This is a genomic window from Pseudoalteromonas sp. H103 (assembly GCF_001469205.1).
Lineage (GTDB): Bacteria > Pseudomonadota > Gammaproteobacteria > Enterobacterales > Alteromonadaceae > Pseudoalteromonas > Pseudoalteromonas carrageenovora.
This window is the reverse complement of sequence record NZ_LOFG01000016.1, coordinates 115,343-346,028: the sequence shown is the minus strand read 5'-3', so window position 1 is coordinate 346,028 and position 230,686 is coordinate 115,343. Positions and strand designations below refer to the sequence as shown.

Genomic DNA, 230,686 nt, shown 5'->3' with positions numbered 1-230,686 from the left:
TCGTTGATATAAATTAAACATAGAGCTGAGTAAGCCATTTACCGACTCCATGCCATGATTAACTTGAGCTGATACATTAGCAAAATCGGCTTCGCGTTTTTCTACCGCTCGCTCAAGCTTTATATTGTATAAATGCAGGCACAGTAAAAAAGCGACAATTAATGGCACTAACAGCGCAATAAATAATGAGCGGTAATAGTATTTTAGAGGTAAAAAATTCAACGTGTTGCCTGTAATTTGGCTCGAAAATCAACAGTTAGACTAACGAGCCAATTTGTTAAGCGCAAGCTATAAATTTTCTTCCGCAAAAGAGGCTAAACGGCTGCGTACTACACCATTTAAATTAATCGTTGCGCTGCCTTCAAAATCTTTAAAACGCTCAACTATATACGTTAAGCCAGAAGTAACAGGGGTTAGGTAATTACTGTCTATTTGCGCTAAGTTACCGCTACAAATAAGCTTTGTGCCTTCTCCGCAACGTGTAATAATTGTTTTTAGCTGAGAAGCCGTTAAATTTTGGCTTTCATCTAAAATTACCACCGCATTTTGAATGCTGCGCCCACGCATAAAGTTAACCGACTTAAATTGTATATTGGCTTTTTCCATAATGTAGTTACGGCTAGAAATTGGGTTTTCATCGCCTTTGTGTAATACCTCAAGCGTATCGGTAATGGCAGCTAACCACGGCGCCATTTTCTCCTCCTCAGTGCCAGGTAAAAAACCAATAGACTCAGCAATTTCTGGAGTGTTACGCGTTACAATTACCTTATCGTAAATACCTTTTTCAATAACCATTTCAAGTGCACTGGCAAGCGCTAGCAATGTTTTACCGCACCCTGCAGGCCCGGTTAAAATAACAAGTTCAATACTTGGATCTAGCAACGCATCAAGCGCCATACCCTGATAAATATTTTTAGGTTTAACACCCCACGCGTGTTGATGCATTAGTCGCTCAACGCTTATGTCTTTTAATGTAATATGTTCATCGTCGTACGATTTTACCCGCGCTGCAAAGTGCTCACCGCCATCGAGCAAATACTCGTTACAAAACACATCCGGTATTAAATTTTTAGAAACATGATGATAGGTATCACGACCGCTTTGCTCGGTATTGCATTGCCCCACATGCTGCCAAAAATCCCCTTCTATTTTTTTATAGCCACTAGTTAGTAATGTAATATCGTCAATTAGTTGGTCGGTTCTATAATCTTCAACATATTTAAGGCCAGCCCCTTTAGCTTTAAGGCGCATATTGATGTCTTTTGTTACTAATACAATTTTTGAATCGCTGTGCTGCTTTTGTAAATGTACGGCGCAGTTAATAATACGGTGGTCGTTTTCGTTACCCGGTAGGCCAGAGATTGAATCGGCAAATAAATGATCATTTACAATTATAAGGGTGCCTGTTGAGCTTTCTTTGGCCTTTTTGTTACTTGGTAATGCTACGCCTTGCAGCATTTGTTCGGGAGTTGCGTTTTTTAATACCTCATCTAAGCCTCTAATAGCTACACGTGCATCGCGGCTTACGTCGTGTTTTCTGTCTTTAATGTGGTCGAGCTCTTCAAGTACCGTCATGGGAATTACAACGTTATGTTCTTGAAATGACAAATAAGCGAGGGGTTCGTGCAACAGTACATTGGTGTCTAGCACATACATTTTACTTTCAAGGTTCGAAGCTTTTTCCATAGCACTTTCCTTACGTTTTATGATTTTTATGCTATACCAAAATAACTAAGTAAAACGGGCCAAAACTCAAACCTGCAATACTTAATTGCTAAGGCATAATGTAAGTTTAGTCTATTTGTCATAAAAGTCCGTTTTATTACAAACTAGATATAGTTTTTATTTACCTAAAAAAGAGCCACAAACAAGCGGTTTTAATAGTAATAATTAACACTTACAAAATTAATTAAAAGTGAGCCAAATAGCGCCTTGCAGTGGTGTTATGTAACAGGTAACATAGCCGCCTTTTTCTTCATAGACGAGACATACATGAATTTTTCCTTAGGTCAGCGTTGGATCAGTGATACAGAGTCAGATTTAGGATTAGGCACCGTAGTTGCCATTGAAGGCCGTCAGGTCAGCATATTATTTCCAGCCAGTGGTGAAAACCGTGTTTATTCTAGTGCAGAAGCACCTGTTACCCGTGTGGCATTTAATCCTGGCGATGTGATCAAAAGCGTTGAAGAATGGGAATTAGAAGTAGAGTCTATTGAAGTTCAGGGGGAACTACTTTGTTACGTAGGGTCGCGTGTTGATACCGGCGAAGAAGCAAAGTTAAAAGAAACCTTTTTAGATCATTTTATTAAGTTTAATAAACCACAAGATCGTTTATTTGCAGGCCAAATAGATCGCTTTGATCGTTATACACTTCGCTACCAAACTTGGCAGCACCAGTTTGAACGCCAGCAATCACCTATTAAGGGCTTAATTGGCCAACGTGCTAACCTTATTCCGCATCAGCTTTATATTGCACAAGAAGTAGGTAAACGTTTCGCACCACGCGTATTACTGTCTGATGAAGTAGGCCTAGGTAAAACGATTGAAGCAGGCATGATTTTACACCAACAAATCATTAGTGGCCGTGCAAGCCGCGTACTTATTGTTGTGCCTGAAAACCTACAGCACCAATGGTTAGTAGAAATGCTACGTCGCTTTAACTTACGTTTTTCTATTTTTGATGAAGAGCGGTGTGACGAAGCCTTTGCCGATTCGCCAAACGTATTTGATACAGAGCAGCTAGTGCTTACAAGCCTTGAGTTTTTAACTAAGAAAAAACGCTGGTTTGAACAAGCAACACTTGCTGACTGGGACTTATTAGTTGTTGATGAAGCGCACCACTTAAGCATTAATAACGGAAAACCAAGTACTGAATATCAACGAATGGCTGAACTTAGCCAAGATATTCCAGGCCTTATTTTACTTACCGCTACACCTGATCAACTAGGTCATAGCAGTCACTTTGCGCGCTTACAACTACTCGACCCAGACCGTTTTTACGACTACGACGTATTTAAAGAAGAAGAAGCAAATTATAAAGACGTAGCGCAAGCGGCAAATCAGTTATTGCAAGAGCAAGCACTAGACGATACAGCTAAAGCGACACTTATCGAGCTATTAAAAGAAACGGACATTACCGATATTCTTGCAAAAGCACAGCAAGGTGATTTACCAGCACGTAAAGAAATACTCAACATGCTGCTCGATCGTCACGGTACTGGCCGTATATTATTCAGAAACAGCCGTAGTGGCATTGATGGCTACCCTAGCCGTAAACTGCACGCCTACCCAATGGCATTACCAAAGCAGTACAAAACAGCTATGTCGGTACTAGGTAACATGGGTGGTATTCAAAACGCTGAACTAAGTGCACATCGCGCTCTTTTCCCAGAAAAAATATTTCAAGAATTTGAAGGCGAAAGTGCAAGCTGGGGATTATTTGACCCACGTGTAGATTGGTTAATCGAAACACTTAAAACGCTTAAACACGAAAAAGTACTCCTTATTTGTGCCAAAGCCGAAACCGCCATTAGCCTTGAGCAAATACTTCGTGAACGCGAAGCGATTAAAGCCTCGGTTTTCCACGAAGGTATGTCGATTATAGAGCGTGACCGCGCGGCTGCATTTTTTGCCGACGAATACGACAATGCACAAATACTATTGTGTTCAGAAATTGGCTCAGAAGGTCGTAACTTCCAGTTCTCGCATCATTTAGTGTTATTTGATTTACCACTAAACCCTGATTTACTTGAGCAACGTATTGGCCGACTTGACCGCATAGGTCAAACACAAGACGTGAATATTCACGTGCCATATTTTGAAAACACAGCTCAAGAAGTATTACTGCGTTGGTACAACGAAGGCCTAGATGCCTTTGAAACTACATCAACCACAGGTCAGTTATTATATAAAGAGTTTCGCGAAGATTTACTTGAATACATTTCAGCGCATAACTGTGATGAAGACGAGCTAGATCCAATGCTAGAACAAGTAGCGCAACAAAATGCCGTGCTACGTAAAAAAATGGAAAGTGGACGAGACCGTTTATTAGAGCTGCATTCTTCTGGCCAAGGTGCTGCTGACTCTCTGGTTACCGACATTGAAAAGCTCGACAATCAGTTTGAGCTTCCAAGTTACATGATCAACGTATTCGACACCTTCGGCGTAAGCCAAGAAGACAAAGGCGAAAACACGATTATATTAAAGCCAACAGAGCATATGCTAAACGCCTCGTTCCCAAGCTTAAAAGAAGACGGTATGACAGTCACATTCGACCGTGACACTGCACTTTCACAAGAAGATGTACATTTTATTAGCTGGGATCACCCAATGGTGCAAGGCACTATGGACATGATTTGTGACGACGACTTTGGTAGCGCATCGGTTGCACTGCTTAAAAACAAAAAATTACCACCGGGTACCTTTTTTGTTGAGTTGATATTTGTTGCCGAAGCAATGGCCCCAAAAGTATTGCAAGTTGGTCGCTTTTTACCGCCAACACCTATTCGTATATTACTTGATAAAGCAGGTAATAACTTAGGTGAAAACGTAGCGTTTGATGGCTTTAACCAACAACTTTCAGCCGTGGGTCGCCAAACAGCAAGTAAACTTGCTGGTGCACTGCAAAGTGCTATTCACCCAATGATCAACAATGCAAAAGACATGGCGCAAGAAAAACTAGAAGTGATTCGTGAAGCCTCTTTAACTAAAATGCAAAGTACGCTAGGTGAAGAGCAATCTCGTTTAGAAGCCCTTAAACAAATTAACCCGAATATTCGCCAAGAGGAAATTACTTTCTTCGATAAGCAGCGCAGCGAGCTGAGCACGCATATTGAAAAAGCGCAGTTACAACTTGATGCAATTCGCTTAATTGTGGTTTCGCACTAAGGTTTTTTGAGCTTTAAGTTTATAGCTGTCAGTCGTTAGTAAAAAATTAAAAATGACAGCTTAATAAGGCGCGGTATTTATACCGCGCTTTTTTATGCATCAGAAAACTGCATATAAGTTAGGAGCCTTTGTACAGGCTGTGAATGTTTTCCTTGAGCCTTTTCCTTCGCTCCCCTAAAATAGCGCCCTGCAAAATTACTGAGGTCGGCCGTGTTAGTTAATTACAATCCCCCAATGAGTCCGTATTTAACCATACTCTATCAAGATGACGACTTGCTCATTGTTAATAAGCCAAGTGAGTTATTAACGGTTCCGGGTAAAGATCCAAAACATGCCGATAGTTTAATTAACCGCGTTAATCGCGTTTTTCCAACAGCTAAAATAGTTCATCGTTTAGATATGGCTACCTCAGGTATATTGTGTTTGGCAATGAATAAGGCGGCGCATAGGCATTTAAGTATGCAGTTTCAAGAACGCGAAACCGCAAAACGTTATATTGCACGCGTCTACGGACTGCTTGAACACCCTAACGGTTCAGTAGATTTACCGCTTATTTGCGACTGGCCTAATCGCCCTAAACAAATGGTTGACCATGAAAGAGGTAAACCTTCGCTTACACATTATAAAATACTTGATCGCGAAGCTAATGCTACCCGCGTAGAGCTCACTCCAATAACAGGGCGTTCGCATCAATTGCGTGTGCATATGTTAAGCCTTGGCCATCCTATTTTAGGTGATAGGTTATACGCCCATAAAGATGCACTCGCTGCTGCACCTCGCTTACAATTGCATGCACAAATGCTTACATTAAAGCACCCAGTTACTGAGCAAGTACTTACTTTTGAAGTTGAGCCTGAATTTTAACCGGCGCAAATACTTCGTAAATTATTAAACTTTTAGTTAACTAGGCCGATACTTAACTAATGACTATTAGTTGAGTGTGTTATGGTTTTTTTGCAATTATTTAAAAAGATTTTGTGTTGCTTAGCGTTTAGCTACTCAGTTTTTTTAGCTCTACCTGCAACTGCGGTTGAGCATATTGCTCCTCCTGCACTTTCAAGTATTGAAAACAGCGATATCGAACGCCTACTCCCCAACGCTGAAATAAAACCAATTCTTGCTGGCGATACCGAATTTTTGAGCCTTTATAGCGAATATATGAGCAGCAATTTTAGAGGGGTTGTTTTACTTATTCCGGATTGGCATTCAGTCCCTACGAATAACTCAGGTATGAGCTTTCTTCGTAAAGAGCTTAACAACTTAGGTTACACAACCTACGCTATGACTGTGCCAGATATAGATTGGCAAGCAGAAAAAATGAAACCTGTTACGCCAACTGACGCTGTAGAAACCCCAACCAGCGATGAGTCTAAAAGTGATGCTAATGAACCTGAGAAACAAAGCGCAGAGCCACACTATGTTAATGCAATTGAGCCTGTAAATAATGATGTGCTTGAAGACTACAAAACTAATTTAATACTACGCTACGAAGCGCTCTATCAAACAGCGATGGCTGAGCCCAGTAATATTGTTGTAATAGCCCAAGGAGCGAGTGCAGGCATGTTACTTGAGTATTATGCAGATTTCCCAGAGTCTAAAATTAATGCTTTTGTTAGTTTAAGCAGCTACTTACCGAATGCTCAACGCAATGAAGAGTTAAGCCAAGCAACATCGTTAGTAGCCCCTGCGTTACTTGATATTTACTACACAAACGACAGTACTGACATTTTGCTTAGCCTTAAAAACCGCAAGCGCTGGGTTAACCGAAACGCTAAGTTTGATTACCGTCAGCGCCAGCTTTTTGGTATGCGAAACGCCCCACAGCAGCACGCACGTTTAAGCAAAGAAATAGACGGATTTTTACGCCGCCTTTTTTAAGTACTCGTAAGCTGCCTGTATGTCTTGGCTTTTTTTAACCGCAACTTCCATCATGTGCTTTGGTAACCCTTGCGACACAAGTTTATCAGGATGATGCTGCGCCATTAATTTTCGATATGCGACTTTAATATCTCGCGCAGTAGCGTCGCTATTTAACCCTAGTAACGCAAGTGCTTGTGAGCGGTTCATACTATTATCTGGCGGTACGTGATGCCCTGAACCTTCACGGTAACTACTACTTTGACCTTGTTGCTGTTGCTTGTAACGCTGCTGTTGCTGCCTAAAATTAAACTCAGCTTGGTAACGTTTTAAAACAAATGCAAAATGAGGTTTAGAAATACCTAACTGCTTACTTACCTGTGCTAATAACTGTTTTTCTTGCTCAGCTAATACACCATCAGAAAACGCCATTTGAATTTGTATCTCTAAAAACAGCTGCAATAAATCGTGGCGAGTGGTAAAGCGCTCCTTAAAATCGCTTACGGTTTCTTTTAAAGAGAAATCACTTTCTTTACCCGCTTGAAATGCATGTTGAGCTTCGCGACGTTCATCGCCTTTTAAGCCCATTTCATCCATAAATAAATTAGCTGCTTTTATATGTACTTCGCTTACACGGCCATTCGATTTTGCAATGTGCCCCATAACCGCAAAGCAACTTGAGAAAAATAATGCTTGGCGTTCATGTACATCATCACCTTTAAATAAGCTTGAAAAGCCACCGGCTTTGTCAAAATCGTTTTTAAGGCTTTTATCAAATAAATGACCTAGGTATAAACCTAATATGGCACCAAAAATTTTGCCAAACATAAAGCCAAAACAAAAACCGAGAATTTTTCCCCACATTTATAATACTGCCTTTTTAAAATTAATATTTACTGCGCTTTTAAACGTTTGTTTAATTCATCCAAACGCGCTGGCGTGCCAATGTCATCCCATTGTCCAATATAGAGCTCAGTAGAGACTAAATGTTCATTTAACTTTTCTCGTAATATTGGCCCTAAAGGCCGAACTCCTTGGGCTAACCCTTTAAAAAAGTCAGCGTGGTATCTACTGATCCCTGAAAACGTATATTTTTGGCTCTCATCCGATAAATGACTTAATGTAAAATCGCCATCAAGATTATGTGGCGGGTTTTCTATTAGTACTATATGCGCTTCGCCTGATTGTAAATGTAGCTGCATAAGCGCACTTACATCGTAATCAGTATATACATCGCCATTTATAACAATGAACGAATCACCTAACAGCGGTAACGCTTCAATAATACCGCCAGCAGTTTCAAGGCCGCCCTTAACCTCTTGGCTATAATTGATAGATACGCCAAATTGGCTACCATCTTTAAAATAATCTTTTATTTTATCACCTTGCCACGCGAGGTTTATTACAATATCAGTAATGCCCGCCGCCTTTAGATTATTTATATGATGCTCAATAAGTGGTTTTTCAGCCACTTTTAACATTGGCTTTGGCATATTTTGCGTAAGTGGCATCATTCGCTTGCCGCGCCCTGCAGCTAAAATCATTGCTTTCATGTACGCTCCACAGCAAGTTGCTTTGTAACTTTTGGCACAATTGTATTCTTTATCCACTCACTTAAATCACTAAGCTCTGAGTAATGTGCGGCTACTTCAACAATGTAATCGAGTGTTGGTAGAATATTATCTAAATAACCTGTTTTTGAATCCCGCAAATATAGCCGACAAAATATGCCCGCGGCTTTTAAATGGCGCTGAATACCGGTTAAATCAAACCAATATTTAAATTCACTAAAAGAGGTATTTTTTACTAACCCTTGAGCGATAAATTCTTTATAAGCAAAATCAAGTAAGCTTGATAACTCACTTTCAGGTAGTTTGTAGTAGCAATCGCGCAATAGCGATACTAGATCATAGCAAAGTGGGCCTTGTACGGCGTCTTGATAATCAATAATGGCCCACTGGCCGTTGCTATACATAATATTGCGACTGTGATAATCGCGGTGAACTGTCACGGTTGGCTGTAAAAGCATAGCATTTGTAAGTAACTCGCAGCTTGAGTGCCACATTGCTACTTGCTCAGTAGTGAGTGATTCACTTATAAAATCACTCACTAACCATTGGCTAAATATGCCTAGCTCAAGTTGGATGAAATCTTTGCTATAAGCTTGCATGGCTGAAGCTGATGGCGTTTTTGCCCACTGCGCATTTAAGCTGATTAATGCCTTATAATGCTCTATTTTATTTTTGTCATCGAGCATATCGGCTAAGTGAGTAGACCCTAAATCGCTTAATATAAAAAAGCCTTGTTGCTCATCGCTTGCAATTATTGAAGGAAGCAAAAAGCCTTGCTCTGTAAACACCTTATTTAACGAAATATACGGCTCGTTATTTACTTTTTTTGGATCTGAGTCCATCACTATTAAATGCTTATTATCGTGATTTAGACGGTAATAACGACGAAAGCTCGCATCACCCGTAATGGCATTTAGAGTGTGCGATTTGGCATTAAGCTGTACGTTTATAAATTGTTGTAAATTCTCAAAGCGTGTCATTTTATAGTGATATCTATTTTTATAGGTCAATTACTGTATTTGCCATTATTTTCCTTTATTATGTGTAGATTATATTTAATCACACAGCATTAAGGTCAATAAATGAGCAAAACCTGGGGCATATTGATGCTAAGCGTAGTTAGCGCACCATCGCTTGCCGAAACTGAACTTGCACACAACTTGTGTGGCATTTCAATGCAAACCAGAGCTTGGCAACCACTTGAAGGCCTTAACCTCGGTGAAGTTGACATTCAAGCTGATGATGTCGAGCTACTTGGCACCCAAAGCGCTGAATTTACCGGCAATGTTGATATTAACACCCTTAAGATGAGTTTGTCCGCACAAACTGCGTTGATAGACAAACAGCGTGGGTTACTAAATGCAACAGGGCCAATTACTTATCAAGATTATGTTAGTAAGGTAAATAGCACCGGTTTAAACGCCGATTTAAATAATTCAGAAGTAAGTTTGTTAGGCGCCGATTACAGCCTGAGCGAACAACAAGGCAAAGGCGGCGCTGAAAAACTTACTGTTAATCAGTCTGGCTTATTGCTAATGAATGCAAGCTTTACTACCTGCCCAAGTGATACGCCAGTATGGGAAATAGAAGCCGATGAAATTAACCTCTCACGAGAAGAAGGTTGGGGCGAAACCTACAACGCAGTTTTACGTATTTTAGATACACCTGTTTTATATTTACCATATTTCACATTCCCATTAGATGAGCGCCGTAAATCGGGCTTACTTACACCTACTATTTCAAGTTCTGATAAATACGGCGTAGAAACCGTTACACCGTATTATTTAAATATTGCGCCTAACTTTGATGCCACCATCACCCCTCGCTATATGTCTAATAAAGGGCTGCAATTACAAACTGAGTTTAGATACCTAACTGAACAACATGAAGGTTTAGTGGGTGTTGAATATTTAGATAGCGATGACTCAGAGCCTGATTTAGAAGAGCGCTACATATTTCATTGGCAGCAGCAAAGTTACTTAGGTGAAAACTGGCGAGCGAACGTTGATGTAACTAACGTAAGTGATGATAACTACATAACTGACTTAGGTTCAAGTTACGCCAGTAAAACCGATACTCAGCTTTATCGTACAGGCTCGCTTACTCACTTAGGTGAGACATGGCGCACCGATATAAAAGTACAAAATTTCGAAGTACTCGGCGATCACTTAGAATCATACACGGCGGTACCGCAAATTAACTTTACTCAAACTGCTCCGTGGCGTTTTGACAACTTTGACTTTACGCTATCAGGCGAGATTAGCCATTTTACTAATGGCTCTTCAGAGGTAGATATAGATAGTGCAACACGTGTGCACATTGAGCCTAAAGCTCGCTATAACTATGCAACTCATGCGTGGTCTTTTTTATCTGAAGTGAGCTTATTACAAACAAACTACAAGCAAAATGGTAATTTAACCGGTACGCAATATAGCGATACAGTTTCTCGTACAATTCCTAAAGTACGCTTGTATTCTCAGCTTAATTTTGAGCGTGACGCGTCTTACTTTTTTGAAGACGGTATACAAACACTTGAACCACAAATTCAGTATTTATATACCCCAAATAAAGATCAATCAGACATAGGCTTATTTGATACCACCAAATTACAAGACGATTATTACGGCTTATTCAGAGACGTGCGTTTTTCAGGTGTTGACCGAATAGCGGCAGCTAATCAATTTACCTTAGGTGCAACAACTCGCTTGTTTGATAAAAAACAAGAAGAAGTGTTTAACTTCAGTGCAGGGCAAATCTTTTATTTAAGTGACGATGCAAAACCTACAGAGCAAGGCTTAAACTCCGATACTAATTATAATGCACTATTTGCAGCACAAACCATGTTACATTGGCATCGCCGCTGGTATCTTGCTGGTGGCATTCAGTACGATACAGATGGCAAGCAAATGGTACAGTCTAATGTCACTCTTGATTACAAAGGTGATAATAATCAGCTAGTACAATTGAACCATCGCTATGCAAATGATGTCTCAGGAAATACAATCGAGCAAGCAGGTGTATTTACAAGTGTTCCTATTAGTGACGAATGGCAATTTATTGCAAGTTATCACCGAGACCTTGAAAATAATCGAAGCATCGAAGTATTGAGCGGATTTCAGTATGAATCATGCTGTTGGGCAATCCAAATTACTGGCCATCGCCAAATAGAAACTGATTTAAATCAGTTAATAGGGCAAGAACAAGCAACTTTTGATTCAGGTATTAGTTTGAATTTTGTATTAAAAGGACTTGGCAGTAAAAGCCGTTATGATGCACAAAAATTATTACAACAAGGTATTTTTGGCTATCGTAGACCGTATTTTCTTAATAACTAGTATCACAACAGTACTATTAGCAAGAGTAGTAAAAAGAATATGAATTTAAAAAAATTATTAACATCAGCAGTTTTAAGTGTCAGTCTTTGTCAAAGTGCAATGGCTGCACCAGTAGAAATAGATAAAGTTATAGGCGTTGTAAACCAAGGCGTAATTTTAAAAAGCGAAGTAGACACCATTATTGATCGTGTTAAAAAGCAAGCAGCAGAGCAAGGTCAACAACTTCCAAAAGACGAAACGCTTCGTGTACAAGCTGTAGAACGTTTAGTTAACCAAGCGCTTATGATGCAAATGGCTGAGCGAATGGGTCTACAAATTTCAGACAGCCAACTGGATCAAACACTTGCCAATATGGCTAAAGAGCAAGGCGGTACTATTGCTGATTTACGTCGTACTATTGAAGGTGCTGGTGAAAGTTTTCAAAGCTACCGCGAAGAAATTCGTAAAGAAATAACCACGCAACAAGTAACGCGAGCCAACGTTGATCGCCGTATTTATATCAGCGAGCAAGAAGTTGATAACCTTTTAAAAATTATGGAAACCCAAGGTCAAAATGCTGAAGAGTACGACATTGGTCATATTTTAATTGATATCCCTAACGATGCTACCGCTGAAGAGATTACGAGTGCTAAAACACGTGCAGATAAAGTTATTGAGTTATTAAACGACGGCCAAGAATTTAAACGTATTGCTATTTCATCATCAAGTGGCTCTCAAGCACTTGAAGGTGGTCAGCTTGGTTATATGGGTATTAATGAAATGCCATCGCTTTTTGCTGAAGCAGTAAAGGGGAAGAAAAAAGGCGCTATCGTTGGTCCTCTTCGCTCAGGCGCTGGTTTTCATATAATCAAAGTACAAGACGTACGTGGCCTACAAGTAGTAGAAACTACAGAGGTTCGTTCTCGTCACATTCTTATTAAGCCATCTATTATTTTAAGCGAAGAAAAAGCACGCTCTATGCTTGCAGGTTTTGCAAAAGACTTACGAGCTGGTAAAGCTGATTTTGCAGAGCTTGCTAAAGAATACTCTGAAGATCCAGGCTCAGCACTTAAAGGTGGTGAATACGACTGGACTGATCCTACGACCTACGTACCCGCGTTTAAAGATACACTACTTTCTCTTAAGCAAGATGAAATAAGCGAACCGTTCAGAACGCAATTTGGTTGGCACATTGTTCAGCTACTAGGAAAACGCGTAGCTGATAAAACAGAGCTTGCTAAACGTAACCGTGCTCACGGTATGTTATTTAACCGTAAATTTAAGGAAGAAAGTTTCAACTGGCAGCAAGAAATGCGCGAGCAAGCTCACGTTGAAATTTTCCCAACAGAACAATAAATATGACCTTACGAATTGCTATTACCCCGGGTGAACCTGCCGGTATTGGCCCAGATTTGCTTCTCACGCTTGCTCAGCAAGCGTGGGACGCTCAACTAGTAGCCATTGCTGATGGCAAACTATTAAAAGAGCGTGCAGAGCATTTAGGCTTAACAATAAACTTAATTGAATTTGATGAAGAAGCGCCAGCAATGGTAGCGCCTGCGGGCAGTTTATACATTCATCAAGTTGATTTAGGTGTAGATGTAGAGCTTGGCGTACTTGATGATGGTAACGGCCAATACGTACTAGATACCTTGCGCATAGCAAGCGAGAAAAACATGGACGGTAGCTTCGACGCTGTTGTTACAGGTCCTGTTCACAAAGGTATTATAAATAAAGCGGGTATTTCGTTCAGTGGCCACACTGAATATTTTGCGCAGCAATCAAATACCGCCGATGTAGTAATGATGCTAGCAACTGAAGGCTTACGTGTTGCCCTTGTAACTACTCATATTCCACTTGCCTATGTATCTCGCGCTATTACACCAGAGCGTTTAACTAAAGTAGCAGGTATTTTAAACCACGACTTACAAACTAAGTTTGGTATAGAAAAACCACGTATTTTAGTGTGTGGTTTAAACCCACACGCAGGTGAAGATGGACATTTAGGCACTGAGGAAATAGAAACAATTACCCCAACGCTTGAACTGCTCAATAGCCAAGGCATGAACTTAATTGGCCCACTTCCAGCCGATACCCTATTTCAAGATAAATATCTATCTGAAGCCGATGCTGTGCTTGCTATGTATCACGATCAGGGATTACCTGTGCTAAAATACAAGGGATTTGGTAAATCGGTAAATATTACCTTAGGCTTACCATTTATCCGCACCTCAGTTGACCACGGTACTGCGTTAGATTTAGCAGGCACTGGAACCGCTGATGTTGGCAGTTTTGAATTAGCGATCCGCGAAGCAATTAAGCTCGCCCAAGAAAAAGCACAGAATCAATGACCGATAAAGTACATTTAGGACACCGCGCCCGTAAACGTTTTGGACAAAACTTTTTATTTGATGAATCTATCATCGATAAAATAGTCACTGCGATAGATCCTAAACCAGAAGACAACTTAGTAGAAATAGGCCCAGGCCTTGGCGCTATTACTGAGCCTGTGGCTGATTTAAGCGGCCATTTAACGGTTGTTGAACTAGACAAAGATTTAGCACAACGTTTAATTGAGCACCCATTTTTAGGTCCTAAGTTAACGGTAAACCAAGGCGATGCAATGAAGTTTGACTTTGCAAGCCTGGTACGTGATGACAAAAAATTAAAAGTGTTTGGTAACTTACCTTACAACATTTCTACGCCTTTGCTATTTCACCTTTTTGAATTTGCTGATCATATTGAGCACATGCACTTTATGCTTCAAAAAGAAGTCGTTAAGCGTATGGTAGCTGGCCCTGGCAGTAAAACATTTGGCCGCTTAAGTGTTATGACGCAGTATTACTGTAATGCAATGCCTGTAGTTGAAGTACCGCCAGAGTGCTTTAAACCTGCTCCAAAGGTTGATTCGGCAGTTATTCGCTTAATCCCTAAAAAAGCAGAGCAACGTACAGCTAAAAGCGTGAAAATTTTAAACACAGTATGCTTAGAAGCATTTAACCAACGTCGTAAAACATTACGAAATAGTTTAGGTAATTTACTAACAGCTGATGAGCTTACAAGCATTGGTATAGATATTACTCTTCGTGCTGAAAGCCTATCGTTACAACAATTTATTGATATAGCTAACTGGATTTATGACAACAAGCAGTAATATAGGATCGCCTGTAAAGGTATCTGTAGAAACATTTTACGTAGAAGGTCAATCTCAACCTGAGCTTGAAAAATATGTATTTGCTTACTCAGTAACAATTAAAAATCATAGTCTTTGTAGTGCTAAGCTACTAAGTCGTTATTGGTTAATCACTGATGCAAACGGCAAAGAAGTCGAAGTTGAAGGTGAAGGTGTTGTAGGCGAAATGCCAGACATTGGCCCTGGCGAAAGCTATAAATACACCAGTGGTGCAATTTTAGATACGCCAGTGGGTACAATGCAGGGTCATTACACATTACGTAATGAGTTTGGCTCTGAGTTTCAGGCACCTATTAATGTGTTTCGTTTGGCTTGCCCTAACATTTTGCATTAAGTACTAACCACTGATGGCAGATTATGCAATAGGTGATTTACAAGGGTGTTTTAGTGAATTTAACACCCTTTTACAACGCGTTAATTTTAACCCAAGCCAAGATCACTTATATTTAGTTGGCGATGTTGTAGCCCGAGGGCCAGACTCTCTTGCTTGCATAGATCACATTTACAAACACCAGGATAGTATGACTATCACTTTAGGTAATCACGACCTTCACATGGTTGCCTGTTATTACCTTAACAAATCAATTAATCCTAAAGACAAATTAGGCCCTATATTTGAAAGCCCTCACCTAGCTCGCTACATTTCTTTTTTACAAACTCAGCCATTAGCAATAGAGCTAAAACAATATAATTGTTTTATTTCTCATGCAGGGTTAAACCCTAATTGGACAATAAACAATGCGCTAAGGTACGCCGAATTTGCAAATAGCTGTTACCAATCAAGTAATGCTAAACTATTTTTTGAGCGTATGTATCAGCCTCATCCTGGTAAATTTTCAAGCGAACTTGATGATTTTGAAAAGTTTAGATACATAGTCAATTATTTTACTCGCATGCGTTTTTTAACTGCTAATAATCAATTAGAGCTTAATGCAAAAGGTGCAATAACTGATAATCGCGAGCTAACGCCATGGTTTAAACACCCAAATATAGTAAATGCGACGCACGATATTATTTTTGGCCACTGGGCTGCCCTGGAAGGTAAAACAGCAAACCCATGTATTCATGCCTTAGATACTGGCTGTGTGTGGGGGGGCAGTATGACCCTTATGGAGCTGAGTAATAAAAAATTAATTGTAGAAAAATCCCACCTTTTGTCTAAATAAACTGAAATAAGCTAATACATCTGTTAGATTTATCAATTAAAAGTTAAAATTAGTTAAAGTAATTGATTTTAATTGCTTAACTTATTGGTACAAACGCCGATAAGATTTAATTGAAGTATTTTTGAGTGGAAAATTTATGAACCTAACAGTAAGCCAACGTATTTGGGGTGGTTTTATATTTATTACCCTTTTATTACTAATAATTGGTGGTAACTCCTTAATAAAAATAGCAAACATCGATCGCTCTACTCAAAAAGTGAATCAACTATCACTTCCAGCATTAAATAAAAGCTCTGAGTTACAAGCTGAGTTTATTTTAATGAGTAAAGCCGCTCAAGCTAGCTTTTACACTTCATCAGCTAAAGAATTAGAACCAATAAAAAAACAAGTTAATGAACAAAAGCAGCTATTTAATACACTACATCGCGAACTTCAAGAAGTAGTTAAAAACGATACCGCACTTAATCAAAGTAGCCAAAACGTAGAAAAAACTTACTTAAGCTTTTTAAATACAGTAGAAAACTTACTAACAGATAAAAGCAAACAGCTTGCACTAAATAAAGCCTTAACCGCCCAACTTGAAAATATAGAGCTAAGTGCAGAAGACGCTAACTCAGTCGTATTAGATATTATTGATATTGATGGATTTGAGCAAAACCACCCCCGTGCTTATCAAGCTGCAAACAATTTAGAAAACAATTTTATGTCGGTAGTAAGTAACAGCACCGATATGCTAACTGTAAAAACACTCAGTACGCTCGATATTGTTAAAAATGAGCAAACTTATTACCTTGATGAAGTTACCCGCACACTTGCTCTTATTAAACCAGCAATAGAACAAACACATAGTGACTTGTACATAAGCCTTAAAGAGTATGTAGATACGTTAGAGAGCAACATAAAAGGTAACAGCGGGTTAGCTGCTAATAAAAAGCGCTTAATTGATGCGATTACACTGACCGAAGCCGAGCTTGCTCAATCAGAACAAGCAACAAAAATGGCACTTAATCAAATTGATGAGCTTGTAAAACAAGCCAGTGATGTTGCGTTTAAATTACAGCAAGGCGTTCGTAGCGACGTTGACTCAGCTAATTTATGGACATGGGTAGGTATGATAATAGCTACATTAATTGCTATTGCCATAGCTATTATTACAGTAAGCCGCATTACTAAACCACTCGCTGAAGTTAACCGTATTTTAGACATTGTAGCTAGCGGCGATATGACCCAACGCTTAGACGATAGTGCTAAAGATGAGTTTGGCGAACTATCTAAAAGCTGTAATACCTTAATAGACAGCCTACGTAGCTTAATTAAAGGTATTATTTCTCGCTCTACCCAACTTGCTGCGGCATCAGAGCAAACTTCTGCAATTACTGCCGAATCAAGCCAAGCAATTCGCAACCAGCAGGCACAAGTAGAACAAGCAGCCACAGCAACAACTGAAATGAGCAGTACTTCACAAACAGTAAGTGGCAGTGCTCAACAAGCGCTAAGCGAAATTAAAAATGCCGATAAAGAAGCCGAACGCGTTAAAGGTATTTCAAACCAAAATAAAGCAACTATTGAGCAACTAGCTCGCGAAGTAGATGATGCCTCGCAAGTTATAAATAAACTACACCAAGATAGCGCATCAATTGGTAGTATTTTAGATGTTATACGCGGTATTGCTGACCAAACTAACTTACTTGCACTTAATGCCGCTATTGAAGCTGCACGTGCGGGTGAATACGGCCGAGGCTTTGCGGTTGTAGCAGACGAAGTGCGCTCTTTAGCGAGTAAAACACAAGAGTCGACCCAAGAGATACAATCGATGATTGAATCGCTACAAACAGGCGCAGAGGCTGCTGTAACAGCAATGGGTAAAGGTAAGCAACGTGCGGTATCGTGTGTTGAACAAACAGACCTAGCAAGTAGCGCGCTTGACTCAATTACTTTTGCGGTATCACAAGCGCATGATGTAAGTGAAGAAATATCAACAGCAGCACTAGAGCAACAACAAGTGGCTCAAGAGATTAGCGAACGTTTAGAGTCAATTGTAGCGATTGCAGAGCAAACTGCTGAAGGCGCAAACCAAACGAACATTTCAAGCTCTGAAGTTGCAAAACTTGCTGAAGAGCTACGTTTATCAGTAGATGAATTTAAAGTTTAATATCAATTCACTTAATTAAACGATCTATTTTGAGGCTGGAAAAGCGTGTTGATAGCTAGGCAAAAAATTTGCTATTTAGTGGCTCTCAGCAATTGCTCCTGCATTGCTCTACCTTCTGCATCCGTGCAGTCGTAAATGAGAATTTTTTAATACAGGTAGCAGCACGTTTAGCCCCGAAAAATGATTAAGTATTATTGCGGATTGGTATAAAACGCTTTATAGATAATAAAAACCCCGTTAGCACTATGTGTTAACGGGGTTTTCTTAAGAGCATTAAAAAGTAAAAGTAGTTACTTTTGGCAATTTGAACAAAAAACGGTACTACGCTGCCCCAGCCTTATTTCTTCTAACTCATTATCACACGTTAAACAGGGCTTTCCTTTTCGGCCATACACTAATAACTCTTGTGCAAAATAGCCCGGCTTACCATCACTTTGTGCAAAATCTTTAAGGGTTGTACCACCTTGAGTTATAGCAGCCGCAAGCGTGTCTTTTATTATTGGGATAAGCACTTGATAGCGTTTAAGAGAAACCTTCCCAGCTTCGCGTTTTGGATGTATCCCTGCTTTAAACAATGACTCGTTAGCGTAAATATTTCCTACACCAACAACCACTGCGTTATCCATAATAAACTGTTTAACAGGTACTTTTTTATTGCGTGACTGATCGTACACACGCTTTGCAAAAAAATCATCAGTAAGAGGCTCAGGCCCAAGCTTTGAAAGCAACTTATGTATTTCGCCAGGTTCTTGCCATAAGCAGCAGCCAAAACGGCGTGGATCGTTCAAGCGCAGCGCCTTATTATTTCCAAATACAAACTCTACATGGTCGTGCTTTTTTAGAGGCTCGCTTTTATCTACAACCCGTAAGTTGCCCGACATACCTAAATGTAAAATAGTGCTACCAAGCTCACAATGCAGTAATAAATATTTTGCACGGCGCTCAATACTAGTAACAGTTAACCCTTCTAGCTGGTAAACATCATCAGGTACAGGCCAGCGCATACTGGCATTATAAATATTGACCTTAGTTACAACCTGGTTTTTTATATGGGGGGTGATCCCCATACGGCTTACTTCTACCTCTGGTAATTCAGGCATTAATTAGACTCACTTTGTGAAAAATCAAAACTTGGAAACAACTGCTGTGCAGTACTTAAATCAAGAGCGAGTATTCGCTGGCTATTTTTTTCTAGCAAATAATATTGCCCAGCTCCTTTATAAAGCAAGTAAACCCAAGGAAGGCTCTCGCCCGCAAGCTCAAAAGTGGCAACATATAAAGGTGAATTAGGATTAAAAACTACTGATTCATTTACACCCATTAGCTGCGCGTTTTGCCAATAGCTAACTAAATCTTTAAGTTGCTGCTCAGTTGCCTGCCAAATAAGCGGCGCATCTTTTTGTAGTGGTGTTGTACGCCAGCTAGTACCTATACGTTCAATTTTTTGATCGACAAACTTAAGTGTTAATACAAAACTTTGCTCAGGAAGCACTGATTGTAATGCTGGTTTATCCTCCCCTCCCAAAAATTGCTTATGCCAGCCATTTAAAAAGAAGATCATAATCAACATTGAAAAAATTATAACGTTGTTCCAACCTTTACGGCCCAGTCGCATATTTATACACCTAGTAAATTCAAGATTTTAAAGTGTAACTAAAACTTAATTGCACTGTCTATATGTTAAAGAGCGCAGACTTTGTTAGAATATCGGCAAATTTAAAGGAGTTCCGTCAATGTCTATGTATGTAGTGGGCCATAAAATCCCAGATTCAGATTCTATTTGTGGTGCAATTGCACTGGCTTATTTAAAAAACCAAATCGATGAGCCGGCAATACCAACTCGTCTTGGTGAAGTTTCACCAGAAACTCAATTTATCCTTGATAAATTTGGTTTCGAAGCACCTGAGCTTAAATTAAGCTACGCGGGCGAAGATGTGTATATTGTGGATCACACAGAAAAAACACAAGCACCTGATGATATCGACCAAGCCCGTGTTGTTGGCGTGGTAGATCACCATAAATTAGGTGACTTAACATCATCAACTCCGCTTGAATGTTGGATCCGTCCTGTTGGCTGTTCAAACACCATTATTAAAATGATGTACGATTTTTACAGCGTAGAAATCCCTAAAGACATCGCTGGTATTATGATGTGTGCAATTTTAAGCGACACCGTAATATTTAAATCGCCTACATGTACAACTGCCGATATTAAATGTGTTGAAGCACTTGCTGAAATTGCGGGTGTTGAAGACTTTAAAGAACTAGGCATGGATATGTTCCGCGTCAAGTCTGCAGTAGAAGATACACCTGCACGTGACTTAGTTATGCGTGACTTTAAAGATTTCAACATGAACGGTAACCTAGTAGGTATTGGCCAACTAGAAGTAATCGACCTTGCTGTGTTTGACGATATTAAAGCTGACCTTGAAGCTGATATTGCAAAACTTAAAACTGAAGGTAATCGTCACTCTGTATTTTTACTGCTTACCGATATCATGAAAGAAGGCTCAGAGATGCTAATTGTATCTGACGATGCAAACCTAGTTGAGCAGGCTTACGGCGTTAAACCAGAAAATGATAAAGTATGGTTAGATGGTGTATTAAGCCGTAAAAAGCAAGTAGTACCACCACTACAAGATGCGTTTGCTAAAGCCTAATAGCTTTAATAAATAACACTAAAAAGCCGATAGTGCATATGCATTATCGGCTTTTTTGTTTTTAGAGCTATGCAATCTAAGAACCTTGGCAACAATTCTCTACTAGATACAACTACGAATCTCTCGCTAACAGTAAAAAAACTTACACGTAAACTACATAGGACGACATTAAAACTATAATAATAATTGTATATGAGTAATAATCTCTATAATAAAGTATACAATTATGGGGCGCTCATTATGCTAAGTTTTTGGTACAAAGAGTTTCCACAGTACCCTAAAGATCACAAGGACTTTTGGCGCACTCGCTTAATAGCCCACTCCTTGCTAATAACTACATGTTACTTTTTAGTTTTAACCCTGCTCAATCTTTTTTATTTTGCAAGCTACGACATAGCACTTATTGATGCTTTTGGCCTTTTTATATCGTTCGGTATTTGTATTTGGTTTAATAAAACAGCTAATGTAAATATAGCCTCTTGGGCCGTTACATTGATGATTGTTAGTTTAATTTTAATGTTTGTGATTTCAGTTGGTGGCCATGCCCACTCTTTATTTTGGGCCACGCTTATTCCGCCATTCACATTTTTTTTAGTTGGCAGAAATTGGGGGAGTATATTTAGTGCAGTCGCTTTTGCTATTTGTGCGTATCTGGTGTACTTACAACAACAGCAAACCATAACAATTGGCTTAGGCTCTTTATTTAATCTTATTGAAGTAGGTCTTGCTCATATTTTGATTTTTAGATTTTACGAAAAAACACGGTTTTCGGCATACACCCGACTATCTATCCGTAACCTAGAAATTCAACACTTAGCAGAAACCGATAAGTTAACTGGGCTTTATAACAGGCAAAAATTTGATTTTGAATTATCACAATTAATTGCTAAAGACGACGTCTTTAAAACCCCGCATTGCTTACTTATTTGCGATATAGACCACTTTAAAAATATAAACGATACCTACGGGCATTTAGTTGGCGATAACGTACTCACTGAATTTGCAAAAATATTAAAAAAACGAATGCGAAATGACGCACTTATTGCGCGATGGGGTGGAGAAGAGTTCACTATTATTTTGTCGAACACCTCTTTAAATGATGGTGCGAAACAAGCTGATGACCTGAGAAAATATATTGCCGAAAATACAATTACAAATATAGCATTTACTATAAGCATTGGCTTAGCAACGATACAAAAAGACGATACAGTGCTAAAACTATTAGAGCGGGCTGATACAGCGCTATATAGGGCTAAAAATAATGGACGAAATAACGTATGTGTTAGCGATAAGGATTCAACCGTTATCGCTCAATCAACTTACTTAAATGGCTCTATAGCCTAAACTTAGGCGTACTGCCCACAAGCGAATCCACAGCTCCAAGCATACTGGAAGTTGTAGCCACCAAGCCAGCCCGTTACATCGGTTACTTCACCTATAAAATATAAGCCTTTAGCTTTTTTAGCTTCAAAGGTTTTAGAGCTCAACTCGTCGGTATCTACACCGCCCAATGTTACTTCCGCTGTTCTATAGCCTTCAGTGCCATTGGGTTTAATTTGCCAAGCGTGAATGTAATTTACTAACTCATCTATTTGAGCATGTGTAAGCTGATTAATATTACAATCTGGTATCGCTTTGCTTTCGTGTAGTATTTCAATAAAGCGCTTTGGTAAAATAGTTGCAAGGCTGTTTTTTAGCGACTTTTGGGCTTGCGCTTCTCGCCAATCGGCAAGTTGCTGCCTTAAATCAATTTCAGGTAATAAGTTTATAGTAACAGCCTGCCCTGCTCGCCAAAATGAGCTTATTTGCAATATTGCAGGGCCCGATAACCCTCGGTGAGTAAACAAAATATTCTCTTTAAATACTGTGCCGTCTTCGCTTGAAACTTCACAAGGAATACTAATTCCCGAGAGCCCTTCAAAACGCTCTTTATCGTGCTGATGCAAAGTAAACGGTACAAGTGCAGCCATAGTTGGTAATACACTTAATCCAAACTGCTCTGCAATTTTATAGCCTATGGGTGAAGCGCCAAGCTTGGGCATTGTTAAACCGCCCGATGCAATAACTAACGACTCGCATGTTAAGGTTTCTTGCTCTGTGGTAACGCTATAGCCGATTTCGGTTTTTGATACGCTGATCACTTCGTTGCGTAGCTTTATATTTACCCCGGCCCACTCACATTCGGTCAGTAAAATATCAACAATGTCTTGTGCATTGTTATCGCAAAAAAGCTGTCCTAGTGTTTTATGGTGATACGCCAAGCCATGCCTGTCTACCAGCTCAATAAAGTCATGCTGTGTATAACGACTTAAGCATGATTTAACAAAATGAGGGTTGCCGCATAGGTAGTTTTCGGGGCTAGCATTTTCGTTTGTAAAATTACAACGCCCTCCACCACTTATTAAAATTTTTCGGCCTGGTTTTTTACCCATATCAAGCACTGTAACGCTTCGGCCTCGGTAGCCTGCTTGTGCAGCACTCATTAACCCGGCTGCACCTGCGCCAATAACAATTACATCTACTTGATTCATTACTTTACCCTACTAAAAAATTTTTCCGATTATAGCAAATATTGACTAAACACCTTGAATAGAATTTATTGTTAGAAATATAGCAACAAATGTAATCGTGGTTAGTTATGTCTTTTCGATAAAAGGACAAATTAACTAATACTAAAAACGTATTTTGTTATTTAGTCACAAATACTAAAAGACGTTAAAAGCACGGGTACACTAAGTTATAACCAAATGAAATAGGTACATAAGTAATTGGTATTTTAAAGTTATTAACAGATCATTTACCTTTGTTTCTGTTTCGTAATCACTGATTACGAATTTACTAATAACAACTAGGGATAATTATGACAACAAGTAATAACTTCAAAAAATGTGCTATTGCACTAACGGTAAGTACACTTTTTGCTGCTAGCTCAAGCATGGCTCAATCTGTCTCAACCTCAATGGCAGAAACATCTGCAAAACTACAAACCCAAACCGGTTTTGAGACTCAGTTTATTATTAAATACAAAAACAATAATAATGAAATGGCGAGTATTTCTAGTACAGACGCGAGCCCTTCAAATATGAAGAAGCGTGCACAGAGCTTTGTAAAAAACTTCGCATCTAAAAAAGGAAAAGTAAAAGCGAAGTATATCCGTGCTATGGCACTTAATAACCATCACGTTATGCGTGCAGACAAAAAACTAAGCGCTGAAGAAGCACAAGAATTTATGCAAGAAATGGTGGCTTCTGGCAATGTTGAATACATTGAAGTGGATCAAATGTTAAAGCCGTTCGCAACGCCTAACGATCCTCGCTATGGCGATCAATGGCACTACTACGAACAAGCAGGTGGTTTAAATTTACCGACCGCTTGGGATACAGCAACAGGTAGCGGCGTAGTGGTTGCGGTACTTGATACTGGTTACCGACCGCATGCAGACTTAAACGCTAACATTTTACCTGGTTACGATATGATCTCTAACCTGTCGGTAGCAAATGATGGCGGCGGTCGCGATAGTGATGCACGCGATCCAGGCGATGCCGTTGCGGCAAACGAATGTGGTAGTAATGCAGCCCAAGGCTCTAGTTGGCATGGGACTCACGTTGCAGGTACGGTTGCTGCAGTTACTAATAATGGCGAAGGTGTAGCCGGTGTTGCTTACGACGCAAAAGTTGTTCCGGTACGAGTACTGGGTAAATGTGGTGGTTTAACATCAGACATTGCTGATGGCATTATTTGGGCTTCTGGTGGAAGTGTGTCTGGCATTCCGGCAAACTCAAACCCTGCTGACGTAATTAACATGAGTTTAGGTGGCAGCGGCTCGTGTAGCTCTACTACTCAAAATGCGATTAACACAGCACGTAGTAATGGTACTGTGGTTGTTATTGCTGCAGGTAACGATAACGATAACTCAGCAAACTACAACCCTGGTAACTGTAGCGGTGTAGTAAACGTGGCATCGGTAGGCCGTAACGGCGGACGTGCATATTACTCAAACTACGGTAGCAATATTGATGTTGCTGCACCGGGTGGCGCGCAAAGCTTTGCGAATGACTCTGAAGGTGTTCTTTCGACTTATAATTCAGGTTCTTCTACACCGTCAAGCGATAGCTATGCCTTCTCTCAAGGTACATCAATGGCAGCCCCTCATGTTGCCGGTGTAGCAGCTCTTATAAAACAAGCTAAACCTAATGCGACTCCTGATGAAATTGAAAGTATTCTAAAATCAACTACTCGTTCATTCTCAGCAACATGTACTAGTTGTGGTACAGGTATTGTTGATGCAGCAGCAGCAGTTGCAGCTGCCAGTGGCACCACTACTCCACCAACTGGCGGAGATAATGAACTTGTTGATGGCGAAGCTAAAACAGGGTTAAGCGGCGCAGCAAATGCACAAGCATACTACACAATGACCGTACCAAGTGGTGCTACTAACGTAACGTTCACTATGAGTGGTGGCACGGGCGATGCTGACTTATATGTACGTGCTGGAAGCCAACCAACCACAACTAGTTATGATTGTCGCCCATATGAAGGCGGTAATAGCGAAGAGTGTTCAATCGATAGCCCTGCAGCAGGTACATACCATGTAATGCTTCGTGGCTACTCGGCATACTCAGGCGTAAGCTTAGTGGGTAATATTACAGGTGGCTCTACAGGTGGCGGTTCAAGCACGCCTGAAGCCGGTGGTGGTACAGTAAGCGATGTTAGTGCGACTACTGGTAACTGGAAACATTATACTTTAGATGTGCCAGCAGGTATGAGTACATTTACTGTAACAACCTCTGGTGGTAGTGGTGATGCCGACTTATTTGTTAAGTTTGGCAGCCAGCCTACAGCTTCTAGCTTCGATTGTCGTCCGTATAAAAATGGAAATGCTGAAACATGTACGTTTAGCAATCCACAAGCGGGAACTTGGCACTTAAGCGTAAATGCTTACAGCACCTTTTCTGGTTTGACGCTTAGCGGACAATACCAACCATAATATTCCCTTCCCCTGGGAGAAAAGGCCGAGCTAGTTAGCTCGGCCTTTTTATTTGTACTTAAATTACAAAAACAAAAAACCCAGCATAAGCTGGGTTTTTACATTCTGAAAGAAAACTAAAATTACTTGATTTTAGCTTCTTTGAAAATCACATGTTTACGAGCCTTAGGATCGAACTTTTTGATTTCCATTTTTTCAGGCATGTTACGCTTGTTTTTGTCGGTAGTGTAGAAGAAACCAGTACCAGCAGTTGAAACTAAACGGATTTTATCGCGCATAATTCAATACCTTAAACTTTTTCGCCGCGAGCACGGATTTCTGTAAGAACCGCGTCGATGCCTTTTTTATCGATAATACGCATACCTTTAGTAGTAGTGCGTAATGTTACAAAACGTTTTTCACTTTCAACCCAAAAACGGTGTGTTTGTAGGTTAGGTAGGAAACGACGTCTAGTCGCGTTTCTCGCGTGTGAACGGTGATTACCAACCGCTGGACGCTTACCTGTAACTTGACATACTTTAGACATGTCTATATATCTCCAATAACTTCGCTCGAGCTTAATTTAACCTAAGGCCATGTATTTGTGCCCTAGATAAATCGAAGGGCGCTCTTTATACAGCTTTTACAGGCAAAGATCAAATACTGATCTATCCAACCAGCTCATATGTAAATTTGATAGCGGCTAATTATAAAGATCGAATGCCCTTAGGGAAAGTAAAAACTGCATTTAAATTAAACTAATTTGCTAAAACGCCCCAAACCGCTCATTTTTAACACACTTCTTCACCAAGCAACATTAAATAAGCCCTCTTTGCGCGAACGAAACACAGGTTTCGCCGCCAACAATGATGTGATCAAGCACACTTATGTCAACTAATTGCAGTGCTTGTTGCAATTTATTAGTAATAAGTTTGTCTGCTTGGCTTGGCTCTGCAATTCCACTTGGGTGATTATGTGCAAAAATAACCGCGGCTGCATTATTTTTAAGCGCAGCTTTAACTACTTCTCTTGGGTAAACACTGGCCGAATTAATTGTCCCATAAAAAAGCACCTCGTCTTTGAGTAGTCTATTTTGACTATCGAGGTGTAACACCATAAAAACTTCCTGCTGCAAACCACGCATTTGAATTGTTAGGTAATCGTATACTGAATCTGGAGAATTAAATACAGCCCCACGCTGACAGCGCTCTTGCATATAACGCTGACTTAGCTCAAGAACCGCTTGTAATTGTACATATTTGGCAGTACCAAGACCTTTTTGAGCGCAAAACTCTTCTTGGCTGGCATTAAATAAATTATGTAACGTTTGATTTTCGTTAAGCAGATGCTGAGCAAGTTCTATCACGTTCATTCCTGGCAGACCTGTGCGTAAAAATATAGCAAGTAACTCGGCATCACTTAGCGCTTTAGCCCCTTTTGCAATGAGTTTTTCGCGTGGGCGCAGTGAATTTGGTAGCGATGTTAATTGCATTATTCATCCTTGAGGAGCCAAAGTGTCTTATAACTGTAATGCAAATTTTAAAATTCGCCTGATTATTTCAAATTAAAAACTTAGCTGTACGGGTCAAGATTTGTTATTTTAGCCACAATATTAAATAAGACTGATGAACCACCATGATTAACTTAACAAACAAAAAAATTGTACTTGGCATTAGCGGCGGTATTGCAGCTTACAAATGTGCAGAGCTAGTTAGGCGCTTAAAAGACGCAGGTTGTGAAGTAAAAGTAGTCATGAGCGAATCAGCTAAACATTTTATAACGCCACTGACCATGCAAGCAGTAAGTGGAGAAATAGTGTCTGATTCATTACTTGATCCATCAGCAGAGGCTGCAATGGGGCATATTGAATTTGCAAAGTGGGCAGACCTTATTTTGGTGGCACCTGCGACAAGCAATATTATTGCTAAAATGGCGGCAGGTATTGCAGATGACTTACTGACCACACTACTACTTGCCACCCCTGCAAAAGTAGCCGTAGCACCTGCAATGAACCAACAAATGTACGCACACCCAGCTACACAAGCAAATTTAGCCACCTTAAAAGCCCGTAACGTGCTTATTTGGGGGCCAGGTAAAGGCGAACAAGCGTGTGGCGATGTAGGCGCAGGGCGCATGCTAGAGCCTCACGAGTTAGTTGCACTTTGTACAGCTAAAGAACAGCCACAAATACTCGCAGGTAAAACAATAACAATTACTGCAGGCCCAACACGAGAGCCTCTTGATCCAGTTCGTTTTATATCAAACCATAGTTCAGGGAAAATGGGTTACGCTCTAGCACAAGCGGCTCTAGAGCTAGGTGCGCAGGTTAATTTAATTTCAGGGCCGGTAACAATTAAAGCGCCAGCTGGTGTAAATTTAATAAATATTGAAAGTGCTGAGCAACTATTAAACGAAGCATTAAACTATGCACCGCAGTCAGATGTATTTATTGGCTGTGCAGCAGTTGCCGACTACAGAGCCGCAAATGTTGCAGATCAAAAAATGAAAAAACAAGGTGATGAGCTCACCCTTACCCTTGTTAAAAACCCCGATATAATTGCCGCTGTTGCTGCTATTAAAAACAACCGACCTTACACTGTAGGCTTTGCAGCCGAAACTCAAAACGTTGAAAGCTACGCTAAAGGTAAGCTTAAAAATAAAAACTTAGATATGATTTGCGCGAATGACGTATCAAAAAGTGCCCTAGGATTTAACTCTGATCATAATGCTTTAACATTATACTGGCACAATGAAAGCGTAGAATTACCAGCAGCGAGTAAAACACAAATCGCACATCAAGTGATCGAACAGCTCGCTAAACATCTATAAAAATGCTGGAAACAAACTGAATAAAACATTAACATAAGCGACTCATTTGAACAAAAAATGACTGGCCCCAGCTAAGAATAACTAATAAAAAAGGAAGGTTCATGCCTGCGACAAAAAGAAGTAATCGCAAAGAGCAGATACTGCAAGCACTCGCACAAATGTTAGAAACCAGCCCAGGACAACGAATTACCACAGCAAAGCTTGCTGCTGAAGTAGGCGTTTCTGAAGCAGCGCTTTACCGTCATTTTCCTAGTAAAGCACGTATGTTTGAAGGCCTAATTGAGTTTATTGAAGACACACTTTTGTCGCGCATTAACCTTATTTTAGAAAACGAAAAAGAAAGCCAGACACGTATTTACAACATTTTATTATTACTCCTCACCTTTGCTGAAAAAAATCCGGGGATTACTCGCATATTGACCGGCGATGCATTACAAGGTGAACAAGAGCGCCTACGTGAACGTGTACAAGGTTTGTTTGAAAAACTAGAAACTCAGTTTAAACAAGTACTACGCGAGCGAAAACTGCGCGAAGGCAAAACCTTCCAAAGCGATGAGCTTACGCTTGCTAACTTTTTGCTTGCGTACGTTGAGGGCAAAATGAATCAATTTGTACGAAGCGACTTTAAAGCAAAGCCTAGTGTACAATTTGAAAAACAATGGCCCGAATTACAAAAAATCTGGCTTTAGTTTTACTCAATTAAACACAAAAAAACGACCTTCGGGTCGTTTTGTCGTATTGAGCTGCCATTTATCTGATCCGCTCGAATTGTGAGCCAAACTCGTTACAATGAAATAATGTCACAATACGAGAACCTATAATGAAAAAAAAGCTCACTTTACTAAGTTCAGCACTTGTTGCTAGCTTAGCCAGCACTGGTATTTACGCAAAAGAATCACTGCAATTTAAAGATGTATTTGATTTTAAATCGGCTAAAAACACGCAGCTATCTGACGATGGCCGTGTACTTACTTTTAGTGCAACGCCATATAGAGGTAATGCTACCGGCGAAGTTTATTCACTTCAAAAAAATAAACTTATTGCACAAATAGAACGCGGCACAAAGCCCTACATCAATAAGGCAGCAAACTGGGTAGCCTTTACTCAAGTACCTACACTCCTTGAAAAAGAAACCACTAAGAAAAAAGAAACGCTAAAAAATAACTTAATACTCGTTAATACTCAAACAGCTGAGCAGCAAAATTTTGATGATATAAAAGATTATAAATTATCTGATGACGGCACTTGGCTTGCCTATCGCTTAAATAAAAAAGACGATGAGCCAAAGGTAGAGCAAAGCGATAATGAAGATAAAAGTGCTATAACGCCTGATCAAAAAGATAAAACTTATCCGCTCGTTATTGTTAATTTAGCCGATAAACGAAGCCACACTATAGATAACGTATTCAGCTACGCCATTAACTCTATGGGTAATCAACTACTCGTTAGCCAAAGCTACAGCGACGGTAATGATAACCAAGTTACACTCGTTGAGTTAAATAACTTTACTATCAGCACACTAATTGATGAGCCCGGTGTTATTGCTAATACCATAGCGTGGCACCCTACAAAAAATATTGTTGCATTTACATTGGGCAATTATGTAAATGATGATACTCGCCGTCGAAATTATAGCTTGCAGCTATATAAAAATGAGCAGCTATCAACAATAGATTCACCAAATAAAGAATGGGTTATAGGTAAAACGGCATCGCTAGTGTGGTCAGAAAACGGCGAACGCTTATATTTTGAAAACCACCCTAAGCTTGCAGTTAAAGTAAAAGCTAAAGAATACACAGATGAAGCCTCACTTTACGACTTTGACACGATTCGTGAGTATAAAGGGCTGAATGTTTGGCATAATAACGATGCACAAATAAAGCCACGCGAAGAGCAGCAGTGGAATGCAGTTAATAAAAACCGCCATTACAGTGGCGTGTATCATGTTAACTCGCAAAAAGTTGTGCAGCTTAGTAACGAAACAATGCCAGAGCTTGCACTTAATCCTGAGCGAAGTGAATCGCTACTGGGCTCATCTAATATTCCTTACTTAAAAAAAATAATGTACGGAGGCTTCTTTGCTGATTACTTTGCTGTAAATATAAGTACAGGTAAACAAACACCTATTATTAGCAACTCTCCTTTTAGGCCAAGCCTTGCACCTAGCGGTGAATTTGCAGCTTACTTTAGTGATAGCCAAATACAGCTAAAAGATTTAAAAAATAACAAAGTAACCGCGCTTACCAAAGCCATTCAGGCAACTTTTGCCGATGATAAACACGACTACCCTTCTACACAACCTGGGTATGGTTTTGCAGGTTGGATGAACGACAGCAGTAAAGTGCTCGCTTATAGCAAATATGATATTTGGGCATTTGATGTGGACACTCAACAGGCTGAGCGTTTAACCAATGGCAAGCAAAGTAATACTCAATACCGAGTTATTAAACTTGATAAAAACCAAGTCGGCTTTGAACAAAACGATACATTACTCGTATCCGCTATTAATTTACAAACAAAGCAAAGTGAAGTTGCTAAACTCGATTTAGGCTCAAATACAATTACCAACGTTCTTAATGGCCAGAAGCGCTTTGATATTGTAAAAAAAGCAAAACATGCCAATAAATATGTATTTACTGAGCAAAGCTACCAACAATACCCTGATTACTATCAAACTGATTTTAGCTTTTCAGCGCCTAAAAAGGTGACTAACTTAAACCCACAAACAGCTGATTTTGCCTGGGGCGAAAAGCCAGAGCTAATAAGCTATAAAGGCTTTGATGGCGAAGATTTACAAGGCGTGTTAATCAAACCTGCTGGCTATAAAAAAGGCGATAAAGTACCGGTTGTTGTGTACTTTTATCGCTACATGAGCCAGCGTATGTATGATTTTCCTAAAATGGAGCTAAACCATCGCCCTAATTTCCCTATGTTTACCTCAAACGGCTACGCTGTATTTTTACCTGATATTCGCTTTGAAATAGGCCACCCGGGTAAATCTTCAACGCAAACCATGATTAACGCCACCCAAAAATTAATAGATTTAGGTATAGCCGACCCTGATAAAATAGGCCTACAAGGGCATTCATGGGCGGGTTATCAAAGTGCATTTATGATCACTCAAACAGATATGTTTAAAGCGGTTGTATCCGGTGCGCCAGTATCAAATATGACCAGTGCCTACAGTGGCATACGTTTAAAGTCGGGCCTTGCGCGTCAATTTCAATATGAAACAGGGCAAAGCCGTATAGGTAAAAACTTATTTGAAGCACCCGAGCTGTACATAGAAAACTCACCAGTATTTTTTGCTGATAAAGTAAATACTCCTATTTTAATTATGTTTGGCGATAAAGACGATGCAGTGCCTTGGCACGAAGGCGTACAGTACTACTTAGCACTAAGAAGAGCAGGTAAAGACGCTACGTTTTTACAGTATGAAGGTGAACCACATCACCTGAAAAAATTTCCTAATCAGGTCGATTTTTCAGTACGTATGATGCAGTACTTTGATCATTACTTAAAAGGCAAACCAGCTGCAAAGTGGATGAAAGAAGGCGAACCATTCATTGAAGAGTAAATAATAGCAATCTGCAATAAGACTTAATCAATTTGAGAGATTAAATCTGTCGCTAACTACGTTAAAAATTTCTCATTGACGACTGCATGGATGCAGAAGGTAGAGCGATGCAGGAGTAATTGCCGAGAACAACTAAATAACGAAATTTTTGCCTTGTTACCGACACGATTTTCTTACCTAAAATAGATCACTTAATTAAGCTGACTGGTAAAAACCACACTAAAAAGCCGATATTGCATGAGCAATATCGGCTTTTAATATTTTGGCAATAAAAAACCGCGTACTAAACACGGCTTTTAAAAATAGTTTATTAAAGTCCTGCGCGGTCTTTAATTACAGCTATAAGGGGTGAACCAGCGTGATTGCCTTCAGCCCATGAGATGTCTGCACCATCAGAAAGCGAGCTCTTAGATAGGTTTTTAACTATATACTCACCAGTATCAACTGCGTTACTAGCAACAGCATGGCGAAGCAAGTTATTACCATTACACTGTACTGCATCATAAATGTTACGAATTTTTACGCGAGAGCTTTTAAGCTTACTACGTAATCGGTTTTTATCATCTGCAGCAATGTACTCACAAATAGATACCGCTAATTGATCTTCAGCGTTTACAGGTGCTGTATACGAAAACGAACTTACAGCTACAACAGCAGTAAGTACAGCTAGCTTTGGTAATTTAAACATGACAAACCCTTTATGGTACTTTTTTCTTATATCGACTGTTTAATATTGTACCAACTCACCAAAATTTACGCAATAATGTTAACGTTTTTTGTATAAAGTTACGAATTTATAACTAGATTTATTCTTCTCATCAGGAAGATTTTTCACTTCTTCTTCGATATGCCAATTAGCTATTTTATTATAATCAGGAAACTGAGTATCCCCTTTTACATCCAAATCTATAAAGGTTAAATATAGGCGATCAGCTTTTTCTAAAAACTGTTGATAAATATTTCCGCCGCCGATAATCATTACTTCTTCAACGTCACTAACCAGTTTTAATGCAGCCTCTGGCGTAGTTACTGTTTCAATGCCTGGTGCGCTATATTCGTTATTACGCGTAATAATAATATTTCGACGACCGGGTAAAGGACGCCCAATTGACTCAAACGTTTTACGCCCCATGATCACAGGTTTTCCCGTTGTCACTCTTTTAAAGTGCTGTAAATCAGCAGGCAAATGCCATGGCATTTTATTATCGAGGCCAATTACACGATTGTTTGCCATTGCAGCGATCATAGAAATTATCATATTAAATACCTAGTACTTTATTCTTAAACAAAGAAAAAGGAGCATAAGCTCCTTTTTAATAAATTCAGTTTTATTAGCGCTCGTAGACAACTTCTACGTCGTAATCATCTTCATCCCAGTCGTCCCAATCATCATTGCCTTTACCTTTGGTGGCTTTTTCATGATAGGTATCCCACTTAAATTCAACTTCTTCATCTTCAACCTGTACAAACTTTTCTTTAGGCATACTATCTAGAAGTGTCATGATGTCGTGAATTAATGGCTGAGTGTGTAGCTTATTAATTGCTGAAATATTATAAATATTTTCAGTTTCGCCTAGCTCTTCTGCAATAGCTGTACATAACGCTTGTGCTTCGTCTTCTGGTAATAAGTCAATTTTATTGAATACTAACCAGCGCGGCTTCTCTGCGAGTTTAGGGCTGTATTGGTGTAACTCATTAATAATGGCAAATGCATTATCTACAGGGTTGGAACCGTCCACTGGCATTACATCAATAATATGCAATAGCACGCGACAACGCTCTAAATGCTTTAAGAAACGAATACCTAAGCCAGCACCATCAGATGCACCTTCAATTAATCCAGGTATATCTGCTATAACAAATGACTTGTTAGCTTCTGGACGCACAACACCTAAATTAGGAATAAGCGTCGTAAATGGATAATCAGCTACTTTAGGGCGTGCTGCAGATACACTACGAATAAACGTAGATTTACCGGCATTTGGCAAGCCAAGTAGGCCTACATCGGCTAATAGTAGTAACTCTAGTTTTAAGTTACGTACTTCACCCGGTGTACCTAATGTTTTTTGACGAGGAGCACGATTAGTACTTGATTTAAAACGTGCATTCCCCAAGCCGTGGAAACCACCTTTTGCAACCAATATTCTTTGACCATGTTGAGTTAAATCACCTAGTCCCTCTTGGGTGTCAACATCCATGATTCGTGTACCAACCGGTACCATAACAAATAAATCGTCGGCTTTTTTACCTGTACAGTTACGGCTTCGACCATTTGTGCCACGTTCAGCTCTATGAAAACGCTCAAATTGATAATCAATTAGGGTATTTAAGTTTTCATCAGCTTGTAGATAAACACTACCACCGTCTCCACCGTCACCGCCATCAGGTCCACCATCTGGTACATATTTTTCACGACGGAAAGACACAATGCCGCTGCCACCGTCTCCAGCTTCTGCGCGGATTTCTACTTCATCTACAAACTTCATGATTACTCACTTTAGGGATTGGCTTGTTTAATAACTCTATTATATACCCAAGCCAACGCAAATGCAGGCTTGGGTATATATTTGACTGGACTACAAAACAAAAAACCCCGCAAAGGCGGGGTTTTTAACTACCTTACTGATTACTCAGCTACGATAGTTACGTATTTACGGTTTAAAGGACCTTTTTGTTCAAATTGAACTTTACCATCTGCTTTTGCGAAGATAGTGTGGTCTTTACCGATACCTACGTTTGCGCCAGGGTGGAAACGAGTTCCACGTTGACGAACAATGATGCTACCCGCTAGAACTGATTCGCCACCAAAACGCTTAACACCTAGGCGTTTGCTTTCTGAATCGCGACCGTTACGAGTACTACCAGCTGCTTTTTTATGTGCCATTTCTAAGTACCTCTAATTAAGCGCTAATGCCAGTGATTTTAACTTCAGTGAACCATTGACGATGGCCCATTTGCTTACGAGAATGCTTACGGCGTCTAAATTTAACAACCTTAATCTTCTCACCGCGACCATGTGAAACAACCTCAGCTGTTACTTTACCACCGTTTACGAACGGTACACCGATCTCGATTTTCTCACCATCAGCAACTAAAAGTACTGAATCAAATTCTACTGCCGCACCAGTTTCAACGTCTAATTTTTCAAGACGAATCGTTTGACCTTCAGTCACACGATGCTGTTTACCACCACTTTGGAAAACCGCGTACATAATTAACTCCGTCTGTGCGCCCTCAAATCGACGCAACTAAAATATTCTTCGATAGGGCGCGAAGTTTACGCTAACGCGAAATAACTAGCAAGCCTATTTTGTAATTAAAATGAATAAAAAGTAGCTGCATTGAGAGCAATTCAATATTTCCCCCATTTTATATTAATTAGGCCTTTTGCCAAGCGCTTTTTAGCCCTTGCTTAAAATTATTTTATGTAGGCAAACAACCCGTCAACAGTACAATAACTAATCGTAACTGACACTGCGATTTGGTTATCAATTAAACAGTTATCTTGGCTAATTCAGTCTAAATTAAGTACTTTAATAGTGTTTTTTCAATCAATCGTCACAAAATATCGAGCTAGTGCATTTTTTGTTGTACAATCTGCGCCGTTCACACATAAAAATTGGCTCGGAGATCAATGGATATAAAAGCTATCCAGGCGTTAATCGAAAGCGATATGAATGACGTCAATCAACTTATACATGCGCAAATGCGCTCAGATGTGGCGTTAGTTAACCAACTAGGTTTATACATTGTAAACAGCGGTGGTAAGCGCGTGCGTCCAATGCTGGCTATATTAGCTGCCAGAGCTTTAGGCTATCAGGGCAAAGATCATATTACGCTTGCAACAATTGTTGAGTTTATTCATACCGCAACGCTATTACACGATGACGTTGTAGATGAGTCTAACTTACGCCGAGGCACACCTACAGCAAATGCTGAATTTGGTAATGCAGCTAGCGTGCTTGTGGGTGACTTTATTTATACTCGCTCTTTTCAGCTAATGGTTGGCCTTGGTAAAATGCAGGTTATGCAGGTCCTAGCGGATGCAACTAACATTATAGCTGAGGGCGAAGTACTGCAATTAATGAATTGTAACGATCCCGATACTACCGAAGCTAGCTACATGCAGGTTATTTATTCTAAAACAGCTAAATTATTTGAGGCTGCTACAGGCCTAGCTGCAATTATTACCGAGCAAGATCAATCAACACTTGAAGCACTTAATTTATACGGTATGCATTTAGGTACTGCTTTTCAGCTTGTTGATGACGTACTTGATTACAATGCAGATGCTGATCAATTAGGTAAAAATATAGGTGATGATTTAGCCGAAGGTAAGCCAACTTTGCCACTTATATATGCAATGCAACATGGCAATACACATCAAACACAATTAATTCGTAATGCTATTGAACACAGTAATGGTATGGAGCATTTAGAAGAGATTTTATCTACGCTCAAACAAACCAATGCGCTTGAGTTTACAATGCAAAAAGCAGAGCTTGAAGCCGATAAAGCGATTGCTTGCTTAGACTTTTTACCTGAATCTAAATACAAACAAGCATTAGTCAGCTTAGCCCGTATAGCCGTTGACCGGGATCACTAACCTTAGTATGCATCTTAATTTTGATTAAGAGTAAACAAATCTCGAGCAACAAAAAAGCCTGCAAATGCAGGCTTTTTTATACTCAATTGGCTATTACGCCATGAAATCAACACCTTCTTTGATGTCTTTTTTCAGTGTTTCAAGCATATCGTTTTTAGCTTTTTCTTCAAATGCGCTTAGCTCGCCGTAAGAAAGAATTTCTTCTACGCCGTTTTTACCTAAACGTACTGGGTGAGCAAAGTACTCTGCATCGCCATTTTCAACAGCAACATATGCGTAATCTACTACGTCTTCACCTTGTAGGCCTTTAACTAAAGACATACAAAAACGCGCAGCAGCAGCACCCATAGATAATGTAGCAGAACCACCACCCGCTTTAGCATTTACAACTTCAGTACCTGCGTTTTGGATACGTGGAGTAAGTGCAGCTACTTCTTCATCAGTAAAGCTTACGCCTTCAACTTGAGAAAGTAGAGGAAGAATAGTTGTGCCTGAGTGACCGCCAATTACTGGTACTTTAACAGTTGCTACGTCTACGCCTTTAAGTTCAGCAACAAAAGCTTCTGAACGAATCACGTCAAGTGTAGTAATACCAAATACGCGTTTAGCGTCGTAAGTACCTGCTTTTTTAAATACTTCAGCAACAATTGGCACAGTGCCATTTACTGGGTTTGTAATAATACCTACAAACGCTTTAGGACAGCTTGCAACAATGCCTTCAGCTAATGTTTTGATGATGCCGGCATTTACGTTGAATAAATCCGCACGATCCATACCTGGCTTACGTGGCATACCCGCTGGGATAAGTACGATATCAGAACCTTCAAGCGCTTTATTTAAATCGTCTGCGCCAAAGCCTGCAACTTTAACATCTGTTGGGATGTGAGAAAGATCAACAGCAACACCTGGTACTACTGGTGCAACATCGTAAAGTGATAATTCAGAGCCAGCTGGTAAGCCTGTTTTTAATAATAAAGACAACGCTTGACCGATACCGCCTGCAGCACCTAATACAGCAACTTTCATTGGAATTCTCCGTAATTTGAGGTAGGAAATATTTGTGGCTCTTAAGATAATGAAATTAGCGACTAAAAACAAATTTATCCTGCTTATTTCAGGTATATTTTCGACCATAGTTGTAAACTTTGCTCGTTTATCGCATCAAACTGGCAAGTTAACTAAACAACTGCTGCATAATTATTCATTTTTGTGTAGAATTTGCATTATAAATAATAAAAATGAATAAAGACTATGCAACCACAAGATAAACAAGAAGCGTTAGTTAAAGCGTTTAAATCCCTTTTAAAAGAAGAAAACTTTGGCTCTCAAGGCGAAATAGTCGATGCTCTAAAAGAACAAGGCTTTGACAATATAAGCCAAAGTAAAGTGTCGCGTATGTTAAGCAAGTTTGGTGCTGTACGTACACGTAACGCAAAGCAAGAAATGGTTTACTGCTTACCGGCCGAAATGGGTGTACCAACAGCTAAAAGCCCGCTGCGTCAGCTTGTAATTGATATTATGCATAATGAAATGATGATTATCATCACGACAAGCCCTGGGGCTGCACAATTAATTGCACGTTTACTGGACTCATTAGGTAAAGCGGATGGTGTTTTAGGAACTATTGCAGGTGATGACACCATATTTATTGCTCCAGCAAAAATATCAGAAATAGACATTACGCTGGAGCGCGTTCGTATTTTATTTGATACGGTTTAAAGCTGCTTTAAAAAACCAATTGAGGGTGCAAAAAACGCAGACCCCATATCGGCTTGAGTAAAATCAAGCCAATGGTCATAACACTCCCCTGTCCCTAAGCGACTCGTAAGTACCTTTTCAAACGCACCACCCGATGCAGAGCAAGTAATACTTAGCATTCCTTGCTCATAAACATCGCCATAAGGCATGCTTTGATTGAGTAATAACGCATGACCATTTTCATCTTTTAATTCACTTCGCGATGCATGACTAGTGCTAATAGCTGGCTCAATGAGTGTATTATCTAAACGCGTACGCCCCATAATTTGCTCTTGCTCGCTCAGTGATAAGTGCTGCCATACAGTTAGGTCGTGTTTAAAACGCTGCACATGAATATAACTGCCCTGATCTTCAAAACTATTTGGCTTATTAACTAAAGCAGTTGCACGCTTTTGCCTGCCATGTGGCGTGTTGCCTCCATAAATAAAACCATTAAAGTCACGACCATCTAAAAAGCGAAAGTTACGAATTTGCTCCACCAACTCAACATCAGGGGCAAATAACTTTAAAATTTGTAGCGCAAATAAATGGTTAACGTCTTCTCGGTCTGAGCGTATTTGAATAAATAAATCACATGGCTGGGCACTCATAACAAAATCGCTATGGTTTATATTAGGAAAGCTTTGTAGTTCGCTAGGGATATATTCAGGCAAAATATGCGGCCAATACTGGGCGCCAATAGCAACCATGCACGAAAGCATAGACTCCGAGAACTGATCGCTAAACTCCTCCTCAATAGCGCTAACTCGTTTGAGTTTTGCACGCAACGATTCGTCCTGAGCGTCAAATACATTAAAAAATAGGTGCAAACCATGTAAGTTTGCTTCAGCACAAATCCCAGACTGCGCTTGCGCCATTGTTATTCCTTAGCTTTTTATATAACACAGCGAATAACACATTGATTATGATTCGAAAAAATTCACCGTGTGGGGTTTTATTTTTATAATAACCTGTTCATTTTTCTCAAATGACTGGCCATATTGTGCAGCAACTTCAATCTCTTGCTCTGCAATTACAACACTATAAACATAAGCAGAGCCAATAAATCGACGACTTAAAATAGTAATAGCTTGACCATTTTCATCGCAATTTTTACACGCTAACTCTATTTGATGAGGGCGAATATATAATTGCCCATTTTTAGTTTTGTGCGTATGCGCAACTTGCGATTTAACGACACCAAACGCCGTATTATATTCAGTTGCTGTTAATGCTTGTGCGTCTAAGTATATGCCCTGACCCAGAAACTCTGCAACCTCCTTTGACTTTGGCATAGCAAAAAGCGCTTCTGGTGAGCCCTGCTGAGCTATTTTACCTCTATGCATAATGGCAAGCGTGTCTGAAAAAGCAAAGGCCTCTTCTTTTGAGTGCGTAACGAATACAGCTGACACTTGCTGCGTTTTAATAATGCGACGGATATCAGCAATAAGCTCAAAACGCACTTGCGTATCAATATTAGAAAAGGGCTCATCGAGCAATAATAAACTAGGTTTATAAGCCAGTGCCCGCGCTATAGCTACACGTTGCTGCTGCCCACCAGAGAGCTGATGTGGAAAACGTTTTGCACAGCCGGTTAAGTGCACCAACTTAAGCATTTCCTCAACACGCGCGCGCTTTTGCTCTTTATTTGTTTTGTTTAGCCCAAACGCAATATTATCGGCCACTGTAAGGTGCGGAAACAACGCATAATCTTGAAACATCATTCCTATATTACGATGCTCTGGTGAGACAAACGATTGCTCGTCACTTACAAGCTTACCATCTATAAATATACTACCTTGATTAGTCTCTATTAACCCTGCAATTGCTTTTAATGTTGTTGTTTTGCCACAACCACTGGCACCAAGTAAGCAAACTATTTCGTCCTTACCAACCGTTAAATCTAAATTATGTAACACTTGCGTGGCACTGTAGTGATAGCTCACGCCTTGTAAAATTAAACTACTCATTTAACTGCGCTGCTCCATAGAACGGTTAATAAAATACAAAGGTATAAACCCAACAATAACAATAAATAATGCAGATATAGACGCAAGCTCTAATTGCTCATCACTCACGTACTGAAAAACATGTGTCGCTAAACTTTCAAAGTTAAAAGGTCGCAACAGCAAAGCTGCTGGCAGTTCTTTCATGCATTCAATAAACACTAATAACGCAGCGGTCAGTAACCCTCTTCGTAGTAAAGGTAAATGCACTAAACGCAGTGTTTGCCCTAAGCTTTTACCCATAGATTGGCTGGCCATATCGAGCGAGGGGCTGATCCGTACAAAGCTTGACTCTATTGCACCATGAGCAATGGCATAAAAACGCACAACATAAGCGAGTATGATGGTTAAAATACTGCCTGTAAGTAATAAACCTATATCTAAGTTATAGGGCTCTAGCGCTGTATTAATAGAGTTTTCTAGTAAAGTAAGCGGCAGTAACACCGCAATTGCAAGCACAGTACCTGGTAGCGCATAACCTGTACTTGCTAACCGACCTGGTATTAAAGGATATGTTTGTTTTGCTACGCGTTGATAAAACACCACAAAGATACTCAATACAATAGTTGCAACACTCACTATTGCTGCCACTTTTAAGCTTTGCCACGCGTAGCTAAAAAATGCGGCATTCCATGCCTTATCAAAGTAAGTAATTGCATAACTCAAAAGCACAGTAATAGGAATAATAAACGCAAGGATTAAAATAGCACTACAAAATAATGTAGCTAACCATGCTGACTTACCTTTTAGAATATATAACGACTCACTATTAACACCTGATTGGCGCTCAAACACGGCTTGCTTGCGGCGACTAAAGCGTTCGGCCATTAATGCTAAAAATAGAAGTAGCAGCATGACACCCGATATTTTGGCAGCCGCTGTTAATGAGTAATAACCAAACCACGTATCGTAAACTGCAGTCGTTAATGTACTTACGGCAAAATAACTAACGGTTGCAAAGTCAGCCATGGTTTCCATACTAATCAGTGCAAGTGCCGCGACTATAGCCCCACGCGAAAGCACTAAACTCACCCTAAAAAAGCTCTGCCAAGGAGACAAGCCCATTAGTTGGCTGGCTTGCACTAACTTAAATGACTGTTCACGAAGAGCCGTTTTAAAGATTAAAAACAAATATGGGTAAAGCACTAAGGCAATCATGACTATTGCACCAGGTAAAGTGCGTATATCAAAAAACCAATAATCGTTAGGGGATTGCCAGCCAAACCACTCTCTGAGGGCTATTTGAACAGGGCCTGCGTAATCAAGTAAGTCGGTATAAACATAAGCAATTATGTAGGTCGGCATAGCAAGTGGCAGCATAAGTGCCCATTCAAATTGCTTTTTACCAGGAAAGTGACAATACGCAGTGAGCCAGCCAAGCGGTAACGCAATAACGCAGCTAAGCACAGACACACCAACAACAAGCAGTACCGTATTTAAAATATAATCCCACAGCACTGTATTCCAAAGGTGAGAAAACACCTCAGAGTCGCCTTGTAAGGATTCAAGTAATAGAAAAAACACCGGGGCCGACAGTATTAAGCCTGTTGCCCACGAAAATAGCTGCCATTTCGACAGCTTAAATTGAGAATTCATTAAAGATCGAATTTCACCTCATCAATTAACTTAAGTGCTAACGGACGATATTTACTAATTTCATCAAGTGGTAAACTGTCTTCTTTGAAGCTTCCCCAAGAGGCAACCAAACTTGATATCTCAACACCTAGTTTAACCGGATATTCCATATTAACCGAAGCGTACATATTTTGTGCTTTATCATCGGTCATGTATTCTATGAGTTTTAAAGCGTTTTTAGGGTTTTTAGCATACTTAGTAATAACCGCACCCGACACATTAATATGTGAACCTCGGTTAGTTTGGTTAGGAAAGTTAATACTAACAGACTCAGCCCATGCTTTTTGTAAATCATCTTCCAACATTTTACCAAGGTAGTAACTGTTACCCAGCGCTAAATTACACAAGCCTTCTTTAACCGCCTTTACTTGCGCTCTATCGTTACCTTGTGGCTTACGAGCTAAGTTAGCCTTAACACCTTCTAGCCATGATTTTGTGTTTTCTTCACCATGGTGTGCAATCATCGAAGCCACTAAACCCAAATTATACGGATGCTTACCAGAGCGTGTACAAATTTGTCCTTGGTATTTAGGGTCTGCTAAATCTTCGTAAGTGAGCTCAGGTAATGCTCCAAGTCGCTCTTTAGATGAATATACATTACGCACACGCTTGGTAAGTGCAACCCATTGGCCATCGCCATCACGAAACGCCGCTGGTACATTTGTATTAATGCGGTCACTTTTAATCGTTTGCGTTAGCTTTAAATCCTCAAGCTGAATAAGCGCACTAAAGTTAGATGTTAAAACTAAATCGGCTTTACTATGCTTTCCCTCACGCTTTACACGTTCAATTAGCCCTTTTTTAGCAAAAACAACATTGGTTTTAATACCTGTTTGCTTTGTAAAATCGTCTAAAATTGGCTGGATTAAAAATGGCTGACGAAAAGAATAAATATTAACCACATCGCTTGCCAAGGCTGGCATAGACGTAACTAACCCCAAACACAGTGCTAAAGCTTTCTTCATTACTTCACCTAAATAGTAATTATTATCAAAGAATTCTACCGTGATCAGCTAAAAAGTGCACACTTTAAATAAATGTAAATATGTAAATAACGCCCAAAAAGGAAATTGCGCGTAAGACATATCTCACGGATATGGCAGCTAATGAGTAAAAAACGTTATAAAAAAACAGTAGTTAAAGCTTAACGCTTTGTTTTAAATGTATTTTTAAAAACTTACAATTGTATTAAAGGAAGTTTAATGTAGTTTATATCCTACTTTACTTAGGGTTAGCCATTATAATTACTACATCAACCAAGCAGTGATGCTTATCGAGTAAAAGGAAATGGACTGCTTACTCGAACAACCAATGATTAGGTTACTACGGACAACACGGAAATTAGGACAGGCTCAGGATGAGTATCGCAATGGATTGTTGCACAAAGGATAGTATCAGGATGGTACGTAAAGGAAGCAACTGAGGATTAAGTTGTTTAACAGGATGTAGGAATAAATGGACAGGCCTTTTAGGTAACACAACGGATTGATTAACACATGGAAGCACAAGTAAGTGCAAAGAAGGACCGGTAATAGTTTTTACCATACAGGATGTTTTAGGATTTAAAGGATACAGGCCCGGATAGCCTAAATTACATAGAACTAAAAAGTAATATAGTAATAAACATGGATTAGTGAAAATTGGAGTTGATTAAGTTCAATTGCAGGATGCAAAAAAATTAGAAGATTCCGCAAGCGCGCCTAGAGATAGAGCGCGCTTTTCTTTGCCCAAAATTCAGTAATTATACCAATTAGCTTAATTATACCAATTAGCTTAATTAAGTGATCTACTTTGAGACTGGAAAAACGTGTTGATAGCTAGGCAAAAAATTCGTTATTTAGTTGTTCTCGGCAATTGCTCCTGCATTGCTCTACTTTCTGCATCCATGCAATCGTAAATGAGGATTTTTTATTGCAGGTAGCGATACCTTTAGCCCTGCAAAATGATTAAGTATTATTGCGTATTGGTATTATACTGCTGGCCTGCCTTTATTTCGCTTACCTAATAAGTATGCATCGCGAAACTTTATAAAGTGATTTTCTAATTTTTTAGATGCTTCAGCTTCACCAGCCAGAGCAAGCACCATAATGCCTACTTCAGCAGTACCAAGTTGATGCGCATGAGGCGCTACACGTAAGCGATAATCAGATAGTTTATCAGCAGTAACAGACAATACAGGCAAGTTATCTAGATAAGGGCTTTTACGGATCATTTTTTTAGCTTCGCGCCACGTACCATCTAAAAATATAAAAAGTGGCTTTTTACCTGATTCAATATTCACTTCAGTAATCGCTCTACCTTCTTCTACGTCTTCAGCAGGAAACACGACCATCGGTTGATATTGAGGATCGTTTATTAAAGCTAAAAAAGCAGAATCGGGATCTGTTCTATCCCATCTAAATGCATAGTTATCAGGAACAATCTCAGCAATTAATCGTCCTGTATTAGACGGCTTAAAACTTTCGTTATGGTACATTAGTAAACATACAGCAGCACCGCACTGAGCGTACTCAACACCTTTACAAATACAGTAATGTTTGGCTATTAGGCACTGCTCACAGCGATCTAATTTACCGCCTCGCGCATTGAATTCACGGCGAGACTCACTTATTTGCTGAGCGCGTAATGCCAGAACTGAGTTTTTAAAAGAGTTGGCCACAGTGATTAATTACCTTAAATTTGATCGGCGCGTATTGTAGCTAAAATTAAAGGGAATAGATATCAGCTATCAGCTATCAGCTATCAGCTATCAGCTATCAGCTATCAGCTATCAGCTATCAGCTATCAGCTATCAGCTATCAGCTATCAGCTATCAGCTATCAGCTATCAGCTATCAGCTATCAGCTATCAGCTATCAGCTATCAGCTATCAGCTCAAAATAAAAAACGATACCAACAAAAGCTAGTTTTGTTTTATTTATTTTTAATTGGCGGCTATAAAAACAAAAACCCAGCAAAAGCTGGGTTTTTAAAAACTAAATTAAAAAGTTAAATTACTTCTTCTTTTTAACCGCTTTTTTGTTTGGTAAATCAGTGATTGAACCTTCAAAAATTTCAGCTGCAAGGCCAATAGACTCGTTCAATGTTGGGTGAGCATGAATAGTAAGTGCTAAATCTTCACCGTCTGCGCCCATTTCAACTGCTAAGCCGATTTCGCCAAGCATTTCGCCTGCGTTAATACCCACCATAGCACCACCGATTACACGGCCACTGTCTTTATCAAAGATAAGCTTAGTAGAACCTTCAGTACGAGCAGATGCAATTGCGCGACCTGATGCTGCCCACGGGAATACTGCAGTTTCAATGCTTAAGCCTTGCTCTTTTGCTTCTTTCTCAGTAACACCTACCCACGCGATTTCTGGGTCAGTGTACGCAATTGAAGGAATACATTTAGGATCGAAGAAATGCTTCTGACCAGAAATAACTTCAGCAGCAACATGGCCTTCATGTACCGCTTTATGCGCAAGCATAGGCTGGCCAACTAAGTCACCAATCGCAAAAATGTGGTCTACGTTTGTTTTAAGTTGCTTATCAACATTAATAAAGCCACGCTCATCTACATTAACACCTGCCTTATCAGCATCAAGCAAGTTACCGTTAGGCGTACGGCCTACTGCAACAAGTACTTTGTCGTAACGTACTGGTTCAGCTGGTGCATTTTTACCTTCAAAAGTAACGTATAAGCCATCGTCTTTCGCTTCAACGCCAACAACTTTAGTTGAAAGCATAACATTGAATTTTTTGCTTACGTATTTTTGGTAAATCTTGATGATATCTTTATCCGCAGCCGGAACTAACTGGTCTGCAAACTCAACAACATCAATGTCAGAACCCAATGCGCGGTAAACAGTACCCATTTCAAGACCGATAATACCACCGCCTAAAACAAGTAGCTTCTCTGGAATGTCTTTAAGCTCTAATGCGCCCGTTGAATCAATTACACGGTCATCTTCTGGGATGAACGGTAAGCTTACAGGTTTAGAACCCGCAGCAATAATTGCATTATCAAATGTAATAGTTGTTGTGCCGTCAGCACCTTCAACGTCTAAAGTGTTGCTGCCAGTAAACTTACCGTAACCTGGTACAACTTTAACTTTACGCATCTTAGCCATGCCGTCTAAGCCACCAGTAAGCTGGCCAACAACCGACTCTTTCCAAGAGCGAATTTTGTCTAAATCAATTTGCGGAGCGCCAAAAGTAACACCGTGAGATGACATTTCTGCAGCGTCATCAATCACTTTAGCTACGTGTAAAAGTGCTTTTGAAGGAATACAACCAACATTAAGACATACACCACCTAATGTTTCACGAGATTCTACTAATGTAACTTCTAAGCCCAAGTCAGCAGCACGGAAAGCCGCAGAGTAACCACCAGGACCACCGCCTAGTACAACAACTTGAGTTTTTAATTCGTTGCTCATGCTATTACCTTAATTGTTTGAACGGGACACAGCCCTAAAATTTAACTGCCATGTTTCTGCATGGGCAGAAAATCAGAGCAATTCACAAATAGTGCAAAGATTGTATCATTGCATATAGTAAAAATCCCAGCTAAAAACAACTGGCTGGGATTTGATTTTGTTCATATTGTAGCGATTACATCACTAATTGACGTATGTCGCTCATGTAGCTAGCAAGCGTTGCTGTAAAGCGTGCAGCTAGTGCACCGTCAATCACACGGTGATCGTACGACATAGATAGCGGAACCATTAGTTTAGGTTCAAAGTCTTTACCATTCCACTTAGGTTTCATTTCAGATTTAGATACACCTAAAATAGCCACCTCTGGTGCATTAACAATCGGCGTAAATGCCGTACCGCCAATACCGCCTAAGCTTGAAATAGTAAAACAGCCGCCCTGCATATCAGATGACGTTAGCTTACCTTCACGTGCCTTTTTAGAAATATCCATTAGCTCGCGAGATAATTCCATAATGCCTTTTTTGTCCACGTCTTTAAATACCGGAACAACTAAGCCATTAGGCGTATCTACTGCAACACCTACGTTTATGTACTTCTTAAGAATTAAGCTTTCGCCATCTTCAGAAAGTGATGCATTAAACGTTGGGAATTCAGCAAGTACTTTAGCTACCGCTTTCATCACAAATACAAGAGGAGTGATTTTAACGCCAAGCTTTTTCTTCTCGCTTAACACGTTTTGCTCTTTACGGAATACTTCAAGGCTTGTGATATCAGCTTCGTCAAACTGTGTAACATGCGGGATTTGTACCCAGTTACGGTGTAAGTTTTTACCTGATAGCTTTTGAATGCGAGATAGTTTCTTCTCTTCAATTTCGCCAAACTTAGCAAAATCTACTTTAGGCCACGGAATTAAACCAAGCTCACTACCGCCCGCATTGCCTTTACCTGCTGGTAATTGGCCTGATTCAACTTGCTTAACTAAGTTTTTAACATAGTTTTGCACGTCTTCTTTTACTACACGGTTTTTACGACCTGAGCCTTTAACGTTTGCTAGGTTAATACCAAACTCACGCGCTAAACGGCGAACAACTGGCGATGCATGGGCATATGCGCTGTTGTTTTCAAAACCTTCATCGCTTGCTTTAGCCGCAGGTGCAGCTTGAGCTGGCGCAGACTCGGTTTTTGCAGGTGCTGCAGCTGGCTTTTGCTCTGCAGGTGCAGAAGCTTTTGCAGGTGCACTGCCGGCAACTTCAAATACAAAAATAAGCGAACCTGTTTTTACTTTATCGCCCGCTGCAATTTTAATTTCTTTAACTGTGCCTGCAAATGGTGCTGGTACTTCCATTGCTGCTTTGTCGCCTTCAACGTTTAAGATAGATTGCTCTTCTTCTACGCTATCGCCAACAGCAACCATGATTTCAGTTACTTCAACTTCATCATCGCCAATATCAGGTACATTTACTTCTTTTGTGCTTGGCTGTGCACTTTGAGCAGTTTCTGCTGGTGCAGACTCTTGCTTAGGTGCATCTGATGCGGGTCCACTTGAACCGGCAACTTCAAAAACAAACACTAAAGAGCCTGTTTTTACTTTGTCGCCTTCGGTTACTTTAATCTCTTTTACAGTACCAGCAAATGGTGCTGGTACTTCCATTGCGGCTTTATCGCCTTCAACGTTTAAAATAGATTGTTCTTCTTCAACAGTATCGCCAACGGCAACCATGATTTCTGTTACTTCAACTTCGTCGTCACCAATATCTGGTACCGTGACTTCTTTAGTTGAAGAACCTGAAGCCTCTGCAGGTGCAGCAGCTTCAGTTTTAGTCGGCGCTTCTGGCTCGCTTTGTGAACCAGTCTCTTCGCCTTCAAAAATCATAATTAGCGTGCCTGTTGTAACAGTGTCGCCTTCGCTTACTTTAATTTCTTTAACTGTACCTGCTTGTGCAGCAGGTACTTCCATTGAGGCTTTGTCGCCTTCAACGGTTAGTAGCGATTGATCAACATCTACTTTGTCGCCAACACTTACTAAGATTTCGGTTACTTCAACTTCATCGCCACCGATATCTGGTACATTAATTTCAATACTCATTGCAAACCTCTTATGCGTACAGTGGGTTTAGTTTATTTGTGTCAATGTCGAACTTTTTAATCGCTTCAACAACCACTGACTTTTCAACTTCACCGCGTTTAGCAAGTTCAGATAACGTAGCAACAACAACGTAGCTTGCGTTAACTTCAAAGTGACGACGTAAGTTTTCACGGCTATCAGAACGTCCGTAACCATCTGTACCAAGCACCTTATAGTTGCTGCTTGGAATAAATGAACGTGCTTGTTCTGCGTAGTTTTTCATGTAATCAGTTGCGGCTACAGTTACTGAGTCGTTTAATACGCTCGTAATGTAAGCTGTTTTTTGCTCGCTTTCTGGGTTAAGCATGTTGAAACGTTCAACATCTTGACCATCACGCGTAAGCTCATTGAATGACGTTACAGAGTAAACGTCTGATGCAATGCCGTAATCATCACTTAAAATTGCAGCAGCTTTACGCACTTCAGTCATGATAGTACCTGAGCTTAATAGCTGTACGTTGGCTTTTTTACCTTCGTAGCTTTCAAGTTTGTAGATACCTTTACGAATACCTTCTTCAGCGCCTTCTGGCATAGCTGGCTGATGGTAGTTTTCGTTCATAAGCGTTAGGTAGTAGTAAATGTTTTCTTGGTCGTCACCGTACATACGACGAATACCATCTTGTACAATTACTGCTACTTCAAATGCGTAAGTAGGATCGTAAGAAATACAGTTAGGAACCGTGTTTGCAAGAATATGGCTGTGACCATCTTCGTGCTGTAGACCTTCACCATTTAGCGTTGTACGACCCGCAGTAGCACCTAATAAGAAACCACGTGCTTGTTGATCCCCCGCCATCCATGCCATGTCGCCAACACGTTGGAAACCAAACATAGAATAGTAAATGTAGAACGGGATCATTGGTAAATCGTTAGTGCTGTATGATGTTGCAGCAGCTACCCATGACGACATTGCACCTAGCTCGTTAATACCTTCTTGAAGTACTTGCCCTGATGTAGCTTCTTTGTAGTAAGAAACAATATCACGGTCTTGAGGGGTGTAGTTTTGGCCATGTGGGTTGTAAATACCGATTTGGCGGAATAAACCTTCCATACCAAACGTACGCGCCTCATCTGCAATAATTGGTACGATGTTTTTACCAATGCCTTTATCTTTTAATAAGATATTAAGTGCACGAACAAAGCCCATTGTTGTAGAAATATCACGCTTTTGCTCTTCAAGTAGCGGCTTAAATGCATCTACTTCTGGCAATTGTAATTTTTCGCTAAAGCGAGGAATACGAGTAGGTGTGTAACCTTTAAGCTCATCACGACGTGCGTGTAAGTACTTGTATTCTTCTGAACCTTCTTCAAGTGTTAAGTATGGAAGATCTTTAATTTGCTCTTCAGATACTAAATCTTGCAGGCCTAAACGGTCACGTAAGTGTTCAACATGGCTCATGTCCATCTTTTTCACTTGGTGCGCAATGTTTTTACCTTCTGCTGCTTCACCCATGCCGTAACCTTTAACAGTTTTAGCAAGAATTACAGTAGGACGGTCGTTAGTTTGCTCGGCCTTTTTAAATGCAGCATAAAGTTTTGATGGCTCATGACCACCACGCTTAAGTGCAAAAATTTCGTCATCCGTCATATCTGCAACAAGTGCTGCTGTTTCTGGGTAACGACCAAAGAAATGCTCACGTACATACGCGCCATCTTTAGCTTTATATGTTTGGTAATCGCCATCAATTGTTTCGTTCATCAATTGTAGTAATTTACCTGTTGTATCTTTAGCAAGAAGGATATCCCAACCGCTACCCCATACAACTTTAATTACGTTCCAACCAGCGCCTTTAAATAGGCCTTCTAGTTCTTGAATAATTTTACCATTACCCATTACTGGGCCATCTAGACGCTGTAAGTTACAGTTAATTAAGTAACATAGGTTGTCTAGCTTTTCACGTGCAGCAAACGAGATTGCGCCACGTGATTCTGGCTCATCCATTTCACCGTCACCTAAAAACGCATATACACGTTGGTTTTTAGTTTCTTTTAAGCCACGTCCGTCTAAGTATTTTAAGAAACGCGCTTGGTAAATAGACGCGATAGGACCTAAGCCCATTGATACTGTAGGGAACTGCCAAAATTCAGGCATTAATTTAGGGTGAGGGTATGAAGGTAAGCCTTTACCATCTACTTCTTGACGGAAATTATCTAGTTGAGCTGCGCTTAAACGCCCTTCAACAAACGCACGCGCGTAAATACCAGGAGAAATATGGCCTTGGTAATAAACTAAGTCACCACCGTCTACCTCGTTTGGCGCTTTAAAAAAGTGGTTAAAACACACTTCATAAAACGCAGCAGATGATTGGTAAGACGCCATATGGCCGCCTAAGTCGAGATCTTTTTTCGATGCACGTAGAACGATCATAATCGCGTTCCAACGTATGATCGAACGAATACGGCGCTCTAGGTTAACATCACCTGGGTAAGCCGGTTCTTGATCTACTGGAATAGTATTAACGTAGTTCGTGGTAATACCCGTTGGCATATCAACGCCGTCTAAACGGGCTTGCTCTAACACTTGCTCAAGTAAATACTGAGCTCGTTCAACACCTTCTTCGCGCACAACTGATTCAAGAGCTTGTAACCACTCTTGTGTTTCTAGCGCGTCTACGTCAATTTTATTGACTTCAGACATATGGAGGTTTCCTTATGTTTAAAATACGAATGTTGTTAATTTAATACAACGTATACTTAATTTTGTGTGTTCTAAGTACAGCGTATTAGCTTAATTTTGTTTTGTGCGTCTTAAACTACGTTCAATTCGCGAATGCTCTTTACCTGCTTCAAGTAATGCTTCTTCAATAAACGCTAAGTGCGCGTTACTTGCTAAGCGGGCTTGTTCTGGATTGCCATCAATAACGGCATCCATTAATAAACGCCTGTGTTGGGCTAACTGACTGCTTATATCTGATTTTTTTAATAAAACAGTTAAATTTTGCAGTACATTTTGCTCAAGCAGCGCTTGCATACCTCTAACCAAATGCAATAAAACAACATTGTGCGAAGCTTCTGCAACGCTAAAATGAAAGGCATTTATTGCTTTTGCTTTTTGCTGTAAATCGTCATTAACTAAAGCAATTTTATCAAAGCTTTGTTTTACTTTGGTAAAGTCGGTGCTGGTTCCGCGCAGTGCTGCATAGTAAGCAGCAATGCCTTCGAGTGCATGACGAAATTCTAGTAAATCAAATTGCGATTCAGGATGTTTACTGATCAGTTCAAATAACGGATCGGTTAGCCCTTCTTCAAGCTGATTTTTTACAAACGTACCGCCACCTTGGCGACGCGTAACTAAACCTTTAGCTTCAAGTTTTTGGATTGCCTCACGCAATGACGGACGAGACACTTCAAACTGCTTTGCTAGTTCACGCTCTGGTGGCAACTTTTCACCTGGTGCTAAAGAGCCTTCAAGAATCATGTTCTCGAGTTGCTGTAAAATAACATCAGATAATTTTGCTGCTTTAATCTTTAAAGACATGAATCAACGTCCGCGTTGTATAAATACCAAAAGCCCTAAAAACATGGCGTAGAGTTGGATGACTTGCCCAAAAGGTAAATTGGTCATACCAAAAATTTTCAATAAGGTATCAAAAACCCTAATAGCTGTCAATTTACAGCCAGCTTGAGCAATTAAAGTAGCGTAACGCATTTTGAACGAAGATCAAACAATGCACAATTGAGGCAACGTCCCTAAAAGTTAATAAGATGAAAACAAATGGTCTGACCAGAAAGAGTAGAGTTTTAGCTCTAGTTGAATTTATTAAAGAAATTAGTAGCAGGATGAAGTAACGAGGAGGCTGCAGTTATTTATACACACCTGATTATCTAAGAGTAAAGCAGCATGCGCGATATAATAGATGCGGGTTTACCCCGCATCTAATTATTTAAGATAGGCCGCCAAATAATGTAAGCAGTGCAATAAGTACTAAATAAAAGAGCACGTTACGCTTAACGAGCTTGATCATGCAGGTTGCCTCGTAAGTGCAACCGTAATAACGTTTTTCAACTTGTTCTGCAGCGAGGGCTGTACACGTTACAACTTCACGATTTGGTGATTTAAAGTTAAGTACATAACGTAGCCAGCAACTGGTACCTTTATTAAAATTACCAATGACTAAATAACCAAAGCTTGTAACTCTTGCCGGTAACCAATCAAGCCAAAATAATAATTTATGAATAAGCTTAAAGCGATTTGCAAAGATAACCTTGTGGTCTTCTCGTACTAAGTCGGCAAATGTTCGTACTAATGCATAAAGTACAGCACCTGGTGCACCTAATAATACAAACCAAAAAATTACCGCGCAGTAAAATCTAAAGTTTACCCACGCAAGTGTTTGCCCAAAAGTTTCGCCGCCCTCTTCATCCTCTAAATGTTTTTGCCCTATTTGTAATGCATACAATGAAGCCGCTGCTTGGTCATCACGTGTTAATGCATTTAAATACGACTTATATAAAGCACGCTGTTTAGCACAGCCAAAACAAACTAGTAATACCGCTATATTTACAGCCAATTGCCACAACACAAAATCAGATAGTAAATAAATAAGCCCGATGGCTATAACCGGTAAAAATAACCACACTAAAAAACCAGTGGCTGAACCAAATAAACCTTTTTCATCAAGTAGCTTAGTAGAACGTTTTAAATAACCATTGGCGTAATAACTTATTTGCCAATAGTTAGACCGTGCACCTAAGCGCTCGAGTATTAGTGCAATTATTATTGAAACTAAAATCATGGAAATAACTCTCTTAACTTGGTTGCTCAAGCATATTTAAAAACAATTGCCAGTTAAAACTCTCGCCAGGGTCGGTTTTGCGCCCAGGTGCAATATCGCAATGCCCTACAATTCGCGAAGGCGTAATTTTTGGGTAGCGCTGCATTATAGCTTTACTAATAAGCGCCAATGCCTTGTACTGAGCACAAGTATATGGCGTTGTATCGGTGCCCTCAAGCTCAATACCAATACTAAAATTATTACATGCCGTAATACCATCAAATTCAGATTGCCCCGCATGCCAAGCACGCTTTGCAAAGGGTACGTATTGTATAATTTCGCCGGTGCGTTTAATAAAACAATGCGCCGACACGCGAAGCCCTTTTAAATCAATAAAACTCGCATGAGCATCACAACTAATAACCCCCATAAAAAGATCATCAACATAGGGGGTACCAAACTGCCCTGCGGGCAGTGAAATATTATGAATAACCAACAAAGAAATATCGGCTTCATCAAGGCGCTCATCAAAGTGTGTACAAGGGCGCTGCGCTATAGAAGTAACAACACCGTTTAAATCTATTCTCATAATACGCTTGTTAGTTAAATCCCAAAATATATAAGGTTGATGCTAAAGGAATTATATAAATAATGATAGCGCACTGCGCTTTGCGTAAATAAGCTAACTTAGCGCACTCATCCATCTAAATTTTATTAGTCATATTAAATAAGCAGCTTAATAAAAAACCTTCTCAGCTAAAAGCACTTCTATTAGTTATTTAAACATAGTAAAATTTGCTTAATTTATTAACACTTATGAGCCTTCATATGTCTATTTCGCACACGCTTATTACCCAACTTGTTTCTCTCGCCTTAGATGAAGATTTAAATTACCAAACTGCGCAAGATGGCGATATTACCGCTCAGCTGATCCCACAAAATGAGCAAGCAAACGCCAAAGTAATAACTCGCGAAGATTGTGTTTTTTGCGGCAAAGACATCATTATTGAAGTTTTTAAACAAGTAGACCCAAGTGTTGAAGTGAACGTGCTTATAAATGATGGCGATACTGTTACAGCTAATAGCACTTTATTTACTGCCAAAGGTTCTGCTCGTGCAATATTAACAGCAGAACGTACCGCTCTTAACTTTGTACAAACCTTATCGGGCACAGCCACTACAACCGCTCATTATGTAAAAGAGCTAAGCGGCACCACTACACAATTACTCGATACCCGCAAGACAATACCCGGCCTTAGAGCACTTCAAAAATACGCAGTAAAATGTGGTGGCGGCGCAAATCATCGTATTGGCCTGTTCGATGCGTTTTTAATTAAAGAAAACCACATAGCAGCGTGCGGCGGTATTGATAAAGCAGTGGCTCAAGCTAAACAAAACCACCCAAACAAACCGGTAGAAGTAGAAGTAGAGTCACTCCCAGAACTTAAACAAGCGATTGAAGCCGGCGCCGATATAATTATGCTCGATAATTTTAGCGTAGAACAAATTAAACAAGCTGTAGTTTTAACCAATAAACGCGCCAAATTAGAAGTTTCAGGCAACATGACCCTAGAAACCCTAAAAACTTACTCGCAAGCGGGTGTAGATTTTATATCAAGCGGAGCATTAACAAAAAACTTACAATCGATCGATTTATCTATGCGTTTTGAGCAATTTTAAAGCTATATTTAAACTTTAATAATGCTAATTAATTGACAAGCTAAGCAAAAAGACATTTAATAACCCAAAAGGCTTACTTTGTAACATTTTGTTAAATAAAATAGCTTTTTTAGGAAAAGTAACGTGCTAATTCCTAAAATAAAATGATACACTAATCCTGTTGTAGTATTTTATTAAAAAAAACAACCATAAATAATTAGATTTAAAATCTGCCTAAATTTTTAAAAAAAGAATTAAAAACTTAAGCAACTAAACTATTTTATTTATGTCTATACTGATTGTTGCTGCAACTGGCAACAAATTTAGTAATGTTTATGTAATTAGTACTAAACATAATGAATTCACACCTAGCTTTTGTGTTTCATACCCTAAAGCTAAAGTGCAATAAAAATTTATTTTAAGTAAAACTGTAAAGTAAATCAGATAAATTAAGTTTGGTTGTTTTAACCACTTAAGTGATTTAACTTACAAAAATCTATCCTTTAGGAGAGGAAACATGAAAACAATGACTCAAAAACAACAGGGTTTCACCCTAATTGAATTAATGATTGTTATCGCAATCATCGGTATTTTAGCCGCTGTAGCTTTACCTGCTTATCAAGATTATACAGCTAGAGCAAAAGGGACTGAGATAATGCTTGCAGCTAGTACAGCAAGAACTTGTGCTAGTGAGAAGGCTCAAGTTGGTCAATCTCCGGATGATTGTGATACAGGTTTCGTTGCAACAAAATATGTAAGTGGTATGACAGTGTCTGATGCTGGTGTTATTGAAGCTACAGGTCAGAGCGACATGGCAGGCTTAAAAATAATTTTAACTCCTCAGAATGGTGCCGCGGCAGCAACTGCTGCAAATTTCACATCGGGGTTTACTATCAGTGAGTGGGTTTGTACAGGCTCTGTATCAGGAGATGCAAAAGCAAGCTGGTTACCAAGCTCTTGTACCGTTCCAGCAGCTGCTCCTTAATAGCTTTTTAATTTCTTTGAATTTAAGGTAGCTCATTTAGCTACCTTTTTTATTTAAAAACAAAGAGTCAAATGGATGTCTAAAGAAGCAAAAAAAAAATTAGATACTTTTCAATGGGTTGGTGTTAGCGCCCGCGGAAAAAGACTTGAGGGTGAACTTACAGGTAATAGCATTGCACTTGTTAAAGCACAACTACGAAAACAAGGTATTACACCTTCAAAAGTAAAGCGTAAACCAAAACCCCTCTTTGGCATTCAAAGCGTTCAAAAAATCACCCCTAAAGACATAGCTTTACTCACACGACAAATAGCAACTATGTTGATGGCAGGTGTACCACTCATTCAAGCGATTGAAATGATAGGTTCGGGTTCTACTAACAAAAGCGTTGCCAAGTTAGTGGAGACCATTGGCGATGAAGTTAAAGCTGGCCAACCGCTATCTGCAGCGCTTAGAAAACACCCCCGTTATTTTGATGATTTATATTGCGATTTAGTCGCATCAGGCGAGCAATCAGGTGCGCTTGATAAAATATTTGACCGTGTTGCTCTTTATAAAGAGAAGTCTGAAGCGCTAAAATCAAAAATAAAAAAAGCGATGTTTTACCCGATTGCCGTTTTAGTTGTTGCGCTTATTGTAACTTCAATCCTGCTTATCTTTGTTGTACCTCAATTCCAGGATATCTTTAATGGCTTTGGTGCAGAGCTCCCAGCTTTCACGCTATTAGTCATTAGTATATCTGAATTTATGCAAGAATATTGGTGGATAATTTTAATTGCTATCGTTGGCTTTGGTTACGTGTTTAAAGAAGCCAAGCTCAGAAGTTTAAAACTTAGAGATGCAACAGATAGAGCCATATTAAAACTGCCAGTAATTGGTATGATTTTAAATAAAGCGGCAGTTGCTCGTTATGCTCGGACACTTTCGACCACCTTTGCTGCCGGTGTACCACTGGTTGATGCGCTAGACTCTGCTGCAGGTGCATCCGGGAATGCTGTTTACCGTTATGCAATACTAGATATTAAAGCTGAGGTTAGCTCTGGTAACCAAATGAACTGGGCAATGCGAAACTCTAAAATATTTCCTGATATGGTAATACAAATGGTCGCTATTGGCGAGGAGTCAGGTTCATTAGATGGCATGCTAGCTAAAGTAGCTACAATCTATGAGCAAGAGGTTGATGATGCGGTTGATGGCCTTTCAAGCTTATTAGAGCCGCTTATTATGGCAGTACTTGGTGTGCTTGTAGGTGGGTTAATTATTGCTATGTACTTGCCGATTTTCCAGTTAGGATCTGTAATTTAATTAATAAAAATTTACAGGAATTAAAGAGAGCCTTATTTTATGGGGTTGGCGGCTAATGTCTTCCCATTTACTCTCTTTAACTTCTCTTTGTGATAATTATTTCACTTAATTTTTTAGACTCTTAATTTTTAGAATAATTTTCAGGTAAATAAATGCAAAGTATTATTGAAGTAATGCAAAGCCAACTGTGGTTTTATTTAACTACTGTTGGCTTAGTCAGTTTATGTGTAGGCAGTTTTTTAAATGTGGTTATTTACCGCTTACCACTTATGATGCAACGAGAGTGGCAAAGTGAATGTAGATTATTATTAGAAGATGAACTTACAGCCAATCAGTCTAAGCAAATTAACACCAACGAGCCTTTTAACTTAGTAAAACCTAACTCTACCTGCCCAAAATGTAAAACAGCCATTAAACCTTGGCAGAACATTCCTATTATTAGTTGGCTCGCACTTAAAGGTAAATGTGCAAGTTGCAGTAACCCTATTTCTGCTCGTTACCCTGCTGTTGAGGCAATTACAGCCATACTAAGTCTTATTATTGCTTATAGCTTTGGTGCTACAGAGCAAGCCCTTTTATATATTTTTATAACATGGATTTTAGTAGCACTAACCTTTATCGATATAGACCACATGCTGCTACCCGATCAGCTAACTTTACCGCTTGTTTGGCTAGCACTTATTGCCGCTGTTGCCGGAATTACAATTACGCCAAGTGATGCAATTATGGGTGCCGCTTTTGGTTATTTAAGCTTATGGAGTGTGTTTTGGTTATTTAAGTTACTAACCGGCAAAGAAGGCATGGGCTATGGCGACTTTAAATTACTAGCCGTGTTTGGCGCACTTCTTGGTTGGCAATCACTTTTAACTATTATTCTGCTTTCGAGCGTAGTGGGTGCAATTATAGGTATTGCCCTTTTAAGCATTCAAGGTAAAGACAAAGCAACGCCAATCCCTTTTGGCCCTTATTTAGCAATAGCGGGTTGGATAACACTATTGTGGGGCAGTCAAATTCAAAATATGTATTTTAATTTAATTGGCTATTAATATGGGTGAGCAAACAGCTAAAATAAATAACTGGGTGCTAGGCTTAACGGGCGGTATTGGCTGTGGTAAAACAGCCGTTAGCAATATGTTTGAAGAGTTAGGCATTACAGTTGTTGATGCCGATATAATTGCTCGTGAAGTAGTAGAGCCAAATAGTGAAGGGCTAAACGCTATTACAACGCACTTTGGTAAAGATATTTTACTGCCCGATGGCACATTAAATAGGACAGCACTGCGCACTAAAATTTTTACAAACGATGCTGAAAAAGAATGGCTAAACGCACTGCTTCACCCCCTTATACGGATAAAAATATTGGCCGATTTAAATGGTGCAACTAGCCCTTATGTTGTACTGGTAGCGCCTTTATTGTTTGAGAATAATCTTGATAAGTACTGCGACCATACCTTACTTATTGACGTACCAACCTCTGTTCAAATAACGCGTACAGCTAAACGTGATAACACAACTATTGAGCAAGTAAAAAGTATTATTGCTACGCAAATGTCTCGTGAAAATAAACAACAAAAAGCGGATGATATTTTAAATAATGACCGCAATTTAAGCTTAGTCCATACAGAGGTTGTTGATCTTCATAAAAGTTACCTACAATATGCTTTACATAGTAAAACTAAATCCCATTAATAGGGTCATAACTCACATAAACTTATATTTTAGTTAGTAAAATCGCAGCAAAGAACGAAAGATAATGTAATCCCCTTCTTGTTTCTGATAAATTGCTTACTATTGAAGGAATAAAACAGGTGCGCAATGAATATTAACTCACCGTTATTGAGAAAATTTATTACCCTTGGCCGTATTGATGCCGACACGGTTAAAGCAAAACAAAACGAATTTGCCTCAACTGCTGAGCTTATTTCTAAATGCGGAAAAATCGATAGTCTAGATTTAGCTGAGCAATGTATAGATTTGTTTCGAGTACCCTATTTTGATTTAAAAGACTTTGACCCTGCATCTATTCCAGCTGATCTTGTAAAAGAAAAGCTGATCCGTAAGCACCATATTTTACCACTCGTTCAAAAAGAAAGAAAAGTATACATTGCCGCCTCAGATCCTACTGATTACGGTGCCTTTGAAAACTTTGAATTTAGCACGGGTTTATCGTGTGAAGTGGTAGTGGTTGATTACATTCAACTCGACAATAAAATAGAGCAGCTATTAGATGCCACTGGTAGCTTAAATTTAAGTGATGATGAGTTTAAAGAGTTTGCCGACTTAGATACTGAAGGCCCTAAAGAAACCACACCTAAAGATGATGATAAAGACGATGCGCCAATCATTGTTTATATCAATAAAATTTTAATGGATGCCATTAAAAAAGGGGCGTCAGATTTACACTTTGAACCGTATGAGCATAAATACCGCATTCGCTTTCGTATAGACGGAATTTTGCACGAAGTAGCCAGTCCACCTAATACGCTTTCTACTAAGCTTTCTGCACGTATAAAAGTAATGTCGAGGCTCGATATTGCTGAAAAACGTAAGCCACAAGATGGCCGAATTAAATTAAAGATTACTGAACGCAAAAGTATCGATTTTCGTGTAAGTACTATGCCGACCCTTTGGGGCGAAAAAATAGTAATGCGTATTTTAGACTCATCAAGCGCTATGCTAGGCATTGATGTACTTGGCTATGAAGAAGAGCAGAAAAAGCTCTATATGGATGCTCTAGCTCAGCCACAAGGCATGATACTCGTTACAGGTCCTACAGGTTCTGGTAAAACAGTATCACTTTATACGGGCTTAAATATTTTAAACCAGCCAGAGCGAAATATTAGTACCGCAGAGGATCCCGTAGAAATAAACCTCGAAGGGGTTAACCAAGTACAAATAAACCCTAAAGCCGAGATGACTTTTGCAAACGCACTGCGTGCATTTTTACGTCAAGATCCTGATGTAGTAATGGTAGGTGAAATACGTGACCTTGAAACCGCTGAAATATCAATTAAGGCGGCGCAAACGGGTCACTTAGTGTTATCAACACTGCATACAAACTCTGCTCCCGAAACCATTACACGTTTATTAAATATGGGCGTACCCGCTTATAATGTGGCAAGCTCTATTAGCTTAATTATAGCCCAGCGATTAGCGCGCCGATTATGTCCTAAGTGTAAAACGCCAGAGCAACTTCCTAGTGAAGAACTAGCTCGCCAAGGTTTTACAGCTAAGCAAATTGAAGATATGACACTCTACGCACCTAAAGGCTGTGATAGTTGTACCGATGGCTATAAAGGCCGTGTAGGTATTTATGAAGTAATGCAAATTACGCCAGAAATTGCACAAATTATTATGCGTGGTGGTAACTCACTAGAAATAGCAGAGGTATCCCTTAAAGCTGGGTTTAATAATTTACGCCTATCGGGTTTACGAAAAGCCGCCGATGGTTTAACGTCTCTGGCTGAAATAAACCGCGTAACTAATATGTAAGTGTATAGCTCTAAGGGTTGCCTTTAGAGCTATAAATAAAAAATTTAGAGAGTAAAGTATGCCAACTATTGTTAACTGTCCAACGTGTAAAAACAAAGTTGAATGGTCTGAGCAAAGCCCACACCGCCCTTTTTGTTCAAAACGTTGCCAACTTATTGATTTAGGTGAATGGTCGTTTGAAAATAACAAAATTTCAGCGCCAATCACTTCGGCTGAACAGTTTAGCCAAGACATGATTGAAGATATTGAAGCCATGATGGCAAAAAATGAAGACGAGTTTTTTAAATAAGTTTAAGTGATTATATAAATATAAAAAGCCAGCATTAAGCTGGCTTTTTAGTGTTTAATCTATAATTAAACGATTAGTCTCTTTGCTTACGGTGCTTTTTGCCCATACGTTTTTGCATTTTAGCAAATTTTTCTTTTTGCTCTGCGTTGAGTACTTGCAGTACTTGGTGCTGAGTTTTTAGCTTAATTAAGCCAAACTGTTCGCCCTTATCGTGACGAGCATTTAACAGCTCTTTTGCTGCATTTTCATCAAAGGTTGCCGCTGAAAGTAGCGCATCCATTTTAGCTTTATGTGCTTCGCGCTCGGCTTTACGTGCTTCTTTATCGTCGCCTCGCAATGCTTTCATTTGCGTTTTTTGCGCTTCAAATATAGCTTCGAGCTTAGTTTGCTGCTCATCGGTTAAATCAAGCTTTTCGGCACCGCGCTCAGAAAGTAAAAAACGCGCTGGAGAATGGCCTTGCTTGTCATGCATGCCGCCTTTAGCTAATACGCTGCCTGCGCCAAGTGTAGCCGTTGCTAGACCACAAATAAGTACTAATTTTGAAAGTGTATTTACTTTAGTCATAATCATCACCTTAATATTGGATGGATTGAATTTGGTTGTAACTGCTAAGCCAGTGAGTTAACTATACATAACTCAACGCAAAGTAACGCAAAGCAGTGTAAAGGTTGTGTAAAGATTCACTTTTGCACAATTTTAGAAGTAAAATAACAATATGAGAATTGCCTAAGGGTTTGAAATGAAACTATTAATGATTGACGACGACACTGGTCTTTGTGAGCTTTTAAGTGAGTACTTGACTGCGCAAGGCTTTGAAATTCAAAGCGTACACGACGGTGCTCAAGGTCTAAAGTTAGCTCAAACAAACGACTACGCACTTATATTATTAGATGTAATGCTACCTACACTTGATGGTTTTGAAGTACTTAAACAACTTAGGCAAACAAAGCTTACACCGGTCATAATGCTTACCGCTAAAGGCGAAGACTTCGACCGCATTTTTGGCTTAGAGCTTGGTGCAGACGATTATATACCTAAACCTTTTAACCATCGTGAGCTACTAGCCCGTGTTAAAGCAATAACCCGCCGTATAGAGCATATTAATAGCTTAAGCGTACCCACTACCAATAATAAGCTGCTTGTTAATGGGATTACCGTAAACCTTGCTGCGCGCGAAGCTTCAATTAATAACTCCACACTGACTCTTACTGGCACCGAGTACGAAATTTTAGCGCTATTATGTAAAAACGCTGGCGAAGTTGTGAGTAAAGAACAAATAAGTGAGGAAGTTTTAGGCCGGCGCCTAGCCTCTTTCGACCGCTCTATTGATATGCATGTAAGTAATATACGTAAAAAAATAGCAGAGCATATACAAGCCGAGCGAATTAAAACCATGCGAGGTACGGGCTATGTCTTTATCCAAGGCGAATAATAACGTGTATTTTGCTTGGCTAAAACACCCTAGGCATTACTTATTTTTTAAAATATTTTTTTGGTTTTGGCTAACTATAATTGGCACTGTAGCGGCTCTTGTATTTTTGAGTAACATAACCGCAATTAATGCTGTAACCAACGAGCCACTATCTGGCCCGATGAAAAAAAACCTTATATACACAGCCAAAAGTGTAGAGCGATCAGTAATAAAGCATAAACGCAGCTTAAACGAAATATTAGTACATCCAAGACTAACAAAGCGTAAGCTTTTATATTTAAGCGCTGCGCAAGGCGAAGATGCCCGCAGCAATAAAGAGGTACCGGAAGATATAGACCTTAGTTTATTAAACTTTACTCAAAATATGTCTCCACAAGTTATTTTTACCGAAAAATACCAGGCGTTCGGGCCTGTAAATATAAATGTGCCGGAAGGAAGTTTTTATCTATACGAAATAGATATAAACCATCAACCACCGCTACTTTTACGCTTTAAACTAATGCCTAATTGGATGAAGATATTTATTGCAATTGCGGCCTCACTGGTTTTGAGCTTTGTATTTAGCCGTAACTTAATCGCTCCTATAAATAGCCTAAAAAAAGCCGCTATAAAATTATCTGCCGGCGACTTAACCGCCAGGGCCGATATTCCATTAAACCGTAAAGATGAACTAGGTGTTCTTGGACGCGACTTTAACAGTATGGCTAATCAATTAGAGCTACTTATTAGCTCACAAAAGCGTTTACTTGCCGATATATCGCATGAACTTCGCTCACCTCTAACACGTTTAAAAATGGCTACAGGGCTTGCACAAATGCAGGCTAACGAACCCAGCCAATCGTATTTATTACGTATAGAAAAAGAAGCAAACCAGCTTGATAAAATGATAGCCGACGTATTACAGGTTTCTCGTTTAGAGGCAAAAAGCCAAGCGCTTTCGCTACAAAAGCAATCACTGCAAGTTATTGTGGATCACGTAATTAATGATGCTCAATTTGAAGCTAAACAAAACAATAAGCAACTAAAAATTACAGGCAGTGTGGCTGTAAATATTAATTGCGATGAAACACTTATAGCTAGTGCGCTTGAAAACTTACTTCGTAATGCTATTAAATATGCTCAGCACACCATTAGCATAACGCTAAAGCATTCAGATGCCATTTATATAGAAATATGTGACGACGGCTCAGGCGTGCCTAATGAGCAGCTAAGTAAGCTTTGTGAGCCCTTTTTTAGACAATCAGATGCTCGTGACCGCGTAAGTGGCGGCACTGGCTTAGGGCTTGCTATTGCTAAAAATGCCATTACCGCACATGGCGGAAATTTAGTCTTATCGAATAAAGAACAAGGTGGCTTGTGTGCTAATATAACCTTGCCATTAATCAAAGAGTAAAACATGTTTTATAGTTCAGAAGCCCAGCTTGAGAGCAATCAAGAGGCCATTAATGTTTTTTATACTTCAAATTTAACTAAAAGCTACTTAGATACGCCGTCAGGAAAGCTATTTTACGCATACGCAATTCCTACAAATGCTACAACCGCAATAGTAGTAAGTACAGGGCGTATTGAAGGCCTAGAAAAATATAAAGAACTGTTATGGGAGCTATATTGTAATAATTTTGCTGTGTTTATTATGGATCATCAAGGTCAGGGGCGATCTTACAGGCATCTTAAAAATAAGCATAAAGGCTTTGTAAAACATTATAATAACTACAGCAGTGACCTAAATAACTTTGATCAGCAAATAGTTTCAAAGCATTGGCAGGGTAAAAAAGTCATGCTGGCTCATTCTATGGGTGGCGCGATTGCTATTGATTATTTAGCAAAATTTGAAAATAACTATAAAGGCGTGTTTTTGTCTGCGCCTATGTTTGATATTTTTACAAAAGACGTACCAAAAATACCTACGCAGTTTATTGTTAAGTTAGCCACTTTACTTGGTTTACACTCTTGCTATGCATTTGGACAAGGCAATTACAACCCGATCCCATTTACCGAAAACGTCCTTACTAGCAGCAAGGAGCGTTACACCTACTTTAGGCAAACTTATAAATTAGAACCTAACATACAATTAGGTGGCGTTACCTTTGGCTGGCTAGCAGCTACAATAGCGTTTTTAAAGTCTATAGATACTCTAAACGTACCAATTCCTTTGTTTATAGCAAGTGCAGCTAGCGATACAGTGGTTAATAATGAAGCACAGTACAGCCTTGCAAAAAGACATGCTCATGCAACAATCGAGAGTTTTGAAAGTGCAAAACACGAACTACTTTTTGAACGTGACGAGATTCGAAAGCCGCTATTAACTAACTTTTATCAGTTTTGTGAGTCTGTTACTTCTTGATCAGTACTAGGGTTTACTAAAACAGAAAGCGGGTCGAGGTGGATGAGTATATCTACCTCAGATTCAAATCGTGCACTTATCATCGCTTCCACTTCATCAGCCACATTATGAGCACGTATTAAACTTAAGTTATCATCCAGCTCTAAATGCATTTGGATGAACTTAATTTTACCGCCTTGGCGAGTTCGAATACCGTGTACACCATGTACATCGGCATGTTCTTTAGCTATATCGAATATGCTTTGCTTTTCATCGTCTGGTAATTCTTTATCCATTAAATGATCGGCACTATCACGCGCTATATCCCAACTGTTATAAAGTAAGTAGCCCGCCACCCCAATTGCAAAAAGAGGGTCGGCGTAAAGTACGCCATAATAAGCGAGTAAAATAGCCAATAGCACGGCCGCATTTAATATTAAATCGCCTTTGTAATGTACTGAATCGGCTTTTATAGCAATAGAATCGGTATACTTAACTACTTTATTTTGTACAAATACAATCACCAGCGTACACACAATTGCAAAAATACTTACCCATACGCCCAATAAAGAATGCGTTAACTGTATTGGGTTAAATAAGCGCTCAATACCATGAAACGCAAGTAAACACCCTGAGCCTGCAATAAATGCAGCCTGCCCTAACCCTGCAAGCGCCTCAGCTTTACCATGCCCAAAACGATGATCGTCATCGGCAGGGCGCAGTGCGTAACCTAACACCAAAAAACTCATGGCTGTGGCGGTAATATCCATTAACGAATCAGTCAACGAGCCAAGCATTGAAGCTGAGCCTGAAGCAAGCCAAGCCCATGTTTTTGCGCCAATCATTAAGCTCACCATAACCATGGTGACAATACTTGAGGTTTTAACCCAAAATTCGTAGCTGCGGTTGTGCACGCGTATATCCGTTAATCACTGTATTCAATGCATTGAGTATATCATTTTTTTAAAAGGTTTCGTGTATACTGCTGCGCTCAACCGATTACTAAAAAGGCTCATTATGCTGGATATTGTTTTATACCAACCTGAAATTCCACCTAATACAGGTAATATTATTCGCCTATGTGCAAATACAGGCTATGCACTGCATTTAATTGAGCCTTTAGGGTTTGAGTGGGACGACAAGCGTGTAAAACGTGCAGGCCTTGATTACCACGAATTTAGCCACGTACAGCGTCATGCATCATTTGAAGCCTACCTAGAAAAGTGCCAGCCAAAAAAAGTGTATGCATGTACAACTAAAGGCAGCCAGTTTCATCATGAAGCTAGCTACGAAGCGGGAGACTGTTTAGTCTTTGGCCCTGAAACACGTGGCCTGCCTGATGAAATGATTCAAGCATTGCCAAACGATCAACGCGTACGCATTCCTATGCAGCCAAACAGCCGCAGCATGAACTTATCTAACGCGGTCGCCGTATTTGTGTATGAATCTTGGCGCCAGTTGGGCTTTCCTAACGCGCAATAAACACCTTGTACCAAACAACAAAAAACCGACATAACGTCGGTTTTTTAGTTTAAGTATACTTTGTATAGATTTATTCAGAACGCTGCTCTCGGCCTAATAGCGCCATTGCGGCTTCTTTCATGTCTTTATTTTCATAAAGTACTTTATAAATTTGCTCAGTGATTGGCATTTCTACGCCAGCACGCTGCGCTAATAAATACACTTCTTTGGTATTTCTAAAGCCTTCGACTACTTGGCCAATAGACTCAATTGCTGCCTCTACACTTTCACCTTTACCAAGTGCTAAACCAAATCGACGGTTACGTGATTGATTATCTGTACAGGTTAAAATTAAATCGCCAAGGCCTGCCATACCCATAAAGGTTTCTGGCTTTGCACCTAAAGCGCAACCTAAGCGAGTTAACTCTGCAAGCCCACGAGTAATAAGAGCGGTTCGCGCATTTGCACCAAAGCCCACACCGTCCGAAATACCGGCACCAATAGCAATTACATTTTTAACCGCACCACCTAACTGTATACCAATAAAGTCGTCATTGTTATACACACGAAATGAGCGACCACAATGAAGTAAATCAGCTAATTGCTGAGCAAACTCAGGCGACGTAGACGAAACAGAAATAGCGGTAGGCAAACCCATTGCCATTTCTTTAGCAAATGTAGGACCTGAAAGCACGGCAAGCGCAACTTCGTCACCTAACTCTTGTAAAGCTACTTCTTGCAGTAAGCGCCCTGTATTTGGCTCAAGGCCTTTAGTTGCCCACGCAATCTCAGCACCCTCTTGTAATGCAGGTTTAATTTGTTGAAGTGTGTCGCCAAATGCATGGCTTGGTACCACAACAAGTACAATTTTGCTGCTAGCAACGGCTTGATGTAAGTCGGCTTCAAGAGTAAGAGTGTCTGGGAAAGGAGCATTAGGTAAGTAACGTTGATTTTTCCGCTCAGCTGCAAGCGTGGCAACGTCGTCGCTATTTCTACCCCAAAGAGTCACATTATGACCATTTCGGGCTAAGCAAATAGCAAGGGCGGTGCCGTAAGACCCCGCCCCTAATACAGTAACAGCTGTAGTTGCTGTACTCATAGGTTATGCGTCTGCTGTAACCTGGTCTGTTTGCGCAGTACGTTGTTGCATGTATTGTGCAAACAATGCGTCAAAATTAACTGGCGCAAGGTTAAGCTGTGGGAAAGTACCACGATTAACTAAATTTGATACTGCTTCACGAGCATACGGGAATAACACGTTAGGACAAAATGCACCTAGCATGTGTGCAAGTTGCACTTCTTCAACTTCAGCAATAGTAAAAATACCTGCTTGTTGAATTTCACATAAAAACGCAGTTTCTTCGCCAATAGATGCGGTTACAGTTAACGCTAGAACAACTTCAAACACGCCTTCATCTAACTTATTAGAGCGAGTATCTAGGTCTAGCTTAACTTCTGGCGTCCATTCTTTTTGAAAAATAGCTGGTGAGTTTGGCGTCTCAAACGATACATCTTTAGTGTAAATGCGTTGAATAGTAAATTGTGCGCCTTCTTGTGCAGCTGCTGCGTTTTGAGTTTCTTCGTTCATTGTTTTTCCTAACTTGTTCGTTATTATAATTTAAGTTTAAGCGTTTAGCTTAGCGTCAAGTTTACCTTGCGCTTCTATTGCCATCATGTCGTCGCAGCCACCGATATGTTCATCATTAATAAAAATTTGCGGTACTGTGCTTGCGCCGCCTGCTTTGGCGATCATTTCATCGCGAAGTTCAGGCTGTACACCAATATCAATATTTGTATATTCCACGCCTTTGCTATTTAAAAGCGAAAGAGCGCGCTGACAAAATGGACAATACGCTTTGGTGTATAAAACAACATTACTCATAATAAATCCTCTATCGGTCTAGCTAAACTGATTAGCGACCTGTTGTAGTTGGTAGGCTCGCTGATTGCCACGCACCCATACCGCTTGCCAATACATAAACCTCTTCAAAACCAGCTTTATGCATCGCAGTTGCAGTACCTTGGGCAGTCATACCTGTGGTACATACCAATATAATGGGTTTGCTCTTGTACTTTTCAAGGCTTGAAAAGTCAGATTGTTTCGCTTTTTCAGGGCTCAAGTGCACAGAGTTAGCAATATGGCCTGCCGAAAACTCTTTTTGAGCGCGAATATCAACAACTTTACCGTCTTCACGATTAATTAAAAGCGTAAGTTGTTGAGGGTTAATTTGACGGATTGCTGAAAATTTACTTTTAATCAAACCGCTTACAATAAGAAAAACAAGACCAACCCAAGCAAGGCTTAAAATGGGATGATTTGTAATAAATTCAATATATTGATCCATTCTACTTCCACTATGAAATTATGTTCTAAACCTAGGGCGTGTTGACCTTTGTGGATTGAAATTTGTTCAATCTAGGGGCGATTAAATCGCGGCGCGAGGTTTGTAACCTAGTGGGCTAAGTAAAAACCGAGCAACAAAGAGGTAATAGTCCCTAGAAAAAACCCAACGGGCAGCGCATGTTCGGGATTTATGCTACGTTATCGCCTATTTATGGGGAGTAACCACACTTCATAGGCTCTGCATTGCCTAAAAACCAAACACACTGCTGCAAATTCAGCCACCAAAGTGCAACACGCCCTAATATTTTAGGTATTTTGTACTTTAGCCCCGCAAGTATACCCAAACCAAGTTAAAATGCGAGTTTGACACAGTTTAAAAAACGATAAAGCACCCCATATATGAAAGTAAGTAAAAAATTTAATATCTTGTTTTCAGTGCTGATCCTATCGCTAAAACGCGGTATGCTAAAACGAACCAGATAACCCTTTCGGTACACAGTACCCATCAACAGGTGCTAATTTTCAGGAGCTATTATGACAGAGCATAAAAAACCACTGGTATTAATGATTTTAGACGGTTGGGGACACCGCGAAGATGAGCAAAGTAACGCTATTCTTGCAGCTAACACACCGGTATTAGACGAATTATGGGCAACCCGCCCACACACATTAATATCAGCTTCGGGTTTAGATGTTGGCCTTCCTGACGGGCAAATGGGTAATTCAGAGGTTGGCCACGTGAACTTAGGCGCCGGGCGAATCGTTTATCAAGATTTCACTCGCATTACCAAAGCAATTAACGATGGTGAGTTTGACTCAACACCCGCATTAGTTGAAAACATAGATAAAGCAGTAAACGCAGGTAAAGCGGTTCATATTATGGGCTTATTGAGCCCAGGTGGCGTACATAGCCATGAAGATCACATTGTTGCCAGTATCAAACTTGCAGCAAAACGTGGCGCTAAAGAAGTATATTTTCATGGCTTTTTAGATGGTCGTGATACACCACCGCGCAGCGCTAAAGCCTCAATAGAGCGCATCGAAGCGTTATTTGCAGAGCTAAAATGTGGCCGTTTAGCCTCACTTGTAGGGCGTTATTATGCAATGGACAGAGACAACCGCTGGAACCGAGTAGAAAAAGCATATGACGTAATGACCCTAGCAAAAGGTGATTTTAATTTTGATAACGGTGTAGACGCACTCAATGCCGCATACGAGCGCGACGAAAACGATGAATTTGTAGCCGCTACAACAATTACTCCAGCGGGTTTTGAGCCTGCGGCAATTAACGATGGCGATACTGTTATTTTTGCTAACTTTAGAGCCGACAGAGCCCGTGAAATAACTCGCGCATTTGTTGAGCCTGAATTTGACGGCTTCACCAAGAAAAAATCTCCAAAACTTAGCGCATTTGTAATGATGACAGAATACGCAGCCGATATTGATGCACCTGTTGCTTTTGGCTCGTCAGCACTTGTAAATGTGTTAGGAGAATGGCTAGAAAAAAATGACAAAACGCAGCTACGTATTTCTGAAACAGAAAAATATGCACACGTTACGTTTTTCTTTAGTGGTGGGCGCGAAGACGAATTTAAAGGTGAAACACGCGAGTTAATTCCTTCACCACAGGTAGCAACTTACGATCTACAACCTGAAATGAATTCAGAAATGCTTACAGATAAACTCGTAGAAGCAATTAAAAGTGGAAAATACGACGCTATTATTTGTAACTACCCTAATGGCGACATGGTAGGTCACTCTGGTGTGTTTGAAGCTGCCGTTAAAGCCTGCGAAGCTGTAGATACGTGTATTGGTCGTGTTGTTGATGCATTAGAGGAGTTTGGTGGTGAAGCATTAATTACTGCCGATCATGGTAATGCAGAGCAAATGGCTAACCTTAAAACAGGTCAAGCCCATACAGCTCATACTAGCGAGCCAGTTCCATTTATTTACGTAGGTCGCGACGCTGAGCCTATGCAAGGTAAAGCACTAAGCGATGTAGCACCAACAATGCTTCATTTAATGGGTATGGAGCAGCCTAACGAAATGACTGGCACACCTATCATGATGTTGAAATAACATATGAATAGATGTATTAACCGGTTAATACAGTGCGGATTAATACTTACTTCATTAGTAACTGCTTATGCAGTTGCTAATGAAGATCGCACTAAAAAAGACTTATCAGAAGTACAAAATGCACTTGAGCAAAGCCAAGCTGAATATAACGCACAAAGAAAAAAAATAGCCTCATTACAAAAAAAACTCAAAAGCCATGAACTTGATATAGCTAAAAATGCAAAAGCACTCAACATGGCTGAAAAATCTGTAAAAGAAACCAAAACACAACAAAAGCAATTACAAAATAAAGCTGATGAACTCGACGAACAACATGCAGAGTTTCAAAAGGTATTAGCCGCACAATTAAAAAGTGCTTATATGGCCGGTGGCGATGACTACTCTAAAATGTTGCTAAACCAAGAAGACACCGCTAAATTTGAGCGTACACTTAGTTATTATAATTATTTGAATAAAGCCCGTATTGAACAAATTGAAGAGCTAAAGCAGCTTCAACAGCAAATAGCACAAAACCAACAAGAGCTTGTTAAAACACAACAAAAATTAGAGCTTTTATATGAAGAACAAAAAAGACGTCAAACCGCATTAGTAAATGCTCAAAGCGAGCGACAAACCAATCTAAAAAACCTACAAGCCCAACTAACAGGTACAAAAAACTCTATTAACTATTTAAAAGAGAACCAGCAAACGCTGATCACAACGATTGAAGAGTTAGAGCAAGAAAAAAATCAAAAAATAGAGCTTATCGGGCTTAACAAAAGCAAAGGTAAATTACCTTGGCCAAGTAAGGGTAAATTAGAGCACACGTTTGGACAGCGCAAACATGGTGGTATTGATTGGAAAGGCGTACTAATTGGCGCAAAAGAAGGCACAAACGTAAATAGCATTCAAAACGGTCAAGTTGTGTTTGCTGATTGGTTAAAAGGTTTTGGCTGGGTGATTGTGGTTGACCATGGAGAAGGCTTTATGAGCCTATACGGCCATGCTCAAACGCTATTACGAGATGTTGGCGACATGGTTCGCGAAGGCGAAACACTTGCATTAGTAGGCCAAAGCGGCGGACAAGCAAATTCTGGTCTATACTTTGAAATACGCCACAAAGGACGCGCAGTAAATCCTGTAAAATGGTGCAGACGCATTTAATTGAATAAACCGCTGCACCGCATTAGGAGCAGCTGATGACAACCAAAAAAAACGCATCAAATACAGTCATTAAAAAAAATACAGGCTTTTTTATAAGCCTGTATTTGGTTATATTACTTACCTTATTAGCTTTTAATACACACGTATATGCAAGCTCTGTAAAAGAACTTAAAAGCCAACAAATAGATGAAATCCTCTTTAATATTCATGCCTACTACGTAGAAGATTTAGCATTACAAAATAGCGACCATATCAATTATAACAACAAACAATTTGAGCGTTTGTATTCAAAGCTCGACCCCTACTCTAAATATTTAGACGAGCATGAGCTTACGTCGTTATTTGATAATACAAACGGGCGTTATACAGGTATTGGGATTGAAGTTAAAAACGTTGATGAAAAAATGACTATTATTGACGTAGTAAATAACTCGCCGGCTAAAATAGCGGGAGTTTTACCTGGCGATAAAATAATAAGCGTAAATAATAACAGCGCGAATAATCGTACAATCGACGAAGTGGCAACACTCATACGCGAAAGTAAATTTGCAAATATAGATCTAACTGTAAAGCGCGATAACACTAAAGAGTTAATCACTTTTCATGTTGCTCGCCGTCAAATAAACCTTGAAAGCGCAAGCAGCGAGCTTTTAGACTCTGGTACTGGCTATTTAGCTATTAATAACTTTTCTAATCATACTTTACATGAAGTGGCCTTGCAGGTTGCAGCTTTACAAAGCCATTTTGGCTACCCACTTAAAGGTTTAGTAATTGATTTACGCGATAATCCAGGCGGTACATTACAAAGCGCGGTAGCAGTATCTGACCTATTTTTACAAAGCGGGACTATTGTTACTACCAAAGGGCGCTTTTATGACGCTAACCAAGCCTTTTACGCTAAGCGAGGTGATATTTTAAAAGGTGCGCCTATTGTTGTACTTATAAATGAAAACTCAGCCTCTGCCGCCGAAATACTAGCTGCTGCACTAAAAGACAATAAAAGAGCAACAATTGTAGGCAGCCAGTCATTTGGTAAAGGTTCTGTCCAATCGTTAATCCCCCTAGGTGATGGCAACACAGCACTTAAACTCACTACAGCTAAATACTATACTCCCCTTGGCCAATCTATTGATGGCATAGGGATAACCCCTGATGTGGCGATTAATCAAACAAGTCTTTCACAAACTAATAAAGCCGTTATAATAAAAAATGAGCAAACTAACAGTAACGCGCAATTACTCACGGGTAACTTAGCCGATCAGCAATTAGTTAAAGCAAAACAATTACTCAGCATGCAATAAAACAGCTTTATTTAAAGCAACCTACTGAGATTAAAAAAAGATAATAAAAACTATAAACGTGAAAATAATAAAATGGTTAATACTGTTTATTTTCTTAGCCTGCACAAGTGTTAGTGCCAAGCAAATAGCAATAGTAATAGATGATATAGGTTATCATCAACGGGACTTAGAATTCCTTTCCTTACCAGGGCAATTGACGTATTCAATTTTGCCTCACACACCTTATTCTCAAATTTTTGCAACGCTTGCGAGCCAGTCAAATAAAGAACTGTTGTTACACGTTCCTATGCAGGCACTTAACGGCAAAGAGCTTGGCCCAGGCGCATTAACTTTAAATATGAATAAAGAACAATTACAACAAACTTTAGGAACTGCTCTAGCCAGCTTACCCCAAGTCAAAGGCGTTAATAATCACATGGGCTCAGCGCTCACACAAAAAAGCCAAGCCATGAAGTGGACTATGGAAGTACTAAAAAAGCGTCACTTATACTTTTTAGATAGTCGCACCACTGATTTAAGCCAAGCACAAAATGCAGCAAACTTTTTAGGTGTAGAGAATATTGGCCGTCACGTATTTTTAGACAACATAACTACGCCCGCGCAATTGCAATTTAGGCTCGATGAATTAAAACACAAAGCTGAAAAACATAACTTTGCAATTGCAATTGCCCACCCCTACCCAGAAACAATTAAGTTTTTACGCCATGCTTTACCACAACTGACTGAGCAAGGGTTTGAGCTCGTGCCCGTTTCGCAATTAGTAGAAAGAAAATATATACAGTTAGCGCAAGCTGAGAATAAAGGAATAAGTGCTCGATAATATGCACTTTAATAATGCAGTCGTTCATATGCCAAGCAAAAAGCTAATTTATATAATCCTTTAATAACCTCTGTGCAGTGGCGCTGGCTAAATAAACTATCAGTTTACCTGCATTAAGGACATTTACAGGTATTCTCAATTACCTAGGTAAGTAGATTTAATTATCTAACTTTATCAGCGAGTAGTTTTAAACTTCCGCTATAAAGCAAAAAGCCCCACATTTTCATGCAGGGCTTCTAAATTTTACAGCTTGAGCAGTATTAGCTCATAGCGCTTTGCAGCTTTTTCATTGCTGTTTTTTCTAGCTGGCGAACACGCTCAGCCGATACGCTGTATTTTTCAGCAAGCTCTTGTAATGTTGCTTTGTCGTCAGATAACCAACGAGCACTTACAATGTCTTGCGAACGCTCATCTAGCGTTTTAAGTGCGCTAAATAAACGAGTATGAGACTGCTCTTGCCACTGCTGCTGCTCCACGTCATCAGCTAAATCGGCAGAACCATCTGTTAAATATTGTACTGGAGAGTAAGTACTTGTAGGCGCGTCATCATTATCGTCACCAGTTAGGTCAAAGCCCATGTCTTGGCCGCTCATGCGCGATTCCATTTCACGTACTTCTTTTTCACTCACACCTAGCTCACTAGCAACAGTGCTAACCTCAGCTTGATTGAACCAACCTAAACGCTTTTTGTTTTTACGAAGATTAAAAAACAATTTACGTTGCGCCTTTGTGGTTGCAACTTTAACTATGCGCCAGTTTTTTAAAACAAACTCATGGATTTCGGCTTTAATCCAATGCACTGCGAACGACACTAAACGTACACCTACTGTAGGGTCAAAACGTTTAACCGCTTTCATCAGGCCTATATTACCTTCTTGAATAAGGTCAGCTTGTGGTAAGCCGTATCCCGAGTAGCTTTTAGCAATATGTGCTACAAAGCGTAAATGCGACATAATGAGTTGCTTAGCAGCGCCAAGATCGCCTTCTTCCTGAAGCTTTTTAGCAAGCTCTTGCTCTTGCTCAACTTTAAGCATAGGAATAGTGCTTACCGCTTGAAGGTAACCGTCCATGCTTGCGCTTTGTTGTCCGACTGTAAGTGCCATTGCGTATAAATCTTTACTCATTTTTCACCTCGGTGATAAACATTTGAAACCATCTTAGCACTCTTTCTCTAAGAGTGCTAACCCCAATTTAAAACTTTTTTAAAGTATAAATCAAGTAGTTTTTTGGTATGTATTTATTCTACTACAAGCGACTGAATAAGTGATGAATTAAGGGTTTGCAAGCAATTAGCTCTGTCGCAACACGCTATTTACAACTCATTACTTTTAAGGAGGATAGTACACAAATATGACAGTTTTAATAAACTAAGGATGTATCCAACTTGATACTCTACGCGTATCAAGTTGAATTGGTTCACTTATACCTTATCGGGTTCTATTTCTTTAATATAGCGATTTACAGATAGGTACGAGCCAATAAAGCCCAAGCTCGTAGCAAGTAATACTAAAAAGCCGAGCTCGCTAAGCGATAACCCAATAAGCGAAAAACTTGTTTGATACACGCCTGCAACACTGCTTACTGCGCTCGAAAGCCACCACATCATTAACCCAACACATATAAAAGCAAATAAACCACCTATTACGCCGTACCATATACCTGTCCATAAAAATGGCGCATGTATAAATGTATTCGTTGCTCCTACAAGTTTCATTACTTGGATTTCTTCTTTTTTGTCCATAATAGACAACCGAATAGTATTACCAATTATAAGTGTCACAGAGGTAAGTAATAATAGTGCGATAGTTATTACACTTTCTTTAAGTAAATCAAGTAGTGCATTTAAGCGCTCTAACCATGCTATATCAAGCTTGCCAAAGTCAACTTCACGTTCACTCTCAAGCTTTGTCAAAAGTACCTTAGCGGCATTTGGCTGCCTGTTACGTTTTGTTGGCGTAACCAGTACTACGTCTGGTAGTGGGTTCCTGTCTAGGTATTCTAAAGCCTGACCAAATCCAGATACGTCCTTAAACTCAGTAAGTGCTTTTTGCTTTGAAATAAACTCAACGCTTTCAACCTCTGGATATAACGCTAAGCGCTTTACTAAAGTTTGCGTTTCTTGGGCACTCATACTTTCTTTTACAAATAATGAGATTTCACTGGCTTCTTCAAAGCCGCTACTGACTTGCTGTACGTTTTTAACAACTAAGTAAAGTGTAGCTGGCAAAGTTAGGCTCAATCCAAGTACTGCAATGGTCATCATTGAAGCAAGTGGTGTACGCCACATTTCACCTAAACTATGTACGCCTTGGCGAAATATATTAAGTATAAAAAAATATCCACCCGCTAATATCGATTTTTGTTGCTTATCGTTACTATTTTGACGACCTTTAAAAAGTAAACTCATAATGCTCCCTCAGCAAGCGGATCTTCAAGCATACGACCGTCTTTTAAAGTTAGGCTTCGGTACTTCATACGCGCCACTAAACCAAGATCATGTGTGGCAATAAGCACTGTTGTACCGTGCTTATTAAAGTCTTCAAACAACTTTAATATTTCCATTGAAAGTTCAGGGTCGAGGTTACCAGTAGGTTCATCAGCTAATAATATTGGCGGGGAGTTTACAATGGCTCTGGCAATACCTACTCGCTGCTGTTCACCACCAGAGAGCATAGAAGGATGACATTTTATTTTATCTATCAAGCCCACTTTATCAAGCGCGCCATGCACTCGTTTTGCTATTTGCTTATGGTGAGTGCCCTCAATAATTAAAGGTAATGCTACATTATCAAAAACGGTATAGCGCTCTAACAAACGGTGGTTTTGAAAAATAATACCAATATCACGACGAGCATAAGGAATTTGACGCGAGTTAACTTTATTTAAATCAACTCCATTAATAAACACGTTACCTGCAGATGGACGCTCCATTAAACTAATTAGCTTAAGTAACGTACTTTTACCGGCGCCACTGTGGCCCGTTAAAAAAGCGAGTTCGCCAGGCTTAATATGAAAATTAACCTTTTCAAGTGCACGATGCCCACCAGGGTAAGTTTTACTTACTTGCTGAAAATTTATCATCTTTTTATTATGCCAACGCCATTAGCTTATTAATAACGCTGGTAATCCTCGCAATTAAAAAGGGAGCAAGCTCCCTCTTTTGGTAAATTAAACGTCGTCCTCATCTTGGCTAAATAACGCATCAATAAAGTCATCGCTTTTAAAAGCGCGTAAATCATCAATACCTTCACCAACACCAATGTAACGAATTGGAATATTAAACTTATCGGCAACCGCAAAAATAACACCGCCTTTTGCAGTACCATCAAGTTTTGAAAGTGTAATACCAGTTAAACCAACACATTGATTAAATAAGTTTACTTGGCTAATAGCGTTTTGACCTGTACCAGCATCAATAGTAAGCATTACTTCATGAGGTGCATCTGGGTCAATTTTTTTCATTACACGGGCTATTTTTTCAAGCTCTTGCATTAAATTATCTTTATTTTGCAAGCGCCCAGCTGTATCGGCAATTAATACATCAACATTACGTGCTTTCGCGGCTTGAAATGCATCAAATACTACCGACGCGCTATCTGCACCTGTGTGCTGTGCAATAACCGGAATACTGTTCCGCTCACCCCAAACCTGTAATTGTTCTACAGCTGCGGCTCTAAACGTATCTCCCGCGGCAAGCATGACCGACTTACCTTCGTTTTGAAATTGCTTAGCTAACTTACCAATCGTGGTTGTTTTACCAACTCCGTTCACACCTACCATTAAAATAACAAACGGCTTTTTATCTTTATTAATAACCAAAGGCTGCTCAGCAGTTTTTAGCATCGCTGCCATTTCTTGCTTCATTAGCTCATATAGGGCATCACCATCTTTAAGCTGCTTTCGGTTTGCTGCATCAGTTAAGCTATCGATTAACTTCATGGTGGTATCAACGCCTAGATCAGCGGTGAGCAGCTGTGTTTCAAGATCTTCAAATAACTCATCATCAATTTTTTTACCACTAAAAATAGAAGCAAAGCCAGAACCTATATTTACACGAGTTTTTAATAAGCCCTTTTTAAGACGAGAGAAAAACCCTTCTTTTTTTGGTTTTTCTGCTTGTTTTGCTTCATCTATTACAAGTTCAGCTGCAAGTCGTTCTTGCTCTAAACGCTCATTCTCGGCTTCTTCAGCGGCAATGCGTTCTTGCTCTAAACGTTCACTCTCGGCTTTTTCAGCTGCAATGCGTTCTTGCTCTAAACGTTCACTCTCGGCTTTTTCAGCGGCAATGCGTTCTTGCTCTAAACGTTCACTCTCGGCTTTTTCAGCCGCAATGCGCTCTTGCACTAAGCGTTCATTCTCAACTTTTTCAGCTGCAAGTCGTTCTTGTTCGAAACGCTCATTCTCTGCTTTAGCAGCGGCGATTCGTTCTTGCTCTAATCGTTCATTCTGGGCTTTTTCGGCGGCTATGCGCTCTTGCTCTAAGCGCTCATTCTCAACTTTTTCAGCGGCTATGCGTTCTTGCTCTAAGCGTTCATTCTCAACTTTTTCAGCGGCTATACGTTCTTGCTCTAAACGCATTTGAGCTTCTTGCTCAGCTAGGCGCTGCTCTCGTTCCTGTCGTTGTATTTCAGCATCAGCCTGCTCTTTTGCAAGCAATTGTGCATTTGCTTTATCTATTGCAAGCTTTTCTGCATTTGCAGCTTCTTGCTCTTGGAGACGAACTCGTTCTAATCGCTCCGACTCTGCTTTGTCAGCTGCAATGCGCTCCTGTTCTAAGCGCATTTGTGTTTCTTGCTCAGCTAGCCGTTTAGCTTGTTCTTGCTTTTGCGCTGCTGCATCTGCATCTTGCTTTGCTAATAATTCGGCATTAGCTTGCTCTATCGCTCGCTTTTCGGCTTGTTCTGCTTCATATAGGCGTTCTTGCTCAAGCTTTTGCGCTTGCTCTTGAGCTAGCTTTTCTTGAGCTAAACGTTCAGCTTCAGCCTGCTCACTAGCTATACGCTCTTGCTCTAAACGCTTAGTCTCTGCTTCTGCTTGTAAACGCTCAGCCTCAGCCTGCTCTGCAGCTATACGTTCTTGCTCAGCTTTTTCGGCTTGCTCTTGCGCTAATGCTTGTTGTTTATCAGCTTCTGCTTTTTGCTCTGCTTCTTTTTTATCTGACTTGCCAAAACCGAGCCACGACATGAATTTACTTTTTTTTGCCATACTTGCTAATAACCACTTATAAAAATCTGATAAACTAAAATTTGAAATAGCTTGGCGATGCCTAGCAATCGATGCTAGTAAAACAACCATTCAAAACGTAAGTGTTCAATAGTAACACTTTTAATACGGTTGAAAAATGAAGCTACACGTAATCTGCTGCAATATTATCTGAGCTAGATACCATATACCATTTTTTAGTGAGCTAAATGAGAAATAAAACGACACAAAATAAAGCTATTAGCAAATCCAGCGATGGTTTTATTAGAGTTATAAGCGGCCAATTTAGAGGCCGTAAATTGCCAGTAAAAAACGTAGAAGGTTTACGCCCGACCACCGATAGAATTAAAGAAACGGTGTTTAACTGGTTAATGCAAGATACCCGCGACGCTCATGTACTTGATTGTTTTGCGGGTTCTGGCGGGCTCGGTTTTGAAGCGCTCTCTCGTTTTGCAAAAAGCACCATCTTTATTGAGTTAGATAAATTTGCGGCCAAACAATTAGAACAAAATATCAGCACCTTAAAGCTTGAAAATGCACAGGTAAAACACACTAATTCTTTGAGTTATTTAGAACAAAAAAATAAAAGTGAGGCATTTAATTTAGTATTTGTTGACCCGCCGTTCCGCAAAGATTTAGCACAAACAACATGCGATTTATTAGAAAAAAACCAATGGCTAAGCAGCGAAGCACTCATTTATGTGGAAGTAGAAACCGAGTTAAGCACGTTTCAACAACCCGATAACTGGCTGTTAATAAAGGAAAAAAAGGCGGGGCAAGTGTTCTGCAGGCTATATCAACGTCAATCAAATTAATACTATTTTAGATGATGCGTTTCTGTTAATATTATCCTTTACATGTGGTGTTGCTTCGGATTACAATACCGCACCATTTTTGAACCACTTGATCAATGTTTGATCAACTTGAGCAACGCTCATAATTTAGGTAGGTGAATTTTTAATGCCAGTAATTAAAGTAAGAGAGAACGAACCGTTTGACGTAGCACTTCGTCGCTTCAAGCGTTCATGTGAAAAAGCAGGTATCCTTTCAGAAGTTCGTCGTCGCGAGCACTATGAAAAGCCAACAGCTGAGCGTAAGCGTAAAAAAGCTGCTGCAGTTAAACGTCACATGAAAAAACTTTCTCGTGATAACGCACGTCGCGTTAAATTATACTAATATATTAGGTCTTGTATAAATGAGCCTTTTAATAACGCTAAAAGATGCGCAAAAAGATGCGATGCGAGCTAAAGACAAACAACGTCTTAACCCTATTCGTATGGTACTTGCTGCAATCAAGCAACGTGAAATTGACGAGCAAATTACACTAGACGACGCGGGTATTACCTCAGTTATAGTGAAGCTTGTTAAACAACGTCGTGACTCTTACACTCAGTACAAAGATGCTGGGCGTGATGATTTAGCTGATATTGAAGCCAATGAAATAGTAGCACTTGAAACTTTTTTACCTCAACAATTGAGTGAAGAAGAAATAATTGCTCTCATTGATGCGGCTATTGCTGATACTAACGCAGCAGGTATGCAAGACATGGGTAAAGTAATGGGTATAATCAAAAGCAAAGCTGAAGGTCGCGCCGATATGGGCAAAATCTCTGGTTTAATTAAGCAACGATTAACTGCCTAATATACGCCCACATACATTAAAGTATGATTGAAGCAAACCGAGCCTAGCGCTCGGTTTCTTTGTTTTTAGCTTTAATTAACCTAACAACAAGCTAATTAGATACGCTTACATGCTTCAATTTAACTATTGAAATTTATGTGTACTGCCCTATTTATTTACAGTATGTTTTGGTAAGTTAAATAGGCTTTATTTGGCACTAAACGTACATTTCGTTTTCGTTATTCTTCTTATTATCTCAGGACCTTATTTTACTAATGGCTGGAAAGATCCCACGTAATTTTATAGACGATTTACTTGCCAGAACCGACATTGTCGAACTCATCGACTCTAAAGTTGGCCTTAAAAAAGCCGGTAAAGATTACCAAGCCTGCTGTCCATTTCATAACGAAAAATCGCCCTCATTTACCGTATCGCAAGACAAGCAGTTTTATCATTGTTTTGGCTGTGGTGCGAATGGCAATGCAATATCGTTTGTTATGGAATACGACAAACTAGAGTTTGTTGATGCCATTGAAGAACTTGCCAGTTTATTAAACTTAGATGTACCACGAGAACAAGGCAGCAACTCAGCTCCAGAGCGCACAGCAGCCCAAAAACGCTCAGACTACGATTTAATGCTGCACACTGCGCGCTTTTATCAACACCAATTAAAGCACCATAGTAACTCAGCAGCTGTAATTGAGTATGTTAAAGGACGTGGTTTAAGCGGTGAAACTGTTAAAAAGTTTATGATTGGTTACGCCCCAAGTGAGTGGGATGGATTATGTTTACAGCTTGGCCGTAACAAAGAACAAAAAGAGCAATTAGTAGAGCTAAAGCTTGCCTCTGAAAAAACACCTGGTAGACAGTTTGATTTTTTCCGCGACCGCTTAATGTTTCCTATACGCGATAAACGTGGGCGCGTTATTGCCTTTGGCGGACGTGTAATGCAAGCCGACCAAGGCCCAAAATACCTAAACTCGCCAGAGACCCGAATTTTTCATAAAGGCTTTGAGCTGTATGGGCTATATGAAGCAAAGCAAGCTCATAAAAAACTTGACCATGTAATGATTGTAGAAGGTTATATGGATGTAGTCGCGCTTGCCGAGCAAGGGATTGAATATGCTGTTGCCGCACTAGGCACCGCAACTACAAGCGAGCACATGCACACTTTGTTTAGAACCACAGACAAGGTAATTTGTTGTTATGATGGCGACAGAGCAGGCCGTGATGCTGCATGGCGAGCTCTTGAAAACGCACTTCCCTATTTAAACGACGGTAAAGCATTACAGTTTGCATTTTTACCTGACGGTGAAGACCCTGACTCGCTAGTACAAAAAGAGGGGAAAGAGCAATTTGAACAACGCCTTAGTCAAGCAGATGACTTTACCAAGGTACTGTTTAATAAACTTAGCCAAGAAGTTGATTTAACGCTCGACTCAGGTAAAGCTAAATTACTAAGTGCTGCGCTACCTCTTATTGAAAAAATTCCGAGTGAATTTTATCAAGAAAATATTTTGGAACAATTAGGGCGCTTGATTGGTCGAACTCGAGAGCAACTTAATAGCCGCTTAAAAACACCAAAGCAGCAACACTCTATTGAACGAAAATTTAAAATAACGCCTATGCGCCAAGCAATTGGTATATTAATTCAGCACCCTGATTTAGCCAAAAGTGTGCCGTACTTACCCGAGCTTGCGCAAATGAATATTGCTGGCATTGGTTTGTTATTACGATTGCAAGAGCAAGCTTTACAAAAAGAAGAAGTAACTACAGCTCAGTTATTAGAGTTCTTTAGAGATACAGATGATTACGAGCCATTAATTAAGCTTGCAACATGGCAACATCAAATAAATGAAGAGCGTTTAGAGACTGTTTTTAAAAATACTTTTAAATTTATTGAAGATCAGTGTTTAAATTATCGACTCGAGACCCTATTAATAAAGGATAAGACACAAGGCCTTAATAGCGACGAAAGACTTGAATGTCATTTGCTAATGACAGCGTTAAAAGCCACTAACAGCTAGTCAGATTTGATTTAAACTGTTATACTGTGCTATTCACTGCGTCACATTATTCTAGTTGGCTTTAATGCAAACTACATGATGGCGCCTGTTGTATCAACTTATCAGAGTGGAAGAAACAATCTCTATGGATCCAACTCCTCAGTCACAATTAAAACTTCTGATTCAAAAAGGTAAAGAGCAAGGCTACTTAACTTTTGCAGAAGTAAATGATCACCTTCCACAAGACATTATAGACTCAGATCAAGTAGAAGATATCATTAGCATGATTAATGACATGGGTATCAAGGTTAGCGAAAACGCGCCTGATGCCGATGAATTAATGATGCAAGAAACAACGACAGACGAAGACGCAGCAGAAGCTGCCGCTGCAGCACTTGCAACTGTAGAAAAAGAAATCGGCCGCACAACGGATCCGGTTCGCATGTACATGCGTGAAATGGGTACTGTTGAACTTCTAACACGTGAAGGCGAAATTGTAATCGCTAAGCGTATTGAAGAAGGTATCAACCAAGTACAGATTTCTGTTGCAGAGTACCCTGAAGCAATTACTTACCTACTAGAACAGTGGGATAAATTTGAAGCTGAAGAAATGCGCTTAAGCGATATTATCGTTGGATTTATTGATCCTAACGAAGATGATGCGCCAATATCAGCGACTAACATCGGTTCAGAGTTAAGTGAAAAACAACTTGATGACGACGATGAAGACGATGACAAAGACAGCGACGATGATGAAGACGAAGAAGAAGTAGATACCGGCCCAGATCCTGAAGAGGCACGTGTACACTTTGAAAACTTACGTGATTTATATAATAAAGCACGTGATACGTTTGACTCTAAAGGTCGTTCGCACCCTGAGTCTCAAGCCGCTATTTTTGAAATTGGCGAGCTGTTCAGAACATTCAAATTAGTACCTAAACAGTTTGATCGCATGGTTAATAACATGCGTGAAATGATGGACAGAGTTCGTATTCAAGAACGTCTAATCATGAAACAAGCGGTACAAATTGCTAAGTTACCTAAGAAGACCTTCATTAAGCATTTTGCTAATAATGAAACTGATGCTTCTTGGATTGACGTAGAAATCAGTGCTAACGAAAAGCATTCGGCTAAACTTGAAGAAGTTAAGCCAGAGATCATTCGTAGCATCAATAAACTATCTGTTATTGAACAAACAACAGGTTTAAGCATAGAGCGTATTAAAGACATTAACCGTCGAATGAGCATTGGTGAAGCGAAAGCCCGCCGTGCGAAAAAAGAAATGGTTGAAGCTAACTTACGTCTTGTAATCTCAATTGCTAAAAAATACACAAACCGTGGCTTACAGTTCTTGGATTTAATCCAAGAAGGTAACATTGGCTTAATGAAAGCGGTAGATAAGTTTGAATATCGCCGTGGTTATAAGTTCTCTACTTATGCTACATGGTGGATACGCCAAGCAATTACTCGCTCAATTGCTGACCAAGCAAGAACAATCCGTATTCCGGTGCATATGATAGAAACGATTAATAAACTTAACCGTATTTCTCGTCAAATGTTACAAGAAATGGGTCGTGAGCCAAATCCAGAAGAATTAGCAGAACGCATGATGATGCCTGAGGATAAAATCCGTAAGGTACTTAAAATTGCAAAAGAGCCAATTTCAATGGAAACACCAATCGGTGATGATGAAGATTCGCACTTAGGTGACTTTATCGAAGATACCACTATTGATTCGCCAATTGACTCGGCAACAATGGAATCTCTTCGTGGCGCAACTAACGATGTACTAGCAGGCTTAACAGCGCGTGAAGCTAAAGTACTACGTATGCGTTTTGGTATTGATATGAATACCGACCACACCTTAGAAGAAGTAGGTAAGCAATTTGACGTAACACGTGAGCGTATTCGTCAAATAGAAGCGAAAGCGCTGCGTAAATTACGCCACCCTTCTCGCTCAGATTTACTGAAAAGCTTTTTAGACGCTAAATAATTTAGCGCTTCATATAAACTAAAAAGGCCGCTGTAGCGGCCTTTTTTCTATTTCAAGGAAACAATCATGGCTTGGATCCAAATCCGTATCAATGCCAATGCTGCAACCGCAGATGCTGTAAGTGACTTACTAATGGAAGCAGGCAGTGCGTCTGTTACTTTTATAGACGCTAAAGACACCCCTATTTACGAGCCTAAAATTGGCACCGTTGTGTTTTGGGCTGATACTACCGTAATTGGTTTATTTGAAGCTAATCACGATATGAACGCTGTAATTGCCTTATTAAAGCGCCACGATGAAATTAAAGACTCGCTAGTATATAAAATTGAGCAACTAGAAGATAAAGACTGGGAGCGTGAATGGATGGATAACTTCCACCCTATCCAGTTTGGTGAAAAGCTATGGATTTGTCCTAGCTGGCGCGACATCCCAGATCCTGATGCTGTTAATGTATTACTTGATCCAGGCCTTGCGTTTGGCACAGGCACGCATGCAACAACAGCACTTTGTTTAAAATGGCTAGAAAGCCAAGACCTAACTGGTAAAACCGTAGTGGACTTTGGGTGTGGCTCAGGCATCTTAGGGATTGCTGCTATAAAGCTTGGCGCTGAGCGCATGATTGGGATTGATATTGATCCGCAAGCACTTGAAGCAAGCTTAGATAACGCTAATCGTAACGGCGTTGCCGATAAGCTAGAAGTGTACTTACCAGAAAACCAGCCAGAGTTTACGGCCGATATAGTTGTGGCTAATATTTTAGCGCAACCACTGAGAGAGCTACACAATGTAATTTTAGGTTTGCTAAAGCCAGGTGGCAAAATTGCCATGTCAGGTATTTTAGAAGAACAAGCTCAGTCAGTAGCTGATATTTATGCACCCTTTATTGAGCTCGATGATATTGCCGTTGAAGGTGATTGGACGCGAGTTAGCGGCACTAAAAAAGCCTAACAACTAATAAGAGCAAATTTAGAGTATTAACTCAAAACTCGCATGTAAAGCCTGTATTTAACAGGCTTTACTATTTTTTTACATATTATTTTTTTTCTAATTATTGTTTAAAAAATAAAACCTGTATAAATTTCAAACAAATCAACCTACTTGTCATGCGGTTATCAAATGTCAATACGAAAAGGGCAAAAAAAAGTCACTTTTGTTCAATTTATAGCCTTTGATTTTTCCTAAAAAAACCGTAAACTTAGCGCCCCTTGAAAAGAGGCCTATTGAATACAGTGCGTATCGGTTCATACCAACTTGAGAATAATGTAATAGTCGCGCCAATGGCAGGTATTACAGACAGACCATTTAGACAACTTTGTCGCCGCTTAGGTGCGGGGCTAGCTGTGTCTGAAATGCTATCGTCAAACCCTAAGGTTTGGAAAACTGAAAAGTCGATGAACCGTATGGATCACAGCGGTGAATCGGGTATACGCGCGGTGCAAATTGCAGGAGCAGATCCTGAGCTTATGGCGCAGGCCGCACAATTCAATGTTGCAAACGGTGCACAGATCATAGATATCAATATGGGGTGCCCAGCAAAAAAAGTGAACAAGAAACTCGCAGGCTCTGCCTTATTACAGTTTCCTGAACTTGTGGAAGAGATAGTTGATGCAGTCGTTAATGCTGTTGATATCCCGGTCACACTTAAAATCCGAACTGGATGGGATCAGGATAACCGTAATGGTGTAGAGATTGCGAGAATAGCTGAGCGTTATGGCATAGCGTCACTTGCCGTACATGGGCGTACACGCGCATGTATGTATAAAGGTGAAGCAGAATATGACACGATTAGGGATATAAAACGCTCAGTGTCGATACCTGTTGTTGCAAATGGCGATATTACATCACCAGAAAAAGCAAAGCAGGTTTTGGACTATACGGGTGCAGATGCCATTATGATTGGCCGAGCCGCCCAAGGTCGCCCTTGGATATTTAGGGAGATAGACCACTATTTGCGAACTGGAGAACACTTACAGCCGCCTGCTATTTCAGAGGTACGCAGTATTTTAATGGAGCATTTAGAAAACCTCCATGCGTTTTACGGTGAGCCAATGGGAGCGCGAATTGCTCGCAAACATGTATCTTGGTATTTGCAAACCCATGACAGTGATGGTCAGTTTAGGCGAGTATTTAATGCGCTCGACAACCCACAGGCACAGGTTGACGCATTAAAGCAATACTTTAAAACACTAGCAGCTAACTAAGAAAGAAAGAGATTAAATAATGTTCGAACAAAACGTGACTTCTCCATTTATCACAAACCCTCATGTTCAGTCACACGAGAAACCGCAGCCATTGCGTGATGCAGTAAAAAAAGCTGTTCACCACTATTTAAAGCAGCTTAACGGTCAAGATGTGCAAGACGTTTACGACCTTGTTCTTTCAGAGCTAGAAGCGCCATTACTTGAAGAAGTAATGACATATACACGTGGCAATCAAACTCGTGCGGCAATTTTACTAGGTATCAACCGTGGTACTTTACGTAAAAAGCTTAAAAAATACGGCATGAACTAATACCAATTATATTGAAAGCGTAAGCATTCTAACGCGCTAAACAAGCCCATAACGGCGTTAAAAATTTCTTATGTAGAATAACTACACTGTAAAATTTTTGCCTTGTTATAGACTTGTTTTTCTATCGTTATAACTGCTTACTAATCCAATACAATTGGTATAATGCAAAAAAAGCACCTTAGGGTGCTTTTTTTATGCGTACAATTTAGTAGAGATGTTGCAAAATGCTCACGCTTATTGGCGCTTTATAAGTCGTTTTTTGAGTAGTAATCAGTTAAAATGCCCGCTTCTAAGCTAGCTCATTAACTGAGGAAATCAAACTACAATGGATACTCATCGTCCCATTCGTCGCGCACTTTTAAGTGTGTCTGATAAAACCGGTATTGTTGAATTTGCCCGCGCACTAGAAGCGCAAGGTGTAGATATTTTATCAACTGGCGGTACATGTAAACTCCTTGCTGATAACGGCATAAAAGTGACTGAAGTTTCAGATCACACAGGTCATCCTGAAATCATGGATGGTCGTGTTAAAACCCTTCATCCTAAAGTTCACGGCGGCATTTTAGCTCGTCGCGGACAAGATGAAAGCGTAATGGCAGATAACAACATTTCTGCTATCGACATAGTTGTAGTTAACTTATACCCCTTTGCGAATACTGTCGCTCAAGAAAACTGCAGCCTTGAAGATGCCATTGAGAACATTGATATTGGCGGCCCTACAATGGTTCGCGCAGCCGCTAAAAACCATAAAGATGTAACGATTGTGGTAAACGCGGGCGACTACAACCGTGTTATTAGCGAAATGCAAAACAACAATGGCTCAACAACGTATAAAACACGTTTTGATTTAGCCATTGCCGCCTATGAGCACACTGCTCAATACGATGGCATGATTGCTAATTACTTTGGCAAAATGGTTCCTGATTACACTGAAGAAGCCGCCACCGATACTAAATTCCCACGTACTATCAATATGCAGTTCACTAAAAAGCAAGATATGCGTTACGGTGAAAACTCACACCAAGATGCTGCTTTTTACGTTGAAAACGATGTAAGCGAAGCGTCAGTTGCAACAGCTACTCAGCTACAAGGTAAAGCGCTTTCGTTTAATAACATTGCAGATACCGATGCTGCACTTGAGTGTGTTAAAGAATTTGATGTACCTGCGTGTGTGATTGTTAAACACGCAAACCCGTGTGGTGTTTCAATTGGTGATGACATCCTACAAGCATACGAGCGTGCATTTAAAACAGACCCAACATCAGCGTTTGGCGGCATTATTGCCTTTAACCGCGAGCTTGATGCAGCAACAGCACAAGCCATTGTTGATCGCCAATTTGTTGAAGTGATTATTGCCCCTAGCATTTCAAGCGAAGCAGCAAAAATTGTTGAAGCTAAAAAGAACGTACGCTTATTAGAGTGCGGACAATGGAGCGGCAAAGCATCTGGCCACGATATTAAACGCGTAAACGGCGGTGTTTTAGTACAAGATCGTGATTTAGGCATGGTAACCCAAGGCGACTTAAAAGTAGTGTCTAAGCGCCAGCCTTCTGAGCAAGAACTTAAAGATTTACTATTTTGCTGGAAAGTCGCTAAATTTGTTAAATCAAATGCGATTGTTTATGCCCGCGACGGTATGACTATCGGCGTAGGCGCAGGCCAAATGAGCCGTGTTTACTCAGCTAAAATAGCGGGGATTAAAGCCGCCGATGAAAACCTAGAAGTACCGGGTTCAGTTATGGCGTCGGATGCGTTTTTCCCATTCCGTGATGGTATTGATGCAGCAGCAGAAGCTGGTATTACCGCTGTAATTCAACCTGGTGGCTCAATGCGCGATGAAGAAGTTATCGCCGCAGCTGACGAAGCAGGCATGGCTATGGTGTTTACTGGCATGCGTCATTTCCGCCACTAATCACACAAAGGGTTAAACACAGCGTTTAACCCTTTTTGTTTGCAATCAATTCACGTATTCTGGTTAATCTAACACCTAATTTTTATGTTAAGGAACAAACGATGAAATTTGCACTAAAGTCACTACTTGTTGCCTCGCTTACGCTTACATCAACTATGGCGCTTAGCCATAACCATGAGTCGAGTCTGAGCCATGCAGTTCAATCAAGCGAACGTAGCGCTAAAAATAGCGCCCGTGATGAATATCGTCACCCTGAGCAAACATTGGCATTTTTTGGTTTTAAACCAACAATGACCGTTGTTGAAATTGCGCCAGGTGGTGGTTGGTACAGTGAAATTTTAGCTCCAGCCCTTAAAGAGCAAGGCTTATATTACGCTGCGCACTTTCCTAGTGATTCATCTGTAGGTTACTACCAACGTTCTCTAGCTGCCTTTAAACAAAAAGTGGCTAAAGATGAGCGCTTTAGTAAAGTAGAAATTTCTGAATTTGCCCCTTTAACACACACTGATATAGCCCCTGCGGGTACAGCCGATATGGTATTAACCTTTCGCAATGTACATAACTGGTACATGGGTAAAGACACTGAAGGCGCATTAAGTGCATTTAAGTCTTTTTACACAGCGCTAAAACCAGGTGGCACATTAGGTGTCGTTGAACATCGCTTAGATGAAAGCCGTGCTGATGAGGATCAAAAATCAACAGGCTACATGAAGCAAAGCTACGTAGTCGACTTAGCTAAAAAAGCTGGGTTTGAACTGGTTGCAACAAGTGAGATTAACGCGAATCCAAAAGATACAGCTGATCACCCTAAGGGCGTGTGGACGCTACCACCTAGCTTACGACTTGGCGAAAAAGACGCTGATAAATACAAAGCTATTGGTGAAAGCGACCGTATGACGCTGAAATTTAAAAAACCGCTTTAAATAGGAATAGTACGCCATGAATGTATTAGTCATTGGCAGCGGCGGCCGCGAACACGCACTTGCGTTTAAGGCCGCTCAAAACAGTAAAGTTAACACCGTGTTTGTAGCGCCAGGTAATGCAGGTACTGCACTTGAGCCAAAACTAAAAAACGTAGCAATTAACGTTGAAGACCTAGATGGCTTATTAAGCTTTGCACAGCAAAACAATGTGGAACTCACCATTGTTGGTCCTGAAATACCGCTAGTTTTAGGTGTTGTAGATAAGTTTCGTGAACATAACATGGCTATATTTGGCCCAACAGCGGGCGCAGCTCAGCTTGAAGGCTCTAAGTCGTTCACTAAAGACTTTTTAGCACGTCATGATATACCAACCGCCGATTACCAAACGTTTGAACAAATTGACCCTGCCCTTGCTTATTTAAAAGAAAAAGGCGCGCCAATTGTAATTAAAGCTGACGGTTTAGCCGCAGGTAAAGGCGTTATCGTCGCAATGACAGAGCGCGAAGCTGAAGACGCTATTCGCGATATGCTTGCCGGTAATGCCTTTGGTGATGCAGGCAGCCGCGTAGTAATTGAAGAGTTTTTAGATGGCGAAGAAGCATCTTTTATCGTTATGGTTGATGGCAAAAACGTTTTACCGTTTGCAACTAGCCAAGATCATAAACGTGCTTACAATGGCGATGCCGGTCCAAATACAGGTGGCATGGGTGCTTACTCTCCTGCGCCAGTTGTTACCGACGAAATCCACCAGCGTATTATGGACGAAGTGATCACCCCAACGGTAGAAGGTATGGCAAGTGAAGGCCACCCTTACACTGGCTTTTTATATGCAGGTTTAATGATTGACGAAACGGGTACGCCTAAAGTTATTGAATACAACTGTCGTTTTGGCGACCCTGAAACACAACCTATGATGTTACGCCTTCAATCTGATTTAGTAGAACTAATTGAAGCGGCTAACCGTGTAGAGCTTGATAAAACCACTATCGAATTTGACTCACGTGCGGCAGTAGGTGTTGTACTTGCAGCAAAAGGCTACCCAGGTGATTACCCTAAAGGTGATGCTATTTCGGGCCTTAAAGTTAATTACCCTGCTGATGAAAAAGTATTTCATGCGGGTACTAAGCAAGATGGCGAAAACGTTGTTACCGCAGGCGGACGCGTATTATGCGCAACAGCACTTGGTAATACCGTAACTGAGGCTCAGCAGCGTGCATACGAGCTGGTAAAACAAATTAGCTGGGAAGGTATGGAATATCGTACTGATATTGCCTACCGCGCTATTGCTCGCGAGCAGTAACCTCGTACCAATTTATTGGTATAACCAGTTAATTTAACTACAAAAGCGCAGTTTATCTGCGCTTTTTTAGTGCTACACTAATGTAAATAGTTTTTACAAGTGCACAGCGTTGGAATTAAAAACATTACGTTATCATGCAGTTGCTGTCGCTATTCTGATTTTAATTTTTTATATTATCAGTACATTAGCGTCAAACCTTGTGGTGCCTACACGTTACACCATAGATAAAACTGCGCCTGTATACTTAGATTACGCTTATTACCTAGACGACACTAAATCGCTTACTTTTGACGATGTTATTTCCCAGCCCGAATTACTCACCCATCAACCTCTAACTGATATACCGTGGAGCTTTACTCAACAAAATTATTGGCTGTTTGTTGATTTAGAGAATAAAAGCTTACACAAGCAAAATATAGTGGCCCATTTTGATAACCCAATGGTTGATCACCTGAGTATTTATCGCCTCACTAAAAATAATAAATTAATAGATACCTATAAATTAGGCGACAAAGAAGAAGCACTCACTTTATTTCAGTACAGCGTACCGCATATACGCTTTTCACTTGCTAGCAAATCATCTGAGCGCTTAGTCCTTAAAATAGATACCTTGGGAATAAGTAAAACCCCCGTAAGCCTCTACCGCGATAAAGAATTTATCGACCTAATGCGTTCGCAAACAGGAATTTGGGGAATATTTGCAGGCGTTTTGCTTATGGCTGCACTTTATAATTTAGTACTTTATTTTGGAATTAAAGACCGTGTTTACCTTATTTATATAGGTTACATACTCAGCGCACTTACCCTGATGGGCACGGTACTTGGATTTGGCTTTTATTTATGGCCAATGCAATGGCAGTTGTATTTTCATGAGCAGGTCGTATTTAGTAACTATGCCATAGCATTTTTTACTCTTGCTTTTTGTACTATGTTTTTGCGTTACCATAAAGATAATTGCTGGCGATACAAAATGAGCGTTTGGCTACTTACGTTTATGTTTGTAATGGCTATAGCCAGCTTATTTATACCTGAATATATAGCCGCGCCAATGTTTTTTTGTGTCATGGCGCTTTTGTATATCGTTTGCGTTATTTTAATTTATAACAAATTACGCAGTGGTTTTAGATGGGCAAAGTTTTACGTGTTCTCGTGGGTGCCACTGATATTTGGCGCGGCTATACAGCCAATGGAGCTTACAGGCTTTTTACCGTATAGCTTTACTACACGCCACGCCCTGCTAATGGCCATATTGTGTGAAGTTATTTTAATGGCTATGGCCCTTGCCGATAGGGTGCGCTTTCAGCGAGAACGCTCGCTTTATCATGCAACTCACACACAGCAAACCAAATTGCTCAACAGCGCTAAATTAAAACAAGCGTTTATGGCTTTACAAACTCAAGAGCGCTCAACTACTTTGTGCTTAATTAAAATTCGCCACTTTAACTCATTAAATACAATTATTACCCCCTCTCAAGGCTATGCCCTTATAAAGCACATAGCTAAAGAGCTAGAGCTTGAATTAAGTCACGAGCGTGAGTTTGCTAACTTAGATGTAGATTTAAACACTAGCCCTCGTATTGCCGACTTAAGCAGTGGTGTATTTGCTTTTATATCTACAAAAACTCAGCCTCAAAACATGCTTGAAGAGCTTTTAAAAAATATAATTAGTAGCCTTCCAAAACAATACGAAATTAAAGGGTTAAACCTTCAGCTAAATTACAGTATAGGTATTAGCAACGCCGGACAAAGTAACGATTTTGAGTACTGGCTTAAGCGTGGTTATTTAGCACTTAAACAAGCTAAAAGTAGCCTTGATAACGTCAGCTCCGCCTCTAATGGTAATAAATTAATGATGGATGTCGCTTTAGCAGCTAAATTACAAAAAGCGATAAAAACAAATAGCATAGCTCTTTATTATCAACCTCAAATTAATTTATTAGACAATCAAGTCAGTGGCGCAGAGGCATTATTACGCTGGCCCGATCCTGAATTTTGCCATTTGTCTATTGAAGAACTGATCATACTTGCAGAGCACACCGGCATAATTAACGAGCTGACTCTATGGGTTGTTGAGCAAGCCTGTAAAGACATCATCGCATTTACGCAAAACGGGCACCCTAATCACACCATTAGCGTAAACCTCAGCGCTAAAAATTTAACGATTAATAACCTAGCCGAAAAAGTAGAAAACCTACTTATAAAATATCAGGTACCCGCTCACCTATTAAAATTTGAGTTAACCGAATCAGCATTTGTAGATAGCCAAGAAGCACTAATACAGCTTGTTGATGAGTTAAGTGCACTGGGAATCAAAGTTGTATTAGATGACTTTGGTACAGGCTACGCATCTCTTAATTACCTAGTTAACTATCACTTTAGTGAGCTCAAAATAGACAAGTCTTTTGTGTTTGATTTACCTAATAACGCCACCCATCAAGTTATTGTGCAAACAGCCATTGATATGTCACATAACCTAGGCTTATCAATCACTATTGAAGGAGTAGAAACCCAAGAAATCCACCAGCTCCTTAAAACAATGAACGCAGATAGAGCTCAAGGCTATTTATACGCAAAAGCACTCCCATACACCGACTATTTACACTTCTTAAAAAGCCAATATAGCTTAAAAATGTTAGACTCCTCTTTTTAACATCTTTAGGGGCCAAGTAAAGATGCAAGGCACTTTGCGTAAATTAAAATCGAGCTTAACAGAGCCGGTTCAGTATCACCTTCCGGTTGGCGACGAGCTGGTTGATTTAAATGCATACATAGGTAAAGAACTCACGCTTACTTTTAGCGGTACTATTTTATGCTCTAACTGCGGTAAAAAAACTAAAAAGAGTTATTCACAAGGTCATTGCTTTGTATGTATGCGTAAGCTTGCTAGCTGCGACATGTGTATTATGAAGCCAGAAACCTGCCACTACGATCAAGGTACATGCCGAGAGCCACAGTGGGGCGAAGCAAATTGTATGATCCCACATTACGTCTACTTAGCTAATACCTCGGGATTAAAAGTAGGCATTACGCGCCATACACAAATACCTACACGTTGGGTTGACCAAGGTGCTACTCAGGCTTTACCTATTTTTAAAGTACAAACACGTTTGCAGTCGGGCTTGGTAGAGGTTGCATTAGCAGAGTTTATTGCCGATAAAACTAATTGGCGCAATATGCTAAAAGGCCAAAACGAAGCAATAGACTTGAAAGCTGCCGCCGCGGAGCTTATTCCACAAATCAGCGATAAACTAAACGAATTAAGTGAATTATTTGGGGCAACAGCTATAGAGCAACTTGATGAAGACGTGGTTGACCTAAACTTTCCGGTTACAGAGTATCCTACTAAAATCAGCTCGTTTAACTTTGATAAAAACCCTGTTGTAAGTGGTGTTTTACAAGGCATTAAAGGCCAATATTTAATTTTTGATAATGGCGTTATTAATATCCGTAAATTTACCTCGTACGAAGTAACCGTAGGCTAACACGCTATGCTAAACAGCTTCCCACAGTTATTGGTTATTTATAATGAGCTTGAGATAGCGCATAACCAACAAGAGCAACAAGAGTGCTTACACAGTGTTACGCAAAGTGAGCTAAACGACGTACGCGTACTTAATAAACAAGGCGACTTCGTTGATTTACAAGGTACTGCTTGCCCTGCCCCATCTGGGGAGCAACTAGCACAGCTGGTAACTACCTATTTATTAAATGAAGGGCAATGTTGCTTAGGCAAAATTAAAACGCTAAGCACTACGCAGGCGTTTGATTTACTAGGGTTATAAATTTTCTCTTTATTTAAAGCTCAGTGAGTACTTTAATATGCGCTACAGCACTTCTTCCTAAAGCTGATAGCGCATAACCGCCTTCAAGGTATGATATAACCCCCCTGCAACCACTGTCTTTAACAGCGTTACACAACTGCTGTGTTAGCCAAATATAGTCATCTTCTACAAACTTTAAACTTGCCATATCATCTTCTAAGTGTGCATCAAACCCTGCACTTATAAATAACAGCTCAGGTTTAAATGCTTTCAATTTGGGTAACCACTGAGTATTAAATAACTCTTTTAAGTCGTCGCCATTACTGGCTATTGGTAAAGGCGAATTAACAATATGATTATTATTTTTTACCGCTGTATTTGGGTAAAACGGGTATTGAAATAACGAGCAAAGTAATACGTTTTCATCGTCAATAAAAATGTCTTGCGTGCCATTGCCATGGTGCACATCAAAATCGGCAATCGCAATACGTTTAATCCCTTTGCTTTGCGCGTACTTAACAGCAATGGCTAAGTTATTAAATACACAAAACCCAGATGATGAGTTTTTGTTTGCGTGATGACCAGGCGGGCGAACAGAACAAAAAGCAGCATCTAGCTTATCTGCAAGTATTTCATCTACAGCTAACAGCCCAGCGCCTACAGCGCGCTCAATTGCTTTTAATGAATCAGGGCATAGCCATGTGTCGCCATCGAGGTTATTTAATCCCTCTTGTGGAATTAAGCGCTCCACAAGATTAACTAATGACTCATCATGCGCTAATAGGTAATCCTCGCGCTTTGCTTTAGGTGCTTGTAAATGAGTAAGCCCTACATCTACACCACTGGCGAGTAGTCGGTCGGTAATAGCATCTAAGCGCTCTGGACACTCGGGATGGTCGTCAATCATTTTATGTTTACGGCAATGAGGGTGTGAAATAACTGCAGTACGCATAAAATGCTCCTAAGCAAACTAGTATGAGCGTTTAATATAACAAAGCCACCTAGTGGTGGCTTTGCGACTTTGGTGTATAGCAAGATTAAATTACTATTTAGCTTTTAAATTTAGGTTTCTAAAATCAAAGCTAAAGTCGGTAACCGCTGTTGATACCGCGTGCATTTTGGCGCTATTCACACGATTTTGTGAGCTCATTTCAAAACGAATAAACGCATCGGCTTCTAGTAGCTTTTCATCCCACTTAACAATAAATGTATTACCCGTGTAATGCTCAAGGGTGCCTTTTAAGCGTTTGGTATGTGTAAAATCAATGCGTAATTTGCCATCTAACTGCTCAACAATTACATCACCGTACCAATCATCATGTAAGGTGCCGGTGTAATTGATATTAGGTAACTGTGGCTGGTAGTCTGCTGGCGCATCGGGCTTAGCATTCGCATAAGCTTTTTGTTTACCGGCAAAATGCTTATCAGCTAAATCTTCTACCCAGTCTTTATCTTCAAGTTCTAGAGCATCTTCAAGCACTTCATGAGTAACCGCCGAAAGCGCACTAAATGCTTGCTGATTAGATAAAATGACAATACCAAGCTTTTTCTCTGGTAGTAACGTGACTTGCGATACCATACCTAAAATACCACCACCGTGACCTAGCTTTTTAAAGCCGTGGTAATCTTCAATGCTCCAACCTAGCCCATATCCTCTAAATTGCTGATGATACGCTTCAAATGCACTTTTAGAGGCCATAGAGGTAATATGCGGATGCCACATTTGCGCTTGTTGCTTTTCGCTAAATAGCTGCTCGCCGTTTGGCATTTTACCACCCGCTAATTGCGTGCGTAGCCATTGACTCATATCGCTTACGCTAGATGCAATAGCACCTGCACCTCTAAAATCTTCTAAGTAATTAACAAAAAATGGGTTGAGCTTGCCATCCATCGGAATATGACCAATTGCCCAATTTTTATTACTTTTAGGAATACGCGAAAAGCCCGCACGAGAGTTATCCATATGTAGCGGCTTTAATATATTTTTTTCGATGTAATCGTTCCAGCTTATACCCGACACACGCGCAACAACTTCACCTGCGGTAACAAACATTAAATTGTTATAAGCATATTGGCTGCGAAAGCTGCTTGCAGGTTTTAAATACTTTAACCCAGCTAAAATATCTTCTATAGATTTATCGGTGCTTGGCCAAATCATTAAATCGCCTTGCCCAAGGCCTAATCCACTGCGGTGACTTAATAAATCACGAATACGCATTTCACGGGTTACATATGAGTCATATAATCTAAATTCAGGTAAGTGATCGATTACTCTGTCATCCCAACTCAACTTACCTTCATCAACTAATTTAGCCAGTGCGGCGCTGGTAAATGCCTTTGTGTTTGAAGCAATACCAAATAGCGTGTCTTTGTTTACTTGTGCGTTAGTATTTAAGTTACTAACACCAAAACCTTTAGCAAATACTACTTGATCGTCTTGCACTACCGCTACAGCCATACCGGGTACGTCAAAGCGTGCCATTGAGGTTTTAATTACCTCTTCTAAATTATTGGTATTTATTTGTGCCCAACTGCTAAAGGTGGCACTTGCAAGCAAGGCAAAGCTGGCTAATTTAGTTAATGTCATGGTTATCCTTATTATTTTTGATGAACTGCAAATTCAATATCGGCACGCTCTTTATTAGTATCGCTTTTATGCGGCCGGTTAAGTATTGCATCACTGTATTCTTTTGGTACGCCCGCCTCAAGTGCTCCGCGATGAACGTGCTGAATATACCAATCGTATGGCAGTACATCGTTATCGTACGTATTGGCTATATAACAATGCGCCTCTATTTGCTCGCCATCTAAAAGTGTTGGCTTAATTGCAACGCAATCGTATCCTGGGCCTTCAATAGTATCTAAAACTGCTTTTTCTGCTTCATTAACTTCATAAACAACGCCATACACTAACGCGTTTTTATCATCGCTTTTTTGAATACTGCATTTACCCGACCCATCTTTAAATAACATATTAAAGGTAAGTTCGTAGCCTTTTAATACCGCTGTACCAACACGTTTAGCTTGCGGTAAACGTGCAAGTAAGCGGTTGGACGACATATTTGATCCAAACGAAAAGTTATAAATAGGCATGTTTACTCCTGCTCTTATTAATTTAAATTACAACGCGAATAGCTAACGCTATTAAAATAACGCCAATACCGCGGTCAAACCAATAACCACTTTTTTGAAAAAAGCCCCGAACACCCGGCTTTGAAAGCACTAAAGAAAGCATTGAAAACCACACCCAGGTGGCCAATGCCATATAAACGCCATACGCTATTTGCACGCTAGTAGGTGTCGTTACACTAATTACTAAGGTAAATAACGACATAAAAAAGAGGGTTGCTTTAGGGTTTAGCGCATTAGTTAAAAAGCCACGCCTAAAAGCAAGCCACACGCTTTCTTCAAGCACGGTTTTGTTTTCTATAGCATCGCTCGTATTTTCAGGCGGTTTTGCAGCTCTTAACGCTTGCACACCTAAATATGCCAAATAAGCACCTGCGAGGTATTTAAGCGCTATAAATAAATTAGGTGATTGCGTTAAAATAAGTGCAACGCCTAATACGCAATAGCCAACGTGCAGCAAAATGGCTACCCCAACGCCGGCACTGGTCCATAAAGCATTACGCCTACCTTGCTGTACACTTTGTTTAAGTACCACAGCAAAGTCCGGTCCTGGGCTCGCTACTGCAAAAAAGTGTGCAATAGCAATAAGCAAAAATTCATCTAAGTAATTCACAAGTATCCAATTTAATTTGGTGCATAGGCGAGTAATAACGGATTAGCTGAGTTGTCTACTAAGGCTTTAATTTCTTTCTGAGCCTTTTTAAATTGGCTTCGTAAATGCGGCTTTAAATGTTTTTTAGACTCTTTATCGTTTTTAAAGTAGCTAATTAACGCGTGCATAAATACGGTATGGGCTTCGCTTAATTTAGCCTCGCGGTTAGCATAAGGGTTATAGCACGAGCCACATCCACCTTTAAATTGATACACTGTATTGCTCATCATTACACCAAAACCTAAAAAGCATGCCACTGCATCAGCTGCTTGTGGCAGGTAGTCTTTACCACCTGGCGGTAGCACCGCAACATGGTGTATGAGTATGGTAGCTAACGTACCTGCAAAGCTTGCTACTAAATCTTGTGGCTGATTTATTTGATTAGGATTAAACGAGACATTAATCGCATGGCTTGGCGGTACTATAAGCTGGCTTGTATCACCTCGTAGTTGTTCACTAAATTCAAAATGAGGAAATACTTGTGGCTGCAATTGCTGTGGTGCTACTAGCTGTATTGGCCATTTGCTCATACCAGCGTAATCGCGCACACGGGTAAATACGTTGGTGGCCATTTCTTCTATACTCGACACCGAGTCAGGGAAGTATTTAGCCGTTGGCAATATTATTTGAGTATGCTTTGTAAAAAAACTGGCATCAAAGTTTTCTACCGCCCAAATAAAAGTATCAATTAACCACTGCTGCTCTGCCTGCTCAAGCAGTGGCTTTGTTTTAAATAACGCTAACATAATCTGCTCTTATTCTTGTTCAAGCGCCCAATCCCACGCTTGGGTATTGTAAAGCGGTACTGTTGATAGTGCATGATGATGACTACCACTGGATTCTTTTGTTGAGTACGATAAGTACAGCAACGTACGGTTTTGTGCATCGTAAATACGGCGTACTTTTAGTGATTTAAATAAAATACTTTTAGATGATTTAAATACCACCTCACCCGACTTACTGCGATCTATAGCTTGTAATTGATCGCCCGTAATCGGCCCCGTTTGACGACACGCTATAGACATATCGGAAGGATCGGAAAAATCTAAATCTGCCTCAATATGGCTAATATGACATGTAACACCTTTTACTAGCGGGTCTTGCTGCGAATTTACCACCACATCTTTAGTAGTAAATAGACCTAAGCTCACCGATGCAACATCGTCAGAGCAAGCACTTAATGTAACAACTGCACTTAGTAGCACAGCTAAGCGTTTAAAATTTTGCGGTAATTTCATATTAATCCTTAATTTTGCTTTATAAGCTAAGCGAAGGTTCACGTGTCTGTTTTTATACTACCATCAAAAATAATTACTTTAGAGTAAAGATTTTCAATACCTCAGGGGTTAGCGCACTACGCTGTATTTGCTACAATTGCGCCCACACCCATGCAGTAACTTACAATAGGAAATGCTTAATGCCGCATATTATTATTGAACACTCAGAAGACCTTCCTGTTCTCCCTCAAGTACTTGTAGAAAAAGTACATAATGCAACTTTTCAAAGTGGCTTATTCGATTTAGAAACGATAAAAACCCGTGCCATTGCTTACCAACAATATCAACTAGGTGCGGGTAAAGAAGGATTTATTCATATTGCGGCACATATAATGTCAGGGCGTTCTATTGAGCAAAAGCAAATGCTTAGTGAAAGCCTGCTAGAGTGTTTAAAAACCTACTGTCGCGACTCAGACAGCCTAAGCGTTAATATTTACGATATTCAACACGAGATCTACCGTAAAAATTAAACAAAAAAAGCGCGTTATAACTGAGTTACAACGCGCTTTATAGTTTAAAGCTTTAACTTTTTATAATGTAAATTTACCAAGCAACTCTTTTAATATATTCGACTCCTTATTCAAGCCATTACATAATTGCTCTGAATTTTTCATATTTTGCTTTGTTTGCTCTGCCGAGTCAGAAATCATCACCACATTTTGACTTATTTCAGACGTAGCTAACGTTTGCTCACGTGTTGCTGTAGCAACCGAGCTGTTTAGCTCACTTAAAGTCACTATTTCCTGCGATATACCAGTTAATGTACTGCCTGTAACTTTTAATCGCTCTGCGTTTTCAAGGGTATTTTTACTGCCAAGTTCAATGGCTGATACCGTGCTAGAAGCTTTAGTATTTAATGAATCAATCATTTCGTTTATTTGCTCTGTAGACTCAGCAGTACGCATAGCCAGCGTACGTACTTCATCAGCAACTACAGCAAAGCCTCGGCCATGCTCTCCAGCTCGCGCAGCTTCTATGGCAGCATTAAGCGCTAATAAATTGGTTTGCTCAGATATAGCCTTAATTACATCAAGCACTTGCGTAATAGATTTTATTTCACTAGAGAGCTCAGTAACGGAAGCAACCGAGGTCGCCATGGCAGTTTCTAGTTGCTCCATGTGTTTTATGGTGCCATTAACAAATTCAACCCCTTTGTGAGTGGTTTCCTCTGTAGTAGTTGCTATATCAGATGCATTACTAGCGCTGTTTGAAATATCTTGTACGGTTACTTCCATTTCATTCACCGCAGCTGCAACCGTTTGTGTGCTTGATGATTGCACTTCAGCCAAATTAGCAGCCCCCTGGACTTGCACTAGCACACTTTCAGAGATACTTTTTACATGATTAGCAGAGTCAGACACTTGCTTAAACATACTATGCAATTGCTCTAAAAATAAATTAAAGTTTGCTGCCAGCTCAGATATTTCATTGTTGTCGTCTGTAGGTAACCTAGCAGTTAAATCACCATCTTTTTTAGTTAACGAATTAACCGCTGCAGTTATGTTTTCAATAGGTTTAAAAATTTGCGCAACTAATACCCTAGCCAGTACAAAGCCGATAATGGCAATAATAACGCCAAATAATAAATTACTATTAATAGCACTATTAATAGGCCCATAGAGTTGATTCTCTGGTATTTCGGCCACTAAATGCCAACCTAATGATTCTATAGGTGTGCTTGAAACAACATAATCTTCATCGCCAATTTGTTTATTTACAATGGCACCGTTTTTAATCTCATTAATATTAATTTTTTGACCCATTAGATCTCTATCACTGTGAAGCATCACCTCGCCATCATCAGAGACCAAATAAACTACACCGGCTTCACCAATGCGGTATTCATTAATTAAATTGATCATAGAATCGAGCGAGCGGCCAACACCAGTAATTGCTGTACGTTCACCGCCTATTTCTAATGCGTAATTAATAAATACCACCATAGTATTTGTGGTTTTATCAATATCCAGTGCTATCTCGAAGGGTTTATTTGATGATAAAAATTGATCAAACCAAAGGTCTTCGCTTCTGTCTATTTTTCTCGAAATGCCAGTATCTGTGTAATAGTTATTGGTGTTTTTTGAAATAATATAAGCCATAACGGCTTTGTTATCTTTTTTAATACTTGCTAAATAGTTAATGTAATCGGCTTGTGTTTGCTCAGACTCGCCATTACTTAGCCACTGTTTAACAAACAAATTTTGTGCTATTTCTTTAGCAACAATAATGGGGGTAGACAGCTCAAGCTCAATTTTGCTTTTCACTTCGCTAAGTGCTGTAGGTAAGTCTACTTTTGCGAGTTTATCGCCTATATGGCTTTGGATACTATTTGAAAATAAAAATGTAGAAACAGCTAAAGGAACAACAATAGCTAAAATAAGACTTATATAAACTTTTTGCTTAAGTAACATACGATACCTATAAAATGAACAAAGGATTGAACTCACACTCGCTTACAGTAAATATAGGATCAGCTGCGCAATAAGCCCAATAATTAGAAAAATAGAATGTTAAAAGAGGAATGTGCATTTTAAATAAATACGAGGAGCGTATAAAACATCAAAAATACGCGTATTAAAGTTTATAGCGATTCTGGCCACTCTTTAGCATCAATAATACCCTTAGCTATTAGCTGATCTCTTAATTCATTAATTGTGTGTTTTAACTCATCGCGAATTAACCTAACAGCAGGGGTAATAAGCTGCCTACTAGGGAGTACTAGCCACATTTCGGTAAGCGGCACTTTGTAGTCACTCATTAGCCTTTGAAGCCTTCCGCTTAATAAATCTTGAGCGACATCAATTGCTGATTTTTTGGCAATACCGGTTCCATCCATACACCAACGCCTTACAATATCGCCATCGTTAACTGCGCGGTCACTATTCATTTTAATTTTGAATTTTTGATCGTCGTTATAAAGCTCCCAACCATCGTGAACTACTTCATATAACTTATATAAAAGAGCATTATGATTAAGTAAATCTTCGGGTGTTAACGGCTCACCGTGCTTGGCAATATAACTTGGCGATGCGCACAACACGTGAGGAATATCACAAATTTTAAAACCATATAAATTGAGCTCTTTTACTGCATCTTTAGTGATTGCCCTCAGAGCAACATCAACTCCATCACGGTAAAAGTCGGCACGGCTATCACTAGCTTGTAATCGCAAAGTTACTTCGCTGTATTTATCCATGATATTATTAAGTAAAACACGCATTAAATTACGGCCCATTTCTGAGGAAACCGCCATGCGCACTTCACCACTTATCGACTGCTGCTCTTCGTGAATAAGTACTTGGCCTTGCTGCAGTAATTCGAGTGCTTGCTGGCATAACGGTAAATAACGCTCCCCCTCAGACGTAAGACGTATTTGCCTTGTGGTACGTACAAAAATCTGAGCGTTAAGTGCTTTTTCAATACGTTTTATAGATACGCTTGCAGCCGATGAACTCATATCTAATTGGTTTGCAGCCGCCGTAATAGATTGCAGCTCTGCCACTTTAAGCAATACTTGTAAGTCAGCAATTTTCATCAAAACCTCTTACTGTTTAGCTACGTGATTAAATATTAACTATAAAGCTATTATCCACGTTTTTGCGAAAGTGTATTGAACATTTGCCCGTTTATTGGGTGAATTTTAAACCGTACTATACACGCATACCAACTTAACGGAGCATACCTATGAAACTATTATTAAACGCATCAACACTTGCACTTGTAGCAACACTTAGCTCATCGCCTGCTTTTGCTCAGCAAAACGCATCAAAAGTAGTTGCTGCTAGCAATATTGATTGGGGTTACCTAAACCCACTTCGTGGCGATAAAAGCCCTGGCGCAGCCGATCTTTGGGGTAACCGTACAACAGATGATGCAACAGGTATGCTAGTTCGCTTTAAAAAAGGATTTGAATCTCCACCACATATTCATAACATTACCTATCGCGGTATTGTTATTGAAGGGCAAATGCATAATGACGACCCAGCCGCTGAAAAAATGTGGATGCCAGCAGGCTCATTTTGGACACAGCCAGCAGGTGAAAACCACACCACTGCTGCCAATGGCAAAACTAACTTAATATACCTCGAAATAGACTCAGGCCCATATTTAGTAAAGCCTACAAAAGATCAGTTTGATAATGGCGAGCGCCCATTAAATCTACATAAAGACAATATCGTATGGTTAAGCGATAGCGACTTAAACGATATTAGCGTAGACGGTGTGCAATCTACTTATGTATGGGGGAGTAAAGCCAATTTGAATGGCTCAATGATTAAACTTCCTGCTGGCTTTAAAGGTGAAATAAGCACTGAGGCTAGTGAGTTTCGCGCTGTGGTTATTGGCGGTGCAGTTAATTACAACTCAAACGAGCAAAATAAAGTCCAAAACCTAAGCGCAGGCAGCTATGTAGGATCAAATGGTCGCTTTACTCACTCGCTTGAAAATAACAGCGATAAACCTGCAACTATCTATATTCGTACTAACAGTAAGTACCAAGTTAATTAAATACTTAACGCCTCTAGCTTTAGCTTTAGCTTTAGCTTTAGCTTTAGCTTTTCGTAAGAAAACTCAAAATAGAAAAGTAACGAACATAAAAAAGCGCACTGATTAGTGCGCTCAAATACAATTAATGTATTACTACTTAAAAGCTGTATCGAGCCGTTAAGCTAACCAAATCTAGCTCATCAATTGTCGTGTAATTAGCACCAATAGAAAAGTTCTTATTCATGTAATAAAGCGCACCCAAAGTGATCGATGTTTCACTCTCATCTTCAATATCGATGTAGCCTAAACGACCATCTAGTTCAATGCTATCGCTCAGCATTGATCGAACGCCTATAGATAGGCCATAGCCATTTTCATCTTCTGAAGCACTGTTTCCACGATACGATGCCTCAGCTTCTACGTTTTCGTATGTTAATAAACCATAAAAGTCAGTGCTCGCGCTAATAGCAGTTCGGTAACCTACTCCAGCACTAAGCCAGTTTAAGTCTACGTCTAAACCATCATCTGAATTACCAACAGTCTGATATTGACCAGATAGAAAAAAATTCTCGCCTAGTAGCGTGCTACCATCAAAAGTCCAACCATCAGCATCATCGCCATCAATATCCCCATTAAGGTAACCAGCAGAAACATAGTTAAAGTTTGGAGATTCGGCCAATACAGCGGGGCTCGCAACAGCAGCAGTAAACAGTAAGATTGCAATTTTATTCGTTTTCATAATACTTCCTTATAAATTTATTTGAACAACCCTAAATTGTCCCCAGGAAAGTACACAACTATATTATTGATTGCAAATAATAAATAATTTTAAAGTAGCGTTCTGACGGTTTCTATTAATTACAAGATTGAGAATAAAAACCAAATGGCCGAAACAAATAATTTAAGCGAGAAACTACATAGACGAATGTGCTATTAAACTAAAATAAGATGAGCTAATTTGTACTAAGATATATGAAAACAGAACGCTTTGAAAAGTGGTGGCCCCTCCCAGACTCGAACTGGGGACCTAACGATTATGAGTCGTGTGCTCTAACCAACTGAGCTAAGGGGCCAACTTTATATAACTGCAAGGCAGTTAATTTTTGAAGCGTTTAGCCACAGAGCGACTAAAGCGGGTTGCAGTATAAAAACTTTTTAAGGGCTTGTCACTAGCAAAAACCTTTATTTTAACAATCAGTAAGCTAACTGCTTAAATAGTAATCTTTTAAGTGGGTAATAATATAAAAATAGGGGGATTTAAAGCAGGGAAGGTATGTAAGCCGTTTAGAAAGTCGGCTTACATTACATAAAGTGCAGCATTACTTTTTGGCAATTATATAAATTGCGTGTATTAAACCCGGGAAGTAACCCAGTAGTGTTAGTAAAATATTTAGCCAAAAGTGCATACCTAAACCAACTTGTAAAAACACGCCCAGTGGTGGCAATAAAATCGACAAAATAATACGAATAATATCCATGGTGTAACTCCTTTAAAATGACAAAGTAAAAAGCCCAGCAGTGCTGGGCTTTTAGTATAGTGTATTATTCAGCAACGATAGTTAATTCATCAACTACGTCACGAACATCTTCAGCGTTTTTAGCAATTTTGATTGCTAACTGCTTTTCAGCTTCAGATTCAACAGAACCTTTTAGCTTCACTACGCCGTTGTCGGTATCAACATCAATATCCGTACCGTCAACTTCTGAGTCAAATAAGAAGCGAGTTGTAATTACCGTGGTGATTTTAGCGTCAGTTAAGTCGTTGTCATCAGTGTCCATATCGGTATCTGTAGTTTTAGCATCCATATCTTTAACAACGGTTAAGTTGTTATCTACATCCATTACGCCATCTAGGCTAAGTACAAGTTCTTCAGCTAACTCTTTATCTAGGTCGCTGTTTACTTTACCTGTAAGTACTACCTTGCCATTTTTTACATCAGTGTTAATGTCAAAGTTGTTTAGATTAGTGTTCATAAGAAGCACTGTTTCTGCCTTACCATCAATCCAAGCATCTTTACTTTCGTTTTCCCAGCTGCTTGCCTGTGCACCCATTGCTGTAGTACCAAGAACTAACGCTGCAATCATAGATTTGTTGAATGTTTTCATAATCTTTCTCCTTTTGATTAAAGACGAATTAGTTAATGCGAGCTTTAGGCCAACTTTATTTTTATTTAAAAATCATAAACTTAAACCATAACCAACATTTGTGGTACACAAGCTTTGAGTAAAGTTTTACAGACTTATCGGTAAAACTTTCTTAAGTAGTGAAAATAGCTAGATAATTGCACTTTTGGTTAATCTATCGTTAATATAACAAACAGCAAAGCACTATAATAAAATTAAACCACTGATAATTAAAGGTATTAATATTGGTACGTTGATTGCTTTTTAGTTTGTACTCGCTTAATAAAAGGATTGCTCCTAATGTCTGTAAAAATTGAAGACCGCCCAATAGAACACGTTCGTGAACAAGTGATTGACCAGCTGATTTATAATTACAGTCACGGGGTTATTTCTGTAGAGGCATTTGAACGACGTTTAGATGAAGCTATGGATGCAAGCTCAAACGAAGTATTAATGAACTTAGTGGAAGATTTAACACTTAACACTGATCAGCAATATAAAGCGCAAAAACACACGCAATTTTCTCCAAATTATAGTGCACAACAAAATAGCGATGACGATTTTACACTGCGCAGTATATTAGGCTCAAATGAGCGAAGCGGTCAGTGGGTTGTGCCAAAAAATATTTACTTAAGCAACTATATGGGCTCAGTGGTACTTGATTTTACTGACGCTATATTTGCACATCAAAATGTAACCATTCACGTTAATTGCATATTTGGTAGTGATGAAATATACGTACCAGATCATGTAAATGTAGTATCTAAGATGTTTTGTACATTAAGCAGCTTTGAAAACAAATCGGTATCGCTTAATAAACGCCAAGGACCGACTATTTATATTGAGGGTAAAGCCATATTAGGCTCGGTAGAAGTAAAAGTTAAGCGCACAATTAAAGAGAAGTTTATGAGTTTTGCCAATGAGCTAAAAACTCAACTTGGTGCTGGTAGTAGTAATCGATAATAAAAATTTATCTAAGCACCGTGCCTTACGGTGCTTAGGGGATGACTATAAATCGTTATTTCGCTCACTTGGTATATCGCTTAAATATTCTACAAACTCTATTTCAAAGCCTGCGGGGTCAATAAAATACACATTTTTTCTAAATGGATTGGTGCTACCTTTTTTACTTACTTTAAAACCCGCTTTATTTAAACGCGTTACCACTGCATTTAAATTATTCGTAACATATGCAAAATGAGCAAAGCCAACTTGATGCCCCGACAAGTACCTATTTTCTCCCTCTCCATGGTCGCTTATAGCTATGTAGTGGGTATCATCACCAAAATGGACCCAGCGCCTTGGTTTACCATACCAATCGCCTTGTCCTTCACTTCTAATTGACCAATATGGAAACGCCGCTTGATAAAACGCTAGCATTGGATCGATATCACTTGCGACTAAGTTTACATGTTCTAAATACATAACTTTCCTTATTTGTTTAAGTTGAGGTCACGATAAAACCTCAAGTTAACTTTAGGTAAAGTATTATTTAAAATTAATTTATTTAAATGCAGATAATTATGTTTTAAAAAAGTATGCACTTTCAGGGCTGTACAAAAAACACCCGCATTTATTTGGGGTTTATTGTTTACTTTATGTCAAAAGTCGCTAAAATACGCCGGCTGAAATATACAAACGTTCTTTTACAACCCAAAGGTAACACCATGCATCCAATGTTAAACATTGCGGTTCGCGCTGCGCGTAACGCAGGCAAAATTTTACTTCGCGCTGGCGAAGATTTATCAAAAGTTGAAGTGCAACAAAAAGGCGCTAACGACTTAGTAACTAACATTGATAAAGAAGCCGAAGCCGTAATTCGCGACACAATTTTACAGTCTTACCCTACTCACTCAATTGTTGGTGAAGAACTAGGTGAGCACAAAGGCAAGGATGCAGATTACCAATGGATTGTAGATCCTATCGATGGAACAACTAACTTCATCAAAGGTATCCCTCATTACGCAATCTCTATTGCACTTAAAGTTAAAGGTCGTTTAGACCAAGCCGTTATTTATGATCCAATTCGTGGTGAGCTTTTCACGGCTTCTAAAGGTCAAGGCGCACAACTTAACAGCAAACGTCTTCGTGTAAGCAAAACAACTGTACTTGCGGGTACTGTACTTGCTACTGGTTTCCCTTTCAAAAACAAACACCATATGGATGCATACACTGAAGCATTTAAAGCATTGTTTGTGCATACAGCTGATATTCGCCGTGCAGGTTGTTCTGCTTTAGATATGGCATACGTTGCTGCGGGTCGTGTAGATGGATTTTTTGAAATTGGTTTAAAACCTTGGCACTCTGCTGCAGGCGAGCTTATGGTTAAAGAAGCGGGCGGCATGGTAGTCGATTTTGCTGGTGGTAATAACTATAACCACAGTGGCAATATCATTTGTGGCGCGCCAAAATTGACTCAAGCTATTATTCGTGAAATTCGTCCAGTGTTATCTGAGTCGTTACTTCGCTAATAAACAGCTTATATCAACTACATTGGTATAACTAAAAAAGGAGCTTCGGCTCCTTTTTTTGCACCTAAAAATAAGGATTATCGAGTTTAATTTCGACCGTTTTCCCTTTTGTATAAGGCAGTTTATTTAAATCATCTGCAAAATATTCGTTAAATAAGGCATCAAACTCACCGTTTTCTTGCATCAGCTTTAAACCTTTCTCAATCGCTATAGCTAACTCAGGCTTACTTTTTGTCACAAAATAATAAATACCCGTTGGGTAGCTTATGTATAGGTTGGGCACGACAACAAGGTTACTTTGCTTGTTTTCAATAAGTTCGGAATTAACCTCAATAAATGAGCGAGGAAAATAATCTATTCGCCCACGGCTTGTTAAAGTAAACATGGCTTGGTAATTGGTGAGTGGCCTTACATGTAGCCCGTTGTACGACATGATTCTTGTATCTGGCCAGTTGTGACCTTGCACCGCTGAAAACTCTCCTAGCTGCTCAAGAGTTTTTACGTTTTTAAAACGTGCTACATTTTGTCTATTAGTGAGTAAAGCCCGCTTTCCTATGTAGCCTTTAAATAACGGTATTTTAATAGCTAAAGCAAGCGCTTCTCGTTCTGGGCTGCTCATACTCCAATACATATCAAGGTCACTGCTTTGCAGGTTTATGAGCTTACGCTTTTGATGTTCTGATATTGGAGTCATCCTAATAACCCCGGGGTAATTTGCGCTTTCGAGTGCTCGAGCTAGTAACTCACTTAAGTACTCTTCTCGGGCATTTTGAGTATCTTGTTTTTGGGCAACACTTATTATCTGATCTTGCGCGATGAGCGCAAAACTCGTAAACAAACTTAATACGCAAACTAAAAACTTTATTGGCAACATAACAATTACCTATTTTTATTTAAATTACCTGCTTATTACTTGCTAGACGCACTACTGCGGGTGCAGGCCCTTTGCGTTTGCAAATAAACAAATAACTATGACGATAACGTTTGGCTTCTTTTTTAGCATCAGTTGCAAGTGCTGCAACTTGGTGGCTGTTTTTACATTGCTGTAAATCAGGCTCAACTAAGCCAATCGATAACGTTAGTAAAGGCACAAATTGCTTTTCTCCTTCACGGTTTGTAGCCCAATACCCTTCGCTCTTTATGTGCTCAGGTGTAAAAAATATACGAGATTGGTGTTCAAACTGTTCAATAATGGTATTGCATATATCAACCGCGTTGTGCTGATCAAACACCACCATAAAGTCATCGCCACCTATATGCCCTACAAAGTTAGCACTATTTTTACACGCTTGCACTGTTACATCAGCTAATAGTTTAATTACACTGTCGCCGCTAGCGTAACCGTATAAGTCATTAAATTGCTTAAAATGATTTAAGTCTATATACGCGAGTGAAAAAGGATTACTACCTTTTAATCGCTGCTCTATAGCTTCATTAATTGCTACATTACCAGGGAGCATAGTCAGTGGATTAGCATGCTGTGCATGGCGTATTTTTTCTTCGGTTATGTGTTTTAAAATATCGCGAAGCGGCGCTAATCCTAAATAAGCGCTTTCTCTGGTGATTACTATATGGCGGCGAATATCAAAGTCTTGCTCAGTTATTTGCTTACTTACGGTATCGAGTAATTGGTTTTCATCAACGACTAAGGGCTGCTTATCCATAAGTGCAGTAACGGGGCGTTTATCATAAAGAGCATGCCCGTAGGGCGCTGCAAAAACCTCTGTTAATTGATCTCTGTGAAGTAACCCTACGGGCTTGTTCTCATTACTTAACACTGCAATGCTTATGAGTGACTTATCTTGCTCAAAGCGTTTATGCGCATCTTTACAGCGAGTGTCGCTGCTTATTGCAGGTTGTGTAATAGATAGGCGGCCTATGGCCATCGATTGATCAAATAATGTATTTGATTGCGTAAATGAAAGAGCTTGTAGTTGCTCTGAGCTAAAGTCTTCACTTGGCTTTATGCTTGGCTTTTCAAGTAAAAACCCTTGTACGTTACTAATGCCTAAGTTTTCTACGAACGTGAGCTCTTCTGGGCGCTCTATCCCTTCGGCAATAACCTGAGTATTAGTGGCTCTGGCCAAAATTGTAATAGATTTCAAAAACTCTTTTTTAACTTCGCTTTGATCACAATGATCAATAAAATAGCGGTCGATTTTTACAAAATCGGGGCATAATTCAGACCATTGTTTTAAGCCTGAATACCCAGCGCCTAAATCATCTATTGCTATAGTAAAGCCAAGTTCTCGGTAATGAGCTATCGTTTTTAATAGCAAAAAACCATCATCTACTTTTTCTTGCTCAGTAACCTCTATAACTACACGATTAGCCGCTAAGTCAAATTGCTCTATTAGGTGCAATGTTTCCCCTTTAGGATGGCAAGGATCAAGTAGTGTTTTAGGGCTTACATTTAAAAATAATTTACCTTGTAGGTTAAGCCTTACAAAGTTTTCAATCGCTTTAGAGCGACATAGTAATTCAAGTTCCGAAATTAAGCCTTGCTCATGGGCTACTTTAAATAATGTATTAGGCATTTCTAGCGGGCTATCTTTAGGCCCTCGACTAAGTGCTTCGTAACCTACAATAACTTGATTGCTAATATCAAAAATAGGCTGAAACAGCGTCGTTATTTCACCGCTTTTTAAAATGTACTCTAATACTTTGCGCTGAATCGTCACGTATTTGCCTTACAACTATTTTGATTGGAGCAACAAAGTACCAAGTGTGTATGACACTTTTATTGCGCCTAAAAAAATGCACTCATAAAAAAACCGCTCATAAGAGCGGTTTTTATTAAGTACAAACCTAGTTACGGCATAGCGTCTTGGTCAGCACCTTCTTTTTCTATCACTTCAGGTATTAAATCTTCTTTGCTTACGCCCATTGCTATAGCAACCGAACTTGCAACATAAACAGAAGAATAAGTACCAATAAACACACCAAACAGTAATGCAGTTGCAAAACCATGAATGGTTTGCCCGCCCCATGCAAACAAGGCAATCAACACTAAAATTGTAGTGATTGATGTTACAAGTGTACGATTAAGTGTTTGCGTTAAAGACAAGTCAATAATTTCGATAGTGTCGTCAATGCGTACCTTACGGAAGTTTTCACGGATACGGTCAGATACAACAATAGTATCGTTGAGCGAGTAACCTATTACCGCAAGTATTGCCGCTAATATTGTTAAATCAAACTCTAACCCTAATACCGAAAACAAACCAACTGTAATAATAACGTCGTGTAGTAACGCACCTACCGCACCTACTGCAAAACGCCACTCAAAACGAAATGCAACATAGATTAAGATACAAATAAGCGCAGTTAACATGGCAAGGCCACCCTGCTCTTTTAAGTCTTCACCTACGCTTGGACCAACAAACTCAATACGACGCATTACTACGCTGTCGTCTGCTTGTTTTAATGCTGCAATTACTTGGTTACCAATTACTTCTGCTTTAACATCGCTTCCACGAGGCGCTAGGCGTACTAAAATTTCTTGGCTTGAACCAAATAACTGTACGGAAGCATCAGCAAAGCCATTTTCGGCTAGTACATTACGTACCTTTTTTAGATCTGCAGGCTGTGAAAAGCCCACCTCTACTGCAGTACCGCCGGTAAAATCTAAGCCAAAATTTAAGCCTTTAACAAAAATTGACGCAAGCGACGCTATTATCAATAACGTCGAAAAGCCCATAGCCACTTTACGAAGAGACATGAAACGAAGGGTTCTGCTACCCAAACTTAAAATCTGCATGTCTACTCCTTAAATTGAAAGTTTATCAACACGTTTACCGCCAATAATAAAGTTGATTACCGCGCGGGTACCAACAATAGCTGTAAACATTGAAGTTAAAATACCAATTGCTAATGTAACCGCAAAGCCTGCAATTGGGCCTGTACCCACGGCAAATAATATAATGGCAGCAATTAGGGTGGTGATATTGGCATCAAATATAGTGCTAAAAGCGCTGTCATAACCAAAATGAACGGCTTGTTGAGGGCTACGGCCATCGGCCAGCTCTTCACGAATACGTTCAAAAATAAGTACGTTAGCATCTACTGCCATACCTACGGTTAATACAATACCGGCAATACCTGGCAAGGTTAATGTAGCGCCAGGAATAAGCGACATAATACCCACAATAAGCACTAAGTTAGCCGCGAGCGCCAAGTTAGCTACTAAGCCAAAGCCTTTGTAGTAAATAAGCATAAAGGCAAGTACAAACGCAAAACCAAGTGCAACAGCTGTCATACCTGCTTCAATGTTTTCTTGTCCTAGGCTTGGCCCTACTGTGCGCTCTTCTACTATTTGAATTGGAGCAACAAGTGCACCCGCTCTAAGTAATAAGCTTAAGTTATGCGCTTCAGCTGGGTTATCAATACCTGTAATGCGGAATGAGCGATCAAGGCGAGCCTGAATAGTCGCAACGTTAATAACTTCTTCTACCTTAATTGGTGGAAGCGCCTTACCGTTTTCATCCTTTTTACCCGATGGCTTGTATTCAATAAATACTGTGGCCATACGTTTACCAATAGCACGTTTGGTAAAGGCATTCATTTTTGCCCCACCTTTGCTATCTAAGGTAATACTTACTTGTGGTCGTTGATATTCGTCACTACCTGATTGCGCGCCAGTAATATGGCTACCTTCAAGAATAATACGTTTTTTAAGTACTACAGGGTAACCGTCGCGGCTCATGATCATTTCAGTACCCGCTGGGATACGACCTTGAGCAGCTGCGCTTGGATCGGCGTTTTCGTCTACTTCACGAAACTCAAGCGTTGCTGTAGCGCCTAAAATTTCTTTAGCGCGAGCGGTATCTTGAACACCTGGTAATTGCACAATAATACGCTCAGCACCTTGGCGCTGTACGTTTGGCTCTGCAACACCAATTTGGTTGATACGATTACGAATAATCGTTTCATTTTGCTTAATTGCGTAGTCACGAATTTCTTTAAGCTTTTGCTCACTCATGGTGGCAAAAAATGCTTTATCGTTGCTGCTATCATCAATGTAAACATTTAATGGGTAACGAGATTCTAATAAACGCTCTGCAGCGTCTTTATCATCTTCGGTACGCATTTCTACACGCATACGCTCAGAGCCAGCTACACGGCGAACACTACGGTAACGTAGTTTTTCTTCGCGTAAATCGCTTCTAAAGTCTTGTTCCATTTGCTCAAGCTGGTTATCAACCGCAGTTGCCATGTCGATTTCCATGGTGAAATGTACGCCACCACTTAAATCAAGACCTAGCTTCATTGGGTTACCACCGAGTGATTTTAACCAAGTAGGTTGAGCCGGAGCCATATTAATAGCAGAAACGTAATCGTCACTTAATGAATCACGCAGTAAGTCTTGCGCTTTAAGTTGCTCTTCAACATTTTTGAAACGAACAAGTATTTGTCCATCTTCAAGCTTAGTTGATTTAACAGTTACGTTATGTTTTTTGAGGGTTGCGTTTACTTTGTCTACAACAGCGAGGTCTACATCGGCACCTTTAGCACCCGAAACTTGAATGGCCGGATCGCGACCATACAAGTTTGGAGAAGCATATAAAACGCCAATAGCTACCACAGCTAAAACAAGTAAATACTTCCAAACTGGAAACTTGTTTAACACGGGGTCGTCCTTATTATTTTTATAGCGACTTCATTGTGCCTTTTGGCAATACTGCAGATACTGCAGATTTTTGTACTGTTACTTCAGCTTGCTCGTTTAATGAGATAACGATGAAATCTTTATCTTCAGTAATCTTCACAATTTTACCTACTAAACCACCTTGGGTAAGTACTTCATCACCTTTAGCCATCGCGCTCATTAAGCTTTTGTGTTCTTTAACGCGCTTAGCTTGTGGGCGGTAGATTAAAAAGTAAAAAACTAAACCAAAAATTGCTAACATTATTAGCATTTCCCAGCCACCACCGGCTGCAGGTTGACCAGCTGCTGCGTGTGCATTTGAAATAAATAAACTCATGATACTTCCTCTTTAATTTTAAAGTTTAATTTGTTGTCTCTACAAGCTCTGGCACTTCTTGGCCTCGGCGAGCATAAAAATCTTGTACAAATTCTTCTAATTTACCTTCGCTAATTGCATTACGTAAACCTTCCATAACACGTTGATAGTAACGTAAGTTATGAATAGTGTTTAGTCGCGCACCTAAAATTTCATTACATTTATCAAGGTGATGCAAGTATGCACGCGAGTAATTAGTGCAGGTATGGCAATCACACTCAGGATCAAGTGGGCCTGTATCTGTTTTGTGCACTGCGTTACGGATTTTAACAATACCAGTGGTAATAAATAAGTGACCATTACGCGCATTACGCGTAGGCATTACACAGTCAAACATATCAATACCACGGCGAACCGACTCAACTAAGTCCTCTGGTTTGCCTACACCCATAAGGTAGCGTGGTTTGTCTTCAGGCATTTTGTACGCACAATGATCAAGAATATTCATCATTTCGTTTTTAGGTTCACCTACTGATAAACCACCTAACGCGTAACCATCAAAACCAATTTCTTCTAAACCTGCTTGTGATTGTGCACGTAATTCTGGGTACATACCACCTTGAATAATACCAAATAACGCAGATGGATTATCACCATGACCTTCTTTTGAGCGCTTAGCCCAGCGAAGAGATAGTTCCATTGAGTCTTTTGCTTCTTTTTCAGTAGCAGGGTATGGCGTACATTCGTCAAAAATCATTACGATATCTGAGCCTAAATCGCGCTGTACCTCCATCGATTTTTCTGGTGACATCATAATTTCATCACCATTTACAGGCGACTGAAATAAAACACCTTCTTCGGTAATTTTACGCATTGCGCCAAGGCTGAATACTTGGAAGCCGCCAGAGTCGGTTAGAATAGGGAAATCCCAGTTCATAAAATCATGTAAATCACCGTGTTGTTTGATGATTTCAGTACCTGGGCGAAGCATTAAATGAAAGGTATTACCTAAACAAATTTGTGCGCCAGTGGCTTTAACTTCATCTGGAGTCATACCTTTTACAGTACCGTATGTACCAACAGGCATAAATGCAGGTGTTTCTATTACACCACGGTCAAAAATCAAGCGGCCGCGGCGCGCTTTTCCGTCAGTACGGTCTAATTCAAATTTCATATCATCCTCAATGTCGGAAAAACAGTCCAACAAGCTATAATTTAACCGCTCGATTCTACCCTTTTTACCTCGCTAATACTATTAGCTGCGGTAAATTCAGTTATGCCAATTACCATAAACAAAAACCCCAGCAACTAAGCTGGGGTTTTTGACATATTCGACTGAGTATTAAACAACAATTTGTTACTTGCGTGTTAAAAACATCGCATCACCATAACTAAAAAAGCGGTACTGCTGTTCTATTGCCGTATTGTAAGCACCCATAATATTGTCTTGGCCGCTAAATGCACTCACTAGCATTATTAGCGTTGACTCAGGCAAGTGAAAATTAGTAACCATGGCATCAACAACATTAAACTGATAACCCGGAAAAATGAAAATATCTGTATCACCAAAGTAACTATCTAATTTGCCACCATGAATTTTAGCCGCCGATTCTAATGAACGCACTGAGGTTGTACCAACTGCAATTACACGCCCGCCATTTGCCTTAGTTTGCGCAACTGCTTGTACTACGTCGTCAGGTACTTCTATGTACTCAGAGTGCATTACATGCTCATCAACACTATCTACACGTACTGGCTGAAATGTACCAGCACCTACGTGTAACGTAACAAAGGCCATATTTACGCCTTTATTTTTAAGCGCAGCCATAAGCTTATCGTCAAAGTGCAAACCCGCTGTGGGTGCTGCTACTGCGCCTGGCTTTTCGCCATATACGGTTTGGTAGCGTTCTCTATCGGCTTCGGTATCTGGGCGGTCAATGTATGGCGGTAATGGCATGTGGCCAATGTCGTTTAATATATCCAGCACATTTTGATTGCGATCAAATTCAAGCTCAAACAAGGTATCGTGTCGTGCGATCATTGTTGCTTTTGCTTTGCCTTCTAAAATAACTTCGTTACCAGGCTTTAGTGATTTACTAGCACGCACATGAGCAAGTACTCGGTGCTCATCAACAACACGCTCTACAAGTACTTCTACTTTACCGCCTGACGCTTTTTGACCAAACATACGCGCCGGAATAACTCGGGTATTATTAAATACCAGTAAGTCACCTTCGTTTACTAAATCAAGCACGTCACTAAATACTTTATGCTCAACCTGGCCTGTTGGGCCATCTAGAGTAAGTAAGCGGCTGCTAGTTCTATCCGCTTTTGGAAAACGTGCAATTAATTCATCGGGTAATTCAAAGCTAAAGTCAGCCACGCGCATAATTTAGTAATCCACATCATTTAAAATCGCGCCAAGTTTATATGTATCGGATGTTAAGCTCAAGAAATCAGCCAAACTTATAGTACCTTAGTCGCATTTTAGTGGTTAAATTTCCTTGTTCTTATGATTAAATATCATTATTCTTGTTTGGTTAAATTATTGTTATTTATATTTGAGGGTTCAAAACGTGGCAAACCAGCTAAAATTGCTTATATTAAACGCAAGTAGTGCTGAACGCCATGCGATTAGAGCCACCCTTGAAAGCTTACATGTATTTACTTTTATAGATGCACAAGACAGCCAACAAGCTTTAAGACTATTAAAACAACAACCTGTCGATATTATAATTACAGGTCTTAATGTTGGTAAAATTGATGGTTGGCGCTTTTCAAGAATGATCCGCTCAGGATTATTAAAAACCCCAAAAAATACTCCTATTTTACTTATTCCACCTATTTATTGTGAACGCATAGCAGAAACCACAGCAAGAAGTTACGGCATAGATGCGGTATTACCGTTTGAGCATAAAGACATGTTGCCGCAAGTACTCGCTAATGTACTTTCTACCCATTTAGAAAAAAGTAGCAGGCTAAATTTATTACTTTTAGAGCCAATTCAAGAAACCGCAGACACTATTAGCGAGCAACTAAAGCTAAACTTTGCCATTACACATGTTACAACGGCCAAAGCCGCTCTTAATGCATACAATCAGCAGCAGTTTTCAATTGTGCTGCTTGATGCAACCTCTTCTAGCGCTCAAAGCTCAAGCTTATTAGTTGAAGAAATACTTCAACATAATTCTAAACAAGCCATTGTAACAATTATAGAAAGTGATGATGCCGATTACGCAGAACAGCTTTTACTCTCAGGCGTTACCGACTTTATTAGAGCACCGTACGACCCTTCATTTTTAAATAAAGTGTGTGATCATGCTGCTCGCCGTGAAGACTTTATGGTCAGCTACGCAGAGTTTGCTCATAAAGTAGAGCAGTTAAGTGTTAGTGAAGTGCGTTATAAAGAGCTGTTTTCGGCGCATCAGCGTATTTTGTTACATCTAAACACCGTAGTGCTAGAGCTTGATCAACAAGAGTTGATCCGCTTTATTAATCCCGCATGGGAAGCATTAAGTGGCTTTGGTGTAAAATCAACACTGCAAAAGTCACTTAGTGATTACTGTAGTTTGGATGATCAACAAAAGCTTACCCATACGATTAACGATATTTTAAATGGTGGCCAGCAGCAACAACAAATAGAAGTGAAGCTAAGCCATAAAAATGGCAACCTGATTTGGGTTGAGTGTCGACTTCAGTTAATTAAAAATAGCCGAAATAACGCAACGATAACGGCCACTATCGATAATATACATGAGCGAAAACAAGCAGAACTTCAGCTTCGTCATTTAGCACACCACGACCCACTAACAGGCTTACATAATCGCTATTACTTTGACCAGCAACTCAACAAAATATGCCAAGATAAGTACACTTACGAAGGTGTAGAACATGCTGTTATATATATTGACTTGGACCACTTTAAAATAATTAATGACAGCAAAGGGCACCATCAGGGCGATATTGTACTAAAAGAAGTGGCGCAGCTATTTAAAGCGAATATTGGCGATGATCACCTAGTATGTCGAATTGGCGGGGACGAGTTTGCGGTGATCCTCACAGATATAAACTTACTTGACGCTCACCTTATTGCCGAAGGTGTGTGTAGCGCCATAGAAAAGCATTCATTTAAATCAGAAGATCAAATATACACAATTAGCTGCTCTATTGGTTTGACTCAAATAACGCCACAAAATTGCGACCCTAATGAATGCTTAAAACAAGCTGATATTGCGCTATATATTGCTAAAAACTTAGGGCGAAATTTAGTACATTGCTACTCAAAAGAGGATGCACAAAACAACACTTTGCAATCTGGGCTCGAGTGGGGGCACGAAATTAGACAAGCCCTAAAACAAGACCAAATAGAACTACACTACCAACCTATTTGGGACTTTAAAGAAAACAAAGTAGCCTACTTTGAAGCATTACTTCGTTTAAAACATAATGGTGAGCTGATTTACCCTAATCAATTTATCCCCTCATTAGAAATGCTAAACGATACATTTATGATGGACCAATGTGTTGTACGTAATGCTATTGCTTGCGTTGCAAAACATCCTGAGCTTAATCAAGTTGCAATTAACCTATCGGCACAATCATTTTTAGATGAGCGCTTATTACCTTTAATCGAATCAAACCTAGAGAAATACCAAGTACCACCAACACGCATAATTTTTGAGATCACCGAGTCAGCGAGTATCAATAATTTAAAAGCAACCCGCAAAATGATAGAAAAGCTCAATAAACTTGGCTGTCACTTCTCTATTGATGATTTTGGTACAGGCTTTAGCACTTTTAACTATTTAAAACAGTTACCAGCTCAGCACGTAAAAATTGACGGCTCGTTTGTAAGTGACATGCTTAACGACCCTATAGATTTGGCACTCGTTAAGGCTATAAACGATATAAGCCGCTCCTTAGACAAACGCTCTGTTGCTGAATATGTTGAAAATAAAGAGATATTTTTTGCCCTAAAAGAGATAGGCGTAGATTATGGCCAGGGTTACTTTATTGCCCGCCCAATACCTGTTGAAAAAATTAAAGGTGAGCTTGAAAAAATCTCAAAAAATAAAACGTTTTACCAACAATAAGCTAGCTACTAATAAACAAAATTGAACAATTTTAAGCATTTTATTACTATCAATTTTACCTTTCTTGCCTATACTTTCAGTATCACACAAATGATGTCGTGTTATTTTATGCATTTCACTTTAAAAACATGACATTACCTTTTGATGACGTAGTACTGTCGTTTATAGTGGCTTTTAAAGCGATTTAGCTTTTAAGGAGAAAGGTATGACACAGCTAGTTATATTATTACTGATTATACACTTTGCAATTGCGTATCAATGTTATCGATACGCACATATCAAAGGCTACCCCGTTAAAGTATTTACAACATTAGGCTGCGTGCCCTACTTTAACTTAGTGGTTTGGATTTATTTATTATTTTTACCAGAGCTTGAACCTTTCGAAAGCCATGTGCAAAATCAAAAGCAGCCATTATAGGCTGCTTTTTGCATTATTTTAGCTCTAAATAATCTAAGCTACATTGGCGCTTTAAAAACACCTCTAGCTGTTGGCTAAATAGCCTAAAGTCGCGAATTCGACCCGTGGTTTTGCGCCATAGAATACCAATATCTCGATAGGCATCGCTTGGCGATGGCGTTGCAACCATATCTTTATTTTCAAGTATTCCTGCATTAATTGCCATTTGAGGTAAAAATGTCACGCCGAGTTGATGCTCAACCATACTGAGTAATGTATGTAAGCTTGCAGCTTCAAAAGGGTTAATACAGCTTGAGCGGTTTAAGTGGCACGCACTTAGCGCATGCCCCGTCATACAATGCTCTCGCTCTAATAAAAACACACTTGCATCAGGCAATAAATTAAAATCCTCTACGCCTTTTGCTTGAGTGTAATCTTTGTGGTGCACTAAGCTAAAATGGTCTTTAGCCAAAATTTGAGTATGGAATTTTTCAGTTTGATACGGCAATGCAAGTAATGCTAAATCAATATGTCCATGCTCTAGCTTATCGAGTAGTTTGTCGCTGGTATCTTCAACGAGTACTAGCTCTAAATCACAAAAGGTTTGCTTGCAAAAATGATACAAAGGCGCAGCTATAAAACTTGCGATAGTAGGTATAACACCCACTGTTAACTTACCACTAAGTGGTGTTAAAAAGCTTTTTGTCAGCTCTTTTAAGCTAATAGTATCGTTTATTATTTTACGAGAGCGCTCAACAACCTCTTCACCAATACTGGTAAACATTAAGCTTCGGCTTTCGCGCTCAATTAGCTGGCAACCTAGTGTTTCTTCAAGGTTTTGAATTGCACTACTTAATGTAGATTGGCCAATAAAGCAAGCGCTGGCAGCTCTGCCAAAGTGTTGATGTTGATGAACAGCTAATAAATATTGCAGCTGCTTAATACTTGGAAGATTAGTCATTTTTTCTTTCCACAAATAAAAAGACCCCAACACCTAGGGCGTTGAGATCTTTTCAAGCTAAAAGTCTTTGAGTACTTTTTTATTAAACCCCAAACGCGGTTCTTAGTACGTAGAAAATAACAATAGCAAGGGCAGCGCCAACTGGCAACGTAATTACCCAAGAAACTACAATGTTTCTGATAACGCCCATGTTAAGTGCACCAATACCACGTGCCATACCTACACCTAACACAGCACCAACTAAGGTTTGTGTAGTAGAAATTGGCATACCAGTACCCGATGCAATAACAACGGTAGAGGCAGCAGCTAATTCAGCAGCAAAACCACGGCTCGGTGTTAAATGTGTAATGCCTTCACCAATCGTTTTAATTACTTTTTTGCCTAAAATAGCAAGACCCGCAACAATACCAAAACCACCAAGAGGTAGAATCCACCATGCAATAGCGGCTTTCTTAGCTATTTCACCATTGTTTTCAACAATATTTACAACTGCAGCTAATGGACCGATTGCATTAGCTACATCGTTAGATCCATGCGCAAACGCCATACAACACGCCGTTAATACCATTAATACCGCAAATACTTTTTCAACGTTATTAAACTGCATTTGCTTATCAGCTTTAGGATCAATATTTAATCGCGCAATAGCAATTTTACCAATAATAGCCACTATTACTGCTACAGCAATTGCAAGGGCGTAACCCTCTACTGAACCAATATTAATACCTACATGCTTTAAACCTTTTTTAATGGTTACTAGCGCCATAATAAAGCCCGCTAAGCCCATATAAAGTGGTACATAGCGTTTAGCATTTTTAAGTGGTGCATCGGTATCAAAAATTAGTTTTTGTGCACTCATAAATATTAAGTATGCAATAAAGCCCGATATAGCTGGCGTTATAATCCAACTACCAACAATACCACCTACTTTATTCCATTGAATTGCCTCTGTACCAACTGCAACTAACGCAAAACCAATGATAGCACCAATGATTGAGTGGGTAGTTGATACCGGCCAGCCTAAAAATGAGGCAATTAATAGCCAAGTACCCGCTGCAAATAACGCAGAGATCATACCTAAAACCATTAAATCAGGGAGTGCAGCAAATGGAGCAGCATCAATAATTCCTTTACGAATCGTTGATGTAACCTCTCCACCGGCTAAATAAGCCCCTGCAAATTCAAAAACCATCGCAATAAAAATTGCTTGTTTGATTGTAAGTGCTTTCGAACCTACAGAAGTACCCATCGCATTAGCAACGTCGTTCGCGCCAATACCATAAGCCATAAAAAAGCCAACTGCTGCGGCAATTAAAATTAATACCGTGCCGTAAGATGCAATGATATCCATTGTGTAACCTTAATCTTTCGTGTTTGAACTGATTTTAAATTAACGAGCTAACATCAGCTCAAGACGTGATCCTACGCGCTCTGCAATATCTGCAAGCTCGCCAACCCATTCAATAATTTTGTATAAAAACATTACATCAATTGGGTTTAGCTCACCTTCTACATCACGTAGTTGGCGGCGTACTTTTATTTGCATATCATCCGTGTCTTGTTCTATTGCATCCAATTCTACGAGCATTTTTTCTACTAAGGTCACTTCACGACCTTTAAAGCCCGTTTCTAGTAATTCTTCTAACTCATTTATTGCTTTAGAGGCTTGTTTAGTAGCATCTACACAGCGAGTTAAATAAGCTAAAAAGTCTGCTTGCATTACTTTAGGAATAGTCATTTCACGACCAATCACTCGTCCTGCAATATCTTTTGCTTTATTGGCAATTTTATCTTGTTGAGTTACTAATTCGAGCAGATCTGTACGTTCTACCGGCATAAATAAACCGCGCGGTAACTGTAAACGTATATCTCTTTTCATATCATCAGCTTCACGCTCTAAATTACGAATAGTGATGCGAAGCTCTTCTGCTTGTTCCCACTCTTCTTTAAATACGTGATTAAAAAAAGGTATCAAAGCTTTACTAGCTTGATGCACTTTATTGATGTGTTCTTCCATTGGTTTGATAGGAGATTTTGCAAATACTCCTAAAAACGCGTTTGTAGGCATAACTGACCCTTTAATCAAATTGATATGCTTTGCAGCATGAATTTTACAGTATTAACCACGATTGTGAACGCTTTTTATTATTTCACCATGGCTAACAATGCATAAAGCGGCACCAAGCCGCTTTAGTAAAAAAGAATGATAGATAAAATCTTATAAAGATTTTTCTATATCTTCTTGAGATGTATGACGAATATCTTTACCGTTAACAAAATAAATGATGTATTCAGCAATGTTTTGGCAACGGTCACCAATACGCTCTAACGAACGCACAGACCACACTAAATCCATAATTTTAGGAATTGAGCGTGGGTCTTCCATCATATAAGTCATTATTTGACGTGTTATCGCTTCGTATTCACGGTCAACTTTTGCATCTTCTTTGTGTACTTCAAAGGCGCGCTGTACATCCATACGCGCAAATGCATCAAGTACGTCGTGTAGCATTTTTAAAACTTGGCGACCCATGTTTTCAATATTTACTAATAAGTCTTGTTGATCTTTAGTAAATGAATCAAGTGCAACTTTAGCAATTCGCTCAGCTTCATCGCCAATACGCTCTAAATCTGCAATCGTTTTTGCAATAGCTATAACTAAGCGCAAATCGCTCGCAGCAGGTTGGCGACGCGCAATAATACGCGTACATTCTTCATCAATGCTTACTTCCATCGCATTAACTTTATAATCGTTTTGGCGCACCTTTTGTGCAAGCTCAGCATCGTTACGGCTTACAGCGTCAAGTGCACTGTTAAGTTGTTGCTCAACTAATCCACCCATGTTTAAAACATGGTTACGTACATTTTCTAGCTCTTGGTTAAAGCGACCAGAAATATGTTTATTAATATTATGTTCCATAATTACCTTCTCTTAAATTCATCAACAACACTAAAACAATCACTAGCCGTAACGGCCTGTAATGTAGTCTTCTGTTTTCTTTTTGCTAGGCGTTGTAAATAAGGTATTTGTGTCTGAGTATTCAATCAGCTCACCCATGTACATAAAAGCGGTTTGATCAGATACACGCGCTGCTTGTTGCATGTTATGTGTAACAATAACAACGGTAAACTTGTTCTTTAAGTCGTTAATTAGCTCTTCAATAACCAAAGTAGAAATTGGATCAAGTGCTGATGTTGGTTCATCTAACAGCAGTACTTCTGGCTCAATAGCAATAGAGCGAGCAATAACTAAACGTTGTTGCTGACCACCCGATAGCCCAAATGCACTATCGTGTAATCTGTCTTTTACTTCATCCCATAAAGCAGCACCGCGTAGTGATTGCTCTACCACTTCATCTAATTTACGTTTTTCTTTGATGCCTTGTAAGCGTAGGCCATAAACCACATTTTCATAAATTGATTTAGGAAATGGGTTAGGGCGTTGAAACACCATCCCCACGTTACGACGAAGCGCTGCAACATCTACACTTTTATCGTAAATGTTTTGGCCATGCAGTAATATTTCACCTTCAATACGACAAATATCAACTAAATCATTCATACGGTTAATACAACGAAGTAATGTTGATTTACCACAGCCCGATGGCCCGATAAACGCAGTTACCTGCCCTTTTGGGATGTTCATATTAACGTTACTTAATGCTTGCTTATCACCATAGTAAAGATCAAGGTTTTTAATCTCTAACGCTTTTTGGTCGTCAGTTAAGTTTTCTAGGTCTAATTTTTGACCTATATTAGCTTGGTTTACTTGTGGAGCGACTGTAATCATGTTTGTTACCTATAAAATCTTTACTAATTAGTGTTCAAGCGATCTAAATTTTTCACGTAAGTGATTACGTATACCAATCGCAGTTATGTTGAGGGTAATAATCACCGACACTAATAAAAAGGCCGTTGCATATACCAGCGGACGCGCCGCTTCAACATTAGGGCTTTGAAAGCCTACATCGTAAATATGAAAGCCTAAGTGCATGAACTTTCTATCTAAGTGAAAATAAGGGAAGTTGCCATCAAGTGGTAACGTAGGGGCCATTTTTACCACACCTACAAGCATAAGTGGTGCAACTTCACCGGCCGCTCGAGCAACTGCAAGTATTAAACCTGTCATTATTGCTGGGCTTGCCATAGGAATAATTATACGCCATAAGGTTTCAACTTTAGTTGCACCAAGCGCTAACGAACCATCACGTACTGTACTTGGAATACGCGATAAACCTTCCTCGGTTGATACAATAACAACCGGTAGAGTAAGAATAGCTAATGTAAGCGCAGACCACATAACACCTGGCGTACCAAATACTGGTGTAGGTGATGCCTCAGGGTAGAACAACTGATCTAAGCTGCCACCTAGCATATATACAAAAAAGCCCAGTCCAAATACACCGTAAACAATAGAAGGTACACCCGCTAAATTAATTACCGCGATACGGATCATCTTAGTCACTGCGTTTTTAGCGGCGTACTCGTGTAAGTATATTGCTGCTACCACACCAAAAGGCGTTACGATTACAGCCATTAACATAACCATAAATACAGTACCAAATATAGCAGGGAATACACCGCCTTCGGTATTTGCTTCACGTGGGTCGTCTGATACAAACTTACCTAGTTGCACAAAGTAATGACCAAGCTTTGCAAAAAAGCCCATATCGTTTGGAAACCAAACATCAAGTACTTGATACATCGGAATAGTAACTACTTCACCGCGCATATCTTTTACAGTTACATGGTCTCGTTTGGCTTGCTTGCGTAGTGCAAATAAATCTTTTTCAAGCACTGCATATTCTGCACGTAAATCCGCTCGTGCTTGAGCAAGATCAGCTACCCGTTCATCTGTTAATGCGTCATCAAGCAGGTAACCTTTTTCTTTTAAACGAAGACGCTCAAGCTCATAGTTTATATGGCCAATGTCACCATTTTGTAAATCAAGAGCTTCATCGTTTAAGTCTACGGCACGCTCTACAAGTTCATGCAGGGCTTCAATTTTATCGCCTTCAACAGGTTTACCATCTTTAATTACACTTTCAACGTAACCATAAAAGTTACCATTTTTACTACGCTCGAATACAGCAAGCGTTGCCGGCGTTGTTTTATTTGTAATGTCGGTTTCTAGTATCCAACGAAAATCTAAATCTACGTATTCACGGTTACCCGTTTTGATAAGTAGGCGCTCTACTTCGTCTTTTTTGAACCCACTTACATCAATACCTGTTGCCGCTAAGCGTGCTTTTGGTACTAATTCACGGTCGTAAATTTCGCCTATTACGGTTTGTTTTGAAATAGACCCTTCAAGCTCAAATTGTACAACCTCAGAAGGCCAGAAAAAACTTAACCCTTTCCAGGCTATCATTGCTAATAAACCTAAAACCGAAATCAAGCTAATGCTTACTGCACCACCTGTCATCCAAATCCAAGGAGAACCAGACTTAAACCACTGCTTTACCATGTCGTGTCTCTCCACTTACATTGAGCTGTATTTTTCACGCAGTTGCTGACGAACAAACTCAGCCACTGTGTTGAAAATAAAGGTGAATATGAATAATACAAAGGCCGCTAAGAACAATATTCTATAGTGCGAGCTGCCAACTTCTGACTCTGGCATTTCTACTGCAATGTTTGCTGCAAGCGTACGCATACCTTGGAAAATACTCCAATCCATAATAGGTGTGTTACCTGTAGCCATTAATACAATCATGGTTTCACCTACTGCACGGCCAAGCCCCATCATTACAGCAGAGAAAATACCAGGGCTTGCTGTAAGAAGTACCACACGTACAAGCGTTTGCCACTGCGTTGCACCTAGAGCAAGCGAGCCATTCGATAAGTGTTTAGGTACACTAAATACGGCATCTTCAGCAATCGAAAATATAGTAGGAATAACGGCAAATCCCATCGCAATACCAACAACTAATGAATTACGTTGGTCAAACGTCATACCAAGCTCATTTGTTAAGTATTGACGTACATTGCCATCAAACATCCAAAGCTCTACTGTTTCGCTCATCGCGAACGAGAACCAACCAATTAATAGAACAACTGGAATCAATAGTATTGAATGTGAACCTTCAGGGATTTTATGGCGAATACTCGACGGTAGCTTAGTCCAACCCAATGCGGTAGCTAAAATACCAAGCGGCAACAATACCAGCAGCCCGACAATAGCCGGCAAGTGCTCTTCAATTAATGGAGCTAACCAAAGACCCGCTAAAAAGCCTAAAATAACCGTAGGAAGAGCTTCCATTATTTCAACTGTAGGCTTAACTACTTTACGTAACTCGCTCGACATAAAGTAAGCCGTATAAATAGCGGCAGAAAGCGCAATAGGTACTGCAAACAACATCGCGTAAAGCGCTGCTTTTAACGTACCAAACGAAATTGGTACTAATGAAAATTTAGATTCAAAGTCATCACTTGCAGAAGTTGACTGCCAAATATAACCCGGCTCAGGATAACCTTCGTACCATACTTCTTGCCATAAAGCAGACCAAGTCACTTCTGGGTGCTCATTATGAATTTCAAGTACAGTTAATTTGTTATCAGCAAGTATGAGCGCTGCGTTTGAACGCGGTGCAATTGCAAAATTTTCTATAGCGCCTTCACTTACCTTCCCTTGCCAAAGTTTTGCTTCGCTGGTTGTATAATAAACACCTAGCTCACCATTACTGCTCGTAGTAAAGAAAGTACGACGATAAAACTCAGTAAATACATTGAGTTTGCTTTGCTTAGTTGTTTCAAACGAACGTATTTTTTGATATTCACGTCCCGCATCTGTATTTACTTCAAACCACTGCGACACTTCACCGTTATCATTTGCAAGCATTAACGAGTTTGCACCCGCAAGAAGCTGTGCTGATACTATATTTGCGTTTTCTTCATTCGCTGAAAGTAACTGTATCTGCTCTACGTCATCTGGGTAGCGCGTATCATAAACATAAATTTGATTAGCTGAACGAACAAAAGTCCGTGTTGTATCCGGCGAAATTAATAGCTCATCAACACGGCCTTCAATATTTAGCTCGGTACGCTCTACAACCCATTCAACTTCACCGGTAAACATGTTTTCTTCAGCAACAAAGCTGCTAAACAATATGCGCTTGTCTTCGGTAAGTGCTACAACGGCTGTTTTGTCTTCGTAATGGCTAAATGCAAAACGCTTAATAGCTGCACCTTGCTCATCAACTTCAAGTGCCATTTTTCCAAGCGGAAAATCTAAACGAGGTGTTAGTTTGCGCTCGTTATTTGGAAAGGTAACCAAAAATTTAGGTGCAACAACCATTACGCTGCCGTTTTCTAAACCATACGCATAATGCCCCTGAAAAGGAGCGCTGGTTGCAAAACTAGTAGCATCGCTTGGTAATTGCGCATCAAGTGCTTTGAGCTTTTTACCAAAACTGCCTGAGTCAACACTGTAAAAATCAACTTGCCCTTGCTTACTTAGTAAGTAGGCAACTTCAGTTTGTTCTTCAACACCTAAACCTGCAATTTGCTGCGAGTTAGTTACATTGAAGCTGTCGCGCTTTTCTACTTTTGCTGATTCAAAAATTGGCTGAACTACATAAAGAAGGTAGAAAAATATCAATAGCAGCGCTATTAATACCATTACCCCACCTGCGGTTATGCCAAACTTGGCAAACCGATCTTTAAATAGACGGCTTCGATCCGTATTAAAAGTCGGTTTATTCGGATTTGAAGTCATCAAAACACCCTTTAATCTTAACGTTGGCGAAATTATATTTCATCAAGATGACAGTAATGTTACAGCGGTAACATTTAAGCTCTCAAATTAGGGTATCTAGTTATAAACTAACCAAATGGTCAGTTTATTTAAAATTTAAACCTTACAGAGTGAACTAAATTGTAAAATAATTGGACAAAGTATTTATCGGGGTCAATACTTAAAACGCACCTAATAAATAGAAATTGCAATGGGTTGGGCACTTTTAAGCTGTTTAAAACAAGTAGGCAAGTTTAAACTTTACACCTTTTGTAATAGCAAATAATATATTTCTAAATCACACTTTTAATATCACACTTAATGCCTACGCATTTACTTTTTGGGGCTTAAATAAGAGAATTATTTATGAAGCAGTTGGTTATAACGATTTTGGGGCAAGACCGCCCGGGTTTAGTAGAGAGCATCTCATCAGTCGTATTAGAAAATCATGGTAACTGGCTTAGTAGTAATTTAAGTCATTTACTCGGGCATTTTGCTGGCATTATACAACTAGAAGTTGCTGAGGAGCACTTCCAGTCATTGCAAAATGCACTTAATACACTACCAAAATTAGATGTAAGAATAGAAACAGGTAATACCGAGGTAGAGCCAAGCGCACTTGAGCAACTTAACTTAGTTATTACGGGTAACGACCGACCTGGTATTGTGCAGGAGCTCGCAAGTGTAATTCGCCATAAAGGCGCTAACATTACCCATTTAAATTCAAGGCAACAAAGCGCCCCTAATTGGGGAGTACCAATATTTAGTGCCGTTGCAACCGTAACTTTACCAAGTGGAATGGATAAAGATGAAGTAATTTACGCACTCGAAGCCATTACCAGTGACCTAATTGTTGACGTAGAGGAACCATAATTCACCTGTGCGTGTCACAAATGTGACACGCATGTCATGTTAATGTCATCAATCTGCACTATATTTTATTTTGTATCTAACTATGGAATAAAGTATGAACGCCCATACCGAACAAACTCAAGCCGTCGAGTACTTTGCTAAAGAGCTAAGTTGGCTGTCGTTTAACGAACGCGTATTACAAGAAGCAAAAGATAAGAATAACCCCATTATTGAACGCATGCGTTTTTTAGGCATTTTTTCTAATAACCTCGATGAGTTTTTCAGAGTTAGGGTTGCCGATGTTAAGCGTCGTATTTTATTGAATAAGCTTCCCGATGCTAATTTTGAAGAAGACGAAGTACTTCTAAGCCAAATACAAAAAAAGGTATTACAGCTTGGCAAAAAGTTTAATCAAATTCATCAACAAATTTTAAACGACCTAACCATCCACAACATCCATGTAGATCGTCCCGAAAAGTTGACTGAGTTTCACCTAAATTGGTTAAAAAACTATTTTCACGACAACGTATTACAGCATATATCCCCTATTCTACTCGACGAAAATAAAGACTACTCAGATTACATAAATGACACTATGACCTATCTGTTCGTAGAAATGAGTGATGAGAAAAGTCACTTTGCTATGCTTGAAGTACCTACAGATCGGGTTCCTCGCTTTATAATATTACCGCCTGAAAAAACACGTCGTCGTAAAACAATAGTGATGCTAGATGACGTGATTTCATATTTTTTAAATGACGTATTTAGTAATTTTTTTAACTTTGAAACTATTCAAGGGCACGCAATAAAACTAACTCGTGATGCCGAATATAATCTTGATGATGAGCTAGAAGAAGGCTTGCTTGATAAAATGTCTAAGGGACTAAAGCAGCGTATTTATGCAGAGCCAGTTCGTCTTGTATACGATGAAGCGATGCCTGAAAGCATGTTAAAAGTTATGAAAAAGCGTTTAAATGTTACGCATCACGATGCACTTATTCCCGCAGGGCGCTATCGTAACTTTAGAGACTTTATAGCCTTTCCAAATGTGGGCCGCCAATACCTTGAAAACAAGCCTCTACCAGCACTACAAAGTACTGCTTTTAACAAGCACACGAGCGTATTTGACGCCATAACTGAGCAAGATATATTACTTTATTACCCCTATCATACTTTTAATCATTTACTAGAGTTTGTACGCCAGGCTGCATTTGACCCAGTAGTGACGCAAATTAAAGTAAATATTTACCGCGTTGCCAGTAAATCACGGCTTATCTCTTCATTAATCAATGCGGCAAAAAATGGCAAAAAAGTAACTGTAATGGTTGAACTTAAAGCCCGTTTTGATGAGCAAAATAATATTGAGTGGGCAAAAGTGCTAAGCAGTGCTGGCATAAAAGTGATTTTTGGTATTCCTGCGCTAAAAGTACACAGTAAGCTGTGTATTATTCATCGCAAAGAGAAAAATAAAATAGTGAAATACGCGCACATAGGCACTGGGAATTTTCACGAGAAAACAGCAAAAATTTACACTGACTTTAGCCTTTTCACTAAGCACTCCGGTATTTGTGAGGAATGCGATAGTGTATTTAAATTTATAGAAAGCAGCTATAAGCCATTTAATTTTGAATATCTCATGCTTTCTCCTATTAATGCGCGCGATATGCTGTTGGATTTAATAGATAAAGAAATTCAGCATGTAGAAAACGGCAATCCCGGTAAAATCACTGTAAAAATAAATAATTTAGTTGATAAGCAGCTTGTTGATAAGCTTTATTACGCAGGGCGCAGAGGCGTTAAAATACGTATTATCGTTCGTGGTATGTGCTCATTAATACCTGGCCTTGCTAAGTTTAGCGACAATATAAGAGTAATAAGTATTGTTGATCGTTTTTTAGAGCACCCTAGAGTCATGGCATTTGGTAATAACGGTGACGACAAAGTATATATTTCGTCTGCCGATTGGATGACTCGTAATCTAGATCACCGTGTTGAGGTGGGCGTACCAATCTTAGATGCTAAATTAAAACAGCTCATTATTGATATTTTAGAGCTACAATTTAAAGACCGTACTAAAGCGCGGCTAATCGATAGCGAGCAAAAAAATACGTATGTAAGACGCGGAAACAGAAAAAAAATACGCTCGCAGATTGCAATTTATGACCATCTAAAAAAATGGGAACACAATTATAATAATGAATGATCACCCCTCAATAGCAGCCGTCGATTTAGGCTCAAATAGCTTTCATTTAGTGGTTGCTCGCGAAGTTGATGGCACACTACAAATTCTGCATAAAGAAAAGCAGCGTGTATATTTAGCAGACGGACTAGATGATAAATTTAGGCTCAGCCAGCAAGCAATTGATCGTGCCTTAATTGTGCTTAAGCAGTTTGCAAAAACGCTACAAGACTTCCCTGCCTGCAACGTAAAAGTAGCTGCGACTTATACTTTTCGCAGAGCTAAAAATATTCATGCCTTTTTAACGCAGGCCAATAAAGTATTCCCTTTTCATATTGATGTAATTGCAGGGCAAGAAGAAGCACGGCTCATTTATCAAGGGGTTGCTCATTATGTACATAACGAAGATAACCGTCTTGTTATTGATATAGGGGGCGGTAGTACAGAGCTTATAGTTGGTAGGCATTTTAAACATAAACTACTTACAAGCCGTAATATGGGATGCGTTAGTTACACCAATCAATTTTTTAGTGACGGCATAATAAATGGTAAGCGCTTTAATAAAGCTGAAATAAAAGCAGAACAAGAAATAGAAGCTATTTTTGCCAATTATATATCAGAGGGCTGGAAAAGCGTTATTGGTACCTCAGGAACTATTAAATCGATATTGGCTATGGTGAGTGCTCAAAACCTTCATCAGCCTTGTATAACTTACGACGATTTATTAACCCTGAAACAACAATTTATAAAAGCAAAAAAAATTGATAATTTAGAAATTGAAGGACTAACACCAGAACGTCAGCAAAGTATGTGTGGCGGACTTGCTATTTTAATTGCAATTTTTAGGGAGTTTGCAATCACCGAGCTAACTTACAGTGATTTTTCACTGCGTGAGGGGTTGCTTCATGAAATGCAGCAAAAGTTAGCTGACAAAGACATACGCAGTAACACAATAAATAACGTTAGCGACAGATACACCGTAGATAAAGCTCACGCGACACGGGTTTCAGATACCGCTATTTGGCTTTATGAGCGCTTAAAATCCCCTTGGCAGCTTAACAATAAAGACGATGTTGCTTTACTAATTTGGGCAGCAAAACTACACGAAATTGGTCTCTCTATTAACTCATCAGGTATTAATAAGCACAGTGCTTATATTGTTGCTAATAGCCAGTTACCTGGCTTTACACAGCAAGAGCAGCTAATACTCAGCTCACTTATTCGTTTTTATCGTAAAAAAATTAAACTCGATGAGCTTTCTGAATTTATAACTATTTCTCAGCAGCAAGTTCTTAAGCTTATTACTATTTTACGTTTAGCGATTTTATTTAATCAAAAACGACAAGTTAGCCAAAAACCAAATATGGAAATTAGCGCAAATAGTACCGGGCTATTTATAAAGTTTTGCGATAACTACCTTCAGGAGCATACCCTACTGCAAGCCGATTTAGAGCTAGAACAGCGCTATTTGAAAAAGGTCGGAATAGCGCTTAACTGCTCATAAGCCAACAAAAGTAGGGTGAGTCACCCTGCTTTTGTTGCTACATATCCATATGGCGGTTTGTGCTTTGCATCATTTGCTTTAAGCCTTGCTCTTCAAGCTCTAATATTTGCCCAAGCTTTTCTTGACCGTTATCTGTTTCGGCGCGCTCTAATAAATATTTATAAAGCTCAATCACCTTTTGATGCTGGCTCGATAAGTAGTTTTGAATTACTTTTTCATCAAACTGCTGCTCTTTACTAATATCTTCAAATGTGATCAGATCAGGGTTTTCTGCAAAGTATTCATAACTATAAGTATCTAAAGTATTAATTTCGGTAATTGCTTTAAAGCCCACTAAATCCTCAGCAAGCTTTTTTTCATAACTTAGGTAATAGTCCACCAGCATCGCGTTATGTTCATCAAGTATATCTTTTACGCTATAAAAATTTGCCGCCATTTGTGTGTGAAATAAAACGGTCCAATCGTACACTTCTTTAATTGTTTTAACTTGCATGTGCGTTCCTTACTAAGTTGACTGTACTACTTTGTTGCGTAAAACATGCCAACAAAAAAAACACTTAAAAACAAAAACTTAAACTTATGATAAATAATAATGAATCATTTAATAGAACAACTTACAAATTATAGGTAATTTTTATAGAGCAATGCTTTAGTAACCTGAGCCTAGTTGCTAGGCGCAGATCAGGTTTAAAAATAATACATTGCTCTATTACTTCGTTATTTAAGCCCTTGCTTGCGCCATAATAAGTAAACGGCAGGAATAACAACCAAGGTAAGGGCAATTGCGCTTATCATGCCGCCAACCATAGGCGCTGCAATTCGGCTCATTACTTCGCTGCCAGTACCTGTACCATAAAGCACTGGTAGCAAGCCAATAATAATAGTCGCTACCGTCATCATTACTGGGCGCACCCGCAGCCCTGCGCCTTCAATAATTGCTTGTTGTAACTGTATTAAACTAAGCGGCTTACCTATTTGCTCAGCTTCTAAGGATTTTTCTTGGTAGGCCTGATTTAGATACACCAACATAATTACGCCAATTTCAACGGCAACACCGGCTAAGGCAATAAAGCCCACTCCTACTGCTACTGAAAAATTAAATCCCTCTAAATACATTAACCATACGCCACCAATCATCGCTAGTGGCAACGTAGCCATAATAATAGTCACTTCAGCAAAGCTTCTAAAATTAAGGTAAAGCAATACAATAATAATCGCTAAAGTAAGCGGTAATACGTAAGTAAGCTTGTCTTTGGCTCGCTGCATGTATTCGTACTGTCCAGCCCATGCAATAGAATAACCAGCAGGCAATACCAAGTGCTTATTTAATACTTGCTGAGCATTTTGTACGTAAGTGCCAATATCAACACCGTCAATATCAATAAGCGCCCAACCATTTACACGTGCATTTTCGCTTTTTATACCAGGCGGACCATCTTCAATAAATACATCTGCTACATCAGCAAGTGCTATACGCTGCCCAGAAGGAGTTACAATAGGTAACAACATTAGTTCTTCTGGCGAGTCTCTGTATGCTTGCGGATAACGCAAATTAACAGGGTAGCGCTCTTGCCCCTCTACGGTTTGCGTTACGTTTGTACCACCTATTGCAGTCGATATAACTTGCTGTACGTCGCTAATGTTTAAGCTATAACGCGCGGCTTTTTCACGATTTATATCTACTTTTATGTAACGTCCACCGGCTACGCGCTCTGAGTAAACCGATGCGGTGCCTTGCACATCTTTTAAAAGCACTTCTATTTGTTGACCAATTTTTTGAATTTCGCTCAACTGTGGTCCCGCAACTTTAATACCTACTGGGGTTTTAATGCCCGTTGCAAGCATATCAATACGTGTTTTAATTGGCATTACCCACGCATTCGTCAGCCCCGGAAACTTAACCAAACCGTCGAGTTCTTTTTTAAGCTTTTCAAGGGTCATACCCTCGCGCCATTCGTCTTTTGGTTTTAGCTGAATAAACGTCTCTATCATTGTAAGAGGCGCAGGATCTGTTGCAGTTTCTGCTCGCCCAACTTTACCAAATACCGTTTTAACTTCGGGTACTGTGGCAATTAACTTATCGGTTTGCTGCAAAATTTCACGGGCTTTACCTATCGATAAACCAGGGTAAGTAGTGGGCATATACATTAAATCGCCCTCGTCAAGCGGCGGTATAAATTCACTCCCCATTTTATCTAGCGGATAAAAGCCTATAACAGCAATCACGCAGGCAAACAGCAAAGTTACTTTAGGAAACTTAAGCACTTTATTTAGTAGCGGCTTATACGCCGTAACTAATAAACGATTTACTGGGTTCCTTTTCTCCTCCAACACCTTTCCACGTATAAAGTAGCCCATTAAAACTGGCACAAGTGTAATTGCAAGCCCCGCAGAGGCGGCCATTGCATAGGTTTTAGTGTAAGCCAAAGGTGCAAACATACGCCCTTCTTGCGCTTCTAAAATAAATACCGGCATAAAGCTTACGGTTATAATAAGTAAACTAAAAAACAATGCAGGGCCGACTTCACTAGTCGCTTTAACAACTACCTCCCAGCGGTTTTCGTTAGTTAATGGCGTTTTTTCCATATGCTTATGCATATTTTCAATCATGACTATCGCGCCGTCGGTCATAGCACCAATGGCAATGGCAATGCCCCCTAACGACATTATATTGGCGTTAATACCTTGCCAATACATAATGATAAACGCAGTTAAAATACCTAGTGGCAAGGTAATAATTGCCACCAAAGATGAGCGCACATGAAACAAAAACACCACACATACCAAAGCAACTACAATCAGCTCTTCAATTAATTTATTGGTTAGGTTATCAACCGCGTTACTTATTAAGTTGGAGCGATCGTACACAGGGATTATTTCAACGCCCTCTGGTAATCCTCTTTTGAGTGATTCTAATTTTGCTTTTACCAATTCAATTGTTTTTTGTGCATTTTCGCCATAGCGCATAATAACTATGCCGCCAGTTACTTCGCCTTCTCCATTTAGCTCGGCTATACCGCGCCGCATTTGCGGCCCTAACCGTATGTCGGCTACATCTCGCAATTGCAGCGCAGTTCCATTAGCGTTTACACCAAGGGGAATAGCCTCTAAATCGGCTACACTTTTTATATAGCCGGTGCTTGTTACCATGTATTCAGCCTCAGCCATTTCTACCACAGAGGCGCCCATTTCTTGATTGCCTTGCTTTATAGCCGTTTGAATCAGGCTAAGCGGAATACCATATGCGCGTAACTTATCAGGCTCTACATTTACTTGATATTGCTTAACCATGCCACCTACGGCTGCAACTTCTGATACCCCCGGCACTGTTTGTAATTCAAACTTTAAAAACCAATCTTGCAAACTTCTTAATTGGCTAATGTCATGCTTATTTGTTTTATCAACCAGTGCATATAAGTAAATCCAACCAACACCCGTTGCATCGGGGCCAAGCTCTGCATTAGCCGTTTCCGGAAGGCGTTTTGCTACTTGCCCTAAATATTCTTGCACGCGGCTTCGCGCCCAATACAAATCGGTTTTTTCATCAAAAATAACGTAAACATATGAGTCGCCAAAAAACGAAAAACCTCTTACTGTTTGCGCTCTTGGCACAGAAAGCATCGCTGAAGTAAGCGGAAATGTGACTTGGTCTTGCACAACTTGAGGGGCTTGCCCGGGATACGAGGTTTTAATAATCACCTGCACATCAGATAAATCAGGCAGCGCATCAACAGGGGTATTTTTTACTGCATATAACCCTCCCCCCATGAGTATTAATGTAAGCAACAACACAAAAAAGCGATTGCTAACAGACCAGCGAATAATGGCAGTTATCATAATGGCTCCTAGTGAGAACTATGTTGCATAGTAGAGTGGCTATTTGGCTTTGCGACTTTTATATCTGTAATCACAAATTCATCGTTAATAATGCTAAACGTAAAATTAATATACTGAGCATGTTTTAGCAGGCTAATATCTACCTCTGCCGATAATATAAAATCCATTGTGGCAGGCTCTCGACTCCATTTTGGTATGGCCTCACGGCTAATATTAATGACACGATTTTGTAAGTTTATTGCATTAATAGTACCGTTAACTGTAGCTGTTTGTGGCTGCATAGTTGCCTTCATATCCATGTTCATATTCGAGTGTGGTCTAGCGTCTAAATTAGGCATGTCCATTCGCTTAAAGTCAGAGCTTTTACTCGACTCAGAATCAATTAAAAACTGCGCCGAGGTAACAACCGTATCGCCCTCTAAAACGCCCGATAAAATAACGGCTTCGCTACTATTAATATGCCCAACATCTACTTGCACCGATTTATATCTCCCCTCACCTTTTGCGATAACAACTCGGTTTTGATGCTGAGTCCGAATAACAGCTTCTTTAGGAACAGTGAGGTGAGCTTCACTCGCGCTTGAATGAATGCTTACTTGTGCAAACATATTAGGTTTTAAACGGTGATCTTTATTATTAAATCTGAGTCTTACACGCAAAGTCCGATTTTTAGCATCAAGCGCGGGGTAAATATAATCTACTTTGCCTTGCCACTTTTCTCCCTTTAAATAATCAAGGGTCATAGTAACGTGTAAGCCAACACTCACTTGCTCGGCTTGTCGCTCAAATACCTCCGCCTCTACCCAAACTTCATCTAACTGAGCAATACTCATCATTGATGTGCCTGGTTTTACAAAAAAACCTTCTCGTACATTTAGCTCATCAACCACGCCACTTTCACGGGCGTAAAATGTAATGTTTTGCATTACTTTTTTATTATTTTGAAGACGCTGTATAAACCCATCAGACACATTTAACGATTCTAAACGTGCTTTTGCTGCCCTTATTAGCACCGTATTATTACGGTTTACTGCTAGTAAAAACTCTTCTTGAGCGTTCACTAATTGAGGGGAATATAAGGTATACAAAGGCTCACCCGCTTTAACTTGTGCGCCTTGTGCTTTTACAAATAAAGTTTCTAACCACCCTTCTACTCGTGGATGAATATGAATTAACTGATCTTGGTTGTACTGTACATATCCCACCGTATTAATATCGCTTTGTAGGGTTTTTAGCTGCACCTTACTAGTTCTTACGCCCAAGTTATTAACGACCTCTGGTGAAATAGTTACCGTACCTGGACTACTATTAGCATCATCTTTATAAACAGGGACTAAATCCATCCCCATAGGCGAAAGGCCCGGCTCATCGCGTTTATAATTACTATCCATTGGCGCAACCCAATAAAGTGGTTCTTTTAAGGCATGTTGCTGCTCACCAGCTGCTGAGCTATCTCTTAAAAACTGCTGTGTTATCGCCAAAACACCCGCCCCCACAGCGCCCGCTATAAGTAGTTTTAAATTAGTATTCATTGGTATCTCCTACTTGCTCGGCCATTACTTGGGTATCTAAACTACTTGCATAGTAATTAAGGCGGGCAGTAATAATTTGCTGATCTACGGTAATATTTAATGCATCTATTTTGGCGTTTAGCTCACTAATACGCGCACGCATTACCTCAGAAAAATCACCATCATCGCGGGTATAAGCATTTAGCGTAGCTTGGGCTTGCTCTGCTACTTGAGGTAATAAGGTGTTTTTATAAAGCAACTCACGTTTTTTTAGCCGTGCTAACTGGCTGTACTCTTTAAAGTACATCCCCTTTAGTTTTTGAAGAGCAACCAGCTTTTGTGTTTTAGTTGCCTCTGCGGTTGCAATAGCAGCTTTAACTTGCTGATCTTGTCTGTTATCGGTAAATAGTGGCAAGTCGATACTCAACCCGACTGAAAGTAAGTCAGCTCGCGATTCTCCCACAGGCGTATCATCTCGATAACCATAACCCACATTAACGCCCACTTGAGGTTTGTAACTTTGCTTAGCAAGAGTAACTTCTGTTTGTTTAGCCGTGACTGTTTTTTCTATAGCAACAATTGCAGGGTGAGCCATTAAAAGCGGTATTAACTGGTTAAATTCTAACTGTGAAAAGTCAGTTAAGGGGGTCGTTTTAATAAAATCACTATTAAGCGGCTGCATTAACATTTGAATAGGTAGCCACTGCGCAAGGCGACTTTTAGCACCTTCAAATTGCTGCTCAAGCGAAATTAGTTTATCTTCAAGGCGGGTAAGCTCTAGTTGTGCACGAATAATATCTTGCTGACGGGTTTTACCTAAAGTACTTGCGTAACTTGCCTCTGTTATTTCTATTAGCTGAGTAAACAAGCCTTTGTCTTGCTCAATTAGGTCAATACTTCGTTGTGCCCGATAAGCATTTAACCATGTCTCAGTTATAATTGCTTTAACTTGAGCCAGCCTATCGGCGCGTTGCCAAGGATACTGCTGCGCTAATTGAGTTAGCGCTTTTTTTTGTAAGGCTCGGCTATCACCACGACTAAATTTTTGACTTAAATCTACTTTTAGCTGCGTCATCCCTTCTTGATCAAACGCATAACCATTCGTTGGTAAATTTAATAACCCAACAGTTAAAACGGGATCGGGTAGGCTGCCCGCTGCAATACTTTTTGACACAGTAGCCGCTTGCATTTCGCTGCTTACTTTAAGCCATGGCTCATTGGTAAGTGCATAATTTAGCGCCTTGGCTAAACTAAGCGTTTGGACTGAACTGGGGGTGTTTTGCGCTTGTAAGTTCAAGGTACTTTGCGCTTTAGCTACCGTACTCAAAAGCACAGTACTACATAATATTATTTTAAAGTTTATAGCGAGGTTCATTACCTACTCCGGCCAAAATAAAGAAAACAAAAGTCTTATTTCAAGGCAGAAAAGGTGATTAGCGGTTTTTGAAGCTTAAAATCTAAATTTTAAATACACCTATCCTGCAATTAAGCAAACATAGGAGGTCGGTAAAGTGAGCGGGGTATCGTAATTTGTGTAGAAGGTACGCTTATACTCACCTTCTCAGAGCCAAGTAAGGTAACACTAAATAGGCTTTCAACATTAAGCATTGAATTAGCAGCGCAGCCGCTCATAGGGCATTTACATTCCTTTTTAGGGGTGCTTTCGTTGTCACAACAATCCATTGCTATCATCTTATGAGACATGTTCTCATGTATTTGGGAATCACTTTGCGGCATATCCATTTTAACGTGTGCGAATGTTTTAGCGCCCTCATGCGGCATTTCACAAAACATAGCTACAGACGCAACAGCTTGACCCACAAAAGTGAGTAACAAGGTGATGATAAGTAAGCTTGAATAAAAACGCTGCAATGTTGTGCCTTTAAAATAAATGTCGGTTGCAATTATATGGCAACTCAGTTGCTGCCACAAATTTTAAGTCGTTATTTTGAAACTGTAATCGGTGTTTTTATTAAGTTACTCGCTAAAATTGCAAAAATACAATATGCACAAAAATACCAAAAACCTTCGCCAAATTGAGCATTCATAATAAGTAACTCACCACTTTTCCCGTGTGCGTTTCCAGCAAGGTAGGTCACTATTAATGCAATAACAAATACATCAACCATACTCCATTTACTCAGTGCACATATAACCAAACCGAGTTTTTGCTTAACGCCACCCGCAGGTAGGCAACAATACAGTAGTTGCATAAGTAGCTTTAAGCTTGGAATAACAATAGAAAACAACGCCACTAAAGCAGCTACAAATAAGTTGTTGTTATTGGCCAGCTCTTTAACCGTGCCCAAAATACTTTGTGTTTTGCTATAAGCGCTTATTTCGCCCTCTAACTTATCGAGCCCTAACATGTTCGAGAACATCATTAACATACTTCGCGTACGGCCATCACCTTCTTCGGCAAGCATTTCAATACCAGCTTGTGCTAATTTTGATTTGTCAATATTACCTTCAATGCTTAACACTGGTTTTGTAATACCAGGAAAAAGTAAGCCTAATGCAATTACTACACTTATAACCGATAACCAATTTCGCATATTTATTCTGCTATAGCCTCAATAATGTCGTCACTGTATAAGACAGCATCTAATAAAAAATTAAATATATGGCCAATATGTAGCTCTGGGTCTATTTTGGCTAATTGAATCATCGCTTCATCTGTATTATCTAATTCAAATTCTTTTATAAGCGATAAACAACTCCCTAAGACACCGCTCTCTAGGAGTAATGCATCTGATATAGCTGCATCTAAGGTGAACTCGTTAACTATGTCTTTTAAATCAGCATCTAAAATAGCATCTAGCACAGAGAACAAACCAACAAGATAACCCTGCTCGGTTAAGTCCTTATTATTTTGCTCCAATATAAGCGACATAAACTGCGCACGAGTTAGGGCTAGTTTGGTCAGCTCTGTTGGTTTTTCAACTCCTAACTCACTAATTGCTAAAACACGTACAAATTGCCTTATAGTGTCTTCGCCTAAATAAATAACGGCTTGTGAAATAGAGGTGATTTTTAAGTTTGCTTTTCCTGAGCGCGCATTTGCTAACTTTAATACCCTAGCGGTAATGGCTACATCTCTTGCTACTCGCTGATGGACCTCTTTAAAGCAAAGCGTTTTTTTAGCGGTAAAGCGCAATAAGTCAAATACCGTTAACTTCGATGGCTCTACGCCCTTATAGGTAATCATTTCTGGACGAGAAAAAAAGAACCCCTGAAATAAATCACACCCAGCTTCTTTTAGCACATTAAATTGCTCATGCGTTTCTATTCTTTCTACAATTATTTTTGCATGAGGATTAGCGCGTTTGATTTTTTTTATGCGCATGTTGGTTTTAATAACCGGTTCGTCTATTTCTATTTTTATATAATCAACATGTGCTAATAAAGGCTCCCATTTAGAGTCCCCATCGTAATCATCTAATGCAAAAATATACCCTTCTTTTTTTAACTCTTGCACACGTTTTGCCACCGCAGGGATATTGCCTGTGCGCTCCACAATTTCAATTACGCTGTTCTCTGGTAATAAGAGTTTAGGAAAGTTATCTAAAATAGTTTCTGATGATAAATTTATAAACGCTAAGTGATGTGCTGTTAGCCTATCAAGCCCTAATAGCATTAACGCATTGAAAAACAGCCGACTGGTAGCATGCGTATCAGAAGTACCTGCAGGAAACGCATTATTAGCCGAATCTCGATAAAGAAGCTCATACGAAAACACATTTTGATTAATATCAAAAATGGGTTGCCTTGCAACAAACTGCGTTATTTTTTGTGCTTCGTCAGAGATATTTTGTAATTTCACTTAACTCTAAACCTATAAATAAATGATGACTAAATAGCCAATAATACGTGTACTTTAATGTAAGTTGTACTAGATAAATATAGCAATCATTGCAAAACAGCCAAAACTACATAACACTTATATAAATTTTAATTATAAAGGGTGAGAATTTGTCTAACTTAATTCGCTTATTAGTACTGAGCCCTTTGCTATTTGTATTTTGTATCTATGCCAGTATTAACTCTACTCCCCTCAAATATAATATTAGCGCGTCAGGTAGTCATTATCCATATTATACAAATGATCCTAAAAAGCCTGGAGTATTACCCGAAATTATTGAAAAAGTACTCGATGACGCAAATATTACAGCTTCTCATATAAATCTACCCACAAAGCGGATTACCAAATACTTACAAGATGAAATAATCGATTTTGATGTTATTTCATTAGAATGGCTCCCTAAGAATGAGAGAAATGACTCTCGTTATGTTTTTTCAGAGCCGCTTATTTATGCCACTGAAATGATTGTAACCCTGCCTAAAAATGCCCATAACTGGCAAAGCACTAACAGTTTAAGGGGTAAAAATATCGGAACGGTACTAGGTTACTATTACTATGATGACAACACCTTTGAACGTGTTGACTTTCCATCTGAGAAAGAACTTATGACAGCCCTATCAAGAAATCGTGTGGAGGCTGCACTAGTTGGCAAGCTAACAGCTCTTTATTGGGCCAAACAGCTAGGCATGCGTATAGCCTTTGGGGCGCAGCACTCTCATGGTTTTTTAAGTATTCGATTATTAAGTAAACACAAAAACCTTTTACCTAAAATAAACCAAGCAATTAAAAATCTTCATAGCCAAGGCTACATAAAAAACATTGAAGATAAGTACTTACTTAATACCCCTGCGCTTAATTAAGTGCTCCTTTTTAAGTAGGGAAATCTGGTTAGTGGCAAAACAAAAACCTCGTTATTTAGTTATTCTTTAGTTGCTCCAGCCTTATTCTAACTTCTTTAACCATGCAGTCTACGATGAGAAAACTGTAACGCAACTAACATCGAGTTTGGCACCTCAAAATGACACCGTATTATTGCGAATTGGTATACCCACACAAAGTTAAGGGATTAATAGCGCAGAGCTCGTACTTTGGAGTATAATAGCAGCAATTGTTAACTCGACCAGAACCGAAAAGAGCCCCATGAGTATTGAAAAAGCCTTAATTGAACGTAGTAGTAATCAATGTGAATTATGCGGTGCAACCGAAAACTTATCTGTTTACGAAGTACCGCCTGTTACTGAAACCCATTCAGACAAATGCATTTACATATGCCAAACATGTAAAGACCAAATCGAGAATAACAGCGAACTAACACCCACACATTGGCACTGTTTAAACGACAGCATGTGGAGCCAAACACCTGCAGTACAAGTTGTGGCTTACAGAATGTTATCGCGCTTAGCGCCTGATAATGGCTGGGCACAAGACGCTCTAGACATGATTTATCTTGAAGAAGATACATTAGCGTGGGCTAAAAAAGCATTGGCTGAAGATGACGATGTTAAACACGTAGATAGTAACGGTGTTATTTTACAAGCAGGCGACACTGTTACACTTATTAAAGACTTAGACGTTAAAGGCAGTAGCCTGACAGCTAAACGTGGTACAGCAGTGCGTAATATAGGCTTAACAAGTAACCCTGAACATATTGAAGGGCGAGTTGATGGCCAACGTATTGTTATTTTAACTAAATTCGTTAAAAAATAATCGTTTGATTTTAATTATTAAAGGCGCTGATGCGCCTTTTTTTGTGTCTAAAACTAACCTGAACTCTGAGTAATTAAGCAATTATTAAGCAGCGAAGCACTACACTGTGCAAATAATATTGAGTAAGGATAACTAACATGACAAAGCATCAGGCTGTATTTTCACGTAAAAAAACATTAACAGGCTTAAGTATATTGGCACTCAGCGCTTTTGCATTAACAGGCTGCGACCAACAAACTACGCATACCAAAAAAGCCGAGCAAGCCGAGAGTGTATCGAGTTTAACTACACTCGTTACATATAAAGATCGCAGTATGCTTCGCCCTGATTCACAGTTAATAGTCACGCTTTCTGATGTTTCTAAAATGGATGTTAAAGCCGACATAATCGCACAAGAAGTAATAGATATAACTCAAGCGCCCCCTTTTACCGTTGAGATGGTATATGACGCTGACAAAATTAATGACCAACACAGTTATAACTTAACAGCCAGAATTATTAATAAAGACAACGTACTTTATAAAAGTGACGCACAATACAACCCATTTAAAAATACACTGTCGGGTGTGCCGCACGAGATAGAAGTTGTTAAAGTTAAAGTACAAAAGCCAAATGTTACTCTCGCTAACACTTATTGGAAGGCGGTAACATTAAATGCAAAAGCCGTTAGCGTTAATATTAAAGAACCGTTTATCCAGTTTGATAAAGACAACCGAGTTAATGGATTTTTAGGCTGTAATAATTTTAGTGGAAGCTACAGCACGCAGAACCAATCTATATCATTTAACCAGTTAGCTAGTACTAAAAAAATGTGCTCAGAAAGTATGGATCAAGAAACCGCTATGTCGGACGTACTCAATAAGGCTAAACAATGGGAAATTACTGGAGAGTCTTTACAACTCAAAGACACTAACGCCAATACTCTAGCGACTTTTAATGCTGTATATTTTAATTAAGCATCGCTAATTAACTTGGCTTTGCTGTATATAAAAAAGCCCAGATAAATCTGGGCATTTTTTTATTAAACTTAACTTATTCGTTAACGAGCTGTTCGCTTCTATAAAAGCCACTCGGTTTGCTTAAAAGCTCAACTAATTCTGGCATTACCGCATCCATAGTTTGTTTTAGCTTCCAAGGTGGATTAATAACTATCATGCCTGATGCCGTCATTCCGTGCACGTCAGTATCGGCTTCGGTTCCTAGCTCAAACAATTGTATGTTTCGCATACCTGAGTTAATTAAGCCTTGCTCCATATTATCAATACGTTCTCTATCCACTACCGGATACCAAATCATATAGGTACCTGTAGCAAAACGTTGGTGCGCTTTAACTAGCGTACTTACAACTGTTTCGTAATCGTCTTTAATTTCGTATGGAGGGTCAATTAACACACACGCTCTGCGAGATGCTGGTGGCAGTAAGCCAACTAACCCTGCAAAGCCGTTTTCTCCGCGCACCCGAATAGAGCGTTTACCTTGCATGTTTTCTTCAAGTAATACTAAATCGCGCGGGTGCAGCTCAAAAAACCAGCCTTTATCTTGGCGACGTAAATAATGCTCAGCAATTTTTGGCGAACCTGGATAAAACGCCAACTCGTTTGTTTCGTTAAACGATTTTATTAATTCGATATAGTCGTTTAATGCTTCATGCATACTTGTATGCGCCCAAAGCTTTTCAATACCATCTTGATACTCTTGTGTTTTTTGCGCATCTGCAGCGGCAAGTTCAAAAAAACCAGCCCCCGAATGAGTATCAATATAATCAAGGGGTTTATCTTTAATTGTTTGATAATTTAACACCTGAGCCAGTACTAAATGTTTAAGTACATCGGCTGGGTTACCCGCGTGAAAAGAGTGTCTGTAACTAAGCATTATTTATTTTCGCCATACGCAATTTAATATCGCAAGTGAACCATAAGCACAGGGCTTTGGCAACTTGCACCAACATAAGAGAGTGTTTAAGTGAACCGTTTCTGAACAAAAAAGCACATATACTGAATTATCCCTTAATGAAGAAGAAAAATCAGCTAAAACCACCGTAAATGCTGGCAAATCAACACACTTTGCTTTACATTTGCATGACATTAATTACAGTTATATGAGCGCCTTTATGAATAACACTACTCTTCAACAACTCGAACAACTGATCGATTCTTTAATCGAACGTAACAACCAATTACAAGCTGACGTTACAAGCTTAAAAGAGCAAAACGCTAAATTAAGCGATGACAACGAATTACTACAGCTTGAAGCACTAGAAAATGAAGAAAAGCAAAAAGATGCCAGCACTACGTTATCTGGCCTTCTTGATAAGTTACAAAGCGCACAACAGGCTAGCTAATGTCTGAGCTGCAAAACCAGCGGGTCACTGTTGAGTTGCTAGGTAAAGAGCAGCAATTTGCTTGCCCCGAAGGGCAGGAAGATGCATTAATAGCAGCAGCTAAAAATTTAAACGATCTTGTTGAGCAAATGAAACAGCGCTCAACCGTAAGAAACGATCAAAAAGCCCTACTAATGGCAGCGTTAAACTTAAGCCACGAATTGCTAGAAGCAAAAACACAGGCTACAGTTGAGCAGCAGCATCAAGACCAACTGATTGATAAGCTCAGTCAGCAATTGGCAAGTGACCCCAAACACAAAGAATAAAAAGCGCACACTGCGCTTTTTATTTATTATAAAGTAATTAAACATTAGCGTAGAGATAATAAATGAAGTTAAAAATTTCAAAGACCACCTCTTTATGTAAGCACTTACTATTAAGCTTTACTTTATTATCACTAGCTCAAAGCGCCTACGCAGCCGTCACTTGGAATACAATTAACCCTCATATTCAATTTTTAAAACAACAAGATGACCTGCGATTTTACGACTCGAATCAGGTTCTTATTGAAGGTGATAAATGCGCCCTACTTGTTGATACCAGCGCCAACTTTGCTGCTGTTGAACAACTTGCCGAAGACTTAAAAAAGCGCCTAAAAACACCTTTGTGCTATTTAGTGGCCACTCATTACCACGACGACCACTTATTAGGTATGGCAGTTATGCAAAGCTTTTTCCCCGACGCCAAACTTATTGTTCATCAACAAGTTAATACTAACTTTAACCAATATCAAAAAGCATACACAGACAAGTTAGACACCTATGAAAAAAGTATTGAGCTAAGTTACCAGCGCTTAGCAAGCGTTGCTAAAGAGGAGCAAGACCAATGGCGTAGTAAGCTTGAGCTTGCTAAAAGTAGATTATTTCGTTGGCAAGAGTACCAACTTAATGAGCCGCAAATAACAATAAATACCCCTAAAAAAATTAACCTAGGTGGCTTTGAAATTATGATTGATCCACACCAAGCTCATACCAATGGTGATTTAACAATTAGCACTAATAACGCCACTGTGCTTATTGGTGGTGATATCGTTGACTGGCTGCCGTATCCTGGCCATGGGGAATTAGAAAAGTGGCAAATATTACTTGAGCAATACATTAACGATGAAAATCTCAGTGTTATTATTCCTGGGCACGGTGGCGTTTTAACAAAGGAGCAACTTAAGCAACCACTCTCTTTTTTAACGACCATAACAGAACATGTAAAAAATAACGACGGCCAAACTATAGAGCAACTAATGCAGTCTTTTCCTGAGTCAGTTATTAAGCCTTACAAACAAGAAGCGCTTAATATAAAATCAAGTAACTTTTTTTTACAAGCTGGACTTAACCGCGCTAAAAAGCAGTAAATAACTCAACACAACGGATTGTGTTAAAATGATAAAAGGAATTTATAAAAGTGATTACTATGCGCAGTTTGGTTATATGTTTTTTGGGTATTTTTTTATTTGGCTGTGAGACTACAGAGCCTGAAATTCAAGAGGCACCACAAATATTTACTCACTTTGAGCCTAACTACGAACACCAAGAACAACTTGCTAAAACGCCAGATGATGCTGAGCCTAAAACGACACACACCACCCCACAGGCTGCCAAAAAAGTTATCGTAAAAAAGCGCCCACCCAAAACAACTGATTTATGGGTGCACATAGCGAACAACCTGCATTTTACCATTTATCAAAATCGCGCTTTAAATAAGCGTATTGACTGGTATTTAAAACAGCCAAATTATTTACGTACAGTAAGTAAACGCGCAGCCCCATATTTGTATCATATCGTAAAAAAGATAGAGCAAAAACAACTTCCTATGGAGCTTGCTCTACTACCTTTTGTTGAAAGCGACTTTAGGCCTACCATTGCGTCTTCGCAGCAGGCCGTTGGTGTTTGGCAATTAGTAGGCGCAACTGCACATCATTTTGGGGTTAAGTCAGATCAATGGTACGACGGACGCCAAGACGTATTGGCATCAACCGACGCTGCACTTGATTACTTAAGCTATTTGCATAAACGTTTTGATGGCAACTGGCTGCATGCCCTAGCCGCATACAATAGCGGTGAAGGACGCGTTAAGCGAGCAATCGAAAAAAATAAAAAACGCGGAAAAAGCACGGATTACTGGTCGCTTAAACTACCTAAAGAAACGGCCGATTACGTCCCCAAATTGCTTGCTTTAAGTTACTTAGTAAAACACCCGCAAAAAGGAATTAACCGACCAAAACTTTCGAACAAACCAATTACTACGCAAATGAATGTAGGCCAACAGTTTGATTTTTCTGTTATTGCTAAGCTTTCTGGCGTGGGTTCAAAACAACTACACTCTTTAAACCAAGGTTATTTAAAAAACCAAAGCTCGCCTAATGGGCCTCACACCTTACTCCTGCCAATAGGGCAAGAAGCATTATTAAAAAGTCAGTTTTTTAAATCTAACTTTGCTGGCGAATACATAGTTAAACAAAACGATACGCTGTATGGCATAGCTAGACGTTTTAGTATGTCTGTTAGTGCGCTTAAACAACTTAACGACAAACAAACCAATCTTATTGGTGTTGGTGAAAAGCTTTTAGTTGGGCAGCCTAAAACGTTACCTAAATCACTTATAGTAGATTACAAAATAAGCCCTTACCTTGAGCCGCAAGAAGTTGTGATCCCAACAATTGAAATAGACTACGAAGTTAAACAAGGCGACACTCTTTGGAGTATTAGCCAACTCTACGATGTACCTCATAGTGACTTAGCTAAGTGGAACAAGTTATCAGCTTCAAGTGTATTAAAGCCAGGCAAACAGCTAGTACTATTTATACCTCAAGCCGAACAGCCAAAATCAGCCCCGATTAAAAAAGACTTACTGCTCGATTTACAAAAAACACTAAATCAACCTTGGTAAGTTTCTAAAGTGCTATATTTCGCGTAAAATCACGCCTTACAACAGTAAAACTTAAAGAGACAAGCATGCAAATTAGTAAAAATTCAGCAGTTGAATTTCATTACACCCTAAGCGAAGCGGGCGAGCAAATTGAAAGCAGCGTAAACGAAGCGCCACTGAGCTACATACACGGCAGCGAAGGCATGCTTCCTGGTTTAGAAAAATCACTTGAAGGCAAAGCAGCTGGTGATAAATTTAGCGTTACGTTAGAGCCAAGCGAATCATATGGCGAACGTGTTGATGACTTAATTCAACGCATTCCTCTTAAGCATCTACAAGGTGATGTAAAAGTATGGAAGCCAGGTATGACGGCAATGGTACAGTCTAACCAAGGGCGCCACCAAGTGACTATTATTAAGGTTGGCCGTTTTAACGCAGATTGTGATTTAAACCACCCATTTGCTGGTAAAACGCTAACGTTTGACGTTGAAGTTGTGTCAGTACGTGAAGCGACAAGTGAAGAAGTATCTCACGGGCATGTTCACGCTGAAGGTGGCTGTGGACACTCACACTAAGCATTTTAGTTGTAAATAAAGGAGCAGGTATGTCGAAGGTTGCTATTGTTACAGGCGGAACAAAAGGTATTGGTTTAGCCGTAGTAAAACGCTTTATTGAACGTGGTTTTACTGTACATAACCTTGATATTGAGCCAAGTGAGTTTGGTGAATTTCATCAATGTGATGTAAGTAACGTAAGCGCAGTGCAAACATGTATAAATACAATTTGCCAGCAAAACCCTACAATTGACATACTTGTGTCTAATGCTGGAAAACATTTAAGTGCAAATATAGAAAGCACCGATGAGGAAACTCTAGATGCACTTTTTGCACTTAACGTTAAAGGTGCATACGCGGCAGTGCAAAGTGTACTGCCAAGTATGAAAGCACAAAACAGCGGTGCAATTATTTTAGTTGCCTCAGATCAAGCAATTATAGGTAAGCAAAATTCGTTTGCTTATAACCTTACTAAGCACGCCTTGGCGTCAATGGCTAAAACCACAGCACTTGATTACGCAAGCTTTAACATTCGTGCAAATGCAGTATGCCCAGGCACTATAGAAACCCCGCTATTTCATAATGCTATTGATGCCTACTGTAAAAAAAGTGGTGCTGATAAAAACAAAATAGTCGCAGAAGAGGCCAGCCTACAACCGCTAAACCGTTTAGGGCAAGCCGATGAAGTAGCAGCACTGATTAGCTTTTTGGCAAGTGATGATGCAAGCTTTATAACAGGCAGCCTGCAAAGCATTGATGGTGGTTATACAGCACAATGAGCATGCAAATTATTGATCCTCATGTGCATTTTTTTAATCTTGCCGAAGGGCAGTATTCTTGGCTGCAAGGCGAGAACCCACCAGCGTGGCCTAACCTAAAAAAAATAAAAAAACCAACAAGTGCAGAGCAGCTTGTAAAAAGTACTGATTTTGAACTTGCGGGTATTGTGCACATTGAGGCTGGGTTTGATAATCAATCACCTATAAACGAGCTAAACTGGCTAAGCTCGCATTTAAAAAATCTGCCTTTTAAAGCCGTTAGTTATAACCAAATTGACTCACCTACAGAGCAGTTTAAAAGCGCCTTAAACGATCAAGCTCACTCAAGCTTATGTGGTATCAGGGATATAACCGAAGGTACTGATGCAAAGCGTTTACTAAGCGCTAATAGCTTTAAAAACTTAGCGTTGCTATCAAACAATCAACTGCATTTTGAAGCGCAATTTAATATTGAAAATAGCGATATTACTAAACAAGTCGCTTACTACGCTAAGCAGCTACCGCAACTCCAAATTATAATTAATCACACAGGGCTACCTAGCGATTTAGCTACATGGCAGCAAGGTGTTGAGTTACTTGCTCAACATAACAATATCGCCATAAAATTTTCTGGTTTTGAATTACTACATTTTACAAAACAACAGCAAGTTACGTGTTTTAATTTTCTTTTAAATCACTTTGGTGAGCAGCGCGTAATATTTGCTAGTAACTTCCCTGTGTGTCAAATAAATACAAGCTATAACAACTTATGGCACAGCTACAAAAGTATGTGTTTAAACAATAACATATGGCATAACCTTAGCTATGCAAACGCTAAGCACTACTATCAAGTATAACTAAAAGTCGTTATATTAAGCTCTCTTTTGCTAATAATTTGGCCAACTTATGAAAGCATACTTTTTAGTAATCGTTGTACTTTCAACGTTTTTTCTCAATGGTTGTATATCTCAAAGCCCAGACCCTACACCTAAGCTGCAACATGCCCTACTAGTTGAGCCAAATAAAGCAGCTGTTAGCATAGCAATTAAAACACTTGTCCACATTCAAGAAGCCCAATTAGCCTCCGATGTATTTACTACTAGCAGCACAGTAACCCTTAACAATGTAAAGGGTAATAATATTATCGACACACAAAGTCGCAATACAGCAGATCAGTTTGAGCTGATGATAAAAGGCACGCAGTGTTATATTCGCCACCTTGATAGTAAAGCCACTATTGAGCTTAAAGAGGCCAAATGTAAAATTAACGAGCTATAATATCCTTAAAAAAAGCCGGTAAGTGAATAATCACTTACCGGCTTTTTTTGTAACCTAAAAAGTTACTTTATTTCTACACGCTGTGAACGCATTACAATTTCATCATTTAATTCAATACCCAGCCCAGGCTCTTCTGATACTTCAAAGAAGCCATTTTTAGGTTGTGGATCTTGTAAACACAATTCACGGTTCCACTTTTTAATCGCATAAGTATGATGCTCATGAATCAAAAAGTTAGGTATCGCCGTTTCTAAATGAAGCGATGCAGCTGTTGCAACTGGCCCGCCACATACGTGAGCCTGAATTCGCACATCAAAAATATCAGCGTAGTCACACACTTTTTTAGTTTCAGTAAAGCCACCACATAAACCAATGTCTGGCTGTAGTACATCAATACTTTGATCTTCTAAATACGGGCGCACACCCCAGCGGTTGTATAAACGCTCGCCACCAGCAATAGGCACGGCTACTTTGTCGGCTACTTTGGCATGTAAAGAATGGTTTAAGTAGTTAACCGGTTCTTCGTAATACATACAGTCAAACTCTTCTGCTATTTCGCCAATTTGAATCGCCGATGTAGCACCTGGTAAGCTGTGGCACTCAAAAATAATGTCAACTTCATCACCTACCGCTTCACGTATTGCTTGCATGCGCGCACGGTATAGTTTCATTTCTGTACGAGAAATAATATTTGTACGGTCGTAATAAGTATTGCCATCTTTATCGTACTGAATCGGGTCAACTTTTACTGCATCGTAACCTTCAGCAACCGCTTTTAAAGCTGCTTCTGCGTATTCTTGTGGTTGCACTAACGCTTTAAACTCGCTATCCCAGTCAAACTGTAATTGCGATGCGTAAGTGCGTAGTTTGTCGTTAACTTTTCCGCCGAGAAGTTGATATACAGGTAAGCCTAGTGCCTTACCTTTAATATCCCAAAGCGCGGTATCAATTGCACTCATTGCTGCGTATACAACAGGTCCGCCGCCCAAGCCCCAAAAGCTTTCACGCAACATACGCGACCATAACTTTTCAGTTTGAAATGGGTCATGACCAATTAAAAATGCATCTGCCATTTCTTTAATCATGGCTGCGGCTGCACTGTGCCCTAAATCGTATGCAAGACCTGCTTCGCCTACGCCGCTAATACCTTCATCGGTATGAATACGCACAAACACAGGTGTCCACGATGGTCTATCAGGGCAATGAATATCAAATACTTCTACGCGATTTACTTTCATTTAAATTCCTTAATTAGCAAAACTGGGATCAAGTCGGTAGGCTTTACGCAACATGGCAGGCCACGCAAGTTGACCACCTGTAATACCGCTGTGCACCACGTTAGCTTGGTTATAAATATTGTCGATTATTGGCTGTGGCACTTCAATAGCTTCTTGTGAGCTGGCTTGCAATGCTAATTGTATTTCACAAGCACGCTGCAAATCGTAAAAACGCATAAACGCATCCCCCACTGTTGGCCCTACCGTTAAGCCGCCATGGTTTACTAACAGCATATGATTCGTGGAGCCTAAATCATCTTGTAGCACTTTGCGTTCATCGTCGTTGACCGCAAGCCCTTCGTAGCCATGATACGAAAGTGATGGCAGTGAAAACATTGAATATTGGCTCAGCGGTAATAAGCCATTTTTTTGTGTCGCAACTGCAATTGTTTCTTTGGTATGTAAGTGAATAACACAATGTGCATCTTCACGTACCTCATGAATAGCACTGTGTATTGTAAAGCCCGCTGGGTTTATCTTAAACGGCGTGTCATCAATAATATTACCGTTTAAATCTACCTTCACTAAATTAGATGCGGTTACTTCCTCAAACGTTAAACCAAAGGCATTTACAAGGTAATGATCGGTACCGGGTAACCGAGCCGACAAGTGCGTGTATATTAAATCTCCCCAACGAAAGTGATCAACCAGTCTATAACAAGCAGCTAAATCAACACGTAATTGCCACTCTTGTTCTGATACTTTATTTTTTAAATCGAGTTGGGGTAAATCAAACATAATAAGCCTTTTAAAATACGCACCAAAACAAGATGCGAATAGATGTTTAGAAGTCTAAAGCAGTATTAATTTTATAGCAAACACAAACAAAACAGCCACACTATTGTGTGGCTGTTTAAAAGCTTAGCTATTACTGCAAATTATTTTACTTTAGATAGGTAATCTGCAATTGCATCAAACTCTTCATCAGTTACTGTTGCAACCATTGCTTTCATTGCCATAGTCATACCATTGCTACGTGCACCTGATTTAATGTCTTTCATTTGCGCTACTAAGTAGTCTTTATTTTGACCATTTAGTTTAGGGTATGCGCCCATGATAGGTGCTTTACCATCTGCGCCATGGCATGTTTGGCAATTTTTAGCGGTATATAATGCAGCGCCATCAGCAGCAGCGGCATTAAACGAAAAACTTGCGGCTAAACTAATACCCGCGCCTACTAGTAGTGTTTTCATCTTGCTCATTGTATTTTCTCTTCTTTTTGACGGTTAGAAAAACTTCTTCATTGATTGTAGTAAACAATCAAATAAAAAGCATACGTACCAAGTCGCTCTTGACGATCAAACAAAACAGCGCGACTAATAAGTTTATGCTCACTCTTATATACCTTAGCAAATAAAAATGAGCGACAACTTAATTAACCTAAATATGCTTTATGTATAAGCAAAATTTAGGGAGTATTTACCAAACAATATCATCTGGTACTTCAAAGTCTGCGTATGGATCATCTTCATCTTTAGGTTTGTTTTCAGGTTCAACATGAAAAACAATATATTTTTCATCTACTTCCGCCACTTTACGTGCCGGTTCGTCTTCAAGTACAAAAAACTGCCCTTCAAGCACACAAATAGCTAAACGACCACCTGATAACGCTTTTTGAGTTTTTTCGTTTACGTCTAAACCCTTAACTTTATTTTGGTAAGTAAAGTTAAAGGTACGCTCGCCACGAATAGTGTCTTGGTTATGATGCTCTAAAATTTGCTTAACACGTGCTTCTTGCTCGCGTTGTTTTAATTCACCTTGGCGAGACTGGTTAAGTTCTTCCGCCTTTTTTTGCTGCTCAAGCTTGGTTTGTTGAATATGCTTTTGCAGATCGCTAGGGTTACTTGTAGCCCCTTTTTTTTGCTTTTTTTGTTGCTTACGCTTTTCTGACTTAGCAACTTTAGCTTTGTGCGATGTTGTTAATCCTGCTTGCAGCAATTGGTCTTGTAATGAACCCATGGCTTTATTCCACTAAAAACTTATATTAAGGTCATTTTAATCACCAACGACTACAAATAATAGTGCTATCGGTATTAATCTATCAAACGGATGAATACAAACCATGATTTGACGCAAATGTTGCTCATTTAACATATGAAATATAAGCCATTTTTAATATACTTTGGTTAACTGATCTCCCCATATTCTAAGTTTCACAATGCGTCTATTTCATTTACTAGCATGCTCTGTGTTTATATTTTTTGTACTTTACGCTCCACAACCCCTACTTAGCTTGTTTGCTAATGAATTTAATGTTTTGCCTGCAATTGCTGGCAGTTTAATGACCGTAACCATGCTGCCTTTAGCTGTGGCACCACTCGTGTATGGATTAGTTTTAGCTAAGCGTAACCCGCTTTTAATTCTTCGCGTTGCCATGGTTGTTTTAGGCTTTAGCTGCATACTCTTTATTTACGCGCCAAGCTTTGAGCTACTGTTACTTGTTCGATTTTTGCAAGGCTTAACACTTCCTGCAGCACTAACCGCGATGACCAGCTATATAGGAATGAGCTATACCGCTGATAGTTTGCAAAAAAATATGACCCTATACATTGGCAGTAGCATAATAGGTGGTTATTTTGGTCGCGTATTAGCAGCTTTATTTAGTGACCTGTGGCATTGGCAAAGTTTTTACTATGTAATTGCCTTTGCATTAATTTCTTTGGCTTTGAGCATTAACCACTTACGCTTTATTAAGCCGCCTATCAGCGAGACGCTCTCACCTTTTGATTACATTAAACAACTTAAAGAAGGAGCGGTATTAAAAGTATATGGCGCAGTATTTTGCATGTTTTTTTGTTTTGCAGCGCTTTTAAACTATTTACCTTTTATTTTGCAGCATACCTTTAAAATAACAAACACGCGGGATATTGGCTTAGTGTACAGTGGCTATTTAATTGGCGCACTGGCATCTATAGCAGCCCCTTGGCTACTTAAAAAAGCCCCTACGCCTTGGCATTTACTGACGGCAATTTTCATTTTTTATAACATTAGTATTTTATTATTAATGAGCCACCAGCTAATTGTTTTTTTAATTGCGTTTACCTTATTTTGTGGCGCTATGTTTGTTATTCACTCTACGGCGGCCCCACTAGTTAATAAAATAAGCAAAGCACCGCCAAGTGTAACAAATGGTGGTTATGTATCTTTCTACTACAGTGGAGGTGCGCTTGGGTCGTTATTACCAGGAGTGGTGTATCAGCATCATGGGCAAACAGCGTTTATGTTTACTTTACTATGTGTTTGTCTATGTGGATTTATGCTCATTATATGGGCCTACCTAGATGGTAAAAAAACCACCCGTGGCTGATGCTGGGTATAATTAAAAAAGCTTTCTAAGTCAGTTTTTTTTAATAACCATGTTTGTGTGTTTTCAAACGGGTGGCAATGAAATAAATCACCAAACCAAATATCTTGATCTATCCACAAGTTAACATTGTTTTGTTTATCATTAAAAAGAGCCAGCATAGAAACACAACCAGGCTCAACCTTTAAGTAACGAGCTAAGCGCTCATTTGATGCAAACCCTAATCGTGATAAACCTTGCTGTTTAGCTAACGTTTTTAAATCAAGTTGCTTATCGTGCGCTGTAATAACTAAAAAATGACGCTTCCCTTCGTTGTCGCGTAAAAATAGATTTTTTAGCCGAGTACCGGGGCGCTCTACCATAAAGGTATCTGCATCGAGACTTGTATGCAGTGGTGGATGTTCTATTACATCGTAATTTATAGTCAGCTGGGTAAGTGCCTCAGCTAACTTTGCTTTATCAGCTAACATGTTACAAACAACGCCCTCTAAGCTGTACACTTAAATCGCGCCAAAGCACTTCATTTACTTCGTGCTTGTTTGGGCAGTAATTACGCGACTTTAGCTCTTCATTTAATAGCTCAACAGCTTGATCTTCTAACTGTAACTTTAAAACACTCGACTCTTCAAAATGCTCTTGCTCAATATAACGCTTTACATCCGAGCGACTTGGCCTGTTTTTACCGCCACGCCCGCCACCATCATCTAAATTAATATTACTACGATGCTTTGCTTTAACCGACACAACATATGCAAACAACTTATTGCCTTGCTCATCTTGCTTTTCGTGAAACTGTTTATTATTTATTTCAAAAGGCGGCTCGTCATTTGTGGCACAACCAGCGAGTAAAACCATAAGCGCTAGAACAGATTTTTTCATTGTTTTTATCGTTTTAGTGTTGAATTAAGCTGAGTCTATCAAAAATTAACGTAAACAGTGAAAATTTACGAAAAAATACTTGACCAATTTTATAAAAAAACTTAAAGTTCGTCCCGCTTGGAACTCAGCAGCCAAGTAATTACGAAATACGTAATTTAGGAATGTGGGGCTATAGCTCAGCTGGGAGAGCGCCTGCCTTGCACGCAGGAGGTCAGCAGTTCGATCCTGCTTAGCTCCACCACTTTCCTACCCCTTCTTTTATAACCTTAGTAACTTTCTAAAAATACTCAAATAACAGTCTGTTCTATCATTTAATCGTATACTCTTTTTTATTAATTATAATTTTTATATTGTGCTGTTAACTTGTTTCTTTGCATGTTGTTAGCTATACATAATGTCAAACATATTAATACTTTAGGGTTAACATGGATCGGCATAAACGCTCCTCTTTAAAAAAGTTAGCAACCATAGGGTTAACAGCAGGTGCTATTACACATGTGCCTTATGTATTCGCCCGCAAAAAAGTAACTTTAAGAGTGTTGGGTACCCACGTAACTCTGCAAGAGGCCATTCGTAAACAAGCCATGAGCGATTTAGGTATTAATATAGAGTTCTCCCCTGCAGGTAGCGCAACGGTGCTACAAAAAGCGTCAATGAATCCTGGCTCTTTTGATTTATACGAGCAATGGTCAAACAGTATAAACGTACTTTGGAATGCGGGCTCTATACAGCCAATAGAAAAAAATCGTTTATCTCACTTTAACGAAATAAATTCTTTAACCAAGACTGGTAAACTCACTGAAAATGCAAATATCGGCGCTGGAGATGCCCCTTATAAATTACTTAACGTTCAAGACGATGGTACGCTAAGTGCACAAGAAAGCGATTCCATTAGCTTTTTACCCTATGTACATAATGTTGACTCCTTTGGCTATAACACTGAATTTATAAAGCCCGGTATTGCTTACGAAACCGAGAGCTGGAGCTGGTTACTAGATGAAGCCAATAGAGGAAAAGTTGCGATAGTAAATGCCCCTACCATAGGTTTATTCGACCTTGCTTTAGCAGCACAAAGTAAGGGGTTAATTAAATTTAAAAATATTGGCGCAATGACACGCTCTGAGCTTGACCGGTTATTCAGTATTCTTTTAGATTATAAACGCCAAGGTCACTTTAGTGGCTATTGGAACTCAGTACCTGAGTCTGTTGAATTTATGAAAAGTAACCGAGCTCACATAGAAAGCATGTTCTCGCCTGCTGTTTCTGCTTTAAATAGCCAAAATGTAAATGTACGATTTGCGGCTCCTAAAGAAGGCTATAGAGGTTGGCATGGTGTTATGTGTTTATCGTCACAAACACAAGGTAGCGTAAAAGACGCAGCTTACGATTACATGAATTGGTGGCTTTCGGGCTGGCCAGGCGCATTTATTGCTCGACAAGGTTATTATATTAGTAACCCTGAGCGTTCTAAGAGCCTTTTATCTCAAGCTGAGTGGGATTTTTGGTATGACGGTAAAAAAACTCCAATTGATCTTTTAAATACCAACGGAGATGTAGCTATTAAAGCAGGAGAACACAGAAATGGGGGCAGCTACATAAAACGGTTTAGTAATGTTGCAGTATGGAACTCTGTAATGCCTACCTACGACTACAGCTTGCAAAAATGGTATGAGTTGATTAGCCGGTAATGATAACTCGCTCAATAAAATCAAAAATAACATTAGCGCTGTGCGTGTTAATCAGCTTGCTGATTATTCAAAGCTACTTATTTAATTATTCGCAAAGTACATTACTTTTTTTACAAAAAGCGCAGCACGATGCGCTTGTTCAAAGTAGTAATGTAACTCAACTTGAAAACGAGGTAATTTCTCTACAAAGCCAAGCAATTGCTTTTATAGATAAAGCAAATAAAAGCACAATTGAAAAGTTTAACCTGTATTTTGACGACGCTAATAAAAGCTTAGAAAAACTAAAAAAAAGCACGTCACAACGCTCCCTGGATTATCAAAATATATTAACGCGCCTTGATGAATACTTACATAATTATAAAGAAACATTCAATCAAACCGTACTTAATAGAAACAAAAGAGAACGTCTATATTCTGAGCAATTTCAGCATCCTATAGAGTCATTAATCATTGAGATTGAACGCTTACAAATAAATGCGACTGATCAAACTGCCTACACAGATACACTACTCACAGTTAGTAACCTAGAGCACGCGGTGGTGAGCTACTTATACAAGCCTAGCTTTGATGAAGCACAAAATGTGAAACAAAACTTAAACCACTTGCAAACTAAGTTGACTAAAATTACCGATGAAAATAACTCATTTTTAATTAAAGCTGCAGATTTAAAAAAGGCTTACAACCAGCTTGTTTTGCTCACCCGTAGCTATACATTTTCAACCAATGTAGTACTTACCGGTATAGAAAATGAGCTACTTTACTTAACCACTCAAGTAAAAAACCTCGAACATGAAGAGCTCTCTGAAACAGAAAAAAAATTAAGCTCACAATTAGAAAGTAATACAGACCAAGCAAACGTATTTGCAGCATTAATTACTATAATTATTATTATAACTAGCTACTTTATTTTTAATGCCGTTATTAAGCCTATCACTCAGTTAACTACACTATTAAATGATATGAGTAACGAAAAACAAATAACCTTTAATAATAGCAACCAAAGTCAAAGCGAAATAGCCTCCGTAATCAAAGCTGCAAACACTCTTTATAAAAAAAACAAGCAAACCAAAGAGTTACTAATAGAAACCCAAGCACTAAATATACAAATGGAGTCGATGAATAAAGATTTAACCGTTGCCATTTCACAAGCTAAAAGCGCTAATAAAATGAAAGGTGATTTTGTAGCAAATATGAGTCATGAGCTACGCACCCCCATGAACGGTATTCTAGGTATGCTGCAACTATTACGAGATAGTGAACTTGCAACTAAACAACAGCATTATGCTGACAAAGCCTACTCTAGTGCTCATAACTTACTGCATATATTAAATAATATTTTAGATTTTTCTAAACTTGAGTCTGAAAAAATAAAAGTAGAAAAAATACCTTTTACTCTTGATTCAGTTATCAAAAATACGGCAAATCTATTTAAAGACAGTGCAAACCAAAAGGGATTAAATTTAGAATTTAACCTACATGCAGATCCTAACCTAGAGCTAATAGGAGACCCATTTCATCTAAACCAAATAATTAATAATTGTATTGGCAATGCAATCAAGTTTACTAAGTTCGGAAAAATTCAATTAGTTATAGAAACGATTGCACAACGAAAAAACATTATCAATTTACGTTTTTGTATTAAAGATACTGGTATAGGAATGGATGCAGAGCAACAAAAGCAGATATTTAATTCCTTTTATCAGGGCGATGCTTCCACCACTCGAGAATATGGTGGAACTGGTCTTGGTCTTACAATAAGCCAAGAATTTACAAAAATATTAGGCGGTGAAATCCAAACCAGAAGTGAAAAAGGTAAAGGGAGTGAGTTTTATTTTACCTTACCATTTGAAATTGCGGCGCAGCATAAATTAAAAAAACGAGCGCTGTTAATCACACAACATAAAGCACAAACGAGCCAGCTAATCTCTTTACTTACGAGTATTGATATAATACCAGAGACAACTCAAGAACCACTTAGAGCATTAGCTAAAGTATCCCAGCCCAGCTCCCCTTTTGATATCGCGATTTTAACACTTAACGAAGAAGAAGCTAAAAATAGTATTATTTTACAAAAACTTATTGAAAGTGCTCAAAATGGCGCTCAAAAATTAAAAATAATTGCCATTATCACTGATACGGATACACCTAATTTAAGTAGTATGCCAAATGATGTTCATATCATAACTAAAAGCTATAGCCACTCTGAGCTGTTAAAATTGCTTGCTCCGAAAAGCATCCCCACTGAGCAAGCAATTCATGAAAACCTTATTCAATTTACAGGTAATAAAGCGCTTATAGTTGATGATAACCCTCTCAATATTGAGGTAACAACTAGAATGTTAGAGAAGTTAGATATAGAAGTGATTAGTGCACTCAACGGGCAACAAGCAATTGAAGAAGTGGCAAAACACGTCTTTGATATTATTTTTATGGATATACAAATGCCTGTCATGGATGGCATAACAGCAACACAAATCCTTAGGAAAAATCAGGAGCTGCTTCCTATTGTGGCATTAACAGCTGCAGTACTTCCGGAAGATAAAAAAGCAGCGATAAATGCAGGGATGAATGATTTTTTAACTAAACCTCTTGTTTTTGATTCGCTATATGAGTGTATAAAAAAGCATTTAACCACCGATAAAAATAGAATGTTATTGAACATCCCCATAGCTTTAGACAATCTTGAACAAAATAGACGACTCGTTAATAAGCTCTTAGAGCAATTTTCAATTGATTACGAAAACTTTAGTCTCAAATTCAGAAAGCTCCTAGATACTAACAGTAGTGCCGAACTTGCTAGAAACACACACGCACTTAAAGGATTAGCAGGCACTTTAGGGCTTGAAAAATTAGAGCTAATTAGTAAAGAAGTTGAGGCGCAAATAAATAATAAAGAACCAATTTTATTTATACAGTTAAATGAACAACTTACACTTACATTTCGTGCAATTAAACAATATTTACTTACTCAACAGTTTAGCGAAAGTGAGCACGTAACCGATGTGGATAATATTGATGAATCTATAGATACCATTTATGAATTAGCAATAAATGCCAAGCCAATTCCGAATGATTTACTAAAGAGCTTGAATACTTCAGCTTTTAAAGCACCGCATCCATTATTGCAACTTAAAGCGGCTATAAATCAATTTAACTATCAACTTGTTATCGAACTTATAACTCAATACCGTAATGATAATTAAATTAGCCAATTTAAAAAAACTAAGCTAAGTTATATTAGTCAATATCACCAAAAGGATTGAATGTGCATTCGATGTACCCGGCTGAAAAAAATAGCGATTATCTAAATAAAAAACATAAACCATTGGTTTTAATTGTTGATGATGAGCCTAATAATTTGCATGTTTTAGTTGAAGGATTACTTACCGATTATGATGTAAGGATTTCGACTAGCGGTGAACAAGCCCTCGTATTTATAGAGTCAACAAGACCCGATTTAATACTACTAGATATTATGATGCCTGGTATGGACGGTTACGAGGTGTGTAAAACATTAAAGTCACGACAAAATACTAAAGGTATTCCGATTGTTTTTGTTACTGCAATGACTAATGAAGACTCAGAGGAGCATGGTTTTACATTAGGGGCTATTGACTACATTCACAAACCTTACAAGCTTGCGCTTGTAAGGGCACGAATCCGCACACACATTACCTCCCAAGGTATGCTCGATAGACTAATTGAAAAAAACTTTGACCTGCACGACAAGCTCTTAGAAATAGAAGCACTAGCTCAAGAGCTAAGTGAAAGAGAAGAAGAGTTAAAACAGCTATCGTCTAAACAAAAGCTCTTTTATCAAGCGCTAACGAGCACAGCAGATGGCGTTGTTATAACAGACTCTAAAGGTGAAATAATTGCTGTTAACCCATCGTTTTGCCGAATTACAGGATTTAGTGAATCAGAGGCGCTTGGCACTCAACTTCATAAATTAAAGCAAAATAATCAACCAGGTATTAGTTTTAATAACGTATGGCAGCATGCAAACAAGGCCGGATATTGGAGTGGAGAGCTTGTTACAAGGCGTAAAAACGGTGAACTATACCCCGAGCTTTTAACGTTAAGCATGGTCAAAGGCGAACAAGACACTAATATACATTTTATTGGTGTATTTAGTGATATTTCGAGCCTTAAGGTTACCCAAGAAAGAATTGACTATTTAACATGGCACGATGAACTTACGGCCCTGCCTAACAGAAATGGTTTTTTAAAACAGCTAGAACAACAGTTACAAAGCTGCTCTCAAGAAAACAATTACGCCTATATTTTCATTATTGATATTGACAGTTTTCACTCTATAAATGATGGCCTAGGTTTATTAGCCGGAGATAAAGTATTAAAAGAGCTGACCAACCGCATCCATGCAAAACTTGATAAGAAAGATGTTATAGCTCGCCTAGGTAGTGATGAATTTGCAGCGTTAAGTAGTGTTGATAAAGGAATAGGAAGACTTAGAACACAAGAAATAGCAGAGCGAAAAGCCCAAGAGCTATTAAGGGTTATTAATGCCCCTTTTATAATTGATGAGCAAGAAATTAGCATTACTATTAGCATAGGAACTTATATATTCCCGCGTGAAGATCAGTGGGAAAATGCAATCGAAACAATAAGAAACTGCGAAGCAGCCTGTTATAAAGCAAAAGAAAAAGGTGGTAACAGAGTTACTTTTTTTGATAATTCATTTGGAGAACAGGCAAGGCGACGCTTTGAAATAGAGCAGGACTTACGCAAAGCTATTTCTCAAAATGAGCTAACTCTTTATGTGCAATCTCAGTTTAATAGCAAACAACAAATAAAAGGCGCCGAAATCCTGCTAAGATGGACACACCCGCAAAAAGGCTTTATTAGCCCTGCTGAATTTATTCCGATAGCTGAAGAATCTGACATCATTTATGAGCTAGACTGTTGGGTACTCTCTAATGGACTTAAACTTATTGAGAGCTTAGATGAGCGTCACCGTGACTTAAGCCTTTCTATAAATATAAGTGGCAGACACTTCCACGAGCCACGCTTTTTATCTCAAATAAAAACCGAAATTGAGAAACATAATATACAGCCAAATCAGCTAACAATAGAAATTATTGAAGGCACATTACTTAATCATATGGAATCAGCTGTTGAGGCGGTACATTTGCTTAAAAATTTAGGTGTGCGCGTATCAATTGATGATTTTGGTACTGGGTATTCAAGCTTAACCTACTTAAAGCAGTTACCGATCCAGGAGCTAAAAATTGATCGCTCGTTCGTTTTTGATGCGCCGACAGATAATAACGATAAATTAATAATTGATATGATAGTAAGCTTAGGTCGAGTATTTGAGTTAGAAGTGGTGGCTGAGGGGGTAGAAAACCAATCTCATTTTGATTTATTAAAAGAGTACCCTGAAGTAATTTTACAAGGCTATTATTTACATAAGCCAGAGCCTGCAAGTGACTGGTTAGAAAAACTAGAGTAAAACTAAAAAGCCGAGCAGTTAAACTGCTCGGCTTTTTTTGACTAGTCCGCAGCTATTATTCGCGAACTTGCCCTACACCATTAACTAAGTATTTTTCAGTTGTTAGTGATTCTAAGCCCATAGGACCATATGCATGCAGCTTGGTCGTAGCAATACCAATTTCTGCGCCTAGGCCAAGTTGAGAGCCATCAGAGAAGCGAGATGATGCATTTACCATAACTACTGATGCATCAACACTACGTTGAAACAGCTCTGCAGTCGTGTCGTTTTTAGTACATATCACTTCGGTATGGTTAGAACCAAACTGAGCGATGTGATCAACCGCAGCGCTGAAAGTTGGCACTACGCGAATAGCAATTTCAAGGTCTAAGTATTCTTCACCAAATTCGTTATCTGCTAGCACGGTTGCATCATCAAAATATTTTGCTGCAGTGCTGTCGGCATTAATCTTTACACCTTCTTGGCGTAATACTACAGCACATAAATTTAAAAACTCATCAGCAACATCTTGATGAACAACTAAACCCTCAAGTGCATTACATACACCTGTACGCTGTGTTTTACCATTAAGTAGTAAGTTAAGCGCAATCTCTAGATCAGCATCTTTATCTACGTATAAATGACACACACCTTTGAAGTGCTGAATAACAGGGATTGTGCTGTTTTCGGTTACAAAATTAATTAGGCCTTCACCACCGCGAGGAATAATTAAATCAATGCTTTCGCGTTGCTGCATTAATTCCATCAATAAAGCACGGTCAGGATCAGGAATAACAGAAATAAGCGAAGTAGGTAAATTGTGCTTTTCAAGCACACTGTGCATTACGCTTGCGATAGCTTGTGAGCTTTTAAGTGCTTCTTTACCACCACGTAAAATAACGCCATTGCCTGATTTAAAGCAAAGAGCACCCGCATCCGCTGTTACATTTGGGCGTGCTTCATAAATCATACACACAACGCCTAGAGGTACGCGCATCTTACGAATTTTAATGCCATTTGGACGCTCAGTAATATCACGTAGCTGACCAACAGGATCATCTAAACTTACAATTACCTCAATACCTTCAGCCATGGCTTCGATACGTTCGTCATTTAAAGTTAAGCGATCGATCATAGACGCTGCTAAGTTATTATCGCGAGCAGCACTTAAATCACTTTCGTTTTCTTTAATAATAAACGCTTTTTGTGCGCGTAACGCTTGAGCCATTTCTGTTAACACTTGGTTTTTGGTCTCGGTGTCGAGTAAAGCAAGTGTTGTCGCAGCTTTTGCTGCTTGGCGTGATATATCCGTAATTAAACTCATGACTTCTCCAATAATGCGATATCTTTTTCAGAAATTACAGGACCAATTGAATCCTGCATTTTTTCACTAAATTCACTCTGCTCGTTATCTGCAATAAAGTTTAACAAGCAGCTACTATAATTTGCGGTCGCTTTGGCTAAACGCGTACCATCTTCACTTCGTACTAAAATGGTGTCGCCAACGGCAAACTCACCATGTACTTCCATAATCTCATCACCGCGAATACAGCCGCTTTCACCTTCTAGAGACTCATCAAATGAGCCATCTACTACTACTTCACCTTGCTCATTTGCAGTATGCGTCATCCAATGCACAGAATCTTGCATTGGTTTTTCATATGGTGAGAATACTGTACCAGGGTTATCACCGGCCAATAAGCGAGTAAATGTCTCTTCTTTAAAACCGTTAATGATATAAGTAGCAATACCATGTGACGTTGCTTTTTCCGCGGCTTCAATTTTTGTTTTCATACCACCAGTGCCTACAGAGCTTGTTGCACATCCTGCCATAGCATAAATAGACTCATCAATTGATTTAATTTCAGGTAATAAAATAGCATCATCATGCAAATTAGGGTTTTTATCATACAACCCATCCACGTCTGAAAATATCAATAATGCATCTGCATCTGCGGCGGCTGCCACCATTGCTGATAAGTTATCGTTATCACCCACCTTTAGATCATCAGTTGTTACTGCATCATTTTCGTTAATAATTGGCAGTACACCGTGTTCAAGCAAAGTAAATACGGTTTCTCGAATACTTTGATAGCGTTCGCGATCGCGCAAATCACCATGTGTTAATAATAATTGTGCTGAAGGAAAATCGAAAAAACGGTCCCACATAGCAATCATTTCCGTTTGACCTGCTGCTGCCATTGCCTTTTTCATAACGACTGTACGAGGCTTATCTGAAGGAAATAAGTGCGACCCAGCAGCAACTGAGCCCGATGAAACTAAAATAACTTCAATGCCACGGGCACGACAACGAACAATAAACTGTGCGATGGTTAATATGTAGCGCGAACGACAGCCATCTTGATCTGGTGCTATTAATGCACTACCTACTTTAAGTACGATACGTCGCCAATTTAACTTTTGCATAAATGTTCAACTTTCCATTTTATTTGTGCTCAGCTTGCGCGAGCTAAAACTTAGTAGCCACGTTTATAAACATAGCTGCGAATTTATTTAATCATTTAAAACACTTTTTTACGCACACACAAAAACCATATCTAAAGCCATGGCTTTAAATTTAAGGTCATATAAAAAATAGCAACAACTCAGGTTTTGAGTAGCACTAATTAAAAAATTTAAAAGTGTTGTTTATGCATCGCTGTAAAAAGCTGTGTGTGGCTTTTTTATTAACAACATGCATAGAGCCTCTAAAGTCTGATACACCAACAGATAGGGTGAAGACCAAAGGACCGAGATTTAACCGCCACGATGGGGGTAAAATATTGAAAGTAATAGTTCAACTCAAACCTTTATTTATTTAAAAAGTTAAATAAACTTGTTCAGTAAAACCATACCAATAGTTCAGTAAATGATATTTTTTAGTGCTCTAATGTCTATTTAGTCACTAACACCTGATTATAAAGATTAAAAATGACGTTAGTATTAACAACGCCGCTTTTTCTTAAATAAACATAATTAGATAACTAATTATTAGAACACGAAGTATAATACGCTACTTTATGCTTTAAAATCAAGGTTAAAATTCGTGCTAAATAAATATGTGGCGATTAGTAGCTATGATTTTTTATTAAAATTCAATAAATTAAACTAATAACTCTCTCGCAAAAACCTTAATGCCTACTAATATTTCCTAAGTAGCTAAAATTAAATTAGTAAAACTAAACTTTCACGTGTATACCCCTGTATTAATAATTAACAAAAGTTATACTTTTAAATATCGTCATCAATAAGGAATTTTTATTCTATGTCAGCAATTTATATAGCCGGTATCGCACTTTGCTCTGTGCTTGCCCAGTGGGTAGCATGGGCTTTTAAAGTGCCCGCTATTCTGTTTTTATTGCTTACTGGTCTTTTACTCGGACCATTTAGTGGTGTTTTAGACCCTGATGCGCTTTTAGGCGACTTGCTTTTTCCTGTTGTATCACTAAGTGTGGCAGTTATTTTATTTGAGGGGTCACTTACCTTACATTTCAGGGAACTTAAGGGCATTAGCAAGGTGGTGCGCAACTTATGCTCCATAGGAATGCTCACAACCTGTATTATTATTAGCCTAAGTGCTTATTGGTTATTAGAACTTAATTGGCGAGTTGCCGCGGTGCTTGGCGCAGTACTCGTTGTAACAGGCCCTACAGTAATAGCCCCTTTATTAAACTCCATGCGCCCTACTCAAGACATAGACCGTATTTTACGCTGGGAAGGGATTGTTATTGACCCTATCGGTGCATTATTTGCGGTACTGGTTTTTGAAGCCGTAATGCTTGTAGGCCAGGGCGAAGTGCTTAGTCACACCATTATTGCTTTAGTTAAAACGCTCGGTGTTGGTTTAAGTATAGGCGTAGTAGCAGGCTGGGTTACAACACAGCTTATGCGCCGTGAATGGCTGCCATTTGAACTTCATAAGTTTGGCATTTTAGCGCTCGTACTAATTAGTTTTTCTGTTTCAAATTACTTAAGTCATGAGTCTGGCTTATTAGCCGTTACCGTATTTGGAATTTGGTTAGCAAATCAAGACGATTTAGAAATAGACTCTGTATTAGAATTTAAAGAAGACTTGTCGATGATTTTAATATCGACACTGTTTATTTTACTTGCTGCACGATTACAACTCTCTGATTTAATGATGCTCGATAGCGACGTATTTATATTTTTAGCTGTTGTTTTATTTATTGCTCGCCCAATGTGTATTGCAATATCAACTTTTGGTACCGACTTACCAATGAAGTCTCGCCTAGTACTTTCTTGGATAGCACCTAGGGGGATTGTTGCAGCCGCAGTAGGCTCTGTATTTGCGCTAAGTATGATGGAAGCTGGTGTTGCAGATGCTGAAAAAATGGTGCCACTGATATTTACTGTGATTATTATCACCGTTGTATTACAAAGCTTAACAGCAATACCTGTGGCTAAGTTGTTAGGTGTGCGCCAACCGTCACCTAATACTATTTTAATTATTGGGGCTAACCATGTTTCACGTGCTATTGGTCGGGGCTTAAAAGAGCAAAATATACCTGTTCACCTGTCAGATCCGGCATGGGAAAACTGTAAAATGGCGCGTATGGACGGATTGCCTTGTTATTATGGTAACCCACAGTCTGAGCATGCAGAACGTTATTTACCATTAACCACTATTCGCAGTGTATTAGCGTTGTCGCCAAACAGACATCATAATGCGCTGGGTGTGCAGTATTTCTCTCATTTATTAAATGAGAAAAATGTATTTTCTTTGCGCTCATCAACTTCTCACGCCAAGGCGAACAAAGACAGTGCCACATTTTTATCAAGACAAATACTATTTGGTGATGATGGCTCTTACGCACGCTTAAGTAGCATTATAGCTAAAGGCGGTAAAGTAAGCGCAACGCGCATTTCAGAAGAATTTGATTGGGAGAAATACCAAGAAATGAACCCTGAAGCTATACCGCTATTCATATTGAAAGGCGACAAGGACAGCGATGAAGATACACCTGTTAAACTAAGACCATTTACAATAAATATGGAAAAGCCGCCTCAAGAGGGCGAGCGTATTGTTGCATTACAACCTCCTAAAATGTCGGTTTTAAAAGATCCACAAAATAAGGCTAAAGAAGAAAGTTAAACTTTTTCACTCACTGTAAAAACACAAAAACCCTAACTTATTAAGTTAGGGTTTTGTTTTTTAGAGCCCATTAAATTGGAAGACGGGCTCGAGCAACGACGCTATCTGGCATTTTTTGCGCTAACTTGCTCAGTGCTCGCTCAATTTTTTTATGTGTCGCTTTATCAGCCACCATTGAATTAAACAGCCACCTATAGGCATCCTCAAAGTCACGCGGGCTGCCATAACCATTGTTAAACAACTTCACTAAACGTAGCTGCGCCTTTAAATTTCCTTGCGATGATGCCTCTCGTAAATACGTAATGGCCATCGCTTTATCTTGCTGAACTAATCGGCCAGTGTCGTAGTAGCGCCCTAATTGCTCTAAGGCTGCCGCTAAGCCTTGCTCAGCCGCTTTTCGCATATAATACACGCCTAACTCTACATTTCGTTCGACACATACGTTATAAGCTAGCATATCGCCATATAAAAATTGATAAGAGGGCAATGCCATTTTATTGGCTCGCGCTTCAATATCTTGTACTAACTGGCAATCATCTGCCTTTACTCGCTGCAAATGTGTATTTTTATTTATAAGCGCAATAAGTTCTGACTCAGTATATAAAGGGACCGCCGCAGGAGATTCATCTGCTAACACATTGGTATTTATAAATAAAGATAACGACACTAACGGTACAGCCAATACTGAGCTTTTTAAAAATAGGCGCATGTTCACCACGTACAAAAATAGACTTACCAAATAATATACAAAGATCGTTCCAAGGTGAATTTTAGATACAAAAAAAGCTGCATAAAGCAGCTTTTTTTCATCTTTGGTAATTATGCAAACGGGTTGCGAAGTACCATAGTTTCTACACGGTCAGGGCCTGTAGAAATAATATCAACAGGAACACCTGTGATTTCTTCAATACGCTTGATGTAGTCAATCGCAGCTTTTGGTAAGCCTTCAAGGCTAGTTACACCCACTGTGTTTTCAGACCAACCTGGCATTTCTTCGTATACCGGTGTTACTTTCTCGTAACCTTCAGCAGCTAATGGCGTTACGTTTGTAACTGTGCCATCTTCAAGCTGGTAGCCAGTACAGATTTTAAGTGTTTCTAAGCCATCTAAAACGTCAAGCTTAGTTAAACAAAAACCTGAAATACTGTTGATTTGAACTGCACGGCGCATTGCCACTGCATCTAACCAACCAGTACGACGAAGACGACCTGTAGTAGCACCAAACTCATGGCCTTTGTCACCTAAGTGCTTGCCCACTGGATCTTGCTTATCAAGACCATCGTAAAGCTCTGTAGGGAAAGGACCAGAACCAACACGAGTTGTGTACGCTTTAATAATACCTAAAACGTAGTCAAGGTTTAATGGACCAAAACCTGCACCTGTAGCAACGCCACCAGCAGTTGTATTTGAAGACGTTACATAAGGGTAAGTACCGTGATCGATATCAAGTAATGTACCTTGTGCACCTTCAAATAAAATGTGCTCGCCTGCTAAACGTGTTTGATCTAAAAGCTCAGTTACATCAACAACCATTGCTTTTAAGATATCTGCAACAGCCATTGCATCATCAAACGTTTTTTGAAAATCTACAGCGTCTACTTTGTAGTAATTAACTAATGTGAAGTTATGGTACTCAAGAACTTCTTTTAGTTTAGCTGCAAATAACTCAGGATTAAATAAATCGCCTACACGTAAACCACGACGTGCCACTTTATCTTCGTACGCTGGACCAATACCACGGCCTGTAGTACCAATTGGCTTATCGCCACGTGCAGTTTCACGGGCTACATCTAATGCAACATGGAAAGGCAGGATTAATGGACATGCTTCGCTTATTAAAAGACGGTCGCGTACTGGTACGCCACGTTCTTCAAGCATGCCAATCTCTCTCATTAGCGCTTCTGGTGATAAAACAACACCATTACCAATCACACATTTAACATTGTCACGTAATACACCCGATGGAATAAGGTGTAGAACTGTCTTTTCACCGTCGATAACTAAAGTATGACCAGCATTGTGGCCACCTTGATAACGAACTACTAAAGATGCTTTGTCTGTAAGGAGATCAACAACCTTACCCTTACCTTCGTCACCCCATTGGGTGCCTAATACAACAACGTTTTTACCCATCGTAAATTCACTTAGAGAAAATTAGGACGAGATTTTATCAGAAAACTAAAGTAAAGATCACCCCTGTTCAGCTTATTTTTTCTGCGGGTAATATTTTGAAGTGAAACTATTGCTAATAACCACATAAATAACAGTGGTTTAAACTACTAAAATTCATTAAACAAAAAGCCCCGCAATTGCGAGGCTTTATAACTTTTTAAATAATCGGGGCTAAGCTTATTGCGCTTTAGCACCTTTCATATATTTAAAGAAGTCACTATCTGGTGAAAGTACCATAACATCTTGCTTATCTTTAAAGGTCTTTTTATAAGCCTCTAAAGAACGAACAAAGCCAAAGAACTCAGGATCTTTGTTGTACGCTTTTGCATATATTGCAGCAGCGTCAGCATCACCTTGACCACGAACAGAACGCGCATTACGTTCTGCATCAGCAAGCATTACCGTTACACGACGATCAACACCCGCACGAATAGTCTCGGCTTTTTCTTGGCCCTCAGAACGATGCTCTTTTGCAACTGCAGTACGCTCAGCGCGCATACGTTGATAAATAGAGCTACTAACTTCTTGCGGTAAGTTAATTTGCTTAACACGTACATCAAGTACTTCAATACCAAGCTCACGCGCACTTTCAGAAGCTTGCACTAATGCTTCTTCCATTAACTCGCTACGCTCACCCGATACAATTTCGCGAATTGTACGTGTACCAAAGTTTGTACGAAGACCATTGTTTACTTTTTGCTTAAGTAACGTTTCAGCATATTGCTTGTCGCCACGAGCACGTAAGTAAAAAGCGCTAAAGTCGTTAACACGCCATTTAACAAACGAATCAACAATTAAGTCTTTTTTCTCGCTTGTAACAAAACGATCTGGCGTACCATCTAGCGTTTGAATACGTGCATCAATACGGCGTACTTGGCTAAAAAACGGCACTTTAAATTGTAGGCCTGGGCCATATACAATCGCTTTATCTTCACTGTCTTTTTGCACTTTGCTGAACAACATTACAATCGCTTTTTGTCCTTCAGGTACTACAAATACCGATGAAAAAGACATAACAATGGCAGCTAATAGTATAACTAAACTAAAGTTTTTCATTATGATTATCTCCCATCATTAAAGCGGTCGTTGTTAAAGCGGTCGTTACCACTGTTAACAGAGCTATTGCGTGACGTATTTACTTTGTTGCGTAAATCTTGAATATCACTTGAGCTTGGAAGCGCAACACGTGTTGCATTACCCTGCTTGTCCATGATTTTATCAAGAGGTAAATACATCATGTTGTTGCCGCCTTTAACATCAACTAGCACTTTAGAGCTACTACCTAGCACCTCTTCCATCGCGTCAATGTATAAACGTTCACGAGTAACTTCCTTAGCTGCTTGATATTCAGGTAATAGCTTTTCAAAGCGAGCCACTTCACCTTGCGCTTCTAACGTAATTCGTTCTTGGTAACCTTCAGCTTCTTGCGTCATACGTGTTACTTGACCACGAGCACGCGGCTCAATTTCACGGGCATACGCTTCGGCTTCACGGATGAAACGCTCTTCATCTTCTTGTGCTGCAATTGCATCATCAAAAGCATCTTTAACTTCGGTTGGCGGACGAGAATCTTTAAAGTTAACGTCTGTCACTATTAAACCTAAGTTATATGGTTCGATAATTTTATTAAGCTCATCCCACGTATTTTGGCGAACAACTTCACGGCCATTCGTTAATACTTGATCCATTTTTGCATGGCCCACAACATAACGTAATGCACTATCAAGTGCTTCTTCTAAGCTACTATCAGCATTAGTCACGCTAAATTCGTAAAGGTACGGGTCAATAACACGGTATTGCACCTGAAACTCAACGCTTACCACGTTTTCGTCTTCAGTTAGCATAAAGCCCGAGGCCGATAATGAGCGCACAGCTTCAATATCAACAGGAATAACGGTTTCAATAAACGTCATCTTCCAACGCAAACCTGGATCTGCAATTCGGTCGTATTTACCAAATTGAAGTACCACACCGCGCTCAGCTTCTTTTACCGTATAAATACCACTTAACGCCCATACAATAACGGCGATAATAAGGATAAATGAAATACCGGCTCCGCCAAGTCCACCGCCGCTACCATTGCCGGATTTTTTTCCGCCAAATAAGCCGCCTAACTTGTTACTAAACTTACGGAACACCTCGTCTAAATCAGGTGGGCCTTGATCACGTCCGCCTTTATTATTCCACGGATCTTTGTCATTGCCATTATTACCCGGTTCATTCCAGGCCATAGCTATACTCCATTGTTATCTAAATAAATTAGGAAATTGTGTTAAATCTAACAAATCTACCGCGTTTCTCATACTAAAACCGACGTTTATACGTCAATTTTTAATTACGGTTGATAAAACCAGCAATTTCAGGACCAAATTCTTTGATTAAACGATTCCACTCAACCATTGGCATTCTGACATCTAAAAGCCAATTACCCTGCTCATCAAAACGCTCTTCATGCACCGCATTTAGCGTAAATAATGAAGCTCTTAAGCGTCCGTACATAGGGGCTAGCAATAACGTTTCACTAAACATTTGCTTAGCTAATAAGTCGCTAATCGCCTCACTTAGTAACTCACATCCTTCACCTGTTTGTGCAGACAACCATACTCTTATAGGCTGCCCTTCGTCATCCCGATCAATTCTCGGACTAACATCATCAAGTGCGTCAATTTTATTGTAAATAAGTAATTGAGGAACTTCATCGGCTTCAATTTCTTTAAGCACCGACTGAACTTGTTCAATATTTTCTTTACGACGAGGGTCTGCCACATCAATAACATGTAACTGTAAGTCGGCCTCTCGCGTTTCGGTAAGTGTTGCTTTAAAGGCAGCGACTAAATCATGTGGTAAATGGCGTATAAATCCCACTGTATCAGCTAAAATTACTGAGCCTACATCGCCTATATCAAGCTTACGTAGTGTTGGGTCCAGTGTTGCAAACAATTGATCAGCTGCATACACGTCAGAATCGGTGATTCGATTAAATAGCGTTGATTTACCCGCATTAGTGTAACCAACCAACGACACAGTCGGAATTTCATTGCGCGTACGCGCACGTCTGCCCTGCTCACGTTGTACAGCTACTTTTGCCAATCGAGCGCGAATGTTTTTAATTCTCGCACGTAATAAGCGTCTATCTGTTTCTAACTGAGTTTCACCTGGTCCGCGTAAACCTATACCACCTTTTTGTCTTTCAAGGTGAGTCCAACCACGAATAAGTCGGGTTGACATATGGCGTAATTGAGCAAGCTCAACTTGAAGCTTACCTTCGTGAGTACGGGCTCTTTGGGCAAAAATATCAAGAATAAGTGTCGTTCTATCAAGTACACGGCATTGGCAAACGCGCTCTAAATTGCGTTCCTGAGACGGACTTAATTGATGATTAAATATGACGACATCTGCATTGTGGATTTTGACAATTTCAGCTATTTCTTCTGCTTTACCGGTACCGACGAATAGTTTCGGATGTGGTGCTTGACGGCTGCCTTGCACAACCGCCAAACTACTAACACCAGCAGAAGATACCAACATTTCCAATTCATGAAGATCTTCACGATCGCCATCTTTAGGTAAGTCGATATGTACTAAAATTGCCTGTTCGCCGGATTCATAGCGGTCAAACAAGCATTACGCTCCTAATTAAAAGTTTCCAGCTTCTGGTTCTTCAGTGCTCTCATCCCCTTGAACACCTTGGAAGTTGACTGCGCGAGCAGGTACAACTGTTGAAATTGCATGCTTATACACCATTTGGTTTACGGTGTTTTCAAGTAAAATAACAAATTGGTCAAATGACTGAATTTTACCTTGTAATTTTATGCCATTTACCAAAAAGATTGATACTGGAATGCGCTCACGACGTAGTGCATTCAAAAATGGGTCTTGTAACGATTGGCCTTTTGCCATGTTATTGTTCCTTCGTTCTAGGTGTTATTATAATTAAGTGGCTGAACTTATTTGATTAAACTAAATAATCTTCAACTACTACTAGCTTAGCGAACTTACTACACGATGCAAGTTTTCTTCATCACCTGTTGTTAACCAAGTAACATCAGGCCAACTGCGTAGCCACGTTAACTGACGCTTTGCCAATTGACGCGTTGCTGCGATGCCGCGAAAAACCATTTCATCATGGTTTGTTTCACCCGCAAGGTAATCCCACATTTGTCTATAACCTACACAACGAATAGAAGGCATATTGGGGTGTAAATCCTTACGTAGATATAGGGTCGAAACTTCATTTTCAAACCCCTGATCAATCATTATTTTAAACCTTTCTTCAATTCTGCTATGTAATTCGCAGCGCTGCTGTGGCGCAATAGCAAATTGATGAAAAGTATAAGGTAAAGCTGGCTGCTTTTGCTTTTGCAACTCAGTCATTGTTTTACCTGTTATACGGTAAACCTCTAGAGCCCGATTAATTCTTTGTGAATCATTCTCACTTATTTTTTCGGCTGCTTGCGGGTCAACTTTAACTAATTCTTTATATAAATGAGGCCAGCCATGTTCATTAGCTTGCGCTTCAAGTTCTGCTCGAATAGTTGCATCAGCTTCTGGTAATGGCGATAAACCATCAATTAGCGCCTTAAAGTACATCATTGTACCGCCTACAAGTACAGGTACTTTACCTTGTTGATGAAATTCATCAATTTTTTGTACTGCATCTCGTCTAAAATCAGCCACCGAGTAGGTTTCGCTCGGATCAAGCAAATCAATTAAATGATGCGGAGCACGAGCGAGTTCTTCAGCGTCCGGTTTTGCGGTGCCAATATCCATACCTTTATACACTAACGCTGAATCGACGCTGATAATTTCAGTATTTAAATGCTCACACAACGAAATTGCCAATGCTGTTTTTCCAGCAGCGGTTGGGCCCATTAAAAATATGACCGGTAAATTACTCAACACGAACACCTTAGTCTAATTGCGTTAAATAGCTATTTAGCTCTATTTTAACTGCTTTTTCTTGTAAACGTTCAATTGTTTGCGGATTATTTTGTAAGCGAATTTGTTGTTCTAAAAATACATTGCTTGAATAAAAGCGAGCAGGTACGCTCTTTAATTGCCATGCAAGCCAGCTTTCAATATTTTCAAACTGTGACTTACATGCACTCAGTAAGTGCTCAATTGCATTTGATACATCAAGCAAATACAAACAAGCAGGCAATTTTTTTACCATAACAAATTGTTTTTCTATAACAAGTTCAAAGCCAAGTAAGGTAAACCACGATTGTTGCGCTGCTATTATCACACAATCTTCTTTTGATAAATTAACCCTTACAGGTAATAAAAGAGCTTTACCTTCAAGGCTACCAAGCTCTCTTATTTGATTATGCCAATCATCAGGTAGTGCATATTTAAAATGCGAGCAATAAAGTTGCTGCTGTAAACTAAACACGCATACACCTTCGGTTACACTTATTATTGCAACTTCGTTTAGCTTTGCCGCTTGTTCACTATTTAAAGCATGGCTTGAGGAACTTGTCACATTATCAAAATGTGCAGCATGTTGCTCACTTACACCTTGGTAAAACGCATTTACGTCGTGATGATTAGCAGTCTCATTGCTACGATAAGCATTACCACTCCCACCGCTTGAAGAACGTGAAGCAGAAACGCCACCAAAGCCGGAGTTAGATGGCTGTAATTGCGATTTTGGGTAATCAAAAGCACCTGTAAATTGCGCTGCTTCATTACCCTTATACAAAGGCTCAGCACCAGCTGTCATAGCTTGCTGCGAATTGTCTATTGCTTCACTAACAAACTCACCTTGTAGAGGCACTACAACTTGTTTAATTGCTTGTAAAATAAAGTCGTGTACTAAGCGCCCCTGATGAAAACGCACTTCGTGCTTTGCAGGATGTACATTTACATCGACTTGCCTAGGGTCTATATCAATATAAATAACAAAACCAGGTAGCTCTTGTGCACCGCTCACTTCTTCAAATGCTTGGCGTATAGCATGCAATATAAGCTTATCGCGCATCATTCGATTATTTACATATGTGTACTGCGTTGTATTAGCTGACCCGACAGGTAATACCCAGCCATGCAATTGCAAGCCGCCCTCACCCGATTGAATATGCAAACCATGCTCTGCAAATGCTTTGCCAGCTACTTGCGCAACACGAGTAATAGCCTGAGCTGGGTCTGTTTTAGCACGATATTGCCTCACTACTTTTTGATTATGAGTTAGCGTTATAGATACATCAAAGCGACTCAGCGCAATACGTTTTATAAGCTCATCAATGTGGCTAAATTCGGTTTTTTCAGTGCGCAAAAATTTACGACGAGCAGGAGTATTAAAAAATAAATCTTTAACCTCAATTGTTGTTCCATCGGGGTGGGCAACAGGCTTAACTTGCACCGCCATATCGCGGCCTTCTGCAAACGCTTGCCACGCTGCTTCTTGCTCTTTAGGTTTGGAGCTAAGCGTTAATCGCGATACAGAGCTAATTGATGCAAGCGCTTCGCCTCTAAATCCCAATGAGCATATGTTTTCTAAATCATCGAGTGACTTTAATTTACTGGTTGCGTGGCGAGAAAGCGCAAGTGTTAATTCATCTTTACCTATACCCGAGCCGTTATCACGAATACGAATAAGCTTGTGGCCGCCGCGATCAATATCTATTTGAATACGCGTTGCACCAGCATCTAAGCTGTTTTCTACTAATTCTTTTACTACCGACGCAGGGCGCTCTACCACTTCGCCAGCGGCAATCTGGTTCGCTAAACGCGCGGGTAATATTTCAATACTCATGAACGTCCTAACAAAATTTTTCTAAAGGTTTAACTTTGAGGTATATCAAGCTCTTGACCAATAAACAGCGTATTTGAGCTAAGTTTATTAGCTTGCTTTAATTTACTTACAGTTACGCCATACCGACTTGCAAGCATACTTAAAGATTCACCTGGGCGTACTTTGTGCTTAGTAGGGTATTGCGATTTAAGCTTTGCAAATAACGAATCATCAGGCGGGTTTTTTAAATAATAATTTTTAATAGACGTAAATATCGCCTTTGCTAAACGCTCTTGATGATTAGCGCTTTTAAGCATACGTTCTTCTCTTGGATTAGATATAAACCCGGTCTCAACTAAAATAGAAGGAATGTCAGGCGACTTTAAAACAGCGAGACTGGCATGTTGAGGGTCTTTTTTATGTAGTTTAGCTACCTTTTTAAGCTCTTTAACTACTTCATCGGCAACGCTTAAACCGGTCTTCATTGAGTGATCCATCGACATATCAAGCAATGCTTGCGCTAAGTACTTTTCGTTGGCAGCATCTTTAATTACATCTGCAGCCCCCCCTAAAAGTTCAGAGTGCTTTTCTTTATCTTCTATCCATTTACCTATTTCAGAATTAGCTCTACGTAACGATAAAACCCATACAGAAGCGCCATTAGGCCCGGGGCTGGTAAATGCATCAGCATGAATAGAAACAAAAAAGTCAGCCTTTTTTTCGCGCGCACGATTAGTACGTGTATTTAGTTTTACAAAGTAGTCACCACTTCGCACCATGCGCGAAATCATTCCCCGCTCGCCATCTATCATGCGCTCTAAACGCTTGGCAATTTGCAAAGTAACTGTTTTTTCATATGTACCCGAAGGACCAATAGATCCTGGGTCTTCACCGCCATGGCCTGCATCAATAGCAATAACGATATCGCGTTCTTGGCTTAGCTGACGATTTTTAGCCGCTGTTTGCGCAGGTGACGCAACGGCTTGCTTTTGAGCCTTATTATATAAATCTACAACTAACCTATTTTTATAAGGGCCAGCGGGGGCTAGTGCAAAAATAACCGGTTTGACCGCAGAGCTTAGCTCGAACACTAACCGAACGCTTTTTTTGTTTTTAGGTTTGGAATAGCGCAGCTTACTAACAATTTGATGCTTTGGCGGAACGCCTGGCAGTATTTTTAGCTCTTTTGTATTTTCTAAGTCAACGACTAAACGGCTCGGATTTTTAAGCATAAAGTAGCTAAAATCTGGCTTTTCATCTAGATCAAATACAACGCGAGTGCTATCTGGTGATGGCCACACTCGCGCACTATTAATAGTATTTTGCGCCCACAGCGGCAAACTCACAGCTAATACCATGAGAGTAAGAAATAATTTAGTTATACCTCGAGTCATTTTAATAACCACTGCCTTAACTATTTTTATTATAAGAGCTAGCTTTTGTATGTTAGCTATTTAGTTTTTCGACAATTGCTACACCGCGCTCACTTGCACTATTAATAACAATTTTTCGCTCATCGCCTACATAGCTTAGAGTAATATCTAAATCAGGCACAGGAATAAATTCTCCACCTTTTTCAGGCCATTCAACTACACATATTGCATCAGCTGAAAAGTAATCTCGTATTCCCATATATTCAAGTTCTTCAGGGTCACCTAAACGATATAAATCAAAGTGATAAACATTGGCTCGCTCAAGTTCGTATGGTTCTACTAGTGTATATGTTGGGCTTTTAACCTTACCTGTATGGCCAAAACCTTGTACCACACCTCGCGTAAATGTTGTTTTACCAGCACCTAAATCACCATGTAAATATATAACCGCACCTTGCTCTATAATATCAGCAACTTGGTTACCCATTGCTACTGTGGCTATTTCATCATTTAAGTGAGATTGGAAACTACGCGTCATTACTACCTCAAAAATTTACTTAAAAGCGCATGTTTGCTAATCATACCAGAATATTTATTTAAGGCGATAAATTGCAGTTTTAGACATAAAAAAACCGGCCTAAGCCGGTTTTTTAAAAACAGAGGAATTATAATCCTAATTTCTTCTCAAGGTAGTGGATATTAGTTCCACCATTTTGGAAGTTCTCATCTGCAAGAATGCGTTTATGCAAAGGAGTATTAGTTTTAATTCCGTCAATCACTAGCTCGTTAAGTGCATTACGTGCACGTGCTATAGCAACATCACGGTTTTCGCCGTAAGTGATTAACTTACCAACCATTGAATCGTAATGTGGTGGTACTGTGTAGTCAGCGTAAATATGGCTGTCCCAACGAATACCTAAACCACCCGCCGGGTGAAAACGTGTAATTTTACCCGGTGAAGGAATAAACGTTTCAGGATCCTCAGCATTAATACGACACTCAACAGCATGTCCGCGAATAACCACGTCATCTTGAGTGAAAGATAATGGCTGACCCGCAGCAATTTTTAACTGCTCTTTAACCAAGTCGATACCAGTAACCATCTCAGTTACCGGGTGCTCTACTTGAATACGAGTATTCATTTCGATGAAGTAAAACTCGCCGTTTTCGTATAAAAACTCAAACGTACCTGCACCACGGTATCCAATTTCGATACATGCTCGAGTACAGCGTTCACCAATAAATTTACGCGTTTCAGCAGTAATGCCTGGCGCAGGAGCTTCTTCAACTACTTTTTGGTGACGACGTTGCATAGAGCAATCGCGCTCACCTAAATGCACAGCATTACCTTGACCATCTGCAAGTACTTGAACTTCGATATGACGTGGGTTTTCAAGGAATTTTTCCATGTAAACCATACCATTACCAAAGAACTGCTTAGCTTCTTGTTGAGTCAATGAAATTGAATCAATTAGTTCAGCTTCGCTGCGTACTACACGCATACCACGGCCACCACCGCCACCAGCGGCTTTAATAATTACCGGGTAACCGATACGCTTAGCAATTTGCATGTTGCGTTCTTTATCATCCGATACAGGGCCATCAGAGCCTGGTACACACGGAACACCCGCTTTTCGCATTGCAGCAATAGCAGAAACTTTATCGCCCATTAAGCGAATCGTATCGCCTTTAGGACCAATAAATACAAAGCCACTTTGCTCAACTTGGTCGGCAAAATCAGCATTTTCAGCAAGGAAACCATAACCTGGGTGAATCGCTACTGCGTCTGTTATTTCTGCCGCAGCAATAATGCGCGGAATATCTAAATAACTTTCAGTTGCTGATGGTTTACCAATACAGATGGTTTCATCTGCAAGCAATACATGCTTAAGATCGCGATCTGCCGTTGAATGCACAGCAACCGTTTTGATCCCAAGCTCTTTGCAGGCGCGCAATATACGAAGTGCAATTTCACCTCGGTTTGCTATGACTACTTTATCTAACATTAGAGTTGGCCTTTTAGGTTGCGCTATTATTCAATGATGAATAGAGGTTGATCAAATTCTATTGGCTCGCCATTTTCAGCTAGGATAGCTTTAACAGTACCTGCTTTATCTGCTTCAATTTGGTTCATCATTTTCATAGCTTCAATAATACAAAGCGTGTCACCCACTTTAACTTGTGAGCCCACTTCTACATATGCTGGCGCTTCTGGAGATGCAGCAGAGTAAAAAGAACCAACCATAGGTGATTTAACTTGGTGACCCGTAGGGGCTGTTGGAGCTGCATCAGCCTCAACTGCTACAGGAGCCGCTGCGGCAACAGGTGCTGCTGGCGCTGGTGCATATTGCTGTGGAGCAAATTGTGCGTAACCTGGGCCTGCGCTCATGTTATTGCGATTAATACGTACTGATTCTTCACCTTCAGTGATTTCTAGCTCAGCAATACCTGATTCTTCTACTAATTCGATAAGTTTTTTTATCTTGCGAATATCCATTATACGACCCGCCTGTTACTTTGTGTGTTAATTTAAATTAAATCGAGTTTTGCAACCGGCTCACTGCACAATTTAATGCTGCGTGGTAACCCATTGCGCCTAATCCACATATCACGCCTTGCGCCACATCAGAAAAATAAGAATGATGACGAAATGCTTCACGTGCGTGCACATTACTTAAGTGCACTTCAAAAAACGGAATATCAACACTTAGCAATGCATCACGTAATGCGACGCTTGTATGCGTAAATGCAGCTGGGTTAATTATTATGTAATCAACCGCTTGCCAAGCACTGTGTATTCGTTCAATGAGCGCTTGCTCACTATTACTTTGAAAATGCGTTAACTCAACATCTAGACTATCAGCGGCACTTGATAGTTCGCTCATAATTTCACTTAGCGTTTGAAAACCGTATTTATCCGGTTCACGTTTGCCCAGCATGTTTAAATTTGGACCATTTATAACCAAAAGGTTAAATTTTGTAGCCATAATACGCGATATATCCTATAAGTAATGAGTTAAGCGGTTACTAACGATTTTTCACTATAACATCTGTGTAAAAAACCAAGATAGCAACAATTTCTCACGTTAACCAACTATTATAGTGAGTTCGATGTAAATAGCAGCAAAATACTGGTCTAATCTCTATGATGGGAACAAACATTCAGAAAGGATATCGTAAGCCGCTTAGTTTATATAAGCGGCTTAATTGCACTATTATTGTGCGCTGGCGCGCACTGCAGCTAAGTGAGTGGCAAAATCATCAGCATTTAAAAAGCCAGTTACACGTTGTGTACTTAGCTCTTCGCCCTGGGTATTAAAAAACAAAATACTGGGTAAACCAAACACAGTGTACTCTTCCATCAACTCAATTGTGCTGTTATTGCTGCTTGTTAGATCAACCTGAATGAGCTGAAAGTGATTAAACTCACTTTGTACTTTTGCGTCGGGAAATGTGTAATGCTCAAACTCTTTACATGCCACGCACCAGTCTGCATATAAGTCGACCATAACCATTCGGCCTTCATCGCTAGCTTGCGCTACAGCTTCTTTTAGCTCAGCTAAATCAGCTACCTTTTTAAACTCATTAGTTTGAGTGTTAAAATGAGTAGTTTGATTTTGCTGCGGCAAAATATAGTTTTTAGTAAGTGTAAACCCGGTTAAAGCAAGCAAAATGGCACTAAACCATAATACTGTTTTTAACTTACTTTGTGCCTGAGCGCTTTGCCAATAATGTAAATACAACGCAGTTGCTAAAGCAAGTAGCCCTGCCATGAGTAAAATAATATCAGCATCTACTATGCGCTCTAATAAAATAAGTGGCACTACAAGCATTATAAAACCAAACAAAGTTTTAACTTGCTCCATCCAACCGCCGGCTTTTGGAAGTAACTTGCCACCAGATGTACCTAATAATAATAACGGTAAACCCATTCCAAGGCTTAATACATAAAGCGTTAAACCACCAACTAGGTAATCACCGCTTTGCGCTACAAATAATAAAGCTGCCGACAATGGTGCTGTAGTACATGGAGATGCTATTAATCCCGACAAAACCCCCATTAAAAATACGCCAACGTAATTGCCGCCTTTTTGGTTGTTACTTACTTGGGTTAACTTGCTCATCATGCTGCTTGGTAGTTTTATTTCGTACCAGCCAAACATCGACATCGCTAATAATACAAACAATAAACTAAAGCTAATAAGTACAAACGGATGTTGTAAGTAACCTTGAACTTGCCCACCTAAAGCCGCAACAACAAGCCCAAGCGCCGCATAAGTTACTGCCATACCTTGTATATACACAAACGATAAAGCAAACGCTTTTTTAGTGGAAAGATTTTGTTGCCCTGCAATTAAACTCGACAAAATAGGAAACATAGGGAAAACGCACGGTGTAAATGCTAGCCCCACACCCACTACAAAAAATATCAATAAATTAGTAATTAGGCTCTGACTTGCTAATTGCTCAGTAAACGAAAGCTCTTTTTCTGGCTCATTAAAATTTACTTTTACAAGCTCAGTAGGCTTTTCATTAAGTGCTGCAAATGTACTTTGTGCTGTAGCTACATCATTCGAATTAGTTTGATTAATATTTTTAGGCTCTTCTGCATTAATCACACTAAGCGGAATACTTATTACTTCTGGCGGGTAACAAAGCCCTGCTTTAGCACAGCCTTGGTAACGTACCTTAACTATAGCCCCTTCAGTAATATCACTCAGTTTGCTTACAACACTTACAGCATTAAAAAATACTTCAGTTTTACCAAAAAACTCATCTTCAATAATTTCGCCACTGCCAGAGTCGCCTACTTGAATGTTGGCTCCCTTGGCGATAATTTCTATTTTCTTTTTATATAGGTAGTAGTCTGGCGCAATATCCCAACCAACAAACAATGTGCTTCCTTGCTGGTCAAAGTCAAATACAAATGCTTGTTCTACAGGTAAAAATGTTTGCTGAGGCGGCCCAAGTAAATCACCGAGTAGATTATTATTTTCCGCTTTTACAGGAAGCGTTAATAACGTTACCAGCAATAAAAAGAAAAAACGCATTAATTCAGTACCTCATCCATCCAATTAAAATACGCCAAATTACCTGTTGAGACTTCTACAACCTGAATCTCTGGCACTTCATAGCTATGAAGTTCTTTTATAGTTAAAAAAACATCGTTCATTTTATCTAACTTGGTTTTGATCAGTAACTTTGTTTCTGTCGCTTCGGCGATTTCGCCTTCCCACATGTATATTGAACCTATATTTGGTAAAACATTTACACATGCAGCTAGCTTTTTCTCTACCAACGCTCTTGCCAGTGCGCGAGCTTCTGGCTCATCTTTGCAGGTTGTAAAAATCAGTTTAAATTGCGTATTCATAATGAACCTTTACTTATTTGACGTTGTTTAGCCTCATAGTATCCGATAGCAAGTTCAATGTGTAGGCGCTAAAACAACTACAAAGTTACGATACATAACCAATAACCTTGAAAATAGACCTCCTCACCCTCACTTATATTTCATCAACTCTTTTGAGTGTCATTATTTAGAGAGCCTTATGTTTAGATTTTTATTTGTGTTGTTTATCATCATCCCTATTATTGAAATTGCTTTGCTTATTCAAGTAAGCGATGTAATAGGTGGGTTTGCAACCATCGCACTGGTTGTTATAACCGCGATTTTAGGTGCTAAAATGGTGAAACAACAAGGTATGGGCGCACTACAAAATGTGCAAACACAAATGGCGCAAGGCCAAATGCCAGCCAAAGAATTATTTACAGGAATTTGCGTGGTTATTGCAGGTGTATTGCTATTAACGCCTGGCATTATGACAGACGTATTTGGCTTACTATTATTAACCCCTGCGATTCGTAATAAATTAGCTGCAGGCCTTGCTAGCCAAGCAACGGTTAGAATGAGTGCGGGTATGCAGCAAGGTTCCTCACCATTTGCAGGACAGCAACATACAAAGCAAGAGCAACCTCAAATGGAACAACCAACAACTCTTGATGGGGAATATGAAAGAAAAGATTAAAAATTTATCGTTTTTTCTCTTGGAATTTTTCACTCCACCCCCATTATTGAATGCAAATTAGAAAAGCTTTTTTCTGTACTGTTCAGAAACTGTTAGGAGAACTAAAAACATGAACATTCGTCCTTTACAAGATCGCGTAATCGTTAAACGTCTAGAAGAAGAAACAAAATCTGCTGGCGGTATTGTATTAACTGGCTCTGCAGCTGAAAAATCAACTCGCGGAGAAGTTGTTGCCGTTGGTAATGGTCGCGTTTTAGAAAACGGTGACGTGCGCGCTTTAGAAGTTAAAGCCGGTGACACTGTGTTATTTGGCTCATATGTTGAAAAAGTAGAAAAGATCGAAGGTCAAGAGTACCTGATCATGCGTGAAGATAATATTTTAGGCATTGTAGGCTAAACCTACTTTTCGTTTAACAAACATTTAAGAATTTAGAGGAATTTAAAACATGGCAGCAAAAGAAGTACTTTTTGCAGGTGACGCACGCGCTAAAATGCTAACTGGCGTAAACATCCTGGCAAACGCAGTAAAAGTTACATTAGGTCCTAAAGGCCGTAACGTTGTACTAGACAAATCATTTGGCTCTCCAGTGATCACTAAAGATGGTGTATCTGTAGCAAAAGAAATCGAACTTGAAGACAAGTTTGAAAACATGGGCGCACAAATGGTTAAAGAAGTTGCATCTAAAGCAAATGATGCAGCCGGCGATGGTACAACTACCGCTACAGTACTTGCACAGTCTATTGTTAATGAAGGCCTTAAAGCTGTTGCAGCAGGCATGAATCCAATGGATCTTAAGCGCGGTATCGACAAAGCAGTTATTGCTGCTGTTGCAGAGCTTAAAGAACTTTCAGTTCCTTGTGCTGACGCTAAAGCTATCGCACAGGTAGGTACTATTTCAGCTAACTCTGATAAAGAAATTGGCGACATCATTGCAGAAGCAATGGAAAAAGTAGGCCGTAACAGTGGTGTTATTACTGTTGAAGAAGGTCAATCACTTGAAAACGAACTAGATGTTGTTGAAGGCATGCAGTTTGATCGTGGTTACTTATCTCCTTACTTTATCAACAACGCTGAAAAAGGCGCAGTTGAATTAGATAACCCATTTATTCTACTTGTAGATAAAAAAATATCGAATATCCGCGAGCTATTACCAACGCTTGAAGCCGTTGCTAAAGCAAGTAAGCCACTACTTATTATTGCAGAAGACCTTGAAGGTGAAGCTCTTGCTACTTTAGTAGTTAACAACATGCGCGGTATTGTTAAAGTATCAGCTGTTAAAGCACCTGGCTTTGGCGATCGTCGTAAAGCAATGCTACAAGATATCGCAGTGTTAACTGGCGGTACTGTTATTTCTGAAGAAATCGGCTTAGAGCTTGAAAAAGCAACAGTTGAAGACTTAGGTACAGCTAAGCGTGTTGTTATCACTAAAGATGATACAACAATCATCGATGGTGCTGGCGAAGAAGAAGGCATTAGCGGTCGTGTTTCTCAAATTAAAGCACAAATTGAAGAAGCAACGTCAGACTACGACAAAGAGAAACTACAAGAGCGTATGGCTAAACTTGCCGGCGGTGTTGCAGTAATCAAAGTAGGCGCAGCAACTGAAATTGAAATGAAAGAGAAAAAAGACCGTGTGGAAGATGCATTGCATGCAACTCGCGCAGCGGTTGAAGAAGGCGTAGTACCTGGCGGCGGTGTTGCACTTGTACGCGCAGCAAGCAAGTTACTTGCTCTTGTTGGCGACAACGAAGATCAAAACCACGGTATTAAAGTTGCACTTCGTGCGATGGAAGCACCTCTTCGTCAAATCGTAACTAACGCAGGTGACGAAGCTTCTGTTGTTATCAACGCAGTTAAAGGCGGCGAAGGTAACTACGGTTACAACGCAGCAACTGGCGAATACAACGACATGATTGAAATGGGTATCCTAGATCCAACTAAAGTAACACGTTCTGCACTACAATTTGCAGGGTCTATTGCGGGTCTAATGATCACTACTGAAGCAATGGTAGCTGAAATCCCTAAAGATGAATCTGCTGGTGCACCTGATATGGGTGGCATGGGCGGAATGGGTGGCATGGGCGGCATGATGTAATAAGCATCACCGTTTAAGCACCTTGCTTATATAAAAAACCAGCTTCGGCTGGTTTTTTGCTTTTTAGTACACTTGTTATTGATATTGTCTAATTTACAACCATGTAGTAATAACGTGTAAGCAAAAAAACATCACCATGGACATACTTAATAGTAATGGAATTACTTTTTTTGCGGTGCTTGTAACCATAGTATCGGCATTGCTGCTTTTAATTATTTGGCTTTTGTTAAAAATGATAGTGTGGGGAAAAAGCATGTCTAAAGGCGCTTATTTATTCTTAGCGTTTTTCCCGCTTATTTCACTGATGCCTATTCCGCCACCTACCTACGAAAATGTACAAAAGGCGAAGCAAGAGCAAAGAAAACGTAAAGAAGACTCAGGCGATGCACCGGATGAAGAAATATAATCTCCAAATACATTACAGCCCTACACAAAGCACACAATGATATGTAAAAATGCGCAGCAACACAGTCAGGGAGTTATTTATGTCAGGTATAAAACAGCATATTGGTAGTATTGCTTTAGTCGTAAAAGATTATGATGAAGCTATTGAATTTTACACTAAGAAATTAAGCTTTGAATTAGTCGAAGACACTGATTTAGGTGAAGGTAAACGTTGGGTGCTAATTACACCGCCGCAGTCAAATGGTACGCATATACTACTTGCTCAAGCCACTGAACAAGATCAAGTAAGTGCCATTGGCAACCAAGCTGGTGGTCGTGTTTGGCTATTTTTACATACTAACGATTTTTGGCGTGATTATGAAAACATGTTAGCAAACGGGGTTGTCTTTAATGAACAACCCCGTAATGAACCTTACGGGACGGTTGCTGTTTTTGAAGATTTATACGGTAATAAGTGGGATTTAATTCAACAGAAATAGAAAGCTTAATTTATTAACGCTCTAACTATTTTAAATAAATCTGAGGGTAGCATACCTCGCTGCCCTTCTCGCTCACTGGCGATATCACCGGCTTTAGCGTGCAGTGTTACGCCATAGCGCGCTGCTTCATCAACATTTAAACCTTGAGCCAGTAAGGCACCAATAATACCAGTTAGTACATCGCCACTACCACCCACGGCCAGTGCCGGATTGCCGTCCTCACACACCCATGTGTGCTCAGCATTATCAATTAAGGTACCTGCGCCTTTTAATACGCACGTAGCGTTATAACGCTTTGCACATAGGCGAGCATTTTCAAACCTATTAGACTCAATTTCTTGTGTCGTTGTACTTAATAGCCTTGATGCTTCTCCAGGGTGTGGCGTAAGTATACATCGCTCTAACATGTATGATGAAGCTTGCTTAGCCAGTAAGTTAAGGGCATCTGCATCTATAACTAATGGCATTTTATTATTTTGGCAATATTGCATTACTTCATCGAACGTTTGTTGTGCCCATTCGTCCTGCCCAAGCCCTGGCCCTATTACCACACTGCTAGCCCATTCAAGCGCTTCTTGTAAATAGGCACTGCTTACCATTAATTCTGGCCTACCAATGCTTACAGGCGCTATAGAGCTTGAATGTGTATATACTCTTACCATACCAGCACCTGCTCTAAGTGCAGCTTCGCTGGTTAATCTAATTGCTCCGGCAGTACCTTCATTTCCGCCTACACAGAGTAGTTTGCCATGAGTTCCTTTATGACTATTTTGGCTTCGCGCACCAAGCTTTTTAAAACTATTAATATTTATAAGTGTACCGCTTGAAGCTGCGAGCTCAAAAAATGCAGTTCCAATATTTAGATCGTCAAATATTAACTGCCCGCAATGTTGTTTACCTATAGCCGTTGTCAGCCCCTGCTTAATACCAACAAAGGTCATTGTTTTACTTGCTTGTATAGCAATATCTAAAGGTTGGCCAGTATCAGCGCTGATACCTGAAGGCACATCTATACTCAATACAGGTTTATTACAGGCATTAATTTCATTAATAATTTTAGCAAAATTATCGCGTACTGAGCTTGTGATCCCAGTACCTAACATTGCATCTATAATTAAATCACTACGGTTTAATAACTCACTCGTATAAGCATTAACTTCACAGCCTTCATCACGCCACAAGTTAGACGCTTTTGCTGCATCTCCTGTTAGTGCTTGCTCAGGGTTAACGGCACACAAAGTCACCAGCTTACCCGCTTGCTTAATTAGGCTCGCGGTAATATAACCATCTCCAGCGTTATTACCATGTCCCACAATCACCAAGGTATGCTCAGCATTAAACTCTTTCCAGACATTGAATACAGCCTCCCCTGCGCGCTGCATGAGAGTAAATAACTCACAATGACTATTTTTAGCAGCAAGAGCCTCGTTATCCCTAACTTCTTTTGCGGTAAATATTCGTTTATTTAGCATGAGGACTCCTTTAATAAGTGACACTTTACCTTATCAAATACACATATCTAGGGGCTAGCTTTGTGAGCTTTTTTAATCGGGATTAATTCGTTTATTAAAGTGCACTACAGGTAGAGTAATTATCGGGGTCAGATCATTTTACTAATAACTGATAGCTGAAAACTAAACGCTTTTCTTCAGACATTAAAAAACCCGAGACTAAGCTCGGGTTTTTTTAGTATTAATTAACTTAAAAGTTAACTATTACTCTACGATAGTTGCTACAACACCAGCACCTACAGTACGGCCACCTTCACGGATAGCGAAACGAAGACCTTCATCCATCGCGATTGGCGCGATTAGAGTTACTGTCATCTTAACGTTATCACCAGGCATTACCATTTCTACGCCATCTGGTAACTGTACGTCACCTGTTACGTCAGTTGTACGGAAGTAGAACTGTGGACGGTAACCTTTGAAGAATGGAGTATGACGACCACCTTCATCTTTAGAAAGTACGTATACTTCTGAAGTGAATGTAGTGTGTGGCTTGATTGAACCAGGCTTAGCTAGTACTTGACCACGTTCAACGTCTTCACGCTTAGTACCACGTAGTAATGCACCAATGTTCTCACCAGCACGACCTTCGTCAAGAAGCTTACGGAACATTTCAACACCAGTACAAGTAGACTTAGTAGTCTCTTTGATACCAACGATTTCAACTTCGTCATTCACGTTGATGATACCCGCTTCAACACGGCCAGTTACAACTGTACCACGACCTTGAATTGAGAAAACATCTTCGATAGGCATGATGAATGGCTTATCGATGTCACGCTCTGGCTCTGGAATGTAAGAATCTAGTGCTTCTGCAAGCTCTACGATTTTAGCTTCCCATTGCTCTTCGCCTTCAAGTGCTTTAAGTGCAGAACCTTGAATTAGTGGTAAATCATCACCTGGGAAGTCGTACTCAGAAAGAAGTTCACGAACTTCCATTTCTACTAGCTCAAGTAGCTCTTCGTCATCAACCATGTCACATTTGTTCATGAATACGATGATGTAAGGTACGCCAACTTGGCGAGAAAGTAGGATGTGCTCACGAGTTTGTGGCATAGGGCCGTCAGTCGCAGCTACTACTAAGATAGCGCCGTCCATTTGAGCAGCACCAGTGATCATGTTTTTAACATAATCGGCGTGACCAGGACAATCTACGTGTGCGTAGTGACGAGTTGGCGTATCGTACTCAACGTGAGAAGTTGAGATTGTAATACCACGCTCGCGCTCTTCTGGAGCGTTATCGATTGATGCGAAATCTTTAGCAACACCGCCGTATACTTTTGCAAGTACGTTAGTGATTGCTGCAGTTAGTGTAGTTTTACCGTGGTCAACGTGGCCGATTGTACCAACGTTTACATGCGGTTTTACGCGTTCAAACTTTTCTTTTGCCATCTTAAAAAATTCCTAATTAAGAAATTAAAGCCTGACCCACTATTGAGCCAGACAAGCTAAAATCATATTACAGCGCGAGCTGAAATTATTGTATCTGCAACCTGTTTAGAGGCTTCAGCGTACTTCAGAAACTCCATAGAGTATGAGGCACGGCCCTGTGTTGCAGATCGTAAAGCAGTTGCATAACCAAACATTTCAGAAAGAGGAACTTGTGCATTAATTTGCTTAAGTCCACCTATTGCATCTTCCATGCCTTCGATCATGCCGCGACGACGGTTAAGGTCGCCAACTACATCACCCATGTTTGAGTCAGGAGTGATTACTTCAACCTTCATCATTGGCTCTAATAATACAGGGTCAGCTTCTAGCGCCCCGTTTCTCATTGCCATTGAACCTGCTACTTTAAATGCCATTTCATTCGAATCTACATCATGGAATGAACCATCATATAGAGTCGCTTTAACGCCAAGTAATGGGTAGCCCGCCAGTACACCTTGAGACATTTGCTCTTGGAGACCTTTGTCTACCGCAGGGATAAATTCTTTAGGAACAGAACCACCTACCGTTTCGTTAACGAACTCATAAGTTGGTGCTTCATCATCCGAAATATCCATCGGTTCAAGTTTAACCCAGACGTGACCATATTGACCACGACCACCTGATTGACGTATAAACTTCCCTTCAACTTCAACAGTTGAACGAATAGCTTCTCGGTAGGCAACCTGCGGCTTACCAACGTTACATTCAACACTGAATTCACGTTTCATACGGTCGACAATGATATCTAGGTGAAGTTCACCCATGCCAGAGATTATAGTCTGGCCTGATTCTTCGTCAGTTTGTACGCGAAAAGAAGGATCTTCTGCCGCTAGTTTACCTAGCGCGATACCCATCTTATCTTGGTCAGCGATTGTGCGAGGCTCAACCGCAACAGAGATAACTGGTTCAGGGAATTCCATACGCTCAAGCGTAATAATAGAATTCGGATCACACAGTGTTTCACCTGTTGTTACGTCTTTAAGACCAATAGCTGCCGCGATGTCGCCTGCGTAAACTTCTTTGATCTCTTCACGTGAGTTTGAATGCATCTGTACGATACGGCCAAGTCGCTCACGCTTACTTTTAACTGGGTTATAAACCGCGTCACCCTGTTTAACAGTACCAGAGTAAACACGGAAAAAGGTTAAAGTGCCAACAAACGGGTCTGTTGCAATCTTAAATGCGAGTGCAGCAAACGGCGCTTTATCATCAGCTGGACGTTCTTCCTCAGTACCATTTTCTAAGATACCTTGGATTTGTTTCACTTGTGTTGGTGCTGGCATGTACTCAACAACGCCATCAAGCACAGCTTGAACGCCCTTGTTTTTAAATGCGCTACCACACGTAATGGGAACAATTTCGTTCGCTAATGTGCGTTGACGTAAAGCAGATTTAATCTCTGCTTCACTTAACTCTTCACCTTCTAAGTACTTATCCATTAGTTCTTCAGAGGCTTCAGCTGCACTTTCAACTAAATGAGAGTGCCATTCTTCAGCTAACTCTTGAAGTTCTGCCGGTATTGCCTCATAAGAGAAGGTCATACCCTGGTCCGCTTCGTTCCAGTTAATGGCTTTCATTTTTATAAGGTCAATTACACCTTTAAAGTCGTCTTCAGCGCCAATTGGCAACTGGATTGGAACAGGCGTTGCTCCAAGACGAGATTTCACCTGGCTAACAACCGTTAAGAAGTCAGCGCCCGTGCGATCCATTTTATTTACGAAGATCATTCTAGGAACTTCGTATTTGTTCGCTTGACGCCAAACTGTCTCAGTTTGCGGCTGTACACCTGATGAAGCACAAAGAACAACTACCGCACCATCTAATACGCGTAAAGAACGCTCTACTTCGATAGTGAAATCTACGTGTCCTGGAGTATCAATAATATTGATACGATGGTCGTCAAATTGAGCGTCCATCCCTTTCCAGAAACACGTTGTTGCAGCAGAAGTGATTGTGATACCACGCTCTTGTTCCTGCTCCATCCAATCCATAGTTGCGGCGCCATCATGTACTTCACCGATCTTATGAGAAAGACCCGTGTAGAACAGAACACGTTCTGTTGTGGTGGTTTTGCCTGCATCTACGTGAGCTACTATGCCGATATTACGGTAGCGCTCAAGTGGAGTTGTACGTGCCATATGATCCTCTTAAAGGTTAAGGACAGATTACCAACGGTAATGTGCGAATGCTTTATTCGCTTCAGCCATACGGTGAACGTCTTCACGTTTCTTAACCGCAGTGCCTTTGTTGTCAGCAGCGTCAACGATTTCTTGAGCTAAACGTAAGCCCATAGATTTTTCGCCACGCTTACGTGCAGCGTCTACTAACCAACGCATACCTAATGCGTTACGACGTACTGGACGTACTTCAACTGGTACTTGATAAGTTGAACCACCAACACGGCGAGATTTAACCTCTACCTGTGGACGGATGTTATCAAGTGCAGTTTCAAAGATTTCTAGGTGCGACTTGCCTGATTTCTCAGCAGCCACGTCTAGCGCACCATAAACAATTTTTTCAGCAGTAGATTTCTTGCCGTCTAACATTACGATGTTAACGAATTTAGCAAGAAGTTCCGATCCGAACTTAGGATCTGGAAGAATTTTACGTTGACCTATTACGCGTCTTCTAGGCATTTTGTATCTCCGGTTTATTCAGGTTTGTCCTTTTGGAACAATCACCCAAAACAATAATTAATAATATTTAGTGCTTGGCCTTACTAACGGAAAACAATTAGCCTTTAGGGCGTTTTGCACCGTATTTAGAACGAGCTTGACGACGGTCGCTAACGCCTGCACAGTCAAGTGCACCACGTACAGTGTGAAAACGCACACCTGGTAAATCTTTAACACGACCACCACGGATTAGGATTACACTATGCTCTTGAAGGTTATGACCTTCACCACCAATGTATGAAGTTACTTCGAAACCGTTAGTTAAACGTACACGAGCTACTTTACGTAACGCCGAGTTTGGTTTCTTAGGTGTAGTTGTATATACGCGAGTACATACACCACGCTTTTGCGGACACGCTTTAAGCGCAGCTGAGTTACTTTTAGTAACCTTGCTACGACGTGGCTTACGCACTAGCTGGTTAATAGTTGCCATTTAAATAGCTCCTGAAATTAAAATTACTACTGAAAAAAATAAAAAAATCCGCCCTTTTTACAAGCTTGTAACATACATGCAAGTAAATGGGTGGCGGAATTTTAATGAGCAAAGTTTAACCTGTCAACCTAAACTGATAGCAAGACAGAATATATCTGCCTTACTATCACTTAATCTATTGATTAAGAACAGTTTATTGATTTCCAGACAAATCAGCGTTTAAAGCATCAGTTAGTGCTTGAGTTGCCTCTTCTGCACTTACTGTTTGCTCTTCAACAACTAAACTTTGCTTACGACGTGCCATACGATCCTGGTGATACGCAAAACCGGTACCGGCTGGGATCAAACGACCCACTATTACGTTTTCTTTCAGACCGCGAAGCTCATCGCTCTTACCATTCACTGCCGCATCTGTAAGAACACGTGTTGTTTCTTGGAAAGACGCTGCTGAGATGAAAGATTCTGTTGCAAGTGATGCTTTCGTGATACCCATAAGTTGTATTTCAAACTTCGCTGGGATTTTACCTTGTTTTTCAAGGTCACGATTAGCGATATTAACGCGAGCTACTTCAATTTGCTCACCCGCTAAGAACTCAGTATCACCACCGTGTATAATTGTACATTTACGAATCATCTGACGGATAATTGTTTCAATGTGCTTGTCATTGATCTTAACGCCTTGCAAACGGTAAACCTCTTGCACTTCGTTAACGATGTAGTTAGCAACATGAGTCACACCACGTAGGCGTAAGATGTCATGTGGTGATTCAGGACCATCGGCGATAACTTCACCTTTAGACACTTGCTCACCTTCAAACACGTTAAGTTGACGCCACTTAGGAATCATTTCTTCGTAATGATCGCCTTCTGGTGGAGTAATAACTAAACGCTTCTTACCCTTAGTTTCTTTACCGAAGCTAATAGTACCTGTGATCTCAGCTAAGATAGCTGGCTCTTTAGGTTTACGCGCTTCAAATAAGTCGGCTACGCGTGGTAGACCACCCGTGATATCACGAGTTTTCGAACCTTCTTGTGGAGTACGTGCTAGCACGTCACCAGGGTTTGCAGTCGCACCATCTGTCACTTCAATAGTAGTGAATGAAGGTAAACGTGTTTCTTGCAGACCGCGCTCTTCACTTTCGATGATAAGCTTAGGTTCTTTCGCATTGGCTTTAGCAAGGTCTTTAACAACAATACGAGTTAAACCGGTTAGTTCATCGGTTTGTGTCTCTGTATTTGAGTCATCGATATCGCTGAACGATACTTTTGACTTATGCTCAAGAACAATTGGGTGACTATGCGGGTCCCAAGTAGCAACAATGTCGTTACCTTGAACTTCAGCATTGTCTTGCACTGTTAATACCGCACCGTAAGGTACTTTATAACGCTCTTTTTCACGACCATAGCTATCAATGATAGTGATCTCAGTAGAACGTGAGGTAATAACAATCTTACCGTCTGTGTTTAATACATATTTAGCGTTGTGCAGTTTTAATGTACCGTTAGTTTTAACTTGTACATTATTTTCAGCTGACGCTCTTGATGCCGCACCACCGATGTGGAATGTACGCATCGTAAGCTGTGTACCCGGCTCACCGATTGACTGCGCCGCGATAACACCTACAGATTCACCCGCGTTGATGATATGACCACGTGCAAGGTCACGACCATAACACTTAGCACATACACCAAAGTCGTTATCACATGTGATAACTGAGCGTACGCGAACTTCATCTACTGAGTGCTCTTCTAAAAGGTCACACAGTTTTTCATCGAGCATGATATTACGTTCAACAAGTACTGTGTTAGTACCTGGAATAACGATATCTTCAGCAACAACACGACCAAGAACACGTTCACGAAGTGCTTCTACAACATCACCACCTTCAATAAGCGGTTTCATTGTTAAGCCATCTTCTGTGCCACAGTCGTCTTCGTTGATTACCAAATCTTGTGCAACGTCTACTAAACGACGCGTTAAGTAACCCGAGTTCGCTGTTTTCAGTGCTGTATCGGCAAGACCTTTACGCGCACCGTGCGTTGAGATGAAGTACTGAAGTACGTTTAGACCTTCACGGAAGTTAGCCGTGATTGGCGTCTCGATGATTGAACCATCTGGACGTGCCATTAGACCACGCATACCTGCTAGCTGACGGATCTGAGCGGCACTACCACGAGCACCAGAGTCGGCCATCATAAACACTGAGTTAAATGACGGTTGTTCTTCTTCTTCACCTTTAGCATTAATAACCATGTCTTTTGACAAGTTGGCCATCATTTCACGTGATAAGTTTTCGTTTACACGTGACCAGATATCGATAACTTTATTGTACTTTTCACCAGCCGTTACAAGACCTGATTGGAATTGTTGGTTGATTTCAGTTACTTCAGCCTCAGCTGATTCAATGATCTGTGCTTTAACAGGTGGGATAACTAAGTCATCGATACCAATTGAAACACCTGACTTCATTGCGTAGTGGAAACCGGTGTACATAACTTGGTCAGCAAACACAACAGTGTCTTTTAGACCTAGACGACGGTAACACTCGTTTAATAAGCTAGAAATCTGCTTTTTACCTAATGCTTGGTTGATTGACTCAAACGGCATACCTTTAGGTAAAATTAGAGACAGAATCGCACGACCAACAGTAGTGTCGATGATAGTAATAGTATCTTCTACTACACCGTCTTCGTTCTTAACTGATTGGCTGATACGCACTTTCACGCGAGCGTGAAGTTCTGCATTACCGCTACGGTATGCTTTTTCTGCTTCTTTAGGATCTTTAAATACAATGCCTTCGCCTTTCGCATTAATGCGATCGCGCGTCATGTAGTAAAGACCTAATACAACATCCTGTGAAGGAACGATGATTGGCTCACCATTCGCAGGAGATAAGATGTTGTTTGTAGACATCATTAGTGCACGTGCTTCAAGCTGCGCTTCGATTGTTAACGGTACGTGTACCGCCATTTGGTCACCATCGAAATCGGCGTTGTAAGCCGCACATACTAATGGGTGTAAATGAATCGCTTTACCTTCGATAAGCACAGGTTCAAATGCTTGGATACCCAAACGGTGAAGTGTTGGTGCACGGTTAAGTAATACTGGATGTTCACGAATTACTTCGTCTAATACATCCCATACTTCCGCTACTTCACGTTCAACCATCTTCTTAGCTGCTTTGATTGTCGTAGCCATGCCGCGACGCTCTAGTTTGCCATAGATAAATGGTTTGAATAACTCAAGTGCCATCTTCTTAGGAAGACCACATTGATGAAGCTTAAGTGTAGGACCAACCGTGATTACAGAACGGCCAGAGTAATCTACACGCTTACCAAGTAAGTTCTGACGGAAACGACCTTGCTTACCCTTGATCATATCAGCAAGAGATTTAAGAGGACGTTTGTTAGAACCTGTTATAGCACGGCCACGACGACCGTTATCAAGTAGCGCATCTACCGCTTCTTGTAACATACGTTTTTCGTTGCGTACGATAATATCTGGTGCAGCTAGATCTAATAGACGCTTAAGACGGTTATTACGGTTAATAACACGACGGTAAAGGTCATTTAGATCAGAAGTCGCAAAACGACCACCGTCTAATGGTACTAATGGACGTAGATCAGGTGGCAATACTGGAAGTACTGTCATGATCATCCACTCAGGGTTATTACCTGATTGGTGGAACGATTCCATTAACTTAAGACGTTTAGTGATCTTCTTACGCTTAGTTTCAGAGTTAATTGTTGGTAACTCTTCACGCATTTCTGCAATTAGTTGAGCAAGATCAAGTTCACGAAGCAAGTCTAATACTGCTTCAGCACCCATCTTAGCTTCAAACTCATCACCGTGCTCTTCAAGTGAATCTAGGTATTCTTCTTCACCTAAAAGCTGACCACGCTCAAGCGTTGTCATACCAGGCTCAGTTACTACGAATGATTCGAAGTATAGAACACGTTCAATATCACGAAGCGTCATATCAAGCATTAAGCCAATACGTGACGGTAATGATTTTAAAAACCATATATGCGCTACTGGGCTCGCAAGATCGATATGACCCATACGATCACGACGCACTTTAGTAAGTGTAACTTCAACGCCACACTTCTCACAGATCACACCACGGTGTTTAAGGCGTTTATATTTACCACATAAACACTCATAATCTTTCACTGGGCCGAAAATACGGGCACAGAATAAGCCATCGCGCTCAGGCTTGAAAGTACGGTAGTTGATAGTCTCAGGTTTCTTTACTTCACCGTATGACCATGAACGAACCATGTCTGGTGAAGCAAGACCAATGCGAATTGCATCGAATTCTTCGGTCTTATTTTGTTGCTTCAGAAACTTAAGTAAGTCTTTCACCTTAGCTCTCCTGTCGGAGTTAATCTTGAGGACGGATAATCTCGTCCCTACATTCTATTCAGCCGTAACAGATGCTGCAGCGTTAACTGCAGCATCTAATTGGCTTAATTTTCTTCCAACTCGATGTTGATACCCAGTGAGCGGATTTCTTTCAACAATACGTTGAACGATTCTGGCATACCTGGTTCCATTTTATGGTTACCATCAACGATGTTTTTATACATCTTAGTACGACCGTTCACGTCATCCGATTTCACTGTTAGCATTTCTTGTAGAGTGTAAGCAGCACCGTAAGCTTCAAGTGCCCATACTTCCATCTCACCAAAACGCTGGCCACCGAACTGTGCTTTACCACCCAGCGGCTGCTGAGTAACAAGGCTGTAAGAACCAGTAGAACGTGCGTGCATCTTGTCATCAACCAAGTGGTTAAGTTTAAGCATGTACATGTAACCAACAGTTACTTGACGTTCAAACTGATCGCCAGTACGGCCATCATAGAGTGTAACCTGACCACTTCTTGGGTATCCACCAAGCTCAAGCATGTCTTTGATTTCGTCTTCTTTCGCGCCATCAAATGCAGGAGTAGCTATTGGTAAACCACCTTTTAAGTTTTCAGCTAAACGACGAATTTCATCATCAGAGAAGCTTGCAATATCTACTTCTTGACGAGACTCACCGATTTCGTAAGCTTGCTTGATGAATTCACGTAGCTCATGAAGCTCACGTTGTTCTTTCATCATTTCCTCTAAGCGCTCACCAATACCACGTGCAGCTAGACCCATATGTGTTTCAAGGATCTGACCGATGTTCATTCGTGATGGTACACCTAGTGGATTTAGTACGATATCTACCGTACGACCTTTATCATCGTATGGCATATCTTCTACTGGTACGATAGTCGAGATAACACCTTTGTTACCGTGACGACCCGCCATTTTATCACCCGGTTGGATACGACGTTTAACAGCTAGGTATACTTTAACAATCTTAAGTACGCCTGGTGCTAAGTCATCACCTTGGGTAATTTTACGACGTTTGTTTTCAAACTTCTTATCGTATTCAGCTTTAAGCTCATCGTACTGTGCAGCTAGTTGCTCAAGTTCAGCTTGCTTGTCTTCTTCAGCAAGGCTTTGAGTAAGTAGCTTTTCAGCATTTAGTGACGTTAAGTTGCTTTCTTCGAAGCCTGAATCCACAAGTAACTTGCGAGCACGTCCTAAAACGCCAGCTTCTAAAATGCGGAACTCTTCGTTGAAGTCTTTCTTCGCTTCGCGAAGCTGCATGTCTTCAACTTCTAACGCACGTTTATCTTTTTCAACACCATCACGGGTGAAAACTTGTACGTCAATTACAGTACCAGTTACAGAGTTTGGTACACGTAAAGAGCTGTCTTTAACGTCAGACGCTTTTTCGCCGAAGATAGCACGCAGTAGCTTCTCTTCAGGTGTTAATTGCGTCTCGCCTTTAGGAGTCACTTTACCTACTAAGATATCGCCGCCTTTAACTTCAGCACCGATATAAACAACGCCTGACTCATCAAGCTTGCCTAGTGCAGACTCACCCACATTCGGGATATCTGCAGTGATCTCTTCAGGACCTAATTTAGTATCACGGGCAACACACTGTAGTTCTTGAATGTGGATAGTCGTTAGACGATCTTCTTCAACTACGCGCTCTGATAGTAAGATTGAATCCTCGAAGTTGTAACCATTCCATGGCATGAATGCCACGCGAAGGTTTTGACCAAGGGCTAAATCACCTAAGTCAGTCGAAGGACCATCTGCTAACACGTCACCACGAGTAACCGGTTCGCCAACCATACAAGTTGGTTTTTGGTTAATACATGTATTTTGGTTAGAACGTGTGTATTTGGTTAAGTTGTAGATGTCGATGCCCGCTTCACCAGGAATGCGTTCTTCTTCATGTACGTTTACAACGATGCGACTTGCGTCAGCATACATTACTTCACCACCACGTTTAGCAACAATCGTTACACCAGAATCTTTCGCTAGTGTTAACTCAATACCAGTACCTACTAACGGCTTATCCGCTTTCAATGTTGGTACTGCTTGACGTTGCATGTTTGAACCCATCAATGCACGGTTAGCATCATCGTGTTCTAAGAACGGGATAAGTGCTGCCGCTACAGAGATCACCTGTTGTGGTGATACATCCATATATTGCTGGTCCATGCGACCCATAAAGGTAGATTCACCTTTGTGACGACATGGAATAAGTTCATCAACAAACTCATTGGTTTCAGTTAAGTTTGAGTTCGCCTGTGCGATAACAAACTGACCTTCTTCAATGGCTGATAAGTAATCAACTTCATCAGTTACAACACCGTCTACCACTTTACGGTAAGGTGTTTCTAAGAAACCATAGTCATTTGTACGTGCGTACGTAGACAATGAGTTAATTAGACCGATGTTTGGACCCTCAGGAGTCTCCATTGGACATACGCGACCGTAGTGAGTTACGTGAACGTCACGTACTTCAAAGCCAGCGCGTTCACGAGTTAGACCGCCCGGACCTAATGCAGAAATACGACGCTTATGCGTTACTTCTGATAGCGGGTTATTTTGGTCCATAAACTGTGATAACTGAGACGAGCCGAAGAACTCTTTAACCGCTGCCGAAATAGGCTTAGCGTTAATAAGATCTTGTGGCATTATCGCGTCAAGGTCACCTAAGCTTAAACGCTCACGTACAGCACGTTCTACACGTACTAGACCAACACGGAATTGGTTCTCAGCCATTTCGCCAACACTACGTATACGACGGTTGCCTAAGTGGTCAATATCATCAACATCGCCTTGACCGTTACGAATAGCAATTAATACTTTCATAACAGACACGATGTCTTCTTTATTTAATGTGCCAGGGCCTGTATCGGTATCGTAACCAACACGGCTGTTGAACTTCATACGACCTACAGTAGATAAGTCATAACGTTCTTCAGAGAAGAACAAGTTCTCGAATAAGGCTTCAGCCGCGTCTTTCGTCGGTGGCTCGCCTGGGCGCATCATACGATAAATTTCTACTAGCGCTTCTAAACGGTTGCTTGAAGAGTCAATGTTCAATGTATTTGACATGTAAGCACCGCTGTCCACTTCATTGATATATAACGTATCAATTTTAGTGTGACCAGCTTTAACCAATTCAGCCATCAATTCTAGAGATAGCTCGTCATTAGCGTTTGCAATAACTTCACCTGTTGACTCATCAACATAGTTTTTAGCTACAATACGGCCAATGATGTACTCATGTGGTACTTCTAATTGATTAATGCCTTTCTTCTCGATGCTCTTGATGTGGCGAGCCGTAATACGACGACCGCTTTCAACAAGTACTTCACCGTCTTCGCCTTTGATATCAAAAGCGGCAGTTTCACCACGTAAACGTGAAGGCACAAGTTCCATAAGAACTTTACCGTCAGTTACTTCAAACGCAGTGTTATCGAAGAACATATCTAGGATTTGTTCGCTAGAATACTCTAGTGCACGTAGGATGATAGACGCCGGTAATTTACGACGACGGTCAATACGTACATATAGGTTATCTTTTGCATCAAATTCGAAGTCTAACCATGAACCACGGTAAGGTATAACGCGAGCGTTATATAATACTTTACCCGATGAATGGGTTTTACCGCGGTCGTTATCAAAGAATACACCAGGGCTACGGTGTAGCTGAGAAACGATAACACGCTCTGTACCATTGATTACAAAAGTACCGGTATCGGTCATGAGCGGAATTTCGCCCATGTAAACTTCTTGCTCTTTAATGTCTTTAACTGTGCCTGGAGCTTCTTTGTCCATAACTACAAGACGCAGTTTCACGCGAAGTGGAGCAGAATAAGTCACACCGCGAATTTGACATTCTTTTACATCGAATACTGGCTCACCAATACGATAACTTACGTATTGAAGCTCAGAATTTCCCGAGTAGCTTTTAATTGGGAACACAGAACGGAAGGCAGCTTCCAAACCATGATCGCCATCAGCGTCCGGGACTAAGAATTTTTTAAACGATTCTAACTGCGTCGACAGTAAGAAAGGTATATCCAAAACTTGTGGACGTTTACCAAAATCCTTACGGATACGTTTCTTTTCAGAATAAGAGTAAGCCATGGGGTTCCTCAGCTTGCTGATCTTTGACCCGACCTGTTCTTGTAAGAACAGACTTAACTGGCATCTAAGCCAAGATTTACAACATTTAATTGTTGTTCTAATAAACTCCCCTCACAACACTAGCAAACTATAAAGCGTTGAAAGTAAAGAGAAAATCAGATTTTATTTGAGCTATAGGAATACATCGCTCTATAGCGCAAAAAGGCCGGTGATTAAATAATCACCAGCCCTTGCCTGATTTCTCAGGCAGCGAACTTAGCAAAAGCTAAATTACTTAACCTCAACTTCAGCACCAGCTTCAGTAAGATCTTTTGCAAGTGCTTCAGCTTCTTCTTTAGATACACCTTCTTTAACAGGTGTAGGAGCAGCTTCAACAAGAGCTTTCGCTTCTTTAAGGCCAAGGCCAGTTGCGCTACGAACAGCTTTGATTGCAGCAACCTTGTTAGCGCCAGCGCCAGTAAGGATTACGTCAAATTCTGTTTTCTCTTCAGCAGCTTCAGCAGCTGGACCAGCTACCATTGCAGCTGCAGCAGTTACGCCGAATTTTTCTTCCATTGCTTCGATAAGAGCAACAACGTCCATTACTGACATTTCAGCAATTGCGTCAAGGATTTGGTCTTTAGTTACAGACATTACAAATTTCCTAATAATTAACGGACTCTAGGTCCAAATAAATTTTACACCGAAAGGGAGGTTAAACAGCTTAAAATTAAGCAGCTTGCTCTTCTTTCTGTACACGTACTGCTTCAATTGTTTTACACAATTTGCCAGCAGACGCTTCTTTCATAGCGCTCATTAAGCGTGCAACAGCTTCGTCGTATGTAGGTAATGTAGCAAGCATTGCTGCGTCTACGATGTTACCTTCAAAAGCGGCCGTTTTAAGCTCAAATTTCTCATTCTTTTTCGCGAAATCTGAAAAGATACGCGCAGCAGCACCTGGGTGCTCTGATGAGAAAGCGATTAAGCTTGGACCAACTAACGAGTCAGATAGACATTCAAATTCAGTACCTTCAACAGCACGTTTTGCTAGAGTGTTACGAACAACTTTCATCCATACACCAGCTTCACGAGCTTCTTTACGAAGGGCTGTAATTGCGCCTACTGCTACACCACGAGAATCTGCAACAACTGCAGAAAGAGCACCATTGGCTGCTTCGTTGACTTCAGCAACAATTGCTTTTTTGCCTTGAAGATTTAAAGCCATGGGTGTTACTCCTGGTTTAATGGGGTCACCGACACTCGGCTTCCCTGTTTTTACTCTTCCCCACCAAAATAACTGATGGAGATGCTTTTTACGGCGAGAGCCAGAAGGATTAGGAAAAATCTATCTGGGGATTCACACCGTCTACGTAGGTAAACATTAAGGCCGAAACCGCCTACGGTCTTGGACGGAAGCCCAATTTATCGCTTTGCCAAAGGCGCACCGAAATTATGGACTTCAACCCGAATTCTTTACTTTGCCAATTAATAAATTAATCAACAAAATGGCGCAAAATTATAGTATAAATTTCGCGCCATGTAAACACCAAATTAAGCTACAACTGTGCTTAAAGTGTTTTGGTCAACAGAAACACCTGCGCCCATTGTTGTAGAGATAGTTACTTTTTTCAAGTAAACACCTTTAGCTTGAGAAGGTTTAGCCTTCTTAAGCGCAACAATTAGAGCTTCAAGGTTTTGTTGAAGTTGCTCAGCAGTGAAATCAACCTTACCGATAGTAGTATGGATGATGCCATTTTTGTCATTACGGTAACGTACTTGACCTGCTTTAGCATTTTTAACTGCTTCTGCAACGTTAGGCGTTACAGTACCAGTTTTAGGGTTTGGCATTAGACCACGTGGGCCTAAGATTTGACCTAGTTGACCAACAACACGCATAGCGTCTGGTGATGCAACAACAACGTCAAAGTTCATCTCGCCTTTTTTAACTAGCTCAGCAAGATCTTCCATGCCTACTAACTCAGCACCGGCTTCTTTTGCAGCTTCTGCATTAGCGCCTTGTGTGAATACAGCAACACGAACGTCACGGCCAGTACCGTTAGGTAGTACAGTTGCACCACGAACGTTTTGGTCAGATTTACGAGCATCGATACCAAGGTTAACGGCAACGTCAACACTTTCTACGAATTTAGCTGTCGCTAACTCTTTTAAAAGAGCAACTGCTTCATTGATTTCGTAATCTTTAGTTACTTCCACTTTTTCGCGGATAGTACGCATACGTTTAGTTAATTTAGCCATTTCTTAGTCCTCTACGTTCAAGCCCATCGCACGCGCAGAACCTGCGATAGTGCGAACCGCTGCGTCCATATCGGCAGCTGTAAGGTCAGTTCGTTTTGTCTCAACAATCTCTTCAAGTTGAGCACGAGTTACTGTGCCTACTTTATCAGTGTTAGGACGGCCTGAGCCTGACTTGATACCAGCAGCTTTCTTAAGTAAGTAAGCAGCAGGTGGCGTTTTCATGTCGAACGTAAATGAACGGTCACCGTAAACAGAGATCACTACAGGAACTGGAGCGCCTTTTTCGATAGACTCTGTACGTGCGTTAAACGCTTTACAGAATTCCATGATGTTTACACCGTGTTGACCTAGTGCAGGACCTACTGGAGGACTAGGATTAGCCATACCAGCGGCAACTTGTAGCTTGATTAGAGCTTCAACTTTTTTAGCCATTATAAATACCTCATTTGGTGGGTCTTAGCCTTGTGCGCGCGAGGACGCGTACTCTAACGGCTTCCCAGTTTAAAAATTGGTTTCGTACTTTTTGTATAGTAAAAATAAATTTTTACCTTAATACAAAAAGGCCGCTGATTATAAGTTAATCAGCGGCCTTTTTCAAGCTTCGTGCCAAAATTTATAAAAACTCTAGCGAAGCTTTTTTAATCAATTACTTATCTTGTTCAACTTGACCAAATTCAAGCTCAACCGGCGTAGAACGACCGAAAATAAGTACAGATACTTTTACGCGGCTCTTTTCGTAGTCAACTTCTTCAACCACACCACTAAAGTCAGCAAATGGGCCATCAGTAACACGAACCACTTCGCCTGGTTCAAATAATGTAGCAGGTTTAGGTGCTTCAGCATTTTCTTGTAGACGGTTAAGAATGCGTTCTGCTTCTTTAGAGCTAATTGGCGCTGGACGGTCAGAAGTACCACCAATAAAGCCCATTACGCGTTCTGTGCTGTTCACTAAGTGCCAGCTAGCATCGTTCATATCCATTTGTACTAATACGTAACCTGGAAAGAATTTACGCTCAGATTTACGCTTTTGACCAGCGCGCATCTCAACAACTTCTTCAGTTGGTACTAATATCTCACCAAAGCTCTCTTCAAGGCCTTCGATTTTAATATGTTCAGTTAACGTTTGTGCCACACGCTTTTCGTAACCCGAAAAAGCTTGTACTACATACCAACGTAACTTAATTTCTTTGTTCTCATCCGACATGGGATCAGATCTCCAATCCAGTTAAAAAGCCTACAGCGCGGAATAAAATGCCATCTAATCCCCAAAGGATAAGCGCCATAATCACTGTTGCAACCATTACAATTAATGTCGTGTGGGTAGTTTCTTGACGCGTTGGCCAAATTACTTTGCGTACTTCAATGCGTGCTTCTTTAGCAAAAGCAAGGAAAGTACGTCCCTTAAATGTTTGCGAGGCAATACCTAAACCAGCTGCTATTGCAATTACAACGCCAATAGCACGTAGTAATACAGACTGATCTGCAAACATGTGATTACCAACAACTGCGCCTGCAAGTAGCGCGATAGCTACTAACCACTTTACTGACTCCATCGCACTTGATGGTGTTTCTACATTCGTGCTCATAATATTATTACCCTAACTACAGACACAACAACCCTACGCAATGGCAGGGTTAATCCATTAAAATCTAAACTTAAAAACAGACTTATTTAAACCGATTTTTAACCCCAGACTTACTCAACTTACAAGTAAAAATGGCAGGGGCGGAGAGATTCGAACTCCCAACCGTCGGTTTTGGAGACCGCTGTTCTACCAATTGGAACTACGCCCCTGCAAAGTGGATGCCTATTATACTTACGCAAATCATTTACACAAGCCTAAAAGATACCCACATTGCAAAATCTCTTTAAAGCAATAAAAAATCATTGTTAACATTGATTAAAAAGCAGTTTATGATTGTTCTAGTTTTAGGGAAATACACCACGATAGGATATCTGTGAAAACCACTATTAAAATTATAAAGTACCAAATAATTTGTTTTATTTTACTTTTCCAAATCACTTCTTTTGCACAACCAATATACCTGAAGACTTATACAAATGAGCAAGGTTTATCACAAAACTCTATCACTTGTAGCACGAATGATGACGCAGGATTTTATTGGGTTGCCACACAAGGAGGTTTAAATAAATTTGATGGCTTTGAGTTTAAGCACTACAAATTTAATCCATCTAAAGAGAGTATTTCAGGTAATTGGATCACAGATTGTCTTAATGCAGGAAATAATCAAATTTGGTTTTCGACAGCAGCTAATGGTTTAAACTTACTAAATACTGAAACAGGTAAATTTAGTGTTTTTAACCAATATTCAAAGCCTGCAATTAATAATTCAACGATTACTTCATTAGCTTCGCTTGATAATAAAATGATTTGGATCGGCCATGATAAAGGCCAGCTTACTCAACTTAACACGATAACGAATACTACAAATACTTTTTCCTATCCTAACTCAGAACATAAAAATATCGATTTCAAAGATATTGTTTTTGATAACCAAAACAACCTTTGGCTAGCAAGTAGTATCGGCCTTGTACACTTTGATATCGAAACTAAACAGTTTGAGCATCACATTAATAGTCCAAAGCAACTGTGGCGCTTAAAATTTTCTCCCAATGGCCAATTACTACTAGGTGGTAAATTAGGACTCACCTCCTTTAACCTCGCTACAGGTGAATTTAATAATGCCCACCAACTAAACAATAAATGGGTGACCGATATACTTTTAGATGATGAAAACAAATTATGGATAAGTACCTATGGCAGTGGTCTCTACACTCAACTCTATTCATCTTTTTTGACCACTCCATTAAATCACATAGTTCATTCGTCATCACAAAAGCATGGTTTAGCTGATAATCATATTCTCTCTCTTTATCAAGACCCCACTGGCATTATTTGGATAGGAACCGATGGTTATGGGTTACACCGCTACGACAAAAAGCAAATCCAATTTGGACATCATACCCATCAAATAAACAATCCAGCGTCTTTATCTAGTAATTTTGTAAGGGCAATTCTCAAAGACAGTACTAATTCACTTTGGGTAGGTACTCGTGATGGGTTAAATAAGCAAACCACCGATGGCTTCATACAGTACAAAGCTAGTAACGAGGCTAAAGGCAGTTTAACCAATAATAATATTTTTAGTCTCTACGAGGATAGAAAAAAACGGATATGGGTAGGTACCTATGGCGGTGGTTTACTGCTTTATAACCGAGCAACAGATCAATTTTCAGCTTTCACAGAACAAAGTCATCAACTTAGCAGTAATCGTATTTATGCAATTACTGGTGACGTCAATGGCAATTTATGGCTTGGCGGTAATAAGGGATTAACCCGTTTCAACCCTGATACGTTAAAGGTTAAAAATTTTAGCTACGATGAACATAAAAACAGTATTTCGAACAACACTGTTTTTAGTATTACATATGATTCATTCAATAAGGTGATATGGGCCGGCACACGCTCTGGCTTAAATAAGCTATCTCTAAATAATGAAACGTTTACTCATTACATAAGCGATATAAAAAAACCTAACAGTTTAACTCATAATATGGTCACTTCATTATATTCAAAAGATCAAAATACATTATGGGTGGGGACATTCAACGGGTTGAATAAGTTAAATATACAAACTCATGAAATAATAAATATCACTGAGTTTGATGGTTTAATCAATGGCAATATTTTTGCTATCAAAGAGGATAGAAGTGGCTACTTATGGCTAAGTACTAACCAAGGCTTAACTCGTTACTCTGAATATACTCATCAAATGCAACATTTTTTGCCTGAAAACGGGATACAACACAACTCCTTTATACTAGGAGCTGCCTTTGGGGCTAGTGATGGCGAACTCTTCTTTGGTGGAATTAATGGCTATAACCAATTTAACCCGCAAACACTGTCTTTACATGCACCTCCACCTGAGCCGTTTATTACCGACTTACTTATTAACAACCAACCAGCTTTAACAGAACCATACACTAATAATAAAAAAGCAAAGCTAATAAACTTCACAAATGAACTGTTTTTTAAAGAAGAAAATGATGTCGTTGGTTTTAAATTTACAGCATTAAATAGCTCAGCTTCGCCTTCACAATACCAGTTTGCGTACCAGCTTAAAGGGTTAGATAGTCAATTCTTATACGCATCAAAAAACCAGCGCCAAGTTAACTATCCTCAACTGCCAGCAGGAAATTATAAACTGATAATGAAAGTAAAAGGCCAATACGGAAAGTGGAGTGATGAAAAAACAATGCTTAGTATTACGGTCACTCCACCTTGGTGGAAAAGTAACTCGGCATATTTTATTTATACTTTAATAGTTTTAAGTGTGTTGTGGTTATTTGCAGCATTAAAATACAAAGCTAAAGTTGCAGAACAAGAAACAAAAAAAGAGCAAGAACTTAATAAGTTAAAAACTCAGCTACTTGATAATGTGAGCCACGAGTTAAAAACCCCTCTAAGTCTTATAATGGCACCACTTGAAAGCCTAAAAAAACATCACCCTGAAGCAGATACACAACAAAAGCTGACAATGATCCAACGCAATAGCCAAAGGCTATTAAATCAAATAAATCAGCTTTTACAATTAAGTCAGCGCCCTAGTACAGCAGTAAAACGTGTTACGCCCTACCCTATACAGCCATTAGTAGATCAAATAATTGAAGATTTTTCGCCTTTATTTGTCAGCAGCAATATTAAATTTGAATTTAAAAACTTCACTAAACAAGATTGTTACATTACGTTAGAGCACGAACATATAAATTCTATAATTAATAACTTATTAAGTAATGCTCATAAATATACCCCGCCACATGGCCAGGCCTCGCTTACGCTTTCAAATAACAATGACGGTATAACTATTTCAGTATCAGATACGGGGATTGGTATAAATAAACAACATGTAGATTCTATATTCGAGCGATTTACACGAATAAATGCTACGAACACAAATGGCAATGGTATAGGTCTAGCTCTTGTAAAGCAGTTGGTAGAACAATATGAGGGAACAGTTACAGTAACAAGTGAAATAAACAAAGGCAGCTGTTTTACAGTTTTGTTACCTAGCGTAGAAATGCAAGCACAGGCTTTACAAACAGCCCATCCTCTTCAAAAAGATCAAAAGTCACCTTTAGTAAAAACACATAAGATTCTTATTATTGAAGATAACGATGAAATGCGAGACCTATTAACGTCGATATTTTGTGAGCGCTATAACTGTATTAATGCCGCTAACGGTGAACACGGTATCAAATTATGTAAAAGTGAAATGCCAGATTTAGTTATAAGTGATGTAATGATGCCTATAATGGACGGCTACCAATTTATTAAGTCACTGCGTAATGATATATCCATTAGCCATATCCCTACACTATTGCTTTCAGCTAAAGCTGATACACAAAGTAAATTAAAAGGCCTAGACCTACTTGCAGACGACTATTTAAGTAAACCTTTTGAACCAGAGCTTCTACTAAGCCGAGTTCAAGGGCTACTAACAATCAGGAAAGTACTCAATCAACACTTAAAACAGCAACTACCAGCTCTGTCCCAGTCTATTAAGCTTGATCCTAAAATGATACAAAGCAAAGATTATGAATTTACTGAACGTGTTAAAAACGTCGTTAAAAAACACTATCAAAACGAAGAATTTAGTGTTGAAGACTTTGCCACTTCTCTTTATTTAAGCCCCAGAGCTTTGCAATTAAAAATGAAAGCTCTTTATGGCTTAACACCAAGCGATTACATTCGAAATATCCGTCTAGAGTTTGCACAATCATTATTGAGTGATACGGACCTTCCTATAGGCTTAGTAGCGCAACAAGTTGGCTTTAGTTCACAAAGTTACTTTGCAAGATGCTTTAAAGCACACTATTCAATATCACCTAAGCAATTTCGTGATCAAAAGCCGTAAATTTCGCCTACGTGAATAAACTTTTCGCATCAGTACTATTTTTAACTTATTGATTTAAATAAATTAACATTAATATATAAGCACTAAAGGCAAGATTTAAAACCTTGCTTAAACATATTAATTAAGGACAGTCATATGTTAAAAACACCTAAAAAGTTACTAATCACAACCCTATTAACAACTGCACTTTGTGCATGTCAAAGCACGTCAACTAATGTTACATCAGGGAAAAATTCACCGGATATAAATGCAGCTTCACAAGAACAATACAATGGTCCCAAAGCACGTATAGCAGTAGCCCGCTTTACCGATAAATCAAACGATTCGAGGTGGTGGAGAAAAGAAATCGGCGAAGGAATGGCTGATCAGCTTACAACGGCGCTTGTTACAACCAATCGTTTTATCGTATTAGAACGCCAAGCATTAGATGCAGTATTGTCTGAGCAAGATTTAGCAACCTCAGGTAGAGTTAGCGCAGCAACGGGTGCTGCATATGGTGAAATTGAAGGTGCTGAAATTGTTGTTGTTGCAGCCGTAACAGAATTTGATGACGGTAGTTCCGGTGCCAGTGTAGGTTCAGGCGGCTTTATTGGGGATGTATTTAGCTCTGTATCTGCAGGATTTTCAGGCACTCATATGGCGATAGATTTACGCCTTATAGATACTCGCACATCGCGTATTTTAGCAGCCACGAGTGTAGAGGGCGGTAGTACCGATTTCGATTTTACAGGCGCCGCAACAAACTTTGGTGGTTCATTGGTAGGTGGTAATATAAGCGGTTGGTCTGACACACCTAAAGAAAAAGCACTTCGTGAGGTTATTATCAAAGCAGTTGAGTTTCTAGAAACAAAAATTCCTGATACTTACTACCGTTACAATAGCAATAACACATTAGCATCGGGGTATGCTGCGCCACCGCCACTAAAAGTAAGTAGAGTAAAAGCAGCGAGCAAACCCGTTGATAATATAGAAGTACCAAATCATAGAATGCCTCACTATGAAAAGCTTGATCTAGCCATGTCACGTTTAAATTTAATATGCTTAGGCTATTTAAGAAACCAACCTGACTATGAAGAGTTTGAAACGCAAGACGTAGAATACGACCGTAAAACAGTAATCGCACTTCGAGAATACCAACAGGAAAATAAACTCGATGTAACAGGGCTTGCTGATGCAGCCACTAAGAAGTCTTTAGACGATTCTGAATGTATAGCTAAAAGCAATAAATCTGGTCTTGATAGCTTAGGTAGCATGTTTAAAGCATTTTAATAACAGTAACTTGGGTAGCTATAATTTAGCTGCCCAAGTTCCTAGGCTTAATTAGCGCCTTTTACCAACGGCACACCGTTATTTCCAACCGGAATATAAACAGTTGTATGATTTGGCGACTCAGCCATTTTAGCTTGTGCATTTATTGCTTCATGTTGTAAATAATTGGCCGTTAAAGTTGCGTTGATGATTTTTTGGGCCTGCGCTATCCCCTTTGCTTCTTCAACCCTTATTTCAGCATCTTTACGGGCTATCTCTTTTTGCGTTTCTTTTTCAGCTAATAGCTGTTGCGCTGCGAGTTTTTTCTCTACCGCGTTGGCAACAATAGCTGGGTAGTTAATATCCCCCACCACTACATTGGCTAATTTAAACGGCGTAGTTAATAAATAACTTTGTAAACGTAGGCTTACCTCTTTAGCTATTTTTTCACGGTTGGTTTTTAGCTGCCCACTATCATACTTTTGCACAATATCGCGTACATAGGTTCTAAACGTTTCCCGCACAAAGCGTTTATACCAATTCTCAGCGCCGTACTCTTCTACAACTGTTTTTACCGAGCCGCTTTGAATTCCTATCACTGCATGAAAATCAAACTGAATATTTAAGTCATCGTTTGCCAGTATTCTAAATGTTTCGGTCTATACCCAAACCACCTCAGGATGCAGAATTCAGCGTTTCACAGGGGCTTAATATCAAGGCGTTAATTTGCAAGAATGTCACTCCCTTTTAAGAAGTAACAACGATGAGAGTAAGTGCCTGTGAAACGCCCAACGGTTTGGTTTAAAAGCGATTTATACTGCGTTATTGATTTTAACAATAGAACCACTATTACTTGCAATTAATGCCTTGCCTAAATCGCTTTTAATACCAACTGAAACTCGTATCTTGAGGTGGTTTGGGTATAAATTAGGCCTCATATCAATATTTATAACTTCGTTTCGAAGTAATGACATACCGTAATTAGCAGGTCCCTTCATGGTACCTTGATAACCACCTTCACCAAATACGCGCGGCTTTTCGTATACATAACCTTCTTCACCTGCTGGCGTGCTTGGGTTAGTACACGCAGTTAAGCCAAACCCAACAACTCCGGCCACAATGGCACCTTTAACAAGGTTATTGATCAGATCTTGCATCCCTGAATTTCTTGGTTTCATTGTATTTCCTTTATTATTTTTCTAATACTTTATACACATCACTAAGTAAGCTAGATGCGCCAAACCTAAATGTATCAGCCTGTAGGTAGTCATCGCCCATTATTGAACGTGTTAGTGCTAAATAGTCCTTTGCATCGGCTACTGTTTTAACGCCGCCGGCAGCTTTAAAACCAACTACTTCACCCGATTGTTTAATAGCACTAAGCATCACTTTTGTTGCTTCAAGCGTTGCATTTACAGCCACTTTACCTGTACTGGTTTTTACAAAGTCGGCACCACCTTGAATAGCTAAGTTAGTTGCTTTAGTGATTAACTCATCCGTTTTTAACTCACCGCTTTCTATAATTACTTTTAATTGAGCCCGTGCAGCGCAGGCTTTTTTGCTTTGCTGTATATATTCAAGCACGGTACTTTCATCGCCGGCAATAAGTGCTTTATAAGGTATAACTAAATCGATTTCATCGGCGCCGCGCTCAATAGCAATAAGCGTTTCGTTTATTATGTCGCTAAGCGGTGCATCGCCCGTTGGGAAGTTAGTAACCGTGGCTACTTTAACGTGGTTAAGCTCTCGTGCGGCTAACGCAATTTTTGCATCGTCCACAAAATCGCTGTAAACACATACCGCAGCAGGCGTACCTAACGTGGGATTTATGCTATTTATAAGCAGCTGAATATCGCTCGTAGTATCTGAGCTATTTAAGCTCGTTAAATCCATAAGTGATACAGCTAATTGAGCGTTATCATATTGTTCAGTCATAAGTAATCCATTTATTAAGCAATAAATTAGTGTTACTGCCATAGTAACAAATTAACGTAATCTCGCTATAGCTCATAACCAAACACTATAAGCTTGTTATTTTACTTGTAACTCCCCGCAATCCCTTGTTAACTAAGTCTTAGGACCAAAAAGGCCACCAATTATAACTTTTAGTTATATCAACTTGGTTTTAATTATTTTTTACTTATTGATAGCCGCTATATTCTGCCCATCAGAATAAAGCGTTTTCTTATATTTGAATTTGTTTAGGGGTGTTATAAACGTGCAGTATTTACCTATCTTTACCAAACTCGACAACAAGCCAGTTTTGGTTGTTGGCGGTGGAGAGGTCGCATTACGAAAATGTCGCGCGTTTTTAAAAGCTCGCGCAAACGTAACCTTAGTAGCACCTTGGTTTTGCGACGAACTAAAAGAGCATGCTCATAATAACGAAGTAACGCTTATTGATGCATATTTTGACGAGTCGCACCTTGAAGGCAAAATGCTGGTTATAGCAGCCACTGACCGTGATGACGTAAACAACAATGTATTTGAGCTGGCAAACGCACGAAATGTATTTGTGAATGTGGTTGATGACCAACCTAAGTGTACGTTTATATTCCCGTCTATTGTAGACCGCGACCCAATAACTATTGCTATATCAAGTGCAGGTACTGCCCCTGTACTCGCTCGCAGATTACGCGAAAAGTTAGAGACGCTTATCCCACAGCATATTGGCCCATTAGCAACCTTAGTTGGTAGCTTTAGAGATAAAGTAAAACAACGCTTTAAACACTTTGCTGACCGCCGCCAATTTTGGGAAGGCGTGTTCGATTCATCAGTAGTAAGTAAAGTGCAAACTGGCAATACCGAAGCAGCACAAGCCCAGCTAAATCAAATGCTCGATGCAAAAGCAGAGCCCGAAGGCGAAGTATATGTAGTAGGTGCAGGCCCTGGCGACCCTGAGCTTTTAACACTTAAAGCACTGCAACTAATGCAGCAAGCTGACGTCGTAGTATACGACTACTTAGTGTCTGATGAAATTATGGAGTTAGTTCGCCGTGATGCCGACCTAGTATGCGTAGGCAAACGTTTAGGCGATCACAGTGTAGCCCAAGAAGATACCAACCAAATGCTGGTTGATTTTGCCAAGCAAGGCAAAAAAGTGTGCCGTATTAAAGGCGGTGACCCATTTATTTACGGCCGTGGCGGTGAAGAAATACAAGTACTGGCTGCCAACAACGTAAATTATCAAATAGTACCGGGTATTACGGCAGCTGCAGGTTGTAGCGCGTATGCAGGTATTCCACTTACGCATCGCGACCACGCCCAGGCCATTCAATTTGTAACAGGGCATTGTAAAAAAGATGGCCAAGAGCTTGATTGGCAATCGCTTGCTAAAGCGCATCAAACTTTAGCTATTTATATGGGCGTTATTAAATCGCCACATATTCAAGCTGAGCTGTTAAAGCATGGCCGCAGTGCAACTACACCGGTTGCCATTATTGAAAACGGCACACGTAAAAATCAGCGTGTGGTTACGGGGCAATTAGGTGAACTTGCTGATTTAATTGAGCGCAACAGCGTTATTTCACCAGCGTTACTTATTATTGGCGAAGTAGCCGCCCTGCACTCGCAGCTAGCTTGGTTTGGCCAAAACGAGCAAACAAGTAGTTTTGCACAGCCGCTAACCGATGTATCAAATACCTAAATATATTTAAATTTGTAACTTTTAATCATTTTAGTAGGACGACTAACAATGGCTTTAACTCACCTTCAGCAACTTGAAGCTGAAAGTATCAAAATCATGCGCGAAGTCGCCGCTGAGTTTGAGAACCCAGTAATGCTTTACTCTATTGGTAAAGATTCGTCGGTACTTTTGCACTTAGCGCGTAAAGCATTTTACCCTGCAAAAATTCCGTTTCCGTTATTACACGTAGACACCAACTGGAAGTTTCGTGAAATGATTGAGTTTCGTGACCGTATTGCAAAAGAATACGGCTTTGACCTACTGGTACATAAAAACCCAGAAGGCATAGAAATGGGCATAAGCCCATTTGAACACGGCTCAGGTAAACATACTGACATAATGAAAACCCAAGGTTTAAAACAAGCACTCGATAAATACGGCTTTGATGCTGCATTTGGTGGTGCACGTCGCGATGAAGAAAAGTCTCGCGCAAAAGAACGTGTTTACTCGTTCCGTGACAAACACCACCGTTGGGACCCTAAAAACCAGCGCCCGGAGCTTTGGAATACCTACAACAGCCAAGTTAACCCTGGTGAGAGCATTCGTGTATTCCCACTATCTAACTGGACTGAGCTTGATATTTGGCAATACATTTACCAAGAAAACATCGAAATGGTTCCGCTTTATTTAGCTAAAGAGCGCCCAGTAGTAGAGCGCGACGGCACCTTAATTATGGTGGACGACGAGCGCATGCCACTTGCTGATGGTGAAGTACCACAAATGAAGTCGGTACGTTTTCGTACTTTAGGCTGTTACCCACTTACGGGTGCAGTTGAATCTACAGCTAGCAACCTAACTGAAATTATTGAAGAAATGCTGTTATCTACGTCATCTGAACGTGAAGGCCGTGTAATAGATCACGACTCAGCAGGCTCAATGGAGAAGAAAAAACGTGAGGGGTATTTCTAATGTCTACCAATACTAACGACACAATTAACGAAGTAAAAGAAATTGGCATAGACGCCTACCTAGCACGCCAACAAGATAAAAGCTTATTACGCATGCTTACCTGTGGCAGCGTAGATGACGGTAAATCAACACTGATTGGCCGCCTTTTGCACGACAGCCACCAAATTTATGAAGATCAGCTTGCAGCCCTTCATAAAGATAACGAAAAAGTAGGTAACGCAGGCGAAGAGCTCGACTTAGCCCTACTGGTAGATGGCTTACAAGCTGAGCGCGAGCAAGGCATTACCATTGACGTAGCGTATCGTTATTTTTCAACTGCTAAGCGTAAATTTATTATTGCCGATACCCCAGGGCACGAGCAATACACCCGCAACATGGTAACAGGCGCATCAACAAGTGATGTAGCTATTATTTTGGTTGATGCTCGCTACGGTGTGCAAGTGCAAACTAAACGCCATAGCTTTATTTGTGACTCGCTAGGCATTAAGCAGTTTGTTGTAGCAGTAAATAAAATGGATATCGTTGATTTTGACGAAACCGTTTATGAAAAAATTAAGGCCGATTACCTTAAATTTGCTGAGCAACTTAACGTATCAAACATTAAGTTTGTACCTATGTCGGCGCTTAAAGGCGACAACGTAGTAACGCGCTCTGCACATACGCCTTATTACACAGATAAGCCATTACTTGAGCTTTTAGAAGACTCACCAGCAGCAGAAACCGATACCGGTTTTGAAGCACGCTTACCAGTGCAGTACGTAGTACGCCCTAACTTAAACTTCCGTGGTTTTCAGGGTACGTTGGCATCAGGTAAGTTACATGTTGGCGATGCAGTAAAAGTATTACCGTCGGGTAAAACATCAAGCATCAAAGAAATTGTGACCTTTAATGGCAACCTAGATCACGCAGAGGCTGGCCAAGCAATTACCGTTACCCTTAATAGCGAAATAGATATTAGCCGCGGCGATGTAATAGTACCTGCAAGCTCAACAGCTACAGTCACTAACCTTGTTCAAGCAAAACTTGTGTGGATGCACGAAGCGCCGCTTGTACTAGGTAAAAGCTACAACATTAAGCTAGGTAGTAAAAATACATCAGCCGTGGTTAAAAAGATTGATCACACCATTGATGTAAATACCCTAGAGCACGGCACAGCCGACTCACTTCAGCTAAACGAAATCGCCATTGTAACGCTCGAACTAAGCGAAACAATTTTAGCTGACGAGTATCACAACAATCACGAAACTGGCTCGTTTATTCTGATTGACCGCTTATCTAACTTAACGGTTGCAGCAGGTATGATTGAGCAAGTACTAAAAAGCGAAAAACAACAAAGCGATTTTAGCGACTTTGAAGTTGAATTTAATAGCTTAGTACGCAAGCACTTTCCGCACTGGCAAGCGCTTGATATTTCAAAACTGTAAGTAAAAAAATGTCTGTTAGGAATTTAAAAGCATGGTAGAACAGCTCGTTTTAACAGGCATTATGCTTACCTTAGTCGGGTGCCTTTTTGGCACCCGCATTAGTCCAGCATGGTTATTTGTAAGTGCCATTGGTACAAGCTATTTAACTGGGTTAATTGATCTTGAAAACATGTTAGTAAATTATGCTAACCCGTCACTTATTACTTTGGTATTACTGGTATTAGTGTCGACCGCTATCGAAAAAACCACCCTAATTCAAAAACTATCGCAATCACTATCTAAAGGTAGTTTAGTAAAATCGGTAACAAAGCTTGGGCTATCAACCGCTTTTTTATCCTCGTTTACTAATAACACTGCGGTGGTTGCATCGCTTATTACTGCCATAAAAGACAATCCTAATCACTCTCCATCAAAGCTATTATTACCACTGTCGTACACCGCTATTTTAGGCGGCACCATTACGCTTATTGGTACATCTACTAACTTAATAGTTAATGGCTTTGCAGTAGATGCAGGCATGGCACCACTTGGCTTTTTTGATTTTACACTTGTAGGCATTGGCGCATTAAGTGTGGGCCTCATTACTATTTTAGTAATGCTTAAATACCTGCCCGACAACGGTAAAAGCGATCAGGAAGTGATTCCTTTTTACCTCGAAGGTAAAGTACAGTCAGGCTCTAAATTAATTGGCCGCACCGTAGAAGAAAACGGCCTACGTGATTTAAAAGACTTATTCCTCGCGGAAATTATCCGCGGCGATGAGCGTATATACGCAGTAACACCTCAGCAAATTATTAGGCAAAACGACGTACTGCTTTTTGTAGGTGATATTAAATCGGTGCCATTACTTACCCGTTTCGACGGCTTAAAAGTAGTTCACGACAATCATCAAAAAGACATAGAGCACTTAGTAGAAGTTGTTGTAAGCCAATCATCTAAATTTATAGGTAAAACCGTAAAAGAAGTCCGCTTTAGAGAGCAGTTTCATGCTGCAGTTATTGCTATTCGCCGCGGGCATGATCGCTTACAAGGAGGCCTTGGGCAAGTGCAATTACAAGCAGGCGACTCGCTAATACTCGCACCAGGTAAAAACTTTTACAGCCTACCTAATTTAAAACGCGAATTTGTGTATATATCAGGGCTCGACTTACAAACGCATTTAGCCCCTAAACAATCAAACATTGTATTACTAAGCTTTACTGCAGTACTGGGTTTAAGCATTTTTTCGGTAGTGCCACTTGTTAAAGGTTTATTAGTCCTTTTAATTGGCCTAATGCTTAGCGGCACAATAAAGCTTAACGAAGTAAAGCGCCGTTTTCCGCTTGAGTTACTGGTTGTAGTAGGCAGCGCTATAGGACTTGCAAAATTAATGATAGGCACCGGGCTTGCCGGTCAAATATCAAGCGCTTTGTTTATGGTATTAGGGGATTTTGGCCCGTATGGCGCGTTTATAGCCATATTTTTAATGACCGTATTATTTACTGAGCTTATAACTAATAACGCCGCAGCTGCGCTTTCATTCCCAGTGGCTTACTCATTAGCGGTTGGCTTTAATGTAGACCCACTACCGTTTATTATGGCGGTAGCCTTTGGCGCATCAGCCAGTTTTATATCGCCATTTGGGTATCAAACTAACCTAATGGTTTATAGTGCAGGTAACTATCGCTTAAAAGATTACATAGTGATGGGCTTACCCCTTTCTATTATTTATTCAATCACGGTATTAACCCTGATCCCACTGGTATTTCCTTTTTAATACCTAGGGCATTTAAAAGAGATTACACAATGGACGAAAATATTGTTTGGCATAACTATGCAACCACTAAAGCGCAGCGTAGCGAGCAAAAAAAGCATAAGCCTGCCATTTTATGGTTTACTGGCTTTTCAGGTTCTGGCAAAAGCACCGTAGCAAATGCATTAGAAGCGGCGCTTAACCAGCAAGGTGCGCACACCTACCTGCTCGATGGCGACAACGTACGCCACGGCTTATGTAAAGACCTAGGCTTTAGCGACGAAGACCGCATTGAAAACATACGTCGCGTTGGCGAAACAGCCAAACTAATGACCGATGCAGGCTTATTAGTGCTTACAGCGTTTATCTCACCATTTAGAGCTGAGCGCGACATGGTCCGTAACTTAGTAGACGACGGCGAATTTATTGAGGTATTTATAGATACTCCTCTGGATGTATGTGAAAGCCGCGACCCTAAAGGCTTATACAAAAAAGCCCGCGCAGGAGAGATAAAACACTTCACCGGAATCGACTCAAGCTACGAAATACCTAGCAACCCAGAAATAATTTTAGATACCAGTAAAAACACCCTAGACCAATCGGTTACTCAACTGATAACGTATCTAAAACAAAAGCATATTATAGGTTAACCCCAATGAACCAAACCGAGCTACTAGAAGAAACCCTTATCCTTGCCCGCAAAGCAGGCAACGCCATAATGGGGATTTACGAAAAGGACTTTAACGTTGAATACAAAGCCGATGAAAGCCCAGTAACCGACGCCGACTTAGCAGCTCATAAAGTCATTGTGGCAGGGCTAAAACAGCTCACTCCCGACACACCTATACTCAGTGAAGAAAGCGCCGATATAACATGGGATATTCGCCAAACCTGGAAAAGCTACTGGTTAGTAGACCCCATCGACGGCACTAAAGAGTTTATTAAAAAGAACGGCGAGTTTACCGTAAACATAGCCCTAATCGAAAACGGTAAACCTGTACTTGCTGTAGTTGATGCCCCAGCACTTGGCGTATCGTACCTTGCCGCAGAGGCCATTGGCGCCTTTAAAGACAAAGGCGATGAGCGCATAGAGCTTAAAGTAACTACAAAGCCTAATAAAGGCCTAATACGTGTTGTAGGTAGCCGCTCGCACCCATCACCGGATTTAGCCGAATTTGTAAAACGCTTTGACGACGTTGAAATGGTCTCAAAAGGCAGCTCACTAAAATTATGTTTAGTGGCTGAGGGCAGCGCCGATATTTACCCGCGCTTAGGCCCAACGTGCGAATGGGATACAGGTGCAGGCCACGCCATCGCCGAAATAGCCGGTGCTAAAGTGACCCAACTTGATGGCAGCCCGCTTATTTATAACACCAAAGATGAATACTTGAATCCGTATTTTGTAGTGAGTGCGATAGAAGAGTAAGAGCAGTTTTGAGTGGTTAGCTATCAGTTGTCAGCAAGACAAGTGATAGCTTTAGCTTATTGTTGAACAATTTTATTCAAATGCCATAGTTTGAATGTTAATTTTATAGCACCTTGATCTGAGTTAGGAGCTGAACCAAACTGCTTATCGAATTTGCAATGGACAGCTTTTACGAGCGAACTAAGTTCAATACTATTATTTTGTTTTAGTTCATCAATAGCCATAAGAGCATAAACCCCATTTACAGAATCATTCTCTATAACCTCCTGGAATGAGACTGTTTTATAACTTTCATCATATCCTGCAATTCTCCCGTTTTGATATAACACTCTCGCGGCGTTCTTTGGGCAAGATTTTTTTCCACTTTCTAAACTTTGGCCACCTAAATCCTTATAGGTATTTATCCACGCTTTATTCCAAGGCTCATTATTTTTAACCTTTGCGATTGTTCCTTCAAGCCAATCATTTAGGCTTATTCCAAACATATCCCCACTCATGTAAGTCACTCCTAATTTGTGGCACTAATAGCTTCTCGTGAAAGGCAATACCTCCAAGTTTTGAGAGGTTCTTTTCTATCATTACGTGGAATATTCTCACTTTGCGAGCTTCTATTAATATCAAAGCGTGTAGGTTATTACTAATTATAAATATTATATTCGGATAGGCTGTTCGTTATGAAAACAGTCTATCTTGACTTTAAGACTTCCATGACGCTATGACATGTTGGGTTTATTACTTCAGCGGCAGGCATTGTCTAGACTTCCCAGTTTTTAGTTTGGTACGAAAACAAAAAAAGAATGACCCGTTCCAATTTGCTAAGGGTGGCTGTTTTAGTTTCATTACTGAGTACTTGCCATTAATTGGACGCTTTTTAAAAGCGACAACCCTTAACGATTTTGCTGGGCGATAAAGGCAAGCGAGTGCTGGTTAAATAAGTCTGGGCGTTCTACATTACAAACATGGCCGCAATGGTGAATAGTTTGTAGTACGCTATTTTTATGGCGCTTTACCATTTCTTTAACAGGGCCAAGGAACATATGATCTTCTTTACCCATAATGTAAAGGATGGGTATATCGATATCTTTTTCTTTGAAGTACTGCATTAAGGGGTTTACGTCCATGGCTAATTTAAACCATTTTATAAACTCTTTTTGGCACAAGCGCTTTGCTTCGCGAACAAACAAAAGTCGAGATTCTTTATGGCGCTTTTTTGGCATCATAATAAAAGCAAATAAGCGATACAGCCACATATAAGGCAAGAAGTGTTTAAACGTATTCCCTAAATAAACCAGTGTATTACTGCGAGTATTAAAGCGAGTCACTGCACCACCTAGCACCATGCTAGAAACATATTGCGGCGCAATTTCAGCAATATTGCGAATAAGAATAGTGCCCAATGAAATACCAACAAAGTGTGCGCTAGGGATATTGTTATGATCTAACACATCGATAATGTCTTTAGAGACCTTATTAAACGAGTAATTATTATCTACAAAGTTTTGCACTAAGTTATTCGATTTACCGTGACCACGAAGATCGAGCAACAACACATTATATTCTTTTTTATAGGCTTTAAGCTGACGAAACCAGATTGCCGAACTACCACCTGCACCATGGACAAATACGACCCATGTTTTACTGGTTTCGTGTGCAAAAATAGTATGGAAAAGAATGTCTTTGCTCATTGCAGTTAGCAGCCTGTTTACTTCGTTTGGCATATCAAATTACAGGAAGTATAACGGAGTTTAGAATAAATCTCTTATGAAGTTCTAAGCAATGGCTGCTACTTAACAGATTTTGTGAACAAACTTTGATTTTTAGTTGGAATCAATAAAAATGGCCTCCCCTATTTTACCGTTATTACAACCGCTTATTTTGGCTTTGCTGCAGTATGACGCTATGGCGTGCTGGGTTTCGCTACGCTCTAGCCAGTCTATTTAAATTGTAATGGGGTACAGCTACTGGTGGAGGTTGCTCACTTTTACAGCGCTGTTTCGTATTCATGACACTTTTGCTGCAACGGTGTCTAATTAATTAGTCTACAAACACCCTCAAAACATGAAAGTTTTAGCTAAAAACTATATTCTTGCGCGCGATTATTATTTAAATAATGGATGAGCACACACATGACACCATCACAAGATGCAACGCTTTCAAATGCATCAACAGCAGGTGCACACACACCTTCAAACACACACTTTTCTAAATGGAATCTGCACGATACGCAGTGGACATTAAGCCTTTTTGGTACCGCAGTAGGCGCGGGTATTTTATTTTTACCTATTAACATTGGTATTGGCGGTTTTTGGCCGTTAATTATATTGGCGTGTTTAGCGTTTCCAATGACCTTTTTATCGCACCGTGGGTTAGCGCGCTTTGTACTTTCGTCAAAAAATAAAGATGCCGATTTTACCGATGTAGTTGAGGAGCACTTTGGTGTGACTGCTGGCAGGTTAATCTCTTTATTATACTTTTTATCTATATTTCCTATTTTGCTTATTTACGGCGTAGGCTTAACCAATACCGTTGATAGCTTTATGGTTAACCAAATGGGGCTTGAGTCACCATCTCGCGTGATGCTTTCGGGCGTATTGGTTGCAGGCATGATAAGCCTAATGATGGGCGGTGAGCGAATAATGCTTCGCGCATTTGCAATTTTGGTGTATCCGCTTGTGGGTATATTATTCTTTTTATCGCTTTATTTAATACCTAGCTGGCAAATGCCTGATATGAGCTTACCTGAAGCGGGCAACTTTACTAAAACGCTGTGGCTGTCGGTGCCTATTATTGTATTTTCGTTTAGCCATGCGGCGGCTATTTCAAGCTTTGTTAATGTGCAGCGTGGTCATTATGGCAATCAAGCAACTAACAAAGCAGAGGCTATTTTAAAGCGTACTAGCTTACTGCTTATTACCTTTGTACTGTTATTTGTGTTCTCTTGTGTGCTGTCGCTTACAGGCGAGCAAATGGCTGCCGCTAAAGCCGCTAACGTATCTATTTTATCGTACCTAGCTAACATCACGAGTAATTCGTTTATTGCCACTCTTGGGCCGCTTGTTGCGTTTATTGCTATTACCTCGTCATTTTTAGGTCACTTTTTAGGTGCACGCGAAAGCTTTACCGGTTTAGTAACTAAACAAACAAGCTTGAGTGCAAAAGTAGCCGATAAAATTGGCGTACTCATTATGTTTTTTGCTATTTGGTTTTGTGCGGTTAAAAACCCGAGCATTTTAGACATGATGGATCAGCTATCTGGCCCTATCATTGCGATGATTTTATTTATTATGCCTATGATTGCCGTGTACAAAGTACCTGCGCTGAGCAAGTATCGAAATCGCTTAAGCACACTGTTTATATTAGCGGTTGGGTCGCTTGCTGTATTTGCACTTATTTACAGTATGCTTAATTAATAGCAAAACATTACCCCATAAAAAATGGCGCTCACTGAGCGCCATTTTTAATTTAAATCGTTGTGCTTATTCTGTGTCTGGCAGGTTACGGCCATAGAATATTTCTTGCATCTCACGAGTCAGTTTAGAGCGAATCTCTTCTTCTTCTTCATCCGATAACTCATCAGTAGAAAGGCCGAATAAATAGGTATTTAAGTCGGTTTCTTTTAACATCATTTTGGTATGGAACAGGTTTTCTTGATACACGTTCACGTCCATCATTTGGTACGCTTCTTTGGTATCTTCTGTCATAAAGTTTTGAATTGAGTTAATAGCGTGGTCTATGTAGTGTTTAACACCGTTAATGTCGCGGGTAAAACCACGTACACGGTAGTCAATTGTTACTACGTCTGACTCAAGACTATGAATTAAGAAGTTTAACGCCTTAAGTGGCGAAATAATGCCACACGTAGATACTTCAATATCAGCGCGGAATGTACAAATACCATCATCAGGGTGAGCTTCTGGGTATGTGTGTACACAAATGTGGCTTTTATCTAGGTGCGCAACAACTGAATCAGGTAATGGACCTGGTGCTTCGTCAGCATCGTAATTTTGCTGCTCTTCTACTGGTTCTTCCGAAACCAAAATAGTTACACTTGCGCCTTGCGGTTCATAATCTTGGCGAGCTACATTTAAAATGTTGGCACCAATAATATCAACAACTTCACCTAAAATGTCGGTTAGTCTATCTGCACTGTACTGCTCATCGATATACTCAATATATTCTTTACGTTGCTGCTCGGTCTTTGCGTAGCAAATGTCGTAAATACTAAAGCTCAAACTTTTAGTTAAATTATTAAAACCATGAAGTTTAAGTTTATCGAAGGGTTTGTTCATAATAAACCAACCTATAAATTAGTGAAATCTGCACCTGCAGAATGAAAAGTTCGCGGATTTTATACGAATTTTCCTCATGGAAAAAGCGTTATTTTACCTGTTCTTGCACAACTTCGTGGCTATGGGTAATTTCTACTGTTTTATCAAGCATTAAAGCCACCGAACAATACTTTTCCGCAGAGAGCGAAACTGCACGAGCAAGGTGTTTTTCCGACACATTATTGCCTTTAACAACAAAGTGTAAGTTGATTTTAGTAAATACGCGTGGGGCTGTTTCTGCGCGCTCAGCACTTAATTGTACTTGAACGTCTGAAAAGTCTTGTTTTGATTTTTTTAAAATGCTCACCACGTCAACTGATGAACAACACCCAACTGACATTAAAACCATTTCCATTGGGCTTGGTGCTGCGCTATCGCTACCACCATCAAAAACAACATTGTGGTTAGAATTAGAACGACCAATAAATGTATCGCCTTCAACCCATTTTACATTTGCTTGCATGTGTATATCTCAAAAAATATTTTCTTGATTGTATACCAATCTGCATTAATAGGTATATAACAGGCGCGCAGTTAGTAAAAGGCACTAACTAAAAATTAAGACTCTTGAGTTACAGCGCTATCGAACAAGTTTTTAATTAAGCTTGCAAACTCGTCTATAAAGGCATGCTGTTCAACCGTAACAGGCTGTGAGGTAATGCTACTAAGGACTTCTTGTAAATCGTAAACTATCCCGTCAACTTCACGCACAATTTGACTGCGTTGTTCGGTATTAAGGTTTGTGTGTTGCTCACAAATAAGCATAACGTTATGGGCTATTACGTCTTCAATTAGTTCCATAACCGTAGGTGCACCTGGTTTAATTTCGCCTGGCTTCTCAAATAAAGCTAAATTTTGAGTTAGATACATGATCAAATCATCGTACCCTTGCCTGTCTAAAACCATTACTGTCACCTTAAAAACGTTAATTGATTAGATTTAAGCAGAAAGTGCTGCTAATTACTAGCTTTGCGCGATAGCAATACAAAAAAAGCAGCCGAAGCTGCTTTTGTAGTAATTAAGTAGTAATTAATCTATTTTTAAGCCTGGGCTTAATGTTGCCGGCATCGCTACTTTTTCAAGCTCTACAGAAGCAACTGGGTATGCACAGTAATCGGCTGCGTAATACGCACTTGCTCTGTGATTACCCGACGCGCCAATACCACCAAATGGTGCTGCGCTTGATGCGCCAGTAATTGGGCGGTTCCAGTTAACAATACCCGCGCGAATACGACGTAAAAAGTGGTCATAGTCGGCTTCGCTGTCACTTAGTAAGCCAGCTGATAAACCAAACGTTGTGTCGTTTGCTTTATCAATTGCTTGGTCAAAGCTCTCAAAACGGAATACTTTTAAAAGTGGTCCAAAATGTTCTTCATCTGGGAAATCACTAATAGCTGAACACTCAATAATACCCGGCGTTACAAAGCCAGTATTTGCTGTGTGCTCAAGCTCTACTAATACTTGAGCGCCAAGTTCAACAAGCTCGCTTTGTGCTTTAACCATGCCTGCTGCTGCCGCTGATGAGATCATAGAGCCCATAAACGGCTGATCTGCATCATCGTAGTTACCTACTTTAATGGCTTTAGTTGCAGTGATAAGGCGCTCTAAAATTGCATCGCCTTTGCTACCTTTAGGTAAAAACAATTTACGTGCACACGTACAACGCTGGCCGCTTGAAATAAACGCCGATTGAATAATATCGTGTACAACTGCTTTAGTATCTTCAACGTCGGTAATAATAAGTGGGTTATTGCCACCCATTTCAAGCGCTAAAATTTTACCCGGCTGACCTGCAAACTGCTCATGTAAAATATGACCCGTGCGTGAAGAACCGGTAAAGAACAAGCCATCAATACCTTTGTGAGCAGCAAGGGCTTTACCCGTTTCTACTTCACCTTGAACAAGGTTAATGACGCCTGCTGGCAAACCTGCTTTTTCCCATAGTTTAAGCGTAAGCTCGGCAACTTTTGGTGTTAGCTCTGATGGTTTAAACACAACCGTGTTACCCGCTAAAAGCGCAGGAACAATGTGCCCGTTAGGTAAATGCCCTGGGAAGTTATACGGGCCAAATACCGCTACCACGCCATGTGGCTTATGACGGATCATGGCACGCCCTAATGGCATTGCGTTTTCTACGTCGCCAGTGCGCTCTAAAAATGCTTTTTCAGAAATGGCAATTTTACCAACCATAGCGCCCGCTTCAGTACGCGTTTCCCACAGTGGCTTACCAGTTTCTTGAGCAATAGTAATTGCAAGCTCTTCGCTGTTTTCTTTTAATTGTGCTGCGAATGCTTTAACTATTTCTAAACGCTCAGCAAAGCTTTTATCAGCCCATGCGTAAAATGCTTCACGCGCTGAATTTACAGCGGCATCAACTTGATCAGCAGTTGCTGATGATGCTTGCCAAATAACGTCGTTATTTGCAGGGTTTACTGAGTTAAATTCTGTGCCTTGGCCTTGTGACCATTGACCATTAATAAATTGTGCAGGATGAGTCATATACTTTCTCCTAAATTAAACTGGGGTTGCGCTAACAATATCGCCAGATTGTAGTTGTAATGCATCGGCTAACTCTTGCGATAAAACAAGGCTGTCTGCTCTGTTGTCATACGACATTGGCGCTACAGTTGCTCTAAAACCTTCAAGCTTTTCGTTGGCTAAAAGCACCATGGTGTCGCCTGATGCTTCGCCTATTTCAACTTTAAAGTTATGTGCATTACGAATAGTGGCAATGTTATCTACTTTTGCTTCAACCGTTGGGCCGGCGTCAAAAATGTCTACGTAGCCGTTAAACGTAAAACCTTCGCTTTTTAAAAGCTCAATAGCTGGGCGTGTGTTGTCGTGCACTTTACCAATGACCGCTTGCGCATCTTTGCTTAGCAAGTTTACGTAAATTGGGTACTTTGGCATTAGCTCTGCAATAAATACCTTTTGGCCAATACCTGTTAGGTAGTCGGCTGTAGGAAAGTCCATTGAGAAAAAGTGCTCTTCTAACCACTGCCAAAAAGGGCTACTGCCGCTTTCGTCAGACACACCGCGCATTTCTGCGATTACGGTTTGTGCAAAACGCGCCTGATGTTGCTTAATAAACATAAAGCGCGCTTTTGAAAGAAGTTTACCGTTACAGTTTTTACGATATCCATCTTTTAAAAATAGCGTACATAATTCTGTTGCACCGGTGTAGTCGTTACATAACGTTAAAATATCAACCGCTTTGTATACGTCTAATGTGCGTGATGAATGAATCACTTTACTTAAGTGGTAATGATAAAATGCATCATCAAGGCCAACAGCTGCTTCTATTGCAGATGTGCCAACTACTTCACCGGTTTCGCTATCTTCAAGAACAAACAAGTAGCCTTCGTCACCGGGTTG

The 230,686-nt window shown here is 39.9% G+C and carries 203 protein-coding genes, 3 tRNA genes and 1 pseudogene (2 of these 207 cut by a window edge); 87 read left to right on the top strand and 120 right to left on the bottom strand.

The window, feature by feature from the left end; all coding sequences use genetic code 11:
• Both ATS74_RS13740 and ATS74_RS13735 read right to left on the bottom strand, forming a co-directional pair.
• Positions 1-222 carry the beginning of an ATP-binding protein gene (locus ATS74_RS13740; protein WP_058549445.1) on the bottom strand. 3,573 nt of this gene lie to the left of the window's left edge, so only the first 222 of its 3,795 coding nucleotides appear in the window; the start codon lies at positions 220-222; its stop codon lies off the left edge, out of view.
• A gap of 66 nt (positions 223-288) precedes the next feature.
• Complete coding sequence (locus tag ATS74_RS13735) at positions 289-1,686, bottom strand: PhoH family protein (protein ID WP_058549444.1); 1,398 nt, start codon at positions 1,684-1,686, stop codon at positions 289-291.
• A gap of 306 nt (positions 1,687-1,992) precedes the next feature.
• Between ATS74_RS13735 and rapA the strand changes: the two genes are divergently transcribed.
• The 3 genes from rapA to ATS74_RS13720 all read left to right on the top strand — a co-directional run bounded on the left by rapA (position 1,993) and on the right by ATS74_RS13720 (position 6,765).
• A complete protein-coding gene (rapA, locus tag ATS74_RS13730) occupies positions 1,993-4,887 on the top strand; it encodes an RNA polymerase-associated protein RapA (RefSeq protein WP_058549443.1) in 2,895 nt (964 codons plus the stop codon).
• Positions 4,888-5,097: 210 nt separating this feature from the next.
• Positions 5,098-5,751 carry a bifunctional tRNA pseudouridine(32) synthase/23S rRNA pseudouridine(746) synthase RluA gene (gene rluA / locus ATS74_RS13725; protein WP_082660597.1) on the top strand — a complete coding sequence of 218 codons (654 nt, stop codon included), beginning with the start codon at positions 5,098-5,100 and terminating at the stop codon, positions 5,749-5,751.
• 81 nt (positions 5,752-5,832) lie between these two features.
• Positions 5,833-6,765, top strand: coding sequence for a DUF3530 family protein (locus tag ATS74_RS13720; protein ID WP_058549441.1), 933 nt, complete (start codon positions 5,833-5,835; stop codon positions 6,763-6,765).
• Here ATS74_RS13720 and djlA read toward each other — a convergent pair.
• The 3 genes from djlA to ATS74_RS13705 are packed head-to-tail and all read right to left on the bottom strand — an operon-like array spanning position 6,748 to position 9,295.
• Positions 6,748-7,608, bottom strand: a complete 861-nt coding sequence (djlA, locus tag ATS74_RS13715; protein ID WP_058549440.1) for a co-chaperone DjlA — start codon at positions 7,606-7,608, stop codon at positions 6,748-6,750. The genes ATS74_RS13720 and djlA overlap by 18 nt on opposite strands.
• Positions 7,609-7,637: 29 nt before the next feature.
• The gene (gene murU / locus ATS74_RS13710; protein WP_058549439.1) at positions 7,638-8,297 is read right to left on the bottom strand and encodes an N-acetylmuramate alpha-1-phosphate uridylyltransferase MurU; all 660 of its coding nucleotides are present in this window, start codon (positions 8,295-8,297) and stop codon (positions 7,638-7,640) included.
• Positions 8,294-9,295: an aminoglycoside phosphotransferase family protein gene (locus tag ATS74_RS13705; RefSeq protein ID WP_058549438.1), complete on the bottom strand. Its 1,002-nt coding sequence runs from the start codon at positions 9,293-9,295 to the stop codon at positions 8,294-8,296. Before ATS74_RS13705 ends, murU begins: the two co-directional genes overlap by 4 nt.
• A gap of 102 nt (positions 9,296-9,397) precedes the next feature.
• On the opposite strand from ATS74_RS13705, the gene lptD reads away from it, so the two are divergent.
• From lptD to ATS74_RS13670, 7 genes are all read left to right on the top strand, one after another.
• The gene (lptD, locus tag ATS74_RS13700) at positions 9,398-11,650 is read left to right on the top strand and encodes an LPS assembly protein LptD (protein WP_058549437.1); all 2,253 of its coding nucleotides are present in this window, start codon (positions 9,398-9,400) and stop codon (positions 11,648-11,650) included.
• A 39-nt stretch (positions 11,651-11,689) separates the two neighbouring features.
• On the top strand, positions 11,690-12,985 hold the full coding sequence (gene surA, locus ATS74_RS13695) for a peptidylprolyl isomerase SurA (protein ID WP_058549436.1): 1,296 nt from the start codon (positions 11,690-11,692) through the stop codon (positions 12,983-12,985).
• Between the two features lie 2 nt (positions 12,986-12,987).
• The gene (pdxA, locus tag ATS74_RS13690; RefSeq protein WP_058549435.1) at positions 12,988-13,980 is read left to right on the top strand and encodes a 4-hydroxythreonine-4-phosphate dehydrogenase PdxA; all 993 of its coding nucleotides are present in this window, start codon (positions 12,988-12,990) and stop codon (positions 13,978-13,980) included.
• Positions 13,977-14,783 carry a 16S rRNA (adenine(1518)-N(6)/adenine(1519)-N(6))-dimethyltransferase RsmA gene (gene rsmA / locus ATS74_RS13685; protein WP_058549434.1) on the top strand — a complete coding sequence of 269 codons (807 nt, stop codon included), beginning with the start codon at positions 13,977-13,979 and terminating at the stop codon, positions 14,781-14,783. The genes pdxA and rsmA overlap by 4 nt, the downstream gene beginning before the upstream one ends.
• Complete coding sequence (gene apaG, locus ATS74_RS13680; protein WP_058549433.1) at positions 14,767-15,156, top strand: Co2+/Mg2+ efflux protein ApaG; 390 nt, start codon at positions 14,767-14,769, stop codon at positions 15,154-15,156. The genes rsmA and apaG overlap by 17 nt, the downstream gene beginning before the upstream one ends.
• Positions 15,157-15,169: 13 nt before the next feature.
• Positions 15,170-15,988, top strand: coding sequence for a symmetrical bis(5'-nucleosyl)-tetraphosphatase (locus ATS74_RS13675; protein WP_058549432.1), 819 nt, complete (start codon positions 15,170-15,172; stop codon positions 15,986-15,988).
• 136 nt (positions 15,989-16,124) lie between these two features.
• Complete coding sequence (locus ATS74_RS13670) at positions 16,125-18,140, top strand: methyl-accepting chemotaxis protein (RefSeq protein WP_058549431.1); 2,016 nt, start codon at positions 16,125-16,127, stop codon at positions 18,138-18,140.
• Positions 18,141-18,430: 290 nt separating this feature from the next.
• Here ATS74_RS13670 and mutM read toward each other — a convergent pair whose 3' ends face one another.
• Both mutM and ATS74_RS13660 read right to left on the bottom strand, forming a co-directional pair.
• The gene (gene mutM / locus ATS74_RS13665) at positions 18,431-19,240 is read right to left on the bottom strand and encodes a bifunctional DNA-formamidopyrimidine glycosylase/DNA-(apurinic or apyrimidinic site) lyase (RefSeq protein WP_058549430.1); all 810 of its coding nucleotides are present in this window, start codon (positions 19,238-19,240) and stop codon (positions 18,431-18,433) included.
• Positions 19,240-19,755, bottom strand: coding sequence for a hypothetical protein (locus ATS74_RS13660; protein ID WP_058549429.1), 516 nt, complete (start codon positions 19,753-19,755; stop codon positions 19,240-19,242). Before ATS74_RS13660 ends, mutM begins: the two co-directional genes overlap by 1 nt.
• 118 nt (positions 19,756-19,873) lie before the next feature.
• On the opposite strand from ATS74_RS13660, the gene ATS74_RS13655 reads away from it, so the two are divergent.
• Positions 19,874-20,800: a manganese-dependent inorganic pyrophosphatase gene (locus tag ATS74_RS13655; RefSeq protein ID WP_058549428.1), complete on the top strand. Its 927-nt coding sequence runs from the start codon at positions 19,874-19,876 to the stop codon at positions 20,798-20,800.
• A 240-nt stretch (positions 20,801-21,040) separates the two neighbouring features.
• A complete protein-coding gene (locus ATS74_RS13650) occupies positions 21,041-22,144 on the top strand; it encodes a GGDEF domain-containing protein (RefSeq protein ID WP_058549556.1) in 1,104 nt (367 codons plus the stop codon).
• Between the two features lie 2 nt (positions 22,145-22,146).
• On the opposite strand, the gene ATS74_RS13645 is transcribed toward ATS74_RS13650, so the two are convergent.
• Positions 22,147-23,331 carry an NAD(P)/FAD-dependent oxidoreductase gene (locus tag ATS74_RS13645; protein ID WP_058549427.1) on the bottom strand — a complete coding sequence of 395 codons (1,185 nt, stop codon included), beginning with the start codon at positions 23,329-23,331 and terminating at the stop codon, positions 22,147-22,149.
• A gap of 329 nt (positions 23,332-23,660) precedes the next feature.
• On the opposite strand from ATS74_RS13645, the gene ATS74_RS13640 reads away from it, so the two are divergent.
• Positions 23,661-25,787, top strand: a complete 2,127-nt coding sequence (locus ATS74_RS13640) for a S8 family peptidase (RefSeq protein ID WP_058549426.1) — start codon at positions 23,661-23,663, stop codon at positions 25,785-25,787.
• A gap of 122 nt (positions 25,788-25,909) precedes the next feature.
• Here ATS74_RS13640 and rpmG read toward each other — a convergent pair whose 3' ends face one another.
• The 3 genes from rpmG to radC all read right to left on the bottom strand — a co-directional run bounded on the left by rpmG (position 25,910) and on the right by radC (position 27,258).
• Positions 25,910-26,065: a 50S ribosomal protein L33 gene (gene rpmG / locus ATS74_RS13635; protein WP_004587947.1), complete on the bottom strand. Its 156-nt coding sequence runs from the start codon at positions 26,063-26,065 to the stop codon at positions 25,910-25,912.
• Between the two features lie 11 nt (positions 26,066-26,076).
• Positions 26,077-26,313, bottom strand: a complete 237-nt coding sequence (gene rpmB, locus ATS74_RS13630; protein ID WP_006793236.1) for a 50S ribosomal protein L28 — start codon at positions 26,311-26,313, stop codon at positions 26,077-26,079.
• Positions 26,314-26,583: 270 nt separating this feature from the next.
• On the bottom strand, positions 26,584-27,258 hold the full coding sequence (radC, locus tag ATS74_RS13625; protein WP_058549425.1) for a RadC family protein: 675 nt from the start codon (positions 27,256-27,258) through the stop codon (positions 26,584-26,586).
• 143 nt (positions 27,259-27,401) lie between these two features.
• On the opposite strand from radC, the gene coaBC reads away from it, so the two are divergent.
• The 3 genes from coaBC to ATS74_RS13610 all read left to right on the top strand — a co-directional run bounded on the left by coaBC (position 27,402) and on the right by ATS74_RS13610 (position 32,172).
• Complete coding sequence (gene coaBC, locus ATS74_RS13620) at positions 27,402-28,595, top strand: bifunctional phosphopantothenoylcysteine decarboxylase/phosphopantothenate--cysteine ligase CoaBC (protein ID WP_058549424.1); 1,194 nt, start codon at positions 27,402-27,404, stop codon at positions 28,593-28,595.
• A 101-nt stretch (positions 28,596-28,696) separates the two neighbouring features.
• Complete coding sequence (gene slmA / locus ATS74_RS13615) at positions 28,697-29,284, top strand: nucleoid occlusion factor SlmA (protein WP_058549423.1); 588 nt, start codon at positions 28,697-28,699, stop codon at positions 29,282-29,284.
• Between the two features lie 131 nt (positions 29,285-29,415).
• Positions 29,416-32,172: a S9 family peptidase gene (locus ATS74_RS13610; protein WP_058549422.1), complete on the top strand. Its 2,757-nt coding sequence runs from the start codon at positions 29,416-29,418 to the stop codon at positions 32,170-32,172.
• 310 nt (positions 32,173-32,482) lie between these two features.
• On the opposite strand, the gene ATS74_RS13605 is transcribed toward ATS74_RS13610, so the two are convergent.
• The 5 genes from ATS74_RS13605 to rplU form a co-directional block, all read right to left on the bottom strand.
• Complete coding sequence (locus ATS74_RS13605; protein ID WP_058549421.1) at positions 32,483-32,860, bottom strand: DUF3718 domain-containing protein; 378 nt, start codon at positions 32,858-32,860, stop codon at positions 32,483-32,485.
• Between the two features lie 78 nt (positions 32,861-32,938).
• Positions 32,939-33,430, bottom strand: a complete 492-nt coding sequence (gene folA, locus ATS74_RS13600; protein WP_058549420.1) for a type 3 dihydrofolate reductase — start codon at positions 33,428-33,430, stop codon at positions 32,939-32,941.
• Between the two features lie 73 nt (positions 33,431-33,503).
• Complete coding sequence (cgtA, locus tag ATS74_RS13595) at positions 33,504-34,658, bottom strand: Obg family GTPase CgtA (protein ID WP_058549419.1); 1,155 nt, start codon at positions 34,656-34,658, stop codon at positions 33,504-33,506.
• Positions 34,659-34,798: 140 nt separating this feature from the next.
• Positions 34,799-35,056: a 50S ribosomal protein L27 gene (gene rpmA / locus ATS74_RS13590; protein ID WP_008114963.1), complete on the bottom strand. Its 258-nt coding sequence runs from the start codon at positions 35,054-35,056 to the stop codon at positions 34,799-34,801.
• 16 nt (positions 35,057-35,072) lie between these two features.
• Positions 35,073-35,384, bottom strand: a complete 312-nt coding sequence (gene rplU / locus ATS74_RS13585) for a 50S ribosomal protein L21 (protein ID WP_004587921.1) — start codon at positions 35,382-35,384, stop codon at positions 35,073-35,075.
• Between the two features lie 422 nt (positions 35,385-35,806).
• Here rplU and ispB point away from each other — a divergent pair, with 422 nt between their 5' ends.
• The gene (gene ispB / locus ATS74_RS13580; protein WP_058549418.1) at positions 35,807-36,778 is read left to right on the top strand and encodes an octaprenyl diphosphate synthase; all 972 of its coding nucleotides are present in this window, start codon (positions 35,807-35,809) and stop codon (positions 36,776-36,778) included.
• Positions 36,779-36,871: 93 nt separating this feature from the next.
• Here the strand turns inward: ispB and mdh are convergent, their stop codons facing one another.
• Positions 36,872-37,804, bottom strand: a complete 933-nt coding sequence (gene mdh / locus ATS74_RS13575; RefSeq protein ID WP_058549417.1) for a malate dehydrogenase — start codon at positions 37,802-37,804, stop codon at positions 36,872-36,874.
• 225 nt (positions 37,805-38,029) lie between these two features.
• Between mdh and argR the strand changes: the two genes are divergently transcribed.
• Positions 38,030-38,497, top strand: a complete 468-nt coding sequence (argR, locus tag ATS74_RS13570) for a transcriptional regulator ArgR (protein WP_058549416.1) — start codon at positions 38,030-38,032, stop codon at positions 38,495-38,497.
• Here the strand turns inward: argR and ATS74_RS13565 are convergent.
• From ATS74_RS13565 to ampD, 11 genes are all read right to left on the bottom strand, one after another.
• A complete protein-coding gene (locus tag ATS74_RS13565; protein WP_058549415.1) occupies positions 38,494-39,393 on the bottom strand; it encodes a Dyp-type peroxidase in 900 nt (299 codons plus the stop codon). The two genes, argR and ATS74_RS13565, sit on opposite strands and share 4 nt — an antisense overlap.
• 45 nt (positions 39,394-39,438) lie before the next feature.
• Entirely contained in the window at positions 39,439-40,485 is a 1,047-nt protein-coding gene (locus ATS74_RS13560) for an ABC transporter ATP-binding protein (protein WP_058549414.1), read from the bottom strand.
• Positions 40,486-42,117, bottom strand: a complete 1,632-nt coding sequence (locus ATS74_RS13555) for an ABC transporter permease (RefSeq protein WP_058549413.1) — start codon at positions 42,115-42,117, stop codon at positions 40,486-40,488. It abuts the gene before it with no gap.
• On the bottom strand, positions 42,117-43,121 hold the full coding sequence (locus ATS74_RS13550) for a Fe(3+) ABC transporter substrate-binding protein (RefSeq protein ID WP_058549412.1): 1,005 nt from the start codon (positions 43,119-43,121) through the stop codon (positions 42,117-42,119). The genes ATS74_RS13555 and ATS74_RS13550 overlap by 1 nt, the downstream gene beginning before the upstream one ends.
• Before the next feature lie 1,004 nt (positions 43,122-44,125).
• Positions 44,126-44,815, bottom strand: coding sequence for a tRNA-uridine aminocarboxypropyltransferase (locus ATS74_RS13545; RefSeq protein WP_058549411.1), 690 nt, complete (start codon positions 44,813-44,815; stop codon positions 44,126-44,128).
• Positions 44,816-45,148: 333 nt separating this feature from the next.
• On the bottom strand, positions 45,149-46,576 hold the full coding sequence (gene lpdA / locus ATS74_RS13540; RefSeq protein WP_058549410.1) for a dihydrolipoyl dehydrogenase: 1,428 nt from the start codon (positions 46,574-46,576) through the stop codon (positions 45,149-45,151).
• A 175-nt stretch (positions 46,577-46,751) separates the two neighbouring features.
• Positions 46,752-48,662 carry a pyruvate dehydrogenase complex dihydrolipoyllysine-residue acetyltransferase gene (gene aceF / locus ATS74_RS13535; protein ID WP_058549409.1) on the bottom strand — a complete coding sequence of 637 codons (1,911 nt, stop codon included), beginning with the start codon at positions 48,660-48,662 and terminating at the stop codon, positions 46,752-46,754.
• 10 nt (positions 48,663-48,672) lie between these two features.
• Positions 48,673-51,339 carry a pyruvate dehydrogenase (acetyl-transferring), homodimeric type gene (gene aceE / locus ATS74_RS13530; protein WP_058549408.1) on the bottom strand — a complete coding sequence of 889 codons (2,667 nt, stop codon included), beginning with the start codon at positions 51,337-51,339 and terminating at the stop codon, positions 48,673-48,675.
• Positions 51,340-51,429: 90 nt separating this feature from the next.
• A complete protein-coding gene (pdhR, locus tag ATS74_RS13525; RefSeq protein WP_058549407.1) occupies positions 51,430-52,179 on the bottom strand; it encodes a pyruvate dehydrogenase complex transcriptional repressor PdhR in 750 nt (249 codons plus the stop codon).
• Positions 52,180-52,585: 406 nt separating this feature from the next.
• Positions 52,586-53,437, bottom strand: a complete 852-nt coding sequence (gene ampE / locus ATS74_RS13520; RefSeq protein WP_058549406.1) for a beta-lactamase regulator AmpE — start codon at positions 53,435-53,437, stop codon at positions 52,586-52,588.
• A 13-nt stretch (positions 53,438-53,450) separates the two neighbouring features.
• Positions 53,451-54,005 (bottom strand): 1,6-anhydro-N-acetylmuramyl-L-alanine amidase AmpD, encoded by a 555-nt coding sequence (gene ampD / locus ATS74_RS13515; RefSeq protein WP_058549405.1) that lies wholly within the window; start codon positions 54,003-54,005, stop codon positions 53,451-53,453.
• A 239-nt stretch (positions 54,006-54,244) separates the two neighbouring features.
• Here ampD and nadC point away from each other — a divergent pair, with 239 nt between their 5' ends.
• From nadC to yacG, 7 genes are all read left to right on the top strand, one after another.
• A complete protein-coding gene (nadC, locus tag ATS74_RS13510) occupies positions 54,245-55,096 on the top strand; it encodes a carboxylating nicotinate-nucleotide diphosphorylase (protein ID WP_058549404.1) in 852 nt (283 codons plus the stop codon).
• A gap of 496 nt (positions 55,097-55,592) precedes the next feature.
• Entirely contained in the window at positions 55,593-56,060 is a 468-nt protein-coding gene (locus ATS74_RS13505; RefSeq protein WP_058549403.1) for a pilin, read from the top strand.
• 75 nt (positions 56,061-56,135) lie between these two features.
• A complete protein-coding gene (locus tag ATS74_RS13500) occupies positions 56,136-57,362 on the top strand; it encodes a type II secretion system F family protein (RefSeq protein WP_058549402.1) in 1,227 nt (408 codons plus the stop codon).
• A 152-nt stretch (positions 57,363-57,514) separates the two neighbouring features.
• Entirely contained in the window at positions 57,515-58,408 is an 894-nt protein-coding gene (locus ATS74_RS13495) for a prepilin peptidase (RefSeq protein ID WP_058549401.1), read from the top strand.
• Between the two features lies 1 nt (position 58,409).
• Positions 58,410-59,051, top strand: coding sequence for a dephospho-CoA kinase (coaE, locus tag ATS74_RS13490; protein WP_058549400.1), 642 nt, complete (start codon positions 58,410-58,412; stop codon positions 59,049-59,051).
• A gap of 126 nt (positions 59,052-59,177) precedes the next feature.
• On the top strand, positions 59,178-60,854 hold the full coding sequence (gene pilB, locus ATS74_RS13485; protein ID WP_058549399.1) for a type IV-A pilus assembly ATPase PilB: 1,677 nt from the start codon (positions 59,178-59,180) through the stop codon (positions 60,852-60,854).
• Between the two features lie 58 nt (positions 60,855-60,912).
• Complete coding sequence (gene yacG / locus ATS74_RS13480) at positions 60,913-61,143, top strand: DNA gyrase inhibitor YacG (RefSeq protein WP_058549398.1); 231 nt, start codon at positions 60,913-60,915, stop codon at positions 61,141-61,143.
• A 73-nt stretch (positions 61,144-61,216) separates the two neighbouring features.
• Here yacG and ATS74_RS13475 read toward each other — a convergent pair whose 3' ends face one another.
• The gene (locus tag ATS74_RS13475) at positions 61,217-61,708 is read right to left on the bottom strand and encodes a Spy/CpxP family protein refolding chaperone (RefSeq protein ID WP_058549397.1); all 492 of its coding nucleotides are present in this window, start codon (positions 61,706-61,708) and stop codon (positions 61,217-61,219) included.
• Between the two features lie 175 nt (positions 61,709-61,883).
• Between ATS74_RS13475 and ATS74_RS13470 the strand changes: the two genes are divergently transcribed.
• Genes ATS74_RS13470 through ATS74_RS13460 form a run of 3 tightly spaced genes read left to right on the top strand, consistent with a single transcriptional unit; the run spans position 61,884 to position 64,920 of the window.
• Positions 61,884-62,576, top strand: a complete 693-nt coding sequence (locus tag ATS74_RS13470; RefSeq protein WP_058549396.1) for a response regulator transcription factor — start codon at positions 61,884-61,886, stop codon at positions 62,574-62,576.
• Complete coding sequence (locus ATS74_RS13465) at positions 62,554-63,969, top strand: ATP-binding protein (protein WP_058549395.1); 1,416 nt, start codon at positions 62,554-62,556, stop codon at positions 63,967-63,969. Before ATS74_RS13470 ends, ATS74_RS13465 begins: the two co-directional genes overlap by 23 nt.
• A gap of 3 nt (positions 63,970-63,972) precedes the next feature.
• Positions 63,973-64,920 carry an alpha/beta fold hydrolase gene (locus ATS74_RS13460; protein ID WP_058549394.1) on the top strand — a complete coding sequence of 316 codons (948 nt, stop codon included), beginning with the start codon at positions 63,973-63,975 and terminating at the stop codon, positions 64,918-64,920.
• On the opposite strand, the gene ATS74_RS13455 is transcribed toward ATS74_RS13460, so the two are convergent.
• Entirely contained in the window at positions 64,893-65,762 is an 870-nt protein-coding gene (locus ATS74_RS13455; protein ID WP_082660613.1) for a cation diffusion facilitator family transporter, read from the bottom strand. The genes ATS74_RS13460 and ATS74_RS13455 overlap by 28 nt on opposite strands.
• A 154-nt stretch (positions 65,763-65,916) precedes the next feature.
• Between ATS74_RS13455 and trmL the strand changes: the two genes are divergently transcribed.
• Entirely contained in the window at positions 65,917-66,381 is a 465-nt protein-coding gene (gene trmL / locus ATS74_RS13450) for a tRNA (uridine(34)/cytosine(34)/5-carboxymethylaminomethyluridine(34)-2'-O)-methyltransferase TrmL (protein ID WP_058549393.1), read from the top strand.
• A gap of 70 nt (positions 66,382-66,451) precedes the next feature.
• On the opposite strand, the gene gpsA is transcribed toward trmL, so the two are convergent.
• Genes gpsA through ATS74_RS13430 form a run of 4 tightly spaced genes read right to left on the bottom strand, consistent with a single transcriptional unit; the run spans position 66,452 to position 68,705 of the window.
• On the bottom strand, positions 66,452-67,459 hold the full coding sequence (gpsA, locus tag ATS74_RS13445) for an NAD(P)H-dependent glycerol-3-phosphate dehydrogenase (RefSeq protein ID WP_058549392.1): 1,008 nt from the start codon (positions 67,457-67,459) through the stop codon (positions 66,452-66,454).
• 3 nt (positions 67,460-67,462) lie between these two features.
• Positions 67,463-67,948, bottom strand: a complete 486-nt coding sequence (gene secB / locus ATS74_RS13440) for a protein-export chaperone SecB (RefSeq protein ID WP_058549391.1) — start codon at positions 67,946-67,948, stop codon at positions 67,463-67,465.
• 36 nt (positions 67,949-67,984) lie between these two features.
• Positions 67,985-68,242 (bottom strand): glutaredoxin 3, encoded by a 258-nt coding sequence (grxC, locus tag ATS74_RS13435; RefSeq protein WP_058549390.1) that lies wholly within the window; start codon positions 68,240-68,242, stop codon positions 67,985-67,987.
• 31 nt (positions 68,243-68,273) lie between these two features.
• On the bottom strand, positions 68,274-68,705 hold the full coding sequence (locus ATS74_RS13430) for a rhodanese-like domain-containing protein (RefSeq protein ID WP_058549389.1): 432 nt from the start codon (positions 68,703-68,705) through the stop codon (positions 68,274-68,276).
• Between the two features lie 533 nt (positions 68,706-69,238).
• Between ATS74_RS13430 and gpmM the strand changes: the two genes are divergently transcribed.
• The 4 genes from gpmM to ATS74_RS13410 are packed head-to-tail and all read left to right on the top strand — an operon-like array spanning position 69,239 to position 74,047.
• Complete coding sequence (gpmM, locus tag ATS74_RS13425; RefSeq protein WP_058549388.1) at positions 69,239-70,783, top strand: 2,3-bisphosphoglycerate-independent phosphoglycerate mutase; 1,545 nt, start codon at positions 69,239-69,241, stop codon at positions 70,781-70,783.
• A gap of 3 nt (positions 70,784-70,786) precedes the next feature.
• Positions 70,787-71,926 (top strand): murein hydrolase activator EnvC family protein, encoded by a 1,140-nt coding sequence (locus ATS74_RS13420; RefSeq protein ID WP_058549387.1) that lies wholly within the window; start codon positions 70,787-70,789, stop codon positions 71,924-71,926.
• A gap of 35 nt (positions 71,927-71,961) precedes the next feature.
• Entirely contained in the window at positions 71,962-73,227 is a 1,266-nt protein-coding gene (locus tag ATS74_RS13415) for a S41 family peptidase (RefSeq protein ID WP_058549386.1), read from the top strand.
• Positions 73,228-73,285: 58 nt separating this feature from the next.
• On the top strand, positions 73,286-74,047 hold the full coding sequence (locus ATS74_RS13410) for a divergent polysaccharide deacetylase family protein (protein WP_235592017.1): 762 nt from the start codon (positions 73,286-73,288) through the stop codon (positions 74,045-74,047).
• Positions 74,048-74,307: 260 nt separating this feature from the next.
• On the opposite strand, the gene rpoH is transcribed toward ATS74_RS13410, so the two are convergent.
• From rpoH to ftsY, 4 genes are all read right to left on the bottom strand, one after another.
• Positions 74,308-75,171, bottom strand: coding sequence for an RNA polymerase sigma factor RpoH (rpoH, locus tag ATS74_RS13405; protein ID WP_058549384.1), 864 nt, complete (start codon positions 75,169-75,171; stop codon positions 74,308-74,310).
• Between the two features lie 296 nt (positions 75,172-75,467).
• Complete coding sequence (gene ftsX / locus ATS74_RS13400) at positions 75,468-76,454, bottom strand: permease-like cell division protein FtsX (RefSeq protein ID WP_058549383.1); 987 nt, start codon at positions 76,452-76,454, stop codon at positions 75,468-75,470.
• On the bottom strand, positions 76,451-77,128 hold the full coding sequence (gene ftsE, locus ATS74_RS13395; RefSeq protein ID WP_058549382.1) for a cell division ATP-binding protein FtsE: 678 nt from the start codon (positions 77,126-77,128) through the stop codon (positions 76,451-76,453). The genes ftsX and ftsE overlap by 4 nt, the downstream gene beginning before the upstream one ends.
• Before the next feature lie 87 nt (positions 77,129-77,215).
• On the bottom strand, positions 77,216-79,252 hold the full coding sequence (ftsY, locus tag ATS74_RS19750; protein WP_082660607.1) for a signal recognition particle-docking protein FtsY: 2,037 nt from the start codon (positions 79,250-79,252) through the stop codon (positions 77,216-77,218).
• 206 nt (positions 79,253-79,458) lie between these two features.
• On the opposite strand from ftsY, the gene rsmD reads away from it, so the two are divergent.
• The 14 genes from rsmD to ATS74_RS13320 all read left to right on the top strand — a co-directional run bounded on the left by rsmD (position 79,459) and on the right by ATS74_RS13320 (position 95,297).
• Positions 79,459-80,064, top strand: coding sequence for a 16S rRNA (guanine(966)-N(2))-methyltransferase RsmD (rsmD, locus tag ATS74_RS13385; RefSeq protein ID WP_058549381.1), 606 nt, complete (start codon positions 79,459-79,461; stop codon positions 80,062-80,064).
• Between the two features lie 145 nt (positions 80,065-80,209).
• A complete protein-coding gene (gene rpsU / locus ATS74_RS13380) occupies positions 80,210-80,425 on the top strand; it encodes a 30S ribosomal protein S21 (RefSeq protein WP_002957797.1) in 216 nt (71 codons plus the stop codon).
• Positions 80,426-80,444: 19 nt separating this feature from the next.
• A complete protein-coding gene (locus ATS74_RS13375; protein ID WP_007376027.1) occupies positions 80,445-80,891 on the top strand; it encodes a GatB/YqeY domain-containing protein in 447 nt (148 codons plus the stop codon).
• A 254-nt stretch (positions 80,892-81,145) separates the two neighbouring features.
• Entirely contained in the window at positions 81,146-82,897 is a 1,752-nt protein-coding gene (gene dnaG / locus ATS74_RS13370; protein ID WP_058549380.1) for a DNA primase, read from the top strand.
• Between the two features lie 124 nt (positions 82,898-83,021).
• The gene (gene rpoD, locus ATS74_RS13365; protein ID WP_058549379.1) at positions 83,022-84,869 is read left to right on the top strand and encodes an RNA polymerase sigma factor RpoD; all 1,848 of its coding nucleotides are present in this window, start codon (positions 83,022-83,024) and stop codon (positions 84,867-84,869) included.
• A gap of 66 nt (positions 84,870-84,935) precedes the next feature.
• On the top strand, positions 84,936-85,817 hold the full coding sequence (gene prmA, locus ATS74_RS13360) for a 50S ribosomal protein L11 methyltransferase (protein ID WP_058549378.1): 882 nt from the start codon (positions 84,936-84,938) through the stop codon (positions 85,815-85,817).
• 281 nt (positions 85,818-86,098) lie between these two features.
• Positions 86,099-87,070: a tRNA dihydrouridine synthase DusB gene (dusB, locus tag ATS74_RS13355; protein ID WP_171038382.1), complete on the top strand. Its 972-nt coding sequence runs from the start codon at positions 86,099-86,101 to the stop codon at positions 87,068-87,070.
• A 19-nt stretch (positions 87,071-87,089) separates the two neighbouring features.
• Entirely contained in the window at positions 87,090-87,380 is a 291-nt protein-coding gene (gene fis, locus ATS74_RS13350) for a DNA-binding transcriptional regulator Fis (protein WP_002957804.1), read from the top strand.
• 325 nt (positions 87,381-87,705) lie between these two features.
• Entirely contained in the window at positions 87,706-89,292 is a 1,587-nt protein-coding gene (gene purH, locus ATS74_RS13345; RefSeq protein WP_058549376.1) for a bifunctional phosphoribosylaminoimidazolecarboxamide formyltransferase/IMP cyclohydrolase, read from the top strand.
• A 101-nt stretch (positions 89,293-89,393) separates the two neighbouring features.
• Positions 89,394-90,215 (top strand): class I SAM-dependent methyltransferase, encoded by an 822-nt coding sequence (locus ATS74_RS13340; RefSeq protein ID WP_058549375.1) that lies wholly within the window; start codon positions 89,394-89,396, stop codon positions 90,213-90,215.
• 16 nt (positions 90,216-90,231) lie between these two features.
• Positions 90,232-91,515 carry a phosphoribosylamine--glycine ligase gene (gene purD, locus ATS74_RS13335; RefSeq protein ID WP_058549374.1) on the top strand — a complete coding sequence of 428 codons (1,284 nt, stop codon included), beginning with the start codon at positions 90,232-90,234 and terminating at the stop codon, positions 91,513-91,515.
• A 109-nt stretch (positions 91,516-91,624) separates the two neighbouring features.
• Positions 91,625-94,165, top strand: a complete 2,541-nt coding sequence (locus ATS74_RS13330) for an EAL domain-containing protein (protein ID WP_058549373.1) — start codon at positions 91,625-91,627, stop codon at positions 94,163-94,165.
• A gap of 22 nt (positions 94,166-94,187) precedes the next feature.
• Positions 94,188-94,997 (top strand): DUF2797 domain-containing protein, encoded by an 810-nt coding sequence (locus ATS74_RS13325; protein ID WP_058549372.1) that lies wholly within the window; start codon positions 94,188-94,190, stop codon positions 94,995-94,997.
• Positions 94,998-95,003: 6 nt separating this feature from the next.
• Positions 95,004-95,297 (top strand): hypothetical protein, encoded by a 294-nt coding sequence (locus tag ATS74_RS13320; protein ID WP_058549371.1) that lies wholly within the window; start codon positions 95,004-95,006, stop codon positions 95,295-95,297.
• Positions 95,298-95,310: 13 nt separating this feature from the next.
• Here ATS74_RS13320 and ATS74_RS13315 read toward each other — a convergent pair whose 3' ends face one another.
• The 6 genes from ATS74_RS13315 to ATS74_RS13290 form a co-directional block, all read right to left on the bottom strand.
• Positions 95,311-96,228 carry a histone deacetylase family protein gene (locus ATS74_RS13315; RefSeq protein WP_058549370.1) on the bottom strand — a complete coding sequence of 306 codons (918 nt, stop codon included), beginning with the start codon at positions 96,226-96,228 and terminating at the stop codon, positions 95,311-95,313.
• Positions 96,229-96,321: 93 nt separating this feature from the next.
• On the bottom strand, positions 96,322-97,863 hold the full coding sequence (locus ATS74_RS13310) for a serine hydrolase (RefSeq protein ID WP_058549369.1): 1,542 nt from the start codon (positions 97,861-97,863) through the stop codon (positions 96,322-96,324).
• Between the two features lie 11 nt (positions 97,864-97,874).
• On the bottom strand, positions 97,875-98,369 hold the full coding sequence (locus ATS74_RS13305; RefSeq protein ID WP_058549368.1) for a gamma-glutamylcyclotransferase family protein: 495 nt from the start codon (positions 98,367-98,369) through the stop codon (positions 97,875-97,877).
• 22 nt (positions 98,370-98,391) lie between these two features.
• A complete protein-coding gene (locus ATS74_RS13300) occupies positions 98,392-99,018 on the bottom strand; it encodes a LysE family translocator (protein ID WP_058549367.1) in 627 nt (208 codons plus the stop codon).
• 11 nt (positions 99,019-99,029) lie between these two features.
• Positions 99,030-99,803 carry a hypothetical protein gene (locus tag ATS74_RS13295; protein ID WP_058549366.1) on the bottom strand — a complete coding sequence of 258 codons (774 nt, stop codon included), beginning with the start codon at positions 99,801-99,803 and terminating at the stop codon, positions 99,030-99,032.
• 9 nt (positions 99,804-99,812) lie between these two features.
• Positions 99,813-100,295, bottom strand: coding sequence for a CreA family protein (locus ATS74_RS13290; RefSeq protein ID WP_058549365.1), 483 nt, complete (start codon positions 100,293-100,295; stop codon positions 99,813-99,815).
• A gap of 179 nt (positions 100,296-100,474) precedes the next feature.
• On the opposite strand from ATS74_RS13290, the gene ATS74_RS13285 reads away from it, so the two are divergent.
• The gene (locus ATS74_RS13285; RefSeq protein WP_058549364.1) at positions 100,475-100,804 is read left to right on the top strand and encodes a 5-carboxymethyl-2-hydroxymuconate Delta-isomerase; all 330 of its coding nucleotides are present in this window, start codon (positions 100,475-100,477) and stop codon (positions 100,802-100,804) included.
• Positions 100,805-100,864: 60 nt separating this feature from the next.
• Here the strand turns inward: ATS74_RS13285 and ATS74_RS13280 are convergent, their stop codons facing one another.
• On the bottom strand, positions 100,865-102,745 hold the full coding sequence (locus ATS74_RS13280; RefSeq protein ID WP_058549363.1) for a methyl-accepting chemotaxis protein: 1,881 nt from the start codon (positions 102,743-102,745) through the stop codon (positions 100,865-100,867).
• A 170-nt stretch (positions 102,746-102,915) separates the two neighbouring features.
• Positions 102,916-103,869 (bottom strand): LysR family transcriptional regulator, encoded by a 954-nt coding sequence (locus ATS74_RS13275; protein WP_058549362.1) that lies wholly within the window; start codon positions 103,867-103,869, stop codon positions 102,916-102,918.
• Between the two features lie 149 nt (positions 103,870-104,018).
• Between ATS74_RS13275 and ATS74_RS13270 the strand changes: the two genes are divergently transcribed.
• Positions 104,019-104,840 carry a DUF4437 domain-containing protein gene (locus ATS74_RS13270; RefSeq protein WP_058549361.1) on the top strand — a complete coding sequence of 274 codons (822 nt, stop codon included), beginning with the start codon at positions 104,019-104,021 and terminating at the stop codon, positions 104,838-104,840.
• A 136-nt stretch (positions 104,841-104,976) separates the two neighbouring features.
• On the opposite strand, the gene ATS74_RS13265 is transcribed toward ATS74_RS13270, so the two are convergent.
• The 4 genes from ATS74_RS13265 to ATS74_RS13255 all read right to left on the bottom strand — a co-directional run bounded on the left by ATS74_RS13265 (position 104,977) and on the right by ATS74_RS13255 (position 106,925).
• Positions 104,977-105,558, bottom strand: coding sequence for an outer membrane beta-barrel protein (locus tag ATS74_RS13265; protein ID WP_058549360.1), 582 nt, complete (start codon positions 105,556-105,558; stop codon positions 104,977-104,979).
• A gap of 257 nt (positions 105,559-105,815) precedes the next feature.
• Positions 105,816-105,892, bottom strand: a tRNA-Ile gene (locus tag ATS74_RS13260).
• Positions 105,893-106,138: 246 nt separating this feature from the next.
• A complete protein-coding gene (locus ATS74_RS19745; protein ID WP_004587604.1) occupies positions 106,139-106,297 on the bottom strand; it encodes a YqaE/Pmp3 family membrane protein in 159 nt (52 codons plus the stop codon).
• A 64-nt stretch (positions 106,298-106,361) separates the two neighbouring features.
• On the bottom strand, positions 106,362-106,925 hold the full coding sequence (locus tag ATS74_RS13255) for a BON domain-containing protein (protein ID WP_058549359.1): 564 nt from the start codon (positions 106,923-106,925) through the stop codon (positions 106,362-106,364).
• A gap of 318 nt (positions 106,926-107,243) precedes the next feature.
• Between ATS74_RS13255 and ATS74_RS13250 the strand changes: the two genes are divergently transcribed.
• Complete coding sequence (locus tag ATS74_RS13250) at positions 107,244-107,906, top strand: LiaF domain-containing protein (protein ID WP_058549358.1); 663 nt, start codon at positions 107,244-107,246, stop codon at positions 107,904-107,906.
• A 45-nt stretch (positions 107,907-107,951) separates the two neighbouring features.
• Here the strand turns inward: ATS74_RS13250 and ATS74_RS13245 are convergent, their stop codons facing one another.
• Entirely contained in the window at positions 107,952-108,368 is a 417-nt protein-coding gene (locus ATS74_RS13245) for a VOC family protein (RefSeq protein ID WP_058549357.1), read from the bottom strand.
• Positions 108,369-108,610: 242 nt separating this feature from the next.
• On the opposite strand from ATS74_RS13245, the gene suhB reads away from it, so the two are divergent.
• Positions 108,611-109,414: an inositol-1-monophosphatase gene (gene suhB / locus ATS74_RS13240; RefSeq protein ID WP_058549356.1), complete on the top strand. Its 804-nt coding sequence runs from the start codon at positions 108,611-108,613 to the stop codon at positions 109,412-109,414.
• Between the two features lie 64 nt (positions 109,415-109,478).
• Here suhB and ATS74_RS13235 read toward each other — a convergent pair whose 3' ends face one another.
• The 7 genes from ATS74_RS13235 to queA form a co-directional block, all read right to left on the bottom strand.
• Positions 109,479-110,288, bottom strand: a complete 810-nt coding sequence (locus ATS74_RS13235) for a substrate-binding periplasmic protein (protein ID WP_058549355.1) — start codon at positions 110,286-110,288, stop codon at positions 109,479-109,481.
• 19 nt (positions 110,289-110,307) lie between these two features.
• Entirely contained in the window at positions 110,308-112,095 is a 1,788-nt protein-coding gene (locus ATS74_RS13230) for a GGDEF domain-containing protein (RefSeq protein WP_058549354.1), read from the bottom strand.
• 131 nt (positions 112,096-112,226) lie between these two features.
• Positions 112,227-113,174: a protein translocase subunit SecF gene (gene secF, locus ATS74_RS13225; RefSeq protein WP_058549353.1), complete on the bottom strand. Its 948-nt coding sequence runs from the start codon at positions 113,172-113,174 to the stop codon at positions 112,227-112,229.
• Between the two features lie 9 nt (positions 113,175-113,183).
• The gene (secD, locus tag ATS74_RS13220) at positions 113,184-115,043 is read right to left on the bottom strand and encodes a protein translocase subunit SecD (RefSeq protein ID WP_058549352.1); all 1,860 of its coding nucleotides are present in this window, start codon (positions 115,041-115,043) and stop codon (positions 113,184-113,186) included.
• A 19-nt stretch (positions 115,044-115,062) separates the two neighbouring features.
• Complete coding sequence (gene yajC, locus ATS74_RS13215) at positions 115,063-115,398, bottom strand: preprotein translocase subunit YajC (protein WP_058549351.1); 336 nt, start codon at positions 115,396-115,398, stop codon at positions 115,063-115,065.
• Positions 115,399-115,423: 25 nt separating this feature from the next.
• Positions 115,424-116,551, bottom strand: a complete 1,128-nt coding sequence (gene tgt, locus ATS74_RS13210; RefSeq protein ID WP_058549350.1) for a tRNA guanosine(34) transglycosylase Tgt — start codon at positions 116,549-116,551, stop codon at positions 115,424-115,426.
• A 183-nt stretch (positions 116,552-116,734) separates the two neighbouring features.
• On the bottom strand, positions 116,735-117,766 hold the full coding sequence (queA, locus tag ATS74_RS13205; RefSeq protein WP_058549349.1) for a tRNA preQ1(34) S-adenosylmethionine ribosyltransferase-isomerase QueA: 1,032 nt from the start codon (positions 117,764-117,766) through the stop codon (positions 116,735-116,737).
• Between the two features lie 187 nt (positions 117,767-117,953).
• Between queA and ATS74_RS13200 the strand changes: the two genes are divergently transcribed.
• Entirely contained in the window at positions 117,954-120,470 is a 2,517-nt protein-coding gene (locus ATS74_RS13200) for a two-component system response regulator (protein WP_058549348.1), read from the top strand.
• Between the two features lie 205 nt (positions 120,471-120,675).
• Positions 120,676-120,888, top strand: a complete 213-nt coding sequence (locus ATS74_RS13195) for a hypothetical protein (protein WP_058549347.1) — start codon at positions 120,676-120,678, stop codon at positions 120,886-120,888.
• Between the two features lie 13 nt (positions 120,889-120,901).
• Here the strand turns inward: ATS74_RS13195 and ATS74_RS13190 are convergent, their stop codons facing one another.
• The 7 genes from ATS74_RS13190 to ATS74_RS13160 all read right to left on the bottom strand — a co-directional run bounded on the left by ATS74_RS13190 (position 120,902) and on the right by ATS74_RS13160 (position 129,545).
• On the bottom strand, positions 120,902-121,828 hold the full coding sequence (locus ATS74_RS13190; protein WP_058549346.1) for a hydrogen peroxide-inducible genes activator: 927 nt from the start codon (positions 121,826-121,828) through the stop codon (positions 120,902-120,904).
• 82 nt (positions 121,829-121,910) lie between these two features.
• Complete coding sequence (locus ATS74_RS13185) at positions 121,911-123,179, bottom strand: inorganic phosphate transporter (protein ID WP_058549345.1); 1,269 nt, start codon at positions 123,177-123,179, stop codon at positions 121,911-121,913.
• Between the two features lie 39 nt (positions 123,180-123,218).
• Entirely contained in the window at positions 123,219-123,896 is a 678-nt protein-coding gene (locus ATS74_RS13180) for a TIGR00153 family protein (RefSeq protein WP_058549344.1), read from the bottom strand.
• A gap of 150 nt (positions 123,897-124,046) precedes the next feature.
• Entirely contained in the window at positions 124,047-124,748 is a 702-nt protein-coding gene (phoU, locus tag ATS74_RS13175) for a phosphate signaling complex protein PhoU (protein WP_058549343.1), read from the bottom strand.
• 42 nt (positions 124,749-124,790) lie between these two features.
• Entirely contained in the window at positions 124,791-125,618 is an 828-nt protein-coding gene (gene pstB / locus ATS74_RS13170; RefSeq protein ID WP_058549342.1) for a phosphate ABC transporter ATP-binding protein PstB, read from the bottom strand.
• A 27-nt stretch (positions 125,619-125,645) separates the two neighbouring features.
• Positions 125,646-127,295, bottom strand: coding sequence for a phosphate ABC transporter permease PstA (gene pstA, locus ATS74_RS13165; RefSeq protein ID WP_058549341.1), 1,650 nt, complete (start codon positions 127,293-127,295; stop codon positions 125,646-125,648).
• 15 nt (positions 127,296-127,310) lie between these two features.
• Positions 127,311-129,545, bottom strand: a complete 2,235-nt coding sequence (locus ATS74_RS13160; protein WP_058549340.1) for an ABC transporter permease subunit — start codon at positions 129,543-129,545, stop codon at positions 127,311-127,313.
• Positions 129,546-129,929: 384 nt separating this feature from the next.
• Here ATS74_RS13160 and ATS74_RS13155 point away from each other — a divergent pair, with 384 nt between their 5' ends.
• The 3 genes from ATS74_RS13155 to ATS74_RS13145 all read left to right on the top strand — a co-directional run bounded on the left by ATS74_RS13155 (position 129,930) and on the right by ATS74_RS13145 (position 134,098).
• Complete coding sequence (locus tag ATS74_RS13155) at positions 129,930-130,436, top strand: glycine cleavage system protein R (RefSeq protein ID WP_058549339.1); 507 nt, start codon at positions 129,930-129,932, stop codon at positions 130,434-130,436.
• 94 nt (positions 130,437-130,530) lie between these two features.
• A complete protein-coding gene (gene ppk1, locus ATS74_RS13150; protein ID WP_058549338.1) occupies positions 130,531-132,618 on the top strand; it encodes a polyphosphate kinase 1 in 2,088 nt (695 codons plus the stop codon).
• Entirely contained in the window at positions 132,611-134,098 is a 1,488-nt protein-coding gene (locus ATS74_RS13145) for a Ppx/GppA phosphatase family protein (protein ID WP_058549337.1), read from the top strand. The genes ppk1 and ATS74_RS13145 overlap by 8 nt, the downstream gene beginning before the upstream one ends.
• 37 nt (positions 134,099-134,135) lie before the next feature.
• Here the strand turns inward: ATS74_RS13145 and ATS74_RS13140 are convergent, their stop codons facing one another.
• From ATS74_RS13140 to ATS74_RS13110, 7 genes are all read right to left on the bottom strand, one after another.
• A complete protein-coding gene (locus ATS74_RS13140) occupies positions 134,136-134,591 on the bottom strand; it encodes a hypothetical protein (protein ID WP_058549336.1) in 456 nt (151 codons plus the stop codon).
• A 224-nt stretch (positions 134,592-134,815) separates the two neighbouring features.
• Complete coding sequence (locus ATS74_RS13135) at positions 134,816-137,935, bottom strand: efflux RND transporter permease subunit (RefSeq protein ID WP_058549335.1); 3,120 nt, start codon at positions 137,933-137,935, stop codon at positions 134,816-134,818.
• An 8-nt stretch (positions 137,936-137,943) separates the two neighbouring features.
• Positions 137,944-139,467, bottom strand: coding sequence for an efflux RND transporter periplasmic adaptor subunit (locus tag ATS74_RS13130; protein WP_058549334.1), 1,524 nt, complete (start codon positions 139,465-139,467; stop codon positions 137,944-137,946).
• Complete coding sequence (locus ATS74_RS13125; RefSeq protein WP_058549333.1) at positions 139,457-140,821, bottom strand: TolC family protein; 1,365 nt, start codon at positions 140,819-140,821, stop codon at positions 139,457-139,459. The genes ATS74_RS13130 and ATS74_RS13125 overlap by 11 nt, the downstream gene beginning before the upstream one ends.
• A 110-nt stretch (positions 140,822-140,931) precedes the next feature.
• Entirely contained in the window at positions 140,932-141,378 is a 447-nt protein-coding gene (locus ATS74_RS13120; protein WP_327078211.1) for a hypothetical protein, read from the bottom strand.
• Positions 141,379-141,389: 11 nt separating this feature from the next.
• The gene (locus ATS74_RS13115) at positions 141,390-142,001 is read right to left on the bottom strand and encodes a paraquat-inducible protein A (RefSeq protein ID WP_058549332.1); all 612 of its coding nucleotides are present in this window, start codon (positions 141,999-142,001) and stop codon (positions 141,390-141,392) included.
• Between the two features lie 2 nt (positions 142,002-142,003).
• Positions 142,004-143,269 carry an EAL and HDOD domain-containing protein gene (locus ATS74_RS13110; protein WP_058549331.1) on the bottom strand — a complete coding sequence of 422 codons (1,266 nt, stop codon included), beginning with the start codon at positions 143,267-143,269 and terminating at the stop codon, positions 142,004-142,006.
• 149 nt (positions 143,270-143,418) lie between these two features.
• On the opposite strand from ATS74_RS13110, the gene ATS74_RS13105 reads away from it, so the two are divergent.
• The 3 genes from ATS74_RS13105 (at position 143,419) to ATS74_RS13095 (ending at position 145,971) form a co-directional block, all read left to right on the top strand.
• A complete protein-coding gene (locus tag ATS74_RS13105; RefSeq protein WP_058549330.1) occupies positions 143,419-144,168 on the top strand; it encodes a substrate-binding periplasmic protein in 750 nt (249 codons plus the stop codon).
• A 280-nt stretch (positions 144,169-144,448) separates the two neighbouring features.
• Entirely contained in the window at positions 144,449-145,015 is a 567-nt protein-coding gene (locus ATS74_RS13100; RefSeq protein WP_058549329.1) for a PhnA domain-containing protein, read from the top strand.
• Between the two features lie 137 nt (positions 145,016-145,152).
• A complete protein-coding gene (locus ATS74_RS13095; RefSeq protein WP_058549328.1) occupies positions 145,153-145,971 on the top strand; it encodes an META domain-containing protein in 819 nt (272 codons plus the stop codon).
• Between the two features lie 76 nt (positions 145,972-146,047).
• Here the strand turns inward: ATS74_RS13095 and ATS74_RS13090 are convergent, their stop codons facing one another.
• Entirely contained in the window at positions 146,048-146,887 is an 840-nt protein-coding gene (locus tag ATS74_RS13090; protein WP_058549327.1) for a 23S rRNA (adenine(2030)-N(6))-methyltransferase RlmJ, read from the bottom strand.
• A gap of 238 nt (positions 146,888-147,125) precedes the next feature.
• Here ATS74_RS13090 and ATS74_RS13085 point away from each other — a divergent pair, with 238 nt between their 5' ends.
• The 8 genes from ATS74_RS13085 to ATS74_RS13050 all read left to right on the top strand — a co-directional run bounded on the left by ATS74_RS13085 (position 147,126) and on the right by ATS74_RS13050 (position 152,847).
• Positions 147,126-147,356 carry a cell division protein ZapB gene (locus ATS74_RS13085; RefSeq protein ID WP_058549326.1) on the top strand — a complete coding sequence of 77 codons (231 nt, stop codon included), beginning with the start codon at positions 147,126-147,128 and terminating at the stop codon, positions 147,354-147,356.
• On the top strand, positions 147,356-147,661 hold the full coding sequence (locus ATS74_RS13080; RefSeq protein ID WP_058549325.1) for a cell division protein ZapA: 306 nt from the start codon (positions 147,356-147,358) through the stop codon (positions 147,659-147,661). Before ATS74_RS13085 ends, ATS74_RS13080 begins: the two co-directional genes overlap by 1 nt.
• A gap of 62 nt (positions 147,662-147,723) precedes the next feature.
• Complete coding sequence (locus ATS74_RS13075; protein ID WP_058549324.1) at positions 147,724-148,743, top strand: MBL fold metallo-hydrolase; 1,020 nt, start codon at positions 147,724-147,726, stop codon at positions 148,741-148,743.
• A 59-nt stretch (positions 148,744-148,802) separates the two neighbouring features.
• Positions 148,803-150,278, top strand: a complete 1,476-nt coding sequence (locus ATS74_RS13070; RefSeq protein ID WP_058549323.1) for a LysM peptidoglycan-binding domain-containing protein — start codon at positions 148,803-148,805, stop codon at positions 150,276-150,278.
• 65 nt (positions 150,279-150,343) lie between these two features.
• Positions 150,344-150,832, top strand: a complete 489-nt coding sequence (locus ATS74_RS13065) for an FKBP-type peptidyl-prolyl cis-trans isomerase (protein WP_058549322.1) — start codon at positions 150,344-150,346, stop codon at positions 150,830-150,832.
• 29 nt (positions 150,833-150,861) lie between these two features.
• Positions 150,862-151,590 (top strand): SDR family NAD(P)-dependent oxidoreductase, encoded by a 729-nt coding sequence (locus tag ATS74_RS13060; protein WP_058549321.1) that lies wholly within the window; start codon positions 150,862-150,864, stop codon positions 151,588-151,590.
• Entirely contained in the window at positions 151,587-152,426 is an 840-nt protein-coding gene (locus ATS74_RS13055) for an amidohydrolase family protein (RefSeq protein ID WP_058549320.1), read from the top strand. The genes ATS74_RS13060 and ATS74_RS13055 overlap by 4 nt, the downstream gene beginning before the upstream one ends.
• A 49-nt stretch (positions 152,427-152,475) precedes the next feature.
• Positions 152,476-152,847, top strand: a complete 372-nt coding sequence (locus ATS74_RS13050; protein ID WP_058549319.1) for a hypothetical protein — start codon at positions 152,476-152,478, stop codon at positions 152,845-152,847.
• A gap of 62 nt (positions 152,848-152,909) precedes the next feature.
• On the opposite strand, the gene ATS74_RS13045 is transcribed toward ATS74_RS13050, so the two are convergent.
• From ATS74_RS13045 to ATS74_RS13030, 4 genes are all read right to left on the bottom strand, one after another.
• The gene (locus ATS74_RS13045; protein WP_058549318.1) at positions 152,910-154,085 is read right to left on the bottom strand and encodes a mandelate racemase/muconate lactonizing enzyme family protein; all 1,176 of its coding nucleotides are present in this window, start codon (positions 154,083-154,085) and stop codon (positions 152,910-152,912) included.
• 9 nt (positions 154,086-154,094) lie between these two features.
• Positions 154,095-154,862, bottom strand: a complete 768-nt coding sequence (locus ATS74_RS13040) for a class II aldolase/adducin family protein (protein WP_058549317.1) — start codon at positions 154,860-154,862, stop codon at positions 154,095-154,097.
• A gap of 140 nt (positions 154,863-155,002) precedes the next feature.
• Entirely contained in the window at positions 155,003-155,326 is a 324-nt protein-coding gene (locus ATS74_RS13035; protein ID WP_058549316.1) for a c-type cytochrome, read from the bottom strand.
• A 217-nt stretch (positions 155,327-155,543) separates the two neighbouring features.
• Positions 155,544-156,083 (bottom strand): DUF2058 domain-containing protein, encoded by a 540-nt coding sequence (locus ATS74_RS13030; RefSeq protein WP_058549315.1) that lies wholly within the window; start codon positions 156,081-156,083, stop codon positions 155,544-155,546.
• 199 nt (positions 156,084-156,282) lie between these two features.
• On the opposite strand from ATS74_RS13030, the gene ATS74_RS13025 reads away from it, so the two are divergent.
• Positions 156,283-157,431, top strand: coding sequence for an MFS transporter (locus tag ATS74_RS13025; protein WP_058549314.1), 1,149 nt, complete (start codon positions 156,283-156,285; stop codon positions 157,429-157,431).
• On the opposite strand, the gene ATS74_RS13020 is transcribed toward ATS74_RS13025, so the two are convergent.
• The gene (locus tag ATS74_RS13020) at positions 157,398-157,898 is read right to left on the bottom strand and encodes a prolyl-tRNA synthetase associated domain-containing protein (RefSeq protein ID WP_058549313.1); all 501 of its coding nucleotides are present in this window, start codon (positions 157,896-157,898) and stop codon (positions 157,398-157,400) included. The genes ATS74_RS13025 and ATS74_RS13020 overlap by 34 nt on opposite strands.
• A gap of 1 nt (position 157,899) precedes the next feature.
• Complete coding sequence (locus ATS74_RS13015) at positions 157,900-158,307, bottom strand: hypothetical protein (protein ID WP_058549312.1); 408 nt, start codon at positions 158,305-158,307, stop codon at positions 157,900-157,902.
• A gap of 165 nt (positions 158,308-158,472) precedes the next feature.
• Here ATS74_RS13015 and ATS74_RS13010 point away from each other — a divergent pair.
• From ATS74_RS13010 to ATS74_RS12995, 4 genes are all read left to right on the top strand, one after another.
• A tRNA-Ala gene (locus ATS74_RS13010) sits at positions 158,473-158,548 on the top strand.
• A gap of 184 nt (positions 158,549-158,732) precedes the next feature.
• A complete protein-coding gene (locus ATS74_RS13005) occupies positions 158,733-159,995 on the top strand; it encodes an ABC transporter substrate-binding protein (RefSeq protein WP_058549311.1) in 1,263 nt (420 codons plus the stop codon).
• A gap of 44 nt (positions 159,996-160,039) precedes the next feature.
• Positions 160,040-163,198 (top strand): hybrid sensor histidine kinase/response regulator, encoded by a 3,159-nt coding sequence (locus ATS74_RS13000; RefSeq protein ID WP_235592016.1) that lies wholly within the window; start codon positions 160,040-160,042, stop codon positions 163,196-163,198.
• A 71-nt stretch (positions 163,199-163,269) separates the two neighbouring features.
• Complete coding sequence (locus ATS74_RS12995; RefSeq protein ID WP_058549309.1) at positions 163,270-165,468, top strand: two-component system response regulator; 2,199 nt, start codon at positions 163,270-163,272, stop codon at positions 165,466-165,468.
• Between the two features lie 55 nt (positions 165,469-165,523).
• Here the strand turns inward: ATS74_RS12995 and ATS74_RS12990 are convergent, their stop codons facing one another.
• On the bottom strand, positions 165,524-166,771 hold the full coding sequence (locus tag ATS74_RS12990; RefSeq protein ID WP_058549308.1) for a glutamate-5-semialdehyde dehydrogenase: 1,248 nt from the start codon (positions 166,769-166,771) through the stop codon (positions 165,524-165,526).
• Complete coding sequence (proB, locus tag ATS74_RS12985) at positions 166,768-167,874, bottom strand: glutamate 5-kinase (RefSeq protein WP_058549307.1); 1,107 nt, start codon at positions 167,872-167,874, stop codon at positions 166,768-166,770. The genes ATS74_RS12990 and proB overlap by 4 nt, the downstream gene beginning before the upstream one ends.
• A gap of 838 nt (positions 167,875-168,712) precedes the next feature.
• Between proB and ATS74_RS12980 the strand changes: the two genes are divergently transcribed.
• A complete protein-coding gene (locus ATS74_RS12980; protein WP_058549306.1) occupies positions 168,713-170,560 on the top strand; it encodes a cation:proton antiporter in 1,848 nt (615 codons plus the stop codon).
• 70 nt (positions 170,561-170,630) lie between these two features.
• Here ATS74_RS12980 and ATS74_RS12975 read toward each other — a convergent pair whose 3' ends face one another.
• From ATS74_RS12975 to cutA, 15 genes are all read right to left on the bottom strand, one after another.
• Positions 170,631-171,269: a tetratricopeptide repeat protein gene (locus tag ATS74_RS12975; RefSeq protein ID WP_058549305.1), complete on the bottom strand. Its 639-nt coding sequence runs from the start codon at positions 171,267-171,269 to the stop codon at positions 170,631-170,633.
• A gap of 110 nt (positions 171,270-171,379) precedes the next feature.
• Positions 171,380-172,693: an adenylosuccinate synthase gene (locus tag ATS74_RS12970; RefSeq protein WP_058549304.1), complete on the bottom strand. Its 1,314-nt coding sequence runs from the start codon at positions 172,691-172,693 to the stop codon at positions 171,380-171,382.
• Positions 172,694-172,909: 216 nt separating this feature from the next.
• Positions 172,910-173,788: a protease modulator HflC gene (gene hflC, locus ATS74_RS12965; RefSeq protein WP_058549303.1), complete on the bottom strand. Its 879-nt coding sequence runs from the start codon at positions 173,786-173,788 to the stop codon at positions 172,910-172,912.
• Between the two features lie 5 nt (positions 173,789-173,793).
• Complete coding sequence (gene hflK, locus ATS74_RS12960) at positions 173,794-174,963, bottom strand: FtsH protease activity modulator HflK (protein WP_058549302.1); 1,170 nt, start codon at positions 174,961-174,963, stop codon at positions 173,794-173,796.
• Positions 174,964-175,063: 100 nt separating this feature from the next.
• Complete coding sequence (hflX, locus tag ATS74_RS12955; RefSeq protein ID WP_058549301.1) at positions 175,064-176,353, bottom strand: ribosome rescue GTPase HflX; 1,290 nt, start codon at positions 176,351-176,353, stop codon at positions 175,064-175,066.
• 15 nt (positions 176,354-176,368) lie between these two features.
• On the bottom strand, positions 176,369-176,632 hold the full coding sequence (gene hfq, locus ATS74_RS12950; RefSeq protein ID WP_007375939.1) for an RNA chaperone Hfq: 264 nt from the start codon (positions 176,630-176,632) through the stop codon (positions 176,369-176,371).
• A gap of 81 nt (positions 176,633-176,713) precedes the next feature.
• Positions 176,714-177,631, bottom strand: coding sequence for a tRNA (adenosine(37)-N6)-dimethylallyltransferase MiaA (miaA, locus tag ATS74_RS12945; protein ID WP_082660595.1), 918 nt, complete (start codon positions 177,629-177,631; stop codon positions 176,714-176,716).
• A 10-nt stretch (positions 177,632-177,641) separates the two neighbouring features.
• On the bottom strand, positions 177,642-179,486 hold the full coding sequence (gene mutL, locus ATS74_RS12940) for a DNA mismatch repair endonuclease MutL (RefSeq protein ID WP_058549299.1): 1,845 nt from the start codon (positions 179,484-179,486) through the stop codon (positions 177,642-177,644).
• Positions 179,487-179,515: 29 nt separating this feature from the next.
• A complete protein-coding gene (locus ATS74_RS12935) occupies positions 179,516-180,859 on the bottom strand; it encodes an N-acetylmuramoyl-L-alanine amidase (RefSeq protein ID WP_058549298.1) in 1,344 nt (447 codons plus the stop codon).
• Between the two features lie 52 nt (positions 180,860-180,911).
• Complete coding sequence (gene tsaE, locus ATS74_RS12930) at positions 180,912-181,376, bottom strand: tRNA (adenosine(37)-N6)-threonylcarbamoyltransferase complex ATPase subunit type 1 TsaE (protein ID WP_058549297.1); 465 nt, start codon at positions 181,374-181,376, stop codon at positions 180,912-180,914.
• 127 nt (positions 181,377-181,503) lie between these two features.
• Positions 181,504-182,844, bottom strand: a complete 1,341-nt coding sequence (gene accC / locus ATS74_RS12925; RefSeq protein ID WP_058549296.1) for an acetyl-CoA carboxylase biotin carboxylase subunit — start codon at positions 182,842-182,844, stop codon at positions 181,504-181,506.
• A 26-nt stretch (positions 182,845-182,870) separates the two neighbouring features.
• Positions 182,871-183,335, bottom strand: coding sequence for an acetyl-CoA carboxylase biotin carboxyl carrier protein (gene accB / locus ATS74_RS12920; protein WP_058549295.1), 465 nt, complete (start codon positions 183,333-183,335; stop codon positions 182,871-182,873).
• Between the two features lie 37 nt (positions 183,336-183,372).
• Entirely contained in the window at positions 183,373-183,825 is a 453-nt protein-coding gene (aroQ, locus tag ATS74_RS12915; protein ID WP_058549294.1) for a type II 3-dehydroquinate dehydratase, read from the bottom strand.
• 228 nt (positions 183,826-184,053) lie between these two features.
• Entirely contained in the window at positions 184,054-185,889 is a 1,836-nt protein-coding gene (locus tag ATS74_RS12910) for a protein-disulfide reductase DsbD (protein WP_058549293.1), read from the bottom strand.
• Complete coding sequence (cutA, locus tag ATS74_RS12905) at positions 185,889-186,209, bottom strand: divalent-cation tolerance protein CutA (RefSeq protein ID WP_058549292.1); 321 nt, start codon at positions 186,207-186,209, stop codon at positions 185,889-185,891. The genes ATS74_RS12910 and cutA overlap by 1 nt, the downstream gene beginning before the upstream one ends.
• A 178-nt stretch (positions 186,210-186,387) precedes the next feature.
• Between cutA and ATS74_RS12900 the strand changes: the two genes are divergently transcribed.
• From ATS74_RS12900 to ATS74_RS12880, 5 genes are all read left to right on the top strand, one after another.
• On the top strand, positions 186,388-186,864 hold the full coding sequence (locus ATS74_RS12900; RefSeq protein ID WP_058549291.1) for an FxsA family protein: 477 nt from the start codon (positions 186,388-186,390) through the stop codon (positions 186,862-186,864).
• 109 nt (positions 186,865-186,973) lie between these two features.
• Positions 186,974-187,261, top strand: a complete 288-nt coding sequence (locus ATS74_RS12895; protein ID WP_007580032.1) for a co-chaperone GroES — start codon at positions 186,974-186,976, stop codon at positions 187,259-187,261.
• A 49-nt stretch (positions 187,262-187,310) separates the two neighbouring features.
• Positions 187,311-188,960: a chaperonin GroEL gene (groL, locus tag ATS74_RS12890; protein ID WP_058549290.1), complete on the top strand. Its 1,650-nt coding sequence runs from the start codon at positions 187,311-187,313 to the stop codon at positions 188,958-188,960.
• A 136-nt stretch (positions 188,961-189,096) separates the two neighbouring features.
• Positions 189,097-189,366 (top strand): hypothetical protein, encoded by a 270-nt coding sequence (locus ATS74_RS20030; RefSeq protein WP_058549289.1) that lies wholly within the window; start codon positions 189,097-189,099, stop codon positions 189,364-189,366.
• A gap of 79 nt (positions 189,367-189,445) precedes the next feature.
• Positions 189,446-189,844, top strand: a complete 399-nt coding sequence (locus tag ATS74_RS12880) for a VOC family protein (RefSeq protein WP_058549288.1) — start codon at positions 189,446-189,448, stop codon at positions 189,842-189,844.
• A 5-nt stretch (positions 189,845-189,849) separates the two neighbouring features.
• Here ATS74_RS12880 and ATS74_RS12875 read toward each other — a convergent pair whose 3' ends face one another.
• The 14 genes from ATS74_RS12875 to ATS74_RS12810 form a co-directional block, all read right to left on the bottom strand.
• Complete coding sequence (locus tag ATS74_RS12875; protein WP_058549287.1) at positions 189,850-191,316, bottom strand: NAD(P)H-hydrate dehydratase; 1,467 nt, start codon at positions 191,314-191,316, stop codon at positions 189,850-189,852.
• 243 nt (positions 191,317-191,559) lie between these two features.
• A complete protein-coding gene (gene tuf, locus ATS74_RS12870; RefSeq protein WP_058548756.1) occupies positions 191,560-192,744 on the bottom strand; it encodes an elongation factor Tu in 1,185 nt (394 codons plus the stop codon).
• Positions 192,745-192,806: 62 nt separating this feature from the next.
• On the bottom strand, positions 192,807-194,921 hold the full coding sequence (gene fusA / locus ATS74_RS12865) for an elongation factor G (protein WP_058549286.1): 2,115 nt from the start codon (positions 194,919-194,921) through the stop codon (positions 192,807-192,809).
• Between the two features lie 27 nt (positions 194,922-194,948).
• Complete coding sequence (gene rpsG / locus ATS74_RS12860) at positions 194,949-195,419, bottom strand: 30S ribosomal protein S7 (RefSeq protein WP_010392135.1); 471 nt, start codon at positions 195,417-195,419, stop codon at positions 194,949-194,951.
• 97 nt (positions 195,420-195,516) lie between these two features.
• Complete coding sequence (gene rpsL, locus ATS74_RS12855; protein WP_002958885.1) at positions 195,517-195,891, bottom strand: 30S ribosomal protein S12; 375 nt, start codon at positions 195,889-195,891, stop codon at positions 195,517-195,519.
• 193 nt (positions 195,892-196,084) lie between these two features.
• The gene (rpoC, locus tag ATS74_RS12850; RefSeq protein ID WP_058549285.1) at positions 196,085-200,257 is read right to left on the bottom strand and encodes a DNA-directed RNA polymerase subunit beta'; all 4,173 of its coding nucleotides are present in this window, start codon (positions 200,255-200,257) and stop codon (positions 196,085-196,087) included.
• 104 nt (positions 200,258-200,361) lie between these two features.
• On the bottom strand, positions 200,362-204,387 hold the full coding sequence (gene rpoB / locus ATS74_RS12845; RefSeq protein WP_058549284.1) for a DNA-directed RNA polymerase subunit beta: 4,026 nt from the start codon (positions 204,385-204,387) through the stop codon (positions 200,362-200,364).
• Between the two features lie 270 nt (positions 204,388-204,657).
• The gene (gene rplL, locus ATS74_RS12840) at positions 204,658-205,020 is read right to left on the bottom strand and encodes a 50S ribosomal protein L7/L12 (RefSeq protein WP_058549283.1); all 363 of its coding nucleotides are present in this window, start codon (positions 205,018-205,020) and stop codon (positions 204,658-204,660) included.
• Positions 205,021-205,096: 76 nt separating this feature from the next.
• Positions 205,097-205,591, bottom strand: a complete 495-nt coding sequence (rplJ, locus tag ATS74_RS12835) for a 50S ribosomal protein L10 (RefSeq protein ID WP_004588207.1) — start codon at positions 205,589-205,591, stop codon at positions 205,097-205,099.
• Between the two features lie 326 nt (positions 205,592-205,917).
• Positions 205,918-206,622, bottom strand: coding sequence for a 50S ribosomal protein L1 (gene rplA / locus ATS74_RS12830; RefSeq protein WP_058549282.1), 705 nt, complete (start codon positions 206,620-206,622; stop codon positions 205,918-205,920).
• Between the two features lie 3 nt (positions 206,623-206,625).
• Entirely contained in the window at positions 206,626-207,054 is a 429-nt protein-coding gene (gene rplK, locus ATS74_RS12825; protein ID WP_002958879.1) for a 50S ribosomal protein L11, read from the bottom strand.
• A gap of 214 nt (positions 207,055-207,268) precedes the next feature.
• Entirely contained in the window at positions 207,269-207,826 is a 558-nt protein-coding gene (gene nusG, locus ATS74_RS12820) for a transcription termination/antitermination protein NusG (RefSeq protein ID WP_058549281.1), read from the bottom strand.
• Between the two features lie 4 nt (positions 207,827-207,830).
• Complete coding sequence (secE, locus tag ATS74_RS12815) at positions 207,831-208,208, bottom strand: preprotein translocase subunit SecE (RefSeq protein ID WP_058549280.1); 378 nt, start codon at positions 208,206-208,208, stop codon at positions 207,831-207,833.
• Positions 208,209-208,340: 132 nt separating this feature from the next.
• Positions 208,341-208,417: transfer RNA gene (locus ATS74_RS12810), tRNA-Trp, on the bottom strand.
• 164 nt (positions 208,418-208,581) lie between these two features.
• Between ATS74_RS12810 and ATS74_RS12805 the strand changes: the two genes are divergently transcribed.
• Both ATS74_RS12805 and ATS74_RS12800 read left to right on the top strand, forming a co-directional pair.
• Complete coding sequence (locus ATS74_RS12805) at positions 208,582-212,559, top strand: hybrid sensor histidine kinase/response regulator transcription factor (protein WP_058549279.1); 3,978 nt, start codon at positions 208,582-208,584, stop codon at positions 212,557-212,559.
• Positions 212,560-212,694: 135 nt separating this feature from the next.
• The gene (locus tag ATS74_RS12800) at positions 212,695-213,828 is read left to right on the top strand and encodes a CsgG/HfaB family protein (RefSeq protein ID WP_058549278.1); all 1,134 of its coding nucleotides are present in this window, start codon (positions 212,695-212,697) and stop codon (positions 213,826-213,828) included.
• 47 nt (positions 213,829-213,875) lie between these two features.
• Here ATS74_RS12800 and ATS74_RS12795 read toward each other — a convergent pair.
• The 3 genes and pseudogenes from ATS74_RS12795 to deoC all read right to left on the bottom strand — a co-directional run.
• Positions 213,876-214,466, bottom strand: a pseudogene (locus ATS74_RS12795) (SPFH domain-containing protein); the annotation flags it as partial.
• A 153-nt stretch (positions 214,467-214,619) separates the two neighbouring features.
• Entirely contained in the window at positions 214,620-214,985 is a 366-nt protein-coding gene (locus ATS74_RS19895; protein WP_235592014.1) for a hypothetical protein, read from the bottom strand.
• A 13-nt stretch (positions 214,986-214,998) separates the two neighbouring features.
• Positions 214,999-215,742: a deoxyribose-phosphate aldolase gene (gene deoC / locus ATS74_RS12785; RefSeq protein ID WP_058549277.1), complete on the bottom strand. Its 744-nt coding sequence runs from the start codon at positions 215,740-215,742 to the stop codon at positions 214,999-215,001.
• Positions 215,743-216,025: 283 nt separating this feature from the next.
• Between deoC and cysG the strand changes: the two genes are divergently transcribed.
• Genes cysG through cysQ form a run of 6 tightly spaced genes read left to right on the top strand, consistent with a single transcriptional unit; the run spans position 216,026 to position 222,983 of the window.
• The gene (gene cysG, locus ATS74_RS12780; protein WP_058549276.1) at positions 216,026-217,453 is read left to right on the top strand and encodes a siroheme synthase CysG; all 1,428 of its coding nucleotides are present in this window, start codon (positions 216,026-216,028) and stop codon (positions 217,451-217,453) included.
• A 48-nt stretch (positions 217,454-217,501) separates the two neighbouring features.
• Complete coding sequence (cysD, locus tag ATS74_RS12775) at positions 217,502-218,401, top strand: sulfate adenylyltransferase subunit CysD (RefSeq protein ID WP_058549275.1); 900 nt, start codon at positions 217,502-217,504, stop codon at positions 218,399-218,401.
• Positions 218,401-219,825: a sulfate adenylyltransferase subunit CysN gene (cysN, locus tag ATS74_RS12770; protein WP_058549274.1), complete on the top strand. Its 1,425-nt coding sequence runs from the start codon at positions 218,401-218,403 to the stop codon at positions 219,823-219,825. The genes cysD and cysN overlap by 1 nt, the downstream gene beginning before the upstream one ends.
• A gap of 31 nt (positions 219,826-219,856) precedes the next feature.
• Positions 219,857-221,581, top strand: a complete 1,725-nt coding sequence (locus ATS74_RS12765) for an SLC13 family permease (protein WP_058549273.1) — start codon at positions 219,857-219,859, stop codon at positions 221,579-221,581.
• 29 nt (positions 221,582-221,610) lie between these two features.
• Entirely contained in the window at positions 221,611-222,207 is a 597-nt protein-coding gene (gene cysC, locus ATS74_RS12760) for an adenylyl-sulfate kinase (protein ID WP_058549272.1), read from the top strand.
• 5 nt (positions 222,208-222,212) lie between these two features.
• Positions 222,213-222,983 carry a 3'(2'),5'-bisphosphate nucleotidase CysQ gene (gene cysQ, locus ATS74_RS12755; RefSeq protein ID WP_058549271.1) on the top strand — a complete coding sequence of 257 codons (771 nt, stop codon included), beginning with the start codon at positions 222,213-222,215 and terminating at the stop codon, positions 222,981-222,983.
• A gap of 56 nt (positions 222,984-223,039) precedes the next feature.
• Here the strand turns inward: cysQ and ATS74_RS12750 are convergent, their stop codons facing one another.
• The gene (locus ATS74_RS12750; RefSeq protein WP_058549270.1) at positions 223,040-223,480 is read right to left on the bottom strand and encodes a DUF6979 family protein; all 441 of its coding nucleotides are present in this window, start codon (positions 223,478-223,480) and stop codon (positions 223,040-223,042) included.
• 390 nt (positions 223,481-223,870) lie between these two features.
• Positions 223,871-224,668, bottom strand: a complete 798-nt coding sequence (locus tag ATS74_RS12745) for an alpha/beta fold hydrolase (protein ID WP_058549269.1) — start codon at positions 224,666-224,668, stop codon at positions 223,871-223,873.
• A 441-nt stretch (positions 224,669-225,109) separates the two neighbouring features.
• Between ATS74_RS12745 and ATS74_RS12740 the strand changes: the two genes are divergently transcribed.
• Positions 225,110-226,393: an aromatic amino acid transport family protein gene (locus tag ATS74_RS12740; RefSeq protein ID WP_058549268.1), complete on the top strand. Its 1,284-nt coding sequence runs from the start codon at positions 225,110-225,112 to the stop codon at positions 226,391-226,393.
• A 66-nt stretch (positions 226,394-226,459) separates the two neighbouring features.
• Here the strand turns inward: ATS74_RS12740 and speD are convergent, their stop codons facing one another.
• The 5 genes from speD to astA all read right to left on the bottom strand — a co-directional run.
• The gene (gene speD / locus ATS74_RS12735; protein ID WP_058549267.1) at positions 226,460-227,272 is read right to left on the bottom strand and encodes an adenosylmethionine decarboxylase; all 813 of its coding nucleotides are present in this window, start codon (positions 227,270-227,272) and stop codon (positions 226,460-226,462) included.
• 88 nt (positions 227,273-227,360) lie between these two features.
• Positions 227,361-227,774, bottom strand: a complete 414-nt coding sequence (locus ATS74_RS12730; RefSeq protein ID WP_058549266.1) for an OsmC family protein — start codon at positions 227,772-227,774, stop codon at positions 227,361-227,363.
• A gap of 95 nt (positions 227,775-227,869) precedes the next feature.
• Entirely contained in the window at positions 227,870-228,217 is a 348-nt protein-coding gene (locus ATS74_RS12725) for a DUF3802 family protein (protein ID WP_058549265.1), read from the bottom strand.
• A 123-nt stretch (positions 228,218-228,340) separates the two neighbouring features.
• Positions 228,341-229,810: a succinylglutamate-semialdehyde dehydrogenase gene (gene astD / locus ATS74_RS12720; protein WP_058549264.1), complete on the bottom strand. Its 1,470-nt coding sequence runs from the start codon at positions 229,808-229,810 to the stop codon at positions 228,341-228,343.
• Positions 229,811-229,825: 15 nt separating this feature from the next.
• Positions 229,826-230,686, bottom strand: the 3' portion of a protein-coding gene (gene astA, locus ATS74_RS12715) for an arginine N-succinyltransferase (RefSeq protein WP_058549263.1). 156 nt of this gene lie beyond the right edge of the window; only the last 861 of its 1,017 coding nucleotides appear in the window; its start codon lies off the right edge, out of view — the gene reads right to left on this strand; its stop codon occupies positions 229,826-229,828.

What these genes read in the sequence shown, in the direction of transcription:
- prmA (WP_058549378.1), top strand. Translation starts at nt 84,936, where the DNA reads ATGGCTTGGATCCAAATCCGTATCAATGCCAATGCTGCAACCGCAGAT.
- ATS74_RS13250 (WP_058549358.1), top strand. Translation starts at nt 107,244, where the DNA reads ATGTCTGTAAAAATTGAAGACCGCCCAATAGAACACGTTCGTGAACAA.
- gpmM (WP_058549388.1), top strand. Translation starts at nt 69,239, where the DNA reads ATGACAGAGCATAAAAAACCACTGGTATTAATGATTTTAGACGGTTGG.
- ATS74_RS12895 (WP_007580032.1), top strand. Translation starts at nt 186,974, where the DNA reads ATGAACATTCGTCCTTTACAAGATCGCGTAATCGTTAAACGTCTAGAA.
- ATS74_RS12975 (WP_058549305.1), bottom strand. Translation starts at nt 171,269, where the DNA reads ATGCGCCTATTTTTAAAAAGCTCAGTATTGGCTGTACCGTTAGTGTCG.
- rpmA (WP_008114963.1), bottom strand. Translation starts at nt 35,056, where the DNA reads ATGGCACATAAAAAAGCAGCTGGTAGTACTCGTAACGGTCGCGATTCA.
- ATS74_RS13100 (WP_058549329.1), top strand. Translation starts at nt 144,449, where the DNA reads ATGAGTATTGAAAAAGCCTTAATTGAACGTAGTAGTAATCAATGTGAA.
- ATS74_RS13060 (WP_058549321.1), top strand. Translation starts at nt 150,862, where the DNA reads ATGTCGAAGGTTGCTATTGTTACAGGCGGAACAAAAGGTATTGGTTTA.
- ATS74_RS13340 (WP_058549375.1), top strand. Translation starts at nt 89,394, where the DNA reads ATGAAATTTGCACTAAAGTCACTACTTGTTGCCTCGCTTACGCTTACA.
- ATS74_RS13415 (WP_058549386.1), top strand. Translation starts at nt 71,962, where the DNA reads ATGACAACCAAAAAAAACGCATCAAATACAGTCATTAAAAAAAATACA.
- ATS74_RS12935 (WP_058549298.1), bottom strand. Translation starts at nt 180,859, where the DNA reads ATGACTCGAGGTATAACTAAATTATTTCTTACTCTCATGGTATTAGCT.
- rpsG (WP_010392135.1), bottom strand. Translation starts at nt 195,419, where the DNA reads ATGCCTAGAAGACGCGTAATAGGTCAACGTAAAATTCTTCCAGATCCT.
- folA (WP_058549420.1), bottom strand. Translation starts at nt 33,430, where the DNA reads ATGATAATTTCTATGATCGCTGCAATGGCAAACAATCGTGTAATTGGC.
- ATS74_RS13650 (WP_058549556.1), top strand. Translation starts at nt 21,041, where the DNA reads ATGCTAAGTTTTTGGTACAAAGAGTTTCCACAGTACCCTAAAGATCAC.
- ATS74_RS13610 (WP_058549422.1), top strand. Translation starts at nt 29,416, where the DNA reads ATGAAAAAAAAGCTCACTTTACTAAGTTCAGCACTTGTTGCTAGCTTA.
- rsmA (WP_058549434.1), top strand. Translation starts at nt 13,977, where the DNA reads ATGACCGATAAAGTACATTTAGGACACCGCGCCCGTAAACGTTTTGGA.
- trmL (WP_058549393.1), top strand. Translation starts at nt 65,917, where the DNA reads ATGCTGGATATTGTTTTATACCAACCTGAAATTCCACCTAATACAGGT.
- ATS74_RS13040 (WP_058549317.1), bottom strand. Translation starts at nt 154,862, where the DNA reads ATGTTTGATTTACCCCAACTCGATTTAAAAAATAAAGTATCAGAACAA.
- ampE (WP_058549406.1), bottom strand. Translation starts at nt 53,437, where the DNA reads ATGATTTTAGTTTCAATAATAATTGCACTAATACTCGAGCGCTTAGGT.
- aroQ (WP_058549294.1), bottom strand. Translation starts at nt 183,825, where the DNA reads ATGGCTACAAAATTTAACCTTTTGGTTATAAATGGTCCAAATTTAAAC.
- ATS74_RS12900 (WP_058549291.1), top strand. Translation starts at nt 186,388, where the DNA reads ATGTTTAGATTTTTATTTGTGTTGTTTATCATCATCCCTATTATTGAA.
- pstB (WP_058549342.1), bottom strand. Translation starts at nt 125,618, where the DNA reads ATGATTACAGTCGCTCCACAAGTAAACCAAGCTAATATAGGTCAAAAA.
- ATS74_RS12995 (WP_058549309.1), top strand. Translation starts at nt 163,270, where the DNA reads ATGTACCCGGCTGAAAAAAATAGCGATTATCTAAATAAAAAACATAAA.
- proB (WP_058549307.1), bottom strand. Translation starts at nt 167,874, where the DNA reads ATGCAAAAGTTAAATTGGCGACGTATCGTACTTAAAGTAGGTAGTGCA.
- astD (WP_058549264.1), bottom strand. Translation starts at nt 229,810, where the DNA reads ATGACTCATCCTGCACAATTTATTAATGGTCAATGGTCACAAGGCCAA.
- ATS74_RS12980 (WP_058549306.1), top strand. Translation starts at nt 168,713, where the DNA reads ATGTCAGCAATTTATATAGCCGGTATCGCACTTTGCTCTGTGCTTGCC.
- ATS74_RS13005 (WP_058549311.1), top strand. Translation starts at nt 158,733, where the DNA reads ATGGATCGGCATAAACGCTCCTCTTTAAAAAAGTTAGCAACCATAGGG.
- ATS74_RS13660 (WP_058549429.1), bottom strand. Translation starts at nt 19,755, where the DNA reads ATGCGACTGGGCCGTAAAGGTTGGAACAACGTTATAATTTTTTCAATG.
- phoU (WP_058549343.1), bottom strand. Translation starts at nt 124,748, where the DNA reads ATGGAACATAATATTAATAAACATATTTCTGGTCGCTTTAACCAAGAG.
- mutM (WP_058549430.1), bottom strand. Translation starts at nt 19,240, where the DNA reads ATGCCTGAATTACCAGAGGTAGAAGTAAGCCGTATGGGGATCACCCCC.
- rpoH (WP_058549384.1), bottom strand. Translation starts at nt 75,171, where the DNA reads ATGAGTAAAGATTTATACGCAATGGCACTTACAGTCGGACAACAAAGC.
- ATS74_RS13075 (WP_058549324.1), top strand. Translation starts at nt 147,724, where the DNA reads ATGAAGTTAAAAATTTCAAAGACCACCTCTTTATGTAAGCACTTACTA.
- ATS74_RS13285 (WP_058549364.1), top strand. Translation starts at nt 100,475, where the DNA reads ATGCCGCATATTATTATTGAACACTCAGAAGACCTTCCTGTTCTCCCT.
- ATS74_RS13095 (WP_058549328.1), top strand. Translation starts at nt 145,153, where the DNA reads ATGACAAAGCATCAGGCTGTATTTTCACGTAAAAAAACATTAACAGGC.
- ATS74_RS12745 (WP_058549269.1), bottom strand. Translation starts at nt 224,668, where the DNA reads ATGAGCAAAGACATTCTTTTCCATACTATTTTTGCACACGAAACCAGT.
- yacG (WP_058549398.1), top strand. Translation starts at nt 60,913, where the DNA reads ATGCCAACTATTGTTAACTGTCCAACGTGTAAAAACAAAGTTGAATGG.
- hflK (WP_058549302.1), bottom strand. Translation starts at nt 174,963, where the DNA reads ATGGCCTGGAATGAACCGGGTAATAATGGCAATGACAAAGATCCGTGG.
- ATS74_RS13015 (WP_058549312.1), bottom strand. Translation starts at nt 158,307, where the DNA reads ATGAAAAAATCTGTTCTAGCGCTTATGGTTTTACTCGCTGGTTGTGCC.
- ATS74_RS13065 (WP_058549322.1), top strand. Translation starts at nt 150,344, where the DNA reads ATGCAAATTAGTAAAAATTCAGCAGTTGAATTTCATTACACCCTAAGC.
- accB (WP_058549295.1), bottom strand. Translation starts at nt 183,335, where the DNA reads ATGGATATTCGCAAGATAAAAAAACTTATCGAATTAGTAGAAGAATCA.
- ATS74_RS13495 (WP_058549401.1), top strand. Translation starts at nt 57,515, where the DNA reads ATGCAAAGTATTATTGAAGTAATGCAAAGCCAACTGTGGTTTTATTTA.
- ATS74_RS12910 (WP_058549293.1), bottom strand. Translation starts at nt 185,889, where the DNA reads ATGCGTTTTTTCTTTTTATTGCTGGTAACGTTATTAACGCTTCCTGTA.
- argR (WP_058549416.1), top strand. Translation starts at nt 38,030, where the DNA reads ATGCAACCACAAGATAAACAAGAAGCGTTAGTTAAAGCGTTTAAATCC.
- lpdA (WP_058549410.1), bottom strand. Translation starts at nt 46,576, where the DNA reads ATGAGCAACGAATTAAAAACTCAAGTTGTTGTACTAGGCGGTGGTCCT.
- mdh (WP_058549417.1), bottom strand. Translation starts at nt 37,804, where the DNA reads ATGAAAGTTGCTGTATTAGGTGCTGCAGGCGGTATCGGTCAAGCGTTG.
- ATS74_RS12970 (WP_058549304.1), bottom strand. Translation starts at nt 172,693, where the DNA reads ATGGGTAAAAACGTTGTTGTATTAGGCACCCAATGGGGTGACGAAGGT.
- ATS74_RS13160 (WP_058549340.1), bottom strand. Translation starts at nt 129,545, where the DNA reads ATGACTTCAAATCCGAATAAACCGACTTTTAATACGGATCGAAGCCGT.
- gpsA (WP_058549392.1), bottom strand. Translation starts at nt 67,459, where the DNA reads ATGAGTACAGCAACTACAGCTGTTACTGTATTAGGGGCGGGGTCTTAC.
- ATS74_RS13055 (WP_058549320.1), top strand. Translation starts at nt 151,587, where the DNA reads ATGAGCATGCAAATTATTGATCCTCATGTGCATTTTTTTAATCTTGCC.
- purH (WP_058549376.1), top strand. Translation starts at nt 87,706, where the DNA reads ATGGATACTCATCGTCCCATTCGTCGCGCACTTTTAAGTGTGTCTGAT.
- ATS74_RS13020 (WP_058549313.1), bottom strand. Translation starts at nt 157,898, where the DNA reads ATGTTAGCTGATAAAGCAAAGTTAGCTGAGGCACTTACCCAGCTGACT.
- hfq (WP_007375939.1), bottom strand. Translation starts at nt 176,632, where the DNA reads ATGGCAAAAGGCCAATCGTTACAAGACCCATTTTTGAATGCACTACGT.
- ATS74_RS13275 (WP_058549362.1), bottom strand. Translation starts at nt 103,869, where the DNA reads ATGAAAATTGCTGACTTACAAGTATTGCTTAAAGTGGCAGAGCTGCAA.
- tsaE (WP_058549297.1), bottom strand. Translation starts at nt 181,376, where the DNA reads ATGACGCGTAGTTTCCAATCTCACTTAAATGATGAAATAGCCACAGTA.
- aceF (WP_058549409.1), bottom strand. Translation starts at nt 48,662, where the DNA reads ATGAGTATTGAAATTAATGTACCAGATATCGGTGGCGATGAAGTTGAA.
- ATS74_RS13420 (WP_058549387.1), top strand. Translation starts at nt 70,787, where the DNA reads ATGAATAGATGTATTAACCGGTTAATACAGTGCGGATTAATACTTACT.
- rplL (WP_058549283.1), bottom strand. Translation starts at nt 205,020, where the DNA reads ATGTCTGTAACTAAAGACCAAATCCTTGACGCAATTGCTGAAATGTCA.
- ATS74_RS13470 (WP_058549396.1), top strand. Translation starts at nt 61,884, where the DNA reads ATGAAACTATTAATGATTGACGACGACACTGGTCTTTGTGAGCTTTTA.
- tgt (WP_058549350.1), bottom strand. Translation starts at nt 116,551, where the DNA reads ATGAAATTTGAATTAGACCGTACTGACGGAAAAGCGCGCCGCGGCCGC.
- aceE (WP_058549408.1), bottom strand. Translation starts at nt 51,339, where the DNA reads ATGTCTGAAGTCAATAAAATTGACGTAGACGCGCTAGAAACACAAGAG.
- pdhR (WP_058549407.1), bottom strand. Translation starts at nt 52,179, where the DNA reads ATGTCTTTAAAGATTAAAGCAGCAAAATTATCTGATGTTATTTTACAG.
- ATS74_RS12800 (WP_058549278.1), top strand. Translation starts at nt 212,695, where the DNA reads ATGTTAAAAACACCTAAAAAGTTACTAATCACAACCCTATTAACAACT.
- coaBC (WP_058549424.1), top strand. Translation starts at nt 27,402, where the DNA reads ATGATTAACTTAACAAACAAAAAAATTGTACTTGGCATTAGCGGCGGT.
- ATS74_RS13640 (WP_058549426.1), top strand. Translation starts at nt 23,661, where the DNA reads ATGACAACAAGTAATAACTTCAAAAAATGTGCTATTGCACTAACGGTA.
- ATS74_RS13430 (WP_058549389.1), bottom strand. Translation starts at nt 68,705, where the DNA reads ATGGATCAATATATTGAATTTATTACAAATCATCCCATTTTAAGCCTT.
- ATS74_RS13195 (WP_058549347.1), top strand. Translation starts at nt 120,676, where the DNA reads ATGACACAGCTAGTTATATTATTACTGATTATACACTTTGCAATTGCG.
- ATS74_RS13675 (WP_058549432.1), top strand. Translation starts at nt 15,170, where the DNA reads ATGGCAGATTATGCAATAGGTGATTTACAAGGGTGTTTTAGTGAATTT.
- secF (WP_058549353.1), bottom strand. Translation starts at nt 113,174, where the DNA reads ATGCAGATTTTAAGTTTGGGTAGCAGAACCCTTCGTTTCATGTCTCTT.
- slmA (WP_058549423.1), top strand. Translation starts at nt 28,697, where the DNA reads ATGCCTGCGACAAAAAGAAGTAATCGCAAAGAGCAGATACTGCAAGCA.
- ATS74_RS12880 (WP_058549288.1), top strand. Translation starts at nt 189,446, where the DNA reads ATGTCAGGTATAAAACAGCATATTGGTAGTATTGCTTTAGTCGTAAAA.
- ftsE (WP_058549382.1), bottom strand. Translation starts at nt 77,128, where the DNA reads ATGATAAATTTTCAGCAAGTAAGTAAAACTTACCCTGGTGGGCATCGT.
- ATS74_RS12750 (WP_058549270.1), bottom strand. Translation starts at nt 223,480, where the DNA reads ATGAGTGGGGATATGTTTGGAATAAGCCTAAATGATTGGCTTGAAGGA.
- ATS74_RS13670 (WP_058549431.1), top strand. Translation starts at nt 16,125, where the DNA reads ATGAACCTAACAGTAAGCCAACGTATTTGGGGTGGTTTTATATTTATT.
- ATS74_RS13035 (WP_058549316.1), bottom strand. Translation starts at nt 155,326, where the DNA reads ATGAGCAAGATGAAAACACTACTAGTAGGCGCGGGTATTAGTTTAGCC.
- ATS74_RS19745 (WP_004587604.1), bottom strand. Translation starts at nt 106,297, where the DNA reads ATGGATATTATTCGTATTATTTTGTCGATTTTATTGCCACCACTGGGC.
- dnaG (WP_058549380.1), top strand. Translation starts at nt 81,146, where the DNA reads ATGGCTGGAAAGATCCCACGTAATTTTATAGACGATTTACTTGCCAGA.
- ATS74_RS13560 (WP_058549414.1), bottom strand. Translation starts at nt 40,485, where the DNA reads ATGAGTAGTTTAATTTTACAAGGCGTGAGCTATCACTACAGTGCCACG.
- djlA (WP_058549440.1), bottom strand. Translation starts at nt 7,608, where the DNA reads ATGTGGGGAAAAATTCTCGGTTTTTGTTTTGGCTTTATGTTTGGCAAA.
- ATS74_RS12740 (WP_058549268.1), top strand. Translation starts at nt 225,110, where the DNA reads ATGACACCATCACAAGATGCAACGCTTTCAAATGCATCAACAGCAGGT.
- hflC (WP_058549303.1), bottom strand. Translation starts at nt 173,788, where the DNA reads ATGAAAAACTTTAGTTTAGTTATACTATTAGCTGCCATTGTTATGTCT.
- ATS74_RS19895 (WP_235592014.1), bottom strand. Translation starts at nt 214,985, where the DNA reads ATGAAACCAAGAAATTCAGGGATGCAAGATCTGATCAATAACCTTGTT.
- ATS74_RS13125 (WP_058549333.1), bottom strand. Translation starts at nt 140,821, where the DNA reads ATGAACCTCGCTATAAACTTTAAAATAATATTATGTAGTACTGTGCTT.
- ATS74_RS20030 (WP_058549289.1), top strand. Translation starts at nt 189,097, where the DNA reads ATGGACATACTTAATAGTAATGGAATTACTTTTTTTGCGGTGCTTGTA.
- rpoB (WP_058549284.1), bottom strand. Translation starts at nt 204,387, where the DNA reads ATGGCTTACTCTTATTCTGAAAAGAAACGTATCCGTAAGGATTTTGGT.
- pdxA (WP_058549435.1), top strand. Translation starts at nt 12,988, where the DNA reads ATGACCTTACGAATTGCTATTACCCCGGGTGAACCTGCCGGTATTGGC.
- ATS74_RS13155 (WP_058549339.1), top strand. Translation starts at nt 129,930, where the DNA reads ATGAAGCAGTTGGTTATAACGATTTTGGGGCAAGACCGCCCGGGTTTA.
- ATS74_RS13140 (WP_058549336.1), bottom strand. Translation starts at nt 134,591, where the DNA reads ATGCAAGTTAAAACAATTAAAGAAGTGTACGATTGGACCGTTTTATTT.
- rplU (WP_004587921.1), bottom strand. Translation starts at nt 35,384, where the DNA reads ATGTACGCGGTTTTCCAAAGTGGTGGTAAACAGCATCGTGTGACTGAA.
- ATS74_RS13550 (WP_058549412.1), bottom strand. Translation starts at nt 43,121, where the DNA reads ATGAAGAAAGCTTTAGCACTGTGTTTGGGGTTAGTTACGTCTATGCCA.
- deoC (WP_058549277.1), bottom strand. Translation starts at nt 215,742, where the DNA reads ATGACTGAACAATATGATAACGCTCAATTAGCTGTATCACTTATGGAT.
- coaE (WP_058549400.1), top strand. Translation starts at nt 58,410, where the DNA reads ATGGGTGAGCAAACAGCTAAAATAAATAACTGGGTGCTAGGCTTAACG.
- yajC (WP_058549351.1), bottom strand. Translation starts at nt 115,398, where the DNA reads ATGAGTTTATTTATTTCAAATGCACACGCAGCAGCTGGTCAACCTGCA.
- pstA (WP_058549341.1), bottom strand. Translation starts at nt 127,295, where the DNA reads ATGGTAAAGCAGTGGTTTAAGTCTGGTTCTCCTTGGATTTGGATGACA.
- ATS74_RS13455 (WP_082660613.1), bottom strand. Translation starts at nt 65,762, where the DNA reads ATGGTTATGGTGAGCTTAATGATTGGCGCAAAAACATGGGCTTGGCTT.
- cgtA (WP_058549419.1), bottom strand. Translation starts at nt 34,658, where the DNA reads ATGAAGTTTGTAGATGAAGTAGAAATCCGCGCAGAAGCTGGAGACGGT.
- ATS74_RS13180 (WP_058549344.1), bottom strand. Translation starts at nt 123,896, where the DNA reads ATGCCTACAAACGCGTTTTTAGGAGTATTTGCAAAATCTCCTATCAAA.
- cutA (WP_058549292.1), bottom strand. Translation starts at nt 186,209, where the DNA reads ATGAATACGCAATTTAAACTGATTTTTACAACCTGCAAAGATGAGCCA.
- fusA (WP_058549286.1), bottom strand. Translation starts at nt 194,921, where the DNA reads ATGGCACGTACAACTCCACTTGAGCGCTACCGTAATATCGGCATAGTA.
- ATS74_RS13280 (WP_058549363.1), bottom strand. Translation starts at nt 102,745, where the DNA reads ATGTTACTTAAGCAAAAAGTTTATATAAGTCTTATTTTAGCTATTGTT.
- ATS74_RS13190 (WP_058549346.1), bottom strand. Translation starts at nt 121,828, where the DNA reads ATGACTAATCTTCCAAGTATTAAGCAGCTGCAATATTTATTAGCTGTT.
- groL (WP_058549290.1), top strand. Translation starts at nt 187,311, where the DNA reads ATGGCAGCAAAAGAAGTACTTTTTGCAGGTGACGCACGCGCTAAAATG.
- radC (WP_058549425.1), bottom strand. Translation starts at nt 27,258, where the DNA reads ATGCAATTAACATCGCTACCAAATTCACTGCGCCCACGCGAAAAACTC.
- ATS74_RS12765 (WP_058549273.1), top strand. Translation starts at nt 219,857, where the DNA reads ATGGTAGAACAGCTCGTTTTAACAGGCATTATGCTTACCTTAGTCGGG.
- rpoD (WP_058549379.1), top strand. Translation starts at nt 83,022, where the DNA reads ATGGATCCAACTCCTCAGTCACAATTAAAACTTCTGATTCAAAAAGGT.
- rpsU (WP_002957797.1), top strand. Translation starts at nt 80,210, where the DNA reads ATGCCAGTAATTAAAGTAAGAGAGAACGAACCGTTTGACGTAGCACTT.
- rplJ (WP_004588207.1), bottom strand. Translation starts at nt 205,591, where the DNA reads ATGGCTTTAAATCTTCAAGGCAAAAAAGCAATTGTTGCTGAAGTCAAC.
- cysN (WP_058549274.1), top strand. Translation starts at nt 218,401, where the DNA reads ATGTCTACCAATACTAACGACACAATTAACGAAGTAAAAGAAATTGGC.
- suhB (WP_058549356.1), top strand. Translation starts at nt 108,611, where the DNA reads ATGCATCCAATGTTAAACATTGCGGTTCGCGCTGCGCGTAACGCAGGC.
- grxC (WP_058549390.1), bottom strand. Translation starts at nt 68,242, where the DNA reads ATGAGTAATGTTGTTTTATACACCAAAGCGTATTGTCCATTTTGTCAG.
- murU (WP_058549439.1), bottom strand. Translation starts at nt 8,297, where the DNA reads ATGAAAGCAATGATTTTAGCTGCAGGGCGCGGCAAGCGAATGATGCCA.
- ATS74_RS13315 (WP_058549370.1), bottom strand. Translation starts at nt 96,228, where the DNA reads ATGCGTACTGCAGTTATTTCACACCCTCATTGCCGTAAACATAAAATG.
- ftsY (WP_082660607.1), bottom strand. Translation starts at nt 79,252, where the DNA reads ATGGCAAAAAAAAGTAAATTCATGTCGTGGCTCGGTTTTGGCAAGTCA.
- purD (WP_058549374.1), top strand. Translation starts at nt 90,232, where the DNA reads ATGAATGTATTAGTCATTGGCAGCGGCGGCCGCGAACACGCACTTGCG.
- ATS74_RS13475 (WP_058549397.1), bottom strand. Translation starts at nt 61,708, where the DNA reads ATGACTAAAGTAAATACACTTTCAAAATTAGTACTTATTTGTGGTCTA.
- tuf (WP_058548756.1), bottom strand. Translation starts at nt 192,744, where the DNA reads ATGGCAAAAGAAAAGTTTGAACGCGTAAAACCGCATGTAAACGTTGGT.
- ATS74_RS13295 (WP_058549366.1), bottom strand. Translation starts at nt 99,803, where the DNA reads ATGTTAGCGTTATTTAAAACAAAGCCACTGCTTGAGCAGGCAGAGCAG.
- nusG (WP_058549281.1), bottom strand. Translation starts at nt 207,826, where the DNA reads ATGTCGGATGAGAACAAAGAAATTAAGTTACGTTGGTATGTAGTACAA.
- cysD (WP_058549275.1), top strand. Translation starts at nt 217,502, where the DNA reads ATGGCTTTAACTCACCTTCAGCAACTTGAAGCTGAAAGTATCAAAATC.
- ATS74_RS13255 (WP_058549359.1), bottom strand. Translation starts at nt 106,925, where the DNA reads ATGAAAACATTCAACAAATCTATGATTGCAGCGTTAGTTCTTGGTACT.
- rplA (WP_058549282.1), bottom strand. Translation starts at nt 206,622, where the DNA reads ATGGCTAAATTAACTAAACGTATGCGTACTATCCGCGAAAAAGTGGAA.
- ATS74_RS13185 (WP_058549345.1), bottom strand. Translation starts at nt 123,179, where the DNA reads ATGGATATCATTGCATCTTACGGCACGGTATTAATTTTAATTGCCGCA.
- ATS74_RS13720 (WP_058549441.1), top strand. Translation starts at nt 5,833, where the DNA reads ATGGTTTTTTTGCAATTATTTAAAAAGATTTTGTGTTGCTTAGCGTTT.
- ATS74_RS13465 (WP_058549395.1), top strand. Translation starts at nt 62,554, where the DNA reads ATGTCTTTATCCAAGGCGAATAATAACGTGTATTTTGCTTGGCTAAAA.
- accC (WP_058549296.1), bottom strand. Translation starts at nt 182,844, where the DNA reads ATGTTAGATAAAGTAGTCATAGCAAACCGAGGTGAAATTGCACTTCGT.
- ppk1 (WP_058549338.1), top strand. Translation starts at nt 130,531, where the DNA reads ATGAACGCCCATACCGAACAAACTCAAGCCGTCGAGTACTTTGCTAAA.
- ftsX (WP_058549383.1), bottom strand. Translation starts at nt 76,454, where the DNA reads ATGAGTTTACTTTTTAAAGGTCGTCAAAATAGTAACGATAAGCAACAA.
- ATS74_RS13655 (WP_058549428.1), top strand. Translation starts at nt 19,874, where the DNA reads ATGTCTATGTATGTAGTGGGCCATAAAATCCCAGATTCAGATTCTATT.
- ATS74_RS13265 (WP_058549360.1), bottom strand. Translation starts at nt 105,558, where the DNA reads ATGAAAACGAATAAAATTGCAATCTTACTGTTTACTGCTGCTGTTGCG.
- surA (WP_058549436.1), top strand. Translation starts at nt 11,690, where the DNA reads ATGAATTTAAAAAAATTATTAACATCAGCAGTTTTAAGTGTCAGTCTT.
- cysC (WP_058549272.1), top strand. Translation starts at nt 221,611, where the DNA reads ATGGACGAAAATATTGTTTGGCATAACTATGCAACCACTAAAGCGCAG.
- mutL (WP_058549299.1), bottom strand. Translation starts at nt 179,486, where the DNA reads ATGAGTATTGAAATATTACCCGCGCGTTTAGCGAACCAGATTGCCGCT.
- ATS74_RS13115 (WP_058549332.1), bottom strand. Translation starts at nt 142,001, where the DNA reads ATGCGAAATTGGTTATCGGTTATAAGTGTAGTAATTGCATTAGGCTTA.
- ATS74_RS13080 (WP_058549325.1), top strand. Translation starts at nt 147,356, where the DNA reads ATGTCTGAGCTGCAAAACCAGCGGGTCACTGTTGAGTTGCTAGGTAAA.
- secE (WP_058549280.1), bottom strand. Translation starts at nt 208,208, where the DNA reads ATGAGCACGAATGTAGAAACACCATCAAGTGCGATGGAGTCAGTAAAG.
- ATS74_RS12730 (WP_058549266.1), bottom strand. Translation starts at nt 227,774, where the DNA reads ATGCAAGCAAATGTAAAATGGGTTGAAGGCGATACATTTATTGGTCGT.
- pilB (WP_058549399.1), top strand. Translation starts at nt 59,178, where the DNA reads ATGAATATTAACTCACCGTTATTGAGAAAATTTATTACCCTTGGCCGT.
- ATS74_RS13135 (WP_058549335.1), bottom strand. Translation starts at nt 137,935, where the DNA reads ATGATAACTGCCATTATTCGCTGGTCTGTTAGCAATCGCTTTTTTGTG.
- ATS74_RS13505 (WP_058549403.1), top strand. Translation starts at nt 55,593, where the DNA reads ATGAAAACAATGACTCAAAAACAACAGGGTTTCACCCTAATTGAATTA.
- speD (WP_058549267.1), bottom strand. Translation starts at nt 227,272, where the DNA reads ATGAACAAACCCTTCGATAAACTTAAACTTCATGGTTTTAATAATTTA.
- ATS74_RS12990 (WP_058549308.1), bottom strand. Translation starts at nt 166,771, where the DNA reads ATGAGTTTAATTACGGATATATCACGCCAAGCAGCAAAAGCTGCGACA.
- fis (WP_002957804.1), top strand. Translation starts at nt 87,090, where the DNA reads ATGTTCGAACAAAACGTGACTTCTCCATTTATCACAAACCCTCATGTT.
- ATS74_RS12875 (WP_058549287.1), bottom strand. Translation starts at nt 191,316, where the DNA reads ATGCTAAATAAACGAATATTTACCGCAAAAGAAGTTAGGGATAACGAG.
- ATS74_RS13145 (WP_058549337.1), top strand. Translation starts at nt 132,611, where the DNA reads ATGAATGATCACCCCTCAATAGCAGCCGTCGATTTAGGCTCAAATAGC.
- ATS74_RS13025 (WP_058549314.1), top strand. Translation starts at nt 156,283, where the DNA reads ATGCGTCTATTTCATTTACTAGCATGCTCTGTGTTTATATTTTTTGTA.
- ATS74_RS13045 (WP_058549318.1), bottom strand. Translation starts at nt 154,085, where the DNA reads ATGAAAGTAAATCGCGTAGAAGTATTTGATATTCATTGCCCTGATAGA.
- nadC (WP_058549404.1), top strand. Translation starts at nt 54,245, where the DNA reads ATGTCTATTTCGCACACGCTTATTACCCAACTTGTTTCTCTCGCCTTA.
- rapA (WP_058549443.1), top strand. Translation starts at nt 1,993, where the DNA reads ATGAATTTTTCCTTAGGTCAGCGTTGGATCAGTGATACAGAGTCAGAT.
- rsmD (WP_058549381.1), top strand. Translation starts at nt 79,459, where the DNA reads ATGAGAAATAAAACGACACAAAATAAAGCTATTAGCAAATCCAGCGAT.
- ATS74_RS13085 (WP_058549326.1), top strand. Translation starts at nt 147,126, where the DNA reads ATGAATAACACTACTCTTCAACAACTCGAACAACTGATCGATTCTTTA.
- ATS74_RS13500 (WP_058549402.1), top strand. Translation starts at nt 56,136, where the DNA reads ATGTCTAAAGAAGCAAAAAAAAAATTAGATACTTTTCAATGGGTTGGT.
- ampD (WP_058549405.1), bottom strand. Translation starts at nt 54,005, where the DNA reads ATGAGAATAGATTTAAACGGTGTTGTTACTTCTATAGCGCAGCGCCCT.
- lptD (WP_058549437.1), top strand. Translation starts at nt 9,398, where the DNA reads ATGAGCAAAACCTGGGGCATATTGATGCTAAGCGTAGTTAGCGCACCA.
- rpmG (WP_004587947.1), bottom strand. Translation starts at nt 26,065, where the DNA reads ATGCGCGATAAAATCCGTTTAGTTTCAACTGCTGGTACTGGTTTCTTC.
- ATS74_RS13270 (WP_058549361.1), top strand. Translation starts at nt 104,019, where the DNA reads ATGAAACTATTATTAAACGCATCAACACTTGCACTTGTAGCAACACTT.
- rplK (WP_002958879.1), bottom strand. Translation starts at nt 207,054, where the DNA reads ATGGCTAAAAAAGTTGAAGCTCTAATCAAGCTACAAGTTGCCGCTGGT.
- ATS74_RS13645 (WP_058549427.1), bottom strand. Translation starts at nt 23,331, where the DNA reads ATGAATCAAGTAGATGTAATTGTTATTGGCGCAGGTGCAGCCGGGTTA.
- ATS74_RS13050 (WP_058549319.1), top strand. Translation starts at nt 152,476, where the DNA reads ATGAAAGCATACTTTTTAGTAATCGTTGTACTTTCAACGTTTTTTCTC.
- secB (WP_058549391.1), bottom strand. Translation starts at nt 67,948, where the DNA reads ATGAACGAAGAAACTCAAAACGCAGCAGCTGCACAAGAAGGCGCACAA.
- ATS74_RS13130 (WP_058549334.1), bottom strand. Translation starts at nt 139,467, where the DNA reads ATGAATACTAATTTAAAACTACTTATAGCGGGCGCTGTGGGGGCGGGT.
- ATS74_RS13305 (WP_058549368.1), bottom strand. Translation starts at nt 98,369, where the DNA reads ATGCCTATTTATAACTTTTCGTTTGGATCAAATATGTCGTCCAACCGC.
- ATS74_RS13705 (WP_058549438.1), bottom strand. Translation starts at nt 9,295, where the DNA reads ATGACACGCTTTGAGAATTTACAACAATTTATAAACGTACAGCTTAAT.
- ATS74_RS13555 (WP_058549413.1), bottom strand. Translation starts at nt 42,117, where the DNA reads ATGAATTCTCAATTTAAGCTGTCGAAATGGCAGCTATTTTCGTGGGCA.
- queA (WP_058549349.1), bottom strand. Translation starts at nt 117,766, where the DNA reads ATGCGCGTGGCTGACTTTAGCTTTGAATTACCCGATGAATTAATTGCA.
- ATS74_RS13030 (WP_058549315.1), bottom strand. Translation starts at nt 156,083, where the DNA reads ATGGGTTCATTACAAGACCAATTGCTGCAAGCAGGATTAACAACATCG.
- ATS74_RS13290 (WP_058549365.1), bottom strand. Translation starts at nt 100,295, where the DNA reads ATGAAATTACCGCAAAATTTTAAACGCTTAGCTGTGCTACTAAGTGCA.
- rpmB (WP_006793236.1), bottom strand. Translation starts at nt 26,313, where the DNA reads ATGTCTAAAGTATGTCAAGTTACAGGTAAGCGTCCAGCGGTTGGTAAT.
- ATS74_RS13375 (WP_007376027.1), top strand. Translation starts at nt 80,445, where the DNA reads ATGAGCCTTTTAATAACGCTAAAAGATGCGCAAAAAGATGCGATGCGA.
- ATS74_RS13070 (WP_058549323.1), top strand. Translation starts at nt 148,803, where the DNA reads ATGCGCAGTTTGGTTATATGTTTTTTGGGTATTTTTTTATTTGGCTGT.
- ATS74_RS13235 (WP_058549355.1), bottom strand. Translation starts at nt 110,288, where the DNA reads ATGTTGCCAATAAAGTTTTTAGTTTGCGTATTAAGTTTGTTTACGAGT.
- cysQ (WP_058549271.1), top strand. Translation starts at nt 222,213, where the DNA reads ATGAACCAAACCGAGCTACTAGAAGAAACCCTTATCCTTGCCCGCAAA.
- ATS74_RS13565 (WP_058549415.1), bottom strand. Translation starts at nt 39,393, where the DNA reads ATGGCGCAAGCGCAGTCTGGGATTTGTGCTGAAGCAAACTTACATGGT.
- ATS74_RS13090 (WP_058549327.1), bottom strand. Translation starts at nt 146,887, where the DNA reads ATGCTTAGTTACAGACACTCTTTTCACGCGGGTAACCCAGCCGATGTA.
- ATS74_RS13735 (WP_058549444.1), bottom strand. Translation starts at nt 1,686, where the DNA reads ATGGAAAAAGCTTCGAACCTTGAAAGTAAAATGTATGTGCTAGACACC.
- ATS74_RS13460 (WP_058549394.1), top strand. Translation starts at nt 63,973, where the DNA reads ATGTTTTATAGTTCAGAAGCCCAGCTTGAGAGCAATCAAGAGGCCATT.
- ATS74_RS13310 (WP_058549369.1), bottom strand. Translation starts at nt 97,863, where the DNA reads ATGACATTAACTAAATTAGCCAGCTTTGCCTTGCTTGCAAGTGCCACC.
- ispB (WP_058549418.1), top strand. Translation starts at nt 35,807, where the DNA reads ATGGATATAAAAGCTATCCAGGCGTTAATCGAAAGCGATATGAATGAC.
- ATS74_RS13325 (WP_058549372.1), top strand. Translation starts at nt 94,188, where the DNA reads ATGCAAGGCACTTTGCGTAAATTAAAATCGAGCTTAACAGAGCCGGTT.
- ATS74_RS13245 (WP_058549357.1), bottom strand. Translation starts at nt 108,368, where the DNA reads ATGTATTTAGAACATGTAAACTTAGTCGCAAGTGATATCGATCCAATG.
- rpsL (WP_002958885.1), bottom strand. Translation starts at nt 195,891, where the DNA reads ATGGCAACTATTAACCAGCTAGTGCGTAAGCCACGTCGTAGCAAGGTT.
- ATS74_RS12725 (WP_058549265.1), bottom strand. Translation starts at nt 228,217, where the DNA reads ATGGTTTTAGACAGGCAAGGGTACGATGATTTGATCATGTATCTAACT.
- ATS74_RS13320 (WP_058549371.1), top strand. Translation starts at nt 95,004, where the DNA reads ATGCTAAACAGCTTCCCACAGTTATTGGTTATTTATAATGAGCTTGAG.
- apaG (WP_058549433.1), top strand. Translation starts at nt 14,767, where the DNA reads ATGACAACAAGCAGTAATATAGGATCGCCTGTAAAGGTATCTGTAGAA.
- ATS74_RS13605 (WP_058549421.1), bottom strand. Translation starts at nt 32,860, where the DNA reads ATGTTTAAATTACCAAAGCTAGCTGTACTTACTGCTGTTGTAGCTGTA.